General features: G+C 63.6%; 166 protein-coding genes and 2 pseudogenes (1 of these 168 only partly in view). 90 read left to right on the top strand and 78 right to left on the bottom strand.

Features of this window, described 5'->3' with window-relative positions; genetic code table 11:
* From tssF to X750_RS146105, 13 genes are all read left to right on the top strand, one after another.
* Positions 1 to 588: the final stretch of a type VI secretion system baseplate subunit TssF gene (tssF, locus tag X750_RS146150; protein WP_023747970.1), read on the top strand. Its footprint begins 1,287 nt before the window's first position; only the last 588 of its 1,875 coding nucleotides appear in the window; its start codon lies off the left edge, out of view; its stop codon occupies positions 586 to 588.
* Positions 552 to 1,595, top strand: coding sequence for a type VI secretion system baseplate subunit TssG (gene tssG, locus X750_RS146145; protein WP_023738411.1), 1,044 nt, complete (start codon positions 552 to 554; stop codon positions 1,593 to 1,595). Before tssF ends, tssG begins: the two co-directional genes overlap by 37 nt.
* Complete coding sequence (tagH, locus tag X750_RS146140; RefSeq protein ID WP_023704814.1) at positions 1,592 to 3,076, top strand: type VI secretion system-associated FHA domain protein TagH; 1,485 nt, start codon at positions 1,592 to 1,594, stop codon at positions 3,074 to 3,076. Before tssG ends, tagH (X750_RS146140) begins: the two co-directional genes overlap by 4 nt.
* Before the next feature lie 3 nt (positions 3,077 to 3,079).
* Positions 3,080 to 3,532, top strand: a complete 453-nt coding sequence (gene tssJ / locus X750_RS146135; protein WP_023704813.1) for a type VI secretion system lipoprotein TssJ — start codon at positions 3,080 to 3,082, stop codon at positions 3,530 to 3,532.
* Between the two features lie 160 nt (positions 3,533 to 3,692).
* Complete coding sequence (tssK, locus tag X750_RS146130) at positions 3,693 to 5,027, top strand: type VI secretion system baseplate subunit TssK (protein ID WP_023738410.1); 1,335 nt, start codon at positions 3,693 to 3,695, stop codon at positions 5,025 to 5,027.
* A 4-nt stretch (positions 5,028 to 5,031) separates the two neighbouring features.
* Positions 5,032 to 6,360 (top strand): type IVB secretion system protein IcmH/DotU, encoded by a 1,329-nt coding sequence (gene icmH / locus X750_RS146125; protein WP_023738409.1) that lies wholly within the window; start codon positions 5,032 to 5,034, stop codon positions 6,358 to 6,360.
* A gap of 1 nt (position 6,361) precedes the next feature.
* Positions 6,362 to 9,901, top strand: a complete 3,540-nt coding sequence (gene tssM / locus X750_RS146120) for a type VI secretion system membrane subunit TssM (RefSeq protein ID WP_023738408.1) — start codon at positions 6,362 to 6,364, stop codon at positions 9,899 to 9,901.
* A complete protein-coding gene (gene tagF, locus X750_RS1000000163785) occupies positions 9,883 to 10,419 on the top strand; it encodes a type VI secretion system-associated protein TagF (RefSeq protein ID WP_023704809.1) in 537 nt (178 codons plus the stop codon). Before tssM (X750_RS146120) ends, tagF begins: the two co-directional genes overlap by 19 nt.
* Positions 10,420 to 10,424: 5 nt before the next feature.
* On the top strand, positions 10,425 to 11,291 hold the full coding sequence (locus X750_RS1000000163790; protein ID WP_023682619.1) for a DUF4150 domain-containing protein: 867 nt from the start codon (positions 10,425 to 10,427) through the stop codon (positions 11,289 to 11,291).
* 3 nt (positions 11,292 to 11,294) lie between these two features.
* Complete coding sequence (locus X750_RS146115) at positions 11,295 to 11,744, top strand: hypothetical protein (protein ID WP_023682620.1); 450 nt, start codon at positions 11,295 to 11,297, stop codon at positions 11,742 to 11,744.
* Positions 11,745 to 11,762: 18 nt separating this feature from the next.
* Positions 11,763 to 12,242, top strand: a complete 480-nt coding sequence (locus X750_RS146110) for a hypothetical protein (RefSeq protein WP_023682621.1) — start codon at positions 11,763 to 11,765, stop codon at positions 12,240 to 12,242.
* Positions 12,243 to 12,245: 3 nt separating this feature from the next.
* Positions 12,246 to 13,337: a DUF2169 domain-containing protein gene (locus X750_RS0133170; RefSeq protein WP_023682622.1), complete on the top strand. Its 1,092-nt coding sequence runs from the start codon at positions 12,246 to 12,248 to the stop codon at positions 13,335 to 13,337.
* Positions 13,325 to 14,371 carry a hypothetical protein gene (locus tag X750_RS146105; RefSeq protein WP_023682623.1) on the top strand — a complete coding sequence of 349 codons (1,047 nt, stop codon included), beginning with the start codon at positions 13,325 to 13,327 and terminating at the stop codon, positions 14,369 to 14,371. Before X750_RS0133170 ends, X750_RS146105 begins: the two co-directional genes overlap by 13 nt.
* A gap of 33 nt (positions 14,372 to 14,404) precedes the next feature.
* Here the strand turns inward: X750_RS146105 and X750_RS146100 are convergent, their stop codons facing one another.
* The 3 genes from X750_RS146100 to tssI are packed head-to-tail and all read right to left on the bottom strand — an operon-like array spanning position 14,405 to position 18,345.
* A complete protein-coding gene (locus X750_RS146100) occupies positions 14,405 to 15,568 on the bottom strand; it encodes a hypothetical protein (RefSeq protein WP_023704807.1) in 1,164 nt (387 codons plus the stop codon).
* A gap of 10 nt (positions 15,569 to 15,578) precedes the next feature.
* A complete protein-coding gene (locus X750_RS146095; protein WP_023682625.1) occupies positions 15,579 to 16,004 on the bottom strand; it encodes a DUF6484 domain-containing protein in 426 nt (141 codons plus the stop codon).
* A gap of 7 nt (positions 16,005 to 16,011) precedes the next feature.
* On the bottom strand, positions 16,012 to 18,345 hold the full coding sequence (tssI, locus tag X750_RS146090; RefSeq protein WP_023704806.1) for a type VI secretion system tip protein TssI/VgrG: 2,334 nt from the start codon (positions 18,343 to 18,345) through the stop codon (positions 16,012 to 16,014).
* 271 nt (positions 18,346 to 18,616) lie between these two features.
* Here tssI and tagH (X750_RS146085) point away from each other — a divergent pair, with 271 nt between their 5' ends.
* The 8 genes from tagH (X750_RS146085) (at position 18,617) to X750_RS146050 (ending at position 33,042) form a co-directional block, all read left to right on the top strand.
* Complete coding sequence (tagH, locus tag X750_RS146085; protein WP_023704805.1) at positions 18,617 to 19,639, top strand: type VI secretion system-associated FHA domain protein TagH; 1,023 nt, start codon at positions 18,617 to 18,619, stop codon at positions 19,637 to 19,639.
* 250 nt (positions 19,640 to 19,889) lie between these two features.
* Complete coding sequence (gene tssL, locus X750_RS146080) at positions 19,890 to 21,413, top strand: type VI secretion system protein TssL, long form (protein ID WP_023704804.1); 1,524 nt, start codon at positions 19,890 to 19,892, stop codon at positions 21,411 to 21,413.
* Positions 21,410 to 24,931: a type VI secretion system membrane subunit TssM gene (gene tssM / locus X750_RS146075; RefSeq protein WP_023704803.1), complete on the top strand. Its 3,522-nt coding sequence runs from the start codon at positions 21,410 to 21,412 to the stop codon at positions 24,929 to 24,931. The genes tssL and tssM (X750_RS146075) overlap by 4 nt, the downstream gene beginning before the upstream one ends.
* A gap of 157 nt (positions 24,932 to 25,088) precedes the next feature.
* Positions 25,089 to 25,847: a protein phosphatase 2C domain-containing protein gene (locus tag X750_RS146070; RefSeq protein ID WP_023692196.1), complete on the top strand. Its 759-nt coding sequence runs from the start codon at positions 25,089 to 25,091 to the stop codon at positions 25,845 to 25,847.
* Positions 25,844 to 28,297, top strand: coding sequence for a serine/threonine-protein kinase (locus tag X750_RS146065; RefSeq protein ID WP_023747972.1), 2,454 nt, complete (start codon positions 25,844 to 25,846; stop codon positions 28,295 to 28,297). Before X750_RS146070 ends, X750_RS146065 begins: the two co-directional genes overlap by 4 nt.
* An 11-nt stretch (positions 28,298 to 28,308) precedes the next feature.
* Positions 28,309 to 28,770 carry a DUF1036 domain-containing protein gene (locus X750_RS146060; RefSeq protein WP_023667922.1) on the top strand — a complete coding sequence of 154 codons (462 nt, stop codon included), beginning with the start codon at positions 28,309 to 28,311 and terminating at the stop codon, positions 28,768 to 28,770.
* Complete coding sequence (locus X750_RS146055; RefSeq protein WP_023747973.1) at positions 28,767 to 31,163, top strand: M23 family metallopeptidase; 2,397 nt, start codon at positions 28,767 to 28,769, stop codon at positions 31,161 to 31,163. Before X750_RS146060 ends, X750_RS146055 begins: the two co-directional genes overlap by 4 nt.
* A 265-nt stretch (positions 31,164 to 31,428) precedes the next feature.
* On the top strand, positions 31,429 to 33,042 hold the full coding sequence (locus X750_RS146050; protein WP_245271873.1) for a caspase family protein: 1,614 nt from the start codon (positions 31,429 to 31,431) through the stop codon (positions 33,040 to 33,042).
* Between the two features lie 79 nt (positions 33,043 to 33,121).
* Here X750_RS146050 and X750_RS146045 read toward each other — a convergent pair whose 3' ends face one another.
* Positions 33,122 to 33,658 (bottom strand): OmpA family protein, encoded by a 537-nt coding sequence (locus tag X750_RS146045; RefSeq protein WP_031243099.1) that lies wholly within the window; start codon positions 33,656 to 33,658, stop codon positions 33,122 to 33,124.
* Between the two features lie 230 nt (positions 33,659 to 33,888).
* On the opposite strand from X750_RS146045, the gene X750_RS146040 reads away from it, so the two are divergent.
* Positions 33,889 to 34,452, top strand: coding sequence for a hypothetical protein (locus tag X750_RS146040; protein ID WP_023747976.1), 564 nt, complete (start codon positions 33,889 to 33,891; stop codon positions 34,450 to 34,452).
* Between the two features lie 58 nt (positions 34,453 to 34,510).
* Here X750_RS146040 and X750_RS146035 read toward each other — a convergent pair whose 3' ends face one another.
* The 3 genes from X750_RS146035 to X750_RS146025 form a co-directional block, all read right to left on the bottom strand.
* A complete protein-coding gene (locus tag X750_RS146035) occupies positions 34,511 to 35,752 on the bottom strand; it encodes a caspase domain-containing protein (protein WP_031243101.1) in 1,242 nt (413 codons plus the stop codon).
* A 56-nt stretch (positions 35,753 to 35,808) separates the two neighbouring features.
* The gene (locus tag X750_RS146030) at positions 35,809 to 36,894 is read right to left on the bottom strand and encodes an OmpA family protein (protein ID WP_023747978.1); all 1,086 of its coding nucleotides are present in this window, start codon (positions 36,892 to 36,894) and stop codon (positions 35,809 to 35,811) included.
* Between the two features lie 167 nt (positions 36,895 to 37,061).
* Positions 37,062 to 37,703 carry a ThuA domain-containing protein gene (locus X750_RS146025; RefSeq protein ID WP_023747979.1) on the bottom strand — a complete coding sequence of 214 codons (642 nt, stop codon included), beginning with the start codon at positions 37,701 to 37,703 and terminating at the stop codon, positions 37,062 to 37,064.
* A 258-nt stretch (positions 37,704 to 37,961) separates the two neighbouring features.
* Here X750_RS146025 and X750_RS146020 point away from each other — a divergent pair, with 258 nt between their 5' ends.
* On the top strand, positions 37,962 to 38,606 hold the full coding sequence (locus tag X750_RS146020) for a YjbE family putative metal transport protein (protein ID WP_023667912.1): 645 nt from the start codon (positions 37,962 to 37,964) through the stop codon (positions 38,604 to 38,606).
* Between the two features lie 13 nt (positions 38,607 to 38,619).
* On the opposite strand, the gene X750_RS146015 is transcribed toward X750_RS146020, so the two are convergent.
* Positions 38,620 to 40,005, bottom strand: coding sequence for an FAD-binding oxidoreductase (locus X750_RS146015; RefSeq protein ID WP_023747980.1), 1,386 nt, complete (start codon positions 40,003 to 40,005; stop codon positions 38,620 to 38,622).
* Positions 40,006 to 40,230: 225 nt separating this feature from the next.
* Between X750_RS146015 and X750_RS146010 the strand changes: the two genes are divergently transcribed.
* Complete coding sequence (locus X750_RS146010; protein ID WP_031243107.1) at positions 40,231 to 41,316, top strand: LacI family DNA-binding transcriptional regulator; 1,086 nt, start codon at positions 40,231 to 40,233, stop codon at positions 41,314 to 41,316.
* Here the strand turns inward: X750_RS146010 and X750_RS146005 are convergent.
* From X750_RS146005 to X750_RS145995, 3 genes are all read right to left on the bottom strand, one after another.
* Positions 41,304 to 42,284, bottom strand: a complete 981-nt coding sequence (locus X750_RS146005) for an alpha/beta hydrolase (protein WP_245271874.1) — start codon at positions 42,282 to 42,284, stop codon at positions 41,304 to 41,306. The genes X750_RS146010 and X750_RS146005 overlap by 13 nt on opposite strands.
* Positions 42,285 to 42,298: 14 nt before the next feature.
* Positions 42,299 to 43,447, bottom strand: coding sequence for a Gfo/Idh/MocA family oxidoreductase (locus X750_RS146000; RefSeq protein ID WP_023747983.1), 1,149 nt, complete (start codon positions 43,445 to 43,447; stop codon positions 42,299 to 42,301).
* Positions 43,448 to 43,701: 254 nt separating this feature from the next.
* A complete protein-coding gene (locus X750_RS145995; RefSeq protein WP_023686999.1) occupies positions 43,702 to 44,463 on the bottom strand; it encodes a DeoR/GlpR family DNA-binding transcription regulator in 762 nt (253 codons plus the stop codon).
* Between the two features lie 162 nt (positions 44,464 to 44,625).
* Between X750_RS145995 and X750_RS145990 the strand changes: the two genes are divergently transcribed.
* The 9 genes from X750_RS145990 to X750_RS145950 all read left to right on the top strand — a co-directional run bounded on the left by X750_RS145990 (position 44,626) and on the right by X750_RS145950 (position 53,480).
* Positions 44,626 to 45,426 carry a class I fructose-bisphosphate aldolase gene (locus tag X750_RS145990; RefSeq protein WP_023682642.1) on the top strand — a complete coding sequence of 267 codons (801 nt, stop codon included), beginning with the start codon at positions 44,626 to 44,628 and terminating at the stop codon, positions 45,424 to 45,426.
* Positions 45,427 to 45,429: 3 nt separating this feature from the next.
* Positions 45,430 to 46,380 carry a PfkB family carbohydrate kinase gene (locus X750_RS145985; protein WP_023704787.1) on the top strand — a complete coding sequence of 317 codons (951 nt, stop codon included), beginning with the start codon at positions 45,430 to 45,432 and terminating at the stop codon, positions 46,378 to 46,380.
* Positions 46,381 to 46,469: 89 nt separating this feature from the next.
* Positions 46,470 to 47,615 (top strand): ABC transporter ATP-binding protein, encoded by a 1,146-nt coding sequence (locus tag X750_RS145980; RefSeq protein ID WP_023686996.1) that lies wholly within the window; start codon positions 46,470 to 46,472, stop codon positions 47,613 to 47,615.
* Between the two features lie 115 nt (positions 47,616 to 47,730).
* Positions 47,731 to 48,978 carry a sugar ABC transporter substrate-binding protein gene (locus X750_RS145975; protein ID WP_023749745.1) on the top strand — a complete coding sequence of 416 codons (1,248 nt, stop codon included), beginning with the start codon at positions 47,731 to 47,733 and terminating at the stop codon, positions 48,976 to 48,978.
* Between the two features lie 140 nt (positions 48,979 to 49,118).
* Positions 49,119 to 50,015, top strand: a complete 897-nt coding sequence (locus X750_RS145970) for a sugar ABC transporter permease (protein WP_023682645.1) — start codon at positions 49,119 to 49,121, stop codon at positions 50,013 to 50,015.
* Positions 50,016 to 50,019: 4 nt separating this feature from the next.
* Entirely contained in the window at positions 50,020 to 50,862 is an 843-nt protein-coding gene (locus tag X750_RS145965) for a carbohydrate ABC transporter permease (protein WP_023704785.1), read from the top strand.
* A 38-nt stretch (positions 50,863 to 50,900) separates the two neighbouring features.
* Positions 50,901 to 51,722, top strand: coding sequence for a sugar phosphate isomerase/epimerase (locus X750_RS145960; RefSeq protein ID WP_023708129.1), 822 nt, complete (start codon positions 50,901 to 50,903; stop codon positions 51,720 to 51,722).
* Between the two features lie 4 nt (positions 51,723 to 51,726).
* Entirely contained in the window at positions 51,727 to 52,452 is a 726-nt protein-coding gene (locus X750_RS145955; protein ID WP_023704783.1) for a ribulose-phosphate 3-epimerase, read from the top strand.
* Positions 52,452 to 53,480 carry an ROK family protein gene (locus X750_RS145950; protein ID WP_023704782.1) on the top strand — a complete coding sequence of 343 codons (1,029 nt, stop codon included), beginning with the start codon at positions 52,452 to 52,454 and terminating at the stop codon, positions 53,478 to 53,480. Before X750_RS145955 ends, X750_RS145950 begins: the two co-directional genes overlap by 1 nt.
* Positions 53,481 to 53,557: 77 nt before the next feature.
* Here the strand turns inward: X750_RS145950 and X750_RS145945 are convergent, their stop codons facing one another.
* The 3 genes from X750_RS145945 to X750_RS145935 form a co-directional block, all read right to left on the bottom strand.
* The gene (locus X750_RS145945; RefSeq protein WP_023704781.1) at positions 53,558 to 53,893 is read right to left on the bottom strand and encodes a hypothetical protein; all 336 of its coding nucleotides are present in this window, start codon (positions 53,891 to 53,893) and stop codon (positions 53,558 to 53,560) included.
* A 75-nt stretch (positions 53,894 to 53,968) separates the two neighbouring features.
* Positions 53,969 to 54,244 carry a hypothetical protein gene (locus X750_RS145940; protein WP_023704780.1) on the bottom strand — a complete coding sequence of 92 codons (276 nt, stop codon included), beginning with the start codon at positions 54,242 to 54,244 and terminating at the stop codon, positions 53,969 to 53,971.
* 95 nt (positions 54,245 to 54,339) lie between these two features.
* On the bottom strand, positions 54,340 to 55,251 hold the full coding sequence (locus tag X750_RS145935) for a LysR family transcriptional regulator (protein WP_023704779.1): 912 nt from the start codon (positions 55,249 to 55,251) through the stop codon (positions 54,340 to 54,342).
* 102 nt (positions 55,252 to 55,353) lie between these two features.
* On the opposite strand from X750_RS145935, the gene X750_RS145930 reads away from it, so the two are divergent.
* The 3 genes from X750_RS145930 to X750_RS145920 all read left to right on the top strand — a co-directional run bounded on the left by X750_RS145930 (position 55,354) and on the right by X750_RS145920 (position 57,551).
* Positions 55,354 to 55,992, top strand: a complete 639-nt coding sequence (locus tag X750_RS145930) for a DsbA family protein (RefSeq protein WP_023820939.1) — start codon at positions 55,354 to 55,356, stop codon at positions 55,990 to 55,992.
* 52 nt (positions 55,993 to 56,044) lie between these two features.
* Positions 56,045 to 56,653, top strand: a complete 609-nt coding sequence (locus X750_RS145925) for an NAD(P)-dependent oxidoreductase (protein WP_023738386.1) — start codon at positions 56,045 to 56,047, stop codon at positions 56,651 to 56,653.
* Positions 56,654 to 56,819: 166 nt separating this feature from the next.
* Positions 56,820 to 57,551 carry an SDR family oxidoreductase gene (locus X750_RS145920; RefSeq protein ID WP_023709993.1) on the top strand — a complete coding sequence of 244 codons (732 nt, stop codon included), beginning with the start codon at positions 56,820 to 56,822 and terminating at the stop codon, positions 57,549 to 57,551.
* On the opposite strand, the gene X750_RS145915 is transcribed toward X750_RS145920, so the two are convergent.
* On the bottom strand, positions 57,502 to 58,434 hold the full coding sequence (locus tag X750_RS145915) for a LysR family transcriptional regulator (RefSeq protein ID WP_031243110.1): 933 nt from the start codon (positions 58,432 to 58,434) through the stop codon (positions 57,502 to 57,504). The two genes, X750_RS145920 and X750_RS145915, sit on opposite strands and share 50 nt — an antisense overlap.
* Positions 58,435 to 58,715: 281 nt before the next feature.
* Here X750_RS145915 and X750_RS145910 point away from each other — a divergent pair, with 281 nt between their 5' ends.
* The 5 genes from X750_RS145910 to X750_RS1000000167405 all read left to right on the top strand — a co-directional run bounded on the left by X750_RS145910 (position 58,716) and on the right by X750_RS1000000167405 (position 64,497).
* Complete coding sequence (locus X750_RS145910; protein ID WP_023738384.1) at positions 58,716 to 59,630, top strand: dihydrodipicolinate synthase family protein; 915 nt, start codon at positions 58,716 to 58,718, stop codon at positions 59,628 to 59,630.
* A gap of 244 nt (positions 59,631 to 59,874) precedes the next feature.
* A complete protein-coding gene (locus X750_RS145905; protein WP_023745621.1) occupies positions 59,875 to 61,731 on the top strand; it encodes an ABC transporter ATP-binding protein in 1,857 nt (618 codons plus the stop codon).
* Positions 61,731 to 63,617 carry an ABC transporter ATP-binding protein gene (locus X750_RS145900; protein WP_023726296.1) on the top strand — a complete coding sequence of 629 codons (1,887 nt, stop codon included), beginning with the start codon at positions 61,731 to 61,733 and terminating at the stop codon, positions 63,615 to 63,617. The genes X750_RS145905 and X750_RS145900 overlap by 1 nt, the downstream gene beginning before the upstream one ends.
* A 368-nt stretch (positions 63,618 to 63,985) precedes the next feature.
* A complete protein-coding gene (locus X750_RS1000000164800) occupies positions 63,986 to 64,150 on the top strand; it encodes a DUF3309 family protein (protein WP_023667887.1) in 165 nt (54 codons plus the stop codon).
* Between the two features lie 212 nt (positions 64,151 to 64,362).
* The gene (locus X750_RS1000000167405) at positions 64,363 to 64,497 is read left to right on the top strand and encodes a hypothetical protein (protein ID WP_023682661.1); all 135 of its coding nucleotides are present in this window, start codon (positions 64,363 to 64,365) and stop codon (positions 64,495 to 64,497) included.
* Here the strand turns inward: X750_RS1000000167405 and X750_RS145895 are convergent.
* Positions 64,488 to 65,669 (bottom strand): MFS transporter, encoded by a 1,182-nt coding sequence (locus X750_RS145895; RefSeq protein WP_023704772.1) that lies wholly within the window; start codon positions 65,667 to 65,669, stop codon positions 64,488 to 64,490. The two genes, X750_RS1000000167405 and X750_RS145895, sit on opposite strands and share 10 nt — an antisense overlap.
* Before the next feature lie 102 nt (positions 65,670 to 65,771).
* Entirely contained in the window at positions 65,772 to 65,999 is a 228-nt protein-coding gene (locus X750_RS145890) for a hypothetical protein (RefSeq protein WP_023735668.1), read from the bottom strand.
* 255 nt (positions 66,000 to 66,254) lie between these two features.
* Here X750_RS145890 and X750_RS145885 point away from each other — a divergent pair, with 255 nt between their 5' ends.
* A complete protein-coding gene (locus X750_RS145885; RefSeq protein ID WP_023704770.1) occupies positions 66,255 to 67,772 on the top strand; it encodes a winged helix-turn-helix domain-containing protein in 1,518 nt (505 codons plus the stop codon).
* A 532-nt stretch (positions 67,773 to 68,304) separates the two neighbouring features.
* Complete coding sequence (locus X750_RS145880) at positions 68,305 to 69,801, top strand: aldehyde dehydrogenase family protein (protein ID WP_023704768.1); 1,497 nt, start codon at positions 68,305 to 68,307, stop codon at positions 69,799 to 69,801.
* A gap of 25 nt (positions 69,802 to 69,826) precedes the next feature.
* Here the strand turns inward: X750_RS145880 and doeB are convergent, their stop codons facing one another.
* The 10 genes from doeB to X750_RS145830 all read right to left on the bottom strand — a co-directional run bounded on the left by doeB (position 69,827) and on the right by X750_RS145830 (position 79,793).
* Entirely contained in the window at positions 69,827 to 70,831 is a 1,005-nt protein-coding gene (doeB, locus tag X750_RS145875; RefSeq protein WP_023747986.1) for a N(2)-acetyl-L-2,4-diaminobutanoate deacetylase DoeB, read from the bottom strand.
* 5 nt (positions 70,832 to 70,836) lie between these two features.
* Entirely contained in the window at positions 70,837 to 72,015 is a 1,179-nt protein-coding gene (gene doeA, locus X750_RS145870; protein WP_023747987.1) for an ectoine hydrolase DoeA, read from the bottom strand.
* 38 nt (positions 72,016 to 72,053) lie between these two features.
* Complete coding sequence (locus X750_RS145865) at positions 72,054 to 73,046, bottom strand: cyclodeaminase (RefSeq protein ID WP_023747988.1); 993 nt, start codon at positions 73,044 to 73,046, stop codon at positions 72,054 to 72,056.
* 232 nt (positions 73,047 to 73,278) lie between these two features.
* Positions 73,279 to 74,265: a hydroxyectoine utilization dehydratase EutB gene (eutB, locus tag X750_RS145860; RefSeq protein ID WP_031243113.1), complete on the bottom strand. Its 987-nt coding sequence runs from the start codon at positions 74,263 to 74,265 to the stop codon at positions 73,279 to 73,281.
* 5 nt (positions 74,266 to 74,270) lie between these two features.
* Positions 74,271 to 75,050 (bottom strand): ectoine utilization protein EutA, encoded by a 780-nt coding sequence (gene eutA, locus X750_RS145855; protein ID WP_023747990.1) that lies wholly within the window; start codon positions 75,048 to 75,050, stop codon positions 74,271 to 74,273.
* A gap of 8 nt (positions 75,051 to 75,058) precedes the next feature.
* A complete protein-coding gene (gene ehuD / locus X750_RS145850; protein ID WP_023686970.1) occupies positions 75,059 to 75,718 on the bottom strand; it encodes an ectoine/hydroxyectoine ABC transporter permease subunit EhuD in 660 nt (219 codons plus the stop codon).
* A complete protein-coding gene (ehuC, locus tag X750_RS145845; RefSeq protein WP_023667875.1) occupies positions 75,718 to 76,377 on the bottom strand; it encodes an ectoine/hydroxyectoine ABC transporter permease subunit EhuC in 660 nt (219 codons plus the stop codon). Before ehuC ends, ehuD begins: the two co-directional genes overlap by 1 nt.
* 205 nt (positions 76,378 to 76,582) lie before the next feature.
* A complete protein-coding gene (gene ehuB, locus X750_RS145840; RefSeq protein ID WP_023682674.1) occupies positions 76,583 to 77,434 on the bottom strand; it encodes an ectoine/hydroxyectoine ABC transporter substrate-binding protein EhuB in 852 nt (283 codons plus the stop codon).
* A gap of 63 nt (positions 77,435 to 77,497) precedes the next feature.
* On the bottom strand, positions 77,498 to 78,283 hold the full coding sequence (ehuA, locus tag X750_RS145835) for an ectoine/hydroxyectoine ABC transporter ATP-binding protein EhuA (protein WP_023682675.1): 786 nt from the start codon (positions 78,281 to 78,283) through the stop codon (positions 77,498 to 77,500).
* 124 nt (positions 78,284 to 78,407) lie between these two features.
* Complete coding sequence (locus X750_RS145830) at positions 78,408 to 79,793, bottom strand: PLP-dependent aminotransferase family protein (protein ID WP_023682676.1); 1,386 nt, start codon at positions 79,791 to 79,793, stop codon at positions 78,408 to 78,410.
* Positions 79,794 to 79,875: 82 nt separating this feature from the next.
* On the opposite strand from X750_RS145830, the gene X750_RS145825 reads away from it, so the two are divergent.
* The 4 genes from X750_RS145825 (at position 79,876) to X750_RS145810 (ending at position 84,509) form a co-directional block, all read left to right on the top strand.
* Positions 79,876 to 80,364 carry an Lrp/AsnC family transcriptional regulator gene (locus X750_RS145825; RefSeq protein ID WP_023686966.1) on the top strand — a complete coding sequence of 163 codons (489 nt, stop codon included), beginning with the start codon at positions 79,876 to 79,878 and terminating at the stop codon, positions 80,362 to 80,364.
* A 129-nt stretch (positions 80,365 to 80,493) separates the two neighbouring features.
* Positions 80,494 to 81,987 (top strand): NAD-dependent succinate-semialdehyde dehydrogenase, encoded by a 1,494-nt coding sequence (locus X750_RS145820; protein ID WP_023708122.1) that lies wholly within the window; start codon positions 80,494 to 80,496, stop codon positions 81,985 to 81,987.
* Positions 81,988 to 82,017: 30 nt separating this feature from the next.
* Positions 82,018 to 83,397 carry an aspartate aminotransferase family protein gene (locus tag X750_RS145815; RefSeq protein WP_023704759.1) on the top strand — a complete coding sequence of 460 codons (1,380 nt, stop codon included), beginning with the start codon at positions 82,018 to 82,020 and terminating at the stop codon, positions 83,395 to 83,397.
* Between the two features lie 8 nt (positions 83,398 to 83,405).
* Complete coding sequence (locus X750_RS145810; RefSeq protein ID WP_023704758.1) at positions 83,406 to 84,509, top strand: alcohol dehydrogenase family protein; 1,104 nt, start codon at positions 83,406 to 83,408, stop codon at positions 84,507 to 84,509.
* Positions 84,510 to 84,521: 12 nt separating this feature from the next.
* On the opposite strand, the gene X750_RS1000000164810 is transcribed toward X750_RS145810, so the two are convergent.
* A complete protein-coding gene (locus X750_RS1000000164810) occupies positions 84,522 to 84,698 on the bottom strand; it encodes a hypothetical protein (RefSeq protein WP_023692240.1) in 177 nt (58 codons plus the stop codon).
* Between the two features lie 178 nt (positions 84,699 to 84,876).
* Here X750_RS1000000164810 and X750_RS145805 point away from each other — a divergent pair, with 178 nt between their 5' ends.
* Genes X750_RS145805 through X750_RS145780 form a run of 6 tightly spaced genes read left to right on the top strand, consistent with a single transcriptional unit; the run spans position 84,877 to position 89,703 of the window.
* Positions 84,877 to 85,548: an amino acid ABC transporter permease gene (locus X750_RS145805; RefSeq protein WP_023695231.1), complete on the top strand. Its 672-nt coding sequence runs from the start codon at positions 84,877 to 84,879 to the stop codon at positions 85,546 to 85,548.
* Complete coding sequence (locus tag X750_RS145800) at positions 85,548 to 86,219, top strand: amino acid ABC transporter permease (RefSeq protein ID WP_023704757.1); 672 nt, start codon at positions 85,548 to 85,550, stop codon at positions 86,217 to 86,219. The genes X750_RS145805 and X750_RS145800 overlap by 1 nt, the downstream gene beginning before the upstream one ends.
* A gap of 1 nt (position 86,220) precedes the next feature.
* Positions 86,221 to 86,955 carry an amino acid ABC transporter ATP-binding protein gene (locus tag X750_RS145795; RefSeq protein ID WP_023699816.1) on the top strand — a complete coding sequence of 245 codons (735 nt, stop codon included), beginning with the start codon at positions 86,221 to 86,223 and terminating at the stop codon, positions 86,953 to 86,955.
* Positions 86,956 to 86,957: 2 nt separating this feature from the next.
* Positions 86,958 to 87,884 (top strand): isoaspartyl peptidase/L-asparaginase, encoded by a 927-nt coding sequence (locus X750_RS145790; RefSeq protein WP_023667864.1) that lies wholly within the window; start codon positions 86,958 to 86,960, stop codon positions 87,882 to 87,884.
* Positions 87,885 to 87,895: 11 nt separating this feature from the next.
* Positions 87,896 to 88,687 carry a transporter substrate-binding domain-containing protein gene (locus X750_RS145785; RefSeq protein WP_023704756.1) on the top strand — a complete coding sequence of 264 codons (792 nt, stop codon included), beginning with the start codon at positions 87,896 to 87,898 and terminating at the stop codon, positions 88,685 to 88,687.
* Positions 88,681 to 89,703 carry a LacI family DNA-binding transcriptional regulator gene (locus tag X750_RS145780; protein ID WP_023740577.1) on the top strand — a complete coding sequence of 341 codons (1,023 nt, stop codon included), beginning with the start codon at positions 88,681 to 88,683 and terminating at the stop codon, positions 89,701 to 89,703. The genes X750_RS145785 and X750_RS145780 overlap by 7 nt, the downstream gene beginning before the upstream one ends.
* 81 nt (positions 89,704 to 89,784) lie before the next feature.
* Here the strand turns inward: X750_RS145780 and X750_RS145775 are convergent, their stop codons facing one another.
* The 6 genes from X750_RS145775 to X750_RS145750 are packed head-to-tail and all read right to left on the bottom strand — an operon-like array spanning position 89,785 to position 94,123.
* The gene (locus tag X750_RS145775; RefSeq protein WP_023704754.1) at positions 89,785 to 91,044 is read right to left on the bottom strand and encodes an ABC transporter substrate-binding protein; all 1,260 of its coding nucleotides are present in this window, start codon (positions 91,042 to 91,044) and stop codon (positions 89,785 to 89,787) included.
* A gap of 35 nt (positions 91,045 to 91,079) precedes the next feature.
* Positions 91,080 to 91,508 (bottom strand): hypothetical protein, encoded by a 429-nt coding sequence (locus X750_RS145770; RefSeq protein ID WP_023704753.1) that lies wholly within the window; start codon positions 91,506 to 91,508, stop codon positions 91,080 to 91,082.
* The gene (locus X750_RS145765) at positions 91,505 to 92,560 is read right to left on the bottom strand and encodes an aldo/keto reductase (RefSeq protein ID WP_023704752.1); all 1,056 of its coding nucleotides are present in this window, start codon (positions 92,558 to 92,560) and stop codon (positions 91,505 to 91,507) included. Before X750_RS145765 ends, X750_RS145770 begins: the two co-directional genes overlap by 4 nt.
* Positions 92,557 to 92,910 (bottom strand): TIGR04076 family protein, encoded by a 354-nt coding sequence (locus X750_RS145760; protein WP_023704751.1) that lies wholly within the window; start codon positions 92,908 to 92,910, stop codon positions 92,557 to 92,559. The genes X750_RS145765 and X750_RS145760 overlap by 4 nt, the downstream gene beginning before the upstream one ends.
* A complete protein-coding gene (locus tag X750_RS145755; protein ID WP_023704750.1) occupies positions 92,911 to 93,399 on the bottom strand; it encodes a DUF3830 family protein in 489 nt (162 codons plus the stop codon).
* Position 93,400: 1 nt separating this feature from the next.
* On the bottom strand, positions 93,401 to 94,123 hold the full coding sequence (locus tag X750_RS145750) for a GntR family transcriptional regulator (RefSeq protein ID WP_023704749.1): 723 nt from the start codon (positions 94,121 to 94,123) through the stop codon (positions 93,401 to 93,403).
* A 123-nt stretch (positions 94,124 to 94,246) separates the two neighbouring features.
* Here X750_RS145750 and X750_RS145745 point away from each other — a divergent pair, with 123 nt between their 5' ends.
* Genes X750_RS145745 through X750_RS145725 form a run of 5 tightly spaced genes read left to right on the top strand, consistent with a single transcriptional unit; the run spans position 94,247 to position 98,970 of the window.
* Complete coding sequence (locus tag X750_RS145745) at positions 94,247 to 95,047, top strand: ABC transporter ATP-binding protein (protein ID WP_023704748.1); 801 nt, start codon at positions 94,247 to 94,249, stop codon at positions 95,045 to 95,047.
* The gene (locus X750_RS145740; RefSeq protein ID WP_023704747.1) at positions 95,044 to 95,793 is read left to right on the top strand and encodes an ABC transporter ATP-binding protein; all 750 of its coding nucleotides are present in this window, start codon (positions 95,044 to 95,046) and stop codon (positions 95,791 to 95,793) included. The genes X750_RS145745 and X750_RS145740 overlap by 4 nt, the downstream gene beginning before the upstream one ends.
* Complete coding sequence (locus tag X750_RS145735; protein WP_023704746.1) at positions 95,790 to 96,698, top strand: branched-chain amino acid ABC transporter permease; 909 nt, start codon at positions 95,790 to 95,792, stop codon at positions 96,696 to 96,698. The genes X750_RS145740 and X750_RS145735 overlap by 4 nt, the downstream gene beginning before the upstream one ends.
* Positions 96,695 to 97,678, top strand: coding sequence for a branched-chain amino acid ABC transporter permease (locus X750_RS145730; protein ID WP_023749756.1), 984 nt, complete (start codon positions 96,695 to 96,697; stop codon positions 97,676 to 97,678). Before X750_RS145735 ends, X750_RS145730 begins: the two co-directional genes overlap by 4 nt.
* Complete coding sequence (locus X750_RS145725) at positions 97,675 to 98,970, top strand: FAD-dependent oxidoreductase (protein WP_023704744.1); 1,296 nt, start codon at positions 97,675 to 97,677, stop codon at positions 98,968 to 98,970. The genes X750_RS145730 and X750_RS145725 overlap by 4 nt, the downstream gene beginning before the upstream one ends.
* A 130-nt stretch (positions 98,971 to 99,100) precedes the next feature.
* Here the strand turns inward: X750_RS145725 and X750_RS145720 are convergent, their stop codons facing one another.
* The 8 genes from X750_RS145720 to X750_RS145685 all read right to left on the bottom strand — a co-directional run bounded on the left by X750_RS145720 (position 99,101) and on the right by X750_RS145685 (position 110,033).
* The gene (locus tag X750_RS145720; RefSeq protein ID WP_023704743.1) at positions 99,101 to 101,938 is read right to left on the bottom strand and encodes a nitrate reductase; all 2,838 of its coding nucleotides are present in this window, start codon (positions 101,936 to 101,938) and stop codon (positions 99,101 to 99,103) included.
* 3 nt (positions 101,939 to 101,941) lie between these two features.
* On the bottom strand, positions 101,942 to 102,271 hold the full coding sequence (gene nirD / locus X750_RS145715; protein ID WP_023686954.1) for a nitrite reductase small subunit NirD: 330 nt from the start codon (positions 102,269 to 102,271) through the stop codon (positions 101,942 to 101,944).
* Between the two features lie 5 nt (positions 102,272 to 102,276).
* Positions 102,277 to 104,727 (bottom strand): nitrite reductase large subunit NirB, encoded by a 2,451-nt coding sequence (gene nirB / locus X750_RS145710; RefSeq protein WP_023708118.1) that lies wholly within the window; start codon positions 104,725 to 104,727, stop codon positions 102,277 to 102,279.
* A 4-nt stretch (positions 104,728 to 104,731) separates the two neighbouring features.
* Entirely contained in the window at positions 104,732 to 105,529 is a 798-nt protein-coding gene (locus X750_RS145705; RefSeq protein ID WP_023682696.1) for an ABC transporter ATP-binding protein, read from the bottom strand.
* A 10-nt stretch (positions 105,530 to 105,539) separates the two neighbouring features.
* Positions 105,540 to 106,430, bottom strand: a complete 891-nt coding sequence (gene ntrB / locus X750_RS145700; RefSeq protein ID WP_023747991.1) for a nitrate ABC transporter permease — start codon at positions 106,428 to 106,430, stop codon at positions 105,540 to 105,542.
* A 92-nt stretch (positions 106,431 to 106,522) separates the two neighbouring features.
* Positions 106,523 to 107,851, bottom strand: a complete 1,329-nt coding sequence (locus tag X750_RS145695; RefSeq protein ID WP_023667844.1) for a CmpA/NrtA family ABC transporter substrate-binding protein — start codon at positions 107,849 to 107,851, stop codon at positions 106,523 to 106,525.
* A 338-nt stretch (positions 107,852 to 108,189) separates the two neighbouring features.
* Positions 108,190 to 109,428 carry a CmpA/NrtA family ABC transporter substrate-binding protein gene (locus X750_RS145690; RefSeq protein WP_031243116.1) on the bottom strand — a complete coding sequence of 413 codons (1,239 nt, stop codon included), beginning with the start codon at positions 109,426 to 109,428 and terminating at the stop codon, positions 108,190 to 108,192.
* A 2-nt stretch (positions 109,429 to 109,430) separates the two neighbouring features.
* On the bottom strand, positions 109,431 to 110,033 hold the full coding sequence (locus X750_RS145685) for an ANTAR domain-containing response regulator (RefSeq protein ID WP_023667842.1): 603 nt from the start codon (positions 110,031 to 110,033) through the stop codon (positions 109,431 to 109,433).
* A gap of 282 nt (positions 110,034 to 110,315) precedes the next feature.
* Between X750_RS145685 and X750_RS145680 the strand changes: the two genes are divergently transcribed.
* Positions 110,316 to 112,604 carry a mechanosensitive ion channel family protein gene (locus tag X750_RS145680; RefSeq protein ID WP_023747994.1) on the top strand — a complete coding sequence of 763 codons (2,289 nt, stop codon included), beginning with the start codon at positions 110,316 to 110,318 and terminating at the stop codon, positions 112,602 to 112,604.
* 177 nt (positions 112,605 to 112,781) lie between these two features.
* Here the strand turns inward: X750_RS145680 and X750_RS145675 are convergent, their stop codons facing one another.
* The 3 genes from X750_RS145675 to X750_RS145665 form a co-directional block, all read right to left on the bottom strand.
* A complete protein-coding gene (locus tag X750_RS145675) occupies positions 112,782 to 114,269 on the bottom strand; it encodes an aldehyde dehydrogenase (RefSeq protein WP_023692260.1) in 1,488 nt (495 codons plus the stop codon).
* Complete coding sequence (locus X750_RS145670; RefSeq protein WP_023704734.1) at positions 114,266 to 115,459, bottom strand: cytochrome P450; 1,194 nt, start codon at positions 115,457 to 115,459, stop codon at positions 114,266 to 114,268. The genes X750_RS145675 and X750_RS145670 overlap by 4 nt, the downstream gene beginning before the upstream one ends.
* 63 nt (positions 115,460 to 115,522) lie before the next feature.
* Entirely contained in the window at positions 115,523 to 116,971 is a 1,449-nt protein-coding gene (locus X750_RS145665) for an APC family permease (RefSeq protein WP_023704733.1), read from the bottom strand.
* Positions 116,972 to 117,137: 166 nt separating this feature from the next.
* Here X750_RS145665 and X750_RS145660 point away from each other — a divergent pair, with 166 nt between their 5' ends.
* The 6 genes from X750_RS145660 to X750_RS145635 are packed head-to-tail and all read left to right on the top strand — an operon-like array spanning position 117,138 to position 123,589.
* Entirely contained in the window at positions 117,138 to 117,908 is a 771-nt protein-coding gene (locus tag X750_RS145660; protein WP_023704732.1) for an IclR family transcriptional regulator, read from the top strand.
* On the top strand, positions 117,908 to 119,191 hold the full coding sequence (locus X750_RS145655; protein ID WP_023686943.1) for a Tm-1-like ATP-binding domain-containing protein: 1,284 nt from the start codon (positions 117,908 to 117,910) through the stop codon (positions 119,189 to 119,191). The genes X750_RS145660 and X750_RS145655 overlap by 1 nt, the downstream gene beginning before the upstream one ends.
* Entirely contained in the window at positions 119,188 to 119,850 is a 663-nt protein-coding gene (locus tag X750_RS145650; protein ID WP_023704730.1) for an HAD-IA family hydrolase, read from the top strand. Before X750_RS145655 ends, X750_RS145650 begins: the two co-directional genes overlap by 4 nt.
* Before the next feature lie 20 nt (positions 119,851 to 119,870).
* Positions 119,871 to 121,220, top strand: a complete 1,350-nt coding sequence (locus X750_RS145645; protein WP_023708115.1) for an aminotransferase class III-fold pyridoxal phosphate-dependent enzyme — start codon at positions 119,871 to 119,873, stop codon at positions 121,218 to 121,220.
* A gap of 33 nt (positions 121,221 to 121,253) precedes the next feature.
* Positions 121,254 to 122,561: an aminotransferase class III-fold pyridoxal phosphate-dependent enzyme gene (locus tag X750_RS145640; protein ID WP_023704728.1), complete on the top strand. Its 1,308-nt coding sequence runs from the start codon at positions 121,254 to 121,256 to the stop codon at positions 122,559 to 122,561.
* Positions 122,558 to 123,589 (top strand): phosphotransferase, encoded by a 1,032-nt coding sequence (locus X750_RS145635; RefSeq protein ID WP_023704727.1) that lies wholly within the window; start codon positions 122,558 to 122,560, stop codon positions 123,587 to 123,589. The genes X750_RS145640 and X750_RS145635 overlap by 4 nt, the downstream gene beginning before the upstream one ends.
* A 17-nt stretch (positions 123,590 to 123,606) precedes the next feature.
* On the opposite strand, the gene hpaH is transcribed toward X750_RS145635, so the two are convergent.
* Genes hpaH through X750_RS145610 form a run of 5 tightly spaced genes read right to left on the bottom strand, consistent with a single transcriptional unit; the run spans position 123,607 to position 128,225 of the window.
* The gene (hpaH, locus tag X750_RS145630; protein ID WP_023710038.1) at positions 123,607 to 124,416 is read right to left on the bottom strand and encodes a 2-oxo-hept-4-ene-1,7-dioate hydratase; all 810 of its coding nucleotides are present in this window, start codon (positions 124,414 to 124,416) and stop codon (positions 123,607 to 123,609) included.
* Positions 124,410 to 125,285: a fumarylacetoacetate hydrolase family protein gene (locus X750_RS145625; protein ID WP_023704726.1), complete on the bottom strand. Its 876-nt coding sequence runs from the start codon at positions 125,283 to 125,285 to the stop codon at positions 124,410 to 124,412. The genes hpaH and X750_RS145625 overlap by 7 nt, the downstream gene beginning before the upstream one ends.
* Positions 125,286 to 125,314: 29 nt before the next feature.
* A complete protein-coding gene (hpaD, locus tag X750_RS145620; protein WP_023747995.1) occupies positions 125,315 to 126,295 on the bottom strand; it encodes a 3,4-dihydroxyphenylacetate 2,3-dioxygenase in 981 nt (326 codons plus the stop codon).
* 14 nt (positions 126,296 to 126,309) lie between these two features.
* Positions 126,310 to 127,827, bottom strand: coding sequence for a 5-carboxymethyl-2-hydroxymuconate semialdehyde dehydrogenase (gene hpaE / locus X750_RS145615; protein ID WP_023747996.1), 1,518 nt, complete (start codon positions 127,825 to 127,827; stop codon positions 126,310 to 126,312).
* Positions 127,828 to 127,838: 11 nt separating this feature from the next.
* Entirely contained in the window at positions 127,839 to 128,225 is a 387-nt protein-coding gene (locus X750_RS145610) for a 5-carboxymethyl-2-hydroxymuconate Delta-isomerase (protein WP_023747997.1), read from the bottom strand.
* A 201-nt stretch (positions 128,226 to 128,426) separates the two neighbouring features.
* On the opposite strand from X750_RS145610, the gene hpaR reads away from it, so the two are divergent.
* On the top strand, positions 128,427 to 128,822 hold the full coding sequence (hpaR, locus tag X750_RS145605; protein WP_023695202.1) for a homoprotocatechuate degradation operon regulator HpaR: 396 nt from the start codon (positions 128,427 to 128,429) through the stop codon (positions 128,820 to 128,822).
* Positions 128,823 to 128,832: 10 nt separating this feature from the next.
* Here the strand turns inward: hpaR and X750_RS145600 are convergent, their stop codons facing one another.
* Entirely contained in the window at positions 128,833 to 129,342 is a 510-nt protein-coding gene (locus X750_RS145600; protein ID WP_023747998.1) for a flavin reductase, read from the bottom strand.
* 6 nt (positions 129,343 to 129,348) lie between these two features.
* Positions 129,349 to 130,893, bottom strand: a complete 1,545-nt coding sequence (locus tag X750_RS145595) for a 4-hydroxyphenylacetate 3-hydroxylase N-terminal domain-containing protein (RefSeq protein WP_023747999.1) — start codon at positions 130,891 to 130,893, stop codon at positions 129,349 to 129,351.
* Between the two features lie 92 nt (positions 130,894 to 130,985).
* Between X750_RS145595 and X750_RS145590 the strand changes: the two genes are divergently transcribed.
* The 3 genes from X750_RS145590 (at position 130,986) to X750_RS0133185 (ending at position 133,122) form a co-directional block, all read left to right on the top strand.
* Positions 130,986 to 131,855, top strand: a complete 870-nt coding sequence (locus X750_RS145590) for a helix-turn-helix domain-containing protein (RefSeq protein ID WP_023748000.1) — start codon at positions 130,986 to 130,988, stop codon at positions 131,853 to 131,855.
* Positions 131,856 to 132,122: 267 nt separating this feature from the next.
* Complete coding sequence (locus X750_RS145585) at positions 132,123 to 132,869, top strand: IclR family transcriptional regulator (protein ID WP_023748001.1); 747 nt, start codon at positions 132,123 to 132,125, stop codon at positions 132,867 to 132,869.
* Between the two features lie 22 nt (positions 132,870 to 132,891).
* Positions 132,892 to 133,122 (top strand): helix-turn-helix domain-containing protein, encoded by a 231-nt coding sequence (locus tag X750_RS0133185; RefSeq protein WP_023692276.1) that lies wholly within the window; start codon positions 132,892 to 132,894, stop codon positions 133,120 to 133,122.
* Between the two features lie 84 nt (positions 133,123 to 133,206).
* Here the strand turns inward: X750_RS0133185 and X750_RS145580 are convergent, their stop codons facing one another.
* Entirely contained in the window at positions 133,207 to 133,932 is a 726-nt protein-coding gene (locus X750_RS145580) for an SDR family oxidoreductase (RefSeq protein WP_023692277.1), read from the bottom strand.
* A 149-nt stretch (positions 133,933 to 134,081) separates the two neighbouring features.
* On the opposite strand from X750_RS145580, the gene X750_RS145575 reads away from it, so the two are divergent.
* The gene (locus tag X750_RS145575) at positions 134,082 to 134,978 is read left to right on the top strand and encodes an AraC family transcriptional regulator (RefSeq protein WP_023748003.1); all 897 of its coding nucleotides are present in this window, start codon (positions 134,082 to 134,084) and stop codon (positions 134,976 to 134,978) included.
* A gap of 70 nt (positions 134,979 to 135,048) precedes the next feature.
* Here X750_RS145575 and X750_RS145570 read toward each other — a convergent pair whose 3' ends face one another.
* Positions 135,049 to 136,068, bottom strand: coding sequence for an NAD-dependent epimerase (locus X750_RS145570; protein WP_023748004.1), 1,020 nt, complete (start codon positions 136,066 to 136,068; stop codon positions 135,049 to 135,051).
* 31 nt (positions 136,069 to 136,099) lie between these two features.
* Positions 136,100 to 137,380 carry a nucleotide sugar dehydrogenase gene (locus X750_RS145565; RefSeq protein WP_023682723.1) on the bottom strand — a complete coding sequence of 427 codons (1,281 nt, stop codon included), beginning with the start codon at positions 137,378 to 137,380 and terminating at the stop codon, positions 136,100 to 136,102.
* Positions 137,381 to 137,418: 38 nt separating this feature from the next.
* Between X750_RS145565 and X750_RS1000000166495 the strand changes: the two genes are divergently transcribed.
* The 3 genes from X750_RS1000000166495 (at position 137,419) to X750_RS145550 (ending at position 141,001) form a co-directional block, all read left to right on the top strand.
* Positions 137,419 to 137,664, top strand: a complete 246-nt coding sequence (locus X750_RS1000000166495) for a hypothetical protein (protein WP_023748005.1) — start codon at positions 137,419 to 137,421, stop codon at positions 137,662 to 137,664.
* 179 nt (positions 137,665 to 137,843) lie between these two features.
* Positions 137,844 to 138,821, top strand: coding sequence for a UDP-glucuronic acid decarboxylase family protein (locus X750_RS145555; RefSeq protein WP_023667815.1), 978 nt, complete (start codon positions 137,844 to 137,846; stop codon positions 138,819 to 138,821).
* A 218-nt stretch (positions 138,822 to 139,039) separates the two neighbouring features.
* Positions 139,040 to 141,001 carry a 3-hydroxyacyl-CoA dehydrogenase NAD-binding domain-containing protein gene (locus X750_RS145550; RefSeq protein ID WP_023748006.1) on the top strand — a complete coding sequence of 654 codons (1,962 nt, stop codon included), beginning with the start codon at positions 139,040 to 139,042 and terminating at the stop codon, positions 140,999 to 141,001.
* Positions 141,002 to 141,009: 8 nt separating this feature from the next.
* On the opposite strand, the gene X750_RS145545 is transcribed toward X750_RS145550, so the two are convergent.
* The 5 genes from X750_RS145545 to X750_RS145525 form a co-directional block, all read right to left on the bottom strand.
* Positions 141,010 to 142,281, bottom strand: a complete 1,272-nt coding sequence (locus tag X750_RS145545) for a cysteine desulfurase-like protein (protein WP_023748007.1) — start codon at positions 142,279 to 142,281, stop codon at positions 141,010 to 141,012.
* Positions 142,282 to 142,326: 45 nt separating this feature from the next.
* Positions 142,327 to 143,001 (bottom strand): amino acid ABC transporter permease, encoded by a 675-nt coding sequence (locus tag X750_RS145540; RefSeq protein WP_023667812.1) that lies wholly within the window; start codon positions 142,999 to 143,001, stop codon positions 142,327 to 142,329.
* Positions 143,002 to 143,151: 150 nt separating this feature from the next.
* Positions 143,152 to 143,949, bottom strand: a complete 798-nt coding sequence (locus tag X750_RS145535) for an ABC transporter substrate-binding protein (protein ID WP_023682726.1) — start codon at positions 143,947 to 143,949, stop codon at positions 143,152 to 143,154.
* Positions 143,950 to 144,025: 76 nt separating this feature from the next.
* Positions 144,026 to 145,225, bottom strand: a complete 1,200-nt coding sequence (locus X750_RS145530) for a pyridoxal phosphate-dependent aminotransferase (protein ID WP_023692285.1) — start codon at positions 145,223 to 145,225, stop codon at positions 144,026 to 144,028.
* A gap of 157 nt (positions 145,226 to 145,382) precedes the next feature.
* Positions 145,383 to 146,144 carry an HpcH/HpaI aldolase/citrate lyase family protein gene (locus X750_RS145525; RefSeq protein ID WP_023692286.1) on the bottom strand — a complete coding sequence of 254 codons (762 nt, stop codon included), beginning with the start codon at positions 146,142 to 146,144 and terminating at the stop codon, positions 145,383 to 145,385.
* A 120-nt stretch (positions 146,145 to 146,264) separates the two neighbouring features.
* Here X750_RS145525 and X750_RS11350 point away from each other — a divergent pair.
* A pseudogene (locus tag X750_RS11350) lies at positions 146,265 to 147,355 on the top strand (LLM class flavin-dependent oxidoreductase).
* A 23-nt stretch (positions 147,356 to 147,378) separates the two neighbouring features.
* Here X750_RS11350 and X750_RS145520 read toward each other — a convergent pair.
* The 13 genes from X750_RS145520 to X750_RS145460 form a co-directional block, all read right to left on the bottom strand.
* Positions 147,379 to 147,774, bottom strand: coding sequence for a RidA family protein (locus tag X750_RS145520; RefSeq protein WP_023667806.1), 396 nt, complete (start codon positions 147,772 to 147,774; stop codon positions 147,379 to 147,381).
* 57 nt (positions 147,775 to 147,831) lie between these two features.
* Entirely contained in the window at positions 147,832 to 148,980 is a 1,149-nt protein-coding gene (locus X750_RS145515) for an acyl-CoA dehydrogenase family protein (RefSeq protein ID WP_023714921.1), read from the bottom strand.
* Positions 148,980 to 149,792 carry an enoyl-CoA hydratase family protein gene (locus X750_RS145510; RefSeq protein ID WP_023714922.1) on the bottom strand — a complete coding sequence of 271 codons (813 nt, stop codon included), beginning with the start codon at positions 149,790 to 149,792 and terminating at the stop codon, positions 148,980 to 148,982. Before X750_RS145510 ends, X750_RS145515 begins: the two co-directional genes overlap by 1 nt.
* Positions 149,789 to 150,259, bottom strand: coding sequence for a MarR family transcriptional regulator (locus X750_RS145505; RefSeq protein ID WP_023710056.1), 471 nt, complete (start codon positions 150,257 to 150,259; stop codon positions 149,789 to 149,791). Before X750_RS145505 ends, X750_RS145510 begins: the two co-directional genes overlap by 4 nt.
* Positions 150,253 to 151,026 carry an SDR family NAD(P)-dependent oxidoreductase gene (locus X750_RS145500; protein WP_023710057.1) on the bottom strand — a complete coding sequence of 258 codons (774 nt, stop codon included), beginning with the start codon at positions 151,024 to 151,026 and terminating at the stop codon, positions 150,253 to 150,255. Before X750_RS145500 ends, X750_RS145505 begins: the two co-directional genes overlap by 7 nt.
* A complete protein-coding gene (locus X750_RS145495; RefSeq protein WP_023748010.1) occupies positions 151,023 to 153,317 on the bottom strand; it encodes a bifunctional salicylyl-CoA 5-hydroxylase/oxidoreductase in 2,295 nt (764 codons plus the stop codon). The genes X750_RS145500 and X750_RS145495 overlap by 4 nt, the downstream gene beginning before the upstream one ends.
* 141 nt (positions 153,318 to 153,458) lie before the next feature.
* Complete coding sequence (locus X750_RS145490; protein ID WP_031243123.1) at positions 153,459 to 154,058, bottom strand: VOC family protein; 600 nt, start codon at positions 154,056 to 154,058, stop codon at positions 153,459 to 153,461.
* A gap of 76 nt (positions 154,059 to 154,134) precedes the next feature.
* Positions 154,135 to 154,965 (bottom strand): ATP-binding cassette domain-containing protein, encoded by an 831-nt coding sequence (locus X750_RS145485; RefSeq protein WP_023748012.1) that lies wholly within the window; start codon positions 154,963 to 154,965, stop codon positions 154,135 to 154,137.
* Entirely contained in the window at positions 154,958 to 155,836 is an 879-nt protein-coding gene (locus X750_RS145480) for an ABC transporter ATP-binding protein (protein WP_023686914.1), read from the bottom strand. The genes X750_RS145485 and X750_RS145480 overlap by 8 nt, the downstream gene beginning before the upstream one ends.
* Positions 155,833 to 156,681, bottom strand: a complete 849-nt coding sequence (locus X750_RS145475) for an ABC transporter permease (protein ID WP_023667797.1) — start codon at positions 156,679 to 156,681, stop codon at positions 155,833 to 155,835. The genes X750_RS145480 and X750_RS145475 overlap by 4 nt, the downstream gene beginning before the upstream one ends.
* Positions 156,674 to 157,681 (bottom strand): ABC transporter permease, encoded by a 1,008-nt coding sequence (locus X750_RS145470; RefSeq protein WP_023667796.1) that lies wholly within the window; start codon positions 157,679 to 157,681, stop codon positions 156,674 to 156,676. The genes X750_RS145475 and X750_RS145470 overlap by 8 nt, the downstream gene beginning before the upstream one ends.
* A gap of 188 nt (positions 157,682 to 157,869) precedes the next feature.
* The gene (locus X750_RS145465; RefSeq protein WP_023686913.1) at positions 157,870 to 159,399 is read right to left on the bottom strand and encodes an ABC transporter substrate-binding protein; all 1,530 of its coding nucleotides are present in this window, start codon (positions 159,397 to 159,399) and stop codon (positions 157,870 to 157,872) included.
* Between the two features lie 112 nt (positions 159,400 to 159,511).
* Complete coding sequence (locus X750_RS145460; RefSeq protein WP_023748013.1) at positions 159,512 to 161,086, bottom strand: NAD(P)/FAD-dependent oxidoreductase; 1,575 nt, start codon at positions 161,084 to 161,086, stop codon at positions 159,512 to 159,514.
* A gap of 119 nt (positions 161,087 to 161,205) precedes the next feature.
* Between X750_RS145460 and X750_RS145455 the strand changes: the two genes are divergently transcribed.
* Genes X750_RS145455 through X750_RS145435 form a run of 5 tightly spaced genes read left to right on the top strand, consistent with a single transcriptional unit; the run spans position 161,206 to position 167,820 of the window.
* On the top strand, positions 161,206 to 161,997 hold the full coding sequence (locus X750_RS145455; RefSeq protein ID WP_023708108.1) for a cyclase family protein: 792 nt from the start codon (positions 161,206 to 161,208) through the stop codon (positions 161,995 to 161,997).
* A gap of 16 nt (positions 161,998 to 162,013) precedes the next feature.
* Positions 162,014 to 163,585 carry an NAD(P)/FAD-dependent oxidoreductase gene (locus tag X750_RS145450; RefSeq protein WP_023704704.1) on the top strand — a complete coding sequence of 524 codons (1,572 nt, stop codon included), beginning with the start codon at positions 162,014 to 162,016 and terminating at the stop codon, positions 163,583 to 163,585.
* Complete coding sequence (locus X750_RS145445) at positions 163,585 to 164,067, top strand: MarR family transcriptional regulator (RefSeq protein WP_023667791.1); 483 nt, start codon at positions 163,585 to 163,587, stop codon at positions 164,065 to 164,067. The genes X750_RS145450 and X750_RS145445 overlap by 1 nt, the downstream gene beginning before the upstream one ends.
* 44 nt (positions 164,068 to 164,111) lie before the next feature.
* Complete coding sequence (locus tag X750_RS145440; protein ID WP_023704702.1) at positions 164,112 to 166,265, top strand: indolepyruvate ferredoxin oxidoreductase subunit alpha; 2,154 nt, start codon at positions 164,112 to 164,114, stop codon at positions 166,263 to 166,265.
* Complete coding sequence (locus X750_RS145435; protein WP_023704701.1) at positions 166,258 to 167,820, top strand: indolepyruvate oxidoreductase subunit beta family protein; 1,563 nt, start codon at positions 166,258 to 166,260, stop codon at positions 167,818 to 167,820. The genes X750_RS145440 and X750_RS145435 overlap by 8 nt, the downstream gene beginning before the upstream one ends.
* Positions 167,821 to 167,980: 160 nt before the next feature.
* On the opposite strand, the gene X750_RS145430 is transcribed toward X750_RS145435, so the two are convergent.
* The gene (locus X750_RS145430; protein ID WP_023667788.1) at positions 167,981 to 168,877 is read right to left on the bottom strand and encodes a LysR family transcriptional regulator; all 897 of its coding nucleotides are present in this window, start codon (positions 168,875 to 168,877) and stop codon (positions 167,981 to 167,983) included.
* A 228-nt stretch (positions 168,878 to 169,105) separates the two neighbouring features.
* Between X750_RS145430 and X750_RS145425 the strand changes: the two genes are divergently transcribed.
* From X750_RS145425 to X750_RS1000000164815, 4 genes and pseudogenes are all read left to right on the top strand, one after another.
* Positions 169,106 to 169,840, top strand: a complete 735-nt coding sequence (locus X750_RS145425) for an SDR family oxidoreductase (RefSeq protein ID WP_023751778.1) — start codon at positions 169,106 to 169,108, stop codon at positions 169,838 to 169,840.
* Positions 169,841 to 169,941: 101 nt separating this feature from the next.
* The gene (locus X750_RS11245; RefSeq protein WP_245261085.1) at positions 169,942 to 170,643 is read left to right on the top strand and encodes an SDR family oxidoreductase; all 702 of its coding nucleotides are present in this window, start codon (positions 169,942 to 169,944) and stop codon (positions 170,641 to 170,643) included.
* A gap of 32 nt (positions 170,644 to 170,675) precedes the next feature.
* Positions 170,676 to 171,275, top strand: coding sequence for an NADPH-dependent F420 reductase (locus X750_RS145420; protein ID WP_023708105.1), 600 nt, complete (start codon positions 170,676 to 170,678; stop codon positions 171,273 to 171,275).
* A 137-nt stretch (positions 171,276 to 171,412) separates the two neighbouring features.
* Positions 171,413 to 172,043: pseudogene (locus X750_RS1000000164815) on the top strand (class I SAM-dependent methyltransferase).
* 273 nt (positions 172,044 to 172,316) lie between these two features.
* On the opposite strand, the gene X750_RS145415 reads toward X750_RS1000000164815, so the two are convergent.
* Positions 172,317 to 172,910: a DJ-1/PfpI family protein gene (locus X750_RS145415; protein ID WP_023667783.1), complete on the bottom strand. Its 594-nt coding sequence runs from the start codon at positions 172,908 to 172,910 to the stop codon at positions 172,317 to 172,319.
* A gap of 152 nt (positions 172,911 to 173,062) precedes the next feature.
* The gene (locus X750_RS145410; RefSeq protein ID WP_023704694.1) at positions 173,063 to 173,761 is read right to left on the bottom strand and encodes a GntR family transcriptional regulator; all 699 of its coding nucleotides are present in this window, start codon (positions 173,759 to 173,761) and stop codon (positions 173,063 to 173,065) included.
* Between the two features lie 172 nt (positions 173,762 to 173,933).
* Between X750_RS145410 and X750_RS145405 the strand changes: the two genes are divergently transcribed.
* From X750_RS145405 to X750_RS145395, 3 genes are all read left to right on the top strand, one after another.
* Positions 173,934 to 175,160, top strand: coding sequence for an iron-containing alcohol dehydrogenase (locus X750_RS145405; protein ID WP_023748015.1), 1,227 nt, complete (start codon positions 173,934 to 173,936; stop codon positions 175,158 to 175,160).
* Between the two features lie 58 nt (positions 175,161 to 175,218).
* On the top strand, positions 175,219 to 176,667 hold the full coding sequence (locus tag X750_RS145400) for an NAD-dependent succinate-semialdehyde dehydrogenase (protein WP_245271877.1): 1,449 nt from the start codon (positions 175,219 to 175,221) through the stop codon (positions 176,665 to 176,667).
* A gap of 110 nt (positions 176,668 to 176,777) precedes the next feature.
* Entirely contained in the window at positions 176,778 to 177,491 is a 714-nt protein-coding gene (locus X750_RS145395) for an alpha/beta hydrolase (RefSeq protein WP_245271875.1), read from the top strand.
* A 324-nt stretch (positions 177,492 to 177,815) separates the two neighbouring features.
* On the opposite strand, the gene X750_RS145390 is transcribed toward X750_RS145395, so the two are convergent.
* Entirely contained in the window at positions 177,816 to 178,712 is an 897-nt protein-coding gene (locus X750_RS145390; RefSeq protein WP_023748018.1) for an NAD(P)/FAD-dependent oxidoreductase, read from the bottom strand.
* A gap of 123 nt (positions 178,713 to 178,835) precedes the next feature.
* Here X750_RS145390 and X750_RS145385 point away from each other — a divergent pair, with 123 nt between their 5' ends.
* The 3 genes from X750_RS145385 to X750_RS145375 all read left to right on the top strand — a co-directional run bounded on the left by X750_RS145385 (position 178,836) and on the right by X750_RS145375 (position 181,726).
* Positions 178,836 to 179,465: a TetR/AcrR family transcriptional regulator gene (locus tag X750_RS145385; protein ID WP_023748019.1), complete on the top strand. Its 630-nt coding sequence runs from the start codon at positions 178,836 to 178,838 to the stop codon at positions 179,463 to 179,465.
* Between the two features lie 526 nt (positions 179,466 to 179,991).
* Positions 179,992 to 181,167 (top strand): zinc-dependent alcohol dehydrogenase, encoded by a 1,176-nt coding sequence (locus X750_RS145380; RefSeq protein ID WP_031243126.1) that lies wholly within the window; start codon positions 179,992 to 179,994, stop codon positions 181,165 to 181,167.
* Between the two features lie 10 nt (positions 181,168 to 181,177).
* Positions 181,178 to 181,726, top strand: a complete 549-nt coding sequence (locus X750_RS145375; protein WP_023710080.1) for a hypothetical protein — start codon at positions 181,178 to 181,180, stop codon at positions 181,724 to 181,726.
* A gap of 255 nt (positions 181,727 to 181,981) precedes the next feature.
* Here the strand turns inward: X750_RS145375 and X750_RS145370 are convergent, their stop codons facing one another.
* A complete protein-coding gene (locus tag X750_RS145370) occupies positions 181,982 to 182,206 on the bottom strand; it encodes a hypothetical protein (RefSeq protein WP_156931519.1) in 225 nt (74 codons plus the stop codon).
* A gap of 979 nt (positions 182,207 to 183,185) precedes the next feature.
* Between X750_RS145370 and X750_RS145360 the strand changes: the two genes are divergently transcribed.
* Entirely contained in the window at positions 183,186 to 183,443 is a 258-nt protein-coding gene (locus tag X750_RS145360; RefSeq protein WP_245261076.1) for a hypothetical protein, read from the top strand.
* Positions 183,444 to 183,629: the final 186 nt, after the last annotated feature.

Here is a 183,629-nt window from a genome sequence, read left to right on the forward strand (position 1 = left end):
GTCGACGTCGTGGCACTGTGCACAAACCGCGATCTTGCCATCCTCGACGACACGCCAACGCTGACGCTGGAAGCGGGCGACCCGGTGGAATCGGTCAGGCTGCTCGGCGCGCTGCGTTCGCCGCAGCCGGCCATCCCGGCAGCGCTGCCGACCGGCGCCGACAGCGAGTCGCGCGCCGACGACCTGGCCTGGCGGCTGGTCTCGCAGCTGGCGCTGAACTTCCTCAGCCTGGCCAAGGAAGGCCGCGGCGTCGATCCGCTGCATGCGCTGCTCGATCTCTATGCCGAACGCGGCGATCCCGGGCTTGCCCGCAATGTACGCTCGATCGTGCGCATCGATTCGCGCGCGGTGATCGAAAGGCTGGCGATCGAAGGACCAATGTGTTTTGGGCGCGGCACGGAAGTGACGCTGCATGTCGACCAGTCGGTGCTGGCTGGGCAGAGCACCTTGCTGATGTCGGGGCTGCTGTCGCGGCTGTTTGCCCGTCATGCCGGAATAAACGGGTTCGTGCGCACGCGCACGCGATTGCTCCAGAAACAGGAGGATGTGCCATGGCCGATGACGCCCGGCAATCGCTACCTGATCTAGAGCGAGCCGCAACCCTGTCCGAGAGTTTCGACTTCTTCGAACTGCTGCGCCGACTCGAGCGGCAAGGCGGCCTGTTCGGCCATTCCGGCCGGCCGGACCGCGAGCCGGCAAGGCTCGGCCAGAATGTGCGGCTGTCCTTCGCGGTGCAGGACGTTGTGGATTTCCGCGAGCCGACCGACAAGTCGCCGGCGCGGGTGACGGTCAACAATCTCGGCCTGCTCGGGCCTGAAGGGCCGATGCCGCTGCATCTGACGCGCTGGGTGCTCGATCGGCTGTCGCAGCGCTGGTATGCGGGCGCCGAGGCGCGGCAGACGAGCGACACGACCTTCGTCGATTTCGTCAACATCCTGCAGCACCGGATGATCGCGCTTTATTATCGCGCCTGGGCGGATGCGCATCCGGCCGTGCAGGTCGAACGCGGTGTCGGCGGCCGCGTCCGTTCCATGCTGGAAGCGATGGCCGGCATCGGGCTGCCGGGCACGCAGGACGCCGAACTCGATGCGGTAAAGCTTCGCCAGGCCGCCTCGCTCGCCAGCCAGGTCGACGGTCCCGAGCGGCTGACCCTGTTCCTGGCCGAAGCCTTCAAGGTTCCGGTGGTGCTGAAGGAATTCGTCGGCGCCTGGATGACCATTCCCAAGGCACTGCAGAGCCGGCTTGCCGGCAGCTATGCCACACTCGGCCGCAGCGCCACCATCGGCCCGCGCAGCTTCAGCCGGCAAAGCCGGATCGAACTGCGCATCGGGGCGCTCAGCTATATCGACTACAAGGCGTTCCTGCCCGGCGGCGAGCGGCTGAAGTTGTTGAAGCAGGCGGTGCGCGACCTGATCGGCGAGACCATCGATGTCGATCTCAGGATCGTGCTTGCGGCAAAGGCAGTGCCGCCGGCAAAGCTCGGCACCGTCCAGCTTGCCCGCACCACCTGGCTGGCGCGACCGGTCGAAAAGGGGGACGCCGACGACATGCGGTTGCGGACCATCGTCGGCTGGCGGGAAGAGGTGGCGGCATGAGCCTGCTTCTGACTCTCGAACAGGGACCACGCGCGCAAGCCACGCGGCAGGCGCGGCTGGACGAGGGCGAGCTGGTAATCGGCCGCAGCGCCGACGCCGACTGGCAGATCAACGATCCCGACATGTTCGTCTCGCGCGCCCACTGCAAGATCACCAGCAAGCAGGGCGGCTATTTCGTCACCGATACCTCCAGCAGTGGGTTGTTCATCGACGATGCCGCCAGCCCGCTCGGCGCGGGAAATACCGCGCGCCTGCAAAGCGGCATGCGACTGCGACTGGGCGACTATGTGGTGTGGGTCGATTTGCAGACGGCGAAGACCGAGGCGCCGGCCTCCAGGCCTTCAGCGCCTGCCAGTAAGCCGGCGGCGTCGCGGGCGCCGGTCAGCCTCGGCGGCGACGATTTCTTTTCGTCCACCACGGAAGAAGAGCCGGGACGGCCACGCCCTGCCAACCTGCCCGATCCGTTCGAAAAGCCGGTGCCCGGCGCATTCGCGCGTGCGCGGTCCGATGAACGCAGCTCGCAGGCGTTCGACGATCCGTTCAGCCTCGACCCTGTGGCAACGCCGGTGGCCGAGCCCACTGACAGAAACGGCGCCAAGCCATCGTTCGACGATCCCTTCGGCCTCGACTCCGCGCCGCTGTCGAGAGAGCCGAGCAGATCCAATCCTGAGAAGCTGCCGGCCTACGATGACGGGTTTGGTTTCGGCCCTGCCGGGTCCACCAGCCTCGACGCCGGCGTGACGGATGGCGGTGCAACCGATGCGCCCTCGCCTGCCCCCTCTGCAGCGCCCTGGGATCTGCCAGTCCGCGCGGTCGAGCCATCGCCACCGCAGCCACCGCCTCCCCCGTCTCCACCGCCACCACGCGCTCCTGTCCGCCAATCCGCGGCGCGGCCGTCAGCCGGACCGTCGGACGCGGAATTGCGCGCCGCTTTCCTGCGCGGCATGGGCATGGACGAGGCCGATTTTCCCGGCGGCGATCCGGTGGCCGACATGGAAAAATTCGGCCGCGAATACCGGCTGATGATGGAAGGCCTGATGCAGCTTTTGCGCAAGCGCGCCGAAGAGAAGGGCAATGCCCGCGTCGCTCAAACCGTGGTTGGCGCGTCCGAGGTCAACCCGCTCAAATTCCTGCCTTCGGTCGACGATGCTCTGGTGACCATGCTGGCCGAGCGCAGCCCCGGTTTCCTCGGCGCCGAAGCGGCGATCAAGGACGCGGTGCGCGATCTGGCGCAGCACCACGTTCGTGCCTGGCGCGGCGTGCAAGGCGCGCTCAAGCGCATGATCGACCGCTTCGATCCGGCGGCGATCGAGCAGGAATTGAAGTCGAGTTCGGCGATCGGCAATCTGCTGACCGGCGGGCGCGGCGCCAAGCTCTGGGAATTGTACCAGAAACGCCACCGTGAAATCGCTCACAGCGCCGAGACGCGTTTTCTGGGCGAGATCGGCGCTGATTTTCGTGATGCATATGAGGAGGACTGAGACATGATCGACAGACGCCAATTTATCCTTGCCATCGGGGCGACGGGACTGCTGACGGCTTGTCAGAGCGGCCCGCCCAAACCATCCGTCATCACAGTGAATCTTGCCGGCGGCGCCGGAATGAACCCGGGACCGGGCGGCGGCGACAGGCCGGTGACGGTGATGATCTTGCGGCTGAAAAGCACCGGCGCCTTCAATTCGGCCGACTATTTCGCCCTGCAGGGCGGTGCCGGCTCCGCACTTGGCGGCGATCTCATCGGCTCCGACACGATTTCCGTCGGACCCGGCAAGACCGCATCGAAGACCATCACGGTCGAGCCGGAAGTGGCAGCACTCGGCTTCGTCGCGCTGATCAGGGAACCCGGCGGGCGCAACTGGCGTACGACCAAATCGGTTTCGCCGGGATCGAAGTTCACCGTCAATGTGAAGCTCGGCAGCGGCGGCATTTCCGCCTAAAGCGCGTCGCGTTTGAACGCGATCCAGGCGACGCGCTTTAGGTCTTTGTTTTTATGCATGTCGTTCTCTCAAAACCGTGACCACTTTTGAGCGACATGCATTGGGCGGCGAAATCCGCAAAGCCGCGCGAGGCGATGAGCAGGAAGCAGAGAGTGTCGGCATGAGCGATGCAAACAGGGTGCTGTGGTCGGAGGGGCTGTTCCTCCGCACCCAGCATTTCCAGCAACAGGACCGCTTCTTCGAAGCGACGGTGCGCGGCGTCTTGCAGGCCGGGCACCTGCATACGTTCGGCTTCCGAACGCTGACGCTCGATCAGGCACAGCTCGATGCCGGCCAGATCTCGGTGCTCTCGGCGCGTGGCATCTTTCCCGACGGGACGCCATTCGCCATCCCCGAGACGATGGATGCGCCGCGGCCGCTGGCGGTGACGCCGGAAATGGGCGCGGGACCGGTGCTGATCGCGCTGCCGCTCGAACCGCCCGGCGGCGTCGGCTTCGACCCCGCTCACGCCGAGCCGTCCGGCGCACGCTATCGCGGCCGGATCGTCTCGGTGCGCGACGCCGTGCATGGCGGCTCCGATCCTGAGGAAATCGAGATCGCACGGCCGCAGGCGCTGTTGCTGGCGCCGGGCACGGCCGTCGGCGGCTACACCGCGCTGCCGGTGGCCGAACTCAAGGGCGTGCGCGCCGATGGCGGCGTTGCCTTGGACGACACCTTCCTGCCGCCGACCTTGGTCATCGGCGCGGCGTCCTGGTACAGCCGCCTGCTGCAGGAAGTGGTCACCGGCCTTGACCAGATCGCCGAGGCGCATGGCAAGATGGTGCTGGGCGGCCCCGGGCGCAGCGTCGAGGATCTTCTGATCCTCAATTTGGTCAACGCCGCGCGGCCGCGGCTGGCCCACATGCTGGCGCAGGATGTCTTCCATCCAGCCGAGGTCTATATGGAGCTGGCCGGTCTCGCCGGCTCGATGGCGACCTATGGCTCGAGCGCAAGACGGCTCGGCGAACTGCCTGCTTACGACCACATGGCGCCAGGCCCGGCCTATTCGGCGCTGGCCGACGCGCTGCGCTCGCTGATCCTCAGCCTGCGCTACATCGAGCCGAAATCGCGCGCCCTGCCGGTCATGCGCCATGCCACCAATGTGTGGAAGATCCGCATCGACAACCCGAAACTTCTGGTGGCGAGCCGCATCGTGGTGCGGATCGGCTCCGAACTGTCGGAGGATGCCTTGCGCAAGATTTTCGTCAACCAGGCGACCGTCGGCTCGGCCAGCGAATTCGAAGGGCTGTGGAAATCACGCCTGCCCGGCATTCCGTTGAAGCCCCTGCATTCACAGCCGCGCGAAATTCCCTATGACGGCGACCGGCTGTGCCTCGAACTCGACCAGAAAAGCGAGCACTGGGCCTCGCTGCTCGAAGCGCCCGGTTTTGTGATCGGCGTTTCGGGCGTGCTGCCCAGCGAACCGCAGGTCGACTGCTACTCGGTCAACAGGTGAGATGATGAGCAGGGACGATCCATTCGGACTGTCCGAGGATCGGGAGCGGACGCGCATCCGCCTGAGCGGAGCGCCAACACCCCGCGCCATGCCCCTGCCGGCGTCGGGCGGCGTCACCGCGAAGCGCTCCGGGCGGGCGCATCCGAACGTGCTCGTCAATGCCTTCTCGCCTTTGCTCGAATTTGCACCCGAACTGGAAAACGCGCAGCCGCCGGAGAATCCGGAAGCGCTGCGCACGAGGCTGCTCGATGAGCTCGTGCGCTGCCGCGACGCCACAATGGCGCAAGGCTCGTCGCTGGAGCGAGCCGACCAGGCCGCCTGGCTGGTAGCGGCCCTGCTCGACGATCTGGCGCTGAACACGCCCTGGGGCGGCGCCAGCGCATGGCCGCGCCAGCCGCTGGTGGTGATGCTGCGCGGCGACGTCGATGCCGGCGCGCAGTTCTTCGCCCGTCTCGAAGACCTGGAGCGCCATCCCAATCGCGACCGCGAAATGCTGGAGCTGCAGTATCACTGCATGGCGCTCGGCTTCCGCGGCAAATACCGCGTGCCCGGCCGCTCCGGTGATCGCTCGCTCAATGCCGTGCGCGTGGCGGCGGCGCGTTTCCTGCGCGACAGCGACGCCGAAGGCGCGCCGCTGTCGCCGAACTGGAAGGGCGTGATCGCCTCCGACGAACCGCAGCGCTTCATCGTGCCGATCTGGGTGATGGTTGCGGCAGCGGCGGTGATGGCGACAGCCATCCATATCGGCCTGTCGATGAGCCTGAGCAGCCAGGCGGTCGAGCTTTCGGCGCTGGTTCGCGCCTTGCCGCCGCCGACGCGTACGGATGTCACCCGCGCTTCGCCGAAGGTCGACGCGCCGCCGCCGGTGGCCGTGGATTTCGCGCTGCTGCCGGAATTCCAGGCGGCCGCGCCGGATGAGCTCAAGAGGGCGCTGAGCGGCACGGAGAGCGTGTCGCTGGCGCGGCTGGTCATCCAGGCCTCCAATCCCGAACTCTTCCAGTCGTCGCGGGCGCAGCTGACAGACGGCTTCGATCCGCTCATCGCCTCGGTCGCCAAGGTGATCCTCGAGAACCAGGAGCTGATCGGCGATATCACGGTGGTCGGCCACACCGACGGCGTTCCCTTGCAAAAGACCAACCCACTGTCCACCAACCAGCGGCTGTCGGAAGCCCGCGCCGCGGAAATTGCCGATATCCTGATTCAGAACGGCGTGCCGAAGGAGCGCGTGCGCTCCGAAGGCCGGGCCGCCACCGATCCGGTGGCCGACGACGGCACACGCGAAGGCCGGGCCTTGAACCGCCGCGTCGAAGTGCTGGTCGAAAAGAGGCTGTGACATGTTCATCCTGCGCTTCCTCTGGGCGGTCCTGACTTCGCGTTTCCTGTGGACGCTGATCGGCCTGGCGCTGCTGTCGCTGATCATCTGGGTATTCGGCCCGATCGTACGGGTCGGCGACTATGTGCCGATGGCGTCGCAGACGGTGCGCATCGTCATCATCGCTCTTCTGGTGATCTTCTGGCTGATTTGGCTGATCGTCGCGCAGCGCCGCGCGATCCGCGCCAACCGCATGTTCGTCGCTGAGATTTCCGCCCCGGTCGAGGAAAAGCGGCTCAGCCCGGGCGAGGAAAACGTCGCCGCGGTCGGCGCCAAGTTCCAGGACGTCATGGTCGAGTTGAAGCGCCGCAAGCTCGGCGGCCGCAAGTTCCTGCGCGAGATGCCGTGGTATGTGATCGTCGGCCCCCCGGCGACCGGCAAGACGACGGCCTTGCGCCAATCCGGCCTCAACTTTCCGATCGACCTCACCGACGATCTGCAGGGCATCGGCGGTACGCGCAACTGCGACTGGTTCTTCTCCGAAAACGCAGTGATGATCGACACCGCCGGCCGCTATGTCCAGCAGGAGAGCCAGCCCGATGTCGACGCCGTGGAATGGCTGGGCTTCCTCGACCTGTTGAAGAAGCACCGTGGCCGCCGGGCGCTGAACGGCGTCATCGTTGCGCTTGGGATCGACGCGCTGTCCGAGGGCGACGAAGCCGTCAAGGCGCATGGCCGCAAGATCCGCAGGCGCCTGGCCGAGCTCGAGGAGCGGCTGGAAATCCGCTTGCCGGTCTATCTCATGCTGACCAAGGCCGATCTGATCAGAGGCTTCGAGGCCTTCTTCGGCGGCCTGTCGACGGCGGCGCGCGAACAGGTGTGGGGGACGACCTTCCCACTCGACGCGCGCGTCGACGCCAAGACGATCGCGGGCGAAATCACGACGCTGTCGAGGGAGCTGGAAAAGCGGCTGGTGCCGCGGCTGGAGGACGAGGACAAGCTGGCCGAACGGGCCGAGATCTTCCGCTTTCCCGCACAGCTGCAAAGCCTGTCCGAGCCGATCCAGGTGCTGGTCGAGGCGATGTTCGGCGAGAGCCGCTACGAGGAGGCAGCCTGGCTGCGCGGCCTCTATCTGACCTCGGCCACCCAGGAAGGCGCGCCGATCGACCGGCTGACCGCGGCGCTGGCCTCCTCCTTCGGCCTGCCGGCACGACGCTCGATGCCGGCGCAGCGTTTCGAGAAGCGCAGCTTCTTCCTCAAGAACCTTCTGACCGAGGTGATCTTCAAGGAGGCCGGGCTCGGCACCTTCGATCCGCTGGCGCAGCGCCGCCGCAGCTGGATCTGGCGCGGTGCCGCTGCTGCCAGCGCGGCTGCGGCCATACTCGCCGGCGGCCTGTTCACCTGGTCCTACTACGACAATCGCAACGCCATCGCCGCGCAAGCCGGCCAGTTCGAAGCGCTGCAGGCGCCGCTGACGTCGACCGCGGCGACGCCCGCCTCGGTGCTGCAGCCGGCGATGGACGTTGCCCTGACCGCCATGGACGAAGTCGTCAATGCCAGGACTGCGCCTCCGAACAAGGCGCAGGACCTGCTCGGACCATCGGCTTCGGCCGAGATGATGCGGGCGCAGACCGACACCTATGACCACGCTCTGCGCAACGTGCTGGAGCCGCGCATGGTGGCGCTGCTCGAAGCGACCATGTGGCGGCAGATCCGCGATCCGGACTTCATGCTGGGGGCGCTCAAGACCTACCGCATGATGACCGGCCTGTCTCAGATGGACTCCGACTTCGTCGAGAATTGGTGGGTGAACGACCTGCCCGAATTCGCGCCGGCCGCGCCCTTCCTGACCGCCGATGCGGAAGAACACCAGCTGGCAGCGATCCGCCGCATGGCGGTCGATGATAGCTACATCAAACCCGACCAGGCGCTGGTCGCCGAAGCGCTGAAAACGGTCTGCACGATCTCGCTGCCGGCGCGGGCCTACAAGCAATTGCTGGCCGATCCGGCGGTGGCCGGATTGAAGGAATGGATCCCCGCCAATTTCGCCGGGCCGAACGGCGCCAAGGTGTTTTCGCGACGCTCCGACAAGACGCTGCGCGTCGGCATATCAGGCGCCTTCACCTATGACGGCTTCCACGATGCGATCCTCGACCGGGTCGAGGATGTCGCCGCCCAGGCGGCACTCGACCGCGCCGTGTTTGCCGGCGGCTGCTCGGAAAATTCCGAGACGTCGGTGTCGGCGCTGTCGGAAGATATCCTGAAGCTCTACTACGACGACTACATCGCGCAGTGGGACAGTTTTTTGCGCGACATGCGGCTGGCGCCGCTCAGCGACCTCAACATTGCCAGCGAGAATCTGAAAGACCTTTCCAGTGCCGATTCCGCGTTGAAGCGGCTGTTGACGGCGGTGGTCCAGGAGGTCGACCTCACCCGCTCGGACGACGCGCCGGCCGGTGACGACAAGGCGGCGGCGAAGGGCGGCTCGAAACTGCTGGGCAAGCTCGGCAAACTGGGCAAGATCGTCAAGACCGGCGCCAAGCTGTTGCCGCGCGCAGGATCGGCCAGCGAAGTCGACCTGACCGGCACGCTGGTGGCCGAACACTTCAAGCCGCTCAAGAGCACGATTGCCGAGGTCGACGGCCAGCCGCCGGCGCTCGATGCCGCGGTCGTTGCGCTGACGGCGCTGTCCAATGTGCTGCAAACGGTGACCGCCAATCCCGACCCGCAGGACGCGATCAAGAAACAGGGCGGGCTGGCCGAACTGACCGGCGCCGTCGCCCGCCAGGCACAGATCCTGCCCGACCCGGTCAACACCTGGCTGAGCGGCATTGCCGGCGACACCAGCGGGTTGACGCAGAAGGCCGTGGCCTCCGAGCTCAACGCCATCTGGCGCGCCGATATCCTGCCCTTCTGCCAGGCCGCGCTCAACGACCGCTATCCGTTCAGCCCAGACAGCGCCGTCGACGTCAATGTGCGCGACTTCGCCCGCCTGTTCGGACCGGCAGGGATGATCGACGGCTTCATCAACGACCATCTGATCAGCTATGTGGACACCTCGGCGCAGCCTTGGAAATGGCGTGCCGATTTCGGCCTCGACCCATCGGCGCTCGCCGCCTTCGAGCAGGCGCGGCGCATCCGCGACGATCTCTTTCCCGGTGGTCAAGGCCCGGTGATGGCGTTCACGCTGGAGCCGACCGACCTGTCGCCCAACGTCACCCGCGTGACGCTCAACCTCGACGGCCAGAACCTGGTCTATTTCAACAATGCGACGCGACCTCAGCCGATGACGTGGCCCGGCAAGGACGGCACCGGCGTCATCTCGCTCGCCTTCCAGCCGATCGACGGCTCGCCCGAAATCATGCTCAACGAGACCGGCAGCTGGGCGTGGCTGAGGATGCTGCGCGGCGGCCGCTTCACCGGGACGTCGCTGTCCGATGTCTACAGCCTGCGGCTGGGGACGAAAGGCATGTACGCCGATTTCAAGCTCAAGGCGGCGAGCGTGGAAAATCCCTACAACCTCCAGATGTTCAAGAAATTCTCATGTCCGCCGCAGATCTGAACACCGGCTTCTTCGGCAAGATTCCGGCGACCGGAGATTTCGTTGCCGTAAACCTGCCGCGGACCTTCATCGACCGCTGGGACCGCTGGATGTCGATGGAGTTGCGCGAGAGGCCAGACGAGGGGGAATTGGATTCGCGTGTTTGGCGCTTCATCGTCAAGAGCGGCATTTTCGGCGACCGGCCCTGTGCCGGCGCATGGCGCATGAGCGAGGACCGCGTGGGACGCCGCTATCCGTTCGCGATCATCGGGATTGGGGCTACACCGGCACCTGACGATGCATGGTTCGACGGCGTTGCGTCAATCGTTGATGAAGCGGTCGAATTGCAGAGGACGCAGTCCTGGATAGCCGAAGGCTTGGCCAACCTTGCCGCGCCCAGCAACAGCCATGGCGATCCGAACCGGATTGGCTTCTGGCTCGACGACTGGTCGGTGCATGAGTTCGCGTTCTCGGATATTCACGACCTGGCGGCCAACGCCCTGCCGAAAATGCGCGCCCCGCGCCCTGAGACGGAATAGCTCTGATGGGCAGCACAGTCTTTGCTGAAGGCATGGGCTTCTTCCACAAAGGAAGCGGCGGCAAGGGCGTGGCGCCGGGAGATGTGTGCTTGAGCCCGCCTTCCCCGCCGGCAGGCCCGGTTCCGGTTCCATACGTCAACATGCTGTCTTCCAGCGATCTCACCAAAGGCAGTAAGAGCGTCAAGATCGAAGGCAATCCGACCGCGCTCGAAAGCTCGTCGGAGGTTGCGACCAGCACCGGCAACGAGCCGGCCACCCAAGGCCTCGGCGCGGGGGTCATAACGCACAAGATCAAGGGCAAGGGAGTGTTCAAGCTCTGGTCGTTCGTCGTCAAGGTGGAGGGTAAGGGTGTCTGCCGCCATGGCGACACCATGGAGCAGAACACGGCAAGTCCACTCCCGAACACCATCGATACCGCCGCCTTGGTCAACTTCCGCAATGCTCTTCTGGTGAAAGAGAAGAAGAAATGCACGACCGATTATTGCTACGACGATCATTACACCCAGCCAACAGGCCCGCAGAAAGCCAAGGTTCAGAACCGGCCATGCTGGGAATGCAAACGTAACCTTGACAGGTTGAAGAAACGCACGACCGGCAAGAACAAGACCGCGATCAAGCGACTGGAGGCCAAGGTCAACCGGCAAATTTCGGGGAAGGAAGCCCCGCTGATCGCCGATCACCAGCCGACGCAGAAGGCAGCGTGGTACGCGGGTGGATGCAATATAGAGATCGTCCCACAAGGCTTCAAGGATGCGATGAAAGCGCTTTACGTCAGGCCGCATTGCTCCAGCCACAGCAACAGCCAGCCGGGCCGGCAGTCGAAGGTGGACAACAAGGCGATTAGGAAGTTCATGAACGCTCGGGGGATCTAGGCGATGAGTGCAACGGGTTTTGCCGATCTCGACGCTGACTATACGGCGATAATCGATGCGTGGACCGCAGAGCTCCACGCCGTCATGCCGGCGATCGAGGAATGGTGGGGCGCACTGCAGCAGCGCCTGAACGCCTCCGGTGAGAACATAGCCAATCTGCATTGGCCCGCCGGGCTGGTGGCCCATCCACGGATTCTGGCGATCTACCGCAAGCACTACTTCAAGGTTCACGGCCTGAACCTTGAACGGTACGCCCGACAGACCGATGATGACGACGAGGACGATGAATCGAACTGGGGTGAGGATGGCGACGAAGCGGACGCCAGCGGTCCCGTGCCGCCCAATCTGCTGCTGGTCGAAATGATGTCCGAATACGACACGGAACTATTCAAGTACTTCAAGTACTTCGTCTATGTCCCGATCGGCGAGGATCCATCTCTCGAAATGTGCTGAGGCTAGAAGAAGATGGCAATGCGGATTGATCATAGTGTCGAACTCGGCCTGAACCGGCTTCTCAACGCACCCCAGGACGTTGTCGGTCCCGATCATGGAATCCGCCTTTCGCGCCGCGAGGCCTCTGCTGCCTATAGGTCCCTGTTCAAGGCCTACCTCGCTGACTTGCAGGAGACGTTCGAGGTGGCTTCCGAGATCTGGGAAGCTGGCCTCGACGAACTGGTCGATGGCGGCCTGACCGTCAATCAAGCGATCACGGCCCAGCTGGATGATGCAGCGGCCGGCCCGGCGAATCATCCGGCGGTGGTGTGGCTCGTGCGGGAATACTGGCTGCGATGCGTTGCGGTGGGGGAAACGCTGCCCGCGGCCGACCGCCTCGCGCCTGAGGTGTTCCTGCTGCAATGGGTCGTCGATGAAGGCAACAAGGAATATGTAGAACTGCTGACGGCCATGCCCTATTGGCCGATCGGGCTTGATGAAAACGGCCGGTGGTGCTGAACGATGGCCTTCGATGTCTGGCTGGAAAACAGGACACCCTTCGCCGCCGCGACGCACGTCCAATTGAATGCTGACGGCCAAGAAACTCTGATTGTCATGCTATCGGCAAGTTTCACGGCGACGGATGAAGGAAAGGAATTCCAGCCAGCGGCCGAACAGGTGCCGGTGATCTTTGGCGATGAGCCTTTTGGCGATCCGGCCCTTTCATCGACCCGCTACGAAGCGGACATCGCGCCCGTCAAGCCTGGCGCCGAGGTGATCGTGAATGGCGTCGCGCACGCGCCGGATGGAAGGCCGGTACGCGAGATGCAGGTTGGCCTGCGTGTCGGTAACTCGATCCGCAAGGTATTGCAGGTCGTCGGGGACCGGATCTACGACTCCGGCGGCTACAGCGCACCGGCGCCTTTCCGGACCATGCCGATCGTCTATGAACGCACCTATGGCGGCACTTTGGAAGACTTGCGCACGGACCAGCGCAACCCAGTCGGCGTGGGGTACCATAACGCCCGGTCTGCAGATCCTGCGGTCAGAACCGAGGCGCCCAACGTCATGTATCCGGGCGAAGCGCAAGCCCGACCTGGGGAATCCCTGAGGCCGGCGGGATTCGGGACGATTGGCCGGGGCTGGCAACCGCGCCTGGCTTTCGCCGGAACCTACGACAAGGCTTGGCTCGAATCCCAATGGCCGCTCGCTCCCAAAGACTTCGACACGCGGCATTATATGTGCGCCCCAGCCGATCAGCAGATGGCCGGCATCGGCAACGGCGAGGATATCACGGTGATCGGCATGACGGCTTCGGGCAGATGGGATTTCCGCCTGCCGCGCATCACGGCCCCGCTTCGGCTCATTTATGACGATCGTGTAGAAGAAAACGCGTTCAAGCCTGACACCGTGCTCATCGAGCCTGACTTGAAGCGCGTGACCCTTAAGGCTCGTTTGGCAGTGGTAATCCGGCGCAACGTGCCGGCGCTGCGGGAAATCGCCTTCGGCCACATTTCTCCTGTTTGGATCAATGCGCGCCGCAAGCGAAAACTCTATCTCAATCTTCTCGGCGGCGACGGGGCCCTGCGCGATCGCTCGGCGTGGCAGCCGTGAAGCGGCCGCTCTACATCTCGGTTGGTGGCGCCGTCACGCCTGCTGGATTGAACGCGCGCCAGACCATCTCAGCCATTCGCGCCAACCTGTCAGCATTTCAGGAGGTGCCTCTTTCAGAGCCGTTTCCCACCACACAGATCGTGGCACGCATTCCAGCCAAGGCGGGCCTGCGACGCAATGACGGGGTATGGCTCGCCAGCATGGGCGCCCGCGCTCTCAAGGAGGCAATGCTCGACAACAAGGCAACGCCGGACCAGACCGCTGTTCTGCTCGCGCTGCCGGAGAGTTTCCGCGACCATCCGGCGTATGAAGAGGTCGAGCGGGGGCGCCTTTTGAATGCCATTTTCGAGCGATGCGGCCTGCGCTTCAATGCCGGCTCGCGGGTATTTGACGGCGGTGCCGCAGCCAGCGCCGGACTGCTCGACTATGCCGGCGACATGCTAGAATCCGGGACCGTCGCGCAGGTGCTGCTGGGTGGTGTGGACAGCCTCGTCAACGGGACCGACATTGCGCGCTTGATGCGAGCCAATCGTCTGAAATCCGAAAACAATGCTCAAGGGGCAGTCCCTGGCGAGGGCGCTGTCTTCGTGCGCCTGACGCGAGCGCCGGGGAGCGGGCCGGCTGCAATGATTTGCGGGGCGGGCCTGGCTCAAGAGATCGACAGCGTTCTTTCCGAACGCCAGAGTCAAGGCCGTGCGATGGTGGCTTCGCTGCTTGCTGCCTTCAGCGGGTCCGGACCCAAGGAACCCGATATCGAGTTCCTTGTCAGCAATGGAAACGGGGAACGGTACAGCGGGCTCGAACAACTGGTCGGTCGCTCGCGCTTCTACCGCACGCACCGCGAGATATTCCCGACAGCCTACCCTGCGATGACGGTCGGCGACATTGGAGCCGCTAGTGCGGCACTTGTTCTGATGCTGGCGGCCGACAGTTTTATAAGCGGTTACGCGCCGGGCCGCGTCGCAGCCTGCGAGCTTGCATCCGAGGGTGGCAACCGGTCGGCGATCGCGCTTACCGACCTCCGCCAACGCTGAACGGAGGGACAAGCCTTCCCTCGGCGAAAGCGATCACATCCACGCCGGGAACTTGCGTGTCCTGCGCCAGTCTGCCAGCGGCGCCTCGGGCGTGGCGATTGCCGCGCGCAACGCATCCACCCTGAGCCTGCGCATCGAACGGAACAGACGATGGTTGCGCCCACCGCGCCCTTCGTCCCACCATGCTTCGACGCGATCGGCGGCCGGCAGCGAGCTGTCGTCGAGTTGGGCAAAGCCCTCGCCAAGAACAGCTGGATCGGCAACGAAAAGGTCGGTGTCGCCGAAGTCCACCTCGAACAGATCGCGAAGTGCTGCACCCGCTGCGGATGCCAGTTCCGGCTCGCGCATCTTCTCGATCAGCCACGGCACCACCGCTTGGTCGCCGAGCAGCCCGATCGATGCCGTGGCCGCGATGCGCAAGACAGGCTGTCCGAGACGTGATTGCAGCCAGGCCTTGCCGGCCTTCGGCGGCGTCGTCAGCAGGCGCAACTCGATCGCCGCCTGCGCATGGTCCGTCTCCGTCAGCACGATCTTGTCGATCACCGAGTGCGCGGACCGAGCCTCGCCAAGCAGGCAAGCAGCGAAGGCGGCCGCAAGACGTTCTTTCGTTGTCTCGCCGTCAAGCCCAGCCAGGACTTCCGGAAGCAGGTCGCGCCGCCTGAGCACGCCGGCGAGCCGGACGGCGCGCCAACGCACGTTCGCATTGGAATGGCTGGCCAGATCATGCAGGCGCTGTCCCGGATCGACGCGATGATGCCAGAGCGCAGATAGCCCAAGACAGCGCAGCCGCGCGTCGCGCGTGTCCAGCCACTGCGCCACGAACGGGCGCAGGTTTTCGCCCGGCGTGCGCGCGATCGCGGCAGACAGGCTCGATATGCCGGCGTCACCTAGGCTTGCGCCCGCGTCGATTGCAGAGGTCACCAATTTGGCATCGCTCCAACGCATTGCCAGAGTGCCAAGCACGAAAATCTCGCCCGGTTCGGCGTAGTCGGCGAAGCGCGCTTGAGCAGCTTCCCAACCGGCCTTGCCGGCTGCCATGAGCCCTTCGAGATTGGCTTCGAGACGCTGGTCGATGCGGCCGATATCGGTCTCGTCGAGGATTGGACCGTCGATCTCCAGACGACGTCGAAGCCACAGGAACGCCGCGTCCTCGGCGTGTTGGTCCACGATCGCCGCAATGGTCGCGATGCTGTGCATCGGCAATGCCTCAGTTAAGATGCACGGCCCCGCCGCGGATGCGGTTGGTGCCACTGGCCTGGCTGGTCAACTGGGTGCCACGAATGGTCACGCGTCCATTCTTCTCCAGAATGATCGATGCCAGGCCGCAGCGCAGTTCAATGCGCTCATCGCCGTTGATGACGACACGTTCGCCGTCGCGGACGACTTCGAGGCTCCTGCCGCGGGGCGCAGGATCGACGATGCGCCCGACCACCAGCGGCCGCGCCGGGTCGCCGCCCTCGAAGAGCAAAGCCAGTTCGGATCCGACGGCCGAAACGTCCAGCTCCGTCAGGCTGCGCGCCGCTATCGCGGTCTCGCGCGGATTGCCGACGAAGACAACCAGCGGCGCCCCGCCTTGGAAGCCGATCAGCAGGCCGATCACGACGCCGTCGATACGCTCCAGCACTTCCATGATGATGCCCTCAATTGTTGTTGATCGTGCTGCCCTTGACGATCACCTCGCCGTCGGCCTTGACGGTGATCTTGCCGCTGCCCTTGAGGGTAATATCCTTCCCATCAGCGACAATGGTGCCATCCTTTTTCATCGTGATCGAGGCCGAACCGCATTTGAGCGTGATCGAGTCGGCCGCCTCGATCATCAGATTCTTGCCGACCTTGATCACACTGTCTTCGGCTATCTGGATTCCGCTGCCTTTGCCGACCTTGAGCGCGTGCCCGCCGCCGACATCGGTTGCGTCGTCCGCAGCGATTTTTGCCGACCTGCCCTTGCCGATCTGCGACGACTGTGCCCCGCCGATGGTGAAACTCTGATCGGCGCCAACATTGACGCTTTGCGCCGCCGCGATGTTCCAGCTATCAGCCGCGCCGATATCGTGGCTCTGCGCAGCACCTACGGTGACCGACCGCGTCGCACCGATCGTGTTCGTCTGCGGACCGCCCACAGTTCGGGTCTCGGATGCTCCGACCGAATCGACCCGCGCCGCGCCAACAGTCACCGTCTGCACGATCGCGACGGTCTGGGTGTGGTTGGCGCCGATCGTCTCGGTCGAGTTCGAGCCGATGTTGATCGTCTCATCGACCCCCACCGTCAGTGAGCGGTTCTTGCCCACCGTCTCGGTGTCGTTCGACCCGATATTGGTCGTCTGGTCGACGCCGACCTTGACCGTCTTGTTGTTGCCGACGTCCTCGTCGAGGTTGTGGCCGACGGAGTGCTTGGCGTCGTGGTCGATGCGGTCGGACTGGTCGTGCTGGACCAGCTTCTGGCGATCATTCTTGATCAGAAGGTGGTGGTCCTTCTGCGCCTGGAAGTTGACCAGCTCCGAGCCGGCCTTGTCCTCGAACATCAGTTCGTTGTAGCCGCCACCGCCCTTCGACGAGTTGGACTTCCAGCCGGACTGCGTGGCGTTGCCAGGCAGTCCGTAGGGCGGCATCTGCGAGGCGTTGTAGACCCGGCCGGTGATGATCGGCAGGTCCGGATTGCCTTCGATGAAATCGACGATCACTTCCTGGCCGATGCGCGGGATCTGGATGAAGCCCCAGCCGCTTCCGGCCCAGGTCTGCGACACCCGCACGAAGCAGGAGCTCTTCTGGTCCTTCTTGCCGAGGCGGTCCCAGTGGAACTGCACCTTCACCCTGGCATATTTGTCGGTGAAGATCTCCTCGCCGGACGGACCGACCACGGTCGCCGTCTGCGGCCCGCGCATGATTGGCCTTGGCGTGATGCGCGGCGGCCGATAAGCGACTGAGGTCGGCGCCACACCGAGCACCACCTTGAAATTCTCGCCATCGGTGTCGACGCCGGCGCGATAGCCCGGATCGAACAGCCGGTACTCGGCGCTGATCACCAGATACTCCTTGTTCTGGTCGTCGCGCGGAAAGCCGTCGAGCTTGAAGGTGCAGCCGGAGAACAGGCCGCGCACGGTGCCGACAGCGGCAATGCGCATATGCGGCGCCTGGATTTCTTCGCGCCTGATCGCCGCCAGGCTGTCGCCGCGCCCGACTTCCAGATGCGCGCCGGGGTGGCGATAGTTCTCGCCCGCGGCCTGCTTGTGGCCGAAGGGCTGCGCCGACTTCGCCATCAAATCGGCGGCGGGTTTTTCGAAGTCATAATCGGTGTGGGCATAGGCGCCGGGGCGCACCGCGCTGCCTGGAATCCAGTCGGTGATGTACTCGACGTCGCGGCGCGAGCCCTGCCCTTCGAACTGATAGAGCACCGTCTCATAGCCCGGCGCTGGCTTCAGCTTGCTCATGGCGTCGGCCAGGATCAGCGTGTGCTCGCCCTCGGCATGCTCGAAGAAGTACATTATGCCTTCGTGCTCGAGCAGCCGCTGCACGAAATCGAGGTCGCTCTCGTCATATTGCACGCAATATTCGCGCGGCGGATAAGAGCCTTGCAAGCGCTTTTCGAACTTGGCGATGCCGCCATATTTAGAGAAAATCTCCTCCACGATCTCGACGGCGGTCTTGTCCTGGAAAATGCGGCAGTCGGTGGTATTGCCGAGGAACCACAGCCACGGCCTGACGACCGCCTCATAGTGAGCCAGCCGATCTTCGATGCGGGTAAGGCGAAACTCGGCGATGAGGCCGCTGAACCAGCGCTTGGGGTCGGCCTCGCCTTCGATCGAAACGGCGCCGCCCAGCATCTTCAGCGGGTCGACATCGGCATTGGTCGAGACAAATCCAACGGTGTAGGCAAGGCAGCGGCTGATCTCGTCGCGGCCGACGAGATGCGTAAAGGTCAACAGCTCGGCGCCGACCGGCGTCTGCACAAGCGCGGCGCGTTGTTCACTCGGCATGGGTCGTGCCCCTCCTGAGCGCTAGTGTGGCAGGTTCGAAGCCCTTCTTGTGTTAACGACCTCACGTTCAGGGATATTTCGCAACTTGCCACCCAAGCCATGTTGAGCCTACCACATGTTCTATGGCAGACCAAAGAGGACAAGCGGCAGGCCGTTGCTGTTTGCGCCGCTTTCGCCAGTGTGAAACGCCGCTCTCCCGCTGTGCCCGCAAGCTGCTAGACTGTGGCACATCGGATCAATGGAAACGGCAGCGGTCGACGGTCCATAGCGCATGTTCATCAGTCTGCAGATCAGCAATGTCGATGTCCTGCCTGCCGGGCTGCCGCCCGGCTACGCATCGCGCGACCGCGGCTTCGAGATCGGGCGGGAGAACTGCGCCTGGACCTTGCCCGATCCGGACAAGTTCATCTCCGGCCGACATTGCGAAATCCGCTACGAAGGCGGCGCCTTTTTTCTCCACGACGTCTCGCGCAACGGCACATTCGTCAACGGGTCGAGCCAGCGCCTGACCGGCCCGCATCGGTTGGCGCAAGGTGACCGGCTCCGGATCGGCCGCTATATCGTCTCGGTGTCGATCGATGACGGGAACCCAGCCTTCGGTGGCCATGGTTCGACGCAACGGCAGATGCCTGGTGCCGGATCCTTTCCAGACCATGTCGCATCGCCACGGTCACCGACCGCGCCACCCGCTTCGGTCTCCAGCCGGCCGCAGCAAGCCGACGAGATCCTGCGCGCGATTGCCGCCGGCGCCGGCATTCCGCCAGAGGTGCTTTTGCTGCGCCAACCGCAGGAGGTAGCCGGCGAGATCGGCGCGGTGCTGCGCATCGTCGTCGACGAGCTGGTGTTGCTGTTGAAGGCGCGCGCCGCTGCAAAAGTCCTGGCCAAGACCAGCGATCGAACCATGATCAACGCCGCCGACAACAATCCGCTGAAGTTCGTGCCCGGGACCGACGAAATCCTCGACATCATGTTCGCGCGGCGTAGATCCGGCTATCTTGATGCCCGGCACAGCATCGAAGACGCTTTCCACGACCTCAAGACGCATGAATTCGCAACCTTCGCCGCCATGCAGGCGGCGCTGTCGCGGTTGCTTGACGATCTGTCGCCCGAGGCTATTGCGAAAAAACTGCCGCCATCCTCCTTTGCCTCGAAGAAAACGCGCGCCTGGGACGCGCTGGTCGCGACCTGGCGGGCCAAGGAGGAAGCGCACGAGAACGGCATGCTGGACATATTCCTCACCTATTTCAGTGAAGCCTATGCCAAGGCCGCCAAACAGAAGACCGGCAAGGGCTAAGCCCGCGCACCGCTGAAGACACCGTGAAGGCCGACCTAGGCACCGGCCGGCGACCAAAATTGCGCCGGGTTTCCATCGCAACCTTCTGAGACTACGATCACATACGGCAATTGAGCACGCGGGTACGGTTGGTCGACCTCGGGGGTCTGCGGCACATGTCATGTCACGGCGAGAAGCGTCCTGCGGTCCGCGTTCGCGCGGACATGGCGCTGTGCGTCGCGCCGCGCGGGCGTAGAGGCAGGGATCGGCGATGAGCTCGAAGGATGATCCTTTCGATCCGACCGGCAAAACCGTCATCCGCCCCAGCCGCCCCAATCCCGGCCGCAAGCAAAAGACGGTTCTCGCCCGCGATGCGCCGGCCCCCGGCAGTACGGTGATCGCCCCTGCCAGCGTCCCGGAACCCACGATTTTCGATCCCAACGCCGGCCGCCAGCCGCCGTCCGACGTCACGGGGACGGTGATCTATCAGGGAACGCCCTTCGCCAACGCGCCGGCCGATCGGCCCGTTCACGGCTCAGCCGGGACGGCGGGGAAAACGCCATGGGATGCGCTGCTCGGCGCCAGCGATGCCGTCGATTATGGCGCGGCCAACCCGATCGTCGCTGCCGCGGCGCCCTTGCTGATACTGCTTGGGCATCTGCGGCTGATGGCTGTCGAAAGACCGGCCGAGCCGCTGGCGCAGCATGTCGCCGGCCTGATCGAGGATTTCGACCGCAAGATCGCCAGGACCGATACCTCGGAAGAGGATGCGCGCATCGCCAGCTATGTGCTTTGCGAAACCGCCGACGATATCGTCGCCAATCTGCCCGGTTCCAGCCGGGATGCGTGGGCGCAGCACGCCATGCTGCAGCGCTTCTTCCAGGTCAAACCCACCGGCGCCGGTTTTTTCCAGGCGCTGAACACGGTGCTGGCGACGCCGGAACATCATCGCAATCTCATCGAGCTGATGCATGTCTGCCTGTCGCTTGGCTTCGAAGGCCAGTATCGCGGCCAGCCGCGCGAGAGCCTCGAACGGGTCCGCCGCGACGTCTACGAGACATCAGCCTATTTCCGCGTCCTCGGTGACGACGACATCTCGCCGCGCTGGCAAGGCTTGTCGGTCACATCGGCGCAAGGCTCCAGGCGGGTTCCGCTCTGGGGCATAGCCGCTGCAACCGCGGCGGGCTTGACCGCAGCCTTTTTCACGCTGCGGGTCCTCATCACCAATGATGGCGAGGCTGTTGCCGGCGAGTTGCTGGCGCTCAATCCGGCGACGCCGGTCACCATCGAGCGCACCGGCTTCGTCCCGCTGACCGAGGAGGTGAAGGTCGCAGCGCCAACGACGATTGCGCAGGTTGATCGCATCCGCACTGCCTTGGCCAAGGAGATCGAAGCCGGCGGCGTCAGCGTCGGCACCAAGGGTGATTTCATCATCGTTGAAATCAGTAACGCCCTGCTGTTCCAGTCGGGACGAGCCGAGGTCAAGCCGGAGTTCGAGCCGGTGGCCGCCAGCATCGCGGCGGCTCTCGATGCGGAGCGCGGGCCAATCCGGATCGTCGGCCACACCGACAACGTCAAGCCGAAGAAGACCAGCGCCTTCAAATCGAATTTCGACCTCTCCGTCGCCCGTGCCCAGTCGGTGGAAAAGATGATCGCAGCGCATTTCAGCGATCCGTCGCGGACAAAGGTCGAGGGCAAGGGCGAGGACGAGCCCATCGCCGACAATGCAACGCCGGAGGGCCGCGCCAAAAACCGCCGTGTCGATGTAATGATCCCGCGGGAGGAGACGCTGTGACCGGCTGGCTGCTACGCATCTTCAGCGCGCTCGCGCTCGCCGGCTTTGCCGCCGCGGTCTGGTACGCCGGCCCGTTGATCCGCTTTGCCGGCGCCCGGCCGTTGGATCCCATCTGGCTGCGGGCAGCGATCATCGGCATCGTCGTCGGAACGGTGGCGATCATCTACGCAATCCGGTTCCGGCGCAGGCGCAAGGCGCAGAAGGCGCTGGAGGCCGCCATGGCCAGCGCCGAGGATGACGGCAGCGATGCAAAGATGCTGGAAGCTCGCATGAACGAAGCGGTCGCGACGCTCAGGCAGTCGAGCGGCAAGCGCAACTTCCTCTACGACGTCCCCTGGTACATCGTCATCGGCCCGCCGGGCGCCGGCAAGACCACCGCGCTGGTCAATTCCGGCCTGAACTTTCCGCTGGCCGGGTCGGGCCAGGCGCAGCCGGTGGCGGGTGTCGGCGGTACGCGCAATTGCGACTGGTGGTTCACCGACGAAGCGGTGCTGATCGACACGGCCGGGCGCTACACGACGCAGGATTCCCATGCACGGACCGACAGCAAAAGCTGGCTGGCGTTCCTGTCGCTGCTCAAGCGGCACCGGACGCGCCAGCCGATCAATGGCGTCATCCTGGCCATCAGCCTTTCCGATCTGATGGCGGACAGCGAGCAGGCGGCCCGTGTCGCCGAAATCCGCAGCCGCCTGCAGGAAATCCACGAGGTCCTGAAGGTCCGCTTTCCCGTCTATGTGCTGTTCACCAAGGCCGACCTAGTCTCCGGATTCATGGAATATTTCGGCGGTTTCGACGAAGCACGCCGGCGCAAGGTGTGGGGCGCGACCTTCCAGACCGCCGAGCGCGGCCTGAACATGGTCGCAGAAGCGCCAGCCGAATTCGACGCGCTGGTGAAGCGCCTGACCGAAGAGATGAGCGAGCGGCTGCAGTCGGAGACCGATCCGGTCGCGCGCATCGCCATTTTCGGCTTCGCCGCGCAGCTCGGTGCGCTGAAAGGCCGGATCGTGAATTTCCTCGAGGGCGTTTTCGAGCCGACGCGCAAGCAGCTGAACGCCCCCCTGCGCGGCCTGTATTTTTCTTCCGGCACGCAGGAAGGCACGCCGATCGACCAGTTGCTGGGCAGCATAGGCCGCAGTTTCGGCAGGAATGCCCAGGCGCATCTTTCCGGCACCGGCAAAAGCTTCTTCCTGCACGATCTGTTGAGCCGCGTCATTTTCGCCGAGTCCGGCTGGGTGTCCTATGACAGGGCGGCCGACAGGCGCGTTGCGATCGCCCGCTACGCCGGCCTGACAGCGATCGCGGCCATAGCGATCGCCGCGCTTGGCGTTCTCGGCCTGAGCTTTACGACCAACAAATCGCTGGTCGCCGCGACCGGCCAGGCGGCAGGCCAATACCGCGCGACAGCCGCGCCGCTGCTGGCCAGCACGACGGTGTTGGATGCCGACCTCGAAACCGTCATCGGCGCGCTCGATGCGCTGCGCGGCCTGCCGGCCGGCTACGATACGAGAGACCAGCCCACCCCGGCCACGGCGACGTTCGGCCTCAGCCAGCGTGAGCGTATCCTTTCGGCCTCCGAGACCGCCTATCGGCAGGGGCTGGAGCGGATGTTCCGCTCGCGCCTGCTGTTCCAGCTCGAACGCACGATCGAGGCCAGGATGGCCGATCCGATGGCGCTGTACGAGCCGTTGAAGATTTACCTGATGCTGGGCGGCAAGGCGCCGAAAGTGGATGACGAGCTGGTCGTCACCTGGCTGAAGCGGGACTGGGAACAGAACCGCTATCCCGGCGCCCACAATCGCGACGGCCGGGCGCAACTGGAGAAGCATTTGCGCGCCATGCTGGCGCTCGACGATGACCAGGATCCCTCGTTCGAACTCAACCGCGCGCTGGTCGAATCCGCCCAGCGCTCGCTCGGCCGCATGAGCCTTGCCGATCGCGCCACCGCGCTCATCCAGTCGGCCACCTATGCGGCGGCGCTGGACGATTTTTCGGTGTCATCGCAAGCCGGCGCGGAGGCGCCGATGCTGTTCGAGCGCAATGACGGAAACGATCTCGCCGGCCTTCGCGTCCCCGGTCTCTACACCCATGCCGGCTTCGACTTCTATCTGGCGCAACTTGCCAGGAGCGCGCAGGCGCTGGTCGACGATCAATGGGTGATCGGCTCGAGCGGCGAGCAAGGCGGTTTCGACCAGGAATTGCTCAAGCTCGGCCCGGAGCTGCTCGATCGCTATGGCAAGGGCTTTGCGGCGGCGTGGAACGAGGTGCTCGACAGGTTGAAGTTCAAGGCAATGGCCGCCGACAAACCGCAATATCTGGCGCTGTCCGCAGCGGGATCACCGAGTTCGCCGCTGATGCAGCTGTTCGAGGCGATCGCGCGCGAAACAGCTTTGACGCAAGAGCGCAATCCGGCTGCGCCGTCTCAAGACAGCGGCCAGGAAATCGCGGCACGCGCCAAGGGCCTCGCCCGCATCGGCATCGAGCTTGCAGCGCGCAAATCGCAGAGCAGGGCCGGGACCGCCTTTGTCAGTACGCAGAACCAGGATCCCGGCGCCAACATCGAAGCCCAGTTCCGGTCTTTCCAGGCTTTGGTGGCCGGGGCGCCGGGGCAGCGGCCGCTCGACGCCCTGACCCAGAATTTCCGCGAAATCTATCAGAGCGTGCGGCTGGCCGCCGATGTCCCCGCCCAGACGGACCAGGCCAACGCCAATCTGCAGCTGCAGATATCGACTCTACGCGCCAACGCCTCGCGGCTGCCGAAGGCGCTGGCCAGGATGGTGAGCGCGGCGGCGGACGATTTCGAGGGCACCGTCGCCGAAACATCGACCACGCATCTCAACGAGATGCTGGAGGAGACCGTCGGCCGTCCGTGCGAAGAGATGATTGCCGGGCGCTTTCCATTCGCCCCCGCCGGTACCGACGATGTCGCCATGGCGGATTTTGCCAGGTTGTTTTCTCCGGGCGGGGTTCTCGACCGGTTTTTCGCGCAGAACCTGGCGTCGCTGGTCGACATGAGCGGCCAGGACTGGGACTGGAAACAGGACACCAGGTTCGGCCGCAATCTGGCGAAATCGACGCTGAAGAACTTTCAGCTCGCGGCACAAATCCGCGCGGCTTTCTTTCCGCTCGGCGGGCCGGTGCCGTCGATCAACATCACCTTCACGCCGCTGTCGCTGCATGGCGATGCCGACATGGCGCTGCTCAATATCGACGGCCAGGTGCTGCAGGCCACCCAAGCCGGCAACACGCCGGGCCTGATTCCGTGGCCGGGCAAGACCGGTTCGGCCAGTCTCAGCCTGACGCCGGAGCTGCCCGGCCGCGAGTCCGCAATCAAGTTCGACGGTCCCTGGGCGTTGAAACGATTGCTGGACAAGGGGCAGGTCACCGCCAATGGCGACAGTCTCGAAGCGCATTTCCTCATCGGCGGGCGCGATGTCGCCTACACGATCAAGACCGGGGAGGACGGTAATCCGTTCACGCTGCCGGCGCTCTCCGCGTTCAGCTGTCCGAAGGCTTTCTGATGGGGAATTGCATGGCAGGACCAGCGATTGCAGGACGCAGAGACAGCGGCGGCACCACACCGTCCGTCATCAGCGGCTTAGATTTCGATACTCTAATGAATGGGGCTGTGGCAGACTGGCCAGGCACGTCAGCCAAGGCGTTGCGGAGCGTAGGCAAGTGAACGATGCCGCCTTTGAGAGCTACGGCGTGAGCCACAAGGGCTGCGTGCGCGACCACAATGAGGACAGCTTTCTGGTCGAGCCGCGGATCGGCCTCTGGGTGGTGGCCGACGGCATGGGCGGGCACGAGGCCGGAGAAGTCGCTTCGGCAAGCATTGTCGAGCATCTGGCGACGATCGGCATCGCCAGTTCGGCGCCGGATCTGCGCGCCCGCTTTGAGGATCGGCTGAACCGGGCGCATGCCGAGATCCGCCGGATTTCGCGCTCACGCGGCGTGACCATCGGCTCCACCGTTGCCGCACTGCTGGCCATGGACGGCAGGTTCGCCTGCCTGTGGTCGGGCGACAGCCGCGTCTATCTCGTGCGCAACGCCGCGATCTCGCAGATTTCGCGCGACCACACCGAGGTCCAGGAACTGCTCGACAGCGGCGCGATCAGCGCGGCCGAAGCGGAGAACTGGCCGCGCCGCAACGTCATCACCCGCGCCATCGGCGTCAACGACGAAATCGCCATCGACTTCCAGCAGGGAGAGACCCTTGCCGGCGACATTTTCATCCTCAGCACGGACGGCCTGACGGCGCATGTCAGTGACGCGGAGATTGCGGCTGCAGTGCTCTCGGCAGCGCCGCAGGCTGCCTGCGAAAAGCTGCTTTCCATGGTGCTTGAGCGCGGCGGCACGGACAACGTCACCATCGTTCTGGTCAAGATCAGAGACAAAGGCAATGGCCTGTCCCGAGCAGAAGGCCGTGACCGATGAGCTCCGACGACAAGACCCGGCTATTGCCCAACATGGCGGATACCAGCGTCGGCACGCAGCTCAGCGGCATCTACGAGCTCGACGAACGCATCGCGTCGGGCGGCATGGGCGAAGTCTATCGCGGCCACAACATCCAGACCGGCGATCATGTCGCGATCAAGATCGTGCTGCCGGAATTCGCCCGCGATCAGACGATCCTGTCGCTGTTTCGCAAGGAAGCCTCGATCCTCAACCATCTGTCGCATGACGCGGTCGTGCGCTACCACGTCTTCACCATAGATCCCGGCATCGGGCGGCCCTATCTGGCGATGGAATTCGTCGACGGCCAGTCGCTGTACGACGTCATGCGCGGCGGGGCGATGGCGACTCCGGATGTGCGCAAACTGTGCCACCGGCTGGCCTCGGGCCTGAGCGCCGTGCACCAGGCCGGCGCCATCCACCGCGATCTGTCGCCCGACAACATCATCCTGCCGGGCGGCCGGGTCGAGCGGGCAAAGATCATCGATTTCGGCATTGCGCGATCGGCCGCGGTCGGTGGCGAGACGCTGATCGGCGGCAAGTTTGCCGGAAAATACAATTACGTCTCCCCCGAGCAGCTCGGGCTCTATGGCGGCGAGGTCAGCGAACAGTCCGACATCTACAGCCTGGGGCTGGTGCTGGCGGCGGCGCTGCGCGGCAAGCCGATCGATATGGGCGGCTCGCAATACGAGATCGTCGAAAAACGGCGGACCGTCCCTGATCTCTCCGGCATCGATGCCGATTTCAGGGACATTGTCGAAGCGATGCTGCAGCCTGACCCGGATGATCGACCGGCCAGCATGGCCGAAATCGCCCGGTTGACGCGCGACGACAGCGACGCAACCTTGCCGCCGGCATCGCTCGCGCCCCGGCCCGGTCTGCCGCGAACCGGGCAGACCGCAGGGCCTGTCTCGAAGGTCGGGGACTCGCCGGCCCAAGGCTTCGGTTCGGCCCCGCCAAGCGGCACGGCGGAGCCGTCTTTCGTGCCGCACGTGCGCCCGGCGCACCTGTCGCAGCCGAAACCGGCTGCTGAAACTCCCAGACGAGCAAGCACACCGCCGAAGCGTGCTACTACAGGCAGAAATCTGACGATCGCGGTGCTGTCGGCGGTGGCCGTGGTATCGCTTGGAGGGCTCTATGCATCGGGTATCGTGGGATTCGGAGACCGGCCTCGCGTCACCGACACCGGCAAGCCGCTCCAACCCGAACTGACAAAGCCGATCGTCGCTGACAAGCCCGTTCCGGACACTGCGCCGGTCGAGAAGACGGTGCCAAAGCCGCAACCAGCGGAGACTGCGGCTGAAGATCAGGCCAAAGTGCCGGTCGAGCCGCAGCCGACGCCACCAGTCGCGTCGAGCGCTACGGCCCCGCTGCCGGCCGCACCAATCGACAAGACCGTCGCGCTGCAACCGCCATCCGGCCCGTCACAGTCCGATGCCGCGAAGAACCCCGAGCCTGTCAGTCCGCCGGTAGAGCCCAAGGCGACAGCGCCGGCCACGCAAACACCTGAACCAACGGCCGAGGCACCCACGCCCACAGCACCGGCGCCGCAACCCACCGCTCAACCGCCCGAGCCCAAGGCGCAGGCGCCTGAACCGACCGCGCAGGCGCCCAAGCCGGACACGCAGGCGCCCAAGCCGGACACGCTGGCCCCCAAGCCGGACACGCAGGCGCCTGAAACGACCGCAGAGCCCAACCCAAGCCGGCCCAACATCGCCAGCGGCGAGCAGGCCGACAAGTCCGCAGAGCCCGACATTGCCATGAACGTGCCCAAGCCGGAGGTGCCGCCACCGGCCGATGCGGCCGCGGAGCGGGTCACCTGGGTACGCGCCTTCAATGGTGGTGATTGTTTTTTTGCGACGGTGACGTCGGCCGCCGACAAGGGCGTCGCGATCGAGGGCTTCGGCACGTCGGTGCCACCCTTCGAACAGTTGCTTGGGGAATTCCAGGCGAAGTTCCATGTCGAGCCGGATATCAGCGTCCGCCTTATCCAGCCCCCGCAATGCGGGATCACCGGCTTCCTGCGTTTCATGGGCGCGAGCACGGCCGACAGGCCGCAGCTTGTCCTCGACCAGACATCGGTGCCGGACGGCTCGCCGATCGACGGCACGCTGATGACGCATGGCGGGCTGGTGTCGAGCGTGTTCCTGATCGACCACAGGGGCATCGCCTTCAACCTCGACGATCATGTTGTCGTACAAGCCGACAAGGCGACCTTCTCGATCCCGATCGGGCTCGGCGCCGCCGACAAGGCGGCAGGCAAGGCGTTGCCGCAGATCATCATGGTGATCACCGGGCCGCAGGACATTAAGGCGGCGGACTTCACAACGCCGACGCCGGCCTCGGTGCTGTTGCCCAGGATACTCGACGAGATCGGCGCCAGGAGTTCGGCATTTTCGGCGACCGCCAAATATTTCCGCCTCGGCGGCTAGCACCGACGCCGATGCAACGTCGTCGCCGAGATCCCGTCCTGCTTGCCCGGAACGTGCGGGTGAAGCTCGCCGCGAGCGCGGTCGCGACGCTGTTGCTGGCGCTTCTTTCCACCGGGCAAGCGCGCGCCGAATTCACCGTCTGCAACCAGACGCTCGATGTCGTCAATCTTGCCGTCGGCCAAAAGGTCGACGATGCCGACCAGACCGATGGCTGGTGGACCATCGGCGCCAATCAATGCGTCAACGTCATCCGCGAGGAGCTGACCAACCGCTACATCTACATCTACGCGACGGATGTGTTCGGCCACGCCATTCTGGCAGGCTCCACCGACATGTGCATCGAGCGGCGGCGGTTCTCGATCCGCGGCATCGATGAATGCTGGCAGCGCGGCCATATCGCGGCGAAGTTTCTCGAAGTCGACACCCAGGAACAGGTGCGCTGGACCTTCTTCCTGACCGGAAGCGCGCCGTGACGCACAGCATCGACACCAGCTTCAAAGCAAAGAAGCAGGCGCGCGCCGCGCTGCGCAGGCGCAGGATCTGGCTCGGGCTGGCGGCTGGCCTGGCGACAATCGTCCTCGCCGCGATTGCCACCGGCTTCTATCTTACCGCCGACTACTGGTCGTTCGGCGACGAGGACGAGGAACTGCATGCCGTCGAAGGCTCGGACGACGTGCCGGCCGACGCATCGGTCTACGTGCCGGCCATCATCGACCTTGCCGGCGACCCGATGTGGATCACACTGGCGCCGGAGGCCGGCGCCGCGAAGAGCAGCGGGATGCCGCGCCCGGCGGAGCTCGACCAGGCCGGTATCTCCCCTCAGATCATGGTTCTCTCCGACGTGATGCTGAGCGCCAGCGAAAAATTCATGACGACGATCCCCTCGACGCAAGAGGATTTCGCTTTCTTTCAGGCGCAGCGGAAGACCGCGGTCGCGCCACCCGCCGAACCCAGCGATCCGCAGAATGACCTGCAGAACGATCTTCAACCATCGCCCGGCGCGGACGGGGCTCCGGCGGCCTCCGGCCCAGCTCCTGACCCGCAAGCCGCTCCGGGTGCATCGGCGGCGGCCGATGACCCCGAGGCCGGCTGGGGCGAGACCATCGATGAGGGCGAAGCAGCACTCCCCGCCTTTCAGAAGACACCGGTCGAAAACAACACCAGCGTTGCCACCGTCAGCTCGGAATACCAGCGCTTCGAGGCGACCCAGGACATTTTCGTGAAAATCCTCAACGACCGCAGCCTGGACAGCGTGGCGCTCGATGCGCATTTTTCCGCCGACGACGCAAAGCTTGCCGGCGAGGCGCTGAAGGCGCTGTTCGACAAGGACGGCCTGCAGCCTGGTTATGTCGTGGCGATGCGCGGCTTCAGGCCGACGCGCGAGACCACGACGATGTCGCTGATGCAGGTCTCGATCTATGCCAGGAACGTCTTTGTCGGCACGCTGACACGCAACGCGGCCGGTGCCTTCGTGTCGGGCGTCGACCCGTGGGTGCGCGAGGACCTGTTCAATTATTCGGGCGCCGAGACCGAAGGCACGCAGAAACGGCAATACCGCCTGCTCGACGCGATCTATTCGACGGCGGCCCGCAACAATGTGCCGAGCGGCATCATCGGCGAAGCCATCATGTATCTGTCGCGGGGACAGGATCTGGATGCTTTCGCCAGCGAGGACCAGCGTCTTGTGCTGATCTATTCGCAGACGCCGCGCGGCAAGAACGAGACCGACGGACGGGTGCTCTATGTCGGTATCCAAGGCACGCAAAAGAGCTTGGATTGTTTCGTTTTCCAGCAGAGCGACGGCCAGTTTTCCTGCGTCTCGGGCGATGACCAGGTGCGCTCGCTGACGGTGGCCAACGGCATGGTGACGCCGGTCAACGGTGTCATGACGTCGACCTTCGGGCCGCGCAAGCATCCGATCCTGGGCGTTGTTCGCATCCACAAGGGCGTCGACTGGGCAGCACCCGTGGGGACCCCGATCGCAGCAGCCTTCGACGGCGAGATCATCTTCCAGGGCGACGGCGGCGGCTACGGCAATGTGGTCAAGATCGCCCATGGCGGCGGCCGCGAGACGCGCTACGCGCATATGTCGAAATTCGCCATTGCCAGCGGTGTCGGCACCAAGGTGAAGGCCGGCGACATCATCGGCTATATCGGCACCACCGGCCTGTCGACCGGGCCACATTTGCATTTCGAACTCTATCAAAGCGGTCAGGCGATCGATCCGCTCGGAACAGTGACCGCTGCAATCGCCGTCACTTCCAGCGATCCCGCCGTCGAAACGCTGACCGACCGTATCGTCCACGTCGAATCGGGCGGTAGCGCGCGGGCCAAGAACCCGCTGTCTTCGGCGACAGGCGCCGGCCAGTTCATATCCAAGACCTGGATCCGGATGATGAACACCTATCGTCCCGAACTCGCGCGATCGCTGTCGACCGCAGACCTGCTCGCTTTGCGCTACGACGCCACCATCTCGCGTGAGATGGTGCGCAATCTGGCGCGCGAGGGCGAAGCCTATCTCAAGGCGCGCGGCCATCAGATTACCGCCGGCCGGCTCTATCTCTGCCATTTCCTCGGCATGGAAGGCGCACATCAGGTGCTGGCGTCGCCGGGATCGGCGCAGTTGAGCGCCGTGCTCGGCTCGTCCGTTATCCAGGCCAACCCGTTTCTTGCCGGCAAGACCGCCAGCTACGTCGTCGACTGGGCGGAACGGAAGATGGGCCGCAAATTGCCGACGCCCGCCACCACCGATGCGGGCCAGCCGACGACGACGGAAGTCCGCCAGACATCGCCGGAGTTCGAAAAATACAAGCAGGCGATAACGGCACTGGTCGGCTCGATCCAAAATACTCTTGAGCCGGGCTAGAGCTGGCAGTTCGCCCCGGCTTTCGCCAAGCCGATTGGTTCTGAGGCCGGCGAATGGTATGTTTGCGGATATTTGGGAAGGTTTTTGGGTCCTTGTGAACCAAAACTGTGGCTGGGATCACATACGCCCAACAGCCATTTTGGCAGAAGCGATACAGTCGCTGGTGAAATTTAGCATGCGCAGCCATCAATAACGCGCCCCATTGGGGCGGAGGGCCGATCCCATGAAAGCGTTTGCCGTCCTTTTGAGCGGATTTTTTCTGTTAATGCTGACCGCGCTTGGCACCGTCCAGGCGGCGGCGCCGGATGCCGGTGGCGTCAAACGCGTCGCGCTGGTCATCGGCAACAGCAAATACGTCCATGCCGTCGAATTGCCCAATCCGGCCAATGACGCGCATCTCATCGCATCGACGCTGCGCAATGCGGGCTTCGAGGTGATCGAGGGCGTCGACCAGGACAATGCCGGCATGCACAGCCTGATCAGCAAATTCACCGAGCAGTCCTACGATGCCGACCTCGCCGTCATCTTCTATGCCGGCCACGGCATGCAAGTCGACGGCAAGAACTTTTTGATCCCGGTCGACGCCGAACTGACGTCACCTGCCTATCTCAAGACCCGCACCGTCCAGATCGACGACTTCATGGCCGCACTGCCGCCCGACCCGGCGGTCGGCGTCATCATCCTCGATGCCTGCCGCGACAATCCGCTGGCACGGACACTGGCGGCCTCGATGCCGAAGACCCGCTCCACCGCGCTGGGCACCGGCCTGGCGCCGATCGACCCTAAATCAGAGGGCGTCGGCACCGGCGGCATCCTGATTGCCTATGCCACCGACCCGGGCGCCATCGCCTTTGACGGCAACGGCGTCGACAGCCCCTACTCGACCGCGCTCGCCAGGCACCTGACCGAACCCGGCGTCGAGATCCAGAGCGCGCTGACGCGGGTGCGCGGCGAAGTGGCCGAGACCACGCAAGGCCGCCAGCGGCCATGGCACAACGCATCGCTGGGCCGCGAGGTCTTCCTTGGCAAACCGGCCGCCGAAGCCGCACCGATGGTAAAACCGGCCGCCGATGACGCGAACGCCGTGGCAGCGCCCGCTCCTGCTCTCGTCACCAGCGAACCGCCTTCGTGGGAAGTCGAGCAGCGGCTTTGGGACGAGGCCTCGAAGCGCAACACCGCGCCATTCTACGAAGCCTATCTCGAACAGTTCCCGAATGGCCGCTTCGCCACGGTGGCGCGGCTCAACATCGATGCGCTGAACGATCCGAAAGCCCAGGAACGGCAGGTGGCAGCGCTCGATGCCGACGAAGCGAACTCGGGTTCTGCCGTGCGCACCTCGGTCGGCATTTCGGACGACATGAAGAAGGTGCTGGGCACCGAGGCGACGGAGAACGCGATCGGTCTCGATCGCCAGGGCCGCATCGACCTGCAATTGCGCGTCGAGGCGCTGGGCAACGAGCTTGGCCGCGTCGACGGCAATATTGGCGCCAAGACCCGGCAAGCGATCGGCGACTGGCAAGAGGGGAACGGGCTGCCTCCGACCACCTTCCTGACGCGCGAGCAACTGGCGTTCCTGGTTATCCAGACGGACCCGATGATGGAGGCCGTTCGTGCCAAGCACGAGGCCGACCAGGCCGGAGTGGACAAGCAGAAGAAACAGGTGGTGCAGAAGGCCCGCACGCTGAAGCCGGTGGCGGAAAAGCCACGCAAGAAGCAGTACGCCCAGAAGCCGCGCCGACAACAGCAGTTCGTGCAGAAAAGGCGCAACCGAGAGGTCGTGCGCGAGGATGAACCGCCACCGCGGGACAACAATGATTTCCTGACCAAGGCGCTGATCTTCGGCACCGGCGTAGCAGTCGGCGGCGTGCTCAAGAACTGATCGATCACATCGAACGACAAAAACGCCGCGTGTCCGTTGGACGCGCGGCGTTGATGGCCGGAAGACGCAGCCGGCGAAGCTACTGCGCCTTAATCCGCATCTCGACCCGGCGATTGACAGGATCGTAGGGGTCGGGGTTGCGTGGATTGGCCTCGCCGAGACCGACCGCCTTGATGCGGTTGGCTTCGATGCCGTTGGATTCGAGGAAGGCCGTCACCGACTGCGCCCTGCGCTGCGACAGGCCTTCATTGTAGGTCGCCGAGCCGGATGCGTCGGTATAGCCTTCGACGACGAAGGACAGCTTGCTCAGCCGATCGTCCTTCAGCGCCTTGGCGAACTCGTCGAGTTCGCTGCGCGCCTTGGCGTCGAGCTCGGACGAATCCAGGCTGAAATTGATCAGCATATCGAGGCGGGTCTTCTCCGGAGGCTTTTCTTTCTGGCTGGTCTTGCTCTTGCACTCGTCCTCGGTGCCGACACAAATCCCGCGTGCCGCGCCGTGATCGATAGCGCCGGCAAAGAACTTCACAATGTCTTCCGATTTCTGAAGTGGGTCGGCATAGACGTGCGTCGAGAAAAGCACGGTCGCCAATGCCAAGACTGAAATGTGCCGCTGCATAACGGTTACTCCCGTTTCGAGCATCCGATTTTCACTCAGGCCCGATCCATGGATCCGGGCCAACTCTTCCTGTTCGACAATGATCTGTCGAGATCACGGTCGGCTGTGGAATATACCAAACCGTGAGGCGTTTGTCTGTGAACAACGTCATGGACATGTGGTGGTCGACAGACTTGACCCGCGCCTCGCAGGCGGGTTGAGTGAGGGCTGGGGGGAGGATAACAGCAGCGATGGTCAACGGGCTTCGATTCCAGACCGCACGCGATCTCTTCGCCGCGAACACGGCTGTCGCCCGGGACATGACGGCTGTTCCGACCGACCAACCCTCGCTCGAGTTCTGCCGCCGGCTGATGGCCGGGCGCATCCCGGAGGAAGCGATTACCTTTTGCGCCTATCTCCTGCCTGACCGGGCCGCAATCTGGTGGGGCCATGAGTGCCTGGGGCATCTGACCGAGCTGCTCGAAGAGCAGGACCTCGCAACGCTGGCACTGATCCAGGAGTGGGTCGGCGACCCCAACAATGCAACCCGCCGGGAGGCTGTCGCCGGGGCGGCGATGACGCAGCAGCACACGCCTGCCGGCTGGATCGCGCTAGCGGCGCAACGGCACATCAATGGCCTGACGCCGCAGACCAACGGGTCGAGGCTGCGGCCGCTGCCGGCTGCGCATGCCGTCAATACCGGCATACTGGCCGGACTGGCGCGGGTTGCGGTGGCGGACCGTTTCTCCGTGCTCACCGCCTTTGTCGAGATGGGCATCCATCTGGCCGAAACCGAGGCGCTGCGCCGAGCCTGATTGCTCTGGATCGTGATGAGATTTCATTGAAATCTGATCCAACCCATTGTTGGCGGTCTCATTTGCAGCCGTTTTGCGCCCATTTGCCGAGTGCCACCTTGAAGCGCGTGCCCAGCGGGTGTTGCAGGCGCAACACCGAGACATCATTGACGTAGGTCTTGGCCTGGTCGCACAGCCGCTCCTCGGTCCATTGATGACAGTTGCTGCACTGGTTGTCCCAGACGGACTTTTCCAGGCCCTCGACCGGACTGAAGTGCGGCTTGCCCTGGATGAGTTGGGCGATGCTCTTGCCGTCGATCGCCGGGTCGCCGAAATTGACCGGAACGTCGAAAAGGACTGGCGCGTCCGAGCCCAGCTTCGGAATTTCCTCACGCAGCTGTTCCAGCGCCTGCTCGCCGGCGTCCGCACCCGGCGGATTGGCGGCCGCGCCGGTGCGCGCCTGCGTATCGCCTTCGGGCGCAGCCGCGCCGGAATCGCCGACGATCAGCGGCGCCTTGAGATCGACCTTGTGAAGCACGACATCGGTGGTCAGCGAAACGTTGATCCAGGGCCGCTGGCGTCCGGCTGTGGCCTTGAACACATCCGACGTAACCCGGTTCATCGCCTCGGTGATCGAGACGTTGACCTCGCCGATATGGGCAAGCAGCGCCGCCGAAAATGGCGAGTGCTCGCCCGGTCCGTCATAGGCGAGCTGGTTGGGACTGGCAGCGAAGGCGACCAGCGTGCCGGCGCCGCCATTCTCGATCGGTATTTCGGCAAGGCCGCTGCTTGCCGTGCTGTCGCCGCCAGTCTCCTTGGCAAGCACATCGGCGAGCGGGTTGTCGCGGCAGGCGTCGAGGAACACCAGCCTGATGCTGGTCTCGCGCGACATCTGCCGCAGGATGAAGTCCACCTGCACGGCTTCGAAGTCGAGCGAGGTCTCGTCCTCCAGCGCCGCATCGACAGGCAGCAGGTAATTCCTGCCCGAGACCTGCAGGCCATGACCGGCATAGAAGAACAGCGCGATATCGGCGCCACGCACCTGCCGCGCGAATTGCGCGATCTTTTCCTGCGTCTGCGCCTTGGTGAGATCGAGGCCGGAGACGATTTCGAAGCCCAGCCCCTTCAGGCGATCGGACATTGCCTGCGCATCGTTCACCGGATTGGGCAGCACCGGCGCGTTCCGGTAATGGGAATTGCCGAGCACCAGGGCGATGCGGCGTTCGGCACTGGCCGCGGTCATGGTAATGGTCATGGTCAACGCAAGCGCCAGCACGGCGAGGCCGATGCCGCGCATGAAGTTGCCGCAACTTGCAATCATGTCCAAACGCACCGGATTCCTTTTCGGTTGACGGGCCTTCTCAGTTAAGGACCGGCTCAGTTGGAGAGCGGCGTGGCGGAGAACTCGATCCGCCGGTTCAGCGCCTTGTTCTTCGGCGTATCGTTCGGCGCCACCGGCTTTTCCTCGCCATAGCCGGAAGCCGTGATCTGCGCCGATGGAATGCCCGCAGCGATGATCGCGTCGGCGACCGCCTTGGCGCGTCGTTCCGACAGGTTCTTGTTGGCCCTCGGCGAGCCGTCGGAATCGGTATGGCCCGAAACCTCGACCTTCAGTTTCGGACATTTGCCGACGACGCCGACCACCTCGGCCAGCAGCGGGCGGCTCTTTTCATCGAGCCGAGCGCTGGCTGGGCGAAAATAGACGGCGCCGGTGCGCGACAGCACCTCGAACCTGTTCAGGCATTCATCGTCGCTGAAGGACGTCTTGCCTGCATCTGTGGCGACCGGCCCGGCATCGGCTGGGGCTGCGGCCGCGACGGCAGGCGTGGCCGCAGGCTTGGCGCCATCAGCGGTGAAGACGAAGTCGAACGACACCGAAGCCGTCGGGACGATGCTGCTGACATTGGCCGCCTGCTGGAGTTTTTCGATGTTGGGCAACAGGCCGAAATCCTCGACATGCACGGCGACCGGCGCCTCCGAGGCGATCGACACCATGCTGTCGGTGATCATGGTGACCACGACATTGGCCTCAAGGTCCTTGTCGACGCCGTGCAGGCTCAGGCGAAACGGGATATGCGCGCTCATGCGCCGTTTGGTGGCGAGATCGGCAAAAGCGGCGGGATCGACTTTCGCCGTCACTTCCGCCGTCGGGAATTTGAAGGTTTCGAAGAACAGGAAGCGCATGCGGACATTGCGAAGGTCGATACCGGTGTCGACCGAGTTGAGGTCGAACGTGACCTTGGCGGCGCCATCCGATGTCAGCGTGCCCGAGAGGTTCCTGATCTTGTTGGTTTCGACAATGGTGTTCTTCTTCACCGATTGATAGGTGAGTGTCGAATTCGCCGGATCGAGCGTCCAGTTCAGCTGCGCGTTGGCCGCCTGCGGCGCAAGCAGCAACAGACCGAACACCACGACCACCAGAGCGGGCNGCGGGCGGACGCCAGCGCTGCGACGACTTTCCATGCCTTACTAATCCGACGACCCCGAACATGCATGTCCCCCGTGACAACACATTTCAGTTGCGATGACGGCGGTCGAACGCCGTGACCTCAGCCAGCATAGAGCGTTAGCCGCGGCTTAGCGAGTAGCGGAGGCGTGATATCGCCGTTGCTTGCTCGGACAGGCCCCGGTTACCGGCTGGCCCACAACGCCCCGCGCTCGAAGATGGTGCGCATTTGCGGGACGGAAAACTCATCCGCGGTGTGGCCGAGCGCGCTGAAGAAGACGCGGCCCTTGCCGTAGCGGCGCTTCCAGACCACGGGCATGACGACGCCGTCGATGAAGTCGAGATGCTCACCGCTGAACGTCGTCGTCGCCAGCACCTCGTTGCTCGGGTCGACATGCATGTAATACTGCTCGGAATGGTAGGCGAAACCCCCGATACCCCTGACGATCGGATCGTCGCTGATGATGTCGACACGGTAGTCGATGATGTCGCCGGGGTGCGCGACCCATTGGCCGCCGGTCATGAACTGATAGTTCGGCTCGTTGCGAAAACTGTCGCCCATGGTGCCGTGGAAGCCGGCAAGGCCGGTCCCGCCGCTGACGGCGGCGGTGAGGTTTTGCAGCTCCGGTTTATCGATCGTCGACATGGTGATCACCGGCACGATCAGATCGATGGCCGGGAGCTGCGGATCGGCGAGCGCGGATGTGCCCTCTTCTATCCGCACCTCGAAGCCATGCCCGGTCAATATCTCGCTGACGACAGCGGCGCTGCGAGCCGGCGTGTGGCCTTCCCATCCGCCCCAGAAAATCAGTGCCGTCTTGCTCATGCTCGTCTCTCCTTTGGTCGGCAATATTGATAGGCAAGCGGAACGCTTTTGTCTTCCTTCCATGATGGGCATTCTGGGACGGGCATTTCTGGTCGGAAATCACGACCCGGCGATGAATTCCCGTGGATGAGGACCGATTGGCCGCGCTGGCGTCTTGTTTCAATACCGGGCTGCACTCAAATCAGCTGTCTTCGCGTTTGCGCAGACATCGGTCCGATGCGCCCGCAACCAGCCGGAGCCTTCCGGGGAGACCGCTTTATGAGTTTCGACCAGACGACTGTCGCCGCCTATCTGGAAGTCATCACCATCAACCTTGTGCTCTCTGGCGACAATGTCGTGGTGATCGGCATGGCGGCCGCAGGCCTCGCCAAGGCGTTGCGGCAGAAGGCGATCATCGCCGGCATTGCCGCGGCGGCGGTGATCCGCGTCGTCTTTGCGGTGATCGCGGTGCAACTGCTGGAAATTCCGGGGATCATGCTGGTCGGCGGCATGCTTTTGTTCTGGGTGTGCTGGAACATGTTCCAGGAGTTGCGCTCGGCCGGCGACGGCGAGGACGTCGACACTGAAGCCGTAGCACTTGCGACGGCGCGGCCGGCCAAGGCGCTGCGCACCGCGATCCTGCAGATCGTCGTCGCCGATGTCTCGATGTCGCTGGACAATGTGCTGGCCGTGGCGGGCGCCGCCGCCCACGACATGAATGCGCTGGTGTTCGGTCTCATCCTGTCGGTGGTTCTGATGGCGGTCGCCTCGACGCTGGTGGCGGCGCTGCTTGCCAGGTATCGCTGGATCGGCTGGCTCGGTCTGGCAATCATCGTCTATGTCGCGGGAAATATGACTCTGGACGGCGTCGAGCAGATGAGAACGGTCGACTTACACGCGCTGCTCTCGCCAGTTGCAAGCTAGATTCTCCTGGCGATCAAATGATATCGAAAATCCGCCCTGGGTTGAGAATGTTGTGCGGATCGAACGCCACCTTCAGCCGGCGCATGGCTGATATTTCGGCGTCGCTGCGCACGAGGTTCAGCCATTTCTTCTTGTCGAGGCCGATGCCGTGCTCGGCCGAGACGGCGCCACCGCATGCCGCCACGCCGCGATAGATGATCTCATAGGCGGCCGCCGGTTCCGTGGTGTCGACCTGATAGTGCAGATTGCCGTCGCCGAGATGGCCGAAGACGTAGATCTCGGCGCGGCTGTCGACGGCGTGGATCGCGGCTTCGGCGTTGCGCAGGAAACCCGCCATGGTCGCCAACGGGATGCTGATGTCGACGCCGATCATGCCCTCGATCGCAAACAGGAAGCGGTTGGCCTCTTCGCGCACATCCCATAGCGCACGGAATTCGCGCGGCGACTGCGAGACGACCACGTCGGCGACGATGCCGTCCTCGACCGCCTGCATCAGCACCGAAGCGAAACGCTCGCCGTCCAGCTCGGCCTGGTTGCCCTGGATCTCGGCCAAAACATAAACCGGCGCGCCGGCAGGCAGCGGCGCCGGCGCGGCCATGCCGGCAATCATGGCGCCGTAGAGCGGCGAGAAATTCACCTCATAGGCTGACAGCAAGGGACCGAGCCGCTGCTTGAGCAGGTCGAGCAGCGCAATGGCCGCCCCCAGCGAGCCAAGCGCGCAGAATGCGGCAACCTCGGTGGCGGGCTTGGGATGCAGCCGCAGGCAGGCGCGAGTAGCCACGCCCAGCGTGCCTTCGCTGCCAATGAAAAGCTGGTTGAGATCGTATCCCGAATTGTCCTTGGCCAGGCCACGCAACGAAGTCAGGATCGAGCCGTCGGCAAGCACGGCCTCCAGCCCCAGCACCTGGGCGCGGTACATGCCGTAGCGCAGCACGCGAATGCCGCCGGCATTCGTGGCGATGTTGCCGCCGACCGTCGCCGTGCCGCGCGCGCCGATATCTACGCCGAACATCAGGCCGGCTGCATCGGCCGCTTCCTGCACCATTTGCAGCGGCGCGCCGGCTTCCGCGATGATGGTTGCCGCGGCGCGGTCGGGCGCTTCGACCGCGGTCATGCGCTCCAGCGACAGCACCGCTTCGCCCGGCTGCACGCGCGCGCCGCCGGCCAGCCCGGTGCGGCCGCCATGGACGACTAGCTTCTGGCCGATACCACTGCATAGGCGCAGGATTTCGGCGACGTCGGCGGCGTTGCGCGGACGCAAGACCAGTTCGGGCTGGCCGCCGCCCTTGCCGGAGAGGTCGTCGCCATAGCGCGGATCGATAGCATCGCCGATCACAATCGCGGCGGCATCGAGCCGACGATATAGCTGGGAAAGAAGCCGATCGATCTGTTGTGTCATGGTGCCTGGACTTTTCAGCGCTCTTTGTGACCGAGACTTTGATGCGCGACAATTTTCGCGTCAATTGAACAAATTTACGCACGGTATAATCTGTCATTGCGCGTTGAACCCACTGACGTTTCCTGTAAATTTCGTCTGCCGTTGCGTGGCGGACGCGCCGGCTGCAGGACCGTGGGCAGCGTCAAGGGATGACCGAGGTTCTGGCGCGTGCCAGACGAGGATTGAATGCCAATGACGCACAAGACGATGGAGGATTTCGCCCGCTCCTGCGGCGTCTCCAGGCCGACGCTGTCGAAATATTTCGACGATCCGACCAGCGTCAAGCCGGCAACGCGCAAGCGCATCGAAGAGGCGTTGCGGTCGTCCGACTACCAGCCCAATCTGTTTGCCCGCAACCTCAACCGCAAGCGCACCCGCGCCATCGGCATTGTCGTACCGACGGTCACCGATCCCTTCTATTCCGAAATGGTCAGCCGCATCGAGCTCAGGCTGCGCGACGAGGGCTACTGGCCGATCGTCATCTCCTCGCATGGCTCAACCGAGCTCGAAATGGAGGCGACACGTACCATCCTGTCGCTGAAAGTTTCGGGCGCGCTGATCGCGCCGCTCGGCTTGCGCTCGGACCGGCGCACGCTGGAGAAGCTGACCCAGACAATGCCGGTCGTCTATTTCGACACCTATCTTGAAGGCGGCACGCCCTTTGTCGGCAACAACAATGCCCAGAGCGTCTCGACCATCGTCGACTATCTCTGCCGCTCCGGCGACGCCCCGGTCTATTTCGACATCCCGCATGTCAATCACAATTCGCCGGAGCGCCTGAACAGTTACGTCGCCGCGATGCGTCAACTTGGCCAGGAGCCGGTGGTTATCGGCAACACCCGAGACTACACATGGGATTTCGAGCGCATCGGCTACAAGCAGATGGAACAGATGCTCGGGGCCAGCGGCCTGCCGGGCAAGACCAGAGGTCTGCCCGGCAAGACCGGGGGTCTGCCCGGCAAGACCGGAGGTCTGCCCGGCAAGACCATACTGTGTGCGAATGACCGCCTGGCTTTCGGCGTGATGGCGGCAGCCTTCGCGAAAGGGCTGAAGATCGGCCGCAAGGCCGATTGCGACCTGCGTATCGCCGCCCATGACGACCATCCGCTGAGCCGCTACACCTGCCCCGCACTGACCACCATCGCGCAGGATTTTGCCGCCATGGCGGGGCGCAGCGTCGAGACACTGCTCGCTTTGCTCAACGAGGATACGGCAAACGTCGCGCCGAAGGTCAGCCTCGACGCCGCCCTGGTGATGCGTCAGTCCGCTTGAGCCTTTCCAAAGGCAGGATCGAAGCTTCGCCACGCGGCAATGGCGGCGGCAACCGCCTGTCTCGCTGCCGGGCCGTGACGGCCCATCGAGACGAAGCCGTGGATCTGACCGGGCCAGTGTTCCAGCACGACCGGCACGCCAGCCTGCTGCAGACGCCTGGCATAGGCCTCGCCTTCGTCGGCGAGGATGTCGTGACCGGCGATGGCGATGAAGGTGGGCGGCGCACCGGCGAGGCTTTCCGCCTTCAGCGGTGAGGTACGCCAGTCGCCGATGTCGGCGGCATTGCGGACATAATGGTCGCGGAACCAGGCCATGGTCGAGGCGGTCAGGCCAAAGCCTATGGCGAAGCGCCGATAGCTGTCCGTCGTCTGCCCGGCATCGGTGTTGGGATAAAACAGCAGCTGCGCTGCCGGCGGATTTTTGTCCCCCCGCGTGAGCAGGCCGAGCACCGTGGCGAGATTGCCGCCCGCGCTGTCGCCGGCAACCGCGATGCGGGCAGCGTCGATGCCGAGTTCGTCCGCGGCGCTTTGCATGTAAGCAAGTGCCGCTCGGCAATCCTCTATTGCCGCCGGGAATTTGTGTTCCGGCGCCAGCCGGTAGTCGACGGAAACGACGACAGCGACTGCCCCGTTGGCGAACCAGCGGCAGATCTCGTCATGCGAGTCGAGATTGCCGATCACCCAGCCGCCGCCATGGAGATAGAGCAGCGCCGGAGCGCCTGCCGAAGGCGCGCCCTGCCCAAGATAGATCCTGAGCCTAAGTGGTCCGCAGGGTCCGGAGATGATGCGCTCATTGAGTGCCGCTACCGGCTCACGCTCGCCTTGCAGGTTTGGGAAGCCCTCATTGTAGGCACGGCGCGCCTGTTCAGGCGTTCCCGTTTCGAACGGCGGCGCGCCGGCCTGGCTGCCGAGTTCGAGCACATGCCGGGCCTCCGGATCGAGTGTCGGCAGGGACGGTGGCAATGTCACGGACGAACCTCCCGTCAGGCAAGCAGGGTTGCCGCTTCGTCTTCGCCAAGCAGCGGCGGCTGGTCGACCGTGCCGTTGACGGCAACCGAGCCGCGGCTTTCGCCGGAAGCCAGGATCGCCTCCATGATCTCCAGCACCTGCAGCGCCAGCTCACCGGAGGCGCGCGGCTTTCTGCCCGTGGCCAGCGCGCGCGCCAGATCGGCGACGCCGAGCATGCGGTAATTGGCGCGGTCGGGCGCCACATAGGGCCAGTTGCGGGCGCCATACAATTCGCTCTCGCTGGCGAAATCGGCCCAGTCGGCGCCACGTTCCGACAGCGAGACCGTGCCGCCGAACGTGTCGGGATCGGGTAGCCTGAGCGAGCCTTCGGTGCCGTGCAGTTCAATGGGATGGTTGGAGTGTCTGAAAACATCCCATGAGGCGCCGAAGGTGACGGTGGCGCCCGAGCGGAATTCGAGCAGCGATATTATGTTGGTCGGCGTGCCGACCTTGAACGTCGTGTTCTTGAACGGCCCGTCGGCCGTGATCAGCCTCTCCTCCTGGCCGCGCGTCGCCATCGCCATGACGCGCTCGACCGGCCCGAGCAGATTGACCAGCACGGTCAGGTAATAGGGACCCATGTCGAACACCGGACCGCCGCCGGGCTGATAATAGAATTGCGGATTGGGATGCCAGTGCTCCATGCCCCGTCCCATCATGAAAGCGGTGCCGGTCACCGGCTTGCCGATGGCGCCGTCATCCATCAGCCGGCGCGCGCGGCGGCCGGCTGCACCCAGGAATGTGTCCGGCGCCGAGCCGATCAGCAGGCCGCGCTTCGCGGCCTCGGCGACAAGCCGGCGGCCGTCGGCGGCGGAGGTTGCCAACGGCTTTTCGGTGAAGACGTGCTTGCCCGCCGAAAGCGCCGAGAACGAAATATCGAAATGCGCCGCGGGGATTGTCAGGTTCAGCACGAGGTCGATATCGGGGTCGGCCAGCAGCGCGTCAACGCCGAGGGCGCGGATGCCGTATTCCCTGGCGCGCAGCTCGGCCATGTCAGCGGAAATGTCGGCGCAGGCGCGTAGCTCGACACCACCAAAGAGCGCTGCATTGCGCAGATAGGTCATCGAGATGTTGCCGCAGCCGATGACACCGATGCCGAGCTTTGTCTCTGATTTTCCGTGCATTTCCAGCTTTCCTCCGAAGCCAAGGGCATGCTGCGCAACCGTTGCAGTTCCCACGACCCCCCGCAATCCGCTATACAGGACTTTAAATGTTGACGCGCGTAAAATTTTTATAGAGCTTATGAGAATTCTGGCGTGCACTGGGAGGCCGCCAGCGTGAGGAGGAGAACATGACCGGCATGAAAAACGGCCGACGGCCGCTGCGAAGCCCGTGGCTCATGCGCGCTTTCCGTCGCGCATCAGAGACCGGGATGGGTTCAGGCATAGATCACCTTGGCCCCGATCCTATCAAGCTCGCTGCGTATTGGACCGGGCAGGCCATCGTCGGTGATCACCACATCGACGGCCGACAGCGAAAATGCCTTGGACGTCCCGCTGACGCCCCATTTGCTCGAATCGGCGAGCAGGACAACGCGCCGGGCCATGCGAACGAGGTTTCGCTTCGTTCGCGCCATGTCTTCGTTCACGTCGACCACATCCAGTGACGAGTCTATCGCATGCGCTCCAACAAAGACCTGATGCGCTACCAGGCCGCCGAGAGCCGTATCGGCATCGGTGATCAGCGTGCTCACCGTGTCGGGATAGACCCGGCCGCCGATCATATGAACGTCGAGCCCGGGACGATGCATAAGATGCTGCACGATATTCATGGCCGTGGCCGCGACCACGACATTGCTGAGCGGCGGTAACTGCATGGCAAGCTGCATCAAGGTCGAGCCACCGTCGAAGATGATCGACTGGTTGTCCTCGAAAAGGTCGAGCGCCGCCCGGGCGATGCGCTTCTTTGCGTCGAGGTTCGTTTGCATCCGCCGCGCGAACGCGGCCGTCGTCGAATCGGTGGTCCGGGTCACCGCCCCTCCACGGGTCTTGGTCAGCAGTCCCTTGCGGTCCAGTATTTCGAGGTCGGAGCGCACCGTGACCTCCGACACGCCAAACCCGTCCGACAGGTCCTTGATGCGAACCTGTCCGCTGCGTTGCACCTCGCCCAGGATCGATTGGCGTCTCTGCTCCGACAACATTGCCCGGCCCTTGCCTGCCTGCGCCGAGCAATCGCGCCGGCCTCGGCTCACCTTACCGGAAATATGCAGATTCGAAAGCTTTCGAAAGATTGTTTTTCCTTTTTCTTTCGGAAACACTGGATCGAGCTTTTTTAAATCAACCGATCAGGGAATTTTGGACTCATGAGCCTAGGAACCAAGGTGCGTCTCGCGCGCCTCTTCTCGCATCCATCGGGGAACCTTTTTGGCGGCGCGGTCGACCACTTCGTCGGCTATGGCGACGTGCGCAAAGGCGGCCTTGCCGACCTGCCGGGTGCGCTCGCACGCGTCATGGCGGGCAAACCCGACTACGTCAGCATCCAGCCTGGCACCGCGCGCCATCTGTGGCCGCAATATGCGGGCAAAGCTTCCCTGGTGATTCAGGCGGGCTGCTTCACCGCGGACGATCGCATCAGCGAGTTGATCGCAACGCCCGAGGACGCGGTGCGCGCGGGGGCCGATGCGTTGGCCGTGGCCATTCCGGTGCGCGGCGCGACGGAGGGCAAATACATACGCTGGCTGACCGATTCGGTGAATGCAGCAGCCCGCTACGGCATGCCCGTGGTGGCGCATATCTACCCTCGCGATTTCACCGACGGAGCAAAGATCGTCTTCACCCCCGACGAGATCGCCTATGCGGCGCGCATCGGTTACGAGTCCGGCGTCGACGTGATCAAAATCGGCTACACCGGCGATTTCGAGTCGTTCCGGGAGACCGTCCGGACCTGCCCGGTGCCGGTTGTCATCGCGGGCGGTCCAAAGACCGATACGCTGCTCGGCGCGCTTCAGCAGACGGCGGACGCCATCCGTGCCGGCGCGCACGGCGCCGTGGTCGGCCGCAATCTCTGGGGGCACGGCGATCCGGAGAAGGCAGCGCTTGCCTTTCGCGGCGTCATCCATGACGGCCTTTCGGCGCAAGACGCCCTGGCGAAGGCGGGTGCCTGAACGATGCCCACCATCCCCTCGATCCTCGGCTTCGGCGCTATTGCGATCGACGACATCGTCTACGTCGATCAGCCATTGTCGGCGGGCAAGGGTAAGGTTCTGCAAAGTACCCGCGCCTTCGGGGGAAATGTCGCGACGGCGCTGGCCGCCGTCGCGCGGCTCGGCGGAACCGCCGGGTTCGTCGGATGGCTGGCCAGTGCCGCGGACGACGCGGTGCAACTCGATCTCGTGGCGAGCGGTATTGAAACCGCATTCGCGCCGCGCCATCCCGACGCGCGCCCGGTGCACTCGCGGATCACCGTCGGCTCGGACGGGGAAAGGTTCATCGCGTATGACGACGATGCGATGCTGGGCACCGCTCCGGACTTTCCGGACGATATCCTCAGCCGCGCGACCGTCCTGATCGTCGATAGCTATGCGACCGGGTCGCTGGATGTCGTGGCTCGGGCTCGCGATCTCGGCCTTGCGATCCTCGGCGATATCGAATGGAGCAGCGGCCCCGCCACGGAGCGGCTGATCGCGCTCTGCGACCATCTCATTCTTCCACTTAGCTTTGCACGGACTGCCACGGGGCGCCGATCGCCTGCCGAGATGCTCGATGCCTTGTGGTTGTCATCGCGATCCGCCGTGGTTCTGACCGATGGAGGCAGGGGTGTGTACTATCGCGGCCGTGAACAGACAGGTCTCTGGCACCTGCCCCCGCACCGGGTTGCGGTCGTCGACTCCACAGGCGCGGGTGACTGCTTTCATGGCGCCTATGCCCATGCGTTGACGCGCGGAGCCGACACCGCGGGCCGGATCGCATTCGCGGCCGCGGCGGCGGCCGTTTCGATAACGGGGCGTGGCGGGCGCGAGGCGCTTCCGACCGAGGACCAGGTCACGCAACTCCTGGCATCGGCGAACGCGCCGTCAGCAGTCGACCTGAAAAATGCGCATGTGGATGCTGGAGCATGACCTGAAACGATCCGACGAAACATTTCGCAGGCGAACACAAGCCCAGGAGAATCATAAAAATCAGGGCTTATACTTGTGGAGGGAGGAATATGGCAGAAGTCATTCTCGAGAAGATCTGCAAAACCTACGGCAACAGTTTTCGCGCAATCGACCAGTTGAACCTGTCGGTCAAGGACGGCGAGTTCTTGATCCTCGTCGGGCCTTCCGGCTGCGGCAAATCCACGGCGTTGCGAATGATCGCGGGGTTGGAAGACATCACCAGCGGCAGCCTTCGGATCGGCGGGGTCGACGTCGTCGACATGCCGCCCAAGGACCGCGACATCGCGATGGTGTTCCAGAGCTACGCGCTCTACCCGCATATGACGGTATCCGAAAACATCGCCTTTTCGATGCGGCTGGCAGGCAAGCCGAAGGCCGAGCGCAAGAAGCGCGTGGACGAGATCGCCAAAACTCTTCAGCTGACGTCTTTGCTGGACAGCAAACCCGCGAACCTGTCAGGCGGGCAGCGTCAACGGGTTGCCATGGGCCGCGCCATGGTGCGCGAGCCGGCCGCCTTTCTCATGGACGAGCCGCTTTCCAATCTGGATGCGAAACTGCGTGTGCAAATGCGCGCCGAAATCACCAGCCTGCAAAAGCAGCTCGGCGTCACGACCATTTACGTGACCCACGATCAGATCGAAGCGATGACGATGGGCGACAGGGTCGCGGTGCTGAAAGGCGGTGTGCTGCAGCAGGTCGACACACCCAAGAGGCTCTATGAATCGCCGGTTAACGCCTTCGTTGCCGGCTTCATCGGCTCTCCTTCGATGAACCTTTTCGAGGCGACCCTGAAGGGCGGCGAGCTCGCTTTTCGCGACTTCGCCGTCCGGCTGCAGGATGCAGCCTTCGTGCGCAGGCCGGCCTTGAGGTCGTATGCGGGGCGCAAGGTCGTGTTCGGGATCAGACCGGAGGATCTTTATGACAGCAGCCTTGAATCCGGTCGCAAGTATCAGACGATACCGGCCAGGGTGACCTCGATCGAGGAACTCGGCTCCGAACAGATCGTCCACATGAACATCGACGCGGTCCGGGTGGACTCCGGCGATCCGGATGCGGTGGACGATTTCGGCCTGGCATCGAACGCGGTGGCGAGGTTCGAGCCGATCAGCGCCGTCCGCTCCGGCTCGGAAATCCGGTTGGCCGTGGATGATGCCAAGTTCCATTTCTTCGATCCCGAAACGCATCTGGCGATCTGAAGATCTGCGGAAGACCGCGGGCGGGAGCGAGGTGCCTGCGGAAGATACAAGAAGGCTTCTGAATGAACAGACGACCGTCCGCATTGTGCGGCCGATCTTGAAGAAGGAGGAGAAAATGATGTTTCGGATACGACCCGCGATGCTGAAAATAGCCGCGGCCGCATGGTTGCTTGGTGCAACCGGCGCCATGGCGGACACGACGCTGGAATTCACCCAATGGTGGGAGCCCGAATTGCCGGCGGGATCGCTCAGGGCAATCATGAACGACTTCGAGGCTGCAAACCCCGGCATCAAGGTGACGCTGGTCAGCGGTCCCTATGCGACCACGCGAGACCAGATCTCGGTCGGCGCCGCAACCGGAACGCTCAGCGACGTCGTCGGTCTCGACGGCGCCTGGGTGAACAATCTGAACGCGCAGGGTGCGCTGGCCGACATGAACCCGATGATGGATGCGAGCGGGTTCGACAAGACCCAGGTCGCGGATATCATCAAGGTGGACGGCAAGGCGGTGATGTTTCCCGTGGCTTCGTTCGTCTATCCGGTCTTCGTCAATCTGGACCTCGCCGCCCAGGCAGGCGTGACCAAGCTGCCGTCGACCCGCGCGGAGTTTCTCGAAGCCGCCAAGAAGATGACCCATGCCGACAAGAACCAGTATGGCTGGGTGCTGCCGCTGTCGCTGCAAACGCCGTCCGGTGTCCAGAACGACCTGATGTCGTGGGTCTGGGCCTCGGGTCAATCGATGATGGTTGAGGGCAAGCCGGCTCTCGAGGGCAAGCCGGTCGTCGATATGCTCACCTTCGTCAAATCGCTGAACGACGCCGGCGTCATCTCGCCCGGCATTGCCACCAAGACCGAGCAGGAAAAGGTCGAGGAATTCGTCAACGATCGGGTCGGAATGATGATCGACTCGCTCGCGCATGTGAATCTCATCCGCAAACGCAATCCCAAGCTGAACTTCGACCTCATCCCGGTCCCAGTCGTGGCGGACTACAACGGCAAGCGCGGCCTTCCCTATGCCTCCTGGGGCATCGGCATCTCTGCCGCCTCGAAACATCAGGATGAAGCCTGGAAGCTCGTCCAATATCTGATGAGCGAGAAGGTGAATGCCAAGCTCGTGTCGCTTGCAAATGCCTTCCCGGGCAACGTCAACGCCAAGCCCGATTTCGTGACCTCGGACAAGGCTTTCGCCAAGGCTTTCGAAATCTTCAAGACCGGCTATCTCGCCAACGAGTTCACGGGCCTGCCGGTGGCTGAAGACCTGATGACCCAGTTCGACGTGGAGGCTCAGAAGATGCTTGCCGGCGAGCAGTCTCCGGAACAAGCCGCAACCAACGCTCAAAAGGGCTGGACGGCGAAATTCTGAGCGGCCCATTGCTCGTTTGCTATCTTCCACCGGGTGGCCCGGCCTCGGCCAGGCCACCCGTCAACAACGGATCGGCAATTTGAGATGGACCTGTTTTTGAAGCGCACCTTCCTCTTGAAGGCACATCCCAGGGGTCGCACATGACCGGGCAGAAGCGCTCCCACCATCGACTGAAACGAGCGGTCGCACCCTATCTCTATCTGTCACCCTCGCTCCTCATAATCGGCCTTTTGATGCTGCTGCCAATGGTGACGGTGATTGGCTATTCGTTCCAGAACAGCGCGGTGCTGCGTCGCGACCCGTCCTTTGCCGGATTGAAACACTACCAGGCGATCTTTGCCGATCCGGTGTTCTGGGCCTCGCTGTGGCACACACTCTACTTCACCTGCATGAGCGTCGTCTTCCATATGACCATCGGCATGCTCTTCGCACTCATGCTGAACAGCGACCGCATCAATCCTACGCTGCGCAACATTCTGCGCGTGCTGTACATACTGCCCTGGCTGTTCACCGCGGTGATTATCGCGGTGATCTGGCGCCTTCTGCTCGAGCCGAATGGTGTCGTGAACAGTGTTCTCATGCAGATGGGCATCATCGGTTCCAAGGTCGAGTGGTTTTCCTCGCCCGCGACCGCGCTGCACGCCGTCACCTTCGCCAACATCTGGGCGGGCTACCCGCTTTTCATGGTCAGCCTGCTCGCAGGCTTGCAGGGCATTCCCAAGGATTTCTACGAGGCCGCCGATATCGACGGCGCGAAGGCCTACCAGAAGCTGATCTTCATCACCATTCCGCAGCTGATGCCGATCATCATCAGCATCTCGCTGCTCGACTTCATCTGGACCATGCAGGTCTTTCCATTGATCTGGATAACGACGGGTGGCGGTCCGATCTACTCGACCGAGGTCCTCAGCACCTACACGTACAAGCTGGCGTTTTCGAGCTACAACCTATCGCAGGCCTCGGCTAGCGCCGTGGTCATCCTGCTGATCTCTCTCGGCCTGACGCTGTTCTACATCCGCTATCAAAAGGCTCGGTAGTCACATGAGGAAAGGGCACACGCCGAAAGACAGGCTGATCACCGCCGCGCTCCATGTCGCGCTTGCCGCAGGGCTCTTTTTCGCGGCCTTCCCGATCTACTGGATGCTGAGCAGCTCGTTCAAGTCGAATACCGAAATCTTCGCCCTGCCGCCAACCGTCCTGCCGAAGGCCTTCACGCTGGAAGCGTATGCGGCCATTCTGGGCGACCCGGTAAAGCTGCGCTTCTTCTTCAACAGCTACTTCGTGGCCGGAGCGGTGACCGTGCTGACGGTGCTGATCGCCTTGCTGGCGGCCTACGGGTTCAGCCGTTTCAATTTCCGCGGCAAGGGCAGCCTCAACACGCTCATCATCAGCACGCAGACGATCCCGCCGATCACGCTTTTGATCCCCTTCTTCGGGCTTGTCGTCTCGTATGGCATCTTCGACACCTATGTCGCGCTGATCCTGACCTATCTGGTGTTCACGCTGCCCTATGCGATCCTGCTGATGACGGGATATCTGAACACCTTGCCCCGCGACCTCGATGAAGCGGTGGCTGTCGACGGCGGCACCAGTTGGACCGCACTGTGGCGGGTGATCGTCCCGATTTCACTGCCTGGTATCGTGGCGACGTCGGTCTACACCTTCCTGTTGTGCTGGAACGAATTTCTCTTTGCGCTGACACTGACGAAGTCGACGTCCATGCGCACCGTCCCGATCGGCATCCAGTTGTTGATGGGGCAACACGCATTCGAATGGAACCAGATGATGGCGATGAGCGTGCTCGGCTCGCTGCCGCTCCTGGTCATCTACCTGGTTGCCCAGAGGTTCTTCCTCGCCGGCATGACCGCAGGCTCGGTCAAGTAGGGTATCCCTCCAACGGAGGTGGATCAAGGAATGAAAGGATGACCGTGAAAGACCTGAAAGTCGGCTGCCAGACCTTTACCTGGGAAATGCTCGGGGACCGCTTCGCCGGCGGCCCGGACGATCTGCTCAAGGCGATTGCCGATGGCGGCTATGCCGGCATCGAGATCACCGACACGATGATCGGCCGCTATGCCGGCAAGCCGGCGGAGTTCGCGGCCGCGCTGAAATCATCCGGACTGACGCTCGTCTCCTTCGCCTTCGGCTCGAAGAGCGGTTTCACGCTCAGGGATGAGATCGGCGCCGACCTCGAGACCGCCAAACGCTGGATCGACTTCGCCGCCGCCTTTCCCGGCGCGCTGGTGTCGATGGGCTCGGCCACGATCGTTTCCGACGGGCCGCGCGACGGCAAGTTTGCCACCGCCGCCGAGGTCTACAACAAAGCCGGCGAACTCGGGCGCGAGGCCGGCGTCCAGGTCGCGGTGCATCCAAGCTCGCATCACAACACGCTGCTGTTCGACCGCGCCGACTACGACCGCATCTTCGGGCTGCTCGACGCCTCGCTGGTGGGCTGGGTGCCCGACACCGGCCACATCTTGCGCGGTGGCCAGGACATGGCGGATACGCTCACCACTTATCGCGACCGCATCCGCTATGTGCATCTGAAGGATGTCGACGCGAATGGAACCTGGGCGATGCTGGGCAAGGGCGTCTGTGACACGGCGAAGGTGATCGAGATCGCTGGTGCTGCACCCAATTTCAACGGCTGGCTGGTGCTGGAGGAAGAGTCCGAAACGGCCGCCGCCGACCCTGCCGGCGCCGTCAAAACCAACCGCCAGACAATGCGCGGCTACGGAGCCTGAGACGATGACGACGAACAAGCCCCTGTCCGGCCCCGCCGCATTTGCCGCCCTGCCGCGCAACCGGCTTATCGGCGAGTTTTCGCTGTGGTCGGCCGACCTCGCCAATATGGAGCGCGATTTGAAGCGCATCGAGACCCATGCCGATGTCCATCATATCGACGTCGCCGATGCCCGCTTCACCCCTGGCTTCCTGTTCTTCCCGGACCTGGTGGCGCACATCGCCAAGCTCACCGCAAAGCCTATCCATGTCCATTTGATGGTCGAAGCCGAGATCGTCGAGGAACAGACGCGCCAGTTCATCGAGGCCGGCGCCGACCTGATCAGTGTGCACGCCGAAAACGGCGAGACCGGTCTGCGCGCCGTGAAACTGGCGCGTGAACTCGGGGCCGAGGCCGGCGTGGTGCTGCGGCTGGAAACACCGGTCGCGGCCGTCACGCCCTTCCTGCCGGAAGTGGCATTCGTGACGCTGCTCGGCACTTCCATCGGCGTCAAGGGCCAGAGCCTGTCGGAGCAGGCGTGTCCGCGCCTGATCGAGGCGCGCGCGCTGATGCGCAAAGCCGGCCGCGAGGCCGACATCGTGCTCGCCGCCGATGGCGGCATCCGCCACGAGACCGTGCCCTTACTGCGCGCCGCAGGTGCGGAGACCGTGGTGCTGGGCTCGCTGGCCTTCGGCGATCCCGACCTTGCCCGGCGCATGGCCTGGCTGCACGGGCTGGAGGTCGCCGCCTGATGACCAAGCTTGCGCTGGCCTTCGATCTCGGCGGCACGGCGCTGCGCGGTGCGCTGGTCGAAAGCGATGGCCGCATCGTCGCTCATGCTTCAGCGCCGACGCTTGCCGGTGCGGGATCGGAGGCGGTGATCGGCCAGATCGTCGCTCTGGCAGGCACGCTGCTTAGGGAACACCCGCAGGCAAACGTCGCCGGCATCGGCGTCGGCGCGCCGGGACCGCTCGACCCCAAGGCGGGCATCGTGATCGCGCCGCCGACGCTGGCCGGCTGGCACGACGTGCCGCTGATCGACATTCTGGGGCAGCATTTCGGCCTGCCGGTGCGGCTGGAAAACGACGCCAATGCGGCGGCGCTCGGCGAATGGCGTTTTGGCGCCGGACGCGGCAGCGGATCGCTGGTGTTCGTGACCGTATCGACCGGCATTGGCGGCGGCGTTGTCGCCGATGGCCACATCTATCACGGCAGGCGCGGACTGGCGGCTGAGATCGGCCACATGACCATCACCGGCGAAGGCGACCGCTGCTTCTGCGGCGCCATCGGCTGCTTCGAGGCTGTCGCATCGGGAACCGCGCTTGGCCGCCGCGCGACGCGATTGACCGCGCCCGGCGACGGCTCGCTCTTACGACGGCTGTCAAATGATGGCGACGTCTCGGCCAGGCATGTCGTAGAGGCTGCCAAGGCCGGCGACGCCAACGCTCTCGACCTGATCGAGGCGGAAGCACAATGGCTGGGCATCGGCTTCACCAATCTCTTGCATCTCTATTCGCCCGATCTGATTGTCATGGGTGGCGGCCTTTCCAACGGGTTCGACCTTCTGGCACCGTCGATCAGAGCGGTCATCCAGCAGCGAGCGATGCCGGCCTATCGCGACGTGCCGGTCGTGCAGGCTGAACTCGGCGACCGCGCCGGTCTGATCGGCGCCGCGAGCCTGATCCTGCGGGAAGGCGAACCGGGTGCGCCGCTGGCGATGGCGCAGGACGACAAGGACAGAGGCGCGACCGCCGATGCCACGGAGGCACGCCATGGCTGAACTCGAGCTGCGCGGCGCGCGCGAAGATGGTGAATGGTCCAGTTTGAATGCAGCGCCAAGGTCCCCGAAGAGGACCCCTACCCTTCGCGATTCCAGCTGGCGTATTTTCGGATCGTTTGCCGCTTGTCTTCCGACAAGCCAACAAGGAGATTCTCCTCGAGATAGCCTTGCCGGATGAGATTGGCGAAGACCTGTATTAGCTGTGAATAGCGATAGTCGAACATCTGGTCGATCTTCCGTCGCTGCTGCCGCAGAAAGTCTTCGACATCCCATATTTCGGAAGGGGTTGCCGCAACGTGGGCCCTGCTCTTGAGTTCAGCCAACGTCTTGTCGAGCGCCACTTTCAGCGCTGCGTCATAGGCAGTGCGGGCGACTTTCTTTTCGGACGGAGACCATTTCTCACCAGCGGTCATCGACTGTCTCTATCGTGTTCGCGGCGGCCGTCATCCGGTAACCCTGGGACGCAGGACCCCGCCTTTGGGACCAATCTACTTTCCGCAATGGTGATCGTTGACCTTGTTCAGCGCATTCGCGTCCGGCCCGACCCGGTCGTAAGAGCACGGGCCGGCCGCCGTGGTGATCAGCATTTTGTCATAGTAGCGCGGGCCGCCGAACAGGGCGTAGATGAGGTCGCGATGGGCGGGGACGTAGCGTTCGGGTTCTGGCTGACGATGGCGATGCTTGTCCTTGGCGACAGCCGCTGTGGACAGGCTGCAGCCGACAGCGAGAGCGAGCATGCAGGTCACAAAGATCTTGGTGGTCATCGGCAGTACCCTTCTGACGGTTCGGAATCGCAGCATATCCAAAAGCGCCTGCCGAACAAAGGTTCCCTCGCCGGCATTGCCGGCCGGTGCCGAAATCAGCCCGCACTGCGCGCGCGCCGCCGTTCGGCTGCAACCAGGAGGTCGACGAAAGCGCGCACCTTGGCCGGCCTGAAGCGCGCCGGCGGGAAGACGGCATGGATGCCACCGGACGGCAAGGTCCAGTCCGCGAACACCCGCACCAGCCGGCCGCGCGCAATGTCGTCGGCGACACTGTAATCCGGAAAGATGCCGAGGCCGATGCCGGCCAGCACGCAGGACAGAACGCCCGGTGTCTTGTCGCAACTGACGACAGGATTGAGTTCGGCCAGCACCGTTTCCGTGCCCCTCGAGAACAGCCATTGGCCCACCCCGCGCAACTGGGCGTTGCCGACCCAGGGCAGCGACTTCGCCTGCCTGGGCCCGGCATTCCCAGGCAGCATCTCGGCCAGTTCCGGGCTGGCGACAACGAATTGCTGCAGGCTGCCCAGCCGCCGTGCCAGATTGCTGGAATCGGCCAGCCAGCCGACGCGGATGCCAAGATCGATCTGCTCGTCGACCAGGTTGCTGACCGCATCGTCGAAGATCGTCTCGACCCGCATTTTCGGGTATTTTCTGATGTAGGCGGCGATGGTCGGCGCCACCACCTTCTCGCCATAATCGAGCGGCGCCGTCAGCCGCAGCGTCCCCGTCGGCTGCGCCGCTCGCTGCGAAATGTCGCCATAGGCTGCCTCCGCCTCGCGCAGGATGATCGCGGTCCGGTCATAGAACAGACGACCCTCTTCGGTCGCCGTCACGCGCCGGGTCGTGCGCCGCAGCAGCGTTGCACCGAGCTCTTCTTCGAGCTTGCCGACCTGATGGCTGACCACAGCCTTGGCAACGTCGAGACGGTCGGCAGCGGCCGTGAACGAGCCGGTCTCCACCACCGTGGCGAAGTAGACAAGCCGATTGAGATTGAGGAGTTCGGTCACAGGCCGCTCATTGTCTGATTTTATCGGACAGTTTGTATGATTGATCGCCATTTTTCGCAAGCGGTCCAGCTGTCATCTATCGGGCAACAGAATGAGGCCGCCATGACCAATGCAACCCTAACCTATCTTTTCGACCCGCTCTGCGGCTGGTGCTATGGCGCCACGCCGATGCTGGATCGACTGGCCGCCGGCGGGACCGCGCTCCAACTGCTGCCGGTGGGGCTTTTCTCCGGTGCCGGCGCGCGGCCGCTGGATGCAGGTTTTGCCGCCCACGCCTGGGACAATGACCAGCGCATCGCGCGGCTGAGCGGACAGCGCTTCAGCCAGGCCTATCTCGACAATGTGCTCAATGTCAGCGGCACCTTGCTCGATTCTTCCGCTGCCACCATGGGCATCAACGCCGCCGGGCTGGACGACTGGCGCCAGGAACTTGCGGCACTGAAGGCGATCCAGCATGCCCGCTATGTCGACGGTCGCGATATTGTGACGGTTGACGGCGTCGCCTCGGTACTGACCGACGCCGGCATGAGCGACGCGGCAAAGCTTTTGAAGGCGCCGACGCAGCCGTTTCTGGCGAAGCATGACGACCTGGTCAGCCGCGGGCGGATGTTGTTCCAACGGCTGCATGCCAATGGCGTTCCCGCGCTGGCGGTGATCGGCCAAACGGCGCCGCGCCTGATCGGCGCCAACGCGCTGTTCGGCAGCTACGACAATCTCGTCGCTCACATCGAGGCGGCGTAGTCCCAGAAATTCTCCCCAGACGAAATTCTCCCCAGACGAAAGGAAAATCCCCATGAAAATCGCACTTATCGGCGCGTCCGGCCAGGTCGGCTCGCGCCTGCTCAAGGAACTCTCCGATCGCGGTCACAGCATCACCGCCATTGCCCGGCATCCAGACAAGATCGCGGCACTTCCGGGCGTGATTGCCAAGAAGGGCGACGTCTTCGACAAGGATGGCCTTGCCGCCCTGATCAAGGGTCATGACGCGGTGATCTCCTCGGTGCATTTCCTCGACAGCGATCCCGATACGCTCATCGCAGCCGTGCGTGCTTCCGGCGTCAAACGCTACCTCGTCGTCGGCGGCGCCGGCAGCCTTGAGGTTGCGCCCGGCAAGCGCCTGGTCGACACGCCGACCTTCCCTGATATCTACAAGGCCGAGGCGCAGAAGGGCGCCGACTTCCTCGACACGCTGCGGACGGTCGACGATCTCGACTGGACCTTGCTGTCGCCTTCGGCGCTGTTCGTCGCCGGCGAGCGCACCGGCAAATACCGCATCGGCAAGGACACGCTGCTGACGTCAGACAAAGGCAGCAGCATTTCCTTCGAGGACTATGCCATCGTCATGGCCGACGAGATCGAAAAGCCGGCGCATATCAAGCAGCGCTTTACCGTCGGCTACTGAGCGCACTTCATTGACAGGCGGGCCACTCGACGGAGTGGCCGGCGCCGGTTCCTATCGACGATAGTGCCATCGGAGCCTCCGATGGCACTATCGCTTTCTTCCGTTTCCACTCCTGCCGCCGGTCTGCGAACTCTCGCCCGGAGCGGTTCAGGACAGGAACGGAAACATGGCAGACATCGCAAAATCGAAAATCATTATCGTTGGCGGCAGCTCCGGAATGGGGCTGGCGTTGGCAAGGCGGTGCCTGGTCTCAGGCGCCGAAGTCATCATCGTCGGCCGCAGTGAAGCCAGGCTCAAGCGTGCCGGCGAGGCGCTGCAGAACCCTTCCGCTTTGAGCGCCGTCGCGGCCGATATCGCCAGGGAGGATCAGGTCGCTGACCTGTTCAAGCGAATTGGCCGGCTCGACCATATCGTCAGCACCGCCGCCGACATCGAAGGCGCCTATGAGCTATTGCCTTCAGTCGACCTGAAGGCGGCGCAGCGGGTCGTCGAAAGCAAATTCTACGGGCCGCTGCTGCTCGCCAAGCATGGCGCGCCGCAGCTTTCGGCCAACGGCTCCATCACCTTCACCTCAGGCATTGCCGCCTACCGGCCGGCGGCGCGCGGCTCGGTCGTTGCCGCCGTCAACGCTGCGCTGGAAGGGTTGGTGCGGGCGCTGGCGGTCGAGCTGGCGCCGGTCCGTGTCAACGCCGTCTCGCCGGGCTGGGTCGACACGCCGATCTGGAGTTTTGTGGCCGGCGACAAGAAGCACGAGACGCTCGATGCAATGGCCAGGCGCCTGCCGGTCGGCCGCGTCGGACAGCCGGACGACATTGCCGATGCCATCGCCTTTCTGATGGGCAACGGTTTTACGACAGGGACGGTTCTGCATGTCGAGGGCGGTCACCGGCTGATCTGAGCGCAGCGAAATTCCTGGCCGCGGCCGCCAGCAGCAGTTTCAGCGCCGGCGGCTGGACGCGCCGGCGGCGCCAGATCATGACCAGCGACGCCGTGCGGGCCGGACCCGGCCATGGCAATTCGACGATCTCGCCGCGATCGAGCGCGTCGGCAACGGCCAGCCGCGGCACCAGGCTCACGCCGACACCAGTCGCCACCAGGCCCCCAATGGCGCCGATGCTGCCGACTTCGGCGGCAAGTTCTGGCGCTGCAATCTCGGCAAAGGCAGTGTCGAACAGATGCCGGTAGACGCATCCGGTTTCCGTCACCACGAAACTCATCGCGGCGAGCGCGGTTAGGTCGTTCTGTCGCGATGCGGCCGCATGCTCAGCTGATGCGACAAGGACCAGCGGCTCGGCCGATATCGTGCGCCGGGCCAGACGTTCGTCCAGACCGCCCTTGTCGAAACAGAAGGCGACGTCGATCTCGCTCTCTTCGAGCTGCCGCAGCAGGGCATCGCTGCCGGCGATTTTCAGCCGCAGACCGATCTCCGGGTGGTCGCCTCGAAAGGCCGCCAGCCATTGCGGAAGTCTGACGGTCGCAATCGTCTCCAGCGCGCCGACCGTAACCGTTCCGGCGGTCATTCCCGTCGTTGACTCGACGGCAATACGCGACTCCTCCGCCAGTTGCAGAATCTCTTCCGCATAGGGTTTCAGCGCGTCGCCGGCCGTTGTCAGGTCGAGGCCGTGGCGCGAGCGGATGAAGAGGACGACACCAAGTTCGCTTTCCAGCGACTGGATCTGGTCGCTGACGCTCGACTGCGCCAGATGAACCTCCCGCGCTGCGCGGGTGATGTTGCGGTGCCGCGCCACGGCGAGGAAGGTCTTGAGCAATCGTGGGTGCATGCCGTTTCCGGATCTGTCTCTGTTCGACATTTCGGGCTTGGCTGGTCCATTTGCAACCCTGTTCCATTTGCAACCCCGGTCCATTTGCAACCCCGGTCCATTTGCAACCCATTGACGCCGGCGTCATCTGGTTGCGGCAGACCGAAGGGCCAGAATTTCGCGGCAATGACCCGCAAGTTTTCCCACGGCCGGCGCGGTGGCCCAAGAGATCGCCTCTGGCAGATCGCATCGTACGTATGCTCTATGCCAAGCTGATTTCCAGCACCGATGGAAGGACCGACATGCCCCGCCCGCAAGGAACCATCGCCCCGATCCTGACGCCGTTCGAGAACGATGGCCGCATTGCCCGTGACCTTTGGATCTCACACGCCAAATGGGCGCTGGGCCAGGGCGCGCATTTCCTGTCGCCGTTCGGCACCACGGGCGAGGCGCTGTCGCTCTCGCTCGACGAGCGCATGCAGGCGCTGGAATGGCTGGTTGCATCAGGCATTTCGCCGGGGCGCATGATGCCCGGCACCGGCGTCACCGCACTGCCCGAAACCGTCGAACTGTCGAAGCACGCGGTCGGCCTCGGCTGCGCCGCCGTGATGGTGCTGCCATCGTTCTTCTACACGGCCGCCGGGGACGATGGCCAGGCGCGCTACTACAGCGAGCTGATCGAAAGGGTGGCCAACCCGGCGCTGAAGATGATCCTCTACCACATCCCGCAGAACTCCGGCGTGCCGGTAAGCCCTGCCCTGACCGCCCGGTTGAGCGCGGCGTTTCCAGAGACGGTCGTCGCCTACAAGGATAGCGCCGGCGACTGGAACAACACGGCGGCGGTGATTGCCGCCGCACCCGACGTCGCGGTGTTCCCCAGCTCGGAGGCGCAACTGACCAAGGGGCTCGCCAGTGGTGCTGCGGGCTGTATCTCCGCGACCGTCAATCTCAACGCTGCGGCCATCCGCGCCCTCTACGACGCGACGATCGCTGGCCAAGACGTCACGGAAGCGGACGCCGCGATCAGGGCGTTCCGCAAGGTGATCCAGGATGCAGGCCTGATCCCGGCAATGAAGGCCGTGCTGGCGGTGCGCTCCGGCGACAAACGCTGGCTCAACCTGCGCGCGCCGCATGAGAATGCGACGCTGGAAAGCGGCAAGGCGCTGCTCACTGCGCTCGGTCCCGCAGCCGATCACATTGGCCGAGGTCACGCATGATGGCGGTTGGCGCAACCCACATGCTCGCATCTTTTCAATCGGCCTAAAGTGACGAGCCTGCCGCCTCTAACGCCGACACGGGCTTAAGCGGTCGCGGACGATCAGCCCCTTTCAGGCACAGTGCGATACCGCCATTGGCCCTTGAACGGTCAAAATCGAGGCGTACCATCGCGGTATCTGAAACTGAGTCTGTTTTCATTCGTCTGGGCTAATGTCCGGATCGGATTGGGTATTTTCCTTGGCAATGGATGCAACCCGCGGCGCAGCGATGCGCGGCAAATCGTTTGCCCATGTGGCGGAGGCGTCCTGGGGCAAGGGCCTCAGCACGCTGCTGCGCATCGTGCGCATGACGCTGCGCCATCCTTGGCAAGTTGCGATCACCATCGCCTCGACCTTCATTGCCGCGACGCTGCAGCTGTTCATCCCGCGCCTGCTCGGCCACGCCATCGACCAGGCGCAAGGCGTGATGGCTGGAGGCGGCGGCGCGGCGGCTGAGCAGGCGCTGTGGACGACGGCGATCACCTTGCTCGTCGTCAGCATTCTGCGCGGCCTCTTCACCATGGCGCAGAATTATTATGGCGAGGCCGTTGGCCACCGCACCGGCTATGAGCTGCGCCTGGCCTTCTACGAGAAGATCCAGCGGCTGAGCTTCTCCTTCCATGACCGGGTGCATACCGGCGACCTGATTACGCTTGGCCTGCTCGACCTCGACGGCGTGCGCATGTTCTTTTCCACCGGCATATTGCGCGTGGTGCTGCTCGGCGTGCTGATCGGCGTCGGCTCCTATCTCCTGATCAGCACCGATCTCGAGCTCGGGCTGCTCAGTCTGAGTTTCGTGCCGTTCGTCGCCTGGCGCTCCTCGGTCACACAGCTCAGGCTGCGCAGCACCTGGCTGACGCTGCAGGAGCGGCTGTCAGTGCTGAGCCGGGTGATGGACGAGAACCTCGGCGGAATCCGCGTCGTGCGCGCCTTTGCGGCGCAGCGGCATGAGCTGGAAAAATTCGACCGCGCCAAGAAGTCGGCGCTGGAGCTTGCCGACCAGCGCGTCGACATCCGCGTCTCTAACACCAGCGCCATGAATTTTTCCTTCCTGGCGGCCATGGGCCTGGTGCTGTGGTTCGGTGGCCAGAAGGTGATCGCGGGCCAGATCAGCGTAGGCACGCTGGCGCAGTTCCTCACCTTCATGACCATCCTGCAGATGCCGGTGCGCCAGCTCGGGCTGATGGTCAACTCGTTCGCCCGCGCCTCGACCTGCGGCACAAGGCTGTTCGAACTGCTTGACGCCGAACTTGACATCGAGGATGCGCCTGATGCCAAGGATCTCGTGGTCACCGAAGGCTTGCTGCGCTTCGACAATGTCGGCTTCCGCTACGCGGGCGCCGGCGGCCGGCCGGCGCTGTCGGGCATTTCCTTCGAGGCCAGGTCCGGCGAGACCGTCGGCATTGTCGGCCCGCCTGGCAGCGGCAAGTCGACCATCGCGCATCTGATCCCGCGCTTCTACGATGTGACGTCAGGCGCGATCACCATCGACGGGCAGGATATACGCGAGGTCACGCTGCAATCGTTGCGCAAGGCGGTCGGCGTCGTGCAGCAGGACGCCTTCCTGTTCACCACCTCGATCGAAAACAACATCGCCTATGGAAATCCCTGGGCGCGCGAGACCCGCATCGGGCAGGCGGCTGAATACGCCCAGTTGCACAATTACATCATCGGGCTTCCGGCCGGCTACACCACGGTCGTGGGCGAGCGCGGCTCATCGCTTTCCGGCGGCCAGCGGCAGCGCCTGACCATCGCCCGCACCCTGATGCTGCGGCCTTCGGTGCTGGTCTTCGACGATTCCACCGCGGCTGTCGACGCCGGCACCGAGCAGCGAATCCGCACCGCGATGAAGCGCTTCGCCAAGGACCGCGTGACGCTGATCATCTCGCACCGGCTGAGCTCGCTGATGCATGCCGACCAGATCCTGTTCGTCGAGAATGGCCGCATCTCCGAGCGCGGCACGCACCAGGAATTGTTGGCGCTGGGTGGACGCTACCGCGCGCTTTACGACCTGCAGCTGCGGCCGGACGACGATTTGCCGGTGGCGGTGGGAGCCGCATGATGTCGACACAGAACGACGACCAGAAGGAAGACACCAGCCGGCGGCCCACAAGGGCCGTCGTCGGTTCGCACCGCGACGAGGAAGAGGTCTTCGGCAAGGTCTACGATCCGCGCATCGTGCGCCGCATCTGGAGCTTCGTGAGACCGTATCAGGGCCGGATCTTCATCTCGGTCGCCGCCGTTTTGGTGTTCACTCTGACGCAATTGGCGATCCCGCTGGTCATCCGTTACGCCATCGACCACGGCATGGCGGCGGGCAAGGCCGACAGCTCCGTCATGAACTGGGCGATCGGTGCCTTCGCCCTGATCATCCTGATCAACTATGCCGCCAGCTATATCCAGGAAAGCGTCGTCGGCAAGGTGGCCGAGAATGTGCTGTCGGATTTGCGCCGCGCCATGTTCAGCCATCTGCAGCGCGTCTCGCTGAGCTTCATGGACAAGACCGAGGTGGGCCGGCTGATGTCGCGCCTGCAGGGCGACGTCAATTCGATGCAGGAATTCCTCGAGACATCGGTCATGTCGGTGGGCGACATCGTGCTTCTTTTCGGCATTGTCAGCGTGCTTTTGTGGCTCGATTTTCGTCTCGGCCTGTTGACGCTGTCGACCATGCCGGCGCTGTTCATCGTGCGCCTGTTCTGGCTGCCGCGCGCCAAGGTCGCCTTCATGGCCGCGCACGAAACCAATTCGATTGCCAATGGGGCGCTGGCGGAAGGCATCCATGGCGTGCGCACTGTGCAGAGTCTCGAACGCCAGCACGTCAATTTCGACCTCTATGACGAGAAGGTGCTGGCCAATCTCAGGGCTCACCTGACCTCGGCCAAATATGCGCAGGTGATGGTGCCGATCGTCGACACGCTGACCGGCATTGCGATGGCGACGGTCATCGTCGTCGGCGGTTCGATGGTGCTGTCGCACAGCCTCGACATCGGCGTCATGGTGGCGTTCCTGTTCTACATCCAGCGCTTCTTCGACCCGATCCGCTCGCTCACCATGCAGTACAGTGTCATGCAGCGCGCCATGGCGTCGGGCCAACGCATCTCCGAAGTGCTGGACGTGCCGGTCGACGTTAGCGACAAACAAGGCGCGGTGGCGCTGACGCGCGACATGGACGGTTCGGTCGAGTTCAGGAACGTCACCTTCGGCTACCGGCAGAACCAGCCGGTGCTGAAAAACATCTCCTTCCGCGTCAATCCGGGCGAGACGGTTGCGCTTGTCGGCCCGACCGGTTCGGGCAAGTCGAGCTGCATGGCGCTGGTGCACCGCTTCTATGATGTCTGGTCGGGCGAGGTGCGGGTCGGCGGCCACGACGTGCGCGACGTGACGCAGGATTCGCTCGGCGACCAGGTGGCGATGGTGTTGCAGGAGCCATTCCTGTTTTCCGGCACGGTGCTGGAGAACATCCGCTACCACAAGACATCGGCTACCCGCGAGGAGGTGGTGCGCGCGGCGCAGGCCGTCGGCGCGCACGACTTCATCGAGCATCTGCCCGATGGCTACGACACCGAGCTCGAACAGCGCGGCGGCAATCTCTCGCTCGGCCAGCGTCAGCTGATCAGTTTTGCACGCGCACTGGTCGCCGATGCGAAAATCCTGGTGCTCGACGAGGCCACGGCGAGCATCGATTCCTACACCGAGATGCTGATCCAGAAAGCGCTGGTCACGCTGCTGGAAGGCCGCACCGGGCTGGTCATCGCGCACCGGCTGGCGACCATACGCGGCGCCGATCGCATCATCGTTCTACAGAACGGCGAGATCGTCGAAAGCGGCAACCACGAGCAGCTGATGGCGGCCAAGGGCCTCTATGCCAGGCTCTACAACATGAACTACGCATCGTTCGACGATATTGCCGAGGAAGACATAGGCGCGCCGGCCGGCAAGGCGACGTGAGCTGCTGCCGGTTCGGCTCGACTGGAAATGGTGCGGGGCCAAAACTCGTCGTCGACCAATTCGGCTTTCAGATGCCGACACGTTTCATCTCGCCTTCCAGCGTAAGCCCGGCGTCACGCCTGCCGGCGCGTTCGGGTGGACGAGCCGCCGGTCGCCTTGAGGGCGATCCCGCCTAAATTCTGAATTCTACGCGCCGCCCAGCGCGCGCGATGGCACGCGCAGCTTGCGCCTGAACCTCAGCAAACGCCGTCATGATGGCTTTCGTTCCTTAGCCGTCGGATGAAAATCGCCGGGGAACAGGAAGGCTTGCTGGGAGTTTAGTTCTTCGAGCCGCGCCGTGAACGGCGCGGCAGCGAAGGAGACGGCATATGGGCCTGGGTACCATTCTTATTATCATCCTGATCATCGCGTTGCTCGGCGGCTTCAGCGGCCTCGGCGGCGGCCCGTTCTACGGCACTGGTTACTATGGCGGCGGTGGCCTCGGGCTGGTGCTGATCATCGTGATCATTCTGGTTGTTCTCGGGCGAATATAGCGTCGCCATTGGCGGCCGCCGAGTTTCTACGGCGGCCGCGTTTTCGCCTGACATCGAGGTTTGAAGACATGGCAGCTGAAGACATTGCTGGTCCGGACTGGGCCGGCGTCGGCGCGAGCGAGAGCGAACGCGACGAGCTGGGATATCCTAATGGTGGCACTATCCGAAGGCGGCGGGCGTAAGCTGCAGACCCCGACACCCGCCTGGCGGCCGTGGCGTTCATCGAGGCGGATCGGACGCTTCGAGAAACCCAGGACGGCGACGAGGCGGGTCCGGCCTTTCTCGCTATTGTCGACAAGGGCAGCATCGGCCTGAAGGCCGCAATGGCAGGCACGCCTTACGCCTGAACGCGGTCAACCCGCCGTAACTCCGCCAGCAGAAACACCACCAGCACGCAGCACAGCAGGCCAAGCGACAATGGCAGTCCCTGATGTCCGGTCAGTTGCATCGCCAGCCCGGCCACGGGTGAGCCGACGATGCCGCCTACCCCCCATACGAACGCGAAGGCGGCATTGCCGGCGATCAAGGCTTGACCGGTGAAACGCTCGCCGAGCTGGATCAGCGACAGCGTGTAGATCCCGAACGAGACCCCGCCCCAGACGAAGAAGAGCGGCCAGACAAGCCATGTAGCGAAGAGCAACGGCAACAGCAAACAACCGGCCAGGCAAGCCAGGACACAGAACAGCATCATCGGCTTCGAGCCAAACCGTTCGGCGGCGCGCCCAAGCACGACCTGCAGCACGGCATTGCCGGCGATGAAACAGGTGATGAGCGAAGCGATGCGCTGCTCAGTGCTGCCGAGCGCGGCACCATAGACCGCGAACAGCGAAAGCAGGACTTGCTCGAAGGCGGCAGCCGTGAAGACTGCGAACAAGAGCAGCGGCGCCAGCGCGAAGAAGCCGCCGACCGACACCGCTTCGCCCTCACGCGGCATGTCGGGCAGGCGTGGCGCGACGGCAAGCACGATCAGGCCGCAGACAAGGAAGGCCGCGCTGCCGATGATGAAGGGTGGCCATCCTTGCGTGCCGACCAAGCCTAGCGACAGCGGGCCGAGGCCAAAGCCGGCGGAAACGATGGAGGAGTATAGGCCCATGATGCGGCCTCGGCGTGCGGCGGGTGTGATCGAGACCAGCCAGGTTTCACTGATCACGTAAAGCGGATTGGCAAAGAAGCCGAGCAGGAAGCGCAACGGCATCCAGGCCCATACATCCTGCGTCCAGGCAATCGCGATCAGGACGGTTGCTGCCAGGATCGAACACACAACCGCAAAGCGCGCCGCGCCCACCCGCCGGACCAGCGCCGGCGTGAAGAGCGACGATATAATGAAACCCAGAGGCGTCATCGCGGCCGAGAGGCCGATGAGGCCCGGTGTCGTCCCTTGCCGTTCCAGGATGAAGCTGAGCAGCGGATACGTCAGCCCCTGTGCTATGGCGAACACCGTAACTGTCGCGATGATGCCGGCCATCGCGGCCCATGCGATGTGGTTCTCCGGCGGTGACGTCGCGTCTTCGGCGCTCATGCCGACTTCGAAGCAGGATCGGCACGTTCCGGCAAGTGCAAATGCCGGCAAAACGCCGCGGTACGCCCAAACAGGCGGGCGGGTCTTATCCGCGACATCAGCTCACACTTGCCAGAAGCGTTTGACGATTTCGGCCTCGAGCTGGCGTCTGGTCAGACCGATATCGTCGATCAGGTGCGGATTGGCCTCCGCCATCTGCTTGAGGTCCCAGCGAAAGCGTATCCGCTCGCGCCAGGCCGCGATCATGCCCCGCGGGCCCGTCGGACGCCGGCCCGATGACACCGCCTTTTCCGGCAAGGCTGCACGAGCAGAAGCAAGGGTATCGTTCATGGCAACCTCCATTCGGTTTGAGGAGCGACAGCCCTCGGCTTGCAAGAGGTTGAACTCTGCCGCATGCGGACGGCGCCGTAATTAAGCCCGGCCAAATAGTTCTCAAAAGTTCCAAACCGGCTAGAGCACCTCGCCGTTTCATGGAAACGGCGAGGTGCTCAACTCTTTGTTTTGACGCCATACGTCCGTGAAGCGCTCCGCCGCGCTTTCCCGTGGGAAAACCGCCTTCACACCTTTCCTGGAATTGCTCTATAGATGCGCGTTATGCAGGGATCGCGCTTTGCCTTTGGTCCGTTCGTGCTTGATCCGGGTGCGGGAACGCTCCTTCGGGACCAAGTTCCCGTAGCCGCCGGCCACCGCGGACTGCAGCTGCTGGCGGCGCTCGTCGCCCGGCCCGGCGAGATCGTGGCCAAGGCCGAGTTGATGGATGCGGCATGGCCAGGCACCGCCGTTGAGGAAGGCAACCTCACCGTCCAGATTGCGCAATTGCGCAAGCTGCTGGGTCCGGCCACGAACGGCGGAGAATGGATATCGACCGTTCCGCGCGTCGGCTATCGCTTCACCGGCGCCATCGAACAGCTCGGCGACGAGAAGCGACAGGCTTTGCCGCTGCCTGCCAAACCGTCGATAGCCGTGCTGCCCTTTGCCAATTTCAGCAACGACCCCGAGCAGGAAGCCTTCGCCGACGGGTTGACCGAAGACCTGATCACCGACCTGTCGAGGATCGGCGGCCTGTTCGTCATCGCGCGCAACTCGACCTTTGCCTACAAGGGCAAGGCGGTGGATGTGCGCGAGGTCGCCAGGGAACTTGGCGTGCGCTATCTCTTGGAGGGCAGCGCCAGACGCGCCGCCGGGCGCGTGCGCATCAACGCCCAGCTGGTCGACGCGCTGAGCGGCGAGCATTTATGGGCAGACCGCTTCGATCGCGGCCTGGAAGATATCTTTGCCGTTCAGGACGAGGTGACGGCCAAGATCGTCGAGGCGCTGCTTGGCCGGCTGCGCGCGCCGCTGCCGCGCAATCGGCCCCGAAATCTCGAGGCCTACGATCTGTGCGTGCGGGCCCGCAACCTGATCGACGTCTCGCCGGAGACGGCGCGCGAAGCGCATCTGTTGCTGACGCGCGCGCTTGCGCTCGATCCGGACTATGCCGAAGCCTATCGCTGGCTTGCCATGAACCACTGGATGGGATGGGTGCATTGGGGAGAGCCCATTGAGCCTGCCCGCGGCCTTGCCCTGGAACTGGCGCGCAAGGCTGTGGCGATCGATCCCAACGATGCCGGCTGCCACTGGGTGCTTGCCAACCTGCTTGCCTATGAGCGCAGATTCGACGAAGCGGATGTGGGATTTGCCAAGGCGTTCGAGCTCGACCCGAACGAGGCCGATGCCTGGGCGACATTGTCCGACATCGCGGTCCTGGCCGGGCGCGTCGAGGAGGGCCTCGACTATATCAGCAAGGCGTTCCGGCTGAACCCGTTTCCGGCAAGCTGGTACTATCTGACGCTCGGCCAGGCGCAATATGCGGCGCGCGACTATGAAGCCGCCGTCGAGACGACGCGCCGGGACGAGACGTATCGGACAAGCTCGCGCCGTTTCCTTGCGGCAAGCCTTGCGCAACTCGGCCGGATCGACGAGGCGCGCGCCGAGGTCGACCTGTTCCTCGTCGCGAACCCACATTTCACCACCCGTCACTGGGTCGAGACGGAGCCGTTCCGCGACACTGCCACGCTCGACCATTTCGTCGATGGCTTCCGAAAGGCCGGCCTTCCGGAGTGACGGACCGGCGTGCTCGATCGATGCCAGGCACCGTCGGTTGCGGATCAATCCTGCCAATGTTTGCACGTCGCGAGGCCGCTCGACCGATCTTGCTTCCGCGAGCAGTCATCCAACAGCGATTGCAGCGAAGCGGCGCGCGAAACCTCTGTCACGGTGAAGCCGGCTGGAACGGCCACGATCGATCCGGCCACGGGTGAGCGCTGGGTGGCGGCTGGCGACTGCCTGTTGCGCTCTCGTCTGCAATGCCGGCATCACGGTCGCCGTGGGCAATGATCGGCTTGCCTCATTGAGCTTTTAGCGACGCGCTCCGACAACTCGCGATGATTTTTCTAGATGCCATTTGTCGAAGCACAATCTTTTCCGAAAGCCGGTTTCCACTTTTCGGGACCATGCTCTAGCGGCTGTCTGTTTCTTGTTGCTGGCGCGATCGGAAGTCACCCGCACAACCTGGTTATCTGAGCGCCCTTTAGCTTTCCTTGTTTGAGGTCGGCGGCGGGAGTAATAGTCGCCAAGGAATTGCGAGGAGGAAGAGATGACGCTGAACTTCGACCCGAAGGCGAAGGCCACGGCGTTGTACCATGGCGAATTCCGACCGATGTTCATTGGCGGCAAGTGGGTCGCCGCGCAGTCCGGCCAGGGCATGCAGGCACTCAATCCGGCAACAGGCGAGGTGCTGGCGACAGTGCCGCGCGGCGGGGCTGCCGATATCGACTCGGCGGTGGCCGCCGCGCGCGCGGCCTTCGAAGGCCCATGGTCCAAATTCTCGCCCTACGAGCGGCAGTGCGTGCTGCTCAGGATCGCCGATCTGTTCGAGACGCATTGGGAAGAGCTCAGCGTTTCCGACACGCTCGATATGGGACTGCCGATCACGCGCACGCTCTCCAACCGGCGCCGCGTCATCGGCATGCTGCGCTTCTATGCCGGCATGGCGACGGCGCTGCATGGCGAGGCGATCGACAATTCGATTCCCGGCGAGATCGTCACCTTCACCCGGCGCGAGCCGGTGGGCGTCGTTGGTGCGATCATTCCCTGGAACGCGCCGACCGCCGCCTCGATCTGGAAGATCGCGCCGGCGCTGGCGACAGGCTGCACCATCGTGCTGAAACCGTCCGAGGATGCGTCGCTGACGCCGCTGCTGATCGCGCAACTGATGCAGGAAGCCGGCGTGCCCGACGGCGTCGTCAACGTCGTCACCGGCACCGGGGCCGAAGCCGGTGCGCGGCTCGCCGAACATCCAGACGTCAACAAGATCGTTTTCACCGGATCGACGCTGACCGGCCAGGCCATCGCGCGGGCAGCCGTGGCCAACCTCAAACGCGTTTCACTGGAGCTCGGCGGCAAGTCGCCGATCATCGTCTGCCGCGACGCCGACATCGACAAGGCTGTTCCGATCGCGGCGATGGCGGTGTTCGTGCATTCGGGCCAGATCTGCATTGCCGGCTCGCGGCTGTTCGTGGCGCGCGAAATCCATGACGAGTTCGTCCGCCGGCTCGCCGATTTCGCCGGCAGACTGCGGATCGGCCATGGCATCGAGGCAGAGACGGAAATCGGACCGCTCATCAATGCCAAGCAGGCAGCCAAGGTGGAGGGCTATATCAGGGCCGGCAGCGACGAAGGCGCCGAACTGGTCGCCGGCGGCTCGCGGCTGACCGGCGAGCTCTACGATGGCGGCAACTTCATTGCGCCGACGGTCTTCGGCGCCGTGTCGGACCAGATGACCATCGCGCGCGAGGAGATTTTCGGCCCGGTCATTTCGGCGATGCCCTTCGACTCGCTCGACGAAGCGGTGGCGCGTGCCAATGCGACGCCCTATGGCCTGGCCGCCGGCATCTTCACGACACATCTGGGCACCGCGCACAAGCTTGCGCGCCGCGTCAAGGCCGGCTCGGTCTGGGTCAACATGTACCATGCCATCGACCCGGCGGTGCCGTTCGGCGGCACGAAGATGTCGGGTTATGGCCGCGAGGGCGGCATCGAGCATCTGCACGAGTATCTGGAGACCAAGTCGGTCTGGATCCAGACCGACTGATATTCGCGCGGCGTACTCTGCGAAATCACGATGAAACCACAAGGGCCAGGACGGCGGCGCAGTCACCGGCTTTGACCAGGCCGGGGAAATGCCGCGCCGCCAGAATGCCGGACATTTTTGCCTTGATCTCCTGCGGAGCGATGCCGGTGCGGCCGGTGGAATGGATGCGCGCCAGCACCGAGCCTTCTTTCACAGGCTCGCCGAGATCGACCATGGTCTCGATCATGCCGTCGTCCTCGGCGAAGGAGAAACAATCGCCTGACGGCATGTCGAGCCACTGAGTTCTGCCCTTCTCGACCGCACCATCAACAATACCGGCATGGCGCAGCACATTGCTGATGCCGCGCCGCGCGATCCGCACGGTCTGGGCACGCGAGGTGCCGCCGCCGCCAAGCTCGGTGCTGACGAAGACCTTGCCCATTTCCTCGGCCGCCGTGTCATACATGCCGACGGAGTCAATCTCGATCATGCGCATCGAGAACGGGGCCGAGAACGCGGCGACCGCGTCGAAGGCTTTCTGCTCCAGCGCCTTGTCGGGCACCGTGTGGGCGGCACAGAAGGGCACGAAATCCAGCGTCCTGCCGCCGGAGTGGAAATCGAAGACGAGGTCGGCGCGCGGCAGCAGTTCGCGTTGAAAGTAGTCGGCGATCTTCTCGGTCACCGTGCCGTCGGGACGGCCGGGAAAGCTGCGGTTCATATTGCCCTTGTCGATCGGCGACGTCCGCGTGCCGGCGCGGAAGGCCGGATAGTTCATCGCCGGCACGATGATCACCGTGCCGCTGACCTGTTTGGGATCGAGCGTGCGGGCAAGATCGTAGAGCGCCAGCGGCCCCTCATACTCGTCGCCATGGTTGCCGCCGGTGAGCAGCGCGGCCGGCCCCTTGCCGTTGCGGATGACGCAGATCGGGATCATCACCGAACCCCAGGCCGAGTCGTCGCGGCTGTAGGGCAGGCGCAGGAAACCATGTTGCACGCCGTCCTTGTCGAAATGGACGGTCGGCGCGATCGGAGATGGGCGGAGGCTAGGCATCGGGCTCAATTCTTCACCACCAGTTTGCGCGGTACATTGGCCAGGCACTCTACACCGGTTTCGGTGATCAGGATGGATTCGGTGATTTCCAGTCCCATCGTCTCCAGCCACAGGCCGGTCATGAAATGGAAGGTCATGCCGGGCTTGAGTTCGGTGCGGTCGCCGGGGCGCAGGCTCATGGTGCGTTCGCCCCAATCCGGCGGATAGGACAGGCCGATGGAGTAGCCGGTGCGGTTGTCCTTGACGATGCCATATTTCTTCAACACGGCGAAAAAGGCGTTGGCGATGTCCTCACAGGCATTGCCGGGCTTTGCCGCCGCCAGCCCCGCCTCCATGCCTTCCAGTGTCGCCTTCTCGGCATCGAGGAATTCCTGTGTCGGCTTGCCGAGAAAGACGGTGCGCGACAGCGGGCAATGGTAGCGGTTGTAGCAGCCGGCGATCTCGAAGAAGGTGCCCTCGCCCGACTTCATCGGCTGGTCGTCCCAGGTGAGATGCGGCGCCGAGGCGTCGGCGCCCGACGGCAGCAGCGGCACGATCGCCGGATAGTCGCCGCCGACGCCATCGACACCGCGCGTGCCGGCATCGTAGATCTCAGCGACCAGATCGCATTTGCGCATGCCTACTTCGATCTTGTCGACGATGCGCTGGTGCATGGCTTCGACGATCCGAGCCGCCTTGCGCATATAGTCGATTTCAGTCGGGCTCTTCACCGCGCGCTGCCAATTGACCAGCGCTGTCGCGTCGACGAAGCGGGCGTTGGGCAGGTGCTTCTGCAACGCGGCGAAGGCGGCAGCCGAGAACCAGTAATTGTCCATCTCGACGCCGACGGTCAGCTTGCCCCAGCCGCGATCACTAAGCACGCTTGCCAAAAAATCCATCGGGTGGCGCTCGGTCGACTGCACGTAGTGGTCGGCATAGCCGACGATGTTGTCATGCGCGAGATAGGCGGTGCGCTTGGCGCCATTGGCATCCTGGCCGCGGCCGTACCAGACCGGCTCGCCCGATGGTGGCACGATCACCGCCTGATGCACATAGAACGACCAGCCATCATAGCCGGTCAGCCAGGCCATGTTGGATGGGTCGCTGACAACAAGCAGATCGACGTCTTTCACCTCCATGGCTTTTCGCGTCTTGGCGAGGCGATCCGCAAATTCGCCACGCGAGAATTTCAGGTTCGGTTGCATTGTTCTTGGTCCTCGTTTGTTGGGCCTTGCGGCCAGCATCAGCTTTCAAAAATGGTTCCGGCATTGGCCGCCCGCGCCCGGTTGCGAGCGAGCGTGGCGATCGCCGTATCCTGCACGCCGGTGCCGGTGAGGTCGGCGATGGTGATGTCGCTGGGTGAGCGCCTTCCGTGCCGTTCGCCGGCGATGATCTGGCCGAGTTCGGTGACCGCGGCATCGGGTCCCATCACGCCCGATGCGATGGCGTGATGCAGTTCTCCCAGACGCCGTGTCTGCTTGGCGCTGTCGGCGACATAGAGATCGGCCATGCGCAGGATCGCCGGCGCGATCTCGTTCTTGTGTTCGGCATCCGCGCCCATGGCGGTGATGTGCTGCCCGGCAACGACAAAGCCGGCCTTGATCAGCGGCTCGGTCGACGGCGTGGAGGTGACGATGATGTCGGCGCCGATGGTTGCTTTGGCTGCATCCGGCTCGGCGCGCACGAGAATGCCGAGCTTTTCGCGCAGCGCGCCTGCGGCCGTCTCCGCCTTGACCGCATCGCGCGCCCAGATACGTGCCTCGGCGATCGGCCGCACCAACATGAGTGCTTCGAGTTGCAGCCCGGCTTGCACGCCGGCGCCGAAGATTGCGGCGACGGACGAATCCGGCCGCGACAGATGCTTCGCCGCGACGGCGCCGGCAGCAGCGGTGCGGACATCTGTGAGATAGCCATTGTCGAGCAGCAGCGCCTCGACCACACCGGTTCTTGCCGAGAGCAACACCATCATGCCGCCCCCGCTGGGCAGACCGAGCTTCGGATTGTCGAAGAAGCCCGAGCTAATTTTGACGGCGAAACCTTCTATTCCTGGCACATAGGCGGACTTCACATCCACCTCGCCGCGCTGCTCGTGAATGTCCAACCGCAGAATCGGCGGCATCGCCACCGGCAATGTGGCGAGCGCGCGGAAAGCGTTTTCGACGCAGGCGACCGCGTCGAGATCGAGCGGCACGATTGTGCGCAGTTCCTTCTCGGTGAGGATGGTCATCGGACTCATGTGTCGCGCTCCGTACTAGCGCGCACCACGAAGGATAGTGTTCCGTCACACCCCCCTCTGGCCTGCCGGCCATCTCCCCCGCAAGGGGGGAGATTGGACTGCACTCCTGCCTTCGCCAATCTCCAGCGCAGCAAGAATAGCGACCGCATCGAAGCTGCCGATCTCCCCCCTTGCGGGGGAGATGTCCGGCAGGACAGAGGGGGGTGGGCGGGAATTCGGCGTGGGAGAGTTTTCATGCCGCGCGCTCCGCGATTGCGTCACCGCAGACGATCTTGCGATGCGTGTTCATGTCGATATTGCGGCCCGAGAGAAGAACGACCACCGGCCCGGTCGCCCTGACCTTGCCGACGAGTAGCGCAGCGATGCCGACCGCTCCGGCGCCTTCGACGATCTCGCGCTCCTGTTCATAGGCATGGCGGATGCCGGCGGCGATCTCGTCCTCGCTGAGCAGGATGACGTCGTCGAGCAGATCGCGGCACATGGCGAAGGTCAGCCGGTTGCCGAGACCGATGCCGCCGCCGAGCGAATCCGCCAGCGTCGGCAGTTCTTCCACCTCGACCGGGCGACCGGCATCCAGGCTCGCCTTCATCGCAGCACCACGCGCCATCGAAACGCCGATGATTTTTGTCCCGGGGCTGACGCCCTTGACGGCGGCGGCGATGCCCGAGGCGAGTCCACCACCGGAGAGTTGCACCAGGACGAGAGCGGCATCCGGGACCTGCTCGATCATCTCCAGTCCGAGCGTGCCTTGCCCGGCGATGATGGCCGGGTGGTCGAAGGGCGGCAGCATCACCAGTCCCTCCTGCGCCACCAGCCGTTCGACCTCCTGCTGCGCCTCGTCCTGACTGTTGCCGATGATGCGGACATCCGCGCCAAGCCGACGGATTTCGTCGAGCTTGTTGCCCGGCACCAGTCGCGACATGCAGATCACCGCACGCATGCCTTCGAGCTTCGCAGCATGGGCCAGCGCACGGCCATGATTGCCGGTCGACGCCGCGACCACGCCGCGCGCCTTCTCCTCGGCGCTCAGCGAAGCAACGGCATTCGAGGCGCCGCGCAGCTTGAAGCTGCCGGTGGTCTGGCGGTGTTCAAGCTTGAGGTGGACGGGGATGCCCAGTCGTTCGGAAAGGCTGTGAGATAACCCTGTCGGCGTGCGTTCGATTTTGCCGGCAACTCGCTCCCGGGCGGCACGAATATCGTTAAGGGTGACTGTCGTCATGATCGTCAATCGCGCGGCAAAGGCAGCGTCATCAGACGGCCAAATTCGGGATGCGACGTCCCGTCGCCACACAACCGCAAACAATTCCAGGCGCTGGCCTGATTGCTGGTGACGACCGGGCGGTCGATCGCCTGTTCCATGCCGGGAACCGCGAGCGCTCCGCGCAATGCGGTGCAGGACACGAACAGTGCATCGGCCTGCGCATGCGTCGCCTCACGAGCCAGGTCGACGATCGCTGCCGGCGCAATGCGCGCCATCTCGCGATCGTCCTCGAAACCGAGACAGGTGAAGCTGAGGATATCGAAGCCACGTGCGGCGAAGTAAGCCGCCATCGGCCTGGAGGTTTGGACGGTGTAGGGGGTGAGGATGCTGATCTTTTTCGCGCCCAGCACCTGCAGCCCGCGCAGGCCGGCCATCGGCGGCGTGACCACAGGAACACCCGGCTTGGCAGACTGGATTGCGGCCTCGATTTCAGCGTCGCCAATCACCACCGAGGCCGAGGTGCAGGAGTAGCAGATCGCGTCGAGGTTTTCGTCGGGCAGGATCAGCGCCGCGCCCGCCGCAAGCTCCGGCTGCATCTTGCGCAAATTCTCCGGCGTAGTTGGATTCTTGTAGGGAATGCGCGCGACATAGACGCCGACCCGCTCGCTCGCCACCATGCGGCGAAAGTCCGGCTCGCTGGTGTGGTCGGTGGCAAGGATGATCAGGCCGACGCGCTTTTCCAGCGGACGCGCGTCGAGCGCCGGCATTGTCGGCGTCAGCCTGATTTTGGGCAGCGGTTTCATCTTGAGAATTACCTTTCGATCTTGCCGTAGCGATGTTCCAGCCAGCGCAGCAGCACGACCGAGAAGAGGCTGATGACGAGGAAGAAAGCGCCGACCAGCGTGATCGGCTCAATGTAGCGATAGTAGGTGTTGGCGACGCTCTTTGCCTGGTTCATCAGCTCCAGCACGGTGATCGCCGACAGCAGCGGCGTCTCCTTGAACATGGCGATGAAATAGTTGGCCAAAGCCGGGATCATCGGTGGGATCGCTTGCGGAATGATGATGTTGGTCCAGGTCTGCGTGGCGCTCAGATTGCAGGCCTTGGCCGCCTCCCACTGGCCGCGCGGCACGTTGTCGATACCGGCGCGATAGACTTCCGCCGTGTAGGTGCCGTAGTGCAAGCCGAGCCCGATGACGCCGGCGACCAGCGGCGGCAACAGGATGCCGAAATCCGGCAGGACATAGAAGATGAAATAAAGTTGCACCAGAAGTGGCGTGCCGCGGATGAATTCGGCCGCCCAGCCGACGGTGCGCGACAGGACCTTGTTGGGCGAGCGTCGCGCCAGCGCGATGCCCAGACCCACGATAGCGGCCAGCACGGAGCCGAGCAGCGTTGCCAGGATGGTGATCTTCACGCCCTGGATCAGCGTCGGCAGGATCTCCCAGACGAAGTTCCAGTCCCAATCCATCAGACGCGCACCCCGTCGAGGCCGCGCGCCATGCGGCGTTCCAATGAACGCACGCCCCAGGAGATGATCAGCGCCAGGGCGAAATAGATGATCAGGATGGTGGTGAACGGCGCCAGCGTGTTGCCGGTCTGCGAGCGCACGACCTGCGCCTGAAAGGTGAGATCGGCGAGCGAGATCAGCGACACCACGGAGGTCGCCTTGAGCAGCTCGATGGCGTTGTTGCCGAAGGTCGGCAGCATGACCAGCAGCGCCTGCGGCAGGATGACATGGCGCATACCTTGCCAGCGGCCGAGGTTGAGCGCGATGCAGGCTTCATATTGTTCGCGGCCGACCGACTGGATGGCGCCGCGTACCACCTCGGCCGCATAGGCGCCGACATTGAGGCCCAGCGCCAGCACACCCGCCTGCAGCGGGGTCAGTTCGAGGCCGATCAACGGCAACACGAAATAGGCAAAGAACAGCTGCACGAAGATCGAGGTGCCGCGGAAGAATTCTATATAGGCGGTTGCAAGCCAACGCAGCGCGAAGAAGCGCGACACGCGGCCCATGCCGGCGAGGAAGGCCATGATCAGGGCGAGCACCGACCCCATCAGCGTCAGCTCGATGGTGACAAGCGCTCCCTGCAATATCAGGCCGAGGTAGCCGGACCACTGGGTCATTCGGGTTCCAACGTTGGCGGTTAGCTTCCTTCTCCCCGTTCACGGAGAGAAGATGCCAGTCCACCCTCCGAAGCTGCAGCGCAGCTGCTGCGGAGGACGGGCAGGCAGATGAGGGGCAGCGCTAAATTCTCAGAACCTGGCGCCGCCCCTCATCCGGCCCTTCGGGCCACCTTCTCCCCGTGAACAGGGAGAAGGCAAAACGGCGCTATTTCGCCGCGCAGAGCTTGTCCCGCGTGGTCGACATCGCGGCTGCGGCCGAGAAGCCGTAGGGCTCGATGATCTTGGCGAACTCGCCGGATTTCTTCAGCTTGGCGAGCTCGACATCGAAGGCGTCGCGCAGGGCCTCATCGCCTTTCTTGAAGGCGGCGCCGTCGCAATAGACCGGCGCGCCGACCACCGGGGCGATGACTTCGAGGTTCGGATCGTTGGCTTTCTTGACGAGGTCGTTTATCGACAGGACGGGCAGCGAATAGGCGTCGATGCGGCCGTCCTGCAGCATCTTCAGGCCGCTCTGGCCGTCCGGCACGACGATGACGCGCTCGCGCGGCACGCCGGCGTTGAGCGCCAGCTTCTCCTCGGTGCCGCCACCGGGCGCGCCGATGGTGGCTGACGTGTCCTTGGCGACGTCCTCGTAGCTCTTGAAGCCCTTCGGATTGCCCTTCTTCACCAGCATCGCCTCGGCGTCGCACAGCACCGGCTCGGAATAGACGACCGCCGCGCAACGCTCCGGCTTCATGAACAGGCCGGCGGTGACGACGTCGAAGCGGCCGGCCTGCAGGCCGGGGATCATCGCGCCATATTCGGAGATCGAAGCGACGATGTCGGCAACACCGAGACGCTTGAAGACCTCGCGCGCCACGTCGGGCGCCGCACCCGAAACTTTGCCGTCGGCGGCGACCGCCGTATAGGGCGGCTCGTTGGCGATCGCGACGCGGGCAAAGCCCTGCGCCTTCAATTGCTCGAGCTTGCTGTCATCGGCCGAACCGGTGCTCGACGCGGCGAGCACCGCCGTCAGTGCGAGACCGGCGACGCCGGCCAGAATGCCAAGTTTCTTCATTGTTCCCAACTCCTTGTTGTCTTCTTGGTTTTGTCTGGGGCGGTCTTCCGCCCCGCAAAGCGGTCAGACACGATGTCCGGCTGCGATGATCTTCTTCAGGAAGCCTTGCGTGCGCTCCTGCTTTGGATGGCGGAAAATCTCGTCTGGTTTGCCCTCTTCGACGATCTTGCCGCGGTCGAAGAACAGCACGCGGTCGGCGAAGTCGTGGGCAAAGCCCATCTCGTGGGTGACCAGCAGCATGGTCATGTCGGTCTCTGCGGCGAGCTTGCGCATGACATTCATCACCTCCTCGACCAGCTCCGGATCGAGGGCCGACGTCACCTCGTCGAACAGCATGATCTTCGGCGACAATGCCAGCGCACGGGCAATCGCCACGCGCTGCTTCTGGCCGCCGGACAGCTGCGCCGGCATCGACTTCGCCTTGTCGGCCATGCCGACCATGTCGAGCAGTTCCATGGCCCGCTTTTCAGCGGCGGCGCGAGGCGTGCCCTTGGTCAGCATCGGCGCCAGCGTGACGTTATCCATGACGCATTTGTGCGGAAACAGATTGAACAGCTGGAAGACCATGCCGATCTTCTGCCGCATCTTGGTCAGGTGCCGCTCGTCGGCGGGCAGCAGCTGGCCGTTGCGCTCCATGTGATAGAGCTGCTCGCCATCGATCTGGATATGGCCGCCGTCGATCTTCTCCAGCGTCATCAGGATTCGCAGGATCGTCGTCTTGCCCGAGCCGGACGGGCCGATCAGCGCCAGCTTCTCGCCGGGCATGACCTGCATCGACAGGCCGTCCAGTACCTTGAACGAGCCGAAGCTCTTCGAAATGGCGTCGACCTTGATGATGGGTGAGGACAAATGAATTTCCCCTGCTGGAGAAGCCTGTGCCCTTAACGATGCGGAACGCGCCAAATCATGTCAATTGGGAAAATAAAATCATGACAATATTTCCGGCACTGCATGATTCCAGAGCAATTCCCGCTTAGATTGCGAGCAGCAGATGCTCCGGATCGCCAAGCAGCAACTTGGTGACAACGCCGAGGCCGGCGCGCAGTTCCCCCTCGGTGGTCGAGCCGAGCGAGATGCGCACCGCCGGATGCCAGGGCGCATCCGAGATGCGGAAGGAGGTGCCGGGCGCGATCGCCACGCCTTGCAGGCGGGCCTGGGCGACGAAGCTTTCCTCGGCACGGTCCGCGGGCAGTTGCAACCAGACATGCAGCCCGTCGCGCCTGGCGCGATAACCAACCCCGCCCAGCACCTCGGCTGCGATGTCCTGGCGGCGGCGCAATGCCGCGCGCTGCCAGCGAACGAGTTCCATCGCCGTGCCGTCGGTCACCCATTTGGTGGCGATCTCGGCCACCAGCGGCGTCGCCATCCAGTTCGACACCAGATGCCGGTTGGCAACGGCGGCGACATAGCGGTCGGGCGCCGCGAGATAGCCGATGCGCAGGCCAGGTACGGTGATCTTGGTGAAGGAAGTGACGTAGAGCGTGCGCTCCGGCGCAAAGGCGGCGACCGGCGGCGGCCGGTCCTCGATCAGCGGACCCAGCACATCGTTCTCGATGATGGCGATGTCGTGCTTGCGCGCGACCGCGGCGATCTCTTCGCGCCGCCGAGCGTCCATCAGCGTCGCCGTCGGGTTGATCACCGACGGTTGCACGAATACCGCGCGAATGTCGGTGAGCCGGCAGACCTCGTCCAACGCCTCCGGGATCAGGCCATTGCCGTCGATCGGCAGGCCTTCCAGGTTGAAGCCGAGATAGCGCGCCAGCGGCACCAGCGTGTGGTGGCCGATGGCCTCGGTGGCGACAGTCGATCCCGGCGGCGCAACGCTCATCAGCGCCACGGTCATCCCGGCGGTCGCGCCATTGGTCAGGCTGATATTCTGTGCGGAGGTGTCGAGCCCACACAGTTTCAGCCATTCGACAGCCACCGCGCGGTGACGCGGGAACACCATGTTGGGCCGGAACGACAACGCCGAACTGGATGGCAGGTTTTCGGCCAGCCAGCCCAGCGCCTGCTTCAGCCGCTCCAAATGCATCGGCTCGCAGACCGGCTTCAGGATTGACAGATCGATGACCTCGCCGAGGCGCTCCGGCAGATAGGGCGGCTCCGGGTCGCGGCGCTGCGTCTGGACAAAGCTGCCACGGCCGATCTCGCCCGAAATCAGGCCGCGCCGGATCAGTTCTTCGTAGGCGCGGCTGACCGTCTGCACCGACAGTTTTAAATCGTCTGCCAGCCTTCGATGCGTTGGAAGCCGCGCGCCGTTGGCCAGCCGCCCGTCATGAATGGCGCGGGCGAACTGGTCGGCCAGCGTTTGATAGGCTGGCCGGCGGATGAGCGCAGGGTCGGGTTGCCATGATGTCATGACTTAATAGAGATCGAAATCAGTGCAATTGACAATCGAAATAATGCGCCGTCATGGTGATGCCGACAAAAAGCGGACGCCGATGACATCGAAACTCGACGCGGTCGACCTCAGGATACTCGACGCCATCCAGCGCGACGGGCGCATCACCAAGCTGGCGCTGGCCGAACAGGTCGGGCTGTCGCCGACGCCGTGCTGGATGCGGCTGCGCAAGCTGGAGAAGGCAGGCATCGTCTCGGGCTACCACGCCAGGATCGCCATGCGCGTGGTGGCGCCGGTCGCCACCGTGTTGATGGAGGTGACGCTGGCCAGCCATCGCCAGGCCGATTTCGACCGCTTCGAACGCGTCATCCGCGACATCCCCGAAATCGTCGCCTGCTGGTCGGTGGGCGGCGGCGTCGACTATGTGGTCAAGGTGATGACGCGCGACATCGACGCCTATCAGCGGCTGGTCGACGACCTGCTGGAGCGCGAGATCGGCATCGACCGCTACTTCACCTACATCGTCACCAAGACGGTGAAGGACGAAATCGTGCTGCCGATAGCCGACCTGCTGCCGGCGTCGGCATAAGCCCGGAGAGAATGTCTGTCGGGACGGCACAATAGAGAGAGTCTCTCTCCTTCAGGGCGTCGAAACAGTCTCTCTGTCTGCATGTGACGGATAGTCTTCCCGCATCGTCCGAACCGGGAGGCCTCGACCATGTCCGCGCATTTTGCCCGCTCGCATCGCCATGAGGCGCTCGACCGCCTCTCCGACCGCCGGCTGCTGCGCGAGCTTGCCTATGTCGATGGGCATTGGACCGCGAGCGAAGCGGCCGAAAGCTTTGAAGTCACCGATCCGGCCACAGGCGCGACGGTCGCGTTTGTCGCCGCGCTCGATGCGCAGCAAACGACAAGGGCAATCGGTGCCGCCGCGCGTGCCTTCCCGGCTTGGCGGTCACTGCTGCCGCAGGAGCGGTCGAGAATTCTGCGAAAATGGTTCGAGCTGATCATCGCGGCGAAAGACGACCTTGCCCTGCTGATGACTTTGGAACAAGGCAAGCCGCTGCAGGAATCGCTCGGCGAAATCGACTATGCCGCCTCTTTCGTCGAATGGTATGCCGAAGAGGCAAAGCGCCTCAACGCCGAGAGCGTCACCAGCCATCTGCCGAATGCCGAGATGATGGTGAGGCGCGAGCCGCTCGGCGTTGTCGGCGTCGTCACGCCCTGGAATTTTCCGGCGGCGATGCTGACCCGCAAGGCGGCCGCCGCACTCGCCGCCGGCTGCACCATCGTCGCACACCCGTCCTCGGAGACGCCGCTGTCGGCGCTGGCGCTGGCTGAACTCGGCGAGCGCGCCGGCCTGCCCGCCGGTGTCTTCAACGTCATCACCGGCAAGGCAGCGACGATCGTCGGGCGCATGTGCGAAGACCCGCGCGTCCGCGCCATGAGTTTTACCGGCTCGACGGAGATCGGCCGGTTGATCGCCGCACAGTGTGCTCCGACGATGAAGCGGCTGGTGATGGAGCTTGGCGGCCATGCGCCGCTGATCGTCTTTGCCGACGCCGATGTCGACAACGCAGTGAGCATTGCCATCGATGCCAAGTTTGCAACGTCAGGCCAGGACTGCCTTGCCGCCAACCGCATCTATGTCCAGCGCCCGATCTACGATCGCTTCTGCGCCGCCTTTGCCGAGCGCATCGAGGCGCTGCGGACCGGCAATGGGCTTGTCGAAAAGATCGATATCGGACCGCTGATGCATGAGCGCGCCGTGACCAAGGTCGAGGAACAGGTCGCCGATGCCGTCGCCCATGGCGCGCGCTGCCTCACCGGCGGCAAGCGACATCAGGCCGGGCCGCTGTTCTATCAGCCGACGTTGCTGGTCGATGTCACTGATGAGGCGCTGATCATGCGCGAGGAGACTTTCGGGCCGGTCGCCGCCGTCACGCCGTTCGACAGTGAGGACGAAGTGACCGCCCGCGCCAACGCCACCGAATACGGCCTCGTCGCCTATGTCGTTACCGAGAACGGCGCCCGCCAGCAGCGCCTGGGCCGCGCGCTCGACTACGGCATGGTCGCCATCAACCGCGTCAAGATCACCGGCGCGCCGATCCCCTTCGGCGGCGTCAAGCAGTCCGGCATCGGGCGCGAAGGCTCGCGCCACGGGCTCGAAGCTTTCACCGATCTCAAATATCTCTGTTTAGATGTGGCTTAGGCCTCACCCGGATTTCTCAAGGAGTCAAAAATGCTCGACCAATCCAACGAACTCAACGCTTGGGATCGCGACCATTTCTTCCATCCCTCGACCCATATGGGCACACACGCACGCGGAGAATCGCCCACGCGTATCATGGCCGGCGGTGAAGGCGTCACCGTCTGGGACAACAATGGCAAGAAGAGTATCGATGCCTTTGCCGGGCTCTATTGCGTCAATGTCGGCTATGGCCGCCAGAAGATCGCTGACGCCATCGCCACCCAGGCGAAGAACCTCGCCTACTATCACGCCTATGTCGGCCACGGCACCGAGGCGTCGATCACGCTGGCCAAGATGATCATCGACCGCGCGCCGAAGGGCATGTCGAGGGTCTATTTCGGCCTCTCCGGTTCCGACGCTAACGAAACCAACATCAAGCTGATCTGGTACTACAACAATGTGCTGGGCCGGCCGGAGAAGAAGAAGATCATCTCGCGCTGGCGCGGCTATCACGGCTCGGGCGTGATGACGGGATCACTGACCGGGCTCGACCTGTTCCACAATGCCTTCGACCTGCCGCGCGCACCGGTCCTGCACACCGAGGCGCCCTATTATTTCCGCCGCGCCGACCGCTCGATGAGCGAGGAGCAGTTCTCGCAGCATTGCGCCGACAAGCTTGAGGAGATGATCCTGGCAGAAGGTCCCGAAACCGTCGCCGCTTTCATCGGCGAGCCGATTCTCGGCACTGGCGGCATCGTGCCGCCGCCGGCCGGCTACTGGGAGAAGATCCAGGCGGTGCTGAAGAAGTATGACGTGCTGCTGGTCGCCGACGAGGTGGTGACGGGCTTCGGCCGTCTGGGCACCATGTTCGGCTCCGACCATTACGGCATCAAGCCAGACCTCATCACCATCGCCAAGGGGCTGACCTCGGCCTATGCGCCGCTGTCGGGCGTCATCGTCGCCGACAAGATGTGGCAGGTGCTGGTGCAGGGCTCCGACAAGCTCGGTTCGCTCGGCCATGGCTGGACTTATGCGGCGCATCCGATCTGCGTCGCCGCAGGTGTCGCCAATCTCGAACTGATCGACGAGATGGACCTGGTGACAAACGCCGATGAGACGGGCGCCTATTTCCGCGCCGAACTGGCCAAGGCCGTCGGCGGTCACAGACATGTCGGCGACGTGCGCGGCGATGGCATGCTGGCGGCAGTCGAATTTGTCGCCGACAAGGACGACCGGGTGTTCTTCGACGCCTCGCTCAAGATCGGGCCCCAAGTGGCGACAGCACTTGCCGCCAGCGGCGTCATCGGCCGCGCCATGCCGCAGGGCGACATACTAGGCTTCGCGCCGCCGCTCTGCCTGACGCGTGAGGAAGCCGACATCGTCGTTTCGAAAACCGCCGATGCCGTCAACAGCGTGTTTTCCAATCTCTGAGATCGACCATGAATGCCATCACCAAGACCCTCCCCGCCACCATGGCCGCCGTGCTGCTCACCGGGCATGGCGGACCGGAAAAGCTCGTCTATCGCAGCGATGTGAAAGTGCCTGTGCCTGCCGCCGGCGAGGTGCTGGTTAAGGTCAGCGCTTGCGGTATGAACAACACCGATGTCTGGGTACGCCAGGGCGCCTATGGCACGGAGGAGGACGCTGCCGCCGTGTCGACGTGGCGGCGGCAAGGCAACACGCTTACCTTCCCGCGCATCCAGGGCACCGACACGGTCGGCACCATCGCTGCCGTCGGCGAAGGCGTTTCCCCGGGCCGTATCGGCGAACGGGTAATGGTCGATTTTTCGATCTACAACCGCGACGACGATTCCCTCGCCGACATCGACTATATGGGCCACGGTCGCGATGGCGGGTATGCCGAGTACCAGACAGTGCCGGCCGAGAACGCTCATGTCGTCGACACCGGGATGAGCGACATCGAACTCGCCACTTTCTGCTGCGCCTACCTCACCGGCGAGCAGATGCTGGAACGCGCCGGGCTGAAAGCCGGCGAGCGCGTGCTGGTCACGGGCGCCTCAGGCGGCGTCGGTTCCGGCATCGTGCAGCTGGCGCGGGCGCGCGGCGCCATTCCCTACGCCGTCGTCGGCAAGGGCAAGGAGCAGGCGGTGCGCGACATCGGCGCCGAAGCGGTTATTACCCGTGGGGTTGCCGATCTTCCCGCCGCCGTGAATGAAGCCACTGGCGGCCAGCCGATCGATGTGGTCGCCGATCTCGTCGGCGGCGCGATCTTCAACGACCTCTTGCGCATCCTGAGGCCCGAAGGCCGCTACACCACCGCCGGCGCGATTGCCGGTCCGGTTGTGCAGCTCGATCTCCGGACCATGTATCTGAAGCAGCTGCAACTGCACGGATCGAGCCAGGGGACGCGCGCCGACTTCCGCCGCATCGTTGGATACATCGAAGCGAAGAAAATCCGGCCGCTGGTCGGCGGTGTCTACAAACTGTCCGATTTCCACAAGGCGCAGGCCGACTTCATCGCCAAGGATTTCGTCGGCAAGCTGGTGGTTGTGCCGGACGCCATGTGGAACATCCGCGCATAACGGCTCCCAACGTCAGAGCGCGTCGTAAACGGCATCAATCAACACCTTGCGGCGTGGATCGACGTCGTCGAAACCCAGCATGCGGTTGGTGACGTAGCCGAATCCGACACCGGCGCCGGGATCGGCAAAATCGAGGGCGCCGCCCCCAGCCGCCATGGCCGAGGGATTGCGGCGACGCGCGGCTGGCATAGGCGGCGTCCTCGAGCTGAAAGCCGGCGGCGAATTGCCGGCGCTTGAGACATAGCGCGCATGAGGCGAACCGGAATCATCGCAACGAATGCAAGCCACAGGCCGGCAACCAGACCCTGCATCTTGACAGACGAGGCGAAAGCCAAAAGAGTGAAACCGGTTTCACTGGGGATCGCCGGTGCATTTCGATCTGTCCATTCTGCTCCCGCATCTGGGTTTTCTGGCGCGCGGCGCCGAACTTACGGCGGCGGCTTGCGCGCTGTCGCTGGTGGGAAGCGTCGTCATGGGCGCGTTGGTGGCGATCGCACGCACCTCCGCCTCGGCACTGCTTCGACGGATCGCCTTCGTCTACGTCGATCTCTTCCGCAATGTGCCGTTCATCGTCCAGCTGTTCTTCTTCTATTACGGCCTGCCCGAGCTCGGCATTTACATCGACGCCTTCACCACCGGCGTCGTGGCGCTTTCCATTGCCGGCGGCGCCTATGCCTCCGACATCATTCGAGCCGGCATCCTCGCCATCGACCAGGGCATCATCGACGCCGCTGAAGTGAGCGGCCTGTCCAGGCGCAAGATCTTTACCCGCATCGTGCTGCCGATTGCGCTGCGCACCTCCGTGCGACCGCTCGGATCCGTGCTCATCAACATGATCCTTACGTCCTCGATCCTCTCGACCATCACGCTCAACGAGCTCACCGGCTCAGCCCAGATCGTGGTCTCGCAGACCTATCGGCCCTTCGAGGTCTATGTGGTGCTGCTCTGTGCCTATGCGGCCCTGACTTATCTGGTTTCGCTGGGCGTCACCCTGCTCCACCGCCATCTCAATCGGGACATGATGGAGGCGGTCGGCTGATGCGGTTCAGCGATTTCACCTCCTACGACCTGATCCTGCTGGCGCAAGGTCTCGGCACCAACGTCGCGCTGTTTCTCGTCACCTCTCTGATCGGACTGCTGATTGGCCTGAGCTGGGCGCTGGTGCGGTTCTACCGTGTGCCGGTTCTGGCCCAGGTCGTCACCTTCCTGTCGGAGCTGTTGAAGAACTCGCCGGTGTTGGTGCAGCTGTTCCTGGTGTTCTTCGGCCTGCCGGCGCTGTTGCATATAAGGGTGACGCCGGTCACCGCAGCGACCATCACTCTGTCGGCGAACACCGCGGCATTCGTCTATGTCATCGCGGTCTCGGCGATCGAGTCGATCGAACGCGAGCAGGTCGAGGCCGCGCGTGTCTTCGGCCTGACCCGGTGGCAGGTCCTGCGCCATATCGTTTCGCCCCAGGCTGCCGCCTTCGCGGTCGGCCCGCTCGTCGCGCTGCTGGTCAACCAGCTTCAGGTGACGTCGCTGATTTCTGTCATCGGCGTCGTCGACCTGACCAAGATTGGCCACATCCTCAACATGCGAACCTTGAAGCCGTTCGTGGTCTGGACCGTCGTCGGGCTGCTCTACTATGGCGCGGCAAAGCTGGTCGCCCTGCTTGGCGAGCGTCTTGAAAACCGCCTGCGGGCGCACAGCGCCTGGCGGGGGCTTTAACATGCTCAAGATCGAAAACGTGCACAAAGCGTTCGGCGAGGTCACTGTGCTGGACGGCGTCGACCTGACGATCGCGCCCGGCGAAGTGGTCTCGATCCTCGGGTCGTCGGGGTCCGGCAAGTCGACACTGATCCGTTGCATCAACGGCCTCGAAAAGCTGAAGTCGGGCCGCATCACGGTCGACGATTTCGATGTCAGCAAGCCGAAGGAGCTGGCCGAGGCGCGCAAGCGCTCAGGCACCGTCTTCCAGCTGTTCAACCTCTATCCGCATATGAGCGCGCTTCAGAACATTACGCTCGCCCCGATCGAGGTGCTGAAGATGCCGCGCCCTGAGGCCGAGGCGCTGGCGCGCAAGCTGCTCGAGTCCGTCGGCCTCGCCGATCGGGCCAACGCCTACCCGGCGCAGTTGTCGGGCGGGCAGCGCCAGCGTGTCGGCATCTGCCGGGCGCTCGCCATGCAGCCGCGCTATCTGCTGCTCGATGAAGTGACCAGCGCGCTCGACCCGGAAATGACTTCCGAGGTGCTGGCCATCCTGGCAAAGCTCGCCGCGCAAGGCACGACGATGCTGTTCGTCACCCACGAGATCGAATTCGCGCGCGAGATTTCCAACCGCATCGTCTTCCTCGACAAGGGCAGGCTGGTGGTCGATCTGCCAACGGATCGTTTCTTCGCCGCGGACGGCGGCCGGGCGCAGCCGCGGGTTGCGCAGTTTCTCTCCAAGATGCGCAAGGACTAGGAATGCTGCTGTTAGCCAACAACGAAGCATGGCCGGGATTCGAAACCTCGGTGCAAATGCTGCGCGATGGCGCCGTCAGCCTGGACGCGATGGTTGCCGGCATCGGCATGGTGGAGAAAGAGGTCAAGGTTCGCAGCGTCGGTTATGGCGGCTGGCCGAACATGCTGGGCGAGATGGAGTTCGACGCCGGCGTCATGGACGGCAATACAAGAGAGGTCGGTTCAGTCGGCGCCGTGCCAAGGACCTTGGCGGTCGCTGCCCTGGCGCAGCAGGTAATGAAGCGCCTGCCGCATGTGATGCTGACCGGCGAAGGGGCGCGGCGCTTTGCCAGCGAAATCGGTTTTGCCGAAGACGAAGTCTTGTTCGAGGACAGCAAGCGCGTCTGGTGGGAGCGGCTGCAACAGGAACTCACACCGCAACAGCTGGCGAAATTCCCCGATATCGATCTGGCGCCGCTCAGCCGTACTATCACCGATCCCGAGCGGGTCCGCGACACCACCGTGTTCCTGTCGGCGGATGCGCGGCGCGGCGTCCATGCCGCGAGTTCGACCTCGGGCTGGGCGTGGAAATATCCGGGCCGGCTCGGCGATTCTCCCATTCCCGGCGCAGGCTTTTACGCCGACAGCCGCTATGGCGCGGCGGCGTGCACCCATACCGGCGAGATGACGATGCGCTGCGCCACCGCACGGACCGTCGTGCTGGCCATGAAGCTTGGCCGATCCCTGTCGGATGCGGTCGCGCTGGCGGTCGAGGAACTGGCTGAACTCGACACCGGCTTCCTGGCCGGAGTGGTCATCCACGCCGTCGACGCCGAGCAGAACCACGAGGTGGTGAATTTCAGATGCGAGGGCGAGGTCCGCTACTGGCTCTGGAAGGATTCCATGCCCGCACCCGAATTGCGGGCAGCAAAACGTGTCACTAGAAAATAAGGAGAGGAACCATGAAAACCGTAGTGCGTGCCTTCGCCGCGCTGGCCATCGTGGCCGGTTCGGCTTTTCCGGCCCTTGCCGGCATGATTGACGACATCCGCTCACGCGGCACCATTCGCATCGGCGTATCGCTCGGCGGCGAGCCGATCGGCTTTCGCGATGCACAAAACAACCCTGTCGGCTACGATGTCGATGTCGCGACGCTGCTGGCGCAAAAGCTCGGGGTGCCGGTCGAGTTCGTCGACGTCTCGGGCGATGCCCGTATTTCCATGCTGGTGTCGGGACAGATCGATGTCGCGGTCGCAAACACCTCGGCAACGCTCGAGCGGGCCAAGACCGTCAACTTCACCATCCCCTACAACCGGGCCGGGCTGCGCGTCATCGTCCAGAAGGATGCCGGGATAACCGACCTCAAGGGGCTCGCCGGCAAGAAGGTTGTCGTCGGCCGCGGCACCACGGGCGAAACCTTCCTCAAGGCGGCCGTGCCGGAAGCAGAGCTCGTCTATGTCGACCAGTTCGCGCCCGACGGGGTTCTGCAGCTGCAACAGAAGCGCGTCGATGCGGCGATCGAGGATTCCTCGCTGCTCGATTACCTCGCGACCAAGACACCGAGCCTGGTGACGCTGCCTGGCCTCTATTCCAACGATCCGATCGGCATCGCGGTCGCCAAGGGCGATCCCGAATTCGTCCGCTGGCTCGACATGTTCGTGTCCGACTTCATCCAGTCGGGCACCTATGAGACGACCTACAAGAAGTGGTGGGGGCCGGACTCCAACCCGCCGGCGCTCAACCCGCTGTGGTGACACCCACTACCGGTAACCGATCGGCGCACACTCGAGGCGCCGTCGCAACGATCGCCGATGTCGCGCGGCTGGCAGGCGTGTCGCGTGCCGCGGCCAGCCGTGCGCTGTCGAGCGGACCGCGACCGGTCTCGGCGGACAAACGCGAACGTGTCGTGCAGGCCGCCGCGCAGCTCGGCTACAAACCCAATCTCCTGGCGCAAAGCCTGACCACCAAGACCGTCAATCTGGTTGCCGTCGTGGTCAACCACATTCACGACCTTTCAGATCTCGACCTGTTCGACCGGCTGCTCGACGCAATCCAGTCGATCGGCAAGCAGGTCATCCTCATCCGCATCGGCTCGGCGGAAGGGGTCGAGGATTTTCTGCGCAACGGCGTTGCCTATCATGTCGATGCCGCCGTGGTGTTCTCCGACTTTGCCGATGCAGCGACGGTGCGGCGCATGTTTCGCTCGGACCTGGTCATCATGCTGAACGGACTGCATGACGATCTGTCACCCACCGTCATTCCCGATGAAGGCGTCGGCATCGCCGAGGCCGTGGCGGATGCGGCGGCCAAGCGCGTGCGCACGGCCAGCCTGCTGACCGGCCGTTCGTCCTCGCGCGTCGAACAGCTGCGCATCGGCCACTACCTCGGAGCGTTCCGGCATCATGGAATTGAACTGCTGCAGACGATCCAGGGAGACTATTCCTACGAGTCGGGTCATGCGGCGGCAGTCGGCCTGACGGAACGCGGCTGTCCAGATGCGGTCTTTTGTACGTCCGACGCGATGGCCATGGGTGTTCTGGATGTCTGCCGGGCGGATTTCCCCGACAACCGGCCCAGCCGCTTCCGCCTCTATGGCTTCGACAATGTGTCCCTGACCAATTTCTACGCCTACCCGATATCGTCAATCGGCTACGACAAATCAGACTATGTGGGTCATATCGTTGGCGCCCTCTCCAATCCGCAGGTCTTCATGCCCGGCCAGCCGCCTGTCGTTATATTGACCCGGCTGATTTCGCGCTTGACCGCGTAACTAGCGCCGATGTTGGACTGCTTGTCCGGCGTCGATCTCCCAGAGATCGAACGGAGATCGCGCCGGACAATGTACCAGCGCCTACTGCAATTTCGCCTGCAGCGCGTTGACGTCGTCGGTTGTCATTTCACCGTCGGTCGTCACCTTGCCGTCGACGATCTTCCACAACCGGAACGGGCCGGTGATGTCGCCATATTTGTCGAAGCTGACCGGACCGATGACGCCTTCATAGCGGATCGGCTTGCCATCCTTGATCAGGCCGAGCGCCTTGGCGAATTCGTCCTTGCCTGCAAAGATCGGTGTGCCGGCCGGATCGACCGCCTTGTACATGGCATCCTTGATCTTGGCTGGATCCTCGGAGCCGGCAATGGCAATGGCGAGGCCGACAATGGCGCCGGCATCATAGGAACGGTCGGCTGCCGGGTTCGACGGCTCGATACCCGAAAACTCCTTGTAGTTTTTCAGGAAGTAGTCGGTGGAGGCCGTCGGGCTGGTGCCGGAAGAGGTGCCATAGGCATCCTTGAGATAGTCGGCGCCGACGGATTCGATGAAGTCCGGGCTGTTCATCCCGTCATTGAGCAGGAATTTCTGCACGCCGCCCTGCGATATCCAGGTGCGGGCGACCGTTGCGCCGTCGACCGGCGTGCTGACGAGGTAGAGTCCGTCCGGCTCGCCTCCCATCGCCGCCGTCACTTCCGAAGCATAGCTCGACTGCTTTTCATTATAGGGCGTGTCGGAGACGATGGTGCCGCCGAGCGCTTTGTAGGCGCGCGAGAATTCGGCCACCATGTTGACGCCGAAGTCGTTGTTGACATGGATGATCGACAGTTTCTTGAAGCCCTTGTCGATGGCGTATTTGGCGGCGGCCACGCCTTGCAGCGCATCCGACGTGATGGTGCGGAAGAAGATGCCGTTGGTCTTGCCGTCGCGGCCAAGGGCGGTCAGCGTAGGCGAGGACGAAGCCGGCGACACCTGCACGATCTTGGCCGGCCCGGTGACCGAGGTCAAAATCGGGATCGACACGGAGGAGATGATGCCGCCGATGATCACCGGCACCTTCTTGACCTGTACCAGCTGGGTCGCGGCATCGACCGCGATATTGCCCTGGCTCTGGCTGTCGCGCGTGTCGGTTGCGAGATCGCAGCCGCGTACGCCACCGGCTTCATTGATGTCGCGGAAGGCCATTTCGACGGACTTCGCGCCGGCCTGGCCGTATTCGCCGGCCGGACCGGTGAGCTCCATGACCAGGCCGACGGTGATCTTGCAGTCCGCTGCGTGTGCGGCGCCGGCCATCGTCACGAGAGCCAGTGCTGTGGTGATTTGAAGTATCGTCTTCTTCATTGCCGTTCCCCTTTTCTTGTTTGAACTTTGCCTGTTCAGCCTTCCGGCGCCTGCAGCCAGGTCTCATGCAGATGCCGCCATTCGACGCCGTTTGGTGCCGATGAACTGGTGGTGAAGACCGCACTGGACTGCCGGCGGCTATGCTTGCCGGCGCGCAGTTGCGCCTCGACGTAGAAGACGACGATCGTGTCCGCGTCCTGCCAACCCGGCCTGATGTCCTCGATCGATATGGCAAAACCGTCGTCGCAAGTGGCGCGGCTTGTCCGGACATGATCTACGACCGCGTCGCGATCGAGGATCTGGCCATTCGGCGCGACCATGGTGAGGCCTTCGCCCATGACGGCATCGAAGCGGCCGAACTCCACAGCGTCGGCTCGCGCGGCGACAAACCAGTCGACGAAGAAGCGATGCAGGTCGATGATTTCAGCGCTGGCACGCGAAAAAAGGGAAGGCTCTCCGCTCATTTCTTCCCCGCATTGAGGTTGTAATGCATGATCGAGCCGTGGCGGCCATGACGGTCGCGCTCCAGCGCGTAGACATCGCCCGCGAGGCCGGTGCCTTGTGCGATGGCGGCAGCAATCCGCGCGCGATCGTCGGCGTCGAGCGCGACGTCCATGATTTTCGTATTGGCCAGCGCATGTGCCTGGTTGCGCGCACCCACAATGACGGCCGCGACCTGCGGCTGCTCGAGCACCCATGCCGAGGCGATGGTGGCGATGTCGACGCCGTGGCGATCGCCGACCGCTTTCAGCGCCTTGAGCAGAGACTGGAACAGCTCCCAGCCGCCGAAGTCGTCGATGATCAGCTTGTATTTGACCAGCGAGCGGTTTTCGAGCGGCGTGGAGGGCTCGGCCACGCCAAGCCATTTGTCGCTGAGGAAGCCGCCCGCCACCGAGCCGTAGCAGAGGAAGCGGACACCGTTCTTAGCGGCAAGGCCCGCAAGGCTGTTTGCCGGCCGCTGGTCGAGCACTGAATATTGCAGTTGCTGGCTGACCAGCGGGATGCCCGAGGAGAGGATTTCGGCTAGCCTCGGCGTATCGAAATTGGTGGTGCCGAGATTGCGCACCTTGCCTTCCAGCCGAAGCTCGTCGAGCCAACCCATCGCCTCGACGTAACGAGGCTGGTCATAATCCCACCAGTGAAACTGCACGAGATCGATCCGCTCCGTCTTCAGCCTGCGAAGCGACTGATCGACGATGCCCCTGATGTAGTCGCGGCTGATGCTTGCCAGTCGTTCGAGGTCCGGCACCAGCTTGGTGTGCACCTTCATCCTGGCCGCGACATCGAGACCGCGATCGCGCGCCAGCCGCAGGCGCGCGGCGCCGATCAGTTCCTCGACGCCGGTGTAGATGTCGGCGCAGTCATAGGTCCAGATGCCGGCATCGAAAGTGGCGATGAGGTCGGTCACCGCCTGGCTGCGGTCGACGGCGCCATGGCCACCGGCGAGCTGCCAGCCGCCGCGGATGACGCGCGAGATCGTATAGCCGGGGCTGAGTTCGATGGTCCTGGCGCTCATCTTTTGTCGGTCTCCTTCGGCAGCGGCACGGCCGTGGTTTCGGCATGGCTGAACCGCCGCTTGGCAAGCCTGACAATGCGGAGCCGGCTGGCGCAATTGGGATCGGGACAGGCGACCTCGGCATCCGAGGTCATCCAGTCATTTGCATGCGTCGGGCGCTGCTTTGCCGCCAGGAGCGGCAACACGGCGGAGATCGAATAAATCGAAAAACCCTGCCCCGCCGGCAGCGACAGCATTTCGCCCTTGAGTTCGAAATAGTCGCCGGCCCTGGCGCCGCAATAGACCGGCTTGCCCTCGGGGATGACCGCTTCGACGCGCAGATCGAAGAGTTCGAAACTGTCGTCGGCCATTCAGGCCTCCACCAGGCTGAAGGTGATGTCACAGGCGCCGTTGCGGCGGATGACGCCGCAGGCGGCGGCAAACTGATCGCGCTCTCCGGCAAGCACGTGCGCGACCACGCTGCCGGCCAGCCAGCCGATCGGGAACAGCAGCCGCGCCCCCTGCCCGTAGTACAGGCCGATATCGAAGATGGCATTGGGATTGCCGCCCCACACGCGTGGCGGCACATAGGACAGCACGATATCGCCGGGCTGCGGCGTCAGCGTTGCATTCTCCGGTGGCAAAGGCTGGGCATAGGCCTGGCCATGGAGATCGGCTGACGGAACCGGGCACGAGATTTCCGGTCCTGTCCACATCGCATGGATGCCTGGGATGATGCGTGGCTGCGCCAGATACGCCAGCAGGAAGGCGGCATTCTCCGGCGCCTTTTCGGGCAATAGCAGCGCCGTCACGGAAAGCTTCGAGCGTGGTTCTGTGATGCCGATGGCGGGCTTGGTCATGTCAGCCCTTCGCCGATTGAAGTTTGTCGCGCAGGAAGGCGAAGGGGCGGCTGATGTCGGCTACCAGCGCCTCGCGCGCCGCTTGCGCATCCTGTTTGGCAAGTGCCGCGACAATTCGACGATGATAGTGGGCGGTATCAACCTCGCCTGCCTCGGAGAAGGCATAGATGGCGACGCGGATGCAGGGTCCCGATTGAAGCCAGAGGCTTTCGATCATCGGGATCAGCACAGCCGAGCCGCAGCAGCGGTAGATCTCAAAATGGAAGCTCTGGTTGAGCGTCGCTTCGCGATCGATATCCTTCTTGTGCTTCAGGGCCCGCATCTCGTCCCACTCGCCCAGCATGGCTTCGATCGATGCGATCTGGCGCGGGCTCATGCGCCTGGCGGCAAGCGCGATCGCTTCGCCTTCGATGAGTGAGCGGGCACGCAGGAGGTCGTCGATGCGCTCCAGCGTGATCGGCGGCACGCGCACGGAACGGTTGGGCAGCGCCTCCAGCGCCTTTTCCGTGATCAGCCGGCCGAGCGCTTCGCGTACCGGCATGGTCGAGGTGACCAGCGCATCGGCAAGACCGCGGATGGTCAGCACCTGGTTCGGCTCGAAAAGGCCACCGATCAGAGCACGGCGCAGCTCGGAATAGACGCGATCCTGCACGGTCTCGCGGCCGACCGGCGTAAGCTGGGCTGCGATCGTCTCGTTGTTCTTTTCGATGGCAGCCTTCTGCATTACCGGCATTGCCCCTTTTTCGGCTTGCGAACGAAATTAAAGCCGAATAGCGTGATCAAAGCAAGTGTGATCACAAATCAACAATCAGGAGGCGACAACGATCGTCTTCGGCCAGAGGGTTTGATGAGCGATGCAGCGCAGCGCCAAGGGCAGGAGACCCGTCCGCCGGTTCTGACGGCACGAAACGTCATCAGGCGTTTTGGCGGCCTTGTCGCCGTCGACAATGTCTCGTTTGATGTCAAAGCGGGCGAAATCCTCGGCCTGATCGGACCCAATGGCGCCGGCAAGACTACCATGTTCGACCTGCTCGCCGGCAGCATATTGCCGACCAGCGGCGATATCCTGCTCAGTGGCACGCGCGTCTCCGGCGAAGCCGCTCATCTGCGTATCGGCCGTGGTCTTGGCCGCACCTTCCAGATCCCGCGCCCCCTGCCCAATCTGACGCTGATCGAAAACATCATGCTGGCGGCGCAGGGCCAAGCCGGCGAAAAATTGCTCGCCAACTTCGTCACGCCGTGGCGAGTGGCGGCACAGGAAAGAGCAGCCAGGGCAAAGGCACTCGAGCTGCTGGAGCTCGTCTCGCTCGCTCGGCTGGCGCACGAACCGGCGCGCGTGCTTTCCGGCGGTCAACGCAAGCTGCTCGAACTCGCCCGCGTCATGATGGCCGATCCGGCGATCATCCTGCTCGACGAACCGGCCGCCGGCGTCAACGCGACGCTGCTCGAGATCATCATCGACCGCATCCGCGACATCAACGCGCACGGCATCACCTTTCTGCTGATCGAGCACAATATCGACATGGTGACGCGGCTCTGCCACCGCGTGCTGGTCATGGCGAGCGGACAGTTGCTCAGCGAAGGCACTGCGGAAGAGGTCGCCCGCGACCCGCGCGTCATCGAGGCCTATCTCGGAGGCCCAGCATGAATGAGACGGTCCTCGACGTGCGCGATCTCGAAGCGGGCTACGAGCCTGGCGTGCCGATCGTGCGCGGCGCCTCGATCACCGTCGGCAAGGGCGAGATCGTCGTCGTGCTCGGTCCCAACGGCGCCGGCAAGTCGAGCTTCATCAAGGCGATCGCCGGCCTTGTCCCGATCACCGGCGGCACCGTATTTCTGGACGGCAAGGACATCACCGCCGCTCCCGCACACACCATGGTTCGGCTCGGCCTGGCCTTCGTACCGCAGACGGAGAACATCTTCCCGCTGATGTCGGTCGAGGACAATCTGAAGGTCGCCTGCGGCATCCTCGAGCGACGCGAAATCCCTGCCCGCATCGAGGAAATGTATGCGGCCTTCCCCGACCTCGTCCGCCAGCGCCGCACCGCCGCCGGCAATCTGTCGGGCGGACAGCGGCAGATGCTTGCCGTCGCGCGCGCCCTGATCGTCCATCCCAAGGTGCTGGTACTCGACGAACCGTCGGCCGGCCTGTCGCCGAAATTCGTATCGACGGTGTTCGAGATGCTGGCCGGCATCCGCAAGTCCGGCGTCACCATCCTGCTGGTCGAACAGAACGCCAAGGCAGCGCTTGCCATCGGCGACCGCGCCTATGTGCTGGTCGAAGGCAAGGACCGGCACGAGGGCGTTGCTTCCGAACTGTGGAACGATCCTGTCGTCGCCGAACTCTATCTCGGCCAACGCCCGTCCCCCGTCGGCAAGGGAGGCGCGGCATGAGCCTGCAATTTGTCGTCGATGGGCTGCTGACCGGCTCGATGATCGGCCTTGGCGCCATCGGCGTGACGCTGACCTACTCGATCCTGCGCTTCTCGAACTTCGCCCATGGCGACTTCATGGCCTGGGGCACCTATGCGACGCTCGCCGTCGTCAGCGCCATCGGCGCGATGTTCGGCAAGGTGGCGCCCATTGGTCCGCTGTCCTTCGGCTGGCCGCTGCTGGTTGCGCTGGTTGTCGGCATGGCTTTCACCGCCCTGCTGGCGCTGTTGCTCGACAAGGTGCTGTTTTCGCGACTGCGCTCGCAGGGGCGAGCCATCATCGTGGTGATGGCGAGCTTCGGCGCCTCGATGGCGCTGCGCAGCCTGCTCGAATTCACCTTCAGCTCACGCCCGACCTATTTCAGCCGGGCGATCCAGATCGCCATGCCGGTCGGCTTCGGCATCCGCATCACGCCCGATCAGATCGCGCTGCTGCTGCTGACCGCAGTGCTGGTGCTCGGCGTGCATCTGTTGATGACACGCACGCAGACCGGCCGCTCCATGCAGGCGCTGAGCCAAAATGCGGCCCTGGCCCGCATCGTCGGCATCGATGTTGCCTCCGTGGTGCGCGTCACCTGGATCATCGGCGGGGCGCTGGCCTGTGTCGCCGGCGTGATGATCGGCATTCTGGTGCAGATCCGTCCGTTCATGGGCTTCGACATGCTGCTGCCGATGTTCGCCGCCGCCATTCTCGGCGGCATAGGCAGCATTCCAGGCGCCGTGCTCGGCGGCCTGATCATCGGCCTCGCCGAAGCCGGCGCAGTGCAGCTGATCGGCGCCGAATGGCGCGCCGCAATCTCCTTCATCATCCTGATGGCGGTGCTGTTCGTGCGGCCGATCGGCCTGTTTGGTGTGAGGGAACGCTGATGGACCTGCTCGGCTACGGCGCCTTCTTCCTGACCACCGCGCTGATCTTTTCGCTGGTCACGCTGGGGCTCAATCTGCAGTGGGGGCTGACTGGCCTTTTCAATGTCGGCCTTGCCGGATTCGTCGCCATCGGCGCCTATACATCAGCGCTGCTGACGACCCCGGACGATGCCGCGCGCTTCGGCGGCTTCGGTCTGCCGATCCTGGCCGGCTGGGCGGGCGCCATGATCGTCGGCGGTATCGCCGCAGCACTTACCGGCATGGCCACGCTGCGTCTGCGATCAGACTACCTGGCGATCACCACCTTCGGCGTCGCCGTCGTCGTGCAGCTGGTCGCGCTCAACGCGCAGAAACTCACGGGCGGCCCGTTCGGCATCGGCTTCATTCCGCGTCCGTTCGGCAGCCTTGCCGAGACACCACTGCTGTTCAACCTGTCGAACCTTGCGGTCGTTTCGGCTGTGACGCTGATGGCCTATCTCGCTCTGGAGCACCTGTCACGCAGTCCGTGGGGCCGCGTGCTCAAGGCGCTGCGCGAGGACGGGCGAGCGGCGATTTCGCTAGGCAAGAGCGCGCGCTTCTACCGCGTCCAGGCCTTTGCCGTCGGCGGCGCCATCATGGCGCTGGCCGGCGCTTTGCAGGCGCATTTCACCGGCTTCATCGCGCCGGACAATTACCTGCCGATCCTGACCTTCCAGGTCTGGGTGATGCTGATCGTCGGCGGCTCGGGCAGCAATGCCGGCGCCATTGCCGGCAGCATCCTGGTCTGGGCGATATGGGCGGGGTCGGGCACGCTGACCAGCGTGCTGTTTGCGCCCGAGCAGCAAGCACGCGCGGCCTCGCTGCAGATCGTCGCCATCGGCGTCATGCTGTGCGTCATCCTGCTGATCCGGCCGAACGGATTGTTCGGCGATCGGCCGCGCCGGCCGAAGCCCGGCAAACAGAAAAAGGCGGCGGCCAGCGAGAACGAGGCCGGACCATGAATGCCATGATCCGGCAAGACGTGCATGGCGTTTCACTCTGGCATGCCGTCAGCCGCAACCGCTGCGACCGGGGCACGCTGCAAGGCGGGCTCGACGTCGATCTCGCAATCGTTGGCGGCGGCTTTTCCGGCCTGTCGACGGCATTGCATGCCGCCGAGAAGGGGCTTTCGGTCGCGGTCCTCGAAGCCGAATTCATTGCCTGGGGTGCGACCGGCCGGAATGCCGGCTTCGTCGTTCCGAACTTTGCCAAGCGGGATCCAGACGACATCATCACCGAACTCGGACCCGAGCGCGGCGGGAGGCTGATCGATTTCGCCGCGGGAAGCGCTGACCTCGTCTTCGGCCTGATCAAGCGGCATGGCATCGAATGCGACGCTGTGCAGAATGGTTGGATCCAGCCGGCGCATTCGTCCGCCGCGCTGGAAAAGACGCGATCGCGCGCCGAGCAATGGGCGGCGCGGGGCAGGCCGACCGTAACGCTCGATGCCAAGGCGGTCACGACGCTCACCGGTATCGGCGGCTACGCCGGCGGTTGGATGGATAACTCGGGCGGCGTCCTCAATCCGGTCGAGTATGCGCGCGGCCTGGCCGATGCCGCCGAAAAAGCCGGCGCGCAGATCTTCGAGCAGACGCGCGTCGCTTCCATCGACCGCGCTGCGGATGGCTGGACCTTGACGACCGCATCCGGCGCCGTGCGTGCGGGCAAGGTGGTGATCGCCACCAACGCCTATGGCGGGGCACTGAACCGGACACTGGCGCGGACCTATATCCCGCTGAAAGTCTTCCAGATCGCCACTGCGCCGCTGTCGCGGGCCATACGCGCGCGCCTGCTGCCCGGCGGCCAGGGCGTCGGCGACACCAGGCGCAACCTGTTCACGTGCCGCTTCGATGGCCAGAACCGGCTGATCAGCGGCGGCATGCATGTCGTCGGAGCCGGCGCTGAGACGCGCATGCCGCAAACGATCTGGCGACGGCTCGCCAGGCATCTCGATTTGCCTGACCTGCCGCCGCTTGCCTACAGCTGGACAGGCGTGGCGGCGGTGGTGCCGGATTTCCTGCCGCGCCTCATCGACCTCGGCCCGGGCCTGATCGCCGGCTTCGCCTGCAACGGCCGCGGCATCGCCATGACCACGGTAATGGGCAAAGTGCTGGCGGACTGGGCGAGCGGAACGGACGCCCGATATCTGCCGCTCCCCTTCGCACCGCCAGCGCCGATCCCGCTGCACAACCTCGTGCGCTATGCACCGAATATGCTGCTCCCCTGGAGCATCCTGCGCGACCGGCTGGATTAGACAGCCAAGCCAGGTGATCCTCCTGCCGGCGCACTCACAGCGACCCGAAAAGGACCGCCACACCTTCCGCAATCGATGACCGTGGTGGCCCAAGAGGATATAGTCAGATCCCCTCCCCATCCAGCCGCATCTACTCCGCAGCCTGAACCCGATTGGCCTGGATGACCGCCCGGATCTCGGACCGGCAGGAGCCGCAATTGGTGCCGGCCTTCAGGGCGCCGCCTATGGCTTCGACTGTCGCGCACCCGGCTGCCACTGCCGCCGCGATCTGGTTGACCCCGACGCTGAAACAGGAGCAGACGGTCGCGCCCGCATCGGGCCGATCGGCGCCGGCGCGACCGGCGACGATCCTGAAGCGTTCGCGCTGGCTGGTGTGAACCTCCTGGAGTTGCTGTGCCGCCCAACCCCGCGAAACCGCCACCGGTCCCGACGCGATAAACAAAGCCCCGGCGAGGTGCTGGTCGTCGAAGGCAGCAATACGATGCTGGCCGGTATCGCGGTCGTGATAAGCGAGCGTATCGGCTACGGGAACATCGAAAAGCGAACCAGCAAAACCAGCCCAGTCGATGTCGTCGTCAGCAAAGGCAAGCTCCACCCGCCAGCCGCCCTTGCATTTGGCCACGGCCCAGTAATCTGCTGCGACCGCCACCGGCTTGCGGCGCACCACGGCGAAGCCGAAGGCTCTCGCGGCGAACTTCTCGATGCGGGCGCCGACATGTTTCAGCGCAGGCTGACCGGAAACCGGATCGGTCAGAGGCGCGGTCAGCGTGTCGAGCCGGCCTTTTGCCGAAAACTGGTCAGTCCAGTGCATCGGCGCAAACACGCTCCCCTGGCGCTGGCGTGCCGTCACCAGCGCGCGCACCAGCACATCGCCGCGCGGGCTGGAGACGCGCACGATGTCGGCGTCGCCAATGCCGTGATGCGTGGCATCCGCCGGGTGGATCTCGACGAAGGGCTCGGCCATGTGCTGGGAGAGACGTGGGCTTTTGCCGGTGCGGGTCATTGTGTGCCAATGGTCGCGAACGCGGCCGGTGTTGAGGATCAGCGGATAGTCCGGGCTGGTGCGTGTCTCGACGTTGGGACGAATGGCGATGAAGCGGGCCTTGCGGTCGGGATTGTAGAAATTGCCGTTGGCGAAGAAGCGGGTGTTGGAAGGGTCAAGTCCCGCTTGAACACCCCCCTCTGTCCTGCCGGACATCTCCCCCGCAAGGGGGGAGATTGGCAGCTTTGACGCCGGCATATCTTCTGCATCGTTGGTAATTGGCGAAGGCCGAGGCGACGGCTGATCTCCCCCCTTGCGGGGGAGATGGCCGGCAGGCCAGAGGGGGATGGCTGGGCTCGGCGCCGGCCATTGGAAAGGCTCAAGCGCTGCATAGGCCTCCTTATCAACACCAGCATAACCACCAATATCGAAATCCCGTGCGCCGTCATTCTCGAACCCCGACAGCGCGGCGTGTTCGGCGAAGATTTCCGCTGGCGACGAATAGGAAAACGCCTCGTCAAACCCCATCCGCTTGCCCACCTCGGCGACGATCAACCAATCCGGCCGCGCCTCACCAGGCACCGCAAGAAAGCTGCGCTGGCGCGAGATGCGGCGCTCTGAATTGGTCACGGTGCCGTCCTTCTCGCCCCATGCGGCGGCGGGCAGCCGCACATGGCCGTGGCGCACGGTGTCCGTGCTCGCCAGCACATCCGAAACCGCGACAAACGGGCAGGCCTTGATCGCTGCCTCGACGGCATCGGCATCCGGCATCGAATCGACCGGGTTGGTGGCCATGATCCACAGCGCCTTGATGCGCCCGTCGGCCACCGCCTGAAACATCTCGACCGCCTTCAGACCGGGCTTTTGGGCGACGGCCGGCGCATTCCAGAAACGCTGCACGCGGTCGCGGTGCTCGGGGTTTTCGATCTCCATATGGGCGGCCAGCATATTGGCCATGCCGCCGACCTCGCGGCCGCCCATGGCGTTGGGCTGGCCGGTCACTGAAAACGGCCCTGCCCCAGGTTTGCCGATGCGGCCGGTGGCGAGATGGCAGTTGATGATGGCGTTGACCTTGTCGGTGCCCGAAGACGACTGGTTCACTCCCTGGCTGTAGACCGTGACGGTTTTCGCAGTCGCGGCGAACAGGTTGTAGAAGCGGGTGAGCTCGTCCTCGCTCAGGCCGGTGGCGGCGGCGATGCCGGCAAGGTCGAGCGCCGATGCGGCGAAGAGAGCTTGGCCGAAGCCGGTCGTGTGTGCGGTCACATAGCCACGGTCGAGTGCGTTGTGCCGGCCGAGCCAGGCGAGCAGGCCGGTGAACAAAGCAACGTCGCCATCCGGCGCGATCGCCAGGTGAATGTCGGCGATATCAGCGGTCATGGTGCGGCGCGGGTCGACCAGCACGACCTTCATCTCCGGTCGTTTTTCCCGGGCCGCCGCGATGCGCTGGAAGAGCACGGGATGGCACCAGGCGAGATTGGAGCCGACCAGCACGATCAGGTCGGCGAGCTCGAGATCCTCGTAGGTGCCGGGCACGGTGTCGGAGCCGAAGGCGCGGCGGTGGCCGGCAACCGAGGAGGCCATGCATAGCCGCGAATTGGTGTCGATGTTGGCCGAGCCGATGAAGCCCTTCATCAGCTTGTTGGCGACATAGTAGTCTTCGGTCAGCAACTGGCCGGAGACATAGAAGGCGACGGAGTCAGGACCGTGCTCGGCGATGGTTTGCGAAAAGGTCGAAGCGACGCGGTCGAGCGCCTCGTCCCAGCCGGCACGGCGACCGTGGACTTCGGGGTAGAGCAGCCTGCCGTCGAGGTCGATGGTTTCGGCCAGGGCCGAGCCCTTGGAGCAGAGCCGGCCGAAGTTCGCTGGATGGTCGGGGTCGCCGCGGACGCTGACTTCACCGTTCGCGGCGACTTTCGCCAGCACGCCGCAACCCACCCCGCAATAGGGGCAGGTGGTCCTCACCTCGCGCGCTTCGCCCAGTTCCATGCTTCAGGCCGCGCGGCTGGCCAGCGCTTTCAGCGCAATGAACAGGAGCTCGCCCTCGATCCGCACAGGAATGGTGCGCACGGCGCCCTCGTCGGCGCCGAGCGCCTTGCCCGTCTCCAGCGAGATGACCCAATTGTGCAAGGGACAGGTGACGGCGGTGCCGTGGACGATGCCTTGGCTCAGCGGCCCACCTCTGTGCGGGCAATGATCGTCGATGGCGTAGACCTGATCGTCCTGCGTGCGGAAGACGGCGATCTTACCCTCGGGTGTGTCGACGCAGCGCGCGCCACGCCGCGGGATGTCGGAGAGTGAGCCGATCGATATCCAGTCCATTTTGATCACTCCGCCGCCTGCGCAAACCCGACAGAAGCCATTGGCCGGAACTCGTGCTTGTCCTTGCCGGAGACGCGTTCCGACCACGGGTCGACCTGGGCGAATTTCTGGCTGAAGACGAAGCGCTCGTAATAGGCCTTGCGCTTTGCACCGTCGTCCATGATCTGGCGCTTGATCTCGGGGATGCCGATGCGCTTGGCCCATTTGTAGATGCGCTCGAGATAGCGGCCCTGCTCGCGATACATCTGCGTCAGCGCCACGATATGCTCCAGCGCCTCGTCCTCGGTCTTGACCAGGCCAAGCACTTCGGTGCCCTTGATGTCGAGGCCGGCGGCGCCGGCGAAATGGATCTCGTAGCCACTGTCGACACAGATCACGCCGACATCCTTGCAGGTCGCCTCGGCGCAGTTGCGCGGACAGCCCGACACCGCCATTTTGACCTTGGCCGGGGTCCACGAGCCCCACATGAATTTCTCGATGCGAATGCCGAGGCCGGTCGAATCCTGCGTGCCGAAGCGGCACCAGTCGGAGCCGACACAGGTCTTCACCGTGCGCAGGCCCTTGGCGTAAGCATGGCCTGAGACGAAGCCGGCCTGGCCGAGATCGGCCCACACCGCCGGCAGATCCTCCTTGCGGATGCCCAGCATGTCGATGCGCTGGCCGCCGGTGACCTTGACCATCGGTATCTCGAACTTATCGACGACGTCGGCGATGGCGCGCAGTTCGGCGGCGTTGGTGACGCCGCCCCACATGCGCGGCACCACCGAATAGGTGCCGTCCTTCTGGATGTTGGCGTGGACGCGTTCGTTGATGAAGCGCGACTGATAGTCGTCGGCGTAATCGTTCGGCCAGTCGCAGACGAGGTAGTAGTTGAGCGCCGGCCGACATTTTGCGCAGCCGCAGGAGGTCGTCCATTCCAGCTCCTGCATGACGGCGGGAATGGTCTTCAGGCTCTTGGCGATGATCAGCCGGCGCACCTCGTCATGGCCGAGCGTGGTGCAGCCGCACATCGGTTGCACGGCGGCCGGGTTGTATTTGTCGCCGATGGTCAGCACCATCAGCTTCTCGACCAGCCCGGTGCACGAACCGCAGGAAGCCGATGCCTTGGTGTGGGCGCGCACGTCGTCGAGCGAAGCCAGGCCCTTGGCCGTGATCGCGCCGGTGATCTTTCCCTTGCAAACGCCGTTGCAGCCGCAGATTTCCGCATCATCCGGCAAGGCTGCAACGGCCGCCATAGGGTCCAGCGGGGCACCCCCCTGGTAGGACTGGCCGAAGATGAGCGTGTCGCGCATCTCCGATATGTCGGTCTGCTTCTTCTTGAGATCGTTGAACCAGGCCCCATCCGCCGTCTCGCCATAAAGCACGGTGCCGATGATGCGGTCGTCCTTGAGCACAAGGCGCTTGTAGACGCCGGCGGCGGCATCGCGCAGCACGATCTCCTGGCGGTCCTCGCCTTCGGCGAAGTCGCCAAGCGAGAACAGGTCGATGCCGGTGACCTTGAGCTTGGTCGGCGTGTCCATGTGGACGAAGGCCGCTGCCTCGTTGCCGGCCAACTGGTTCGCGGCAACGCGCGCCATCTCGTAGAGCGGCGCGACCAGCCCGTAGACCTGGCCGTTGACCTCGGCGCATTCGCCGAGCGCGTAGACGTCGGGGTCGTTGCTGCGCATGCCGGCATCGACGACAATACCACGATTGACGGCTATGCCGGCCTCCTTGGCCAGCGCCGCATTCGGCCGGATGCCGACCGCCATCACCACCAGCGTTGCCGGGATGATGGTGCCGTCGGCAAGCTCCACCTGCCCGACCTTGCCGTTGCCGGTGATCGCCTGGGTGTTGGCCTTGGTGATGACCTTGATGCCGCGCTGTTCCACCGCGCGCTGCAGGAGATAGCCGGCGGCTGGATCGAGCTGACGCTCCATCAATGTCGGCATGACATGCAGCACGGTGACGTCCATGCCTTGGGCGTTCAAACCTGCTGCCGCCTCCAGCCCGAGCAGGCCGCCGCCGATGACCACGGCCTTGGCGCGCGACTGGGCGGCAAGCATCATGGCCTGAACATCGTCGAGGTCGCGATAGGTCAGCACGCCCGGCAGATCGTGACCGGGCACCGGAATGATGAAAGGCACTGATCCGGTGGCGATGACGAGCTTGTCGTAAGGCTCGGTGACGCCGTGGTCGGAGGTGACGGTCTTGGCCGCCCGGTCGATGGCGACGATCTTGTGACCCTTGTAGAGGGTGATGTTGTTGGCGATGTACCAGCCGTCGCCGTGGATGATGATTTCCTCATAGGCCTTTTCGCCGGAGAGAACCGGCGACAGCATGATGCGGTCGTAGTTCACCCGCGGCTCGGCGTTGAAGATGGTCACGGTGTAGCGGCCCGGCGCCTGTTCGAGCAGATGCTCCAGCATGCGCCCAGGGGCCATGCCGTTGCCGATGATGACGAGCTTTTCGGTCATGGCGTTACTCCGCGGCTTCGACGAAGCGATGACGTTCATAGAGGAACTTCAGCACCGCTTCGCGGCAGCGCAAAAAGGTGCGGTCGGAAGAGAGTTCGACGCGGCGACGCGGCCGCGCCAGCGGCACCGCAAGCACCTCACCGATGGTCGCCGCCGGACCGTTGGTCATCATGACGATGCGATCGGACAACAATACCGCCTCGTCGACATCGTGGGTGATCATGATCGTCGTCGAGCCGAGCCGGGAATGGATGTCCATAACCGCATCCTGCAGATGGGCGCGCGTCAGCGCGTCGAGTGCCCCGAACGGCTCGTCGAGCAACAGGATCTTCGGCTCCATGGCAAGCGCCCGGGCAATGCCGACGCGCTGCTTCATGCCACCCGATATTTCGGCCGGCCGCTTGTCCTTGGCATGGGCCATCTGCACGAGATCAAGATTGCGCATGATCCAGTCATGCCGTTCGGTCCTGCTCTTGGAACGACCAAAGACTTTCGACACCGCCAGGCTGATGTTTTCGTAGACGGTGAGCCATGGCAGCAGGCTGTGGTTCTGGAACACCACGGCGCGCTCGGGTCCGGGGCTGTCGACCTCCTTGTTTTCAAGCAGCACGGCGCCGGCGGAAACCTTGGTCAGCCCGGCGATCAGATTGAGCAAGGTCGACTTGCCACAGCCGGAATGGCCGATGATGGAGACGAATTCGCCCTTGTCGATGGTCAGCCTGATGTCCTTGAGCACCTCGCTGACCTGACCGCCGCGGGCAAAGGATTTGTCGATATGGTCGAGCTTCAGATAGGCCGTCATCGCCCTCTCCTCACTTTGCCGTTGTGCCGCGGGTGACGAAAGCGCCGACCGCAGCGACCAGGCGGTCGAGGCAGAAGCCGGTGACGCCGATATAGGCGAGCGCGACGATGATGTCGGGCAGCCGCGACGAGTTCCAGGCGTCCCAGATGAAGAAGCCGATGCCGACGCCGCCGGTCAGCATTTCGGCGGCGACGATGGCGAGCCAGGACAGGCCGATGCCGATTCTGAGGCCGGTGAAGATGTAAGGTGCAGCTGCCGGAACCATGATCTTGACGAAAAATTCGAACTGGTTGAGCCGCAGGATGCGCGAGACGTTGCGGTAGTCTTCCGGAATGTTTCGCACGCCGACGGCGGTGTTGATGATGATCGGCCAGATCGAGGTGATGAAGATAACGAACAGCGCCGACGGGCTGGAATCGCGGAAAGCAGCCAGCGACAGCGGCAACCAGGCCAGCGGCGGCACGGTGCGCAGTATCTGGAACACTGGATCGAGGCCACGCATGGCCCAGATCGACTGGCCGACCAGGGCGCCGAGCGCGACGCCGACGATCGCCGCCAGGCCGAAGCCGATGGCGACGCGCTGCAGAGAGATCAGCACCCGCCACGCAAGGCCGATATCCTGCGGGCCGTTGTTGAAGAACGGATGCGCGATCAGGTCATAGGCCTCGTTCCACACCTGGCTGGGCGGCGGCAGGCTGGCGGTCGGCGACGAGCAGGCGATCTGCCACACGACCAGCATGAAGGCGATAACGATGACCGGCGGCACCAGGGCGGTGGCCAGCCTGCCGGCGATCGCGATCGGGTCGAAGCGGCGCCGCGCCCTGGCGGTGAAAGCGATGACCGCGGCAGGCTTCGCGGGGAACGCCTTCACCGTGGTTTCCTCAATGGCTTGGATGGACATGTCTGACAATAACTCCGGGGTCGATGCGGTCGACAACGGCGAAGCGCCGTTGCGCTGGGGCGACAAACGGCGGAACGCGCCGTTTGCGCTGGTCAAGCCGATGCCTTGATCTTCAGGCTGTCGAGATAGGCCGACGGGTTGGCCGGGTCGAAAATCTTGCCGTCGAAGAAGGTCTCGACGCCGCGCGACGACGAGGCCGGAATATCGGCTGCGGCAACGCCGAGATCCTTCGCCGCCTCGCGCCAGATATCCTCGCGATTGACCTGATCGACCAGCGTCTTGATGTCGGTGGTCGGCGCGAATTTTCCCCAACGGATGTTTTCGGCGAGGAACCAGCTGTCGTGGCTCTTGTAGGGATAGGAGACGCCACCCTTCCAGAATTTCATGTAGAGGTCAGTGCCGGTGGCCACGCGGCCATTGCCGTAGTTGATGTCGCCCTTGAGGCGGCCGATAATGTCGGCGACAGGCACGTTCATCCATTGCCGCTTGCCGATGATGGCGGCCATCTCGTCCTTGTTCTCCGTGGCCTCACACCATTGCTGGGCCTCCATGACGGCCATCACGATCGCCTTGGTGGCGTTCGGGTATTTGTCGATGAATTCGGCGCGGAGGCCGAGCGCCTTTTCGGGATGACCCTTCCACAGTTCGCCGGTGGTGGCGGCGGTGAAACCAACGCCCTGGTGGACGAGCTGTTCGTTCCACGGTTCGCCAACGCAGAACACGTCCATGTTGCCGACTTTCATGTTGGCGACCATCTGCGGCGGCGGCACGACGATGGTCGAGACGTCCTTGTCGGGATCGATGCCGCCGGCGGCCAGCCAATAGCGCAGCCACAAATCATGCGTGCCGCCCGGGAACGTCATGGCGGCCTTGATTTCCTTGCCGGCCGCCTTCTTGGCGGCGAAGGCGTCCTTCAGCTTGGAGGCGTCGAGGCCGACACCGGTGCCGGCGTATTCCTGCGCAACCGAAATGCCCTGGCAGTCGTAGTTGAGCCGCGCCACGATAGCCATCGGCATCGGCTGGTTGTTCTGCGTCACCTTGCCGGTGTGCATGAGATAGGGCAGCGGCGTCAGGATGTGAGCGCCGTCGATGCCGTTGGCTTCGCCGCCGAGCATCAGATTGTCGCGCGTCGCGCCCCAGGAGGCCTGCTTGATCACCTCGACGTCGGGCATGCCGAACTTGGCGAACAGCCCCTTCTCCTTGGCGATCATCAGCGGCGCCGCGTCGGTCAGCGCGATGAAGCCGAGCTTGGCGCCGGTGACCTCCGGAGCGGTCGTGGCGGCATAGGCGCCCGAGGGGAAGAGCTTGCGGGCCGCCACGAACAGGCCGGCCGTCATGGCGCTGCTGACAAGAAAATCGCGGCGCGTCACATCCTTGAGCGATGTTCCCGTCCCGATCCATTTCCCTATTTTTTCTTTCATCGTGATCTCCGGTTGAACGCTTCGTCGAGTGGCCCAAAACAAAAAAGCCGCCGTCCAGGCCTCGCGCGTCCGTACATCCGGGATCGCGTCGTTGACCTGAGCGGCAGCTTTGCCTGTGGCGCCCGCCATTGGACGCCTGTTCCGTGACCCGCGAAGGGTCTGGCTAATTCAAAGCAGGAACCGTGCCAGTTCTGAGTGAAACGAAAAACCTAAATGAAATCAACATTACGCGCCAGACGCCGGCACGCGAGGCGACATCGCAAGCAGGTCAAAGATTGTTCATTACAGCAATCGCACGCACATTTTTTGTGCAATGCACAAGAATGGCGCGAGAATGATCAGGCTTCCGCGCGAGCGACTTTCTGGCGCGCTATATAGCCGTCGATCTCGTCGGGGTCGAAGGTCTGACCGTCGAAGAAGCCGTCCGGCCCAAGCACCAAGCCTGCCCCAGTCGCACCGACAGCCGTGGCGACCTTAAGCGCGCCCTCGACCTTCGCATTGGCGCCGGGAAGTGCAACGCCAAGCGGCTTTAGCGCCGAGCGGTAGAGGTCCGGACGGTAGCAGTCACGGGCGATAGCAAGGTTTTCCGGCGTGTGCTCGACATGCCCCCAGCGCACCATCTGCGTATAGAACCACAGCGCATGGCTCTTCCACGGAAAGTTCGCCGCCTTGTCGAAGGGCAGGAAGAAGTCGTCGACATCCAGTTCGGCGCCGCCGCCCAGTTCAAGATGGCCGGTCAGGATCGGCATCTGGACAGCTGGTGGCAGGCCGAGGAAGCCAGCTTGAGCCATCACACCAGCCAGTTCGGCGTGGTTGCCCGGATCCTGGCACCAGCGCGCCGAATGATGCAGCGCGCGCAGCAATGCTGCCAGCGCGACCGGGTTCTCCTGCGACCAGGCCTTGCGCACGCCGATCACCTTCTCCGGACTGTTGCGCCACAGCAGCGCCTTGATGGTGACGATATGGCCGGTGCCGGCGGCGACCGAGGCGCTGTTCCAGGGCTCGCCGACGCAGTAGCCGTCGATCCGCCCGGCGACCAGCGCATCGGCCATGAAGGTGGGTGGCACGATGACGATCTCGATCTCGCGCTCCGGATCGATGCCGCACCCGGCAAGCCAGTAGCGCAGTTCGTAATTATGCCCCGAATGCGGGTGCACCACGGCAAAGCGCAGCGGATCGCCGCCAGCCCCGGCGCGGTCGCGAATGAAGGCACCGAGGGCTGCGCCCGCGCGCGCGGGCTCGAGATCGGGTATGGCGCCGTGTGCCGCCATGCCTTCCCAGACAGCGTTGGAGATGGTGACGCAATTGCCGCCAAGCCCGAGCGAAAACGGCACGATGGTCTCGGAAGCAAGCGGCGTCAGCCCGAGATTGCAGGCGAGCGGCATCGGCCCCAGCATGTGCGCCAGGTGGAAATGGCCGATGGCGATGCGGTCGCGGATGTTGGCCCAGGAGGTCTCGCGGTGCAGTGTGAGATCGATGCCCTCGCGTGCGGCAAATCCAAGCTCACCCGCCGCAACCAGCACGGCACTGTCGAAGAGCGGCATGAAGCCGGCGGTGATCTGGTGCTCGGCGCTCATGCTCATTCGTCCTCCGACGGCCCGAGCAGCCCGGCGGCAGTCACCAGGCTCTGGGCAATGTCGCCGATCTTGCGGTTCTGGTTCATCGCCGTCTTGCGCAGCAGCGTGTAGGCGGCCTCTTCGGTCAGGCCGCGCGACTTCATCAGGATGCCCTTGGCACGGTCGATCACCTTGCGGCTCTCAAGCTCCCCTCGAACCTCTTCCAGCTCGCGCGCCATGCGCGAGAAAGCGTTGAAGCGGCTGACCGCCATGTCCAGGATCGGCTTGACGCGCTCTTGCCTGAGGCCGTCGACCACATAGGCCGAAACGCCGGCATCGACCGCCGCTTCGATCGATGCCTGGTCCGATCGGTCGACGAACATGGCGATCGGCCGCTTCACCGCACGCGACAGCTGGAACATGTTTTCCAGCATGTCGCGGTTCGGGTTTTCCAGATCGATGACGATGACGTCCGGCTCGATCTCGGCGATGCGCCGCGCAATGCCGGTCACGTCGTGGATGACGGTGACCCGCTCATGGCCGGCCTCGCGCAAACCTGCCTCGATGATCGCGGCGCGGATACGGTTTTCGTCGATGACCAGGACGGCGAGTGAGCTGCGGACCATGCGTGCATTGTGGGCAAGGTCGCAAAATTGTGCAATGCGGCATGGTCACAGGCTCCCGCCGCGGAGCAACCCCCGACCGACAACGACCCGGTCTAGGTGGTCGGGACAAGGAATGCAGCGCAACGCTGGCACTGGTGATGACAGCCTTGCCGGTCGCCTGGTGCCCTACCCAACGGTCTAGGTGCGATGAGACTTGCACCGCAACATCGGCTTGTTAAAGGTGGGGGCAACGACGGACATAGCTGTCCTTGCTCGCCGATCTGACCGGAAGGTTACCGCACGATGCTGCTCATGAATCGACGATTGGGAGCCAGCAAGCTGGCGCGCCCGGCACGGCGTCTCGGAGGCCTGACGACGAAGTTTGCCCTGATTGCCGGGCCGTTCGTCCTTGGGATCGCCCTCCTGCTGGCTGGCCCGGCACAGGCGCAGTCACCGGCCGCCGTCGCGCCCGACAAGGTCAAACAGCTGTTCGAGCTTCTCGACGATCCGTCGGTGAAGGCCTGGGTGGCCGAGCAACGAAATCCGGCCGCTGGATCAACGGAAGCGCCTGCTGCGGCTGGCGCTCCGCCGGCCGACGCCGTGGCCGCACCGGGCCAGATGAATACAATGGCATCCTCGACGCTCGATCGGATCAAGCATCACATCGAGAAAATCGTGCGAACCGTGCCCACATTGCCAGGCCAGTTCGCGCGCGTCCGGGCCCAGACAATGGACGATATGTCCAGCAAGGGCCCCGTCAGCATATTGGTGCTGATTGCGATCTTTATCGCTGCCGGCCTGGCGCTCACCTGGGCAATATACAAGCTCACCCGTCCATTTCGTCTTTGGATCATCGCGCAACCCAGAGATACGCCCATCGGGCGGGCCAAGAAGATCGGCGGCCGCACGCTTTATTCCAGCATGATGATCGGCTCGTTCGCGCTGGGCAGCGCCGGTGCGTTCATGCTGTTCGACTGGCCAGCGCTCATCCGCGAGATTGTGCTGACATTTCTGATGGCTGCGGTCTTTACGTGGGCTGTGCGCCTATACGTGATGGCCACGCTCGTCCCTTCTTTCATGGAGGTCGAGCACGCCATCGAGGTTCGTGCCCTGCCGATCACCAACGGAGCTGCTGACCATTGGGCTTATTGGCTGCCCCGGATCGTCGGCGTTTTCGCCTTCTTCGCCGCCGCGTTTGTCCTCTTGCCGGGTCTCGGCATAGACCAGGACGGAATGATGGTCCTGTCGGTGGGCGCCGATTTCATCCTGCTGTTGCTCTTCCTGCTGGCCATTTGGCGTCGGCCAAGAACGCAGCGAGACGGCGCGCGCCACAGCGGTCACACGGCAGTGACATGGTTGTTGACGGCTTACTTCGTCGTTCTGTTCCTCGAACGCATTGCCGGCCTCTACACATTCTTCTGGTTTACCTTCACCGCATTCTTCCTGCCTTTGGCAATTGTGCTGACAGAGCGCGGGGTTAATTTCGTCCTGCGGCCCGGTTCGGAAGATGCCGGCCGGCCGACGATCCCGGCGGTGACGATCGCTGTCATCGATCGCGGTATCCGGATGATTTTCATCCTCGCGGCGGCTTACCTTCTCGCACGCGTACTGGGCCTGGACATGCAATCCATGCGCGGCAGCGATACGACCACCATGCTCATATTGCGCGGCTTGATCAACGTCGTGGTCATTGCCCTTGCTGCCGATTTCGGCTGGTCGATCATCAAAGCCTTGATCGAACGAAAGCTGGGCGTCGCGATACCGCAAGCGGTGGTGAGCGAAGAAGACATCCTCACCCTCGATCCGCATCAGGCGCGGCTGCACACGCTGTTGCCGATCATCCAGAACATTCTGCTAGCAGTGATCATCGTGATGGCGGTGCTGATGATGCTCGCTTCGATCGGCATCCAGATCGGCCCGCTGATCGCCGGCGCCGGCGTCGTCGGCGTCGCCGTGGGTTTTGGCGCGCAAACCATCGTCAAGGACGTGATCTCTGGCGTGTTTTATCTGCTCGACGATGCTTTCCGTGTCGGCGAATACATTTCATCGGGCAGCTACAGGGGTACGGTGGAGAGCTTTTCGCTGCGCTCGGTGAAGCTGCGCCACCATCGTGGTCCGCTGTTCACGATACCTTTCGGCGAACTCGGCGCCGTGCAGAACCAGAGCCGTGACTGGGTCACCGACAAATTCAACATCACCGTTGGCTATGACACCGATATCGACTTTGCTCGCAAACTGATCAAGCGAATTGGCCTGGAACTGGCGGAAGATCCGGAGTTCAAACCCTGGGTGATCGAACCGATCAAGATGCAGGGGGTGCAGGAGTTCGGCGAGTACGGCATCGTCTTGAGGGTCAAGGTCACGACCAGACCTGGAGGCGCCTTCAGCATGAAAGGCAGGTTCTTTTTGCGCCTCCGCCAGGCCTTCAAGGAGCAGGGCATCGAGCTCCCATTCCCGACCGTCCACGTCCAGGGGCTGCAAGACCCGCATGGGACAGAGAATGCGCCTTTGGAGATCACACCCGAATTACGAATGGCCGTCGCCCAGTCGCACACCAATCGGCGCAGAAAAAAAGCGAGCACAACGGAGTAGGACGCCGTGATACCGGCCGGCCGCAACACGGCTTTCCGCGCAAAACCAGGACCCACGACACCACGCTAGTCGGAATTGCCGATAGCGGTGACGCGATCGCCGCCAACCAGCACCAGCGTGGCGTTTCTGAGGCCAAGCTTGACGAAAAGAGCAGATACGCTGGCCTTTCCGCAAGGCTCAGAGCGCAATCCAGGCGGTCTTGAGGTCGACAAATTTCTCCAGCGCATGCAGCGACTTGTCACGGCCGAAACCGGACTGTTTGACGCCGCCAAGCGGCACGGTGATATCGGCTCCGCCATAGGTGTTGACGTGGACGACACCGGCGTTGATGGCGCGCACCATGCGATGGGCCGTGGAAAGATTGGCGGTCCACACCGCCGAGGCAAGTCCGTAGACAGTGGAGTTGGCGAGATGCACCGCCTCCTCCTCGGTCTCGAAGCGCATCACGCCGAGCACCGGTCCGAACACCTCCTCGCGCGCCAACTGCATCTCTTGCGTCACGTTCTCGAAGATCGTCGGCGCCATGTAGCTGCCGCCAGTCTCGGTCAGTATCCGTTCGCCACCGGCGACGAGACGGGCGCCTTCGGCTTGCGCCATGGCGACGAAGCCGAGATTCTTGTCCAGCTGTTCGGCGCTCGATACCGCACCGATATCGCTGGCGAGATCGAGCGGGTCGCCGACCTTGAGCCGCGTGGTTGCCGAGACAAGTTCGTCCATGAAAAGATCATAGACCGACGACTGGACGAGCAGACGCGAGCCCGCCACGCAGACCTGGCCTGAATTGCGAAAGATGCCGTTGGCCGAGACGACCGCCGCCTGCTTCAGGTCCGGAGCGTCGGCAAAGACGATGTTGGGCGACTTGCCGCCAAGCTCGAGGAAGACCCGCTTCAAATTGGAACGGGCGGAGTATTCGAGCAGCCGCCGGCCGACCGGCCCCGATCCGGTAAAGGCGATGGCGTCGACATCCATATGGAGGCCAAGCGCTTCGCCGGCGACAGCACCATGACCGGTAACGACGTTGAACACGCCTTCGGGAAGTCCAGCCTCGCTTGCGAGTTCGGCCAGCCGCAGCAAGGTCAGCGAGGCGATCTCCGGCGGCTTGACGACGACGCTGTTGCCGGTGGCCAGTGCGGGCGCAATCTTCCAGGCACCGATCATCAGCGGGAAGTTCCACGGCACGATGACGCCGACGACACCGAGTGGCTCCCTGTGGATCAGCCCGAGCACATTGTCGGCCGTCGGCGCGATCTCGCCATAGACCTTGTCGATCGCCTCGGCGTAGTAGCGGATGGTGCCGGCCGCCGACAGCGGCTCGGCCTTGTAGGCCATGCCGATCTCGGTGCCGTTGTCGCGCACGCCAAGCACGGCCAGCTCATCGACATGTTTTTCGATCAGCTCGGCAAATTTCGTCAGCACCTTCTTGCGAAAGGCAGGGGCGGCGCGCGACCATGAACCCTTCTCGAATGCTTTTCGCGCCGATCGGACCGCGCGATCGATGTCGGCGGCATTGCCGTCAGCGATGCTGGCAAAAGGGCGGCCGTCGATCGGCGAAATCACCGCCAGCGTCGCGCCGCTCGTCGCTGCGGCCTGTACGCCGTCGATAAACAAGCCCCGCTCGCCGATCTCCGTCTTGCGCAGCGCGTCGATGGCATTCTGGCTGATCATTGGTGGCGAACTCCCAGGGAAACATACAACGTGGTTGGCGCGCGGAATTCCCAGCCGCGAAACACCGGCACCTTGCCTGGCACCAAGCTGAGATCGGGGAAGCGCAGGAGCAGCAGCCTTAACGCAATGCACATCTGCTCGCGCGCGAAAAACCGGCCCGAACAGAAATGATGACCAAAGCCGAAGGCGGCATGATTGCCTTCCCTGCGGTTGATGTCGAAGCGGTCTGGATCGGCAAAGCGGCTCTCGTCGCGGCTTGCCGAGGAGACAAGTGCAGCGACCGCGGCGCCGGCAGGGATGGTTACGCCGCCAAGCTCGACCGCCTGCGTCGTCTGCCGCGTCTGGGTTCCGATCGGCGCCACCCAGCGCAAGCCTTCATCGACAGCCCTGGGCACAAAGGTCTCGGGATCGGCGAGCACCTGCCGCAATTGTTCGGGATGCGCAAGCAGGCCGGCGAGGATCGAACCGGCACCATGTCCGGGCTCCTGCATGCCGCCAAGCAGAATGACCTTGATGCTCGGCATCAAGAAATCGATCGGCCGCGTCGTGCCTTCCGGCATGCCGTCATGCAGCATATGCGACAGCGCCGAGCCGTCGGGGGCGCGCGCCAGTCTATCCAGAGTCGGCCGGATGGCTGCGCCGACCTCGGCGCTGATCGCGTCGGCGATCTCTTGCCGCTTCGGGTCGTTCTCGAAATTGATGGCGCCCTGCGCAAGGCCATAGAACCAGCGGCGCAGCGTCGGCATGTCGATGTCGGCAAGGCCAAGCGAGCGCGCCAGGCTGAGCGTCGACACCGGCTCGAAATAATCCGCCATCAGCTCGGCGGAGCCTTGTTCGGCGATCCGGTCGAGAAAAGGTTCGGCAATCGACCGTACGAGATCGCCGGCATAGGCGGCGACGGTGCGCGGCCGGTATTTCGGATCGACGCCTTGGCGCAGCTGTCTATGCGTTTCGCCGTCGGTGGTCAGGATGGTCGGCTTGCCGAACGAGCGTTCGACCGGAGACGTACCGACGACGGCGGAGAAGATGTCGGGTGACTTTGCGACGGTCTCGACGTCCTTCCAGCGGGTGACGAACCAGAGATTGACCGCCGGCACGAAAGCGACAGGCGCACTGCGCCGCAGTTCCGCATAGATCGGATACGGATCGGCTTCCAGCGCCTCAACGGTGATGCTCTCGGCAAAGCTCAACGCCGTTACTCCCTTGCGATTGAAAGGGGCGGCGCCGAACGCGCTACCCCCTTGTCCTTTGTCCTAGTCCTTCAGCGGCACGCCGAGATTTTCGAAGGCAACCGGATCCCGGCTCTTCAACGCACCGGCAAGCAGCAGGCCGACCACCGCGGCAATCAGCACCAGCCCCGGCAGCAACACGCCAAGGAAGCCACCGGCCCCGGACAGGCCACCGAAATTAATGACGATCAGGTAGATGATGACGACGAAAGCGATGAAGGCCAGCCCAGGCACGATGGTGGTCTTCAGCGTATTCTCCTGCGTCGACGGGTTGGCGCGGAAGTACATCACCACGGCGAGCGAGGCCACTGCCATCATGACGATGACTCCCAGCGTCGCGACATTGGTCAGCCAGGAAAACAGCGCCAGAACCGGATCGAGGCCGAGTATCGCGAACAGTCCGATGACGATCGCTGCCAACACGCTCTGGATGACGGAAGCAACATGCGGGCTCTGGTGCACTGAATGCGTCACGCCGATCGCTTCAGGCAACAGCTTCTCGCGGCCCGAGACGTAGATGTAGCGGGCAACCGCGTTGTGGAACGCCAGCACGCCGGCAAACAGGCTCGACACGAACAGGATGCCCATGGCGTGCGACAGCATGGTTCCGGCGTAGCGGTCGGACAGGCCGAACAGGAAAGTCGTCGGATCCTGAAGCGCCTGCAGTGCCGGCAACAATTTGTCGACGCCGGCGCCGACCGCCATCAGCCAGGCCGTGACCATGTAGAAGACGCCGATCAGCAGCACGGAGAAATAGGTGGCGCGCGGAATGGTCACCTTGGGGTCGCGGGCTTCCTCGGCGTAGATCGTCGTCGCCTCGAAACCGATGAAGGCGGCGAAACAGAACAGGATGGCGATGGCGGGCGAGCCGCTGACGATCTGGCTCCAGCTGAACGGCGCCGCCGAGAGGCCGCTGTCGCCACCGGTCTTGAGGATGGCGAGGTCTAACACCAGCACCACGATGTATTCGCACAGCACCAGCACCGTCAGGATCTTGGCCGAGAGGTCGACCTGGCGGTAGCCCAACACCGCGACGATGGCGACGGCGATGAAGCTCCACACCCACCAGGGCAGGTCGATGCCCCAGCCGGCGAACAGGCCGGCGGTTGCGGCCCCCAGCAGGCCCATGACCCCGATCTGCATGGCGTTGTAGGACAGGATCGCGATGATTGCGGTTGCGCCGCCGGCAAAACCGCCCAGCCCGCGCGCGGCATAGGCATAGAAGGCGCCGGCATTGCCGACATGGCGCGACATGGCGACGTAGCCGACCGCAAACAGCAGCAGCAACACGGTCACGATAAGATAGGTGCCGGCAAAGCCCGCCCCATTGCCCATAAGCATGCCGAGCGGCGTGCCGCCGGCGACCGCGGTGAGCGGCGCCGCCGCCGAAATCACCATGAAGGTGATAGCGCCGACGCCAAGACTGTTCTTGCGCAGCCTGTTGGCGGGCGCCTGTTCCGAAACTGCTGACATTTGTCCCTCCAGTTTTACGAACCCGTGGGTTCGCGGCCGCTCGGCCTGTTCCCTGAATTCCATCGGTTCATTATTTGAACCCTTATTTTGAATATAGACTTGCAAAGAATGCGGATGCCTGTCAAGTTAATTCACACATTAAGTTTCTATCCGAGCGGGAGGCTGGATGGGTACGGTCGGCAAGGCGATTTCACTTCTGGAGCTGTTCACGGTGGACGAACCCGAGTTCGGACTTTCCGATCTCGCGCGGCGGTGTGCGTTCGACAAGGCGACGACGCGGCGGCTGCTGGTGGCGCTTGGCGGCCATGGTTTCGTCGAGCAGGATGCCGGCACGCGGCACTATCGCCTCGGCGCCGGCCTGTCGCGGCTGGCGCGTATCCGCGAAGCCTGCTTCCCGTTCCTGCAAACGGCAATTCCCGTGGCGCAGGATTTGGCGGGTTCGACAACCGAGACGGTGCATCTGTCGGAATTCGGCGTCGACAGGCTGATCACCGTTTATGTCGAGCATTCAAGCTGGGCAAACCGGGTGAACATCGATGTCGGCCAGCTTCTGCCGCTGCATTCCACCGCCTCCGGCATCGCCTATCTCGCCTTCGCCGACAACGCGACCGTGAAAGCATGCCTGACAGGTTCGCTTGAGGCCTTCACCGATCATACCCTCGTCGAGCCGGCCGCCATTTCAAAGTCGATCGGCGAGGCGCGCGACCGCGGCTATTCGATCTGCGACCAGGGCCATGAGGACGGCGTGATCGGCGTCGCGGCTGCAATCCGCGCCGCCGATGGTCTTGCGCTGGGGACAATTGCGGTGGCAGCCCCGAAGGCCAGGACGACACCGGCTACGATCGTGGAACGAGGGCTTGCGGTTGTGACCGCGGCACGGGAGATTTCGATGCGCCTCAATGGCGAAAACCTGCAAACCCTGAGGAGGCAGGCCTGATGTCTGCAGATATGGCGACGCCCCGCATCCTGGTCATCGGCACGGGCGACACCAAGACCGACGAACTGCTGTTCATGAAAGCGTGTATCGAGGCATCCGGTGGCCGCGCCGTGATGATGGATGTCAGCGTGCTGGGCGCCCCCGCCTATAGTCCCGATCACGACAAGCATGCCGTTGCGCGGGCCGCTGGCGTGACGATGGCCGAAATCGTCTCGAGCGGCGACGAAAACACCGCCATGACATTGATGGCCGTCGGCGCCGTTCAGCTGGTGCGCCAGCTTCACCAGCGCGGCGAGATCGACGCCTTCATCGCCATCGGTGGTTCGATGGGAACCGATTTGGCGCTCGATGTCGCGCTGTGCCTGCCGCTCGGCGTGCCGAAATTCGTCGTCTCGACCATCGCCTACTCGCATCTCATTCCGCCCGAGCGCGTCGCGCCCGACCTGATGATGATCCTGTGGGCAGGCGGGCTCTACGGCCTCAACACCATCTGCAAGCTGGTCCTTTCCCAGGCCTGCGGCGCGGTGGTCGGTGCGGCGAGGATCGTGCTTGCATCCCGTGCTTCGGCCCCGGCGGTCGGACCGACCATCGGCATGACTTCGCTGGGCAGCAGTTGCCTGCGCTATATGAAGACGCTGAAGCCGGCGTTGGAGCAGCGCGGCTATGACGTCGCAGTCTTTCACACCACCGGGATGGGGGGCCGGGCCTTCGAATCGATCGCCAGCCAGGACCATTTCTGCGCGGTGTTCGACTTCAGCCTGCAGGAGATCACCAATCATCTTGCCGGTTCGGTCGTCAGCTCCGGCGCCGACCGGCTCGAGAATGCCGGCGCCCGCGGCATTCCGCAGATCGCAGCCCCTGGCGCCGTAGACATGGTCGATTTGCCGACCTGGCAGGCGCTGCCGACAAAGTTCGCGCAGCGGCCATTCCATGCTCATAACAGGTTGATCGGCTCGATCACCGTCGATGCCGCCGACCGCCGTGAAGTCGCCAGGACCATCGCCGCCAAGCTCGGTGCGTCGAAGGGGCGCTCCGCTTTCATCCTGCCCTCCGGCGGCATCCAGGAATGGGATGCGCAGGGCGAGCCGCTGTACGAACCCGAAGCCCTCGCGGCGTTCACCGATGAGATGCGCAAGGCCATTCCCGCCGGCGTCGAGTTCCACGAGATCGACGCCCACATCAACAGCGACGAGTTCGTCGGCAAGGCGCTCGAAATCTTCGACCGCTGGGTCGAGGAAGGCATCATCCCGCGCGGCATGCCGGCCAAGGGAGTGGCTGCGTGAGCGCTGTTCCTGCCCAGGCGCTCGTCCTCGATTTCGGCGGCGTCGTCACCCGGACCCTTTTCGAGACCCATGCCTTGACCGAACAGGCGCTCGGCCTCGCGCCGGGAACGCTGCAATGGCACGGGCCGTTCGACCCGGATTCAGATCCGCTGTGGCGCTCCATGCAGGCCAACGACATCAGCGAGCGCGATTATTGGCGCACCCGCACCAGCGAAGTCGGCCGGCTCGTCGGCGAGGACTGGGAGGCAATGGAGACATTCGTCCAGCGCGCACGCGGAGCCGAGCCGGAAAAGATCGTGCGGCCCGAAGCCGTCCGCGCCATCCGGACCGTGCATGCGGCGGGATTTCGCCTGGCGATCCTGTCCAACGAGCTAGATCTGTTCTATGGCGCCGGCTTCCGTCAGCGGCTGCCGCTGCTCGAGCTGTTCGACACCATCGTCGACGCCACCTATACCCGCATCCTCAAGCCCGATCCGCGCGCCTATGCCTTGGTGACCGAGGCGCTTGGCCTGCCTGCCCGCGCCTGTGTGTTCGTTGACGACCAGCAGCGCAATGTCGATGGCGGCCGTGCCGTCGGCATGCGCACCGTTCATTTCGACGTCGCGCGGCCGGCACTTTCCTATGCCGAGGCCCTCGGCCATTTCGACCTCATCTCCTGAGACATTTGCGGAGCCTTGCGATGCGCGACATCAATTTCCTCACCGAGAAAAACGCCAAGCCGATCTGGCATCCGATGGCACACCCGGCCGAGATGCGGGCCAACCCGCCAAAGGTGATCATGAAAGGCGAAGGCGTGATGGTCACCGACATCGACGGCAACACCGTGCTCGATGCGGTTGGCGGACTGTGGAACGTCAATCTCGGCTACTCCTGCGACCCGATCAAGAAGGCCATCGCCGACCAGCTCAGCGCCCTGCCCTACTATTCCGGGTTTCGCGGCACGTCGACCGGCCCGTCGATCGAGCTCGCTTACGAACTCAGCGAATGGTTCGAACCGGAAGGCATGGTGCGGACCTTCTTCACCTCGGGCGGCTCGGATTCGGTCGAAACCGCACTGCGGCTCGCCCGCCAATACTGGAAGATCCGCGGCCAGGGCGACCGGACAAAATTCCTCGCGCTGAAGAAGGGCTATCACGGCACCCATTTCGGTGGCGCGTCAGTCAACGGCAACGCCAATTTCCGCCGCAACTATGAGCCGCTTATGCCCGGCGTCTTCCACATTCCCGCACCCTGGACCTTCCGCAATCCGTTCGATGAGACCGATCCGGCGCGGCTGGCCAAACTGTGCGCCAAAGCGCTGGAGGATGAGATCGCCTTCCAGGGCGGCGACACCATTGCCGCCTTCATCATGGAGCCGGTTCTCGGCGCCGGCGGCGTCATCGTTCCGCATGACAGCTTCATGCCGCTGGTCCGCGAGATATGCGACCGCCACGAAATCCTGCTGATCGCCGACGAGGTGGTCACGGGGTTCGGTCGCACCGGCGCCTGGTCGGGTTCGCGGCTATCCGGCGTGAAGCCGGATTTCATGACCATCGCCAAGGCGATCACCTCGGGCTATTTCCCGCTCGGCGCCACCTTGATCGGCGCCAAGGTCGCCGACGTCTTCGAGGCCGACAAGACCAGCTTCGGGGCGATCGGTCATGGCTATACCTATTCCGGCCATCCTGTCGGCTGCGCGGCAGGGCTGGCTGCACTTGCCGAGACCAAGCGGCTTCGCCTGGACGAGAACGCAGCCGCGCGCGGCATCGAGCTCGCGGCGACGCTGGAGGGGCTAAAAGCCAAGCACGCGATCGTCGGCGACATCAGGTACAAGGGCCTGATGGCTGCGCTAGAGCTGGTCTCCGATCGCACGACGAAAAAGCCGGTGGACAAGAAGACCATGGCCGTGGTTTCGGAAGCCACTTATGACGCCGGCGTCATGCTGCGCGTGTCCGGCAACAACATCATCCTGTCGCCGCCGCTGATCATCGGCGCCGCCGACGTGGCAAAGATCGGCGAGGCCATCGATGCAGGTCTGTCGAGGGCCTGATAGACCCGCTGACGCAATGGAGTTTGGTACGCAATGACCCAATCTGAGAAGAACCCGAGCGAGGAAGCGCTCGTCAAGCGGCGTGCCCGCCTGCTCGGCGCGAAATCGCAATTGTTCTACGACGAGCCCGTGCACCTGGTGCGCGGCGAAGGCGTCTGGCTCTACGATGCCGACGGCCGCAAGTATCTCGATGCCTACAACAACGTCGCCCATGTCGGCCATTGCCACCCGCATGTGGTCGAGGCCTTGTGCCGTCAGGCAAGCCTGCTCAACACCCACACACGCTATCTGCACACCGCAATTCTCGACTATGTCGAGCGGCTGACGGCGACCTTCAATGCAAGCCTCGCCACCGCAATCCTGACCTGCACCGGCAGCGAGGCCAACGACATCGCGCTGCGCATGGCGCAGGCCGCCTCCGGCAATATGGGCATCATCGCCACCGACGCCACCTATCATGGCAACACGACGGCGGTTTCGCAGCTGAGCACGCGCATGCCTCCGATCCGCGGCCGCGCCCCCCATGTCAGGCTGGTGCCGGCCCCCGACAGCTATCGCCATCCCGATGCGATGGCCAATGGCAAGGCCTTTGGCGACGCCGTGCGTCAAGCGATCGCCTCGCTGGCACAGGATGGCATTGGCCTGTCTGGCATCATCTTGTGTCCGCTGCTCGCCAATGAAGGTTTCCCGGCTCTGCCCACCGGATTTTTCGACGACGCCTTGGGGGCCGTGCGCGAAGCCGGTGGTCTGGTCATCGCCGACGAAGTGCAGCCCGGCTTCGGCCGCACCGGCAGCCATTTCTGGGGCCATCAGCGCGCCGGCTTCGTCCCCGACATCGTCACCATGGGCAAGCCGATGGGCAATGGCCATCCGATCGCGGCCGTGGTCACCACCAAGGAGATACTGGCGACCTTCCGCGACGCTTTCCGCTACTTCAACACCTTTGGCGGCAACCCGGTCTCCTGCGCAGTCGCCAATGCCGTCCTCGACGTCATCGAACAGGAAAACCTTGTCGCCAACGCGCAAGACGTCGGCGCCTATGCGCTTGGCCTGCTGCGCCCGCTGGCCGATCGGCATGAGTGCATCGGCGAGGTCAGGGGGGCCGGACTGTTCTTCGGCGCCGAGCTGGTCCACGACCGCGACACGCGCGAACCGGCGCCCGACATTGCCGAGCAGGTCGCCAATCGCATGCGCCATCGCGGCGTGCTGATGGGCAAGACCGGCATCCACGGCAATGTGCTCAAGATCCGCCCGCCCATGCCGTTCTCGCGCGACAATGCCGAGTTCCTGATCGGCCTGCTGGACGAGGTGCTGGGCCAAGTCGGCGGAGTGCCGGCGTGAATTCTGTTTCCACCCAATCCCAGCCCGAAACGGCAGCCGATGTCACGGAGCTCGCCAGGCGTGCGCTCGAACATTGGGGCGTCCGCAACTCTGAGCCGGAACTTCTGAAGCACCGCGAGAACGCCGTCTTCCGCGTGCGGCTGCCGGATGGCCAGCCGGCAGCCATGCGCATCCACCGGCTCGGCTACCACACGGACGCCGCGCTGCGTTCGGAACTGCAATGGATGGGCTTCCTGCAATCCGCCGGCGTCGCCACGCCGTCTTGCGTCGCAACACAGGCCGGCGATCCGTTCGTGCTTGTCAGAACGGCCACCTCGGCGCAGCCCCGGCAGGCCGATTGCCTGAGCTGGCTGGAGGGCCGCGCCGTGGGCGCACGCGGCGTGCCACTGGCCTACACGGCCGACCAGTCGATCCAGATCTTCACGGCGATCGGGCGGACCATCGCCCATATGCACAATGTCACTGCCTCGTGGACGCCGCCCGCGGGCTTCGTCCGCCATGCCTGGGACTTCGACGGCTTCTTCGGTGCGAACCCGGTCTGGGGCCGGTTCGAGACCTCGCCCCTTCTCGATGGTCCTCGCCGCGCGCTGGTCTTGCAGGCGCGCGACAAGGCAGTGAAGGCGCTGTCGGAACATGAGCGCAGCGCGCGCAATTTCGGCATCATCCACGCCGATCTGGTGCGCGAAAATGTGCTCATCCATGACAGCGCGGTGCGCATCATCGATTTCGACGATTGCGGCCATGGCTGGCACATGTACGACCTTGCCGTCGCCCTCTATCAGAACCGCGAGGAGGCGATCTACCCGCTGATCGAAACCGCTTTGCTTGACGGCTACCAGCAAGAGCGTGCGCTGATCCCGCAGGACATCGCCGCATTGCCTCTATTCGCCGCGTTGCGTGCCTTCGCCTTTCTTGGCTGGGTGCAAAGCCGCGTCGAAGGCGACATCACCAGGGATGTCGGCTTGCGGATGTCGACCATCGCAGCCGATGTGGTGATTGACTACCTGCGCGGCGAACAGCCCAACTGACGAGCCGATGAGAGCCGTCAGCTCTTGGCGAAATGGATGCTGACCGTTCCCGAGCTGCCGAAGTCGGCGACGATGGTATCGCCGGGCCGCGCCTCGACCGGGCGCACAAACGATCCGGACAGCACCACCTCGCCGGCCGCGATGGACATGCCGTAGCGGGCGAGCCTGTCCGCCAGCCAGGCAATGCCCATCGCCGGATGGTTGAGCACGCCGGCACCAAGCCCGGTCTCCTCGACCTCCGCATTGCGCGAGACGATGGCGCCGATCCAGCGCATATCGGCTTCATCGGGTCGTTGCGGCCGACCGCCGATGACAATGCCGGCATTGGCGGCGTTGTCGGAAATCGTATCGAAGAAAGTGCGCGCCTTCTTTGTCTCGGCATTGACGCGTTCGATGCGCGTGTCGAGGATTTCGAGCGCCGGCGTGATATAATCGGTGGCGTTGAGCACGTCGAAGATGGTCACGCCTGGGCCCCTCAGCGGCGCCTTCATGACGAAGGCTATCTCGGCCTCGACGCGCGGCTGGATGAAGCGGCCGACGGGTATCGTCGCGCCGTCGTTGAAGAACATGTCGTCGAACAGCACGCCCGAATCCGGCGTGTCGATGGCGAGCGCATATTGCATCGCCTTCGATGTCAGGCCGATCTTCCAGCCCTTCGGGGTCAGCCCGGCATCGGTCTTGCGTTTCACCAGCGCTGCCTGGACGCGATAGGCATCCTCCATCGTCGCGTCGGGAAAATCGAGGCTGAGCAGACGGATCTGGCGGCGCGAACGCTCGGCTTCGAACAGCCTTGCCGCGGCATCTTCAACTTGCTCGGGGGTCACGATGCTGCCTCGTCGACGACCCCGTTGCGGAGCACGCCGATGCCGTCGGCTTCGACTTCGATCACGTCGCCCGGCTTCAGCCAGATCGGCGGGTCGAAGCGGGCGCCGGCGCCGGTCGGCGTACCGGTGACGATGATATCGCCTGGCACCAGCGTGGTGAAGGTGGAGACATAGGCGATGATCTTGCGGAACGAGAAGATCATCCGGCTGGTGCGGTCCTGCTGGCGCAATTCGCCATTGACGCGGGTGGTCAGCGCGATGTCGGCAATCTGCGCCTCGTCGGTGAACGGCACCAGCCACGGACCGAGCGAGCCGGTGCGGTCGAAATTCTTGCCCTGCGTGACGTTGAACTTGGCGTGCCGTACCCAATCGCGAATGGTGCCTTCGTTGCACAGGGATAGTGCCGCGATATGGTCAAGCGCATCCCTCTCGGCGATGCGTCGTCCACCCTTGCCGATGACGATGACGATCTCGCCCTCATAGTCCAGCTGCGGCGATTCCGGCGGCCGCACCAGCGGCGCGTCGTGGCCGACGAAGGAGCGGGGGAAGCGGATGAACAGCGACGGGTTGGAAGGCGCGGCCTGGCCGTCCTTGTACTCTTCGTTGCGGTCCGGGTAGTTGACGCCGACGCAGATGATCTTTTCCGGCGACGGCAGAGGGATTTCATAAGCGATGGCGCCGACTGGAAAATCGACGGCGTAGGCTTCGGCCTCTTCCGCCAGCCGCCGTAGCACGCCGGCCTCGATCACTTCGCGCAGCGTCGGCCACTGGCTGTGCCGCGCCGACAGGTCGACGACGCCCTTATCTGTGACCACGCCATAGCGCGTCTTGCCGCCAACGGTGAAGGTGGCGAGCCGCCCAGGTGCAGTCATCCCGGTCTCCGTCAGGTTCGCGTCTGTGGTCACGGTGCGATGATCGGCGACGCCGTCAAATACGGTTGGCGTGCGGCCGCGCCGGCAAAGGTGCTGCCCTCCTCGAACCAGCTTTTCGGCGCCGGCGCGCCCCACAGCGTCTGGCGCTGCGGGTCCTTGAGGTCCCACTTGATCGGCTCCAGATCCGGATCGACCGTCTGGTAGTCCGAGCAGTAGATCTCGATGCGGTGATTGTCCGGGTCTCTGACATAGAGGAAGAAGGCGTTGGAAATGCCATGCCGGCCGGGGCCGCGCTCGATATTTGCGAGGTAACCCGTCGTCGCCATCAGATCGAGCAGGTCGATGATGTTGAGCGGTGTCGGCACCCAGAAGGCGACGTGATGCAGGCGCGGACCCACACCGTTGGTGAAGGCGATGTCGTGGACGCCGCCCTTGCGGTGCGTCCAGGCCGCCCACAGCTTTCCGCTACTGGCATCCTCGGTGTATTCGGTGACGCGGAAGCCAAGCTCGTTGTAGAAGGCGACGGACTCGTCGACATTGGGCGAGAAGCAGTTGAAGTGGTCGATGCGCAGCGGCTTCACGCCCTTGTAAAGCGCATATTTCTGATGAATCGGCGGCAGCCTTTCCATTTGGGCAAAGAACTCGAGCGGAATGCCGTGCGGGTCGCGGGTGCGGAAGGTGCGCGACTGGTACGGTCGCTCGACCCACTCGACCGGCAGGCCTTTTGCCTTGAAGAAATGCTCGGCCTTGTCGAGATCCTCATCCGAAAAAACCTTGAAGCCGAGATCGCGGGCTTCGGCGCTGCCGGCCTTCTTCAGCACGATGCAGTGGTGTCCGCGCTCTTCCAACGCCCTTAGATAGATGGCTTCCGATGTCTCGTCGGTAACCTGCAGGCCGAGCGTGTCGACATAGAAGGCGCGGGATTTCGCAAGGTCGGTGACCGCCAGTTCGACATGGCTGAGGCGCACGATGTTGAAGGCGGGATAGAGGTTTGGTTTGGGCAGTGGCATCCGATGTCCTCCGGTCAGCCGCCGAGTTTCTGGATCGCGTGCGCTGAAGTGGCGAAGGCGATGTTCTTCGTCTCCATGTAGAAATCGAAGGAATGGTCGCCGCCGTCGCGGCCGATGCCGGAATTCTTGACGCCGCCAAACGGCGTCGGCAAATGCCGCACATTCTCCGAATTGACCCAGATCATGCCGGCGTCCAGCGCATCGGTGAAGCGGAAGGCGCGGGTAACATCCGACGTCCAGAGATAGCCGGTCAGGCCGTATTGGGTGTCGTTGGCCAGCGCCAGCGCTTCGGCCTCGTCCTTGAAGGAAATGGCAGTCAGCACCGGCCCGAAAATCTCTTCCTGGGCAATGCGCATCCTGTTGGTGGCGCCGGTAAACAGCGTCGGGCTGACATAGCAGCCACCGCCCGGACCGGCGAACTTGCCGCCGCCGGCGGCTACCACCGCGCCTTCCGATTTGCCGATCTCGATATAGGACAGCACCTTTTCCTCGTGCACCGGATGGATCAGCGGACCGACCACCGTTTTGGGATCGAGCGGATGGCCAACCTTGATGCGCTTTGCCTTCTCCGCGGCCAGATCCGTGAATGTGTCGTAGACCGAGGCTTCGACCAGCAGCCGCGACGATGAGGTGCAGCGTTCGCCGTTGAGCGAGTAGATCATGAACACGGCCGCATCCGCCGCACGTTCGAGATCGGCGTCGGCGAAGACGATCACCGGGTTCTTCCCGCCCAGTTCGAAATGCACGCGCTTCAGCGTATCGGCGCCCTGTTTCATGATCATCGAGCCGGTGCGGCTCTCACCGACAAAACCGATCGCCTTGATGTCAGGGTGCTCGGTCAGCGCCTTGCCGGCGTGCTCGCCGAGGCCGTTGACCAGGTTCCACACGCCTTTCGGCAGGCCGGCCTCCTCGGCGATCTCGACCAGCAGGCGAGCGGTCAGCGGCGAAAATTCGGCCGGCTTGTGGACGACGGTGCAGCCTGCCGCCAGCGCCGGCGCGATCTTCCATGTCGACAGCATGAACGGCGTGTTCCACGGCGTGATGATGCCGACCGGGCCGATCGGCACGCGCGTGGTGATGTTGACCTGGCCTGTCGTGCGCAGCGTCTCGCCGTCGCGCGCTTCCGGCGCGCGGTCGGCGAAGAAGCGGAAATTCTCGGCGCCGCGCAGCGCGGCCTTGGCCATGAATTTCAGCGCCTGGCCGGTGTCCATGCACTCGACGAAGGCGATCTCCTCGGCGCGCGCTTCGATCGCATCGGCTATCTTGTGCAGCAGCTTCTTGCGCCCGTCGCCCGGCATGGCGGCCCAGGCCGGGAACGCCGCCTTTGCCGCCTTGGCGGCGCGGTCGATATCGGCGGCACTGCCACGCGCGACCTTGGCCAGCGGCTTGAGATCGACCGGCGACATGCTCTCGAAGGTCGAGCCATCCACCGCCGGCACCGCTTCGCCGCCGATCTGGTTCAGCACGCCGTCGCGCTTGAAACGGGCCAGATAGGCCTCGGCCTTTTTCAGATTGCCTTCGAGGTCGGACATATCAGCTTCCGTCACTTGCCGCGCAGTCGCGGATGGATTGCGTTTTTCTTCCAGCTCAGTACCGGGTCGATCTCCCTGATCTCCAGGGAAAGAGCGAAATGCGGGGTATCGAACAGGGGGCCAAGGTATTCGCTCACCGCGGCGAAGACCGCCTCCCCGGTTCGTTTCTTGTCCTGGGCGCTGCGCCCGGTTCCAATGCGAAACGACATGTCGAGGAAAGCGTTTTCCGGCAGGCTGTCGGCGATGGCATAGGCTTCCGCACGGAAGGCCCGCACCCGCACCGCGCCGGTTTCAAACAGCCCGGTGCCGAGCACGGTGCGCAACACCAGCGCGCACAATTCGCTCATGTCGACCTTGGCATCGAGGTTGGCCGAATACTCGATGGAAAAGTGAGGCACCGCGTCTCGTTCCCCGGATTGTTCCACTGTTGTAGTTAACGCGTTAATTACATGCAGCATCACTGAAGTCAAGCCTTGCATCCAAGTTGAGGCGACGATACGGGATGGAAAGGTCAGGTTTTGGCGTGCGGTCCCGCCGACCGCCCGCATCATTGGGGACGCTGCTTCTTGCTGCCTGAAAACACCCGTCGTTCTCTGCCGATGGCGCTGCTCCATGCCCGCGAAGTGGTGATGGCGCGGTTTCGCCCTATGCTGGCGGCGCATGACGTGACCGAACAGCAATGGCGTGTGCTGCGCGTTCTGAGCGAGGCCGGCCCTGTCGAGGCGACGGAACTTGCCGATCGCGCTTCGGTGCTGCCGCCCAGCCTGACACGCATCATCAAGACGCTCGAGGGCCGAAAATTCATCACCCGCAACAAGGCGGAAGGCGATGGCCGCCGTGTCGTGCTGACGATCGCCCCGGCGGGCTCCGCCCTGATCGATGCCTTGTCGCCGGAACGCCTCGTCATCTACCGCGACATCGAACAGCGCTTCGGACATGAGAGGCTCGAGCAATTGCTCGATCTGCTGGAGAGCCTGATCGCCGGCGAGAACTGACTGCTCCCGCTCAGCCGCCAAAACTGCCAAGCCGCGTCGGCTGCGTGTAATTGCGGTCGACATAAAGCAGCGCCGAGCCGCCGCTGCCGTGCCTGACGTCGATAACGCGGCCGATCATGACATTATGCGTGCCGACTGTGTGCACATCCTCGATCTCGCAATCGAAATTGACGATCGCATCGGACAGCGCCGGCGTGCCTGAGGCCAGCGTTTGCCAGCGCGCCCCCGAATAGCGTGCCTCCATGTCCCTGGTCGCGCCGGCGAACTTGCCGGCCAGGTGCATATGGTCATGCGTCAGCACGTTGACGCAGAAGCGCCGGTTGGCGAGGAACATGGCGGCCTGCGTCGAGCGGCCGTTCATGCACACCAGCAGTGTCGGCGGTTCGTCCGACACACTGCACATGGCGGTGGCGGTGAAGCCGCCGCGCCCGGCCGGACCATCTGTCGTGACGATGTTGACCGGCGCGCAGACCCTTGCCATGGCGTCGCGGAAATCGGCCTTCGAAATCTGCGTGGCCATCTGACATCACCCGGCCGTAGAAGCGAGCGGATTGAGCCAGGTATCTCCCGTCCAGCCGTTCTCGTCATAGTCGGCCATGCAGGTGTCGACCAGTTCTTCCATGGCCTTCAGCCGGCCGCCGCGTTCGGCGCCCTTCAGCACCTGCAGCCGCACCTCTTCCGGCGCACCGGCATAGTTGAGTTCGTAGAGCGCGTGGCGGCCGCCGAACTCGGTGCCGGTCGCGTCCCACAACAGTTTCATGATCTTGATGCGCTCGACATGGCCCATGTCGTTGGAACCGCGCACATATTGCGCGAGGTATTTGTCGATCTCGGGATTGTTGAAGTCGCGCACTGATGACGGCAGGTAGATCAACCCAGAAGCGATCACCCGGCGCACCGTGTCGATGACGCGCGGATAGGCTTCCGACATGAAAGTCCGGTAGGCAAGGGCTGCTTCCAGGTTGGGCAGGACAGCGCCATTCGCCCAGGGGATCGGATTGTAGGCCATGGCGTTGGAGAAACTCCAGAACATGTGCCTGAGCGCGATCACCTCGCCCAGCGCCGCCTGGTTGCCGCGGAAGGCATCGCCGCCGGTGGCGCGCAGCGCCTTTGCCAGCAGGCCGGCGAGGAAGTCGAGCTTGACGGCAAAGCGTGTGCAGCCCTGGAAGCAATAGCCATGCATGAAGCCCGAAGCCGGATGGAAGGACAGGATTTTCTGCGCCTCGCGCAGCACCAGCACGTCCTCCCAGGGGATGAAGACATTGTCGAGCACCAGGATGGCATCGTTCTCGTCGAAGCGCGACGACAACGGATAGTCGAACGGAGCCGCCGCCGTGTTGGCCGTCTGCTCATAGGAGACGCGGCAGAACATCTTTACCCCCGGCGCATTCATCGGCACGATGAACATGACCGACAGCGACGGATCTTCGGTGACCGTCGCCGAACTCTGCGCCAGGAAATTGTAGTGGGTCAGCGCCGAGGACGTCGCCACCACCTTGGCGCCGGAGACATAGATGCCGGCGTCGGTCTCCTTGGTGATGTGGACGAAGACATCCTTCACCTGTTCGGCCGGCTTGTGGCGGTCGATCGGCGGGTTGACGATGGCGTGGTTCATGAACAGCACGGCTTCCTGCGCACGCTTGTGCCAGGCGAGCGCATTGTCCTTGAACGGGCCGTACCAGTTGGCATTGGCGCCGAGCGTGTTCATCAGTGCCGCCTTGTAATCGGGCGTGCGGCCCATCCAGCCATAGGACATGCGTGACCACTCGGCGATCGCGGTCTGCTGGGCCGCGAGTTCGCCGGAGGATTTGGCGACGCGGAAATATTTGTGGGTGTAGCCGCCCGAACCGGTATCGGTAGGCGAGGTCAGCGTGCCCTGCCGCTTGGGATCGTGCAGCGCATCATAGAGGCGCGCCAGCGACCGCGCCGAATTGCGCATCGCCGGATGGGTGGTGACATCGGCAATGCGCTCGCCGTTGATGTAGACCTCGCGGCCGTCGCGCAAGCTCTCCAGATACTCGGCCCCGGTGAACGGGCGCCCATTGTCGGCACGAAAGTCTTCCGATCGCATGATGTTCCTCCACTTATGGCATCAACTCTAGCTCTCCTGGCAAGGATCGGTTAGGACGTAACGGCAAAACCGATTGGACTTTTTCCGGCGCCATGAGCCTCAATTCCATTCCTGATTTCTTTGTCTATGGCGAGCCGGTGCGGCCGCTCGATGTCGGCTTCCTGCATGTCGAGACGGTGCTTGCGCGCAGCAACATTCATCTCGGCCAGGTTGCCGCGCACAAGCATCCGCAAATGGGCCAGATCACCTACTGGACCAGCGGCTCCGGCACATACCGCATCGAAGACCAATCCTGGGACTTTTCGGCACCGGCCGTCAGCTTCGTGCCGAGCACCATCGTGCATGGCTTCTCGATCGGGCCCGGCACCGACGCCATCGTCGTTTCGGTCGCCGATGATGCGCTTGCGGCAATAGCCGCTCACAGCCTGCTGCCATTGGACCGGCCGGTCTTTGCCGATAGCCTTTCTCAGCACGTCGCGTGGAAAAGGCTTGCGGCGGTGCTGGAGATGATCGCCACCGAATATGCCGAGGCGCAGGCCGGGAGTGACAAGACCCTGCCGGCGCTGATTGCCGTCGCGCTCTCCCACATCGCGCGTCTTGGTCCCGAGGTAATGGATGCCACTGGCTCTTCCGATGCTGCATTGGCGCGCGGCTTGCGCCGTCTGGTCGATGCGCATTTCCGCGACAACTGGCCCGTCGACCGCTACGTCGAGGCGCTGGCCACGACAGCGCATCTTCTCGACAAGGCCGCCCATACGGTGCTTGGCAGCGGCGTCAAGCGACTCATCGGCGAGCGACGGTTGCTGGAGGCCAAGCGCTTGCTGCTGTTCACCGTGCGCACCGTCGAGGACATCGCCTACGAAATCGGCTTCGAAGATCCGGCCTATTTCTCACGCTTCTTCCGGGAGCGGGTTGGCCAGGCGCCCGCCGCCTGGCGCCGCGCGCAGCTGGGGCAGAGTTGAAGCTTCCGCGCCGGCCAGGATCAGGCGTTTGGGCCGACACGCCGGCTAGGCGCAGCGCCGCCGAGTTGATCCACCTGTTGATAGGTGTTGCCGCGCAGCATTACCCCCCGCACGGCGCGGCGCATCGAGATTGATGTCGCCGCGAAACTTGCTGGTGTTTTTTGTCGCTTCCAAACGGTTCGTTATTTGAACCACCGTTTGATGTGCTATGAGCGGACTGCAAGGTGGTTGGCTTTCGTCCCATGCGAAGTATCTTGAGGATGCACGATGAGCACAGTCGGCAAAGCGATATCGCTGCTGGAGCAGTTCACGCTCGGCGAACCGGAGATCGGCCTGTCCGAGCTCGCCCGCAAAACCGGCCTCGACAAGGCGACGGCGCGGCGCCTGCTGATGGCGCTGGCCGACCACCGCCTGATCGAACAAGAGCCGGCAAGCCGCCGCTACCGGCTCGGCGCCGGCCTGTCGCGGCTGGCCCGCTTTCGCGACGCGCATTTTCCCTTCGTGCGCGTGGCAGCACCTGTGGTTCGCGAGCTGGCGCTGGAAACAGGCGAAACGGTGCATCTGTCGGAATTCAGCGCCGGCGCACTGCTGACCGTCCACGTCGAACTCTCGGCAAAGGCCAACCGGGTCAATGTCGATGTCGGCCAGGTGCTGCCCTTGCACGGCACCGCCTCCGGCATCGCCTTTCTCGCCGCTTCGCCTCAGGAAGCGGCCGAGGCCTATGTCGACAAGCCGTTGCCGACCTTCACGCCACACACGGTGACGCAGCCCGACAGGCTGATGAAGGCGATCCGGCTTGCCGCCAAGCGCGGCTATTCCTCGAGCTCCCAAGGCTATGAAGAAGGCGTCCACAGCATAGCCGCGGCAATCCTCGGCTCCGATGGCCGTCCTTTAGGCACTCTGGCGGTGGCCTCGCCTGTGTCACGCGCCGATGACAGCATGGCGGCCAGCCAGGGCGAAGCGGTGATCAAGGCGGCGCGGCTGATTTCAGCGCGCCTGGCCGGCGAAGCCTGACATCTCTACCGTCGCAGGGGAGATGATTAGCGGGGTAAGTTCCCAGCGGCGCACCGGCCTTGCCGCGAGACCGGAACGCTTCGTCTGGGACAGGCGGCTGGAGCGCAGCAAGGAAGAATTGTTGTCGCCCGCCCGAGTGTCGCCCACGATCTCGGAAATCGCCTTTGCTTGCGGGTTCAATTCGAGTGCGCATTTTTCGCGCGCGTTCGAGAGCCGGTACGATGTGGCCCGCGGGAGTTGCGCCAGAGGCTGAGGGCGGGTGCATTAAGGGGTGGGCCGTTTGTCGGATCTCGGAGAGCGCCCTAGCTCGCCGAAAGCCGGCATCCGGCAGCAAGTTCTACATATTGGCAGCGGTTGGCCGCACGATCACTTCGTTGACGTCGACGCCATCGGGTTGATCAAGCGCAAAACGGATCGCCCGTGCAATGGCGTCCGGTGTGAGCGACTTCTGCCGCCATTCTTTCAGAGCCGTGGCGACCTGAGGATCGCTGATATCGTCGCCCAGTTCGGTTGCGGTCACTCCGGGAGAGATGATCGTGGCGCGGATGTCGTCATGCTCCTGCCGCAGCCCCTCGGTGATTGCCCAGACGGCATATTTCGTGCCGCAATAGACCGCCGCGGTGGGCAGCACGATATGCGCACCGACCGAGGCGACATTGACGATATGCCCATTCTTCTGGGCGACGAAGCGCGGCAGCACCGCGGCGATCCCGTTCAGCACGCCGCCGATGTTGACATTGATCATGCGAGACCACTCATCGCGCTTCAGCGCGGCAAGCGGCGACAGCGGCATGACGCCGGCATTGTTGACCAGCACATCGATCTGCCCGAATTCGGCATGAGCGGCATCGGCAAAGGCGTCGAAATTCGCCGCGTCAGTCACGTCGAGTTCGCGCCACGCCACGCCTTTGCCTATTTCTGCGGCCAGCGCCTTGAGCCGCTCGGTGCGGCGGGCTCCGATGAACAGTCTGGCGCCGGCACCGGCAAGTTCCCGAACCGTCGCTTCGCCGATGCCGCTGGAGGCGCCGGTGATGAGTACAACCTTGTCTTTAAGTCCCTTCATGATCGTTTCCTTTTTCGCTGCGGTGACGGGGAGATAGATGGCGGCGAACCGGTAAAGGGCGGTAGCGTGATCGTCCAAAGAGTTTGCACGATCCTCCAAATGAACTCGAAATGCCTTGCAACATTTCGCGCCATGAAGATTTATGCGGCATGGAGAAAATCAATGAACTCGCCGAGCTAATCACCCGCTTTGCGCCGAAATCTGGCATGGCCGGCACTGCGGTGCCGCGGCTGTCGCTCATTCGCGCCAACCAGCCCAGTGCACCCGTGCCTGCGGTCTACGAGGCGTCGCTTTGCATAATCGCCCAAGGATCGAAGCGCGTCTCGCTGGCCGACCAGAGCGTGGTCTATGACGCATCGAGCTACCTGCTCGTCTCGGTCGACCTGCCGCTGGTCGGGCATGTGTTGGAGGCGAGCCCGGCGGCGCCCTACCTCTGTTGCAAGATAGATTTTGATTCCACCGCGCTGGCCGAGCTGCTTGTGAAAGAAGGACGTGCATCCCCCAGCAGGGATCTGCCGGTGTTAGCTGCCTATCCAAGTGACCCCGACCTGATTGATGCCGCCTGTCGGCTTGTCAGGCTGCTCGATCGCCCCGAGAGCATCACCGTGCTGGCGCCGCTGATCGAACGCGAAATCCTTTACCGGCTCCTCACCGGACCGCACGGTGACACGCTTCGCCAGATGGCGTCGGTGGACAGCCACCTGAGCCAGGTCAGCCGCGCCATCGCCACGATCCGCAATCATTTCCAGGCACAACTGCGCATCGAAGACATTGCGGCGGCATCAGGCATGAGCGCGTCGTCCCTTCATGCCCATTTCAAGGCGATTACGCGCATGACCCCGCTCGAATACCAGAAGCAGCTGCGCCTGCAGGAGGCGCGAAGGATTATGCTTGCCGGCGGCGTAAACGCAGGCACGGCCGGGTTCGCGGTGGGCTATGACAGCCCTTCGCAGTTCAGCCGAGAATATCGTCGCCTGTTCGGTGCGCCGCCCCGGAAAGATATTGACCGCCTTCAGGCGACACCCAGTTCGGCTGCGGCTTATTGAGTTTTCCGAGCGGCATGCGCCAGCCATGGCTGGTCAGAAGCCAGCCGCCTCCAGGTGGCGAAGCGTCCGATCATGCTCGGTAGAACTCCCGGTACCATTCGACAAAGCGCGGAACCCCTATTTCGATCGGGATTTTGGGCTTGAAGCCAGTCGCCTCCTCGAGCGAGCTGACATTGGCGAAAGTTGCCGGAACGTCGCCTGGCTGAAGTGGCATGAGGTTGCGGTTTGCCTTGCGTCCCAGCGCGTCTTCGAGCACCTCGATCAATCGGTTCAGTTGAACGGGCGAATTGCCGCCGATGTTGTGAATCCTGAACGGGGCGTTGCTGGTCGCTGGGTCTGGCGCGACACTTTTCCACTCAGGATTGGGTGTCGCGGGTTGCTGCATGACGCGGATAATACCTTCAACAATGTCGTCGATATAGGTGAAATCCCGCTGCATGTTGCCATAGTTGAAGACCTCGATCGGCTCGCCGGCGAGGATAGCCTTGGCGAAGATGAACAGCGCCATGTCCGGCCGCCCCCACGGACCATAGACGGTGAAAAAACGCAGCCCGGTGGTCGGCAGTCGAAACAGATGGCTGTATGTGTGCGCCATCAGCTCGTTCGCCTTCTTGCTTGCGGCGTAAAGGCTGAGCGGATGGTCCGCCGGATCGTGCACGGAAAACGGCATGCGGGTGCTGCCGCCATAAATCGAACTCGACGATGCATAGACCAGATGGCCGACGGAGGCCTGCCGGCATCCTTCCAGGATGTTGACAAAGCCGCTGAGGTTGCTTTCCACATAGGCGTGCGGATTGCTGATCGAATAGCGTACGCCGGCTTGCGCCGCGAGATTGACGACAACCTCCGGCGCGGCCGAGAGGAAGAGCTCCGAAATACGGTCCCGCTCCGTGAGATCGGCATGCTCGAAACAAAAATTCGAAAACGCTTTCAGCCGCTCGAGACGAGCCTGCTTCAGGCTGACGTCATAATACTCGTTCATGGAGTCGAGGCCGATAACCTGGCCTCCTTCGGCAAGCAGCCTCAGGCAAAGATGAAACCCTATGAACCCGGCTGCGCCGGTGATCAGTATCGGCCTGCTTGATGTCACTGCATATCCTAGCGTTAATTTCAGGCGAGCTTTACAAGCTCCAGTATTTTATGTTGTCGGGAACTTCATTGGGCTTGATGGCCGACTTGACATCGAACAGTGTCCCCCCCGGCCTGATCATTTGAAAAAGACGCGCTCTTTCGTTGGTGAGATATTGCCTGTGAGGCACCGCCAGAACAAGGGCCTGCAAATCGTTTATCTCATCGAGCGGCAGGATTGTTTCGCCGTGATCACGCCGAGCGGTTTCGACATCGGCAAGGGGATCATGGACTTTGGGGATAATTCCGAACTGCCTTAGTTCCTTGACCATGTCGAAAACGCGGCTGTTGCGCAAATCCGGCACGTCCTCCTTGAATGTCAGCCCGAGAATGCCGACAGAAGCCCCTTTGACGGGCGTGTCAGAACCAATCAGCCGCTTGACAACCTGCTGGGCGACGAAGGCCCCCATGCCGTCATTGATGCGACGTCCGGCGAGGATGATCTGCGGATGGTAACCTTCGGCCTCGGCCTTGGCGGTCAAATAATATGGATCGACGCTGATGCAGTGGCCGCCGACGAACCCCGGTTTGAAGGGAAGGAAGTTCCATTTCGTCGACGCAGCATCAAGAACATCCTGCGTCCGAATATCGAGCCGTTCGAAGATCATTGCCAGTTCGTTCATCAGCGCGATGTTCAGATCGCGCTGGGTGTTCTCGATAACCTTCGCTGCCTCGGCCACCTTGATCGACGGGGCGCGGTAGACGCCGGCATCGATGATACGGCCATAAACGTTCGCGACGCGCTCCAGCGTCTCGTTATTCTCGCCGGAGACGACTTTGACGATCTTTTGCAGCGAGTGTTCTCGATCGCCGGGGTTGGCGCGTTCGGGCGAATAGCCGAGGGCAAAGTCGCGGGGATGTCGCAGGCCGGAAACCTGCTCGATGATCGGCCCACAGAAATCTTCGGTCACACCTGGATAGACTGTCGACTCAAAAACGACGACGGCGCCTTTGCTCACCGCCTCGCCGACGAGTTCGGACGCCAGTTTCAAAGAAGCTAGATCGGGAGCGCGATTTGCGTCGATAGGGGTTGGCACGGCAACGATGAAGAAAGTAGCGCCTTTCAACATCTCCCGATCGGTGGTCAGCCCTATCGAGGTCTCCTTGAGCGCCGTTGCGTCAACTTCCCCCGTACGATCGACGCCGCCACGCAATTCCCCGATCCGACGCTCGCTGATGTCAAAAGCTATGGTGCCGGGGAAAACCTTCCCAAAGGCAATGGCTACCGGCAGGCCGACATAACCCAGGCCGATAACTGCAATGCGTTCGGACATCCGTGGGGTTCCTCGAGCCACCTGTTGAGCCGACGTGCTTGTATGGCAGCCTGTTGGCCAATTCAACGATGCTCTATCGCGAAGAGGAATGTCTCATTAAAAATGGTCGTTGCCATTTTCATGTTGCCATCGCCGATGCCATCGATGTTGTGGATAAAATCCAGCAGGACCGGGTTTCGAGCCACTCTCTGCTGCGGATTGGGGTGAACCGTCAGGTTCTGCCGGCCACCTACGCAGCGGCGGCCCTGACGACAGGGCTGATATTCTCTGCTGCCAATCCATAGGCCACTATCGGCCTCAATCGTGCCTTCTGATCAAACCAAATGCCCGGATCGGAATTCGCATCGGCACCGAGCGGATCTGCGAAATTTCAGTTTGGTCCTTGTGCATTGGCTGCGGACACGTCGTATCCTGCGTGTGGCGACCGATATCTGGTCGATCAGCATTTGCCTGGGAGCAGAAATTGGCCAGACTCTATGACAGCCGCAGACGCATTCTCGTTACCGGGGGCGCAGGGTTTATCGGCTCGCATCTTATTGACCGACTGTTGGAACGAGGCGACGAAATCTTGTGTGTCGACAACCTTTTCACCGGATCAAAGCGCAATATCGACCATTTGGCCAAGCATCCCCGCTTCGAATTCATGCGCCATGACGTGACCTTTCCGCTCTACGTCGAAGTCGATGAGATTTACAACCTGGCGTGTCCGGCCTCGCCTGTTCACTACCAGTACGACCCGGTTCAGACGATCAAGACCGCCGTGCACGGCGCCATCAATGTTCTTGGACTGGCAAAGCGGCTGAAATGCAAAGTCTTTCAGGCCTCCACCAGTGAGGTCTATGGTGACGCGTCTGTGCATCCGCAGCCCGAGAGTTACTGGGGCAATGTAAACCCGATCGGGCCGCGCTCATGCTACGATGAAGGCAAACGCTGCGCCGAAACGCTGTTCTTCGACTATCACCGACAACATGGCTTGTGGGTCAAGGTCGCGCGGATTTTCAATACGTTCGGGCCGCGCATGCACCCGGCAGACGGCAGGGTTGTCTCAAATTTCATCGTGCAGGCGCTTCGTGGTGAACCGATAACCATTTTCGGCGACGGCTCACAGACAAGGTCGTTTTGCTACGTCGACGACCTGGTGAGCGGCATGCTGCGCCTCATGGATACGGGGCCGGAGGTGACCGGTCCAGTAAACATCGGCAATCCAAGGGAAGTAACGATCAGGCGCTTGGCCGAACTGACGACGCAGATGACCGGATCAGGTTCGGATATAATTTACCGCGATCTTCCGCAAGACGATCCGCGGCACCGCCAGCCCGATATCACCCTTGCCAAAAGGCTTGTCGGCTGGGAGCCAACGGTGACTTTGGAAGCCGGGCTGCAACAGACGATCGACTATTTCAAAGCCCTGCTGCCGAAGGTTTCCACAAACTCGCCTTGACCCGGCACCGCAGTGCAACCGTCAAGTCTGACCGATCACCGTCGTGGTAGCGACGCCTTTTGCAGTCGACTCCGGTAGGCTTGAAGTTTTTCGAATTCTAATTATTTTAAGCTTGAAATTATTTTGAAGATCCATGGCGCTTCATGAGCCGGGACACCGGCATTTGGCGGAGAGCAGAAGGAGGAGGAAGATTTGCCGTCGTTCCGGGATAAAACTCCATGAACACAGCACGATTTTCCGAGAGTGTCACAGGCAAGATCGTCGATGGCGTTCTCGTCGTCACAATCGAAAATCCGCCGGTCAACGCGCTGTCCTTCCATGTCAGGGCCGGACTGATGGCTGCGCTTGGGCGTGCGGCGTCGGATGAAGTGTCTGCCGTGGTGCTGACCGCCATTGGGCGCACCTTCATCGGTGGCGCCGATATCAAGGAATTCGGCAAGCCCGCTATCGAGCCCACACTGCCTGAAGTGATCGAAGCGATCGAGAGCTTCGCGAAACCGGTCGTCGCGACAGTTGGCGGCGCGGCGCTCGGCGGCGGCTGCGAGATTGCGCTGGCCTGCCACTACCGGGTGGCCAGCAAGGCGGCCAGCTTCGGCCTGCCCGAGGTCAAGCTCGGGTTAGTGCCTGGGGCCGGCGGAACCCAACGCCTGCCCCGCCTCATCGGCACGGTCGCCGCAATTGACCTGATCGGCACGGGTCGGCCCGCAAATGCCGACGAAGCGCTCGCTCTCGGTCTGATCGATACCATTGCCGACGATCTTCCCGAAGGCGCGCTCGATGTCGCCCGCCGTCTCGTTGGCCAACCGTTGCGGCGCACGGGTGCGCTTTCCGTCCCACGCTCGCAACCCGAAGCCGAAGCGGCAGCCGCAAGAAAGGTGCTTTCCCGCAGCCGTGGACAGATCGCGCCTGCAGAAGCCGTGAGATTGGTCCAGGCTGCGTCCATGGCCAGACTTGAGGACGGTCTTGCGGACGAACGCGCGACCTTCCTGCGCCTCCGGGATTCTCGCGAAGCGGCAGCGTTGCGCCATGTCTTCTTTGCCGAGAGGCAAGCCAGCAAAGTCGACAAGCTGGAGGGTGTCACGCCTCGCAAGGTCGAGACCGTCGGTATCGTCGGAACCGGCCTGATGGGTGCAGGCATCGCGGTCTCGGCCTTGAATGCCGGCTATCGCGTAATCGGCATCGAGCAGAACGACGACGCCGCGGCAAAAGGATACGAGCGTATCGCCGGGCTTCTCGACAAGTCGGTCCAATCCGGCCGTCTCACCGATCATGCGCGCAGGGAGGCGCTGAGCCGGTTTGAAGCGGCCAGCGACGCCGGCAGGCTGGTGCAGGCCGATCTGGTCATCGAGGCAGTGTTCGACGATCTCGCGGTAAAAACCGAACTCTTCCGGAAGCTCGAACGTATCGTCCGCCCCGACGCCATCCTTGCGACCAACACCAGCTACCTCAACCCCGACGAGATCGCCTCTGCAACCGCCCGGCCCGAACGGATCGTCGGCCTGCATTTTTTCTCCCCGGCCAACGTCATGCGGCTCACCGAAGTGGTGGATTGCGCGGCGACGGCGCCCGATGTGCTCGCCTCGGCGATCGCCTTCGTCAGGAAGCTCGGCAAGCTGCCTGTCGTGTGCGGCGTTACCGAGGGTTTCATCGGCAACCGCATCTATTCCGCCTACCGCCGCGAGGCGGAGTTCATGGTGGAGGATGGCGCAGCACCCGATGAGGTGGATGCCGCGCTGGAGGCCTGGGGCTTCCCGATGGGGAGCTTCGCGGTCAACGATATGGCTGGGCTGGAGATAGCCTGGGCGCGGCGCAAGCGACAGGCGGCGATGCGCGATCCGCAAGCACGTTATGTCGAAATCGCCGACCGGCTGTGCGAGGCCGGCCGCTTCGGCCGCAAGACCGGGCGCGGCTGGTACGATTATTCGGACGGCGAACGCAGGAGCGACCCGCAAGTAACGGCGCTGATCGAGGCCGTGCGAGCGGCCAACGGCATCGTGCCGCGCCGCTTTTCGTCCGATGAGATCGTCACGCGCTTACTGGCGGCAATGGCCGAAGAGGGCAAGGCACTGCTGGCCGAAGGCATCGCGGCGCGTGCCTCCGACATCGATCTGGTGATGATCAACGGCTATGGCTTCCCGGCCCACAAGGGCGGGCCGATGTTCCACGCCGGAGACATCTGACGATCGAGCTAAGACAGCTTGGCGATGACGGCGCGCAGGGCTTCGCCGAAACGCCTGACCTCGTCGACCGTGTTGTAATGAACCAGCGAGGCGCGGATGGCGCCGCTGTCCATCGACAGGTTGAGACGCTTCATCAGCCGGGGCGCATACATATGGCCGTCGCGGATGCCGATCTGCATGTCAGCCATTTCCTCGACGATCCGCTGCGGCGACAGCTTGCCGATGTTGAAGCAGAATGTCGGCACGCGTTCGTTGATGCGGGCTTCCTCGGCGACGCCGTAGATCGTGGCATTGCATCCCTTGAGCACGGCGAGCATCTCACGCGCCAGGAGCACTTCGTAATCGCGGATGGCGCCCATGCCGGCAACGATGTTGTCGCGCCGCGAGCGGTTGTTGGAGGGCGCCAGATTGCGGCCGATCAGTTCCAGGTACTGCACTGCGGCATCCATGCCTGAGACGTTCTCGTAGATGAAGGTGCCTGCCTCGACCTTGTAAGGCGGCTCGTCGGGGATGAAATCCTCGCGGAAGGTCGGCAGCCGCTTCAGCGTTTCGAAGCGGCCCCACAGAAAGCCCATATGCGGCGAGAAATTCTTGTAGCCGGAGCAGACGAGATAATCACAGTCCCAGGCCCGCACGTCGATCAGCCCGTGCGGTCCGTAATGCACGCAGTCAAGGAACACTTCGGCGCCGGCCGCATGCGCGATCGCGGCCACCGAAGCGACGTCGACGATCGAGCCGATCGAATGCGCGGTCACCGTGCAGGCGACGAGACGGGTGCGATCGGAAACCAGCGGCTTGAGGTCGTCGACATGCAGGTTGCCGTCCTCGCGCATGCGCCACCATTTGAACTTGGCTCCGGCGGGCTCCAGCGCCAGCCACGTGGCGATGTTGGCGTCGTGGTCCATATCGGTGATGACGATCTCGTCGCGCTCTGTGTCCTTGGCCAGCATCTGGCCGATGCCGAGGCTGACCAGGCGAATGAACGAGGTGGCGTTCATGCCGAAGCAGATTTCCGACGGACTGTAGGCGTTGATCAGCAAGGCCACGCTCGTTCGAGCATCCGCAACCGATTGGTCGACCGTGACCGAGCGCCCATAGCGACCACCACGCTGCACATTGTGAGAGACCAGGTGATTGGTCACCGCGTCGAGCACGCTCTGCGGGATCTGCGCGCCGGCGGCGTTGTCCATGAAGATGAAATCACCGGCGCGCTGCAAGGCCGGAAACATGGCGCGGATGGTGTCGACCGGAAAGCCGCCGGCGGCTTGGGAATTGCTCAACTGTATCTCCTGCGAATGGCTTGGGAAGCGGGACGGTTGATGAGGTCAGCGCGTCTTCTCGGTCTTGAAGCGGTCTTCGAGCAGGCTGACGAGGCGGACCATGGGCCAGAGGAAGATGAGATAGACCAAAGCGGCGCCGATCAGCGGCGAGGGATTGGCATAGAGCGACTGCGCGTTGGTCGCTTCCTTCAACAGTTCAGGCAGCGCAACGGTGGAAGCGAGCGACGTGTCCTTGAACATCGAGACGCAATTGCTGGTCATCGGCGGGATGACGACGCGGATCGCCTGCGGCAGCACCACCTTGCGCAAGGTCAAAAGGAAAGGCAGGCCGAGCGCCTGTGCTGCCTCGAATTGGCCTTTCGGAATGCTCTCAATGCCGGAGCGGAACACTTCTGCTGAATAGGCCGACATGATGATGGCGAACGCCGTCACGGCGGAGGCCCAGGACGACAGACGGATGCCGAGGAAGGGCAGCGCATAATAGATCAGGATCAGCACCACCAGCACCGGCAGGGCGCGGAAGATGTCGGTGTAGCCGACCGCCAGCCAGCGCAGCGGCTTCGGCGCATAGAGCCGCAACAGGCTGATCCCCAGGCCGATGGGAATGCCGATGCCGATACTCAAAATGCCGAGCAGCAGCGTGTTCAGGAAGCCACGCAACAGCGCCGGCAGGCTGGACATGATCACGTCAGGATTGAAGAAGGTGTCGATCAGCGACATGGGAGCGTTCCCGAACCCCAGAGCAAAGGATGCTCAAGTTAAAACCAATCGACCTTGCCTCCCATGAGGCTATCCGTGCGGCAGCAGGCGCCGGAGCGTGAAATGAATCGTGCCGGCCCGGGAGCCGGCACGATTTAAGTGCATTGCCGGTCAGGCCTTGGGCAGCGGCATTTCCTTGACCGTCGAGGAATCGGCTGGCGCGTCGCTGCCGAACCACTTCTTGTGGATCGCGGCCAGCGTTCCGTCCTTCTTCATCGCGGTCAGCGCGTCGTTCAGCTTGCCGAGCAGCGGATGGTCCTTGCTCATCATCAGGCCGTACTGTTCGCCGGTCTTGATGCGCTGCTTGACCTTGAGGTCCTTCATCTTGGTGAAGGAGTATTCCATGCCCGGAATATCGCTGACGGCGGCGTCCACGCGGCCCGCGCTGAGGTCGAGCAGCAGGTTCTGCTGCGTGTCATAGCCCTTCACGTCGCTGTAGCCGTCAGCCTCCTGATGCGCCTTGACCCAGGTCTCGCCGGTCGAGCCTGAAAGCACGCCGACGATCTTGCCCTTGAGGTCGGCCTCGGTGTTAACAGCGCTATCGGTCTTCGTCGCAATGCCCATGTCGGAGTCATAATAGGGCTGGGTGAAGGACAGCGTTTTCAGTCGCTCCGGCGTGATGGTGATCGAGGAGATCGCGACATCGATGCGGTTGGAACTGACAGCCGCGAACAGCGCCTGGAAGCCGAGGTCGGCAATGTCGGTGGTCATGCCGGCACGCTTGGCCGCTTCGTTGACGATGTCGACTTCAAAGCCCTCGAACGTGCCGCTCTCGTTCTTGTATTCGAAGGGCGGATTGGTCGGGTAGGCGCCGACATTGAGCACATCGGCGGCAAAGGCGGTGGCCGGGCCGGCAGCGATGCCGATGGTGGCGGCGAGAAGAAGCAGGTTGCGACGAGTGAAGCTCATTTTGTGTTCCCTCTGGTTGTGATCGGGCGGGTTTGCTCCCGCACGGTTTGTTGCCGTCCCACCTCCCAGCGGGGCGTCAATTCATGGCGGCGACCATGCGCTCGAGCGCGGTCGCCATCTGGTCGCGTTCACGGCACACGCACATCCGCAGGAAGGCCGCTGCCGAATTTCCAAAGAGGTGGCCGGGAGCCAGCCCGACGCGCGCCGTCTCCAGTATCCTGGCGCAGGCCTGCCGGGCGTCGCTTTCGCCGTCCATGGCAAAGAAGGCATACATGCCTCCGCGCGGTTTCGTCGGCAGGATGATGCCGGGAATCTGGGCCAGCCTGTCATAGGCAAGGTCGAGGCCGGTTTTGATCCGCTGCCTGATCTCCTCGACCAGCGGCTCGCCTTGGCGGATGGCGGCGACAGCGCCTGCCTGGATAGGCGCGGCGGTGCCGCTGTTGATGTACTGCGTCATGGCGCCAAGCTGGTCGGCCACCCCCGACGGATGCGTCAGCCAGCCGATGCGCCAGCCGGTCATCGCCCACGCCTTCGAAAAACTGTTGACCGACAGCACCCGGTCGCCATCCTCGGCGATCTGCAGGATGGAAGGAGCAACATTGCCGTCGAAATAGAGCCGGCCATAGACCTCGTCGGAGATGATCCAGATGCCGGTGCGCCGGCTGAAGTCGAGCAGCGCCTGCATCTCCTCGCGCGACGCGGTCCAGCCGGTCGGGTTGGACGGCGTCGACAGGAAGATCGCGCGTGTGCGCGCATCGCAAGTGGCGAACAGCCGGTCGAGATCGAGATGCCAGTCGCCCTTGAAGTCGAGCGAAAACGGCCTTGGCTCGCCGCCGATCAGATGGATGGCGTTGTGGATGTTGGGCCATTGCGGCGCGACATAGACGACGTTGCTGCCGGTATCGACCAGCAGTTCCAGCGCCAGGTACAGCGCCTGCATGCCGCCGGGCGTGACCGTGGTGCGCGCAATCGGGATCGTCCGGCCGTGAATGCGCGTTTGGTATTCCGACAGCGCCTCGTTCAGTAGGGGGTGCCCACGCATGTTAGGGACGTAGAACGTCTGGCCTTCATCGAAGGCGGCCTTCGCCGCGTCGCGGATGAAAGCGGGCGTCACCATGTCGCCTTCGCCGTACCAGAGCGCGATCACGTCGCCCAGTTCTCGGGCGCGCACGGCAAGGTTGGCAATGTTTTCGGTGTGCAGGTCACGGATCTGGGCACGTACGCCGTCGAAAGCATAACGCGCGCTGGACGATGACTGGGGCAGTATGAACGACAAGGACTGAAACCCCTCCCACCCGGAGCACCGCGACGGACTGCCCGGCAAGCCCCACCGGCACGACAGTCGCCATCGAGTTTGGATGCTATCCAATGTGCGGCGCTTTTCAAGGAAAAAGTTTTAAGCTTAAAAAGTTTTTGCCTGATCCCGCCCCGTCTCACCCCAGTTCGGCGCGCGCAGCGGTGCAGTTGGCCGCAGCGCCGGCGCCAAGAAACATGGTGTCGCTGGCCAGCACGAAGAAGCTCGCGCCGATAGCGGCCCACTGGCTGATCGTCTGTGGGCTGGCGCAATATAAGCCCGATGTCCTGCCGTGCGCGACGGTCGCGCGGATGATCCTTGTGATTGCCTCATTGAGCTTGTCCACGCCTTTCGGCCCGATCGCATCGATCGACACGGAGAGATCGCCGGGGCCGACGAAGACCACATCGATGCCGTCTATGGCCGCGATCGCCTCGATGTTGGCCAGCCCCTCCGATGTCTCGACCTGGACCGCGACGACGATCCTGTCGTTGGCCGCGGCTAGATATTCGGGGATGCGATAGCCATAGCCGGCCGCCCGGCCAGGCCCGACGCCCCGCTCGCCCAGCGGCGGATAGCGCGAGGCTTTCACCGCCGCCTCGGCCTGAGCAGCGGTCGAGACGCGCGGCACGAGCACGCCTTGTGCGCCGCTGTCGAGCGCCGCCTGGATAGCTTCCGGCGCATGACCGGGAACACGCACCATGGCCGGCACGCGATGCACGTCGGCCGCCCGCACCATGGTTTCGATCGTGTCCCGCGCGATCTGAGCATGTTCCCAGTCGATGCAGAGGAAGTCGAGGCCGGCGAGCGCCATCACTTCGACGGCGACGGGATGGGGAATAGCGGCGAAGGAGCCGACGAGATTGGTCTTGCCGATGCACTTCTGACGGAACGCGCTCATATCCATCCCCTTTTCCCCTCCAAATTCATATCCGCAATCGGCGGCGAGGCGAAGCTATTTCAGGCTTGAAATATTTTTGCGCGGGCCTAGCGTGTCGGTCTCCCGCCACGAGTTCCCATGATGATCAAAACGCATCCCCTGCACGGCTCGAACAAACTGAAGCTCGGCGTCTTTTCGACCAATGCCGATGGCGGTCTGGCCATCACCGATGTGCCGGAACGCTGGACGGCAAGCTGGCAGGACAATCTGACGGCGGCGCAGATCGCCGACCGCGCCGGGCTGGAATTTATGCTTCCGATCGCGCGCTGGCGTGGCTTTGGCGGCCGCAACAAGGTGCGCGAATGGTCGTTCGAGACCTTCACCTGGGCAGCAGCTCTGGCGGTGGCCACCGAGCAGATCGGCCTGTTCATGACCGTGCATGTGCCGCTGGTGCATCCGCTCTATGCCGCCAAGGCGCTGGCAACTGTCGACCATATCAGCCAGGGCCGCGCCGGCTTGAACATCGTCTGCGGCTGGAACCCGAAGGAATTCGGCATGTTCGGCACGCCTTTGGTCGAGAAGGGCTACGACCAGGCCGCCGAATGGATCGAAATCCTGGAAAAGCTCTACGCCTCGGACCAGCCTCTGGACTATGAAGGCACCTACTATCGCCTCAAGGAGGCGGTGAGCCGGCCGGCGAGCCTGCAGGTTCCACGCCCGGTGACCATGAACGCTGCTTTCGGTGGCCCGGGCCGGGATTTCGCCGCCGCCCGATGCGATTATCTGTTCACGACCTTTTCGGAAATGAGCGATGCCGGCAAGCATGTCGCCGACATCAGCGAGCGGGCCGACAAGGTTGGCCGCAACGTCGGCGTCTACACGGTGGCGCATGTCGTCTGCCGTCCAACCATGGAAGAGGCGCAGGCCTACTACACNGCTATGCCGTCGATCTGGTCGACCACGATGCGGTCGATGCTCATATGGCAGGCAAGAAGGAGTTCTCGCAGTCGCATGACCCGCATGCCTATGACCGCTACCGGCAGCGTTTCGCCGGCGGCGCCGGCACCTACCCGCTGGTTGGAACGCCGGAAACGATTGCCGCCGAGATGGCGGCAATAGCCGGGCATGGCTACCAGGGCATCGCGCTATCCTTCGTCAACTACACCAGGGAACTGCCCTATTTCTGCGACCATGTGCTGCCGCTGCTCAGGCAGGCGGGGCTGCGCGGCTGATCAATCCGGGAATAACGAATTCGTTAATCCGGAATGACGGCGGTTGCCTGAATTTCGATCTTGGCGCGATCTTCCACCAGCGCCACCACCTGCATGGCGGCCATGGCCGGAAAATGCCGGCCGATCACCTCGCGATAGGCCTCGCCTATACCCTTGAGATTGCCGAGATATTCGGCCTTGTCGGTGAAATACCAGGTCATCGCGGTGATGTGCCGTGGCTCCGCGCCGGCCTCCGCCAGCACGGCGACGATGTTCTGCAGCGTCTGCCGCACCTGGCCGGCGAAATCGTCGGTCTCGAACTGGCACTGCCCGTTCCAGCCGACCTGTCCGCCGACGAAGACGAGCCTGCCGCGCGCGGCAATGCCGTTGGCGTAGCCGACCGGTTTCGCCCAGCCCTCCGGCTGCAGGATCTCGTGCATTTTTCAAGCCTCCCCGGTATTCTTAAAAACCAAATCTCAAAATCAAATACGTCGCTGTCAGGCCGCGCCCATCACCTGCCGTGCGATCACCACCTTCTGCACATCGGATGCGCCCTCGTAGATGCGCAGCGCGCGGATCTCGCGATAGAGGCTCTCGACGATGTGGCCCTTGCGGACGCCGTCGCCGCCATGCAGTTGCACAGCCTTGTCGATCACCTCTTGCGCCTTGTCGGTGGCGAACAGCTTAGCCATCGCCGCCTCGCGGGTGACACGCGCCGCGCCCATGTCCTTGGTCCAGGCAGCGCGGTAGACCAGCAGCGCCGCGGCATCGACGTCCAGCGCCATGTCGGCGATATGGCCTTGCACCATCTGCAGCTCTGCCATCGGAGCGCCGAAGAGTTTGCGCTCGGCCACCCTGCTGATGCTTTCGTCCAGCGCCCGGCGGGCAAAGCCGAGTGCCGCCGCGCCGACCGTCGAGCGGAACACGTCAAGCACCGACATGGCGATGCGGAAGCCGTCTCCCGGTTTGCCGATCAGCGCCGAGGCCGACACCCGGACCTGATCGAAGGAAAGCCGCGCCAGCGGATGCGGCGCGATCACTTCAAGGCGCTCGGCGATGCCAAGCCCCTTGGTATCAGCGGGTACGAGAAAGGCGGAAAGTCCCTTGGCACCCGGTGCCTCGGCGGTGCGGGCAAAGACGACGTAGAGATCGGCAATGCCGCCATTGGAAATCCAGGTCTTCTCGCCGCTGAGGATATAGAAGTCGCCATCGCGGCTCGCCATCATTTCGGTGTTGGCGACATCCGACCCGGAGCGTGGCTCCGAAAGCGCGAAGGCGGAAATCGTCTTGCCGGCCCTGGTCTTTGCCAGCCATTGCTGCTGGTCGGGCGTGCCGAACAGGCTGAGCGCGCCGGTGCCGAGCCCCTGCATGGCGAAGGCAAAGTCGGCCAACCCGTCATGGCGCGCCAGCGTCTCGCGGGTGATGCACAAGGTGCGGACATCGAGCGGTCCCGGATTGTCCGTATCGAGCGCCGTCGGCTTCAGCCAGCCGTCGCGGCCAAGTTTCGCCACCAGCTCGCGGCAGGCGGCATCGACGTCATGGTGATCGACGGGCAGGTTCCTGACGCACCATGCTTCCAGCCTTTCGGCCAGTTCGCGGTGGCGATCTTCAAAGAACGGCCAGCTGAGGAAGCTCCTGTCTGCCATCAATTCCCCTCGAACACCGGTTTTTCCTTGGCCACGAAGGCCTTGTAGGCGCGCTCGAAGTCACGCGTCTGCATGCAGATCGCCTGCGCCTGCGCTTCCGCTTCGATTGCCTGGTCGAGGCCCATCGACCATTCCTGGTTGAGCTGCGTCTTGGTGATGCCGTGCGCGAAGGTCGGGCCGGAGACGATGCGCGCCGCCATCTCGAGCGCGTCGGCCTCGAGCACTGCGGCATCGGCCAGCCTGTTGTAGAAGCCCCAGCGCTCGCCTTCCGCCGCCGTCATCGTGCGGCCGGTGTAGAGCAATTCGGCGGCACGGCCCTGGCCGATGATGCGCGGCAGGATCGCGCACGCGCCCATATCGCAGCCGGCAAGCCCGACGCGGGTGAACAGGAAAGCGGTCTTGGCCTCCGGCGTGGCGATGCGGATGTCGGCGCTCATGGCGATGATGGCGCCGGCGCCGACCGCGACACCGTCGATAGCCGCGATAATCGGCTTGCCGCAATTGAGCATCGCCTTGACGAAATCGCCGGTCATGCGGGTGAAGGCGAGCAACTCCTTCATGTCCATCTTGACCAAGGGGCCGATAATGTCGTGGACATCGCCGCCCGAGCAGAAATTGCCGCCATTGGACAGGAACACCACGGCGTCGACGTCGTCGGCATAGACGAGGTTGCGGAACGTGTCGCGCAGTTCCGCATAGCTGTCGAAGGTCAGCGGATTCTTGCGCTCCGGCCGGTCGAGCCGCACCCTGGCGATCCTGCCTTCGACCTCCCAGAGGAAGTGCTTCGGCTTGAGGCCGGCCATCGCAGTCATTCGCGTCCCTCCCAGTTGCTGCGGAACGAGGTCAGCATGCCGGTCAGCCGACGCGCATCCTCCTCGCTGACCTTGGCCAGCAATTCTCCGATCCAACCCTCATGCGCCGCGGCCATTGCGGCAAAAGATTTGGAACCCTCGTCGGTCAGTCGCACCATGGATGTGCGGCGATCGCCATTGCGGCGCGCGCGCGCGACCAAGCCTTCCGAAACCAGTCGGTCGACAATGCCGGTGACATTGCCGTTGGATACCAGCAGGAAGCGCGACAGATCGCTCATCAGCATGCCTTCCGGCGCGCGGTAGAGGGCGGCCATGACGTCGAAACGCGGCAGCGTCGTATCGAATTCTTTCTTCAGGCGCTCGCGCAGTTCGGCCTCAATCGTGCGCGAGGCACGCAGCAGCCTGATCCAAAGACGCAGCCGGTCCTTGCCAGGCCCCGACGGTACGGGCAATGGGCCGGCTACCATGTTTCGCCTCCTGAGATCGAAATTGCTTGTCCGGTGATCGACGCCGCCGCATCGCCGCACAGCCAAAGCACCGCCGCGGCAACTTCTTGCGGCTGGATGAAGCGGCCTTGCGGGTTGGTCGAGGCAAGGCTCGCCCTCGCCTCGCCAGCCGAGCGGCCGGTCTTTTCGACAATGCGCTGGACGGATGCCTCCAGCATGTCGGTCTCGACAAACCCGGGGCACACGGCGTTGACGGTGACGCCGGATTTCGCCGTCTCGGCCGCCAGCGCCCGCATCAGCCCGACCACGCCGTGCTTGGCCGCCACATAGGGCGCGACATAGGCGTAGCCTTTCAGTCCCGCGGTGGACGCAACGAAGACGATCCGGCCTGCCTTGCGCGCGGCCATGCCGGCCAGCGCCGGCTTCACCGTCAGGAAGGCGCCGGTCAAATTAACGTCGAGCGTCCGCTGCCAGTCGGCAAGCGAGGTCCTGTGCGCCGGCGTGCTGCCGGCCATGCCGGCATTGGCGACGACGATGTCGAACGGGCCGCGCAAGGCTTCCGCCTGCGCGTAGAGCGATGTCATCGCCGCCTCGTTGGTAACATCGGCCGGCATGGCGTGAACGCGGCCGTTCTCGCCTGCCACCTTGGCAAGCTCGGCGTCGCGCCGTCCGCATATGGTCACCTCGATGCCGGCCTCGGCCAGCGCGAGTGCGATGGCCCGACCGACGCCGGAACCGCCGCCGGTGACCAGCGCATGTTTGCCTGAAATCGCCGAGGCCGTCGTCATACTTTCAGCCCCGCCGCCGCATCGCGCTCGGCCAGCCGGTAGATCTGGTCGCGTCCGGGCAGATAGGGATCCGGCCATTTGACGCCACGGTCGCCGAGCGTCACTGCCGCATGCAGCGTCCAGTAGGGATCGGCGAGATGCGGCCGTGCCAGTGCCACCAGGTCGGCGCGGCCAGCCATCAGGATCGAATTGACATGGTCAGGCTCGTAGATGTTGCCAACCGCCATCGTCGCCATGCCGACCTCGTTGCGGATGCGGTCCGAGAACGGCGTCTGGAACATGCGGCCATAGACAGGCTTGGCGGCAATCGAGGTTTGGCCCGCCGAGACGTCGCATATGTCGACGCCTTCCAAATGCAGCATCCGCGCGATCTCCACCGCATCGGCCGGCGTCACACCCTCGATGCCGACCCAGTCATTGGCCGAAATGCGCACCGAGATCGGCTTTCGCGCCGGCCAGGCGGCACGCACCGCATGGAAGATTTCCAGGGGATAGCGCATGCGATTTTCCAGCGAACCGCCATACTCATCCGTGCGCCGGTTGGTGACCGGCGTGATGAAGGACGACAGCAGATAGCCGTGCGCGGCATGGATCTCCAGCATGTCGAAGCCGCAGCGATCGGCCATCTGGGTGGCGGTCACGAACTCGTCGCGCACCTTGTCCATGTCAGCACGGTCCATGGCTTTCGGCACCTGATTCTCAGGTGACCATGCAATCGCCGAGGCCGCCATGACCGGCCAATTGCCCGAGGCGAGCGGCACGTCGGTGCCTTCCCACCCGACACGGGTCGAGCCCTTGGCCCCGGAATGGCCAATCTGGGCGCAGATTTTCGCCTCGGTCTCGGTGTGGACGAAATCGACCAGCCGCTTCCACGCCACCTCATGTTCGGACGCATAGAAGCCGGGACAACCGGGCGTGATGCGTCCTTCCGGGCTGACGCAGGTCATCTCGATATAGACAAGCCCGGCGCCGCCCTTGGCACGCTCGGCATAGTGGGCGAAATGCCAGTCGGTCGGGCAGCCATCGACTGCCTTGTACTGCGCCATCGGCGAAACGACGATGCGGTTGTTGAGCTGCATGTCGCGCAGTTTGAACGGCGCGAACATCGGTGCCCGGCGCTGCCTGTTGCCGCCTGCCCCTGCCTGGCGCTGGAACCATTCCTCGGCGCTTTCAAGCCATTTGGCATCGCGCAGCCGCAAATTCTCGTGGCTGATGCGTTGCGAGCGGGTCAGCAGCGAATAATTGAACTGCACCGGATCGAGGCCGAGATAGCGCTCGACCTCCTCGAACCACTCCAGCGAATTGCGCGCCGCCGACTGCAGCTTCAGCACCTCGGTGCGGCGCGCATCCTCATACTTGCGGAAGGCGGCGTCGAGGTCCGGTTCGGTTTTGACATATTCGGCCAGCGCCACCGCGCTTTCCAATGCGAGCTTGGTCCCGGAGCCGATCGAGAAATGTGCCGAGGCCGCCGCGTCGCCCATCAGAGCCAGGTTCTTGTAGGACCAGCGTTCGCACAGCACGCGCGGGAAATTGATCCAGGCCGAACCTCTGATGTGATTGGCATTGGTCATCAGCGCGTGGCCGCCGAGATGTTTCTCAAAGATGCGCTCGCAGACGGCGATGGATTCCTGCTGCGACATGGCGCCGAAGCCGAAGGCAGCCCAGGTCTGTTCGCTGCACTCGACAATGAAGGTCGCTGTCTCGCTGTCGAATTGATAGGCGTGCGCCCACACCCAGCCATGCTCGGTCTTCTCGAAGATGAAGGTGAAGGCGTCGTCGAATTTCTGGTTGGTGCCGAGCCAGACGAATTTGCATTTGCGGGTGTCGATGTCGGGCTTGAAGACTTCGACGAAGGTGTTGCGCGCCCTTGAGTTCAGCCCATCGGCGGCGACGACCAGATCATGCGTCGCCATATAGGGCTGAGGGTCGGCGATATCGCTCTCGAACATCAGCCTCACGCCAAGTTCGCGCGCGCGTCGCTGCAGCAGGACCAGAAGCCGCTTGCGGCCGATGCCACAGAAACCGTGGCCCGACGAGACCGTGCGCACGCCGTCATGGATGACGGCGATGTCGTCCCAATAGGCGAAATGCTTCTTGATCCAGACAGCGCTGACCGGGTCGTTTTTGGCAAGGTTGTCGAGTGTTTCGGCCGACAGCACGACGCCCCAGCCGAACGTATCGTCGGCGCGATTGCGCTCGAACACCGTGATCTCGTGGGCGGCGTCCCGCAGCTTCATTGAAATGGCAAAGTAGAGGCCGGCTGGTCCGCCACCGAGAACCGCAACCTTCATCCGTGCGATCTCCTCTTCGCTTGCTGCATATCAAGTATCGCGCCGGAGATAAAATATTTCAAGCTTAAAGTTTCATGTTGGAACGATTGCTGGACACGGGTGGCGCGCCTGCGGGCTGGCCCCGCAAGCGCGCTCCGGAAATCACTTGTCCGGGTTCTTCGGGCTCCACAGCACAGTCTCGGCACCCTTCTCATAGGCCATCCCATCGGGATAGCTGATCGCCTCCAGTTGCAATCCCCATGGCGCCTGGAAATAGAGGATGGTCTGGCCGGCCGCCGGACCTTCCTTGACCGGCAGCGGACCCATCCGCGTCTTCACCCCCTTGCCGTCGAGATAGGCTTTCGCCGCGGCGACATCATCGACATACATGGCAATGTGGAAGCCGCCGATATCGCTGTTCTTCGGAGTCAAATCCTTCTGGTCAGGCGCAGTGTACTTGAACAGCTCGATGTTCGATCCATAACCGCAACGCACCATGGTGACCTGCTCGATGACAGCCTTCGGATCGACGCCCAGAAGATCCTGCATGAAGGTGCCCTTGTCATCGGCGAACGGACCAAACGACATCGCCTTCTCGCAGCCGACGACTTCGGTGAAGAAGTCGACTGCCTGCTTCATGTCGGGCACCGTGATGCCGGTGTGGTCGTGGCCGCGCATGCCGGGGATCGCATCGGCCGAGGCCGCTCCCATCGAGCCGAACAGGATCGCGGCAAGCATCGTGCCGCGGGCTGCATAGTTCATGTTACCCTCCGTTCGCGGGCTGATTTTGCTCTTCTGCACGTCCGAGGCCCGCTGTTGGGCGTGCAGATGAACAATCCTATTCCGGCGCTTTCGCCGCTGGCCGCAGCCAGTCCGCATCGATCTCGGGCAGCGGAATGGCGGCAAGCAGGTCGCGCGTGTAGGTCTCCTTGGGATTGTCGAACAGCGCATCGGTGGCGCTCGCCTCGACGATCCTGCCTTCGCGCATGACGATGACTTGTTGGCAGAGCCGCCTGATCACCGACAGATCGTGGCTGATGAAGGCGACGGTCAGCCCCATCTCCGCTGCAAGCTTCTCCAGCAAGGTGAGGATCTGCGCTTGCGTCGACACGTCGAGGCCGGAGACGATCTCGTCGGCCAGCACGAATTTCGGCGACAGCGCCAGTGCGCGCGCAATTCCGACGCGCTGGCGCTGCCCGCCCGACAGTTCATGACGATAGCGACTAGCGAAGCTTTGCGGCAGGCCGACGCGATGCAATGCCTCGGCGACGCGTTCCCTAAGCCTGTCGCCAAGCCCATTCTGCTTGAGCGGCGCGGCAATGATGCCGGCGATGGTGCGACGCGGGTTGAGCGACGACATCGGGTCCTGGAAGATCATCTGCAGGTCGCGGCGCAGAGGTCGCAGCTCTGCATCCGGCAGATGGGCGATATCGCGGCCCTCGAAATGGATGCTGCCGACGCTCGGCTCCAGAAGTCTGACAAGCGTGCGGCCGAGCGTCGATTTTCCGGACCCGGATTCACCGACGATGCCGGTCACCGAACCTCTCGGCAAATCGAAATCCAAGCCTCTCAAAATCTCGGCCAGCGGCGCGCGCCCGATCAGCGGCTTGCGGGTCATGTCGGGCAGCGCCACCTTCAGCCCGCGCACGGAAAACAGCGGCTCAACCATGCGGCCCTCTCCACGCCTGGTCGGAGGCGGCGATCTCCGCAGCGAGTCCTGCCAGCACCGTCTCATCCACCGGCTTCAGCGAGGCAAAGGGATCCGTGTAGCGCGGCGTAGCGGCCATCAATGCCCGCGTATAGGGATGCTCAGGCGCGGCGAAGAGAGCGGCTGTGTCAGCCTCTTCCACCACCTTGCCGGCGTAGAGCACAGACACTTGCTGGCTGATCTTTGCAACGACGCCGAGATCGTGGGTGACGAACAGGATCGCGGTGCCATGCTCGCGCTGCAGCTCGGCGATCAGTCGCAGGATCTGCTTTTGCACGGTAACGTCGAGCGCGGTTGTCGGCTCGTCGGCCACGATCAGCCGTGGCTCGGCGGCGAAGGCGGCGGCGATCAGCACACGCTGGCGCATGCCGCCGGACAGCTCGTGCGGATAGCATTTCAGCACCCGGTCGGGATCGCGGATCTGCACCTCATCCAACAATTGCCGGATACGCTTGTCCGCCTTGTCACCGTTCCAGCCGAGAATGCGCACCAGCCGGTCAGTCATCTGCGGACCGATGCGGCGCGACGGGTTGAGCGCAGTCAACGGATCTTGCGGGATCAGCGCCGTGCGAGCGCCGATCAGCGTGCGCCTTGCCTTGGGCTGCAGCCTGCCGAGGTCTTCGCCTTCGAGCTGCATGGCGCCTTCGACGATGCGCACGCTTGACGGCAGCACACCGAGCACCGCCTTGCCGATCATCGTCTTGCCGGCGCCGCTCTCGCCAACAAGAGCACGCACCTCACCCGGCTGCACGGAGAGCGACACCGACCGCAGCACGCGCTGGCCGTTCGGCAGCACGGCGCTCAGATTGGCAATATCCAGGCAAGCGCTCATCGCAGCACCGGATCGAAGCGTGTCTTCAGCGCCTCACCGAACTGGCTGAACGACAGCACGGTGAGGATCAGCGTGACAAGCGGAAACACCAGCACCCACCAGGCCTGGTGGATCGACAGCCGGCCCTCGGCGATGATGCCGCCCCAGGTCGGATCGTCGGTCGAGATCGACAGATTGACGAAGGACAGGATGGCCTCGACGATGACGGCGATGCCCATCTCCAGCGACAGCAGTGCCACGATCGACGGCACCACATTGGGCAGCACCTCGCGCAGCATGATGCCGATGCGGCCATAGCCGGCGATGCGGGCGTTCTCGACATAGTCCATGCGCGACTGGCCCATCGCTTCGGCGCGGATCACCCGGCAAAAGCGCGTCCAGTCGATGATGGCGATGGCGAGGATGACGGAGCTGAGACCAGTGCCGAGCACCGCGACCAGCAGGATGGCGAACAGCACCGGAGGAAATGCCATCCAGACATCGACGATGCGTGAAATGATGCGGTCGGCCCAGCCGCCGAAATAGCCGGCGACCAATCCGAGCGTCGAGCCGACAAGGCAGGCGGCAATCGCCGCAGCGAAGGCGACGATGAAGGCGATTTGGCCGCCGAAGATAAGCCGCGACAAGAGGTCGCGGCCGAGGCTGTCGGTGCCCAGCCAATAGCCGGGCTCGGCGCCATCGAGCCAGAAGGGCGGCAGCCGCTCCAGCATCAGATCCTGCGCCAGCGGGTCCTGCGGCGCCACCAGCGGCGCGAACATCGCCGCAAGAAGTACCAGCAGCAGCCAGCCGCCGGCCAGCCACAGCCTCAGGCCCAATCCGCGCCGGGCCATGCGTGCCTCACCCATGGCGCAGCCTCGGATTGAGCAGCGCATACATCATGTCGACTGCAAGATTGATCAGCACGAACAGCAGCGCGAACACCAGCACGATGCCTTGGATCAGCGGCAGGTCGCGGTTGATGACGGCATCGATCGCCATGTTGCCGAGCCCTTCGTAGGAAAACAGCCGCTCGACGATGACCGTGCCGCCGACAAGGAAGGTGAACTGGACGCCGACGAGAGTCAGTGTCGGCAAGGCAGCGTTCTTCAGCGCCTCGCGCAGGATAACCTGCGTTTCCGAAAACCCCTTCACCCGCGCCAGCACGACATAGTCGAGGTCAAGCACTTCCTTCAGCGACTGTTTCAGCAACTGCGCGATGATTGCCGCCAGCGGCAATGCCAAGGCTACTGCCGGCATCAGCATGTGTTTCAGCAGATCCCAGGTCAGGTCGAAGCGCAGCCGAAGCAAGCTCTCGAAGAAATAGAACTGGGTGACGAAGGGCAGGTCGAGCTGCGGCGACACGCGGCCGGAGATATCGAAGATCGGCACCAGCACGCCAAACAAAAGGATCAGCACGAGGCCCCACAGGAAATCGGGAATGGAAAGGGCGGCGCCGCTGGCGATATCGATGCCGGCTTCGACCGCCGTGCCGCGCTCGCGGGCTCCGAGGATCGCCGTCGTGCCGCCGAGCCCAACCGCCATGACGAGCGCGATGATGGCAAGTTCCAGCGTTGCCGGCAAACGATTGAAGACAAGGCTGAGCACATCTTGCCTGAGCGAAATCGAGGTGCCGAAATCGCCCCTGACGACGCCGGACAGCCAGATGAAGAATTGCTGCACGATGGTCTTGTCGAGCCCGTAGAGTGCACGCAGCCGGTCGATGTCGGCATCTGTCGCACCGGGGGGCAGCATCATGGCGATCGGGTCACCAGGCGCGACGCGGATCACGACGAAGACGACGACAGCCACGCCGAACAGCGTGATCAGCATCGTCAGCAGACGGATCAGGAATCGTTGCAGGAGCATTCTGGTGTTGGCCCAGTGCGTTTCTAACGAAGAGCCCCCTCATTCGTCCGCTTCGCGGCCACCTTCTCCCCGAGGGGAGAAGAGGTCACGGACAGCTGAGCTGGTCTCTTCTCCCCAGCGGGGAGAAGGTGGCCCGAAGGGCCGGATGAGGGGGCCGCTCAGCGAAGGGTGGCGCCCACAAGCCGATATCAGGCAGGGGTCATCAGCGCCGGCAGCAGCGCGCCGGACACATGCTGCACCACGTTGACGCCCTTGGCATGCACGATAGGTTGCGCATACTGAATCAGCGGCAGCACATAGGCCTGCTCGGCGATATACTTGTCGACAGCCTTCCAGCCGGCGATGCGCTTGGCCTCGTCCTTCTCGCCCCAGAGCGGATTGATCATGTCGATCAGGTCCTGGCTGTCCCACACCGAATGCGGGCTCGGCCCATACATGGCAAAACCAGTCGACGTTGTCGGATCGCCGATGGCATTGCCCCAATTGTAGAAGGCGGCCGGCGCCAGCTTGTCGGCGGCGCGCAGCTCATAGTGCTTGGCGATCTCGTAGACCTCGATCGTCGCCTCGATGCCGACCTTGCGCCACATGCCGACGATTGCCTGGATCATCTCATAATCCTTGGGCTTGAAGCCCTTGGTCGTCTGGATGGTGAACTTGACCGGTTTTTCCGGCGAATAGCCGGAAGCCGCGAGCAGCTCCTTGGCCTTTTCAGGATTGTGCTCGACCTTGATCGAGGCATCGAAGGCCGTGTACTCCGGGGTCTCCAGCGTAGCGATCGGCTGGCCATAGCCGCGCAGCAGCCGTTTGACCAGAAGCTCCTTGTCCACAGCCATGACAGCGGCCTGGCGGACGTTCTTGTCCAGCATCGCTTCAATGTCATTGAAGAAGATCATGCCGATGTCGGAAACAGGCTTGCACGAGCCGGCAAGCCCGTCCTTGGCGATCAGCCGGTCATACTCTTCATAGGGGACCTCCAGCGTCACCTGCGAGGAACCGGATTCGATCTCGGCAACGCGGCTCGCCGCGTCGGTGACGAACTTGATCGTAACATTCTCGAAGGCCGGCTTGTCGCCCCAATAGTGCGGGTTGGCCTTCAGTCGGAGGAAAGCATTTCGCTCGAATTTTTCCACCATGTACGGGCCGGTGCCGATCGGCGCCTTCTCGAAACCTTCCGCGCCAACCTTCTCGTAGTAGGCCTTCGGCAGGATGTAGCCGGTCAGGAACGACATCCATTTGAAATAGACCGGATCGAACTGCACGACGTCGCCGGTGATCTTGTTGCCGTCGATCTTGAAATTGTTGACGTTCTTCCAGACGAACTGGATCGGATTGCCGGTCTTTTCGTCGCCCGCCCGCTGCAGCGACCAGACCACGTCCTCGGGCGTGAAGGGCGAGCCGTCATGCCAGGTCACGCCTTCGCGCACCGTCATCGTCACCTTGGTGCGATCCTCGTTCCAGCCCCATTCGGTGAGCAGGCCAGGCGCAAAGGACAGGTCCGGCTTTTGCGGAATGAACTGGTCGAACACTGACTGGTAGAGGCCCTGGATCGTCGGGTTGACGGCCGAGGGTCCGGTGGTCGGATCCCAGGACGGCAGGTTGACGTTATAGGCGATGGTCAGCTCGCCCGCTGCCGCCTTGGCGATCTCAGGCAGGCCGATCGCCGCCACCCCAAGTGCCGCGGCACTGTATCCCAGCAATTCTCGTCTGTTGATTGTCATGGTCGTTCCCCTTGTTGGTTTTGTTGTCTTTGCGCGGCACTATCAGTTTATCGATCCGGGCTTCGTGGGCAGCAGCGCCTTGCCTCTCGTCGCCTTCATGAAATCTTGCGAGCTACCTCCCGCCAAGCTGTTGCGCGAGCATGAAGCCGGAGGCCGCGCCGGTGCCGGCGCCGGGCCATGTCGCGGCGCCTATGAGATGCAGATTGCCGACCGGCGTGTTCCAGCCGGCATAACCGCGCGCCGGGCGGAACAGGAAATTCTGTGCCAGATGGTGGCTGCCGCAGACCTGGTCGCCACCGCCGAGATTGGGGTTCTCACGCTCGAGGTCGATTGGCGAGAACACTGCACGGCCGAGGATTTTCGGGCGCAGTCCGGGTGCGTATATCTCGATGATGTCGAGCACGCGCTCGGCGTAGGCATCCTTGACCTGATCCCAATGCGCGGGCGCGATCCTGCCTGCCGCATCGCCCAGGATTTCGGCAGGCAGCATGCGCACCTGCACCCACAGCACATGCTTGCCCTGAGGCGCGCGCGACGGATCGATCGCGGTCGGCTGGCCGACGACCAGCACCGGTTCGTCCGGCAGCATGCCCGCCATCGCCTGCTGATAGGTGCGCGACATCGCGTCGAGCGACGGCGACAGATGCACATAAGCGAACTGCCGAAGCTCCGCGCCGGCGCGCCAATCGGGCAGGTCGTCGAGCGCCAGATGGATCATCATCGTGCCCGGCGCGTGCCGGAATTTCTGCATCGCCGTGTCGAAGCCGGCGTCGCCGGAACCGTTGGGCAGCAACTTGCCGGTCAGCGCCCTGGGCGCGACGCCGGCAATCACTGCCTTGGTGGCCGTATGTGTCTCACCTGAAGCGAGTCGCACGCCCGATGCCTTGCCGCCGGCAACGGTGATCTCGGCAACTTCCGCCCCGGTGACGATCGTGCCGCCCGCCGAGGTGACCATACCTGCCAGCGCCCGGATGATCGTGTCGGCGCCGCCCTTGCCTAGCACCATGCCAAAGCTCTGGTTGGCGATCGATTCCAGATAGGGGAACACGGCGCCGCCGGCGATGTCGGGTGCGAAATCGAGATGCATGCCCCAGGTGGCAAGCGTTGCCCGCACATAAGGCGACTCGAAGGTCTCCTCCAGCCAGGCGCGAGGTGACGACAGCAAAAGCCGGCCGGTATCGAGCGCGCCTGACATGCCCTTCTTGCGCCACAGGTTCCAGGCGGTGCCGGCAAGCGCGCGGGCACTCATCGGCGATCCCAGCAGCCGGAACAGATGCTCGGCCTCAGCAGGAAAGGCGGCAACGAGCTTGCGCCACGTCGCGGCATCGGCGGCGGAGAACGCGGCCAGCCGCGTGGCAGTCCTTTCCAAGTCATTGCTGACGCCGAACCAGCGTCCGTCCGGAAAGGCGCTGGCGAAACAGTCGGCGACCGGCGCGAACTCAAGACCCTGCGCTTTCAATTCATTTGCATATTTCCGGTGGAAGGCGGAGCCGGCAAACAGGCTCAGATTCATTGCACCGAAATCGTGCCGGAACCCTGGGAGGGTGTATTCGTGGGTCTGGACGGCACCGCCGATTGCTGCGCTGCGCTCGAAAATCCCGGTTTTCCAGCCTTTCAGCGCCAGATGCGCGGCGCATGCCAGACTGTTGTGGCCCGCCCCGACAAAGATGGCGTCGAACTCGCTCACGCCCCGTTCCCATTTCCTTTATGCTTAAAGATAATTGCAGATGCATATGTTTTCGTCTAGTAGGATATTAAGGGCCGAGACGAGCCTTGATCTTCACCAGAAAGAGGGAACTTCAGACCATGGACACGCAAAAACTCCTCGGCGAAGTCGCCGGCCAGCTGCTTTCAGGCGCCATCAGGGTGGTCGACCTCTCTGCGCAACTCGGACCCGACACGCCTCTTATCAAGCTGCCGCCGGAGCTTGCCGTCGACACGCCAAAGGTCGAGATCCATAACATCTCCCGTTATGACAAGAACGGCCCGTGGTGGGCATGGAACTGGCTGAAGCTTGGGGAGCATTCGGGCACGCATTTCGATGCGCCGCAGCATTGGATCAGCGGCAAGGACTATCCGGACGGCGCCACCGACACCATTCCGGCGCAGAATTTCATTGGTCCGGTCAATGTCATCGACTGCTCGAAGGAAGCCGCCGCTGACCACGACTTCCTGCTCACCGTCGACCACATCAAGGCGTGGGAAGCCAAGCATGGCGCCATCAACGCCGGGGAGTGGGTGGTGATGCGCACCGACTGGTATAAGCGCAATGGCTCGGAAGCCGAATTCCTCAACGCCAACGAAACCGGCCCACATACGCCAGGTCCGACAGCCGAAGCCATCCAGTTCCTGATCAGCAAGGATATCAAGGGCTGGGGCTCAGAGACGATCGGCACCGATGCCGGCAAGGCAGGCGGGATGGAGCCGCCATTTCCAGCCCACACGCTGATGCACAAGGCGAACCGCTATGGCCTCGCCAGCCTCTGCAACCTCGACCAGTTGCCTCCAAAGGGCGCCATCCTGATCGCCGCACCGCTCAAGATCGAGCATGGCACCGGCAGCCCTATCCGCGCGCTGGCGCTTGTATCCAACGGCTAGGTGAAAGCACGCCAAGGTGAGCCAGCCGGATCACATCATCGTTGGCAGCGGCATCAACGCGCTGGTCTGCGCGGCGATGCTCGGCGGCAAAGGGGCGCGTGTGCTCGTCCTCGAGCGCAATGACCGCATCGGCGGCTGCGTGCGTACCGAGGAGATCACCGCTCCCGGCTTTATCCATGACGTGATGGCAACCACCTTCGTGCTGTTCATCACCTCGCCGGCTTTTGCGGCGTTGGGCGGCGATCTCGCCAGGCACGGGCTGGAATTCTGCCACACCGGCACGCCAACTGGCGTGCTGCGGCCGGACGGCAGTCATGCAGTGCTCACCACCAACCGCGCCGCCAATGTCGCGGCAATCAATGCGATTGCCGCCGACGATGGCGACCGGCATGCGGACGATGTCAGCGGCATCGAGCGCAATGCCGGCCTGTTGTTCGGCCTGCTCGGCGGCAGCCTGTGGTCCTATCCGACGGCGAAACTGCTGGCCGGCGATGCCTGGCGGCGCAGCCCACGCGGCCTTGCCGCCTTTCTCGGCGAAGCACTGGTGCCGGCGCGCAGCTGGCTGGAAAGCACCTATCGGTCCGAGACAATCCGCGCGCTGTGGGCGCCCTGGGTGCTGCACGCCGGGCTCGGACCGGAAGACGCCTTCTCAGGGCAGATCGCCAAGGTCATTGCCTTCGCGCTGGAAGCGGCCGGGGCGCCGATCGTCAAGGGTGGAGCGAAGACCCTGCTCACCGCCTTCGAAGCTCTGATAAGGGAACGTGGTGGCGACATCCGTACCGCCGCCGATGTCGCCTCGATCGTCCAGAGCGGTGGCCGCGCGACCGGCGTACGGCTCGCCTCGGGCGAAACGATTACAGCAAACAAGAGCGTCATCTGTTCGGTCACGCCGACGCAGCTTTACCACCGGTTGCTCGGCAGCGAGGCTCCCAAGGCCGATGTCGAAGCGACACAGAAATATCGCTACGGCAAAGGCAATTTCCAGATTCACTATGCGCTGAACAAGCCGCCGGCATGGCGCGGTGCTGGCCTGGACCAGGTGGCATTGTTGCACCTGACGCCGGGGCTCGATGGCGTCTCGAAAGCCTGCAACGAGGCGGCGCGCGGCATGCTGCCCGAAGTGCCGACCATCTGCGTCGGCCAGCCGCATGCGCTCGATCCGTCGCGCTGCCCGGAGGGCAAGGCGATCCTGTGGCTGCAACTGCCCGAGGCGCCCAGGCACATCAAGGGCGACGCCGCAGGCACGCTGCATGCACCGGCTGACGGACAATGGACCGAGGCGCTGCGTGAAGCCTACGCCGACCGCGTCGAAACCATTCTCGCCAGCCACATCGATGGCTTCAAGGGCAGCGTGATTGCGCGCCGCGCCTATTCACCGGCCGATCTCGAAGCGATGAACATCAATCTGGTCGGCGGCGACCCGTATGGCGGGTCGTCCACCATCGACCAGTCGTTCCTGTGGCGGCCGTTCAAGACCAGCCGCAACCATCAGACCGGCATCAAAAACCTCTATCACATCGGCGCCTCCACCCATCCGGGTGCAGGGCTCGGCGGCGGCTCCGGCTTTCTTCTGGCGGGCAGGCTGTGATGGAGCAGAAGGTCGCAGAAAAACGCCAGCGCATTTCGACGCTTGGCCAGATCGGCCTGCAGCAATTCGCGCCCTATCTGATGAACCGCATCATGGGGCGCTACAACGCCACCTTGCGCGACGATTTCCGCAAGCAGGGCCTGACCATTCCGCAGGTCCGCACGCTCGCCGTGCTGTCGGTCACCGACGGTGTCACCGTCAACGACCTCTCGGTCTACACCGTCATCGAGCAGTCGACCTTGAGCCGCACGCTCGACACGCTGGAAGGGCAAGGCTTCGTGCGGCGCGAGCAAGGCGTCACAGACAGCCGCATCCGCCATGTCTTCCTGACCGATGACGGCCGCGCCGAGTTCGCGCGCGCCTGGCCGGCAATGCATGACGCGTTCGAGGCGATGTTCGACGATGTCGACGACGCCGAATACGCGGCGCTGATCGCCACATTGCAGAAGATGCTGAAGAACATTCGCAAGCACGACATCTAGACGTTAGGCGCCGGCCGCACCGCCGGCAACGGAAGGTTGGAAAAATGGCCGAACGCTCTTTTGCCAAGGAAGTCGAAAAACTCAGGCTCGGCGCCGGCGAGGAATTTGCGGGCGAAGGCATTCTCGCCATCACCAAGGCGCTGCTGCAATGCGGCGTCGGCTATGTCGGCGGATACCAGGGCGCGCCGATCAGCCATCTGATGGACGTGCTGGCCGACGCACAGGAGATTCTGGGCGAACTCGGGGTGCATTTCGAGGCGAGCGCCTCGGAAGCCACCGCCACCGCCATGCTGGCGGCCTCGGTGCATTACCCCATTCGCGGTGCGGCGACCTTCAAGTCGACCGTCGGCACCAATGTCGCGTCCGACGCACTGGCCAACCTCGCCTCCGGCGGCGTCACCGGCGGCGCGCTGATCATCGTCGGCGAAGACTATGGCGAAGGCTCCTCGATCATGCAGGAGCGCAGCCATGCCTTCGCCATGAAGAGCCAGGTCTGGCTACTCGACCCGCGCCCCAATTTGCCGTCGATCGTCAAGGCGGTGGAGGATGGTTTCGAGCTGTCCGAGGCATCCAACACGCCGGTGATGCTGCAGGTGCGCATCCGCTGCTGCCATGTGCATGGCCATTTCATCGCCAAGGACAACAAGCGCCCGCCGATGACGGTGGCCGATGCGCTCGACGCGCCGCGCCGCGACACCGGCCGCATCGTGTTGCCGCCCGCCTCCTTCCTGCACGAGAAGGAGAAGGTGCAGAAGCGCTGGCCGGCGGCGGTGGAGTTCATCGCCAAGAACAAGATCAACGAATTCTTCGGCTCGGACCACGGCTCGGTCGGCATCGTCATGCAGGGCGGCATGTACAATTCGGTCATCCGCGCGCTGCAGCGTCTCGGCCTCGCTGACACCTATGGCGAGACCGATGTGCCGCTCTACGTGCTCAATGCCGTCTATCCCCTGATCGACGACGAGTTCCTCACCTTCTGCGAAGGCAAGCAGGCGGTGCTCGTGGTCGAGGAGGGCCAGCCCAACTACATCGAGCAAGCCTTTGCCGCCATGCTGCACAAGGCCGGGCGCGGCACCAGGCTGGTCGGCAAGGAATATCTGCCGATGGCCGGCGAATATACCGGCCAGGTCATGCTCGACGGCATTGGCGCCTTCCTGCGCGCCGAATCCCCGCATCTCTTGCCGGGCGAGGTGCGCGCGCCCAACAAGGTCGGCGATGGCGTCGACGCCGCCGACCTGATCAACGTCGTGCCGGGCCGTCCGCCGGGCTTCTGCATCGGTTGCCCGGAGCGGCCGATCTTTGCCGCGACAAAGCTGGTCGAGCAGGAACTCGGGAACCATCACATCGCATCCGACATCGGCTGCCATTTGTTCTCGATCATGCCGCCTTTCGAGCTCGGCGCCACCACCATGGGCTACGGGCTGGGGCCGGCATCGGCATCGGCGTTCAATTCGCCCGACGCCAAACGGCGGTCGATCTCTTTCGTCGGCGATGGCGGCTTCTGGCACAATGGCCTGACCTCCTCGATCGGCAACGCGGTCTTCAACAAGAACGACGGCGTCATCGTCATCGTCGACAATTTTTACTCCGCCGCCACCGGTGGGCAGGACATCCTGTCGTCGCGTGCGGGCAACAAGACCAAGTCGACCAAGCATCCGATCACCGAAGCGGTGAAGGGCATGGGCGTCAAATGGCTGCGCCACATCGACCGCACCTACGATGTCGGCAAGATGCAGGACACGCTGCGCGAGGCGCTGACGACGGAGGAAAAGGGACCAAAGGTCATCGTCGCCTCTTCCGAATGCATGCTCAACCGCCAGCGTCGCGAAAAGCCGCTGGTCGACAAGGCGATCAAGGGAGGGACCCGTGTCGTCAAGCCGAAATTCGGGGTCGACGAGGACATCTGCACCGGCGACCACGCCTGCATGCGGCTGTCCGGCTGCCCGTCGCTGTCGGTGAAATCGCTCGACGATCCGTTGCGTGACGATCCGGTGGCATCGATCGACCAGAGCTGCGTCGGCTGCGGCAATTGCGGCGAGGTGGCGGACGCCGCCGTGCTGTGCCCATCCTTCTACCGCGCCGATGTCGTGCACAATCCGGGCCGCTGGGACCGTTTCCTGGAAAGCGCTCGCCGCGCCGTGATCGGCCTGATGCAGCGCCGCCGCGAGAGCCGCAGGTTGACGTTCGCCGATGCTTGACCAGGCTTCGCCCTTGCGTCCGAAATCCGGTGCCGCCGATACCGAGCCGGTGATCAAACTCGCTTTGCTCGCGGTCGGTGGCCAGGGCGGCGGTGTGCTCGCCGACTGGATCACCGATGTCGCCGAGCGCAATGGTTACGTCGCGCAATCGACCTCCGTCGCCGGCGTCGCCCAGCGCACCGGCGCTACGATCTATTACGTCGAGATGGCCCGCGACACCGGCCGGCTGCCGGTCTTTGCCCTGTCGCCTTCGCAGGGCGACGTCGACATACTGATCGCCGCCGAGCTGATGGAAGCCGGCCGCGCCATCATCAGGGGCTTCGTCACGCCCGATCGCACCACGCTCATTGCTTCTTCGCATCGCATTGCCGCGGTGTCGGAAAAGATCGAGCCGGGTGACGGCCGGGCCTCGTCTTCGAAGGTACACGCGACGGCGGAAGCTGCATCGAAACGCTTCATCGCCTTCGACATGGAAAAGATCGCCGCCGATAATGGCTCGATGATTTCCGCCAGCCTCCTTGGCGCGCTGGCAGGCTCCGACGCATTGCCGTTCAGGCGTGAAAGCTATGAGCAAGCGATCGGCGCCGGCGGCCGGGGCGCGAAAGCCAGCCTCGCTGCCTTCGCCGTTGCCTACGACCGCGCGCGCGGTACGACCGTCCCCGCGCCAGAGCCGGCAGAACCGGCCACGGTCGACCCCGCTCCGGGTGCAGGGCGCGTGAGCGGTCCGCAGAACCTGCTGCAGGGTTGGCAGGCACTGGCTGCCCGCATCGACCTGATGCCCGCGGCGGTGCGCGACATGGCGCTCCGGGCGCTGAGAAAGGTCGTCGACTATCAGGACATCTCCTATGGCGGCGAGTATCTCGACCGGTTGGACAAGGCCGTTGCGCTTGATGATCCCGGCCACGCCCATGCATTGTCCATCGCCGCCGCCAAGCATCTGGCCAACGCGCTGTGCTATGACGACATGATCCGCGTCGCCGATCTCAAGACTCGCTCGACCCGCGACCAGCGCGTGCGCCGCGAGGTCGGCGTCAAGAACGGCTCGATCCTGCAGGTAACCGAGTATTTCCATCCGCGCATCGAGGAGTTCTGCGGCACTTTGCCGGCGGGGTTGGGCAGCTACATTGAGAACCGGCCGAAACTCGCTGCTTTCCTTGATCGTCGCATCAACCATGGCCGGCGCATTCGCACCGACAGCTTTGCCGGCTTTGCGGTCCTCTGGTTCATCGGAGGCCTGCGCCGCTGGCGGCGGCGCCTGTTGCGCCACAAGGTCGAGACGGCGCATCTGGAGCGCTGGTATGCGCTGGCGCTCAGCCACGCGCCTCAGGACTACGCGCTCGCCGTCGAAATCCTGAACTGCCGCCGGCTGATCAAGGGCTACAGCGACACCCACCTCCGCGCCCAGTCCAAATTCGATCGCGTGCTGTCGGCGCTCGATCTGGTCAAGGGCCGCGATGACGCTGCCGACTGGATCAGGCGGTTGCGCGAAGCTGCGCTGAAAGACGAGAAAGGCGACATGCTCGATGGCGCGCTGAAGACGGTGGCATCGTTGTGATCATGGTGTCGGAGGAGGTCGAGCTTAGGCTGGTACCTCTACGCTACTGCCGCCGTTTCCCTACTCCCACTGGATTCGCGGATTGAACACGCCGCTTCAAGCGATCGCAGCTCGGCTTCCACCCGGATTGCGGGAAGCGTTGCCGGCCGACCTGCGGGCGTCAGTCGCGCGATATGGACAGCCCCGAGAGAAGCGGAGCGTACGCGGCGAGCCTGCGGGATACGAACTCGGTGAAGAGCCGCACCCGCTTCGTCTTGCGTGTCTCGCCTTGCGTGAGAAGCCACAGTGTCCCATGCATGGGCACGTCGATCCCCGGCACCCTCACCAGCAGGGGGTCGGCATCTCCGACGAAGCACGGCAGTTTCGTTATCCCAATCCCTTGGTGCGCCGCGATGATCTGCGTCTCGGCGTCAGGTGTCCTGAACGGTACTCCCGTGACGTGAACTTCTCCCTCGCGCGCCCAGTCCGGAATTCCATGATTGTCTATGCCTATCCACCGGATGGGATCAGGCGTGCCCGCACGCCACGCGGCTAGTCGATCGCGAGACATGTAGACGCCGCTGAACAGCTCCGGTCCCTTCAGGCCGTGAAGATTGAGCGGCAGGGTCTTGCGGTCGGCGACAATGCGGATCGCGACGTCGGCCTCTCGGTTGGTCAGATTTGCCAGCTCACCGGACGACAAGATTTCCATCTCGATGTCGCGATGCAAACGCGCGAAGTCGGCGAGATCCGGCATGAGCAGGTGTGTGGCGAGGAACGGTGGAAGCGTCACCCGCAAAAGCCCGCGCGCGCTCTGGTCACGACCGAAGACTCGCGTCTCCAGTTGGTGCGACGACGCTTCCATCTGGGTCGCGAGATCGAGGACCTCCTCGCCCGCAGCCGTCAAGCGGTAGCCGGAAGGCAGCTTTTCGAACATCTGCGCCCCGAGGCGTTCCTCGAGCTGAGCGATGCGCCGCAGCACGGTCGAGTGGTTCACACCGAGGTGTGCGGCGGCAGCACGCACCGAGCCTACGCGCGCGGCGGCAAGAAAGTAGCGAACGTCATCCCAGTCGATCATGGTGCATTCCTGCGCAGCGAAGTGCGGCTTGCAAAGCCCATACTAACACGATCAGCCGTAGTTCGTGCGGTCGCCGCGGCGTTCAATCATCTAGCTGGATCGTTTTCGCACCAGCGATGTGCGCGATTGCGCACTCACCGCCCGACTTCGGCGAACCCATCTTGAGGCTCTCGCGGGACTTTCCCGTACAGCCAAAGATACGAGACGGCGAAACGAAGGATGCATGACATGAACAGACTGAATGGAAAGACCGCTGTGATAACTGGCGGCGCTACGGGCATCGGTCGCGCCGCAGCCAAGCGCTTTATCGAGGAGGGCGCCTTCGTCTTCATCTTCGGCCGCCGGCAGGAAGCGCTCAACGCCGCCGTGGCTGACCTTGGGCCTAGTGCCCGCGCGGTTAAGGGCTCGGTCTCGGATGAGGCCGACCTCGACCGACTCTACGCTGCGGTGAAGGCCGAGCGCGGAAGCCTCGATATCGTCTTCGCCAATGCCGGGGCGGGAAGTCTGCTTCCGCTCGGGCAGATCACCGCCAGGCACATTGACGAAACCTTCGACACCAATGTGAAGGGTACGATCTTCACGGTCCAGAAGGCGCTGCCGCTGATGAGCCAGGGCGGTTCGATCATCCTGACCGGCTCGAGCGCCGGCACCACGGGCGCTCCGGGGTTCACTGCCTATAGCGCGAGCAAGGCGGCAGTGCGCAACCTGGCGCGGACCTGGGCGGAGGACCTGAAGGGCACCGGCATCCGGGTAAACGTGTTGTCGCCCGGGGCGACGGCGACCGAACTCGCGAAGGAGGCGTTGGGCGAGGAAGGCCAGAAGGCCTACGGCGCGATGACTCCGCTCCAGCGCATGGCCAATCCGGCGGAGATCGGGGCCGTGGCCGCCTTTCTCGCGTCGCCGGACAGCAGCTTCATGACCGCCAGCGAAGTCGCCGTCGACGGCGGCCTGGCTCAACTCTGACCCCCAGCGCGGTCCGTACCTGGGCCGCGCGCAACGAAAGACAAAGAATTATGAAAAAACTCGAAGGCAAGATCGCAGTCATCACGGGCTGAAGCAGCGGGATCGGATTGGCCACAGCCAAGCGCTTCGTAGAAGAAGGAGCGCACGTCGTGATTACCGGGCGAAGAGAGAAGGAGCTGAAGGAGGCCGCAGCCTTCATCATGAAAAACGTTACGACGGTCGTGGGTGACGTGTCGCTCCTGGAAGATCTGGATCGCCTCTATGCCGTCGTGAAGGTGAAACATGGTCATATCGACATTCTCTTCGCCAACGCCGGCGCGGGGACGATCGCACCGCTCGCCGTCGCTACCGAGGCACATTTTGATCAGACCTTCGATGTGAACGTGAAGGGTCTGTTCTTTACGGTGCAGAAGGCCCTTCCCCTGTTCAAAGACGGCGGTTCGATCATCCTGAATTCTTCAGTGTCGAACGTGTTGGGGCTTCCAGGGTTTAGTACCTACGCCGCGAGCAAGGCGGCTGTACGCAACTTCGCGCGCGCTTGGACACTGGAATTCAAAGACCGCAAAATCCGCGTCAATGCAATGAGTCCGGGACCAATCGAGACGCCGGCCTTGGAGACAACGACTGGCCTTACCCCTGAGCAAGCCGAGCAAGCGGCCGCCCAGTTTGCGTCACAGATCCCAATGGGTCGCAGGGGCAAACCAGAGGAAATCGCTGCTGCCGTCACGTTCCTCGCCTCCGATGAAAGTTCTTTCGTCACCGGCGTGGATCTCGCCGTAGACGGAGGCATGGCGCAAGTCTGACCCCGGCATTAGCACCAGATCGGAGAAGTACTATGAACTATGCAATCGTAGGATTCGGCAATATCGGACAGGCCCTTGCCAAGGCGTTTGCCCGAAACGGCATCGAAGTTTCCGTTGCAACCACACGCGACCCGGAAAGCTTTGCCGCCGATGCGGCCGCGATCGGACCCACGATCATCCCCAAAAAACTGGCGGAAGCCATCAAGGCGGACATCATCTTTTTGGCTGTCCGCTTCGAGGCGCACCCGGATCTCGCGAAGGCACTCCCCACCTGGCAGGGGAAGACGATCATCGATGTGACCAATGCCTATGGCGTGCCCCCGGAGGAACTGGGAGGACAACCTTCTTCCAAGTTCATTGCGCAGGCCTTCTCTGGCGCAAAACTGGTCAAGGGCTTCAACCATCTGGTCGCCCCGGTGCTTGATCAGGATCCGGCCGTACATGGTGGCCGGAGGGTCGTGTTCCTGGCAAGCGACGATGATGCTGCCGCAACACAGACTGGGGAGCTTGCGGAAAATCTCGGTTTCGCGCCGATCAAGCTTGGCGGGGTGTCGGAAGGTGGCCTGCTGGTCCAGGCGCGCGGAGACAGCTGGGGTCATCTGATCTTCAAGGACTTGGTCAAATTCGACTGACGAGCGCGACGTCCCCACCGGCAAAGAAACCACGCACTCGATCGGAACTCGGATCGGATCAAGCGCGATCCGATCCGAGCAAAATGGAGAAATCACTATGAGCACCGAGAAGAATATCCACTCCTAAGGAGATTTCGATGTACGACCAATCCAAGGTATCCGAGTTAATCCGGTTCGCACGAATCGAGGCGGGCTCCACCGTGATCGACGTCTACCCTGGCGACGGAGACTGGACGCGCCTCTTCTCCGACATCGTCGGATCAGAGGGGCGGGTCTACAGCTTCGTGCCGGCCGAAGTCGCCCACTTCAAGAACGATCCGGTCGGCCTCATGCGGACGCTCGCGAAGGAGCCGGGCCGAGAGAACGTCGAAGCCGCCTCGGCGGATCTCGTCGCGATGCCGGAGGTCACGCCGCCAGCGGATGTCCTATGGCTGCACCTGTTTTACCACGATCTTCACACCGCCCTGGTCCAGAAGAAGGGTGCGACGGCGGCCGACTTCAATCGAGCTGTCTACAAGCGGCTGAAACCCGGTGGGTCCTACGTCATCGTCGACCACGCCGCCGCCGCTGGGTCGGGCACGAGCGACCCGGTCGCTGCATCGGATCGACCCTGCATTCGTCGGCGAGGAGGTGGAGGCGGCCGGCTTCGTACTGGACGCGGAAAGCACCGTGCTGGTGAATAAGGATGACCCGCACTCGATCAAGGTGTTCGATCCCGCGATCAAGGGCGAGACCGATCGCTTCGCGTTCCGGTTCGTGAAACCCTGACAGCTCCCGGGCGCCGACTTTCATGTCGACCTCTCCAATGGGCCAATCAACTCGGGTTGGCACCCGTCAAGCTGGGAAAGGTCAACGAGGATGGCGCGCTGGTGCACGCACGCGATGCGGGCAGCGCCTTGAAGGCGTCCGAGGTGATGATAGCGACAAGGTTCTGGAGCACACCTGCCGCAGGTTCCTGATCTGAACTTGATGAAATGACGGAAGTCGCCGCGCCGTTGAGGGAGCCGGCGCATCCCTGGGGGATGCGCCGGGACAAACGGTTCAAGAATGGTGGATTTCCGTTCCCAGCACCTTCAGGCATTCACGGATGAACGCCGCAAGCGCGGTCCAGCCTTTGGCTGAAACCATGGTCCCATCGACATAGGCGTCGGTGGGAGACAAATCGATATAAGTGCCGCCGGCAAGCGTCACCTCCGGCTCGCAAGCGGCGAGCGCCGCCACCTTCTTGCCGCGCACGACGCCGTCGACCGCGATCAGAATCTGGACGCCATGGCAGATCGTGAAGATCGGCTTTTTCGCCTCGTGGAAATGGCGCACCATTGCCTGTATCCGCTTGTCGGTGCGGATGTATTCGGGGCCACGACCGCCGGCGCAATAGACAGCGTCGTACTGGCTCAGCTGCTTCTCGGCGTCGGCAAAGGTCTTGTTGATCAGCGCGTTGTGGCCGGGCTTTTCGGTGTAGGTCTGATCGCCCTCGAAATCGTGCAGCGATGTCTTGATCATGTCTCCGGCGCTTTTGTCGGGGCACACGACATGAACGGTGTGTCCCACCGCTTCCATCGCCTGCTGATAGACGAAGATTTCATACTCCTCGGTGAAATCACCGGTCAGCATCAGGATTTTTTTGGCTGGCATGTCTTTTCCTCTCGGCTTGTTTCAGGGGCGAGGTGCACTGCGCCTCCTTCCCGGTATCGAAATCGGCCCAGAACGAGAATTCGTAGGCGGCAGGCTGGGCGAACAGCGGCGCGCCGCGCTTGAGGGTGCCTCGGGCAAGCAACATCGCCAGGCTACTCGAACGCAGGCAGGAGCCTGTCCCGCGAATTTTCGATGTGCGCACGCATGGCTTTTTCGGCGGCGTCCGGATCGCCCGCGGCAAAGGCAGCGAGAATAGCCTCGTGCTCGTCGAGCGCCTCTTCGGTCACCCTGGAGTGATACATCAGGCGGAAGATATGGAAGTGGGTATGCTGGTGATTCAGCGTCTCGCGAATGAGTTCGTTCTGGGCGAACTCGACGATCTTGTCGTGGAAGATCGCATCCTGACGGGCGAAGTTCGAATAGCGCAGGCGTTCGTCTTTCCCCACCCGCCGAGCCATGACGCCGGCCGTCTCCTGCAGCGCGGCAAGGCGCTCGCCGTCCATTGTTGCGGTGGCTTTGGCCGCGGCGGCAGGTTCAAGCAATAGACGCAGCTCGTAAAGCTCGTCGAAGCGCCGGCGGGTGATTTGCGGGGCGGCGCGATAGCCGATCAGGTGGGTTTTCAGAACCAGCCCTTCCCCCTCCAGCCTGCCAAGCGCTTCACGAATGGGGGTATGCGAGACGTTGAATTCCTTGACGAGATTGTCGACGGTGATGCGCGATCCCGGAGCAATCCTCAAAGACATGAGCTGCGCGAAGATTGCTTCGTAAACGTCGCCAGCCAGACTGTTGGCGCGCTGAATACGACCGGTCGCACGGGCTTCATTGTCAACCGTCAGGTCCGTGTTCTGCATCGTTTGCCTCTTGACAGAACCACCCACTAACATGATGCTCCGCGAAACTCAATCCTATATCCTATACGATTTTATGAGGATATCGCATGATCATGACCTGCAGCGCCGAGGTCGGCCTCTGGCACGAAGCCAAGCCTGTCGGCTTCCAATCCGTCTTCGCAGGATTTTGTGCATGAGCTTGTTTGCAGCGGCGCGCCTGCCGAGCGAGATCCTGTTTGGCAAAGGCCAGCGCCATGTCCTGCCTGCCATTGCCGCCAGACATGGGCGGCGTGCGTTCGTCTGTACCGATGAGCGCTTCGCGGCGACGTCGCAGTTCGCCGAGATTCTGGCTGGCTTGCACAACGCGGCGATCGAGGCGCTGGTCTTCGACCGAACGCTGCCGGATGTGCCGCGCGACAGCGTCGCCACCTGCATTGCGGAGGCGAAGGGTTTCAAGCCCGACATGGTGATCGGAATCGGGGGCGGCAGCTGCCTCGACATGGCCAAATGCGCTGCACTTCTGCTCAGCCATGGCGGCAAGCTCGAGGACTACTATGGCGAGTTCAAGGTATCCGGCCCTACCCTTCCGGTAATCGCAGTGCCGACGACGGCTGGAACAGGCTCCGAGGTGACCCCCGTCGCCGTGATCTCCGACCCGGATCGGACGCTGAAAGTGGGTATCGCCAGTCCGCATCTCATCGCGGCAGTGGCGCTTTGCGATCCGGATCTGACGGTGACCTGTCCACCGTCCTTGACGGCGATCGCCGGCGCCGACGCGCTGACGCACGCAATCGAGGCCTATACAGCGGCCAAACGCGGCGTCGACCCTCATTTGCCGCAACAGCACGTGTTCATCGGCAAGAGCGCTCTGACCGACCATTTCGCGCTTCTGGCCATCAGGCTGCTCGGCCGCAGTCTCGAAAAGGCATATCGCGACGGATCGGACGAGGATGCGCGCGCCGACGTCATGATGGGAGCGCTGGCCGCCGGTTGCGCCTTCGGTACGGCGGGAACGGCCGCCGCCCATGCGGTGCAGTATCCCGTTGGCGCGCTTACCCACACCCCGCATGGCCTGGGAGTGGCCACGATGCTGCCCTACGTGATGACCTACAATCTGGCCGCAGCAGCCGCGGAGATTGCGGAAGTCGGCACTGCTCTTGGCCTTTCCCTTCAGGGCGGCGCCGCCGATGCCTTGGCGCACGCCACCATCCGTGAGGTGAGCCGGCTGTTTGGCGCCATCGGCATCACACCGACATTGGCCGAACTGGGTCTTCCCGAAGACAAGATCGACTGGACGGCTGAGCAGGCGCTCGGCATCGACCGGTTGATCAAGAACAATCCGCGTCCGTTCGACCTCGCCGCGATGCGACAGCTGGTCAGGGCTGCCTATGACGGCGACATGTCCGCCACCATGATGTGATCGACCAGGAGTTCATCCAATGAACATTGCCGCAGGCATATCCGACGAGGATCAAGATATGTTCGACTACGCCACGGTCTCGCACGGTCTCTACATTGGCGGACGCTGGCGGCCCTCATCGGAGGGCCGCGTGATCGAAGTGGTCGATCCCTCGACTGAAGCCGTGATCGCTGCGGTTCCCGATGCAACGCTCGCCGACGCCGCCGCCGCCGTCGACGCTGCCGCAAAGGCGGCGGCCGGCTGGCGCGAGACCCCGCCACGCAGGCGATCGGAAATCCTGCGGCGCTGCTTCGAACTGATGACCGAACGGGCGGAGACGTTGGCCGCGCTGATCTCGCTGGAGAACGGCAAGGCGCTGCGCGATGCGCGCGGCGAAGTCGCCTATGCGGCGGAATTCTTTCGCTGGAACGCCGAGGAAGCGGTCCGCATCAACGGCGAGTTCGGCCTTGCGCCCTCGGGCGCGAACCGGATCATTGTCGACTACCAGCCCATCGGCATTTGCGTGCTCATCACGCCATGGAATTTTCCAGCCGCCATGGCGACACGTAAAATCGCTCCGGCGCTGGCGGCCGGCTGTACGGTGATCCTGAAGCCCGCCAGCGAGACGCCGCTGACGGCCTATGCGCTTGCGGCGCTCTACGAGGAGGCCGGCGTGCCGCCCGGCGTCGTCAACGTCCTGACGACCTCGACCCCCGGGCCGGTGACGGCGGCCATGCTGGCCGATCCGCGCGTGCGAAAGCTGTCCTTCACCGGCTCGACCGGCGTCGGCCGCGTGCTGCTGGCCGAAGCCGCGAAACACGTCATCTCCTGTTCCATGGAGCTTGGCGGCAACGCACCCTTCATCGTCTTCGACGACGCCGACCTGGAAGCCGCCCTTGACGGTGCGATGGTTGCCAAGATGCGCAACGCCGGTGAAGCCTGCACGGCCGCCAACCGGCTTTACGTCCAGGCCGGCATCCATGATGCTTTCGCGGAAGGCTTGACCAGACGCATGGCGGCACTCAACCTGGGCCCGGGCACAGACTCAGACACAGAATGCGGGCCGATGATCACCAGGAAGGCTGTGCACAAGATCGACCGGCTTGTGCAGGACGCCGTTGCCCGCGGCGCCAAAATCCTGTGTGGCGGCGGCGTATCTGAAGGCAGAGGCTTTTTCTATCCGCCAACGGCGCTCAAGGACGTGCCGGCCGACGCCGCCATGCTCCACGAGGAGATATTCGGTCCGGTGGCGCCGATCATGCGCTTCGACAGCGAGGCGGAGGTCATCGCCAAGGCCAACGACACAGAATACGGTCTCGCGGCCTACATCTACACGCGCGACCTGGCCAGAGGAATGCGCGTGGCATCAAAGATCGAGTCGGGCATGATCGCGCTCAACCGCGGCCTGATGTCGGATCCGGCGGCGCCCTTCGGCGGAGTCAAGCAAAGCGGGTTGGGGCGAGAAGGCGGCCAGAAGCACGGCGTTGCCGAGTTCATGGAGGCCAAGTACATCGCCGTGACCCTGTGAGCGGACATCACGCCAAAGATCCGTTTCGCATTCGCGATCATGTGGTCGAGTTCGATGACATCGTCGCCGAGATCGTTCGCAGAAGCGAGGAGACCAGGGCGAATGTTCCCATGGTCGCCGATGTCGCCTACGGGGCTGACGCCACCGAAACCGTGGATCTGTTCTTTCCCGAGGGCAAACGGGACCGCCTGCCGGTGCACATGTTCATCCACGGGGGCTATTGGCGCATGTTCTCCAAGCGCGACTATTCCTACGTCGCCGAGACCGTTACGAACGCAGGTGCGATCGCGGTCATTGTCGACTACGCGCTGATGCCGACCGTCAGGATGGCCAGGATCGTCGACCAGGTGCGCCGCGCCAAGCGATGGGTATTTGACAATGTCGCACACCATGGCGGCAATCCCGGCCTGCTGACCGTTAGCGGTCATTCCGCCGGTGCGCATCTGGCAACAATGCTTTTCGACGGTGACGAGCGGCCTTCCGGCATCAAAGCTGCGCTGCTGCTTGGCGGCCTTTACGACCTGAAGCCATTGCAGATGTCGTTCCTTGCCGCGGAGATCGCGATCACCGACGAGGAGGCCCGCCGATTCTCGCCGATCGACCACAGTTTCGATCCATCCGTGGGCGTAGATATCTCGGTCGGCGCCGATGAAACGCCGCCGTTCCACAGCCAGGCCGCACTCTTCACGGACCACCTTGACACACAGGGACTGACTGTTTCGCGCACCACCCTTGGTGGGGCCAATCACATGAGCAGCGTCCGTGACCTTGGCTTGGCTGGTACCGAGGCCGCGTCACTGCTGGCGCGCGTCGTGGCCGCCTGAGACTTCCGCCAGAAGCGCTGCTGGGCGCGACCGTTCTGCAAAGTAGCGTCGCAGCATCGAGGTGCCGACAGCGGTGGCAAATCTTCCGCCACCGGTCGCCATACCGTAAGCCCGCCGGCGATGTCGACGTCGACGTGGTTCATGCTTTCCAGCGTGATTGAGCTTGATAACCGATGTCGGCGAGCGCCGTCATGCCGGCAGCGCAGTTGAGTTCTCAAAGCCAACCGGCCAAAGATGCCCCTCAGGGGAGAGCGGGCCGGCGTTCCGTAACCTCGCCTTCAGAATATGATAGCCTGCGGCACCCGGAGAAGGGAATCTGCGCTCTCAAACCAGCATCGACTGCTGGGCGGAGATCCCAGCCGTCGCGCCGTGCGATATTGCCAGGGTGACCGATGGCGGCGTGAGGGGGTTGGCGAGGTCGCCCGCGGCGTAGATGCCGGGCATGCTGGTTTCGCGGCGCTCGTCGACCTTGAGGATTACGCCGAGGGGCGTATCGACCGTGGCGAGGCCCAGTGATTCGTGCAGGCTTGCGGACGGCTTGTTGCGCGGATGCGCGAACAGGATGTCGACCGCGACATTGGGGCCGGTATCGAGCTTGACGGTGGCGTTATGCCCCCCTTGATGGGCGATCTCGCTGATCCGGCCGTCGACGACAGGTATGTTGCGGCGCGCCAGACCGGCCCGGATGTCGGGAGGAATGTCGTGACCATCGGCAAACACCGTCAACCTGTCGGTCCAATCGTGGTACAGCCTGACATAATTGTGCGACGGCGGGCCGGACCAGACGAGGCCCCAATGCTGGCCGGCGACTTCAAAGCCGTCGCAATAGGGGCAGGGCACGATGGACGTGCCCCAACCTTTGGCAAAGCCCGGAACATCAGGCATCTGGTCGGCGACGCCATAGCTCAGGATCAGGCGGCGCGCGCCGAGGCTTCCGCCATCGCCAGTGAGGACGGAGAAATCGTCGATGGCCCCGGAGAGGCTGTCGGCCCGGGCATTGACCAGCTTGATCGTGGGATAGCGCGCCAGCTGCCGCCGCGCCTCGGCCAGGATGTCCAGCGGTGGCTTGTGATCGTGGCCGAGCAGGCCATGCGAGTGGCCGGCGAAGCGGTTGCGCGGCAGGCCGGTATCGAGAACGGTGACCTTACGGCGGGCACGGCCGAGTTGCAGGGCACCGGCGAGACCGGCAAAGCTGCCGCCGATGATGATGACGTCATCCATGATGGGCTCCGTGTTGTGGATGAGGGGCTGGTTGGACCAAACCTACCCATCGGCTTGCGCATTTCAGAAACTACATGGTATCGTAATCCAAGAATTAGGATACTGTCAAGGACTGGAATTGTCGTGACCGAAAATAGCCAGGGCCGGCGCGGCCGGCCCGCCAACGAGGCGCTTGGCCAAACGATACTCGACGCTGCGTCCGAACTCTTTGTGGAATTGGGTTTTCAAGCGACCACATTGGACAAGGTCGCCCAGCGGGCGAAGATATCCAAACTCAGCATCTATCGGCACTTCGAGAACAAGGAGGCGCTGTTCAGCGCGGCCATCGCGTCCGGCTGCCATCAGTTGTTTACACCACAGGCCCTTCTTGAATGCGTCGGCGGTTCGGTCGAGGATCAGCTCATGGCGGTGGGATCATCCCTACTTCGCACGCTTTTGAGATCAGATGTCCGCAGTGTCGAAGCCATGGTCATGGCCGACCAGACGAATCCAAAGTCCTTAAGCAAGCTCCATTACGAAGCCGGCCCCGCCAATGTCATCGCCCAAATCGAGGCCCTGTTGCGTCAGTTGCACGCGAAGGCGGTTCTGAACGTGCCCGATCCTCTCCGGTCCGCCCGCTTGTTTGCCGCGCTTTTCAAAGGATCCGATCTCCTGATTATCGCACGCTTCGATGAGGCGAGAGCAGCGGACGACAACGAAGTCGAATCCTATTGCCGGTCGGCCGTCGCCATGTTCATGGCTGCGCACGGCTAGCAGTCTGCCCTGCCGCTAATCATTGTATTTCTGCGAAATACTCCGCTAGAGCCGCCGTCGCGATGGCGCCCATCCACCTCGTGTCGATCGCGTCGGGGTGGGGCTGCGCGCCCGCCGGTGAGCGGCATCTCCTACCTGCTCCGGTCACAGCGCTGCTTCGGCCGACCCTGTGCGGGCGAGGAAGAGAATGCCGGTTACGGACGCCAGAACCGAGCAGATGACGTGTCAGCCGCCGCGAAGGACACCTGCGGACGGAACGTTTTTTGGTACACTTGAGTACGTCCATTCGTGGGTCGGACTCCAGCGGCTCGTGCCCGACGCGCCCCGGGGAAGGCCGCTGGTGCCCGCGACAGATCCTTCCAAGGTGCGGGTCTGGAATGGCCCAAAAATTCTCTCGAGCTCCCGGAACATCGGTCCGCCCCTGTGGTTCGACAAGCAGCGGCACAGTCGATCCAACCAGGCATCGGCCCGCTTAGGACAGGCGCGAGGTCCCTACCCACAGATCTTGCGAAAATAGGAGCAAGCTATGCGAGCGTTGGTCTGGCACGGCAAGGAAGACATACGCTGCGATCAGGTTTCGGACCCGGAAATTGAGGATGAACGTGACGCGATCATCAAGGTGACGAGTTGTGCCATATGCGGCTCCGACCTTCACCTCTACCACAACTATGTGCCAGCCATGCTGCCCGGCGACATCATGGGCCACGAGATGATGGGAGAGGTCGTTGAGGTCGGCAAGGGCGTCAACGGCGCTCTGAAGAAGGGAGACCGCATCGTCGTGCCGTTCACCATAATCTGCGGTGAGTGCGACCAGTGCAAGCGACAGAACTTTTCGGTTTGCGAACGCACAAACCGCAAGAAGAATCTCGGTGACAAGGTGTTCGGGCACACCACCGCGGGTCTGTTCGGCTACACTCATTTGACCGGCGGCTATCCTGGGGGACAGGCGGAATACATGCGTGTGCCGTTCGCCGATGCCACGCACATAAAGGTGCCTGACAGCCTTACCGACGAGCAGGTTCTCTTCCTCGGCGATATTTTTCCTACCGGATGGCAGGCGGCGGCACAGTGCGACATTGAGCCCACCGATACGGTTGCGGTGTGGGGCTGTGGCCCAGTCGGGCAGATGGCCATACGCAGCGCCCTGCTGCTCGGCGCGAAACAGGTGGTGGCGATCGATTGCCTGCCGGAGCGGCTTTCCATGGCCGCGGCCGGCGGCGCCATCGCCATCAATTTCGCCGAGGAAAGTGTCGTCGAACGACTGCGGGAACTCACCGGCGGAAAGGGCCCGGAGAAGTGCATCGATTGCGTCGGCATGGAAAGCCACGTCTCGCTGGCCCAGCCCGATACCGTCTACGATCGCGCAAAGCAGTTGATGCTGATGGAAAATGATCGACCGCACGTTTTGCGTGAGATGATCTATGTCTGCCGGCCGGCCGGCGTGATCTCGATCCCCGGCGTCTACAGCGGGCTGGTCGACAAGATTCCGATGGGACAGGCAATGAACAAGGGGCTCACCTTCCGAATGGGGCAGACCCATGTCAACCGTTGGACCGAGGATCTGTTGCGCCGCATCGAAGATGGCCAGATCGACCCATCCTTCGTCATCACACATACCGTGGGGCTCGAGCAGGGACCCGAGATGTACAAGGTGTTTCGCGACAAGCAGGACAGCTGCATCAAGGTTGTGCTGAAACCGTAGGGAAATCGTCATGAACGTGATTGCCAAACTTACCAACATCACCCGATCGCCTGGCGATCCCAAAGTGCTGAAGACTGGGCAGAGTGCGGTCGCGGCCTCCGATGGCCTTGCCCGCAAGCTCGGCTGGTTCAGCATCGCGCTTGGCGTCGCCGAGCTGGTTGGCGCCGAGCGGATTGCCGGCGCGCTCGGCATGCGCGGCAAGGAAGATCTGATCCGCGCTTATGGGGCGCGGGAAATAAGCAGCGGCATACTCTCGCTTTCAGTGGACAAGCAAGCGGGGCTGTGGAGCCGGGTGGCCGGCGACGGCCTGGATATCGCGACATTGCTGACAGCGTATCGGCATGGCAACCCAAAGCGCGATAATGTGGGCCTTGCGCTTGCGATGGTCGCCGGCATCACATTGCTCGACATCATCGGTGCGAAAAGCGTGACCGCGCGCCACTCTCGGAGGGGGACCAAGCCACGCGACTACAGCGATCGAAGCGGCTTTCCCGGAGGCACTGCCGCAGCCCGCGACCGTGCCCGCTCGCAGCGCAGCCAGAAGGCCGGCGCAGCCTGATAGAGATTGCGGAACCCTGGCGGCATGCGACCTGGAGAGGTGGCATCTCGTCAGGCCCTAACGCCAGAGGTGGTAGCTCTCGGCGAGCCGAGTTTGCTGGAACAGAGTGGACCGTCGCGCGGCCGTTCTCGCCATCTCCTGGGTCACCGCCGCGCATGGGTTGTGTGGCCGGTGCGTTAAAGGCACGAAGCAAGCAGCGATCCGACCGGCGTCGAGCCTTCCATGTCTCTTGCCTTGGCAAGGTTCCGGCGATCCTCAGGCCGAGCCGCGTTCGGGAAGCTCGGTCTCTTCCGCCACCCCTTTCCGCAGGTCTCGGCGCAAGCGTTCCGCTTCGTCGGAATTATTATCGTCGTCTGTCCGCTCGAGTTCGCGATCGATTGTCTCGCGCGACCCCTCTGCCGGATCCTGTTGCGGAGATGTGTTCGGGCCGGTTTCGATCTTGCCGTCGCCGGGAACGGTGCGGTCGCCAGACTTCGTCATCTTCAGCTTCCCTTTCATCTGTCATCTGCCTCGGCATCTCCGATGGCATGAATTTGGCCGCTTCCTGCCGAACCGGATCGTCGACGCTTTGTTCCGGGAAAGCCCCCGCAGGTTCGTGCTGGTCGGCCCGGGGCATTGGTCGATGCCCATGCCGGGAAGCATCCTATGCCAACGAGTCGGCGGCAGCCTCATCGATGTCGTTATCAGCATGTGGGCTGTTTCGGCCCGGACACGCGAGCACGCCAGGCTCGCGGCGAGTTTTCGAACCGAAGCAGATGCGCAGCGTAACAACTGGATGTATACGGAAAAGGCTGCCTCATCCACGACATCGCGCTTTCGGTAATGGCCGGCGGCATGCTCGCCTGGGCGGTCCGGCAGCTGGTAGCGAACTGGTCATAGGCCTTTGCAAAGCCGCGTCGATGAAGCGGGTGCGGTAGCGCTGGTCGGTGTAGCGTCGAGGCATCTGTCAATCGGAGACAAGCGCGACCGCTTTTGGGACCTCACTGTTTTTTCCACCGGACTCGACATCTCACTATCATAGTTGATTGTGGCTGCCGGTGACCCTGCGTAATGGATAGTCCAACTCTCCAACAGGAAAATGGTATGTTGTATCCGGGTCGGTTTTTGGGGCCAAGCGACATTGAGATGCTCGCCCAGGTTTGTCACACGGTCTGCAAAGAGCGCGCCCTACCTCTTGCTTCGCAGAACGGAGAGCGCATAGCCGCGCATATACTCAGGCTGTTTATGAACGGCTTGATTGAGCAGAATGAACTGCTTGATGCTGAGAGGAACTGGGCTCTTCGGCCTGACCGTTCGGTCCAGCAGACGATGTCAACTACACGCACATGAGAGGCCGCGGGACCCAGTTTGGTAGTCGGAAAGCCGCCAAGGCCGGTTGGGAACAAACCTGACATTTGAGCGTTTGTAGAGCCCTTTCACCGGGCAACTCACCGAAATGCTTCTTGCCGTGAATGATGCGATGTCGACGGCCGTTTTGGCGGGCAGGAGCGCCAATGCGGAAGTATTCGGTGTGGTCGACCTCACCAACAAGGCTGAGGTCGACATCGGCATCACCAGCTTGGGAAGAGCCATCCAGTTCGTGGCCAACGCCTCGGTGCTTGGATATGACATTCGCGGCGCCATGGTCTTCTATGGCGCGCCCGGCACCCGGAGCCTAAGGGCGAGAGAGTGCGAGCGCTTGTGGGCGCAGTTTGGCGGCGCGCTTCTACAGCCGTAGCTCTATCAGGACGTTCGCCCCACCCGTTCATGGGCGCACGGAGCTAGGCGCTACCCAGCCGCAGCGGGAATCTCTCGGTGCTAGGTCGCACTAAGCAGCTTTTCGGTGATGGGTTGTGTGCGTCAAGTTCTGCAAAATGGGCGATCATGAAACTGGTCATGCGGCTTGGCGTAGAGCGAGCTTCTT

The organism is Mesorhizobium sp. LNJC391B00 (genome assembly GCF_000502535.1).
Classification (GTDB): Bacteria; Pseudomonadota; Alphaproteobacteria; order Rhizobiales; family Rhizobiaceae; genus Mesorhizobium.

What these genes read in the sequence shown, in the direction of transcription:
- X750_RS145720 (WP_023704743.1), bottom strand. Translation starts at nt 101,938, where the DNA reads ATGGAACTGGGCGAAGCGCGCGAGGTGAGGACCACCTGCCCCTATTGC.
- X750_RS145525 (WP_023692286.1), bottom strand. Translation starts at nt 146,144, where the DNA reads ATGAGCGCGTTCCGTCAGAAGTGCATCGGCAAGACCAATCTCGTCGGC.
- X750_RS145825 (WP_023686966.1), top strand. Translation starts at nt 79,876, where the DNA reads ATGACATCGAAACTCGACGCGGTCGACCTCAGGATACTCGACGCCATC.
- X750_RS146035 (WP_031243101.1), bottom strand. Translation starts at nt 35,752, where the DNA reads ATGATTGCAAGTTGCGGCAACTTCATGCGCGGCATCGGCCTCGCCGTG.
- X750_RS145955 (WP_023704783.1), top strand. Translation starts at nt 51,727, where the DNA reads ATGACGACGAACAAGCCCCTGTCCGGCCCCGCCGCATTTGCCGCCCTG.
- X750_RS145735 (WP_023704746.1), top strand. Translation starts at nt 95,790, where the DNA reads ATGAGCCTGCAATTTGTCGTCGATGGGCTGCTGACCGGCTCGATGATC.
- X750_RS145930 (WP_023820939.1), top strand. Translation starts at nt 55,354, where the DNA reads ATGACCAATGCAACCCTAACCTATCTTTTCGACCCGCTCTGCGGCTGG.
- X750_RS145925 (WP_023738386.1), top strand. Translation starts at nt 56,045, where the DNA reads ATGAAAATCGCACTTATCGGCGCGTCCGGCCAGGTCGGCTCGCGCCTG.
- X750_RS145550 (WP_023748006.1), top strand. Translation starts at nt 139,040, where the DNA reads ATGAACACAGCACGATTTTCCGAGAGTGTCACAGGCAAGATCGTCGAT.
- X750_RS145830 (WP_023682676.1), bottom strand. Translation starts at nt 79,793, where the DNA reads ATGACATCATGGCAACCCGACCCTGCGCTCATCCGCCGGCCAGCCTAT.
- X750_RS145950 (WP_023704782.1), top strand. Translation starts at nt 52,452, where the DNA reads ATGACCAAGCTTGCGCTGGCCTTCGATCTCGGCGGCACGGCGCTGCGC.
- X750_RS145910 (WP_023738384.1), top strand. Translation starts at nt 58,716, where the DNA reads ATGCCCCGCCCGCAAGGAACCATCGCCCCGATCCTGACGCCGTTCGAG.
- X750_RS145920 (WP_023709993.1), top strand. Translation starts at nt 56,820, where the DNA reads ATGGCAGACATCGCAAAATCGAAAATCATTATCGTTGGCGGCAGCTCC.
- X750_RS145415 (WP_023667783.1), bottom strand. Translation starts at nt 172,910, where the DNA reads ATGCCAGCCAAAAAAATCCTGATGCTGACCGGTGATTTCACCGAGGAG.
- X750_RS145540 (WP_023667812.1), bottom strand. Translation starts at nt 143,001, where the DNA reads ATGTCGCTGATCGACACCTTCTTCAATCCTGACGTGATCATGTCCAGC.
- nirB (WP_023708118.1), bottom strand. Translation starts at nt 104,727, where the DNA reads ATGACCGAAAAGCTCGTCATCATCGGCAACGGCATGGCCCCTGGGCGC.
- X750_RS145740 (WP_023704747.1), top strand. Translation starts at nt 95,044, where the DNA reads ATGAATGAGACGGTCCTCGACGTGCGCGATCTCGAAGCGGGCTACGAG.
- X750_RS145705 (WP_023682696.1), bottom strand. Translation starts at nt 105,529, where the DNA reads ATGACGGCCTATCTGAAGCTCGACCATATCGACAAATCCTTTGCCCGC.
- X750_RS1000000164810 (WP_023692240.1), bottom strand. Translation starts at nt 84,698, where the DNA reads ATGCCAGCCGCGCGTCGCCGCAATCCCTCGGCCATGGCGGCTGGGGGC.
- X750_RS145510 (WP_023714922.1), bottom strand. Translation starts at nt 149,792, where the DNA reads ATGACTGCGATGGCCGGCCTCAAGCCGAAGCACTTCCTCTGGGAGGTC.
- hpaE (WP_023747996.1), bottom strand. Translation starts at nt 127,827, where the DNA reads ATGTCCGACCTCGAAGGCAATCTGAAAAAGGCCGAGGCCTATCTGGCC.
- X750_RS145645 (WP_023708115.1), top strand. Translation starts at nt 119,871, where the DNA reads ATGCGCGACATCAATTTCCTCACCGAGAAAAACGCCAAGCCGATCTGG.
- X750_RS145485 (WP_023748012.1), bottom strand. Translation starts at nt 154,965, where the DNA reads ATGGTTGAGCCGCTGTTTTCCGTGCGCGGGCTGAAGGTGGCGCTGCCC.
- X750_RS145790 (WP_023667864.1), top strand. Translation starts at nt 86,958, where the DNA reads ATGCTGCTGTTAGCCAACAACGAAGCATGGCCGGGATTCGAAACCTCG.
- X750_RS145455 (WP_023708108.1), top strand. Translation starts at nt 161,206, where the DNA reads ATGGACACGCAAAAACTCCTCGGCGAAGTCGCCGGCCAGCTGCTTTCA.
- eutB (WP_031243113.1), bottom strand. Translation starts at nt 74,265, where the DNA reads ATGACGACAGTCACCCTTAACGATATTCGTGCCGCCCGGGAGCGAGTT.
- X750_RS145370 (WP_156931519.1), bottom strand. Translation starts at nt 182,206, where the DNA reads ATGACGAAGTCTGGCGACCGCACCGTTCCCGGCGACGGCAAGATCGAA.
- X750_RS145880 (WP_023704768.1), top strand. Translation starts at nt 68,305, where the DNA reads ATGACGCTGAACTTCGACCCGAAGGCGAAGGCCACGGCGTTGTACCAT.
- X750_RS145695 (WP_023667844.1), bottom strand. Translation starts at nt 107,851, where the DNA reads ATGAAAGAAAAAATAGGGAAATGGATCGGGACGGGAACATCGCTCAAG.
- X750_RS145445 (WP_023667791.1), top strand. Translation starts at nt 163,585, where the DNA reads ATGGAGCAGAAGGTCGCAGAAAAACGCCAGCGCATTTCGACGCTTGGC.
- X750_RS145965 (WP_023704785.1), top strand. Translation starts at nt 50,020, where the DNA reads ATGAGGAAAGGGCACACGCCGAAAGACAGGCTGATCACCGCCGCGCTC.
- tssG (WP_023738411.1), top strand. Translation starts at nt 552, where the DNA reads ATGGCCGATGACGCCCGGCAATCGCTACCTGATCTAGAGCGAGCCGCA.
- X750_RS145475 (WP_023667797.1), bottom strand. Translation starts at nt 156,681, where the DNA reads ATGGGTGAGGCACGCATGGCCCGGCGCGGATTGGGCCTGAGGCTGTGG.
- X750_RS0133170 (WP_023682622.1), top strand. Translation starts at nt 12,246, where the DNA reads ATGGCCTTCGATGTCTGGCTGGAAAACAGGACACCCTTCGCCGCCGCG.
- X750_RS145420 (WP_023708105.1), top strand. Translation starts at nt 170,676, where the DNA reads ATGAACTATGCAATCGTAGGATTCGGCAATATCGGACAGGCCCTTGCC.
- X750_RS145515 (WP_023714921.1), bottom strand. Translation starts at nt 148,980, where the DNA reads ATGGCAGACAGGAGCTTCCTCAGCTGGCCGTTCTTTGAAGATCGCCAC.
- X750_RS145940 (WP_023704780.1), bottom strand. Translation starts at nt 54,244, where the DNA reads ATGACCACCAAGATCTTTGTGACCTGCATGCTCGCTCTCGCTGTCGGC.
- X750_RS146060 (WP_023667922.1), top strand. Translation starts at nt 28,309, where the DNA reads ATGCAACGTCGTCGCCGAGATCCCGTCCTGCTTGCCCGGAACGTGCGG.
- X750_RS145680 (WP_023747994.1), top strand. Translation starts at nt 110,316, where the DNA reads ATGCTGCTCATGAATCGACGATTGGGAGCCAGCAAGCTGGCGCGCCCG.
- ehuD (WP_023686970.1), bottom strand. Translation starts at nt 75,718, where the DNA reads ATGGATTGGGACTGGAACTTCGTCTGGGAGATCCTGCCGACGCTGATC.
- X750_RS145400 (WP_245271877.1), top strand. Translation starts at nt 175,219, where the DNA reads ATGTTCGACTACGCCACGGTCTCGCACGGTCTCTACATTGGCGGACGC.
- X750_RS145755 (WP_023704750.1), bottom strand. Translation starts at nt 93,399, where the DNA reads ATGACCAAGCCCGCCATCGGCATCACAGAACCACGCTCGAAGCTTTCC.
- X750_RS145660 (WP_023704732.1), top strand. Translation starts at nt 117,138, where the DNA reads ATGGGTACGGTCGGCAAGGCGATTTCACTTCTGGAGCTGTTCACGGTG.
- X750_RS145795 (WP_023699816.1), top strand. Translation starts at nt 86,221, where the DNA reads ATGCTCAAGATCGAAAACGTGCACAAAGCGTTCGGCGAGGTCACTGTG.
- X750_RS145690 (WP_031243116.1), bottom strand. Translation starts at nt 109,428, where the DNA reads ATGAGCGCCGAGCACCAGATCACCGCCGGCTTCATGCCGCTCTTCGAC.
- ehuB (WP_023682674.1), bottom strand. Translation starts at nt 77,434, where the DNA reads ATGAAGAAACTTGGCATTCTGGCCGGCGTCGCCGGTCTCGCACTGACG.
- X750_RS146045 (WP_031243099.1), bottom strand. Translation starts at nt 33,658, where the DNA reads ATGCAGCGGCACATTTCAGTCTTGGCATTGGCGACCGTGCTTTTCTCG.
- X750_RS145975 (WP_023749745.1), top strand. Translation starts at nt 47,731, where the DNA reads ATGATGTTTCGGATACGACCCGCGATGCTGAAAATAGCCGCGGCCGCA.
- X750_RS145430 (WP_023667788.1), bottom strand. Translation starts at nt 168,877, where the DNA reads ATGATCGACTGGGATGACGTTCGCTACTTTCTTGCCGCCGCGCGCGTA.
- X750_RS145885 (WP_023704770.1), top strand. Translation starts at nt 66,255, where the DNA reads ATGCGCGTTATGCAGGGATCGCGCTTTGCCTTTGGTCCGTTCGTGCTT.
- X750_RS0133185 (WP_023692276.1), top strand. Translation starts at nt 132,892, where the DNA reads ATGATTAGCGGGGTAAGTTCCCAGCGGCGCACCGGCCTTGCCGCGAGA.
- X750_RS146010 (WP_031243107.1), top strand. Translation starts at nt 40,231, where the DNA reads ATGCCAATGACGCACAAGACGATGGAGGATTTCGCCCGCTCCTGCGGC.
- X750_RS145470 (WP_023667796.1), bottom strand. Translation starts at nt 157,681, where the DNA reads ATGCTCCTGCAACGATTCCTGATCCGTCTGCTGACGATGCTGATCACG.
- X750_RS145480 (WP_023686914.1), bottom strand. Translation starts at nt 155,836, where the DNA reads ATGAGCGCTTGCCTGGATATTGCCAATCTGAGCGCCGTGCTGCCGAAC.
- X750_RS145895 (WP_023704772.1), bottom strand. Translation starts at nt 65,669, where the DNA reads ATGAGCGCCGAAGACGCGACGTCACCGCCGGAGAACCACATCGCATGG.
- X750_RS145595 (WP_023747999.1), bottom strand. Translation starts at nt 130,893, where the DNA reads ATGCGATCGGAAGACTTTCGTGCCGACAATGGGCGCCCGTTCACCGGG.
- X750_RS145970 (WP_023682645.1), top strand. Translation starts at nt 49,119, where the DNA reads ATGACCGGGCAGAAGCGCTCCCACCATCGACTGAAACGAGCGGTCGCA.
- X750_RS145380 (WP_031243126.1), top strand. Translation starts at nt 179,992, where the DNA reads ATGCGAGCGTTGGTCTGGCACGGCAAGGAAGACATACGCTGCGATCAG.
- X750_RS145685 (WP_023667842.1), bottom strand. Translation starts at nt 110,033, where the DNA reads ATGGTCCGCAGCTCACTCGCCGTCCTGGTCATCGACGAAAACCGTATC.
- X750_RS145410 (WP_023704694.1), bottom strand. Translation starts at nt 173,761, where the DNA reads ATGCAGAACACGGACCTGACGGTTGACAATGAAGCCCGTGCGACCGGT.
- X750_RS145395 (WP_245271875.1), top strand. Translation starts at nt 176,778, where the DNA reads ATGGTCGCCGATGTCGCCTACGGGGCTGACGCCACCGAAACCGTGGAT.
- tagH (WP_023704805.1), top strand. Translation starts at nt 18,617, where the DNA reads ATGTTCATCAGTCTGCAGATCAGCAATGTCGATGTCCTGCCTGCCGGG.
- X750_RS145990 (WP_023682642.1), top strand. Translation starts at nt 44,626, where the DNA reads ATGAGCCTAGGAACCAAGGTGCGTCTCGCGCGCCTCTTCTCGCATCCA.
- X750_RS145435 (WP_023704701.1), top strand. Translation starts at nt 166,258, where the DNA reads ATGCTTGACCAGGCTTCGCCCTTGCGTCCGAAATCCGGTGCCGCCGAT.
- X750_RS1000000164800 (WP_023667887.1), top strand. Translation starts at nt 63,986, where the DNA reads ATGGGCCTGGGTACCATTCTTATTATCATCCTGATCATCGCGTTGCTC.
- X750_RS145490 (WP_031243123.1), bottom strand. Translation starts at nt 154,058, where the DNA reads ATGAACTATGCAGCCCGCGGCACGATGCTTGCCGCGATCCTGTTCGGC.
- X750_RS146015 (WP_023747980.1), bottom strand. Translation starts at nt 40,005, where the DNA reads ATGACACAACAGATCGATCGGCTTCTTTCCCAGCTATATCGTCGGCTC.
- ntrB (WP_023747991.1), bottom strand. Translation starts at nt 106,430, where the DNA reads ATGTCCATCCAAGCCATTGAGGAAACCACGGTGAAGGCGTTCCCCGCG.
- X750_RS145905 (WP_023745621.1), top strand. Translation starts at nt 59,875, where the DNA reads ATGGATGCAACCCGCGGCGCAGCGATGCGCGGCAAATCGTTTGCCCAT.
- X750_RS145580 (WP_023692277.1), bottom strand. Translation starts at nt 133,932, where the DNA reads ATGAAGGGACTTAAAGACAAGGTTGTACTCATCACCGGCGCCTCCAGC.
- tssK (WP_023738410.1), top strand. Translation starts at nt 3,693, where the DNA reads ATGAGCGATGCAAACAGGGTGCTGTGGTCGGAGGGGCTGTTCCTCCGC.
- X750_RS145785 (WP_023704756.1), top strand. Translation starts at nt 87,896, where the DNA reads ATGAAAACCGTAGTGCGTGCCTTCGCCGCGCTGGCCATCGTGGCCGGT.
- X750_RS145815 (WP_023704759.1), top strand. Translation starts at nt 82,018, where the DNA reads ATGCTCGACCAATCCAACGAACTCAACGCTTGGGATCGCGACCATTTC.
- X750_RS145405 (WP_023748015.1), top strand. Translation starts at nt 173,934, where the DNA reads ATGAGCTTGTTTGCAGCGGCGCGCCTGCCGAGCGAGATCCTGTTTGGC.
- X750_RS145760 (WP_023704751.1), bottom strand. Translation starts at nt 92,910, where the DNA reads ATGGCCGACGACAGTTTCGAACTCTTCGATCTGCGCGTCGAAGCGGTC.
- X750_RS146065 (WP_023747972.1), top strand. Translation starts at nt 25,844, where the DNA reads ATGAGCTCCGACGACAAGACCCGGCTATTGCCCAACATGGCGGATACC.
- tssL (WP_023704804.1), top strand. Translation starts at nt 19,890, where the DNA reads ATGAGCTCGAAGGATGATCCTTTCGATCCGACCGGCAAAACCGTCATC.
- X750_RS145770 (WP_023704753.1), bottom strand. Translation starts at nt 91,508, where the DNA reads ATGAGCGGAGAGCCTTCCCTTTTTTCGCGTGCCAGCGCTGAAATCATC.
- hpaD (WP_023747995.1), bottom strand. Translation starts at nt 126,295, where the DNA reads ATGCCACTGCCCAAACCAAACCTCTATCCCGCCTTCAACATCGTGCGC.
- hpaR (WP_023695202.1), top strand. Translation starts at nt 128,427, where the DNA reads ATGGCGCTGCTCCATGCCCGCGAAGTGGTGATGGCGCGGTTTCGCCCT.
- X750_RS145640 (WP_023704728.1), top strand. Translation starts at nt 121,254, where the DNA reads ATGACCCAATCTGAGAAGAACCCGAGCGAGGAAGCGCTCGTCAAGCGG.
- X750_RS145985 (WP_023704787.1), top strand. Translation starts at nt 45,430, where the DNA reads ATGCCCACCATCCCCTCGATCCTCGGCTTCGGCGCTATTGCGATCGAC.
- X750_RS145600 (WP_023747998.1), bottom strand. Translation starts at nt 129,342, where the DNA reads ATGGCCACGCAGATTTCGAAGGCCGATTTCCGCGACGCCATGGCAAGG.
- X750_RS146040 (WP_023747976.1), top strand. Translation starts at nt 33,889, where the DNA reads ATGGTCAACGGGCTTCGATTCCAGACCGCACGCGATCTCTTCGCCGCG.
- X750_RS145535 (WP_023682726.1), bottom strand. Translation starts at nt 143,949, where the DNA reads ATGAGCTTCACTCGTCGCAACCTGCTTCTTCTCGCCGCCACCATCGGC.
- X750_RS145820 (WP_023708122.1), top strand. Translation starts at nt 80,494, where the DNA reads ATGTCCGCGCATTTTGCCCGCTCGCATCGCCATGAGGCGCTCGACCGC.
- X750_RS145575 (WP_023748003.1), top strand. Translation starts at nt 134,082, where the DNA reads ATGGAGAAAATCAATGAACTCGCCGAGCTAATCACCCGCTTTGCGCCG.
- tagF (WP_023704809.1), top strand. Translation starts at nt 9,883, where the DNA reads ATGTCCGCCGCAGATCTGAACACCGGCTTCTTCGGCAAGATTCCGGCG.
- X750_RS145625 (WP_023704726.1), bottom strand. Translation starts at nt 125,285, where the DNA reads ATGACTGCACCTGGGCGGCTCGCCACCTTCACCGTTGGCGGCAAGACG.
- X750_RS145565 (WP_023682723.1), bottom strand. Translation starts at nt 137,380, where the DNA reads ATGTCCGAACGCATTGCAGTTATCGGCCTGGGTTATGTCGGCCTGCCG.
- X750_RS145655 (WP_023686943.1), top strand. Translation starts at nt 117,908, where the DNA reads ATGTCTGCAGATATGGCGACGCCCCGCATCCTGGTCATCGGCACGGGC.
- X750_RS145960 (WP_023708129.1), top strand. Translation starts at nt 50,901, where the DNA reads ATGACCGTGAAAGACCTGAAAGTCGGCTGCCAGACCTTTACCTGGGAA.
- X750_RS146100 (WP_023704807.1), bottom strand. Translation starts at nt 15,568, where the DNA reads ATGCACAGCATCGCGACCATTGCGGCGATCGTGGACCAACACGCCGAG.
- X750_RS145915 (WP_031243110.1), bottom strand. Translation starts at nt 58,434, where the DNA reads ATGCACCCACGATTGCTCAAGACCTTCCTCGCCGTGGCGCGGCACCGC.
- X750_RS145750 (WP_023704749.1), bottom strand. Translation starts at nt 94,123, where the DNA reads ATGCAGAAGGCTGCCATCGAAAAGAACAACGAGACGATCGCAGCCCAG.
- doeB (WP_023747986.1), bottom strand. Translation starts at nt 70,831, where the DNA reads ATGCCTAGCCTCCGCCCATCTCCGATCGCGCCGACCGTCCATTTCGAC.
- tssJ (WP_023704813.1), top strand. Translation starts at nt 3,080, where the DNA reads ATGATCGACAGACGCCAATTTATCCTTGCCATCGGGGCGACGGGACTG.
- X750_RS145505 (WP_023710056.1), bottom strand. Translation starts at nt 150,259, where the DNA reads ATGGTAGCCGGCCCATTGCCCGTACCGTCGGGGCCTGGCAAGGACCGG.
- X750_RS145520 (WP_023667806.1), bottom strand. Translation starts at nt 147,774, where the DNA reads ATGCACGAGATCCTGCAGCCGGAGGGCTGGGCGAAACCGGTCGGCTAC.
- X750_RS145865 (WP_023747988.1), bottom strand. Translation starts at nt 73,046, where the DNA reads ATGAGTCCGATGACCATCCTCACCGAGAAGGAACTGCGCACAATCGTG.
- X750_RS145360 (WP_245261076.1), top strand. Translation starts at nt 183,186, where the DNA reads ATGTCGACGGCCGTTTTGGCGGGCAGGAGCGCCAATGCGGAAGTATTC.
- X750_RS145390 (WP_023748018.1), bottom strand. Translation starts at nt 178,712, where the DNA reads ATGGATGACGTCATCATCATCGGCGGCAGCTTTGCCGGTCTCGCCGGT.
- X750_RS146025 (WP_023747979.1), bottom strand. Translation starts at nt 37,703, where the DNA reads ATGAGCAAGACGGCACTGATTTTCTGGGGCGGATGGGAAGGCCACACG.
- icmH (WP_023738409.1), top strand. Translation starts at nt 5,032, where the DNA reads ATGAGCAGGGACGATCCATTCGGACTGTCCGAGGATCGGGAGCGGACG.
- X750_RS146000 (WP_023747983.1), bottom strand. Translation starts at nt 43,447, where the DNA reads ATGCACGGAAAATCAGAGACAAAGCTCGGCATCGGTGTCATCGGCTGC.
- X750_RS145590 (WP_023748000.1), top strand. Translation starts at nt 130,986, where the DNA reads ATGAGCCTCAATTCCATTCCTGATTTCTTTGTCTATGGCGAGCCGGTG.
- X750_RS145440 (WP_023704702.1), top strand. Translation starts at nt 164,112, where the DNA reads ATGGCCGAACGCTCTTTTGCCAAGGAAGTCGAAAAACTCAGGCTCGGC.
- X750_RS146050 (WP_245271873.1), top strand. Translation starts at nt 31,429, where the DNA reads ATGCTGACCGCGCTTGGCACCGTCCAGGCGGCGGCGCCGGATGCCGGT.
- tssM (WP_023738408.1), top strand. Translation starts at nt 6,362, where the DNA reads ATGTTCATCCTGCGCTTCCTCTGGGCGGTCCTGACTTCGCGTTTCCTG.
- X750_RS145810 (WP_023704758.1), top strand. Translation starts at nt 83,406, where the DNA reads ATGAATGCCATCACCAAGACCCTCCCCGCCACCATGGCCGCCGTGCTG.
- X750_RS1000000163790 (WP_023682619.1), top strand. Translation starts at nt 10,425, where the DNA reads ATGGGCAGCACAGTCTTTGCTGAAGGCATGGGCTTCTTCCACAAAGGA.
- X750_RS145995 (WP_023686999.1), bottom strand. Translation starts at nt 44,463, where the DNA reads ATGTTGTCGGAGCAGAGACGCCAATCGATCCTGGGCGAGGTGCAACGC.
- tagH (WP_023704814.1), top strand. Translation starts at nt 1,592, where the DNA reads ATGAGCCTGCTTCTGACTCTCGAACAGGGACCACGCGCGCAAGCCACG.
- X750_RS145465 (WP_023686913.1), bottom strand. Translation starts at nt 159,399, where the DNA reads ATGACAATCAACAGACGAGAATTGCTGGGATACAGTGCCGCGGCACTT.
- X750_RS146115 (WP_023682620.1), top strand. Translation starts at nt 11,295, where the DNA reads ATGAGTGCAACGGGTTTTGCCGATCTCGACGCTGACTATACGGCGATA.
- X750_RS146020 (WP_023667912.1), top strand. Translation starts at nt 37,962, where the DNA reads ATGAGTTTCGACCAGACGACTGTCGCCGCCTATCTGGAAGTCATCACC.
- tssI (WP_023704806.1), bottom strand. Translation starts at nt 18,345, where the DNA reads ATGCCGAGTGAACAACGCGCCGCGCTTGTGCAGACGCCGGTCGGCGCC.
- X750_RS145585 (WP_023748001.1), top strand. Translation starts at nt 132,123, where the DNA reads ATGAGCACAGTCGGCAAAGCGATATCGCTGCTGGAGCAGTTCACGCTC.
- eutA (WP_023747990.1), bottom strand. Translation starts at nt 75,050, where the DNA reads ATGAAACCGCTGCCCAAAATCAGGCTGACGCCGACAATGCCGGCGCTC.
- X750_RS146110 (WP_023682621.1), top strand. Translation starts at nt 11,763, where the DNA reads ATGCGGATTGATCATAGTGTCGAACTCGGCCTGAACCGGCTTCTCAAC.
- X750_RS145725 (WP_023704744.1), top strand. Translation starts at nt 97,675, where the DNA reads ATGAATGCCATGATCCGGCAAGACGTGCATGGCGTTTCACTCTGGCAT.
- X750_RS145495 (WP_023748010.1), bottom strand. Translation starts at nt 153,317, where the DNA reads ATGAAGGTTGCGGTTCTCGGTGGCGGACCAGCCGGCCTCTACTTTGCC.
- X750_RS145945 (WP_023704781.1), bottom strand. Translation starts at nt 53,893, where the DNA reads ATGACCGCTGGTGAGAAATGGTCTCCGTCCGAAAAGAAAGTCGCCCGC.
- X750_RS145675 (WP_023692260.1), bottom strand. Translation starts at nt 114,269, where the DNA reads ATGATCAGCCAGAATGCCATCGACGCGCTGCGCAAGACGGAGATCGGC.
- X750_RS145745 (WP_023704748.1), top strand. Translation starts at nt 94,247, where the DNA reads ATGAGCGATGCAGCGCAGCGCCAAGGGCAGGAGACCCGTCCGCCGGTT.
- X750_RS145800 (WP_023704757.1), top strand. Translation starts at nt 85,548, where the DNA reads ATGCGGTTCAGCGATTTCACCTCCTACGACCTGATCCTGCTGGCGCAA.
- X750_RS145500 (WP_023710057.1), bottom strand. Translation starts at nt 151,026, where the DNA reads ATGACGACGGCCTCGGCGATTTCAGGCAAACATGCGCTGGTCACCGGC.
- X750_RS145900 (WP_023726296.1), top strand. Translation starts at nt 61,731, where the DNA reads ATGTCGACACAGAACGACGACCAGAAGGAAGACACCAGCCGGCGGCCC.
- X750_RS145375 (WP_023710080.1), top strand. Translation starts at nt 181,178, where the DNA reads ATGAACGTGATTGCCAAACTTACCAACATCACCCGATCGCCTGGCGAT.
- X750_RS145890 (WP_023735668.1), bottom strand. Translation starts at nt 65,999, where the DNA reads ATGAACGATACCCTTGCTTCTGCTCGTGCAGCCTTGCCGGAAAAGGCG.
- X750_RS145425 (WP_023751778.1), top strand. Translation starts at nt 169,106, where the DNA reads ATGAACAGACTGAATGGAAAGACCGCTGTGATAACTGGCGGCGCTACG.
- nirD (WP_023686954.1), bottom strand. Translation starts at nt 102,271, where the DNA reads ATGGACTGGATATCGATCGGCTCACTCTCCGACATCCCGCGGCGTGGC.
- doeA (WP_023747987.1), bottom strand. Translation starts at nt 72,015, where the DNA reads ATGCAACCGAACCTGAAATTCTCGCGTGGCGAATTTGCGGATCGCCTC.
- X750_RS145775 (WP_023704754.1), bottom strand. Translation starts at nt 91,044, where the DNA reads ATGAAGAAGACGATACTTCAAATCACCACAGCACTGGCTCTCGTGACG.
- X750_RS145665 (WP_023704733.1), bottom strand. Translation starts at nt 116,971, where the DNA reads ATGTCAGCAGTTTCGGAACAGGCGCCCGCCAACAGGCTGCGCAAGAAC.
- ehuC (WP_023667875.1), bottom strand. Translation starts at nt 76,377, where the DNA reads ATGACCCAGTGGTCCGGCTACCTCGGCCTGATATTGCAGGGAGCGCTT.
- X750_RS145980 (WP_023686996.1), top strand. Translation starts at nt 46,470, where the DNA reads ATGGCAGAAGTCATTCTCGAGAAGATCTGCAAAACCTACGGCAACAGT.
- X750_RS145765 (WP_023704752.1), bottom strand. Translation starts at nt 92,560, where the DNA reads ATGAGCGCCAGGACCATCGAACTCAGCCCCGGCTATACGATCTCGCGC.